This is a genomic window from Empedobacter stercoris, from assembly GCF_025244765.1.
Taxonomy (GTDB): Bacteria; Bacteroidota; Bacteroidia; order Flavobacteriales; family Weeksellaceae; genus Empedobacter; species Empedobacter stercoris.
In genome coordinates this window covers 2,607,570-2,838,255 of the sequence record NZ_CP104209.1, presented here as the reverse complement: position 1 = coordinate 2,838,255, position 230,686 = coordinate 2,607,570, and the positions used below count along the sequence as shown (strand labels likewise).

At 31.8% G+C, this 230,686-nt stretch carries 205 protein-coding genes, 12 tRNA genes, 1 other RNA gene and 1 riboswitch (2 of these 219 only partly in view); of the genes, 100 read left to right on the top strand and 118 right to left on the bottom strand.

Translation table 11 applies throughout. From position 1 onward, the window contains the following. The 3 genes from acs to mutS form a co-directional block, all read right to left on the bottom strand. Nucleotides 1-969 carry the 5' portion of an acetate--CoA ligase gene (gene acs / locus NZD85_RS13480; RefSeq protein WP_260542345.1) on the bottom strand. 936 nt of this gene lie to the left of the window's left edge, so 969 of the gene's 1,905 nt are visible here — the first part of the coding sequence; it begins with the start codon at nt 967-969; the stop codon falls past the left edge of the window. A 90-nt stretch (nt 970-1,059) separates the two neighbouring features. Then, entirely contained in the window at nt 1,060-1,863 is an 804-nt protein-coding gene (locus NZD85_RS13475; protein ID WP_260542343.1) for a M48 family metallopeptidase, read from the bottom strand. Nucleotides 1,864-1,873: 10 nt separating this feature from the next. Continuing rightward, nucleotides 1,874-4,429, bottom strand: a complete 2,556-nt coding sequence (gene mutS, locus NZD85_RS13470) for a DNA mismatch repair protein MutS (protein ID WP_260542341.1) — start codon at nt 4,427-4,429, stop codon at nt 1,874-1,876. An 80-nt stretch (nt 4,430-4,509) separates the two neighbouring features. On the opposite strand from mutS, the gene NZD85_RS13465 reads away from it, so the two are divergent. Further along, entirely contained in the window at nt 4,510-5,040 is a 531-nt protein-coding gene (locus NZD85_RS13465) for an RNA methyltransferase (protein ID WP_171622412.1), read from the top strand. Between the two features lie 60 nt (nt 5,041-5,100). Here the strand turns inward: NZD85_RS13465 and NZD85_RS13460 are convergent, their stop codons facing one another. The 13 genes from NZD85_RS13460 to NZD85_RS13400 form a co-directional block, all read right to left on the bottom strand. Beyond that, nucleotides 5,101-5,553, bottom strand: coding sequence for a GNAT family N-acetyltransferase (locus NZD85_RS13460; RefSeq protein WP_225539701.1), 453 nt, complete (start codon nt 5,551-5,553; stop codon nt 5,101-5,103). Nucleotides 5,554-5,627: 74 nt separating this feature from the next. Further along, nucleotides 5,628-6,995: a deoxyguanosinetriphosphate triphosphohydrolase gene (locus NZD85_RS13455; RefSeq protein ID WP_260542337.1), complete on the bottom strand. Its 1,368-nt coding sequence runs from the start codon at nt 6,993-6,995 to the stop codon at nt 5,628-5,630. Between the two features lie 342 nt (nt 6,996-7,337). Further along, nucleotides 7,338-8,156 (bottom strand): TPM domain-containing protein, encoded by an 819-nt coding sequence (locus NZD85_RS13450; RefSeq protein ID WP_260542335.1) that lies wholly within the window; start codon nt 8,154-8,156, stop codon nt 7,338-7,340. Continuing rightward, entirely contained in the window at nt 8,137-8,577 is a 441-nt protein-coding gene (locus NZD85_RS13445; RefSeq protein ID WP_260542333.1) for a TPM domain-containing protein, read from the bottom strand. The genes NZD85_RS13450 and NZD85_RS13445 overlap by 20 nt, the downstream gene beginning before the upstream one ends. 16 nt (nt 8,578-8,593) lie before the next feature. After that, nucleotides 8,594-9,205, bottom strand: coding sequence for a LemA family protein (locus tag NZD85_RS13440; RefSeq protein WP_171622406.1), 612 nt, complete (start codon nt 9,203-9,205; stop codon nt 8,594-8,596). Nucleotides 9,206-9,320: 115 nt separating this feature from the next. Beyond that, complete coding sequence (locus NZD85_RS13435; RefSeq protein ID WP_171622405.1) at nt 9,321-9,788, bottom strand: ABC transporter ATPase; 468 nt, start codon at nt 9,786-9,788, stop codon at nt 9,321-9,323. Nucleotides 9,789-9,904: 116 nt separating this feature from the next. After that, entirely contained in the window at nt 9,905-10,096 is a 192-nt protein-coding gene (locus tag NZD85_RS13430) for a cold-shock protein (RefSeq protein ID WP_171622404.1), read from the bottom strand. Nucleotides 10,097-10,114: 18 nt separating this feature from the next. Next, complete coding sequence (locus NZD85_RS13425; RefSeq protein ID WP_260542330.1) at nt 10,115-10,414, bottom strand: cold shock domain-containing protein; 300 nt, start codon at nt 10,412-10,414, stop codon at nt 10,115-10,117. A gap of 439 nt (nt 10,415-10,853) precedes the next feature. Beyond that, entirely contained in the window at nt 10,854-11,645 is a 792-nt protein-coding gene (locus NZD85_RS13420) for a (Fe-S)-binding protein (protein WP_260542328.1), read from the bottom strand. 30 nt (nt 11,646-11,675) lie between these two features. After that, nucleotides 11,676-12,104 carry an LNS2 domain-containing protein gene (locus tag NZD85_RS13415; RefSeq protein ID WP_260542326.1) on the bottom strand — a complete coding sequence of 143 codons (429 nt, stop codon included), beginning with the start codon at nt 12,102-12,104 and terminating at the stop codon, nt 11,676-11,678. A gap of 68 nt (nt 12,105-12,172) precedes the next feature. Next, nucleotides 12,173-13,498, bottom strand: coding sequence for a (Fe-S)-binding protein (locus tag NZD85_RS13410; protein ID WP_260544593.1), 1,326 nt, complete (start codon nt 13,496-13,498; stop codon nt 12,173-12,175). A gap of 57 nt (nt 13,499-13,555) precedes the next feature. Then, nucleotides 13,556-14,530 (bottom strand): MlaD family protein, encoded by a 975-nt coding sequence (locus NZD85_RS13405; protein ID WP_260542324.1) that lies wholly within the window; start codon nt 14,528-14,530, stop codon nt 13,556-13,558. A 59-nt stretch (nt 14,531-14,589) separates the two neighbouring features. After that, nucleotides 14,590-15,885, bottom strand: a complete 1,296-nt coding sequence (locus NZD85_RS13400; RefSeq protein WP_260542322.1) for an N-acetylmuramoyl-L-alanine amidase family protein — start codon at nt 15,883-15,885, stop codon at nt 14,590-14,592. Nucleotides 15,886-15,957: 72 nt separating this feature from the next. Between NZD85_RS13400 and NZD85_RS13395 the strand changes: the two genes are divergently transcribed. From NZD85_RS13395 to NZD85_RS13330, 14 genes are all read left to right on the top strand, one after another. Further along, entirely contained in the window at nt 15,958-18,570 is a 2,613-nt protein-coding gene (locus NZD85_RS13395; RefSeq protein WP_260542320.1) for a putative LPS assembly protein LptD, read from the top strand. Between the two features lie 12 nt (nt 18,571-18,582). Then, nucleotides 18,583-18,969: a RidA family protein gene (locus NZD85_RS13390; RefSeq protein WP_171622397.1), complete on the top strand. Its 387-nt coding sequence runs from the start codon at nt 18,583-18,585 to the stop codon at nt 18,967-18,969. Between the two features lie 9 nt (nt 18,970-18,978). Next, entirely contained in the window at nt 18,979-19,455 is a 477-nt protein-coding gene (locus NZD85_RS13385; protein WP_171622396.1) for a hypothetical protein, read from the top strand. A gap of 9 nt (nt 19,456-19,464) precedes the next feature. Continuing rightward, on the top strand, nt 19,465-20,538 hold the full coding sequence (gene pdxA / locus NZD85_RS13380) for a 4-hydroxythreonine-4-phosphate dehydrogenase PdxA (RefSeq protein WP_171622395.1): 1,074 nt from the start codon (nt 19,465-19,467) through the stop codon (nt 20,536-20,538). Between the two features lie 72 nt (nt 20,539-20,610). Further along, nucleotides 20,611-21,192 carry a YceD family protein gene (locus NZD85_RS13375; protein ID WP_260542317.1) on the top strand — a complete coding sequence of 194 codons (582 nt, stop codon included), beginning with the start codon at nt 20,611-20,613 and terminating at the stop codon, nt 21,190-21,192. 54 nt (nt 21,193-21,246) lie between these two features. Next, nucleotides 21,247-21,444: a 50S ribosomal protein L32 gene (gene rpmF / locus NZD85_RS13370; RefSeq protein WP_019975824.1), complete on the top strand. Its 198-nt coding sequence runs from the start codon at nt 21,247-21,249 to the stop codon at nt 21,442-21,444. A 125-nt stretch (nt 21,445-21,569) separates the two neighbouring features. Further along, on the top strand, nt 21,570-22,052 hold the full coding sequence (accB, locus tag NZD85_RS13365; RefSeq protein WP_260542314.1) for an acetyl-CoA carboxylase biotin carboxyl carrier protein: 483 nt from the start codon (nt 21,570-21,572) through the stop codon (nt 22,050-22,052). A gap of 20 nt (nt 22,053-22,072) precedes the next feature. Then, a complete protein-coding gene (gene accC, locus NZD85_RS13360; protein ID WP_171622392.1) occupies nt 22,073-23,437 on the top strand; it encodes an acetyl-CoA carboxylase biotin carboxylase subunit in 1,365 nt (454 codons plus the stop codon). 279 nt (nt 23,438-23,716) lie between these two features. Continuing rightward, complete coding sequence (locus NZD85_RS13355) at nt 23,717-25,036, top strand: trigger factor (RefSeq protein ID WP_260542312.1); 1,320 nt, start codon at nt 23,717-23,719, stop codon at nt 25,034-25,036. Between the two features lie 50 nt (nt 25,037-25,086). After that, on the top strand, nt 25,087-25,752 hold the full coding sequence (gene clpP / locus NZD85_RS13350) for an ATP-dependent Clp endopeptidase proteolytic subunit ClpP (RefSeq protein ID WP_171622390.1): 666 nt from the start codon (nt 25,087-25,089) through the stop codon (nt 25,750-25,752). 233 nt (nt 25,753-25,985) lie between these two features. Next, the gene (gene clpX, locus NZD85_RS13345; RefSeq protein ID WP_171622389.1) at nt 25,986-27,134 is read left to right on the top strand and encodes an ATP-dependent Clp protease ATP-binding subunit ClpX; all 1,149 of its coding nucleotides are present in this window, start codon (nt 25,986-25,988) and stop codon (nt 27,132-27,134) included. A gap of 95 nt (nt 27,135-27,229) precedes the next feature. Beyond that, entirely contained in the window at nt 27,230-29,290 is a 2,061-nt protein-coding gene (locus tag NZD85_RS13340; protein ID WP_260542310.1) for a T9SS type A sorting domain-containing protein, read from the top strand. 15 nt (nt 29,291-29,305) lie between these two features. Continuing rightward, the gene (locus NZD85_RS13335; protein WP_225542284.1) at nt 29,306-29,542 is read left to right on the top strand and encodes a hypothetical protein; all 237 of its coding nucleotides are present in this window, start codon (nt 29,306-29,308) and stop codon (nt 29,540-29,542) included. Between the two features lie 65 nt (nt 29,543-29,607). Continuing rightward, nucleotides 29,608-30,900 (top strand): TlpA disulfide reductase family protein, encoded by a 1,293-nt coding sequence (locus NZD85_RS13330; RefSeq protein WP_260542306.1) that lies wholly within the window; start codon nt 29,608-29,610, stop codon nt 30,898-30,900. A gap of 54 nt (nt 30,901-30,954) precedes the next feature. Here NZD85_RS13330 and rodA read toward each other — a convergent pair whose 3' ends face one another. The 6 genes from rodA to sppA all read right to left on the bottom strand — a co-directional run bounded on the left by rodA (nt 30,955) and on the right by sppA (nt 38,784). Then, entirely contained in the window at nt 30,955-32,499 is a 1,545-nt protein-coding gene (rodA, locus tag NZD85_RS13325; RefSeq protein WP_225540040.1) for a rod shape-determining protein RodA, read from the bottom strand. Continuing rightward, entirely contained in the window at nt 32,468-34,453 is a 1,986-nt protein-coding gene (gene mrdA / locus NZD85_RS13320; RefSeq protein WP_260542304.1) for a penicillin-binding protein 2, read from the bottom strand. Before mrdA ends, rodA begins: the two co-directional genes overlap by 32 nt. Then, the gene (gene mreD / locus NZD85_RS13315) at nt 34,450-34,965 is read right to left on the bottom strand and encodes a rod shape-determining protein MreD (RefSeq protein WP_260542303.1); all 516 of its coding nucleotides are present in this window, start codon (nt 34,963-34,965) and stop codon (nt 34,450-34,452) included. The genes mrdA and mreD overlap by 4 nt, the downstream gene beginning before the upstream one ends. Continuing rightward, complete coding sequence (gene mreC / locus NZD85_RS13310; protein WP_260542302.1) at nt 34,955-35,806, bottom strand: rod shape-determining protein MreC; 852 nt, start codon at nt 35,804-35,806, stop codon at nt 34,955-34,957. Before mreC ends, mreD begins: the two co-directional genes overlap by 11 nt. 14 nt (nt 35,807-35,820) lie before the next feature. Then, nucleotides 35,821-36,846: a rod shape-determining protein gene (locus NZD85_RS13305; protein ID WP_038331974.1), complete on the bottom strand. Its 1,026-nt coding sequence runs from the start codon at nt 36,844-36,846 to the stop codon at nt 35,821-35,823. Between the two features lie 168 nt (nt 36,847-37,014). Next, complete coding sequence (sppA, locus tag NZD85_RS13300) at nt 37,015-38,784, bottom strand: signal peptide peptidase SppA (protein ID WP_188319065.1); 1,770 nt, start codon at nt 38,782-38,784, stop codon at nt 37,015-37,017. A 27-nt stretch (nt 38,785-38,811) separates the two neighbouring features. On the opposite strand from sppA, the gene folK reads away from it, so the two are divergent. Together folK and NZD85_RS13290 are read left to right on the top strand one after the other, a co-directional pair. Continuing rightward, nucleotides 38,812-39,222: a 2-amino-4-hydroxy-6-hydroxymethyldihydropteridine diphosphokinase gene (gene folK, locus NZD85_RS13295; protein WP_171622379.1), complete on the top strand. Its 411-nt coding sequence runs from the start codon at nt 38,812-38,814 to the stop codon at nt 39,220-39,222. 77 nt (nt 39,223-39,299) lie between these two features. Further along, on the top strand, nt 39,300-40,706 hold the full coding sequence (locus NZD85_RS13290; protein WP_260542297.1) for an OmpA family protein: 1,407 nt from the start codon (nt 39,300-39,302) through the stop codon (nt 40,704-40,706). A gap of 68 nt (nt 40,707-40,774) precedes the next feature. Here the strand turns inward: NZD85_RS13290 and NZD85_RS14820 are convergent. From NZD85_RS14820 to putP, 9 genes are all read right to left on the bottom strand, one after another. After that, a protein-coding gene (locus NZD85_RS14820) for an IS3 family transposase (RefSeq protein WP_396127067.1) occupies nt 40,775-42,141 on the bottom strand; the annotation gives its coding sequence in 2 pieces (ribosomal slippage) (nt 40,775-41,682 and nt 41,682-42,141; 1,368 coding nt in all). Nucleotides 42,142-42,216: 75 nt separating this feature from the next. After that, nucleotides 42,217-43,584: an exonuclease domain-containing protein gene (locus tag NZD85_RS13275; RefSeq protein WP_171622378.1), complete on the bottom strand. Its 1,368-nt coding sequence runs from the start codon at nt 43,582-43,584 to the stop codon at nt 42,217-42,219. Between the two features lie 4 nt (nt 43,585-43,588). After that, nucleotides 43,589-45,118 carry a DUF853 domain-containing protein gene (locus NZD85_RS13270; RefSeq protein WP_260542291.1) on the bottom strand — a complete coding sequence of 510 codons (1,530 nt, stop codon included), beginning with the start codon at nt 45,116-45,118 and terminating at the stop codon, nt 43,589-43,591. 32 nt (nt 45,119-45,150) lie between these two features. After that, nucleotides 45,151-46,191: an endonuclease/exonuclease/phosphatase family protein gene (locus NZD85_RS13265; protein ID WP_260542289.1), complete on the bottom strand. Its 1,041-nt coding sequence runs from the start codon at nt 46,189-46,191 to the stop codon at nt 45,151-45,153. Nucleotide 46,192: 1 nt separating this feature from the next. Beyond that, entirely contained in the window at nt 46,193-47,080 is an 888-nt protein-coding gene (locus NZD85_RS13260) for a rhomboid family protein (protein ID WP_171622375.1), read from the bottom strand. A 3-nt stretch (nt 47,081-47,083) separates the two neighbouring features. Further along, entirely contained in the window at nt 47,084-47,824 is a 741-nt protein-coding gene (locus NZD85_RS13255) for a rhomboid family intramembrane serine protease (RefSeq protein WP_171622374.1), read from the bottom strand. A gap of 4 nt (nt 47,825-47,828) precedes the next feature. Next, nucleotides 47,829-49,613, bottom strand: coding sequence for a DNA mismatch repair endonuclease MutL (mutL, locus tag NZD85_RS13250; protein ID WP_260542286.1), 1,785 nt, complete (start codon nt 49,611-49,613; stop codon nt 47,829-47,831). 160 nt (nt 49,614-49,773) lie between these two features. Then, a complete protein-coding gene (locus NZD85_RS13245) occupies nt 49,774-50,151 on the bottom strand; it encodes a DUF2750 domain-containing protein (protein ID WP_171622372.1) in 378 nt (125 codons plus the stop codon). Beyond that, nucleotides 50,141-51,655 carry a sodium/proline symporter PutP gene (gene putP / locus NZD85_RS13240; protein ID WP_260542284.1) on the bottom strand — a complete coding sequence of 505 codons (1,515 nt, stop codon included), beginning with the start codon at nt 51,653-51,655 and terminating at the stop codon, nt 50,141-50,143. The genes NZD85_RS13245 and putP overlap by 11 nt, the downstream gene beginning before the upstream one ends. Nucleotides 51,656-51,731: 76 nt before the next feature. Between putP and NZD85_RS13235 the strand changes: the two genes are divergently transcribed. The 3 genes from NZD85_RS13235 to NZD85_RS13225 are packed head-to-tail and all read left to right on the top strand — an operon-like array spanning nt 51,732 to nt 55,235. Next, complete coding sequence (locus NZD85_RS13235) at nt 51,732-53,735, top strand: thioredoxin domain-containing protein (protein WP_260542282.1); 2,004 nt, start codon at nt 51,732-51,734, stop codon at nt 53,733-53,735. 3 nt (nt 53,736-53,738) lie between these two features. After that, nucleotides 53,739-54,293: a DNA-3-methyladenine glycosylase I gene (locus NZD85_RS13230; protein WP_260542280.1), complete on the top strand. Its 555-nt coding sequence runs from the start codon at nt 53,739-53,741 to the stop codon at nt 54,291-54,293. A gap of 51 nt (nt 54,294-54,344) precedes the next feature. Continuing rightward, nucleotides 54,345-55,235 (top strand): DMT family transporter, encoded by an 891-nt coding sequence (locus NZD85_RS13225; RefSeq protein WP_260542278.1) that lies wholly within the window; start codon nt 54,345-54,347, stop codon nt 55,233-55,235. A gap of 378 nt (nt 55,236-55,613) precedes the next feature. Here the strand turns inward: NZD85_RS13225 and NZD85_RS13220 are convergent, their stop codons facing one another. The 4 genes from NZD85_RS13220 to NZD85_RS13205 are packed head-to-tail and all read right to left on the bottom strand — an operon-like array spanning nt 55,614 to nt 58,745. Then, on the bottom strand, nt 55,614-56,552 hold the full coding sequence (locus NZD85_RS13220) for a hypothetical protein (protein ID WP_260542276.1): 939 nt from the start codon (nt 56,550-56,552) through the stop codon (nt 55,614-55,616). Continuing rightward, nucleotides 56,552-57,493 carry an SGNH/GDSL hydrolase family protein gene (locus NZD85_RS13215; RefSeq protein WP_260542274.1) on the bottom strand — a complete coding sequence of 314 codons (942 nt, stop codon included), beginning with the start codon at nt 57,491-57,493 and terminating at the stop codon, nt 56,552-56,554. The genes NZD85_RS13220 and NZD85_RS13215 overlap by 1 nt, the downstream gene beginning before the upstream one ends. Beyond that, entirely contained in the window at nt 57,490-57,942 is a 453-nt protein-coding gene (locus tag NZD85_RS13210) for a GNAT family N-acetyltransferase (RefSeq protein WP_260542272.1), read from the bottom strand. The genes NZD85_RS13215 and NZD85_RS13210 overlap by 4 nt, the downstream gene beginning before the upstream one ends. Before the next feature lie 2 nt (nt 57,943-57,944). Continuing rightward, on the bottom strand, nt 57,945-58,745 hold the full coding sequence (locus NZD85_RS13205; RefSeq protein WP_260542270.1) for an SDR family NAD(P)-dependent oxidoreductase: 801 nt from the start codon (nt 58,743-58,745) through the stop codon (nt 57,945-57,947). Between the two features lie 121 nt (nt 58,746-58,866). Here NZD85_RS13205 and NZD85_RS13200 point away from each other — a divergent pair, with 121 nt between their 5' ends. From NZD85_RS13200 to NZD85_RS13175, 6 genes are all read left to right on the top strand, one after another. Next, on the top strand, nt 58,867-59,760 hold the full coding sequence (locus tag NZD85_RS13200) for a lysylphosphatidylglycerol synthase transmembrane domain-containing protein (RefSeq protein WP_171622364.1): 894 nt from the start codon (nt 58,867-58,869) through the stop codon (nt 59,758-59,760). Nucleotides 59,761-59,885: 125 nt separating this feature from the next. Continuing rightward, nucleotides 59,886-59,960: transfer RNA gene (locus NZD85_RS13195), tRNA-Val, on the top strand. A 50-nt stretch (nt 59,961-60,010) separates the two neighbouring features. Continuing rightward, nucleotides 60,011-60,085, top strand: a tRNA-Val gene (locus tag NZD85_RS13190). Between the two features lie 50 nt (nt 60,086-60,135). Beyond that, nucleotides 60,136-60,210 (top strand) — tRNA-Val (locus NZD85_RS13185). A gap of 50 nt (nt 60,211-60,260) precedes the next feature. Next, nucleotides 60,261-60,335 (top strand) — tRNA-Val (locus tag NZD85_RS13180). Nucleotides 60,336-60,386: 51 nt separating this feature from the next. Next, nucleotides 60,387-60,461: transfer RNA gene (locus NZD85_RS13175), tRNA-Val, on the top strand. 490 nt (nt 60,462-60,951) lie between these two features. Here NZD85_RS13175 and NZD85_RS13170 read toward each other — a convergent pair. The 3 genes from NZD85_RS13170 to ileS are packed head-to-tail and all read right to left on the bottom strand — an operon-like array spanning nt 60,952 to nt 65,404. Then, the gene (locus NZD85_RS13170) at nt 60,952-61,596 is read right to left on the bottom strand and encodes a lipoprotein signal peptidase (RefSeq protein WP_171623467.1); all 645 of its coding nucleotides are present in this window, start codon (nt 61,594-61,596) and stop codon (nt 60,952-60,954) included. Between the two features lie 9 nt (nt 61,597-61,605). After that, nucleotides 61,606-61,992, bottom strand: coding sequence for a TraR/DksA family transcriptional regulator (locus tag NZD85_RS13165; protein WP_115001530.1), 387 nt, complete (start codon nt 61,990-61,992; stop codon nt 61,606-61,608). Between the two features lie 4 nt (nt 61,993-61,996). Then, nucleotides 61,997-65,404: an isoleucine--tRNA ligase gene (gene ileS, locus NZD85_RS13160; protein WP_260542268.1), complete on the bottom strand. Its 3,408-nt coding sequence runs from the start codon at nt 65,402-65,404 to the stop codon at nt 61,997-61,999. 210 nt (nt 65,405-65,614) lie between these two features. Here ileS and NZD85_RS13155 point away from each other — a divergent pair, with 210 nt between their 5' ends. From NZD85_RS13155 to NZD85_RS13145, 3 genes are read left to right on the top strand one after another with little or no spacing between them, the layout of a single operon-like run. Further along, nucleotides 65,615-67,234 (top strand): DUF4836 family protein, encoded by a 1,620-nt coding sequence (locus tag NZD85_RS13155; RefSeq protein WP_260542266.1) that lies wholly within the window; start codon nt 65,615-65,617, stop codon nt 67,232-67,234. Further along, a complete protein-coding gene (locus tag NZD85_RS13150; protein WP_260542264.1) occupies nt 67,224-67,865 on the top strand; it encodes an ATP-binding cassette domain-containing protein in 642 nt (213 codons plus the stop codon). Before NZD85_RS13155 ends, NZD85_RS13150 begins: the two co-directional genes overlap by 11 nt. After that, nucleotides 67,849-69,060 carry an FtsX-like permease family protein gene (locus NZD85_RS13145; protein WP_260542262.1) on the top strand — a complete coding sequence of 404 codons (1,212 nt, stop codon included), beginning with the start codon at nt 67,849-67,851 and terminating at the stop codon, nt 69,058-69,060. The genes NZD85_RS13150 and NZD85_RS13145 overlap by 17 nt, the downstream gene beginning before the upstream one ends. Nucleotides 69,061-69,118: 58 nt before the next feature. Here the strand turns inward: NZD85_RS13145 and NZD85_RS13140 are convergent, their stop codons facing one another. The 3 genes from NZD85_RS13140 to NZD85_RS13130 form a co-directional block, all read right to left on the bottom strand. Further along, nucleotides 69,119-69,781 (bottom strand): porin family protein, encoded by a 663-nt coding sequence (locus NZD85_RS13140; RefSeq protein ID WP_260542260.1) that lies wholly within the window; start codon nt 69,779-69,781, stop codon nt 69,119-69,121. A 201-nt stretch (nt 69,782-69,982) separates the two neighbouring features. Then, nucleotides 69,983-70,504 (bottom strand): hypothetical protein, encoded by a 522-nt coding sequence (locus NZD85_RS13135; protein WP_125348662.1) that lies wholly within the window; start codon nt 70,502-70,504, stop codon nt 69,983-69,985. 190 nt (nt 70,505-70,694) lie between these two features. Further along, complete coding sequence (locus NZD85_RS13130; RefSeq protein ID WP_260542258.1) at nt 70,695-74,279, bottom strand: glycosyltransferase family 117 protein; 3,585 nt, start codon at nt 74,277-74,279, stop codon at nt 70,695-70,697. 250 nt (nt 74,280-74,529) lie between these two features. On the opposite strand from NZD85_RS13130, the gene guaB reads away from it, so the two are divergent. Continuing rightward, entirely contained in the window at nt 74,530-75,990 is a 1,461-nt protein-coding gene (guaB, locus tag NZD85_RS13125; RefSeq protein ID WP_260544589.1) for an IMP dehydrogenase, read from the top strand. A gap of 70 nt (nt 75,991-76,060) precedes the next feature. Here the strand turns inward: guaB and NZD85_RS13120 are convergent, their stop codons facing one another. The 3 genes from NZD85_RS13120 to NZD85_RS13110 form a co-directional block, all read right to left on the bottom strand. Beyond that, complete coding sequence (locus NZD85_RS13120) at nt 76,061-76,768, bottom strand: hypothetical protein (protein WP_260542256.1); 708 nt, start codon at nt 76,766-76,768, stop codon at nt 76,061-76,063. Nucleotides 76,769-76,877: 109 nt separating this feature from the next. Beyond that, nucleotides 76,878-78,476 carry a SusD/RagB family nutrient-binding outer membrane lipoprotein gene (locus NZD85_RS13115; protein ID WP_260542254.1) on the bottom strand — a complete coding sequence of 533 codons (1,599 nt, stop codon included), beginning with the start codon at nt 78,474-78,476 and terminating at the stop codon, nt 76,878-76,880. A gap of 13 nt (nt 78,477-78,489) precedes the next feature. Continuing rightward, nucleotides 78,490-81,633, bottom strand: coding sequence for a SusC/RagA family TonB-linked outer membrane protein (locus NZD85_RS13110; RefSeq protein ID WP_260542253.1), 3,144 nt, complete (start codon nt 81,631-81,633; stop codon nt 78,490-78,492). A 102-nt stretch (nt 81,634-81,735) separates the two neighbouring features. On the opposite strand from NZD85_RS13110, the gene NZD85_RS13105 reads away from it, so the two are divergent. Continuing rightward, nucleotides 81,736-82,332, top strand: a complete 597-nt coding sequence (locus tag NZD85_RS13105; protein ID WP_260542251.1) for a ribonuclease HII — start codon at nt 81,736-81,738, stop codon at nt 82,330-82,332. A 57-nt stretch (nt 82,333-82,389) separates the two neighbouring features. On the opposite strand, the gene NZD85_RS13100 is transcribed toward NZD85_RS13105, so the two are convergent. From NZD85_RS13100 to NZD85_RS13090, 3 genes are all read right to left on the bottom strand, one after another. Continuing rightward, entirely contained in the window at nt 82,390-84,588 is a 2,199-nt protein-coding gene (locus tag NZD85_RS13100) for a M12 family metallo-peptidase (RefSeq protein ID WP_260542249.1), read from the bottom strand. 111 nt (nt 84,589-84,699) lie between these two features. Then, the gene (gene coaD / locus NZD85_RS13095; RefSeq protein WP_171623451.1) at nt 84,700-85,161 is read right to left on the bottom strand and encodes a pantetheine-phosphate adenylyltransferase; all 462 of its coding nucleotides are present in this window, start codon (nt 85,159-85,161) and stop codon (nt 84,700-84,702) included. Beyond that, the gene (locus NZD85_RS13090) at nt 85,149-86,138 is read right to left on the bottom strand and encodes a D-alanine--D-alanine ligase (RefSeq protein ID WP_260542247.1); all 990 of its coding nucleotides are present in this window, start codon (nt 86,136-86,138) and stop codon (nt 85,149-85,151) included. Before NZD85_RS13090 ends, coaD begins: the two co-directional genes overlap by 13 nt. Nucleotides 86,139-86,208: 70 nt before the next feature. Here NZD85_RS13090 and NZD85_RS13085 point away from each other — a divergent pair, with 70 nt between their 5' ends. The 3 genes from NZD85_RS13085 to NZD85_RS13075 all read left to right on the top strand — a co-directional run bounded on the left by NZD85_RS13085 (nt 86,209) and on the right by NZD85_RS13075 (nt 89,627). Continuing rightward, nucleotides 86,209-87,198, top strand: coding sequence for a PASTA domain-containing protein (locus NZD85_RS13085; RefSeq protein WP_225540103.1), 990 nt, complete (start codon nt 86,209-86,211; stop codon nt 87,196-87,198). Between the two features lie 9 nt (nt 87,199-87,207). After that, nucleotides 87,208-88,302, top strand: a complete 1,095-nt coding sequence (locus tag NZD85_RS13080; RefSeq protein ID WP_260542244.1) for an RluA family pseudouridine synthase — start codon at nt 87,208-87,210, stop codon at nt 88,300-88,302. 92 nt (nt 88,303-88,394) lie between these two features. Further along, on the top strand, nt 88,395-89,627 hold the full coding sequence (locus NZD85_RS13075) for a DEAD/DEAH box helicase (RefSeq protein WP_171623446.1): 1,233 nt from the start codon (nt 88,395-88,397) through the stop codon (nt 89,625-89,627). 65 nt (nt 89,628-89,692) lie between these two features. Here NZD85_RS13075 and NZD85_RS13070 read toward each other — a convergent pair whose 3' ends face one another. The 4 genes from NZD85_RS13070 to lipA all read right to left on the bottom strand — a co-directional run bounded on the left by NZD85_RS13070 (nt 89,693) and on the right by lipA (nt 93,671). Beyond that, entirely contained in the window at nt 89,693-90,529 is an 837-nt protein-coding gene (locus NZD85_RS13070) for a hypothetical protein (RefSeq protein WP_260542241.1), read from the bottom strand. A 121-nt stretch (nt 90,530-90,650) separates the two neighbouring features. Next, nucleotides 90,651-91,913: a CinA family nicotinamide mononucleotide deamidase-related protein gene (locus NZD85_RS13065; protein ID WP_171623444.1), complete on the bottom strand. Its 1,263-nt coding sequence runs from the start codon at nt 91,911-91,913 to the stop codon at nt 90,651-90,653. 49 nt (nt 91,914-91,962) lie between these two features. Beyond that, entirely contained in the window at nt 91,963-92,721 is a 759-nt protein-coding gene (locus NZD85_RS13060; RefSeq protein WP_260542239.1) for a GLPGLI family protein, read from the bottom strand. A gap of 80 nt (nt 92,722-92,801) precedes the next feature. Beyond that, nucleotides 92,802-93,671: a lipoyl synthase gene (lipA, locus tag NZD85_RS13055; RefSeq protein WP_260542238.1), complete on the bottom strand. Its 870-nt coding sequence runs from the start codon at nt 93,669-93,671 to the stop codon at nt 92,802-92,804. Between the two features lie 153 nt (nt 93,672-93,824). Between lipA and NZD85_RS13050 the strand changes: the two genes are divergently transcribed. Next, nucleotides 93,825-94,295 (top strand): copper resistance protein NlpE, encoded by a 471-nt coding sequence (locus NZD85_RS13050; RefSeq protein WP_260542237.1) that lies wholly within the window; start codon nt 93,825-93,827, stop codon nt 94,293-94,295. Nucleotides 94,296-94,375: 80 nt separating this feature from the next. Here NZD85_RS13050 and NZD85_RS13045 read toward each other — a convergent pair whose 3' ends face one another. The 4 genes from NZD85_RS13045 to NZD85_RS13030 are packed head-to-tail and all read right to left on the bottom strand — an operon-like array spanning nt 94,376 to nt 98,437. Further along, nucleotides 94,376-96,589: a multicopper oxidase family protein gene (locus tag NZD85_RS13045; protein ID WP_225541205.1), complete on the bottom strand. Its 2,214-nt coding sequence runs from the start codon at nt 96,587-96,589 to the stop codon at nt 94,376-94,378. Between the two features lie 5 nt (nt 96,590-96,594). Further along, nucleotides 96,595-97,029: a hypothetical protein gene (locus NZD85_RS13040; RefSeq protein WP_171623439.1), complete on the bottom strand. Its 435-nt coding sequence runs from the start codon at nt 97,027-97,029 to the stop codon at nt 96,595-96,597. 6 nt (nt 97,030-97,035) lie between these two features. Further along, entirely contained in the window at nt 97,036-97,860 is an 825-nt protein-coding gene (locus NZD85_RS13035) for a DUF3347 domain-containing protein (RefSeq protein WP_171623438.1), read from the bottom strand. Nucleotides 97,861-97,864: 4 nt separating this feature from the next. Next, nucleotides 97,865-98,437 (bottom strand): helix-turn-helix domain-containing protein, encoded by a 573-nt coding sequence (locus NZD85_RS13030; RefSeq protein ID WP_171623437.1) that lies wholly within the window; start codon nt 98,435-98,437, stop codon nt 97,865-97,867. 212 nt (nt 98,438-98,649) lie between these two features. On the opposite strand from NZD85_RS13030, the gene murI reads away from it, so the two are divergent. Beyond that, nucleotides 98,650-99,459, top strand: a complete 810-nt coding sequence (gene murI / locus NZD85_RS13025; protein WP_260542235.1) for a glutamate racemase — start codon at nt 98,650-98,652, stop codon at nt 99,457-99,459. 67 nt (nt 99,460-99,526) lie between these two features. On the opposite strand, the gene NZD85_RS13020 is transcribed toward murI, so the two are convergent. Continuing rightward, nucleotides 99,527-99,904 (bottom strand): GreA/GreB family elongation factor, encoded by a 378-nt coding sequence (locus NZD85_RS13020; protein ID WP_260542233.1) that lies wholly within the window; start codon nt 99,902-99,904, stop codon nt 99,527-99,529. 446 nt (nt 99,905-100,350) lie between these two features. Here NZD85_RS13020 and NZD85_RS13015 point away from each other — a divergent pair, with 446 nt between their 5' ends. From NZD85_RS13015 to NZD85_RS12995, 5 genes are all read left to right on the top strand, one after another. Further along, nucleotides 100,351-100,719: a hypothetical protein gene (locus NZD85_RS13015; protein WP_260542231.1), complete on the top strand. Its 369-nt coding sequence runs from the start codon at nt 100,351-100,353 to the stop codon at nt 100,717-100,719. 88 nt (nt 100,720-100,807) lie between these two features. After that, nucleotides 100,808-101,155 (top strand): hypothetical protein, encoded by a 348-nt coding sequence (locus NZD85_RS13010; protein WP_260542229.1) that lies wholly within the window; start codon nt 100,808-100,810, stop codon nt 101,153-101,155. Between the two features lie 84 nt (nt 101,156-101,239). Beyond that, nucleotides 101,240-102,085: an MbnP family protein gene (locus NZD85_RS13005; protein WP_260542227.1), complete on the top strand. Its 846-nt coding sequence runs from the start codon at nt 101,240-101,242 to the stop codon at nt 102,083-102,085. A gap of 42 nt (nt 102,086-102,127) precedes the next feature. Beyond that, nucleotides 102,128-103,168 (top strand): cytochrome-c peroxidase, encoded by a 1,041-nt coding sequence (locus NZD85_RS13000; RefSeq protein ID WP_260542225.1) that lies wholly within the window; start codon nt 102,128-102,130, stop codon nt 103,166-103,168. 11 nt (nt 103,169-103,179) lie between these two features. Further along, nucleotides 103,180-104,145 (top strand): hypothetical protein, encoded by a 966-nt coding sequence (locus NZD85_RS12995; RefSeq protein WP_260542223.1) that lies wholly within the window; start codon nt 103,180-103,182, stop codon nt 104,143-104,145. 81 nt (nt 104,146-104,226) lie between these two features. Here the strand turns inward: NZD85_RS12995 and gcvT are convergent, their stop codons facing one another. Then, the gene (gene gcvT, locus NZD85_RS12990) at nt 104,227-105,303 is read right to left on the bottom strand and encodes a glycine cleavage system aminomethyltransferase GcvT (RefSeq protein ID WP_171623259.1); all 1,077 of its coding nucleotides are present in this window, start codon (nt 105,301-105,303) and stop codon (nt 104,227-104,229) included. An 80-nt stretch (nt 105,304-105,383) separates the two neighbouring features. Continuing rightward, nucleotides 105,384-105,746, bottom strand: coding sequence for a hypothetical protein (locus NZD85_RS12985; protein ID WP_260542221.1), 363 nt, complete (start codon nt 105,744-105,746; stop codon nt 105,384-105,386). 43 nt (nt 105,747-105,789) lie between these two features. Between NZD85_RS12985 and NZD85_RS12980 the strand changes: the two genes are divergently transcribed. Together NZD85_RS12980 and NZD85_RS12975 are read left to right on the top strand one after the other, a co-directional pair. Continuing rightward, complete coding sequence (locus NZD85_RS12980) at nt 105,790-106,464, top strand: YiiX/YebB-like N1pC/P60 family cysteine hydrolase (protein ID WP_260542219.1); 675 nt, start codon at nt 105,790-105,792, stop codon at nt 106,462-106,464. 29 nt (nt 106,465-106,493) lie between these two features. Further along, a complete protein-coding gene (locus tag NZD85_RS12975; protein ID WP_260542218.1) occupies nt 106,494-106,814 on the top strand; it encodes a hypothetical protein in 321 nt (106 codons plus the stop codon). 195 nt (nt 106,815-107,009) lie between these two features. Here NZD85_RS12975 and NZD85_RS12970 read toward each other — a convergent pair whose 3' ends face one another. Genes NZD85_RS12970 through NZD85_RS12955 form a run of 4 tightly spaced genes read right to left on the bottom strand, consistent with a single transcriptional unit; the run spans nt 107,010 to nt 109,138 of the window. After that, the gene (locus NZD85_RS12970; RefSeq protein ID WP_260542217.1) at nt 107,010-107,462 is read right to left on the bottom strand and encodes a peroxiredoxin; all 453 of its coding nucleotides are present in this window, start codon (nt 107,460-107,462) and stop codon (nt 107,010-107,012) included. After that, nucleotides 107,459-107,869 carry a 6-pyruvoyl trahydropterin synthase family protein gene (locus NZD85_RS12965; RefSeq protein ID WP_225539777.1) on the bottom strand — a complete coding sequence of 137 codons (411 nt, stop codon included), beginning with the start codon at nt 107,867-107,869 and terminating at the stop codon, nt 107,459-107,461. Before NZD85_RS12965 ends, NZD85_RS12970 begins: the two co-directional genes overlap by 4 nt. A gap of 12 nt (nt 107,870-107,881) precedes the next feature. After that, nucleotides 107,882-108,397 carry an isopentenyl-diphosphate Delta-isomerase gene (gene idi, locus NZD85_RS12960; protein WP_171623254.1) on the bottom strand — a complete coding sequence of 172 codons (516 nt, stop codon included), beginning with the start codon at nt 108,395-108,397 and terminating at the stop codon, nt 107,882-107,884. A gap of 27 nt (nt 108,398-108,424) precedes the next feature. After that, nucleotides 108,425-109,138 carry a biotin--[acetyl-CoA-carboxylase] ligase gene (locus NZD85_RS12955; RefSeq protein WP_260542212.1) on the bottom strand — a complete coding sequence of 238 codons (714 nt, stop codon included), beginning with the start codon at nt 109,136-109,138 and terminating at the stop codon, nt 108,425-108,427. Between the two features lie 93 nt (nt 109,139-109,231). Between NZD85_RS12955 and rsfS the strand changes: the two genes are divergently transcribed. The 6 genes from rsfS (at nt 109,232) to NZD85_RS12925 (ending at nt 114,207) form a co-directional block, all read left to right on the top strand. After that, on the top strand, nt 109,232-109,600 hold the full coding sequence (rsfS, locus tag NZD85_RS12950) for a ribosome silencing factor (RefSeq protein WP_171623252.1): 369 nt from the start codon (nt 109,232-109,234) through the stop codon (nt 109,598-109,600). A gap of 21 nt (nt 109,601-109,621) precedes the next feature. Continuing rightward, nucleotides 109,622-111,634 (top strand): ATP-dependent zinc metalloprotease FtsH, encoded by a 2,013-nt coding sequence (ftsH, locus tag NZD85_RS12945; RefSeq protein WP_260542209.1) that lies wholly within the window; start codon nt 109,622-109,624, stop codon nt 111,632-111,634. Nucleotides 111,635-111,763: 129 nt separating this feature from the next. Then, nucleotides 111,764-112,369: a hypothetical protein gene (locus NZD85_RS12940; RefSeq protein WP_171623250.1), complete on the top strand. Its 606-nt coding sequence runs from the start codon at nt 111,764-111,766 to the stop codon at nt 112,367-112,369. Nucleotides 112,370-112,371: 2 nt separating this feature from the next. Beyond that, complete coding sequence (locus tag NZD85_RS12935) at nt 112,372-113,220, top strand: phosphatidate cytidylyltransferase (RefSeq protein WP_260542207.1); 849 nt, start codon at nt 112,372-112,374, stop codon at nt 113,218-113,220. Then, a complete protein-coding gene (locus tag NZD85_RS12930) occupies nt 113,217-113,867 on the top strand; it encodes a phosphatidylserine decarboxylase family protein (protein ID WP_171623248.1) in 651 nt (216 codons plus the stop codon). The genes NZD85_RS12935 and NZD85_RS12930 overlap by 4 nt, the downstream gene beginning before the upstream one ends. A gap of 85 nt (nt 113,868-113,952) precedes the next feature. Then, nucleotides 113,953-114,207 (top strand): hypothetical protein, encoded by a 255-nt coding sequence (locus NZD85_RS12925; RefSeq protein WP_171623247.1) that lies wholly within the window; start codon nt 113,953-113,955, stop codon nt 114,205-114,207. Between the two features lie 13 nt (nt 114,208-114,220). Here the strand turns inward: NZD85_RS12925 and NZD85_RS12920 are convergent, their stop codons facing one another. Both NZD85_RS12920 and recR read right to left on the bottom strand, forming a co-directional pair. Continuing rightward, complete coding sequence (locus tag NZD85_RS12920; RefSeq protein WP_260542204.1) at nt 114,221-115,297, bottom strand: glycosyltransferase family 2 protein; 1,077 nt, start codon at nt 115,295-115,297, stop codon at nt 114,221-114,223. After that, nucleotides 115,298-115,912, bottom strand: a complete 615-nt coding sequence (gene recR, locus NZD85_RS12915; protein WP_171623245.1) for a recombination mediator RecR — start codon at nt 115,910-115,912, stop codon at nt 115,298-115,300. Nucleotides 115,913-116,020: 108 nt separating this feature from the next. Here recR and NZD85_RS12910 point away from each other — a divergent pair, with 108 nt between their 5' ends. The 7 genes from NZD85_RS12910 (at nt 116,021) to NZD85_RS12880 (ending at nt 123,058) form a co-directional block, all read left to right on the top strand. After that, nucleotides 116,021-117,550 carry a sodium:solute symporter gene (locus NZD85_RS12910; protein WP_260542201.1) on the top strand — a complete coding sequence of 510 codons (1,530 nt, stop codon included), beginning with the start codon at nt 116,021-116,023 and terminating at the stop codon, nt 117,548-117,550. 3 nt (nt 117,551-117,553) lie between these two features. Then, entirely contained in the window at nt 117,554-117,796 is a 243-nt protein-coding gene (locus tag NZD85_RS12905) for a hypothetical protein (protein WP_225539772.1), read from the top strand. Between the two features lie 288 nt (nt 117,797-118,084). Then, complete coding sequence (locus NZD85_RS12900; RefSeq protein WP_171623241.1) at nt 118,085-118,930, top strand: transketolase; 846 nt, start codon at nt 118,085-118,087, stop codon at nt 118,928-118,930. Between the two features lie 26 nt (nt 118,931-118,956). Further along, nucleotides 118,957-120,438, top strand: coding sequence for a hypothetical protein (locus tag NZD85_RS12895; protein WP_260542197.1), 1,482 nt, complete (start codon nt 118,957-118,959; stop codon nt 120,436-120,438). A gap of 22 nt (nt 120,439-120,460) precedes the next feature. Further along, a complete protein-coding gene (locus NZD85_RS12890) occupies nt 120,461-121,159 on the top strand; it encodes a hypothetical protein (RefSeq protein WP_260542195.1) in 699 nt (232 codons plus the stop codon). After that, nucleotides 121,159-122,100, top strand: coding sequence for a transketolase family protein (locus NZD85_RS12885; RefSeq protein WP_260544587.1), 942 nt, complete (start codon nt 121,159-121,161; stop codon nt 122,098-122,100). Before NZD85_RS12890 ends, NZD85_RS12885 begins: the two co-directional genes overlap by 1 nt. A 184-nt stretch (nt 122,101-122,284) precedes the next feature. Next, nucleotides 122,285-123,058, top strand: coding sequence for a LuxR C-terminal-related transcriptional regulator (locus NZD85_RS12880; RefSeq protein ID WP_225541189.1), 774 nt, complete (start codon nt 122,285-122,287; stop codon nt 123,056-123,058). Here NZD85_RS12880 and rnpB read toward each other — a convergent pair. From rnpB to NZD85_RS12865, 3 genes are all read right to left on the bottom strand, one after another. Then, an RNA gene (rnpB, locus tag NZD85_RS12875) (RNase P RNA component class A) lies at nt 123,056-123,365 on the bottom strand. The genes NZD85_RS12880 and rnpB overlap by 3 nt on opposite strands. A gap of 83 nt (nt 123,366-123,448) precedes the next feature. Then, nucleotides 123,449-125,974, bottom strand: coding sequence for an ATP-dependent Clp protease ATP-binding subunit (locus tag NZD85_RS12870; RefSeq protein WP_260542190.1), 2,526 nt, complete (start codon nt 125,972-125,974; stop codon nt 123,449-123,451). A 119-nt stretch (nt 125,975-126,093) separates the two neighbouring features. Next, a complete protein-coding gene (locus NZD85_RS12865) occupies nt 126,094-126,744 on the bottom strand; it encodes an NRDE family protein (RefSeq protein ID WP_260542188.1) in 651 nt (216 codons plus the stop codon). Between the two features lie 50 nt (nt 126,745-126,794). Here NZD85_RS12865 and NZD85_RS12860 point away from each other — a divergent pair, with 50 nt between their 5' ends. The 3 genes from NZD85_RS12860 (at nt 126,795) to NZD85_RS12850 (ending at nt 129,116) form a co-directional block, all read left to right on the top strand. Beyond that, nucleotides 126,795-127,292, top strand: coding sequence for a hypothetical protein (locus tag NZD85_RS12860; RefSeq protein ID WP_260542186.1), 498 nt, complete (start codon nt 126,795-126,797; stop codon nt 127,290-127,292). Further along, complete coding sequence (locus NZD85_RS12855; protein ID WP_260542185.1) at nt 127,289-128,269, top strand: ATP-grasp domain-containing protein; 981 nt, start codon at nt 127,289-127,291, stop codon at nt 128,267-128,269. Before NZD85_RS12860 ends, NZD85_RS12855 begins: the two co-directional genes overlap by 4 nt. Nucleotides 128,270-128,342: 73 nt before the next feature. Continuing rightward, a complete protein-coding gene (locus NZD85_RS12850) occupies nt 128,343-129,116 on the top strand; it encodes a rhomboid family intramembrane serine protease (protein ID WP_260542184.1) in 774 nt (257 codons plus the stop codon). A gap of 34 nt (nt 129,117-129,150) precedes the next feature. Here the strand turns inward: NZD85_RS12850 and NZD85_RS12845 are convergent, their stop codons facing one another. Together NZD85_RS12845 and obgE are read right to left on the bottom strand one after the other, a co-directional pair. After that, nucleotides 129,151-129,471, bottom strand: a complete 321-nt coding sequence (locus NZD85_RS12845; RefSeq protein WP_038333099.1) for a YbaB/EbfC family nucleoid-associated protein — start codon at nt 129,469-129,471, stop codon at nt 129,151-129,153. 22 nt (nt 129,472-129,493) lie between these two features. Next, nucleotides 129,494-130,480, bottom strand: coding sequence for a GTPase ObgE (obgE, locus tag NZD85_RS12840; RefSeq protein ID WP_171623232.1), 987 nt, complete (start codon nt 130,478-130,480; stop codon nt 129,494-129,496). Between the two features lie 137 nt (nt 130,481-130,617). Here obgE and NZD85_RS12835 point away from each other — a divergent pair, with 137 nt between their 5' ends. Beyond that, nucleotides 130,618-131,649: a quinone-dependent dihydroorotate dehydrogenase gene (locus NZD85_RS12835; RefSeq protein WP_260542182.1), complete on the top strand. Its 1,032-nt coding sequence runs from the start codon at nt 130,618-130,620 to the stop codon at nt 131,647-131,649. Between the two features lie 91 nt (nt 131,650-131,740). Here NZD85_RS12835 and NZD85_RS12830 read toward each other — a convergent pair whose 3' ends face one another. The 4 genes from NZD85_RS12830 to kdsA form a co-directional block, all read right to left on the bottom strand. Continuing rightward, on the bottom strand, nt 131,741-132,319 hold the full coding sequence (locus NZD85_RS12830) for an adenylate kinase (protein ID WP_171623230.1): 579 nt from the start codon (nt 132,317-132,319) through the stop codon (nt 131,741-131,743). Nucleotides 132,320-132,324: 5 nt separating this feature from the next. Beyond that, complete coding sequence (gene hpt / locus NZD85_RS12825; RefSeq protein WP_171623229.1) at nt 132,325-132,861, bottom strand: hypoxanthine phosphoribosyltransferase; 537 nt, start codon at nt 132,859-132,861, stop codon at nt 132,325-132,327. A gap of 60 nt (nt 132,862-132,921) precedes the next feature. Further along, nucleotides 132,922-134,283, bottom strand: a complete 1,362-nt coding sequence (gene hemN, locus NZD85_RS12820; RefSeq protein ID WP_260542180.1) for an oxygen-independent coproporphyrinogen III oxidase — start codon at nt 134,281-134,283, stop codon at nt 132,922-132,924. A gap of 73 nt (nt 134,284-134,356) precedes the next feature. Further along, complete coding sequence (gene kdsA, locus NZD85_RS12815) at nt 134,357-135,166, bottom strand: 3-deoxy-8-phosphooctulonate synthase (protein WP_171623227.1); 810 nt, start codon at nt 135,164-135,166, stop codon at nt 134,357-134,359. Nucleotides 135,167-135,242: 76 nt separating this feature from the next. Between kdsA and NZD85_RS12810 the strand changes: the two genes are divergently transcribed. Together NZD85_RS12810 and NZD85_RS12805 are read left to right on the top strand one after the other, a co-directional pair. Continuing rightward, nucleotides 135,243-135,476, top strand: a complete 234-nt coding sequence (locus NZD85_RS12810) for a uroporphyrinogen decarboxylase (RefSeq protein ID WP_171623226.1) — start codon at nt 135,243-135,245, stop codon at nt 135,474-135,476. A gap of 18 nt (nt 135,477-135,494) precedes the next feature. Next, a complete protein-coding gene (locus NZD85_RS12805; RefSeq protein WP_171623225.1) occupies nt 135,495-136,613 on the top strand; it encodes a glycosyltransferase in 1,119 nt (372 codons plus the stop codon). A gap of 15 nt (nt 136,614-136,628) precedes the next feature. Here the strand turns inward: NZD85_RS12805 and NZD85_RS12800 are convergent, their stop codons facing one another. The 4 genes from NZD85_RS12800 to rpmH form a co-directional block, all read right to left on the bottom strand. Beyond that, nucleotides 136,629-137,450 (bottom strand): 2OG-Fe(II) oxygenase, encoded by an 822-nt coding sequence (locus NZD85_RS12800; RefSeq protein ID WP_260542173.1) that lies wholly within the window; start codon nt 137,448-137,450, stop codon nt 136,629-136,631. Between the two features lie 24 nt (nt 137,451-137,474). Further along, nucleotides 137,475-138,590 carry a P-loop NTPase family protein gene (locus tag NZD85_RS12795; protein ID WP_260542171.1) on the bottom strand — a complete coding sequence of 372 codons (1,116 nt, stop codon included), beginning with the start codon at nt 138,588-138,590 and terminating at the stop codon, nt 137,475-137,477. Nucleotides 138,591-138,668: 78 nt separating this feature from the next. Beyond that, complete coding sequence (locus NZD85_RS12790; protein ID WP_171623222.1) at nt 138,669-139,361, bottom strand: cell division ATP-binding protein FtsE; 693 nt, start codon at nt 139,359-139,361, stop codon at nt 138,669-138,671. An 82-nt stretch (nt 139,362-139,443) separates the two neighbouring features. Then, entirely contained in the window at nt 139,444-139,602 is a 159-nt protein-coding gene (gene rpmH, locus NZD85_RS12785) for a 50S ribosomal protein L34 (RefSeq protein WP_019974979.1), read from the bottom strand. A gap of 363 nt (nt 139,603-139,965) precedes the next feature. On the opposite strand from rpmH, the gene gyrA reads away from it, so the two are divergent. The 3 genes from gyrA to NZD85_RS14815 all read left to right on the top strand — a co-directional run bounded on the left by gyrA (nt 139,966) and on the right by NZD85_RS14815 (nt 145,186). After that, nucleotides 139,966-142,539 (top strand): DNA gyrase subunit A, encoded by a 2,574-nt coding sequence (gene gyrA / locus NZD85_RS12780; RefSeq protein WP_260542166.1) that lies wholly within the window; start codon nt 139,966-139,968, stop codon nt 142,537-142,539. Between the two features lie 3 nt (nt 142,540-142,542). Next, nucleotides 142,543-143,739 (top strand): tetratricopeptide repeat protein, encoded by a 1,197-nt coding sequence (locus NZD85_RS12775; RefSeq protein WP_188319129.1) that lies wholly within the window; start codon nt 142,543-142,545, stop codon nt 143,737-143,739. 80 nt (nt 143,740-143,819) lie between these two features. After that, nucleotides 143,820-145,186 (top strand): IS3 family transposase gene (locus NZD85_RS14815; protein ID WP_396127066.1). Its coding sequence is split into 2 segments (ribosomal slippage): nt 143,820-144,279 and nt 144,279-145,186, totalling 1,368 coding nucleotides; the frame shifts between segments, so codons are not numbered across the junction. A gap of 220 nt (nt 145,187-145,406) precedes the next feature. Here NZD85_RS14815 and surE read toward each other — a convergent pair. Then, nucleotides 145,407-146,171, bottom strand: coding sequence for a 5'/3'-nucleotidase SurE (surE, locus tag NZD85_RS12760; RefSeq protein ID WP_171623219.1), 765 nt, complete (start codon nt 146,169-146,171; stop codon nt 145,407-145,409). 192 nt (nt 146,172-146,363) lie between these two features. Here surE and NZD85_RS12755 point away from each other — a divergent pair, with 192 nt between their 5' ends. Then, the gene (locus tag NZD85_RS12755; protein ID WP_260542157.1) at nt 146,364-148,439 is read left to right on the top strand and encodes a carboxy terminal-processing peptidase; all 2,076 of its coding nucleotides are present in this window, start codon (nt 146,364-146,366) and stop codon (nt 148,437-148,439) included. Beyond that, nucleotides 148,439-149,551 carry an ABC transporter permease gene (locus NZD85_RS12750; RefSeq protein ID WP_260542155.1) on the top strand — a complete coding sequence of 371 codons (1,113 nt, stop codon included), beginning with the start codon at nt 148,439-148,441 and terminating at the stop codon, nt 149,549-149,551. The genes NZD85_RS12755 and NZD85_RS12750 overlap by 1 nt, the downstream gene beginning before the upstream one ends. Nucleotides 149,552-149,798: 247 nt before the next feature. On the opposite strand, the gene NZD85_RS12745 is transcribed toward NZD85_RS12750, so the two are convergent. The 3 genes from NZD85_RS12745 to NZD85_RS12735 all read right to left on the bottom strand — a co-directional run bounded on the left by NZD85_RS12745 (nt 149,799) and on the right by NZD85_RS12735 (nt 152,431). Further along, nucleotides 149,799-150,185: an HU family DNA-binding protein gene (locus NZD85_RS12745; RefSeq protein ID WP_260542153.1), complete on the bottom strand. Its 387-nt coding sequence runs from the start codon at nt 150,183-150,185 to the stop codon at nt 149,799-149,801. 205 nt (nt 150,186-150,390) lie between these two features. Beyond that, nucleotides 150,391-151,599, bottom strand: coding sequence for a serine hydrolase domain-containing protein (locus NZD85_RS12740; protein WP_260542151.1), 1,209 nt, complete (start codon nt 151,597-151,599; stop codon nt 150,391-150,393). Nucleotides 151,600-151,687: 88 nt separating this feature from the next. Continuing rightward, nucleotides 151,688-152,431 carry a TrmH family RNA methyltransferase gene (locus NZD85_RS12735; protein WP_260542149.1) on the bottom strand — a complete coding sequence of 248 codons (744 nt, stop codon included), beginning with the start codon at nt 152,429-152,431 and terminating at the stop codon, nt 151,688-151,690. A 4-nt stretch (nt 152,432-152,435) separates the two neighbouring features. On the opposite strand from NZD85_RS12735, the gene tamL reads away from it, so the two are divergent. The 8 genes from tamL (at nt 152,436) to NZD85_RS12695 (ending at nt 158,858) form a co-directional block, all read left to right on the top strand. After that, nucleotides 152,436-155,039 (top strand): translocation and assembly module lipoprotein TamL, encoded by a 2,604-nt coding sequence (gene tamL / locus NZD85_RS12730; RefSeq protein ID WP_171623213.1) that lies wholly within the window; start codon nt 152,436-152,438, stop codon nt 155,037-155,039. 37 nt (nt 155,040-155,076) lie between these two features. After that, the gene (gene fbaA / locus NZD85_RS12725; RefSeq protein ID WP_171623212.1) at nt 155,077-156,144 is read left to right on the top strand and encodes a class II fructose-bisphosphate aldolase; all 1,068 of its coding nucleotides are present in this window, start codon (nt 155,077-155,079) and stop codon (nt 156,142-156,144) included. A 41-nt stretch (nt 156,145-156,185) separates the two neighbouring features. Next, a complete protein-coding gene (gene accD / locus NZD85_RS12720; RefSeq protein WP_171623211.1) occupies nt 156,186-157,034 on the top strand; it encodes an acetyl-CoA carboxylase, carboxyltransferase subunit beta in 849 nt (282 codons plus the stop codon). Nucleotides 157,035-157,122: 88 nt separating this feature from the next. Next, nucleotides 157,123-157,195, top strand: a tRNA-Gly gene (locus NZD85_RS12715). A gap of 32 nt (nt 157,196-157,227) precedes the next feature. After that, a tRNA-Leu gene (locus NZD85_RS12710) sits at nt 157,228-157,311 on the top strand. A 29-nt stretch (nt 157,312-157,340) separates the two neighbouring features. Beyond that, nucleotides 157,341-157,413: transfer RNA gene (locus NZD85_RS12705), tRNA-Gly, on the top strand. A gap of 23 nt (nt 157,414-157,436) precedes the next feature. Next, nucleotides 157,437-157,520: transfer RNA gene (locus tag NZD85_RS12700), tRNA-Leu, on the top strand. Between the two features lie 90 nt (nt 157,521-157,610). Next, a complete protein-coding gene (locus NZD85_RS12695) occupies nt 157,611-158,858 on the top strand; it encodes a YaiO family outer membrane beta-barrel protein (protein ID WP_260542147.1) in 1,248 nt (415 codons plus the stop codon). Here NZD85_RS12695 and NZD85_RS14685 read toward each other — a convergent pair. The 4 genes from NZD85_RS14685 to NZD85_RS12670 are packed head-to-tail and all read right to left on the bottom strand — an operon-like array spanning nt 158,855 to nt 167,646. Further along, entirely contained in the window at nt 158,855-162,283 is a 3,429-nt protein-coding gene (locus NZD85_RS14685) for a sulfatase-like hydrolase/transferase (protein ID WP_317619456.1), read from the bottom strand. The genes NZD85_RS12695 and NZD85_RS14685 overlap by 4 nt on opposite strands. Nucleotides 162,284-162,285: 2 nt before the next feature. Continuing rightward, nucleotides 162,286-163,350 (bottom strand): hypothetical protein, encoded by a 1,065-nt coding sequence (locus NZD85_RS12680; protein ID WP_260542145.1) that lies wholly within the window; start codon nt 163,348-163,350, stop codon nt 162,286-162,288. A gap of 4 nt (nt 163,351-163,354) precedes the next feature. Continuing rightward, complete coding sequence (locus NZD85_RS12675; RefSeq protein WP_260542143.1) at nt 163,355-163,711, bottom strand: response regulator transcription factor; 357 nt, start codon at nt 163,709-163,711, stop codon at nt 163,355-163,357. Nucleotides 163,712-163,722: 11 nt separating this feature from the next. Beyond that, the gene (locus NZD85_RS12670) at nt 163,723-167,646 is read right to left on the bottom strand and encodes a response regulator (protein WP_260542141.1); all 3,924 of its coding nucleotides are present in this window, start codon (nt 167,644-167,646) and stop codon (nt 163,723-163,725) included. A gap of 103 nt (nt 167,647-167,749) precedes the next feature. Continuing rightward, a riboswitch (cobalamin riboswitch) is annotated at nt 167,750-167,869 on the top strand. A gap of 98 nt (nt 167,870-167,967) precedes the next feature. Here NZD85_RS12670 and cobT point away from each other — a divergent pair. The 3 genes from cobT to cobC are packed head-to-tail and all read left to right on the top strand — an operon-like array spanning nt 167,968 to nt 170,302. Continuing rightward, entirely contained in the window at nt 167,968-168,987 is a 1,020-nt protein-coding gene (gene cobT / locus NZD85_RS12665; protein WP_260542139.1) for a nicotinate-nucleotide--dimethylbenzimidazole phosphoribosyltransferase, read from the top strand. After that, nucleotides 168,981-169,757: an adenosylcobinamide-GDP ribazoletransferase gene (locus tag NZD85_RS12660; RefSeq protein WP_171621972.1), complete on the top strand. Its 777-nt coding sequence runs from the start codon at nt 168,981-168,983 to the stop codon at nt 169,755-169,757. Before cobT ends, NZD85_RS12660 begins: the two co-directional genes overlap by 7 nt. Next, complete coding sequence (cobC, locus tag NZD85_RS12655; protein WP_171621971.1) at nt 169,742-170,302, top strand: alpha-ribazole phosphatase; 561 nt, start codon at nt 169,742-169,744, stop codon at nt 170,300-170,302. The genes NZD85_RS12660 and cobC overlap by 16 nt, the downstream gene beginning before the upstream one ends. Nucleotide 170,303: 1 nt before the next feature. On the opposite strand, the gene NZD85_RS12650 is transcribed toward cobC, so the two are convergent. Further along, on the bottom strand, nt 170,304-171,191 hold the full coding sequence (locus tag NZD85_RS12650; protein WP_171621970.1) for a thioesterase domain-containing protein: 888 nt from the start codon (nt 171,189-171,191) through the stop codon (nt 170,304-170,306). 4 nt (nt 171,192-171,195) lie between these two features. After that, nucleotides 171,196-171,525, bottom strand: coding sequence for a hypothetical protein (locus tag NZD85_RS12645; RefSeq protein ID WP_171621969.1), 330 nt, complete (start codon nt 171,523-171,525; stop codon nt 171,196-171,198). Between the two features lie 143 nt (nt 171,526-171,668). On the opposite strand from NZD85_RS12645, the gene NZD85_RS12640 reads away from it, so the two are divergent. The 3 genes from NZD85_RS12640 (at nt 171,669) to NZD85_RS12630 (ending at nt 171,959) form a co-directional block, all read left to right on the top strand. Continuing rightward, nucleotides 171,669-171,741 (top strand) — tRNA-Gly (locus NZD85_RS12640). A 33-nt stretch (nt 171,742-171,774) separates the two neighbouring features. Further along, nucleotides 171,775-171,858, top strand: a tRNA-Leu gene (locus tag NZD85_RS12635). Between the two features lie 28 nt (nt 171,859-171,886). After that, nucleotides 171,887-171,959, top strand: a tRNA-Gly gene (locus tag NZD85_RS12630). 126 nt (nt 171,960-172,085) lie between these two features. On the opposite strand, the gene NZD85_RS12625 is transcribed toward NZD85_RS12630, so the two are convergent. Beyond that, nucleotides 172,086-172,397 (bottom strand): DUF3817 domain-containing protein, encoded by a 312-nt coding sequence (locus NZD85_RS12625; RefSeq protein WP_171621968.1) that lies wholly within the window; start codon nt 172,395-172,397, stop codon nt 172,086-172,088. 154 nt (nt 172,398-172,551) lie between these two features. Here NZD85_RS12625 and NZD85_RS12620 point away from each other — a divergent pair, with 154 nt between their 5' ends. Together NZD85_RS12620 and NZD85_RS12615 are read left to right on the top strand one after the other, a co-directional pair. Next, nucleotides 172,552-174,132: a BamA/TamA family outer membrane protein gene (locus NZD85_RS12620; RefSeq protein ID WP_260542134.1), complete on the top strand. Its 1,581-nt coding sequence runs from the start codon at nt 172,552-172,554 to the stop codon at nt 174,130-174,132. 224 nt (nt 174,133-174,356) lie between these two features. Next, nucleotides 174,357-175,550, top strand: a complete 1,194-nt coding sequence (locus NZD85_RS12615) for a C1 family peptidase (RefSeq protein WP_260542132.1) — start codon at nt 174,357-174,359, stop codon at nt 175,548-175,550. A 46-nt stretch (nt 175,551-175,596) separates the two neighbouring features. On the opposite strand, the gene NZD85_RS12610 is transcribed toward NZD85_RS12615, so the two are convergent. Further along, nucleotides 175,597-175,992, bottom strand: a complete 396-nt coding sequence (locus NZD85_RS12610) for a protease inhibitor I42 family protein (protein WP_260542130.1) — start codon at nt 175,990-175,992, stop codon at nt 175,597-175,599. A gap of 101 nt (nt 175,993-176,093) precedes the next feature. On the opposite strand from NZD85_RS12610, the gene NZD85_RS12605 reads away from it, so the two are divergent. The 4 genes from NZD85_RS12605 to NZD85_RS12590 all read left to right on the top strand — a co-directional run bounded on the left by NZD85_RS12605 (nt 176,094) and on the right by NZD85_RS12590 (nt 181,307). Then, a complete protein-coding gene (locus NZD85_RS12605) occupies nt 176,094-177,662 on the top strand; it encodes an NAD(P)/FAD-dependent oxidoreductase (RefSeq protein ID WP_260542128.1) in 1,569 nt (522 codons plus the stop codon). 70 nt (nt 177,663-177,732) lie between these two features. Continuing rightward, nucleotides 177,733-177,939: a hypothetical protein gene (locus NZD85_RS12600; protein WP_221411925.1), complete on the top strand. Its 207-nt coding sequence runs from the start codon at nt 177,733-177,735 to the stop codon at nt 177,937-177,939. Then, nucleotides 177,939-178,316, top strand: coding sequence for a fluoride efflux transporter CrcB (crcB, locus tag NZD85_RS12595; RefSeq protein WP_225541155.1), 378 nt, complete (start codon nt 177,939-177,941; stop codon nt 178,314-178,316). The genes NZD85_RS12600 and crcB overlap by 1 nt, the downstream gene beginning before the upstream one ends. Before the next feature lie 78 nt (nt 178,317-178,394). Then, on the top strand, nt 178,395-181,307 hold the full coding sequence (locus NZD85_RS12590; RefSeq protein ID WP_260542124.1) for a M16 family metallopeptidase: 2,913 nt from the start codon (nt 178,395-178,397) through the stop codon (nt 181,305-181,307). Nucleotides 181,308-181,395: 88 nt separating this feature from the next. Here the strand turns inward: NZD85_RS12590 and NZD85_RS12585 are convergent, their stop codons facing one another. The 3 genes from NZD85_RS12585 to NZD85_RS12575 form a co-directional block, all read right to left on the bottom strand. Continuing rightward, nucleotides 181,396-182,577 (bottom strand): helix-hairpin-helix domain-containing protein, encoded by a 1,182-nt coding sequence (locus NZD85_RS12585; protein WP_260542122.1) that lies wholly within the window; start codon nt 182,575-182,577, stop codon nt 181,396-181,398. Between the two features lie 136 nt (nt 182,578-182,713). Beyond that, nucleotides 182,714-182,935: a PspC family transcriptional regulator gene (locus NZD85_RS12580; protein WP_171621958.1), complete on the bottom strand. Its 222-nt coding sequence runs from the start codon at nt 182,933-182,935 to the stop codon at nt 182,714-182,716. After that, complete coding sequence (locus tag NZD85_RS12575) at nt 182,936-184,150, bottom strand: DUF2851 family protein (RefSeq protein WP_260542118.1); 1,215 nt, start codon at nt 184,148-184,150, stop codon at nt 182,936-182,938. It lies immediately after the preceding gene. A 125-nt stretch (nt 184,151-184,275) separates the two neighbouring features. Between NZD85_RS12575 and NZD85_RS12570 the strand changes: the two genes are divergently transcribed. After that, nucleotides 184,276-185,628 carry a gliding motility protein GldB-related protein gene (locus tag NZD85_RS12570; RefSeq protein WP_260542116.1) on the top strand — a complete coding sequence of 451 codons (1,353 nt, stop codon included), beginning with the start codon at nt 184,276-184,278 and terminating at the stop codon, nt 185,626-185,628. 72 nt (nt 185,629-185,700) lie between these two features. Here the strand turns inward: NZD85_RS12570 and uvrA are convergent, their stop codons facing one another. Then, entirely contained in the window at nt 185,701-188,526 is a 2,826-nt protein-coding gene (gene uvrA, locus NZD85_RS12565) for an excinuclease ABC subunit UvrA (RefSeq protein WP_260542114.1), read from the bottom strand. An 88-nt stretch (nt 188,527-188,614) separates the two neighbouring features. Next, nucleotides 188,615-189,649: a GyrI-like domain-containing protein gene (locus NZD85_RS12560; RefSeq protein WP_260542112.1), complete on the bottom strand. Its 1,035-nt coding sequence runs from the start codon at nt 189,647-189,649 to the stop codon at nt 188,615-188,617. A gap of 104 nt (nt 189,650-189,753) precedes the next feature. On the opposite strand from NZD85_RS12560, the gene NZD85_RS12555 reads away from it, so the two are divergent. Both NZD85_RS12555 and gdhA read left to right on the top strand, forming a co-directional pair. Continuing rightward, nucleotides 189,754-190,344: a DUF937 domain-containing protein gene (locus NZD85_RS12555; protein ID WP_171621954.1), complete on the top strand. Its 591-nt coding sequence runs from the start codon at nt 189,754-189,756 to the stop codon at nt 190,342-190,344. Between the two features lie 201 nt (nt 190,345-190,545). Then, entirely contained in the window at nt 190,546-191,895 is a 1,350-nt protein-coding gene (gene gdhA, locus NZD85_RS12550; protein ID WP_260542110.1) for an NADP-specific glutamate dehydrogenase, read from the top strand. A gap of 83 nt (nt 191,896-191,978) precedes the next feature. Here gdhA and NZD85_RS12545 read toward each other — a convergent pair whose 3' ends face one another. After that, nucleotides 191,979-192,659: a response regulator transcription factor gene (locus NZD85_RS12545; RefSeq protein WP_260542108.1), complete on the bottom strand. Its 681-nt coding sequence runs from the start codon at nt 192,657-192,659 to the stop codon at nt 191,979-191,981. Further along, the gene (locus NZD85_RS12540) at nt 192,649-193,995 is read right to left on the bottom strand and encodes a sensor histidine kinase (RefSeq protein ID WP_260542106.1); all 1,347 of its coding nucleotides are present in this window, start codon (nt 193,993-193,995) and stop codon (nt 192,649-192,651) included. The genes NZD85_RS12545 and NZD85_RS12540 overlap by 11 nt, the downstream gene beginning before the upstream one ends. A gap of 85 nt (nt 193,996-194,080) precedes the next feature. Here NZD85_RS12540 and NZD85_RS12535 point away from each other — a divergent pair, with 85 nt between their 5' ends. Next, entirely contained in the window at nt 194,081-196,447 is a 2,367-nt protein-coding gene (locus tag NZD85_RS12535; protein WP_260542104.1) for an outer membrane beta-barrel family protein, read from the top strand. Between the two features lie 61 nt (nt 196,448-196,508). On the opposite strand, the gene NZD85_RS12530 is transcribed toward NZD85_RS12535, so the two are convergent. The 4 genes from NZD85_RS12530 to NZD85_RS12515 all read right to left on the bottom strand — a co-directional run bounded on the left by NZD85_RS12530 (nt 196,509) and on the right by NZD85_RS12515 (nt 201,065). Then, the gene (locus NZD85_RS12530; protein ID WP_171621949.1) at nt 196,509-197,258 is read right to left on the bottom strand and encodes an SDR family NAD(P)-dependent oxidoreductase; all 750 of its coding nucleotides are present in this window, start codon (nt 197,256-197,258) and stop codon (nt 196,509-196,511) included. 4 nt (nt 197,259-197,262) lie between these two features. Then, nucleotides 197,263-200,088 carry a hypothetical protein gene (locus NZD85_RS12525; protein WP_260542101.1) on the bottom strand — a complete coding sequence of 942 codons (2,826 nt, stop codon included), beginning with the start codon at nt 200,086-200,088 and terminating at the stop codon, nt 197,263-197,265. Nucleotides 200,089-200,153: 65 nt separating this feature from the next. Beyond that, the gene (locus NZD85_RS12520) at nt 200,154-200,780 is read right to left on the bottom strand and encodes a carbonic anhydrase (protein ID WP_171621947.1); all 627 of its coding nucleotides are present in this window, start codon (nt 200,778-200,780) and stop codon (nt 200,154-200,156) included. A gap of 6 nt (nt 200,781-200,786) precedes the next feature. Continuing rightward, entirely contained in the window at nt 200,787-201,065 is a 279-nt protein-coding gene (locus NZD85_RS12515) for a GNAT family N-acetyltransferase (protein WP_171621946.1), read from the bottom strand. A 269-nt stretch (nt 201,066-201,334) separates the two neighbouring features. On the opposite strand from NZD85_RS12515, the gene dnaN reads away from it, so the two are divergent. The 3 genes from dnaN to NZD85_RS12500 are packed head-to-tail and all read left to right on the top strand — an operon-like array spanning nt 201,335 to nt 205,364. Further along, complete coding sequence (dnaN, locus tag NZD85_RS12510) at nt 201,335-202,453, top strand: DNA polymerase III subunit beta (protein WP_171621945.1); 1,119 nt, start codon at nt 201,335-201,337, stop codon at nt 202,451-202,453. A gap of 36 nt (nt 202,454-202,489) precedes the next feature. After that, nucleotides 202,490-204,919, top strand: a complete 2,430-nt coding sequence (gene pheT, locus NZD85_RS12505; protein ID WP_260542096.1) for a phenylalanine--tRNA ligase subunit beta — start codon at nt 202,490-202,492, stop codon at nt 204,917-204,919. A 13-nt stretch (nt 204,920-204,932) separates the two neighbouring features. Next, nucleotides 204,933-205,364, top strand: a complete 432-nt coding sequence (locus tag NZD85_RS12500) for an META domain-containing protein (protein ID WP_260542095.1) — start codon at nt 204,933-204,935, stop codon at nt 205,362-205,364. Between the two features lie 39 nt (nt 205,365-205,403). Here NZD85_RS12500 and NZD85_RS12495 read toward each other — a convergent pair whose 3' ends face one another. From NZD85_RS12495 to NZD85_RS12480, 4 genes are all read right to left on the bottom strand, one after another. Next, complete coding sequence (locus tag NZD85_RS12495; RefSeq protein WP_260542094.1) at nt 205,404-206,789, bottom strand: AAA family ATPase; 1,386 nt, start codon at nt 206,787-206,789, stop codon at nt 205,404-205,406. A gap of 138 nt (nt 206,790-206,927) precedes the next feature. Continuing rightward, the gene (locus tag NZD85_RS12490; RefSeq protein WP_188319159.1) at nt 206,928-207,770 is read right to left on the bottom strand and encodes an OmpA/MotB family protein; all 843 of its coding nucleotides are present in this window, start codon (nt 207,768-207,770) and stop codon (nt 206,928-206,930) included. A 147-nt stretch (nt 207,771-207,917) separates the two neighbouring features. Beyond that, complete coding sequence (gene lysM / locus NZD85_RS12485) at nt 207,918-208,373, bottom strand: peptidoglycan-binding protein LysM (RefSeq protein ID WP_171621939.1); 456 nt, start codon at nt 208,371-208,373, stop codon at nt 207,918-207,920. Nucleotides 208,374-208,436: 63 nt separating this feature from the next. Then, nucleotides 208,437-209,273, bottom strand: coding sequence for a hypothetical protein (locus NZD85_RS12480; RefSeq protein WP_188319161.1), 837 nt, complete (start codon nt 209,271-209,273; stop codon nt 208,437-208,439). 128 nt (nt 209,274-209,401) lie between these two features. Between NZD85_RS12480 and NZD85_RS12475 the strand changes: the two genes are divergently transcribed. Next, nucleotides 209,402-210,442: an asparaginase gene (locus tag NZD85_RS12475; RefSeq protein ID WP_260542090.1), complete on the top strand. Its 1,041-nt coding sequence runs from the start codon at nt 209,402-209,404 to the stop codon at nt 210,440-210,442. 52 nt (nt 210,443-210,494) lie between these two features. Here NZD85_RS12475 and NZD85_RS12470 read toward each other — a convergent pair whose 3' ends face one another. The 3 genes from NZD85_RS12470 to NZD85_RS12455 form a co-directional block, all read right to left on the bottom strand. After that, complete coding sequence (locus NZD85_RS12470) at nt 210,495-211,901, bottom strand: DHA2 family efflux MFS transporter permease subunit (protein ID WP_171621984.1); 1,407 nt, start codon at nt 211,899-211,901, stop codon at nt 210,495-210,497. 112 nt (nt 211,902-212,013) lie between these two features. Beyond that, nucleotides 212,014-213,380, bottom strand: a protein-coding gene (locus NZD85_RS14810; protein ID WP_396127065.1) for an IS3 family transposase whose coding sequence is annotated in 2 segments (ribosomal slippage) — nt 212,014-212,918 and nt 212,918-213,380 — 1,368 coding nt in all. Because the reading frame shifts where the segments join, the coding sequence is not laid out codon by codon here. 69 nt (nt 213,381-213,449) lie between these two features. Continuing rightward, nucleotides 213,450-214,898, bottom strand: a complete 1,449-nt coding sequence (locus NZD85_RS12455; protein WP_260542086.1) for a T9SS type A sorting domain-containing protein — start codon at nt 214,896-214,898, stop codon at nt 213,450-213,452. A gap of 199 nt (nt 214,899-215,097) precedes the next feature. On the opposite strand from NZD85_RS12455, the gene NZD85_RS12450 reads away from it, so the two are divergent. Genes NZD85_RS12450 through NZD85_RS12440 form a run of 3 tightly spaced genes read left to right on the top strand, consistent with a single transcriptional unit; the run spans nt 215,098 to nt 217,259 of the window. Then, complete coding sequence (locus NZD85_RS12450) at nt 215,098-215,757, top strand: TatD family hydrolase (protein ID WP_260542084.1); 660 nt, start codon at nt 215,098-215,100, stop codon at nt 215,755-215,757. 11 nt (nt 215,758-215,768) lie between these two features. Next, nucleotides 215,769-216,491 (top strand): tRNA threonylcarbamoyladenosine dehydratase, encoded by a 723-nt coding sequence (locus NZD85_RS12445; protein WP_171621934.1) that lies wholly within the window; start codon nt 215,769-215,771, stop codon nt 216,489-216,491. Between the two features lie 60 nt (nt 216,492-216,551). Next, nucleotides 216,552-217,259 (top strand): hypothetical protein, encoded by a 708-nt coding sequence (locus tag NZD85_RS12440; RefSeq protein ID WP_225541128.1) that lies wholly within the window; start codon nt 216,552-216,554, stop codon nt 217,257-217,259. A gap of 182 nt (nt 217,260-217,441) precedes the next feature. Here NZD85_RS12440 and carB read toward each other — a convergent pair whose 3' ends face one another. The 9 genes from carB to NZD85_RS12395 all read right to left on the bottom strand — a co-directional run bounded on the left by carB (nt 217,442) and on the right by NZD85_RS12395 (nt 227,317). Next, a complete protein-coding gene (gene carB / locus NZD85_RS12435) occupies nt 217,442-220,669 on the bottom strand; it encodes a carbamoyl-phosphate synthase (glutamine-hydrolyzing) large subunit (protein ID WP_260542082.1) in 3,228 nt (1,075 codons plus the stop codon). Nucleotides 220,670-220,746: 77 nt separating this feature from the next. Next, nucleotides 220,747-221,127: a GxxExxY protein gene (locus NZD85_RS12430; RefSeq protein WP_262903637.1), complete on the bottom strand. Its 381-nt coding sequence runs from the start codon at nt 221,125-221,127 to the stop codon at nt 220,747-220,749. Between the two features lie 190 nt (nt 221,128-221,317). Further along, entirely contained in the window at nt 221,318-222,403 is a 1,086-nt protein-coding gene (gene carA, locus NZD85_RS12425) for a glutamine-hydrolyzing carbamoyl-phosphate synthase small subunit (RefSeq protein ID WP_260542080.1), read from the bottom strand. Continuing rightward, nucleotides 222,396-223,532 carry an aspartate aminotransferase family protein gene (locus NZD85_RS12420; protein ID WP_260542078.1) on the bottom strand — a complete coding sequence of 379 codons (1,137 nt, stop codon included), beginning with the start codon at nt 223,530-223,532 and terminating at the stop codon, nt 222,396-222,398. The genes carA and NZD85_RS12420 overlap by 8 nt, the downstream gene beginning before the upstream one ends. Nucleotides 223,533-223,559: 27 nt before the next feature. Further along, the gene (locus tag NZD85_RS12415; RefSeq protein WP_171621929.1) at nt 223,560-223,922 is read right to left on the bottom strand and encodes a four helix bundle protein; all 363 of its coding nucleotides are present in this window, start codon (nt 223,920-223,922) and stop codon (nt 223,560-223,562) included. Nucleotides 223,923-223,956: 34 nt separating this feature from the next. After that, complete coding sequence (gene argC / locus NZD85_RS12410; RefSeq protein WP_171621928.1) at nt 223,957-224,943, bottom strand: N-acetyl-gamma-glutamyl-phosphate reductase; 987 nt, start codon at nt 224,941-224,943, stop codon at nt 223,957-223,959. A gap of 83 nt (nt 224,944-225,026) precedes the next feature. Next, the gene (gene argG / locus NZD85_RS12405; protein ID WP_225541122.1) at nt 225,027-226,208 is read right to left on the bottom strand and encodes an argininosuccinate synthase; all 1,182 of its coding nucleotides are present in this window, start codon (nt 226,206-226,208) and stop codon (nt 225,027-225,029) included. A 7-nt stretch (nt 226,209-226,215) separates the two neighbouring features. Further along, nucleotides 226,216-226,668: an arginine repressor gene (locus NZD85_RS12400; RefSeq protein WP_171621926.1), complete on the bottom strand. Its 453-nt coding sequence runs from the start codon at nt 226,666-226,668 to the stop codon at nt 226,216-226,218. Between the two features lie 70 nt (nt 226,669-226,738). Further along, on the bottom strand, nt 226,739-227,317 hold the full coding sequence (locus NZD85_RS12395) for a GNAT family N-acetyltransferase (protein WP_171621925.1): 579 nt from the start codon (nt 227,315-227,317) through the stop codon (nt 226,739-226,741). Nucleotides 227,318-227,568: 251 nt separating this feature from the next. Here NZD85_RS12395 and argB point away from each other — a divergent pair, with 251 nt between their 5' ends. Both argB and NZD85_RS12385 read left to right on the top strand, forming a co-directional pair. Continuing rightward, nucleotides 227,569-228,336 (top strand): acetylglutamate kinase, encoded by a 768-nt coding sequence (gene argB / locus NZD85_RS12390; RefSeq protein WP_171621924.1) that lies wholly within the window; start codon nt 227,569-227,571, stop codon nt 228,334-228,336. Then, nucleotides 228,330-229,397, top strand: coding sequence for a M20 family metallo-hydrolase (locus tag NZD85_RS12385; RefSeq protein WP_260542071.1), 1,068 nt, complete (start codon nt 228,330-228,332; stop codon nt 229,395-229,397). Before argB ends, NZD85_RS12385 begins: the two co-directional genes overlap by 7 nt. Nucleotides 229,398-229,649: 252 nt before the next feature. Here the strand turns inward: NZD85_RS12385 and NZD85_RS12380 are convergent, their stop codons facing one another. Together NZD85_RS12380 and NZD85_RS12375 are read right to left on the bottom strand one after the other, a co-directional pair. Then, on the bottom strand, nt 229,650-230,600 hold the full coding sequence (locus tag NZD85_RS12380) for a hypothetical protein (protein ID WP_225539387.1): 951 nt from the start codon (nt 230,598-230,600) through the stop codon (nt 229,650-229,652). A gap of 32 nt (nt 230,601-230,632) precedes the next feature. Next, nucleotides 230,633-230,686, bottom strand: partial view of an ExbD/TolR family protein gene (locus NZD85_RS12375; protein ID WP_260542069.1) — the 3' portion only. Its footprint extends 486 nt past the window's final position; the window shows 54 of its 540 coding nt (coding positions 487-540); the start codon falls outside the window, past its right edge; its stop codon occupies nt 230,633-230,635.

Sequence of the window (230,686 nt, the reverse complement as noted above, 5' to 3'; positions counted from 1 at the left end):
AGGAAAACTTGGAATTCCTTCGAACATAACCGAGGTTGCTCCACAAGCCAATGGACCATAAATAATGTAACTGTGTCCTGTAATCCAACCGATATCCGCTGTACACCAATAAATATCGTTTTTATCCATTTGAAAAATATTGTCAAATGAATAAGCCGTTTCAACCATATACCCTCCACATGTATGCACCATTCCTTTTGGTTTTCCAGTAGAACCCGAAGTATATAAAATAAACAATGGATCTTCTGCATCCATTATTTCTGCTGGACAACTATTATTTACTTTATACATTTCATCAACCCAAAATTTATCGCGCCCACCGAACATAGAAGTTGGTTCTATTGCACGACGATAAACGATACAAGTTTGAATAGAAGGACAGACTTTTAACGCTTCATCACAAATTGCTTTTAAGTTGATTGATTTTGTACCACGAAAAACTTCATTGGCAGTAACCAAAACTTTACATTGTGCATCATTGATACGAGATGCGATTGCAGCAGAAGAAAAACCTGCAAAAACAATAGAATGCACCGCTCCAATTCTTGCACAAGCTAACATCGCAATCGCTAATTCTGGAATCATTGGCATATAAATACACACACGATCGCCTTTTTGTACGCCATTGTTTTTTAACACATTTGCAAATTGACAAACTTTTGAATGCAATTGACGATACGTAATAATTCGAGTTTCTTCTAATGGATTATTCGGTTCCCAAATTAAGGCTGTTTTATTTCCATTTTTTTCTAAATGACGATCTAAAATATTTTCCGTAATATTTAACTTACCTCCTTGAAACCATTTGAAATCCGCTGTTTCAAAATTATATTCCAAAGTTTTGTCCCATCTTTGGTGCCAAACGAAGTTTTCGGCTATTTTGTCCCAAAATTTCTCGGGATCTTTAGTACTTTTTCTGTACGCTTTCTTGTATTCAGAAAACGAATTAATTCTAAAATCATTTATCATTTTAATTGTGGTTTTGAAATTAAATATAAAAAAAGCGAGTCAATTTATCAAATTAACTCGCTTATATTTTTAAAATGAATAAAAACTATTCTATTTTCCTTTATACGGACTTGCGTTGTAATAAGCAATTGCTGTTGGTAATGATTCTTTAATTTTCGAAATACGTGTTGCATCAGAAGGGTGAGTACTCAAAAATTCTGAAACTCCAGCATTTCCACTTTTTGCTGCCATACGTTCCCAGAAAGGTATTGCTTGAGTGGGATCATAACCAGCCATCGCCATTAAATATAATCCTGTGACATCAGCATCTAATTCCATTTTACGAGAATAACTCAATAAAACTCCTTGTCCTACTGCTGGATATAATTGTTCAAAAACTTTTGCATATTCTGCGTTTCCAATGGATCCTCCAACTATTTGTCCTAAACCTTGTGCTGCCATTTGCTGAGAAGCTTGCTCCGCACTATGTCCAGCCAAAGCGTGACCAATTTCGTGACCTAACACAACCGCTAAACCTGTTGCATCCTTCGTTACAGGTAAAATTCCCGTATAAACTGCAACTTTACCTCCAGGCATACACCAAGCATTTACTTCATTCGCTTGTAATAATGTAAATTGCCACTGATAACCTTGCAATTGAGACGAAATTCCTTTCTGTTGATAATATTTTTCTGCTGCATATTTTAAACGGTCTCCAACGGTTTGAACCATTTTTGCATCAGTTGTACCTGTGATTACTTTTCCTTCTTTTAATACTTTATCATATTGTGTAAAAGCAGTTGGCATTAATTCTGCATTTGAGACTAATGATAATGATTTTCTTCCTGTGACAGGATTTGTAGCACATGAAGCTAATACTAAAGCTCCTGCTACAGTTAAAATTATTTTTTTCATATTTTTAAGTTTATTTACCGAGTTTCTTTTTAATTTCATTCAGCTTCATCAATGCTTCAACAGGTGTTAAAGTATTAATATCTGTGTTCATAATCTCTTCACGAATCGATTCTAAAATTGGATCATCCAACTGAAAGAAACTTAACTGCATATTATCTTGCGTTATTTTCTCCGTTTTATTGGAAATTCCTTCATCTGTTTTGGTCGCTTCCAAAACTTTCAACACATCATTGGCTCTATCCACCACTCGTTTTGGCATCCCCGCCATTTTAGCAACATGTATACCAAAACTATGCTCGCTTCCCCCAGGAACTAATTTTCTCAAAAATAAAATCGTATCTTTTGTTTCTTTAATACTAACATTAAAATTCTTGATACGTTCCATTGATTTCGACATTTCATTTAATTCATGGTAATGCGTTGCAAATAATGTTTTTGGTTTCAACGCACTTTGATGTAAAAATTCTGCAATTGCCCATGCAATCGAAATTCCATCGTACGTTGAAGTTCCTCGACCAATTTCATCCAACAAAATCAAACTTCGTTCCGAAATGTTATTTAAGATACTTGCTGTTTCATTCATTTCGACCATAAACGTAGATTCGCCTGAAGAAATATTATCTGAAGCTCCAACTCGCGTAAAAACTTTATCTATTATACCTAATTTAGCAGCTTGTGCTGGAACAAAACTTCCCATTTGCGCCATCAAGACTATCAACGCTGTTTGACGTAAAAGTGCCGATTTACCAGACATATTGGGTCCAGTAATCATAATAATTTGTTGATTTTCTGAATTTAACTCAACATTATTCGATACATATTGTTCTCCAATTGGTAATTGTTGTTCAATAACTGCATGGCGACCTTCTTTTATATTTAATTCAAAACCATCATTAAGAGAAGGTTTGGAATACGAATTCTTTTCCGCAATTTCTGCAAAAGTGGATAGAACATCTAAAAAAGCAATGGCTTTTGCTATTTGTTGAATAGGTAAAAGTTTGGTAATAATTTCTTGTAGAAGATCAATAAACAACTGATTTTCAATGGCTAAAATTTTCTCTTCTGCACCTAAAATCTGTGTTTCATATTCTTTTAATTCTTCCGTGATATAGCGTTCTGCATTGACCAATGTTTGCTTTCGAATCCATTCTTCCGGTACCTTATCTTTGTGTGTATTTCGAACTTCGATATAATATCCAAATACATTATTAAACGCAATTTTCAACGATGAAATTCCAGTTCGTTCTGTTTCACGTTGACACATCTGATCTAAAAAATCTTTTCCAGAAAATTGAATTTTACGTAAGCGATCCAATTCTTCCGAAATACCTTCTCGAATTACATTTCCTTTGACAATCTGATGAGGGGGTTCGTCTGTAAGCGAATCGAAAATCTTTTGAGTCAATTTTTCAATTGGTTCGATTCGTCTAAATAAATCTGATACTTCTTTGATATTCGATTGTTCAGCAACCTCTTTTATATCTTCCGAAATTTTCAAACTTTGCGCCAATTGCAATAATTGTCGTGGCGTAATTTTACCAGTTGAAACTTTTCCAGCTAATCGCTCTAAATCTGTTAATTGAGCCAATTTTTCACGCAAATCATAACGTAAATCACCAAATTTATAGAAATATTCGACAATATTCTGACGACGTTGAATCGATTTTAAATCTTTCAATACCATCACCATCCAACGATTTAGCAAACGTGCACCCATTGGTGTTTTGGTATCATCTAAAATATTCAGTAACGTAACTCCTTTTGGATGTGGTGAATAAACCAACTCAAGATTGCGAATGGTAAAGGGATCCATCCACACAAAATTCTCTTGATTAAGGCGTTGGATTGAAGTAATATGTTGAATTTCGAAATGATGCGTATCATCTAAATAAGCTAAAATCGCACCTGCTGAAATGATTCCTTCTTTTAGATCTTCGATTCCAAAACCTTTCAAATTCTTTGTTTTGAATAAACTTGTTAGTTTATCAATCGCAAAATCATATTGAAAAGCCCAATCATCTAATAAAAATTTACTTTTGACATCAGAAAAATTATATTTGACCCGTTTTTGATAAATGACTTCACTTGGACGAAACGATTGAATAATTTTCGCAACCTGATCTTCTTGACCTTCTGAAACCAAAAATTCTCCTGTCGAAACATCTAATAAAGCAATTCCAAACGATTTTGAACCTTCGTGTACAGCCATCAAAAAGTTATTCGATTTTGAAGACAGCACCTCATCTTGCAACGCCACACCAGGCGTGATTAATTCGGTTACACCACGTTTTACAATTCCCTTTACCGTTTTAGGATCTTCGAGCTGATCACAGATTGCTACACGTAATCCCGCTTTTACCAATTTTGGTAAATAGGTATTTAAACTATGATGCGGAAAACCAGCTAATTCACTATTATCAGAACCGTTAGCACGTTTTGTTAGCACAATATCTAAAATACGCGAAGCACGCACTGCATCTTCTCCAAATGTTTCGTAAAAATCTCCAACTCTGAATAATAACATCGCATCAGGATATTTCGCCTTGATTTGATTATACTGCTTCATAAGTGGAGTTTCCTTATTCTTTACTACTTTTGTCAAATTATTATAACTTTTGAACAGCTAAGTTAGTCAAAAACGAAGTGATGAGAAAACTAAAATTAGATGAATTAGGTCGAGTTTCGACCGAAGAATATAAAGAAATAGAAAAAAATCCAATCGTTGTTGTTTTGGACAATGTAAGGAGTATGCACAATGTTGGGGCAGTTTTTAGAACATCAGATGCTTTTTTGATTGATAAAATTTATTTGTGTGGAATTACGGCAACGCCTCCACATAAAGAAATTCATAAAACAGCAATTGGTGCAGAAAACTCAGTAGATTGGGAATATGTAAAAGATTCGAATGAATTGGTTGCCAAACTAAAAGAAGAAGGTTATCAAATTGTAACAATTGAACAAACGGAAGGTTCTGTTTTATTGAATGAATTTGAAATTGATCAATCTCAGAAATATGCAATTATCATGGGAAATGAAGTGGATGGTGTACAACAATCTATCATTGACCAATGTGATACATGTATTGAAATTCCGCAATCTGGTACAAAACATTCGTTAAATGTTTCGGTTTGTACTGGAATTATTTTATGGAAATGGTATGAAGGATTTATGAAATAGTTAAGCGTTAAGCGAAAATAAAAACTCCAAATTTCATAAAATTTGGAGTTTTTTATTATTTTAAAAATTAACTGAGACATTAATCCATTCTGGATCAAAATCAGCGTTGTATTTTTTGTAGAAATTGATTGCAGGCTCATTCCAATCTAAAACTTGCCAAACCATTCCGTGGTAATTATTTGCTTTTCCGTACGCAATTAACTCATCTAACAATAATTTTCCAATTCCAGATCCACGCATTTTTTCTGTTACAATTAAATCCTCTAAATATAATCGACGACCTTTCCAAGTTGAATAACGATCATAGTGTAACGCGATTCCTTCCACTTTACCATCTACTTCTGCTACCAAAGATCCCCAAACTGGTTTTTCTCCGAAGCCACATTCTTCCATTTCTTCTAAAGTTACTGTAACTTCTTCAGGTGCTTTTTCATATAAAGCCAATTCGTGAATTAACTCTAAAATTCGAGGACAATCTTCTTTTCTTGCCTCTCGTATTGTTACATTTATCATTGTTGTGTATTATTTATTTGTATCTTTTTTTGATTCTTCGAGAAGATCAGAATTAAAAACTTCTAAATTAGTACTTATATCGTCATTCCTATTTCTATTCCTTTTATGCGACGATATAACTCTGTTGCATAATTATCCGTCATTCCTGAAACATAATCTAAGATTCCCATCACTTTTTGATATTTCGTTCCTTTTTCATACAAAAATTGAGTAGGAACCAAACGTAAAGCTTTTTTCTCGAATGTCTTTCGTTCTTTTTCGTCTTTTAAGATTGGAGGAATAAATTGAGAAAGTAATTCTGACATGACATTATAACCTGCATTCTCAATCTCTAAAACTGAACGATGATTGTAAATATTTTCGATTGAAAAACGTTGAATTTCGTCCAAAACTCGTTTAGTTACTTGTTCTGTTTCATTTTTGATCACATCTAACAATGCCGTTTTAAATTCCCCTTTTACAATTTGATCAAAATTATTTTGATACACCTCAACCGATTTTTGAGTCAATAAATTAATTGATTTTGCACGTAAATACGCAATTCGATCATTTTTATCAGAAATTGATTTTAATGTATTTTTTGTTTTATCAATTTGAGATGGATCTAAAGATTCGACCAAATTCAAAAATAATTTTCGGCATTTATCATGATCGATAATTCCTAAACGTTGTGAATCTTCGACATCGATTATCGAATAACAAATATCGTCCGCCGCTTCTACCAACCATACAAACGGATGTCGCTTGTAAATAATTGGCGAATCTTGTTCCAAAATCATATTAGTTTTTTCGGCAATTGTTCTGAACGCTTCTTTTTGAGCCTGAAAAAATCCGAACTTCTTACGATGCAATTGAGTTTTATCTTTTGCAATTGATTCGCAAGGATATTTTGCAATCGCTGCCAATGTAGAATACGTTAAACGTAAACCACCTTCGGACTTTCCGTTTTGTTGTTGCGTCAGAATTCGGATTGCATTTGCGTTTCCTTCAAAATTGATTAAATCAGCCCATTCTGCTTCAGTAAAATATTGTTTCAAATCAGTTTCGTGACGATCAAAATAAGAGGCAATCGCATCTTCTCCAGAATGCCCAAAAGCTGGATTTCCGATATCATGGCACAAACAAGCTGCAGAAATCACATCATGAATGCTATAACTATAAAATTCTTGCGACTCTTTTGTTAATTGATAATTTTCGGTAATAAATTTTCCAACCAAATTTCCCATCGAACGCCCAACAGACGAAACTTCTAATGAATGAGTCAATCTATTGTGCACAAAAACACTTCCTGGTAAAGGAAAAACTTGTGTTTTATTTTGCAAACGACGAAATGCAGACGAAAAAATAATACGATCATAATCGCGCTGATATTCTGATCGTGCATCCGAAGTATCGTTTGTATTGTTACGTTGATTGGTGTAAATATGATTTAGAAGTTCCATAAACTGATTTAGAAAACGAATTTAACGAATAATGTTCAGTCACAAAAAAATCCGAACGGTTTCGTTCGGATTTTTAATTTAGTTTATTCTTTGTCATAAGAATTATTTATTGTCTTTATTAATTTTCCATTTATTAAATAAAAAATCCAAAAGAACAACGCATAACCCAAACTATTAAAAATTTGATTTGACTCTAAACTTAAATTATGAGTTTTAAAATATTTGAATACAATATTTATTGTAAGAGTTATTGAAAAGAAGAAAAAGAAATACAAAATTAGCATTACAACTAAATTTATTTTTTTATTAATTTTCATTGTCAATATTTTATAATGTATAATCTTACCAACTACCAGATGCTCCACCGCCTCCGAAGCTTCCTCCTCCGAAGCCACCAAAGCCGCCTCCGCCGCCAGATGATCCACCCCAAGAACTTCCTCCTGAGCCAAAACCTCCACTACCGAAAACAGAACTTCCAGTGTTCATAATAATAATGTCATCTAACAGACTTCGTCTGCCACCATTTCCTCCATTTCCATTATTATTTCCTCCTTTACCTTTTGACATAATAATAAAGATAAAGATGAAAAATCCAATAACAAAAATAAGAACAAACCAATCCATTTCGGGTTCATTAGATTTTGGTTTATCTTGTTTATATTGTCCTGCAAATGCTTTAAAAATAGAATTAACTCCAGCATTTATTCCACCAGCGTAATCACCTTTTTTGAAATAAGGAATAATTACTTGATCGATTATGGATTTATTGACACTTGGAGGTAAATAAATTTGAGCCGAATATCCCGTTCTGATAGTAATCTTACGATCTTTTTCACTCAATACAATAACAACTCCGTTGTCTTTACCTTTTGTTCCAACACCCCAATTTTCTCCAATTTCATTTGCAAACGTCTCCAAGGGATAACCATCCAAAGACTCTACTGTTAAGACCAAAATTTGAGTTGAAGTAGAGTCGTTATACGCTACCAATTTTCGTTCTAAATCATTCAATTGCATTGCATCAAAAACGTGTGCATAATCCTGCACTAACTTTTTTGGTGGATTTTTCATCTTAACCAATTCATCTGGTGTCTGACCAAAAACGGTTAAAATTGAAAAGAAAAATGTTAGAAAAAAATATTTAATTGTAGCTAATTTCATCTGAAAGTTCATTTGTATCATCCTCTTGATAAGGAAAATATTTTTTAAGTGCTTTGCCTGTTTTTTTAATTCCTTCACAAAGGCCTTTTGTATAATTTTCTTTTTTGAAATGTTTGATAACTTCTTCTTTTATATCATCCCAAAAATCATCAGGTGTTACTTTATCAATTCCCTCATCGCCGATAATTGTAAAATTATGATCGGTTGGAGAAACATGGAATAAAACACCATTTCTGTTTTTTGTTTTATACATTTCTAATCTTTCGAAAACCTCTAAAGCTTTATCAAAATGATTTGGAGAAGATTCGAATTCAATATGAATTCGAATCTCACCACTTGTATTTTTCTCGGCTTTTTGAATGGCTTCGATTATTTTTTTTTCATCTTTTGAAGAAAGAAATTGATGTTTCTTTTTTCCCATAGTGATGATTTTTTTATTATTTAGAAAAATCTATTGTAGGAGCATTTTCAGTTCCTGCCGCAGCTTCGAAATATCCTTTCTCTGTAAAACCAACAATTCCAGCCATCATATTCGTTGGGAATGTTTTAATTTTAGTATTATACACTTTTGCTGCTTCGTTGTATTTTTTTCTTTCGAATAAAACTTCTTGTTCCATACTTTCAATAGAAGCTTGTAAATTAGTAAATCCTGTTACAGCTTTTAACTCTGGGTATCTTTCTACAGATACCAATAAACGGCTTAATGTAGATCCTAATTGATCTTGCGCAGCTTGGAATTTAGAAATATTTTCTTGTGTCAATTGATTTGGATCATCAATTTTTATTTGATTTGATGTTGCTTTTGCACGTGCATCTATAACAGCAGTTAATGTTTCTTTTTCATAATTCGCAGCACCTTTTACAGTTCCAACTAACTGATTGACTAAGTCTGAACGTTTTTGGTATGTATTTTCTACGTTCGACCATTGCGATTTTACATTTTCTTGCATAGGTACTAATCCGTTATAAACAGACATTAACCATAGTCCAATAATTACAATTATTCCAACTAAAGCTCCACCTCCAATAAGACATCCTTTGTTTTTCATAGTTATTTTTTATTTATTAATATGTAAAAATAGTATTTTTTCAACAATCTTTTATCAAAAATAAAGCCGAGCTTTTAAGCAAACTCGGCGAAGATATTTTCTACTATTTTAAGGCTTAATTTAGTAATGTTTTAGCCCAACTTTGTTCGATAGGTAATAACCAATTTTGTTTAAAATCGTGTAAAGAAGAAACACCATTATTGAAAACGTTTACATTTTTAATAGCACCTTCTTTTACTTTTTGTTTAAAATTCGGTAATTTTTCGATGAAGATTTCTTCCTCATTTTCGTAAGAAACTAACATACGGTTTAATAAATCAAACGAATAAGCAGCATCTATTTCGCGTACTAATTTCGTCAACTTATCAATTGAGCATCCACTTGCGGTTGCTTGATTTTCGTCTACTGCAACTACAATAAATTGATCATACGGTAAAACAAAATCAGCTAAAAGTTCAGCTCCATGTGCATTCCAATCTGCAATAAAAGTATTTAATTTTGTTGTAATAACTTCTTTTTCTATTGCCGAGAATTTACGATTGGCTTGAAAAATCCAAATTCTTGATTCGTCTGCTAAATTCATTTTCTCTTCATTTAAAATTTGTATTCAAAGTTACGAAATTATTTTAGCTAATGAGCAAAAAGCAAAAAAGGAGATTGTTTCCAATCCCCTTCTTTTAATAAAAACTATGAATAAAATTATATTCTTTTTACATTTACTGCCATAAGTCCCTTTTTACCTTTTTCTAGGTCAAAAGTTACTCTGTCATTTTCATTAACTCTATCTACTAATCCTGATACGTGTACGAAAATATCTTCACCTCCATTAGCACTTGAAATAAAACCAAAACCTTTTGATTCGTTAAAGAATTTTACTGTTCCTTCTTGCATTTATATATTATTTAATAATTAATTTTTTGAAATTTGAGTCGCTCTGTAGCCTTTTTCGCTTATTGCTTTTTTAAACTCTACTGCATCTCCTACTTTTAATAATTCTTTCGATTCTTTGAAATGGAAAAAAACTTTCTCTGTAGAATTTGTTATTTTGATAAATCCAAAACCTTTCTGATCGTTGTAATTATCAACTACACCTGTTATAAAAACATCTTTATCTTCTGATCTAGAGTTATTCAATAAATCCTTTTCTTTGTCTTGAAGGTGAGGAGGAATATCTGTAAAGTTTCCTAAAACATCAACATAAACAATCATTTCTTCTAATGATTTTCCTTTGTTATTATTTTCTTTACGATTTTCTCTTTTATTTTTTTTCTTTATTTTTTTTCTCTATTTTTTTTAATGCTCTTTTTTTATTTTTTTCCTTTTTAGATGTGGAATCTGCCATAGATATTTTTTATCAAATTTTATTGTTACTTATATAAAAGAGAGATAAAAAAATAAATACCCAACTAAATGAATATCAATTCTAGAGTAATAATTTCGAAGTACAAAAATTAATAAAATGAGTTGACTGAAGTCAAAAAATATAATTAAAAAAGTAAATTAAAGCTTAAAATCTTGTCTCTAATACTTTGCAAATGTACATCTAATATTTTAAGTATTCGTCATTCTATCCAATTCATTTTGTTTTAAATAAAAAAAACCGCCTCAAAAGAGGCGGTTTTACAACGGTTATATTTTTTGAAATTAACTATAAATCTTTCGCTTCCATAATTAATTCAGCTAAATCTTTTACTAATACAGTAGATTCTTTCTCAAAATGTTTTACCCCATCAGTCATCATTGTATTACAAAATGGGCAGCCAGTCGCAATAATATGCGGTTCTTTTTCTAACGCTTCTTCTGTACGCTCGACATTAATGTCTTTGTTACCTTTTTCTGGTTCTTTGAACATTTGAGCACCGCCTGCACCACAACATAGTCCACGTGTTTTACAACGTTTCATTTCAACTAATTCGGCGTCTAATTTTTCAATTAGTTCACGAGGTGCTTCGTACACATCATTTCCTCGACCCAAATAACATGGATCATGGAATGTGATTCGTTTACCTTTGAATGTTTCAGAACCTTCTAATTTCAATTTACCTTCGTTGATTAATTGTTGAAGATATTGCGAGTGATGTAGGACTTCGTAATCTCCTCCTAAACTTGGGTATTCGTTTTTCAAAGTATTGAAACAATGCGGACAAGTTGTAACAATTTTTTTTACCTCGTAAGCATTCAAAACTTCAATATTCATCATCGCTTGCATTTGGAAAACAAATTCGTTTCCTGCTCTTTTTGCGGGGTCCCCCGTACAAGATTCTTCTGTCCCTAAAACTGCAAATTCGACTCCGATGTTATTTAAAATTTTAACAAATGCTCTTGTTATTTTTTTAGCTCTATCATCAAAACTTCCGGCACAACCAACCCAGAACAAAACTTCTGGTTGTTTACCTTCGGCCATATATTGAGCCATTGTTTTAACTGTAATATTTGACATATTTTTTTGTGTTATTTGATTGGATTTGATTTAATGATTACCATCATCAAAAACCTGAATGGAAACATTTTTTTCAACCAAATCTGTAAATTTACCATTGTATCGTGTTGCTTTTACTAAATGGTTGTCTACCCAATGGTAATTTCCTCCACGAGGTTTTCCCATTAAAAGTCCATGATATTTAAAACCATGTTTTTTCAACCAAATTTCTGTGTATTCACGATGTTCTTCTATACGCGATGTGAAAAATGTAATAAAATGCCCTTCTTCATACCATTTATTCAACGTTTCTAAAGCATCTGGATAAACAGCTGCAGTTAACATACGTTCTGGTTCTTCGTTAGGAATATCATCGCAAATTGTTCCATCAATATCAATTAAATAATTCTTGATATTCTCTGGTAAAATAGGACTTACTCTTTCTCCGTTTTCAATTTTTTCCTCTAAGAAATTTTCCATGTGTGTGTTGTGTTTGTATTATGTTTAAATTAATAGTTCTTCGAGAATGAGTAATTGTATTTTACAATTTAATCGTTTGCCCAGTTCAATCTATCTGCATTGTTAAATTGCCAAGGAGCTCCATTGTTTTCGACATTTGTCATCATCATATTTAACTCTTGTGGCGCAGCAGATTGTTCCATGACTAAATAACGACGCAAGTCAACGATGATTGATAATGGATCGATATTTACTGGACAAGCTTGTGCACAGGCATTACAAGATGTACACGCCCATAATTCCTCTGGTGTAATGTAATCATTGACAAGCATTTTTCCATCATCAACAAACTTCCCATTTGTGTCGATATTTTTACTTACTTCTTCTAAACGATCACGTGTATCCATCATAATTTTACGAGGAGATAGTTTTTTACCTGTTAAATTTGCTGGACATTCGGCTGTACAACGACCACATTCTGTACATGTATAGGCATTAAGTAATTGCACTCTGTTTAAATCAAAAATATCTTTTGCCCCAAATGTTTCAGGATCACCTTGTGGTTCAGCAGGTGCTGCATATGGATCTGCATTAGGATCCATCATCATTTTCACCTCATCTGTTACAGCTTGTAAATTATTGAATTCTCCTTTTGGTTCCAATTTAGAAAACCAAGTATTTGGAAAAGCCAAAACGATGTGAAGATGTTTTGAATAATATAAATAATTTAAGAAAAAGAAAATCCCAATGATGTGAAACCACCAAGCTGCTCTTTCTATAAGTGTAATAAATGTAACATCATCAAACTGACTAATTATTGGAGCTGTTAGCCAAGACGAAATTGGAAAAGTTCCTACTTTTGCATAATGTTCTGCTCCCATTACTTGCAATACTTGATCTGCTCCATTCATTGTAAATAAGGCTAACATAAATGCAATTTCCATAATAAGAATATAATTTGCATCGTCTTTTGCCCAACCTTTCATTTCTGGTTTCCAGAAACGTCCAACTTTTACGACATTTCTTCTGAAAAGGAAAATGATACATGAAATCATAACCAAAAAGGCTAAAATTTCGAAAAATGCAATCATTCCGTTATAGAAACTTCCTAAGAAACTAAGCACACGGTGCGTTCCAAACACACCATCGATAATAATTTCTAAAACTTCGATGTTGATTAAAACGAAACCTACATATACAAAAATATGCAAGATTCCTGCTAACGGACGTACCGTCATTTTACCTTGTCCTAACGCGACACGTGCCATCGTTTTCCATCTTTCAGCTGGATGGTCGAAACGATCAATTTCTTTTCCTAATTTGATATTACGTATCAGTTTCTTTACATTTTTTGCAAAGAACCAAATACTCCCAATCATAATTAAGAGAAAAATTACATTTGGAATGTACTTCATCATTTTTTATTAGTCTTTTTTGTGAGTTTTGAGTTTTAATATTTTTTTTAATCCATGTTATGGTTGTACTGGTTGTTTTTTACCAAAAACAGAGATATTAACATAGCGACTTGGATTTTTCTTTAAATCTTCAACCAGCGCATTCATATTTTTAATAGTAGCTTCCAATTCATTGGCAAGCGTTTCATCTTTTGCTAATTTTCCTAAAGATCCTTTTCCATTGTTCATATCTTCTAACAAGATATTCAAATTATTGGATGCTTTTTCAAAATTTTTGATTACTTGATCCAACTCTAATGCATTCAATTTATCTGCAGTTTCACCAAATTTATCAACTGTAGCTTTTGCAGAAGCCATTGTTGCGTTTGCATTGTTAAGTGTCGAATTTAATGTTTTTTCATTAGTTTCAATCAAACGATTTGCACTATTTGATGTTGCTGTTAATGATTTTGCAGTTTTATCAAACGAATCAATTGTATGGTTTAAATTTCTCAACATGGCTTTAATATCTTGCTGAGTTGATGGATCTAATACATTGTTTACACTTCCTAATGTTTGATTAAAGCTTAATAATACACTGTCCAATTTTGCTTGCGTTGGTGTTAATTGCTTTGACAAACCGTCTAACATTCCTCCTGCAATTCGTCCTTGTAAAAAATCTCCGTCTTTTGCAATATCTGGTCCGTAATCCAACAATAGGCGAACCTCTGGGCCAGACATAATTCCTGGTTCATAAATTTCCGCTACTGTTTTCTTCGAAAACTCGATGTCTTTTTCTACAGAAATCACCACTTCAAAATAAATTGGTTTGGCTGTATCTATAATTTTGATTTCTTTCACCTGACCTACTCTCAAACCGTTTACAGAAACAGGTTTTGAAGGTGCTAATCCATTTACATTTTCGTATTTCACTGTAAATAAACGTCCTGATGAAAAGATATTTTGTCCTTTCAAAAAATTGAACAACATAAAGAAACCTACTAAGGTTAACAAGGTTATGATTCCAATTTTGAATTCTTTAGATAATTTCACTTGATATGATTTTATGCAAAAATAAAATTTAATTTGTAAAGAAACACTTTATATTACGCTTACATTGGTTCTTCACCATTAAATGTAACGATAAACGCATTTCTAAAACCTTTATCTTGAACTTGTTTCAATGTTTTTTGAGCTGCTTCCATTGTTTTATCTGCACCAAAATAATATTTTTGGAGTCCACCTTCTTTCACCCTCAATACATTTGTAAGTCCATTGAATTTATCGTCTTTATCTCTATATTTTTTATTAGATGTCATGAATTGTACTCGGTAGTTTTTACCACCTTCTAATTTTTTATTTGTTTCAAATTCAACAATTTTAGCACCTGAAAAACCTTTACGTTTTACTGTTTGCAACAAATCATCTGCTCGGGATTGTAAATCTGTTTCACCATAATAGTACACATATTTATCTCCTTCTTGAATAACATCTAAATCTGTTAAACCCCTCAACTGTGGCGACGTGGCAGAAAATCTCATCTTAGATTCCATTACCTTGATTTTCATTTTTTTTCCTTCTACAGGTTTTTCAACTTTTTTTACAGATTTAGGTTTTTCTTCCTCATATTCTATTCCACTTCTTCGATCGTATTCTTTCTTGAATTGTTTGAACGCTTCATAAATTGTTTGAGAAGACTGCTCTTTTCCTTCGTTAGAGGCTAAATAGTTTCCTTCATCATAATTCGAAATAAATCCTAACTCTACCAAAACTGAAGGTGAAGCATTTCCTCTTAAGACGTGAAAATTAGCTTGTTTCACTCCTCTACTTTTTCTGAAATCTCGGTTTACAAAACCTTTTTCGACTAAATCTGCAAAACGAATAGATTGCTCTTTATAAGCTGCATTCATAATTTCGAAAGCAATAACAGCCTCAGGATCATTTGGATTAAATTTTTCGTAACGTTCTTGATCTTTTTCTAAAAACACAACTGAGTTCTCGCGTTTCGATACTTCGTCTGTTTCGTTTGATCTTTTCAATCCCATCACAAATGTTTCTGTACCCGTCGCACTTTTATTATCAGCCGAATTACAATGAATGGAAACAAATAAATTTGCATGATTATCATTCGAAATTTTTGTACGTTCCCACAATTCTAAAAAAACATCTGTATCGCGTGTTAAAATAACTTTAACATCTTTGTGATTTTTCTTTATTAACTCTGCCAATCTTTTCGAAACATCTAACGTGATATTCTTTTCATAATCAGCGACTCCCCTTGCTCCAACATCTTTACCACCATGACCAGCATCTATAACAATTACAAAATTTTGTTTTTTTTGAGCAAATGAAAGTGTAGAAAATACCAACATCATCGCAAAAAATAAATACTTTTGTATGTTAATCATTTTTAAACTCATACTATAGGTTTGTTTTTTTGATTAATTTTGACGCAATTTATAAAAAATAAGTTTTTCAATTTGTTTACAAAGGCAATTAAATCGATTTTATTTTTTAGTCCAGTTATGGTTTGCACCATTTCTTTTGGACAAGTTAAGCAAAATAATAACGATAAAGATCACTCTAAAATTGTTTCTGATTCTGTGAAATTAGATACGATTATCCCTGTAAAAGAGAAATTAGAGTTTGTAGTAGAGCACAGTTCTGAAGATGAAATTCATAACCGTAAAAAACGTATGACTTACCTTTTGCGTAAGGCACATGTTGTTTATGGTGACATGACTATTGATGCCGATTACATAGAATTAAACTGGGATACGGGTGATGTATATGCCGAAGGTAAACGTGATTCTATTGGTAACATTATTGAAAAAACGAAGTTTACACAAGGTCAACAAGAAATTTTGCAAGATGCTTTCAAAGTAAATTTCAAAACGAAAGTCGGAATTGCGTATAACATTCGCATGACACAAGAAGAAGGAATTATTATTGCTGATAAAGCCAAGCGCGTCAACGATTCGATTATGTTATTGAAACGTGCTGATTTTACAACGGATACTTATTTTAAAGAAGGAAAAGATACACGTCCAGATTATTTTCTTCGTGCCAAAGAAGGAAAAATGATTGATAAAAATGGTAAGAAAACCTTGATTACCGGACCTATTAATATGTGGATTTATGATGTTCCTACCCCTTTAGCATTACCATTTGGGTATATTCCAGCAATGGGCGCAAAACGTGCAGCTGGAATCTTAATGCCACGTCCAGGTGAACGTACAAATCTTGGATTCTTTATCGAAGATTTAGGTTTTTATGTTCCATTTGGTGATAATTTCGATTTAAAACTTTCTGGAGATATTTACACAAAAGGTAGTTGGGCAGCGAGAGCTGAATCGAATTATAAAAAACGTTATAAATACAATGGTAGACTATCGGCAAATGTAGAAAATCGATTAACTGGAATTAAAGGAATTACAGATGGAGCAAATGCATTCTCTAAACAAAATCTGTTTGGTGTAATGTGGTCGCATAGTCAAGATCCTAAAGCAAATCCGTATTGGTTATTCAACGCAAATGTCAACTTTTCGAGTTCAAAATACTACCGAGAATCTGTACGAAATCAGTACATTAATACAGGAGATGTTTTCACAAATAATGTCAACTCATCTATTAACTTGACGAAGAACTTTGAGAACGCACCCTTAACAGCTCAATTGAGTATGTCGCATTCTCAGAACTACAATACGGGTGATATTAACATTGCATTTCCTCGTCTTAACTTAACCATGTCTCGTATTTTTCCATTTGCAAAGAAAAATATGCCAAAAGAAGGTTTATTACAAAACCTTGGACTAACGTATAGTATGCAAGCTGGAAACGAAGTGAACACAAATGATAACGATATTTTCACTGATAAAATGTGGAAAGAACAAATGCGTATGGGTGCAAATCACAAAATTGGTTTACAAACAGGAATAACACTTGCTAATTATTTTCCATTAACCTTATCATCAGATTACAATGAAGTTTGGGGTGATAATCGTTTAATTAAACGTTACAATTCAGTGAATGGAAAAATTGAAGACACAACTTTAAAAGGATTTAATTCGTATCGAACATTTAATTTCAATGCTTCTGTTTCAACGAATATTTATGGCTTATACCTTAATCCTAACAAAGATGCTAAAATCTTAGGTATTCAACATGTGATTACGCCTTCAATTGGCTATAGTTACACACCAGATTTTCAAGGTGAGTCTTGGGGATATTACAAAGCTTACAAAGATCAAAATCAAGAAGAAATTTGGTACAATCAATACCAAGACATGTTGTATGGTGTAGGAATTCCAGGATTGACTAATTCCTTAAATTTTGGACTTTCGAACAATTTAGAGATGAAAGTAAAAAATGATAATGATCCGAAAGGTTTCAAAAAAGTAAAGATTTTTGAATACTTACGTTTAAGTTCATCCTATAATTTTTCTGCAGAAGAATTCAAACTTTCTCCTATAAATATTAATGGAATGACTTCTTTATTTGACCGAAAAGTTAATGTTCAATTTTCATCAACCGTAAATCCATACAAAATTAGACGCTACATCAATGCTTCTGGTAATGAAGTTGCAGAATATGTTGACAAAATGGGATTAGGAGATCTTCGTATTTCGAATATGACATTAGGAACTGGATATACATTTGACAACAGTACATTTGGTGGAAAAGGTTTCGATGCCAAGAACTATAAAAAAAGAGGAACCGTACGTGACGAAAATTTCTATTACGACAGCGATAATTACGCACAATTCGCTATTCCATGGAGTTTAACGGCTAACATCAGCTATAACTACACAAAAGGAACACAGCGAAAGGGAGATAGCACAGGTTCTATTGCATTGAATGGTAAAATCTCTCCAACACCTTATTGGGCAATTTCAGCTAACGCTACATACGATTTTATTACGAATGAGATCACCTATGTTCGTTTCGGATTTGAACGAGATTTACGTAGTTTTACTTTATCGTTTAACTGGACTCCAATGGGAACTTACAAAAGTTATGATTTCTTCATCGGAATCAAAGCTTCGATCCTACAAGATTTGAAGTACAACGACAGATCAAGACTTAATTACTAAAAATATCAAAACATGAAAAAACAAATTATTCATACGAACAAAGCGCCACAAGCTATCGGACCATATTCGCAAGGAGTAAAATACAATGGTTTTCTTTACACTTCAGGACAAATTCCTTTTAATGTAGAGAAAAACGAATTAGTAACATCAAGCATTCAAGACGAAGTACACCAAGTCATGAAAAACGTTATCGCTATTCTTGAAGAAGGCGGCACAACAATAGATAATGTTGTAAAAACAACAATTTTCGTAAAAGATTTAAACGATTTTAATGCCGTAAATGAAGTGTATGCTTCTTATTTCAATGATACAAATTACCCGGCGCGAGAATGTGTAGAAGTTGCTCGTTTACCCCGCGATGTAAATGTAGAAATATCTGTAATTGCGATTGCAGACTAATAAATAATTATGCTTAAAGACAAAACTGTATTAAGAAACACTATTGCTGTAATTGTAGGATTAATTGTCATCTATGCAATTCTTCAATTTGGACTTATATACAATGCGAACAGATTACATTGGGATGATAAAATTTTCCCTGAATGGCGACATGTCATCAAATACTTTTCGCACGGAGAAGGAAAAAATTTTAAAGTTCAATTCTTTGGATCAATGTTAGCAATTAGCGGAATTGCTGCTTTAGTTGGAGGTGTCATCACCGCATTACTTGTAAAAAGAGCAAAACAAGCCTACACCATGTTTGTCGGTTTTATTGTTTTAATCGTAGCATTAGGTGATGTATTATTCACACCATATCACCCAACTTGGTACGAAATTGCTATTTGTCCTGTTTTATTCTTTTCATCATGGATTGGAGGTTTAATTGTAGATTTGATTTACAAAAAGTTTTTCAAAAAACACAAACCATCAAGCCAATCTTATTAAAATTAAATTATGTCTGAAAAAGATAGAAAACCAAGAGTTGCCATTTCGATTGGCGATTATAATGGAGTTGGAATAGAAGTTATTCTAAAAACTCTACAAGAAAAAGAAATGACAGAGTTTTTTACTCCTGTTATTTTTGGCTCAACAAAACTCTTATCTTATCAAAAAGATAAATTAAAATTTGATCGAATCAATTTTCAAGGCATTCAAGATGCAAGTCAAATTGTTGACGGTAAAATAAACGTTGTTAATCTTTGGAAAGATCAAATCGATGTTCATTTTGGTAAAATAACCAAAGAAGCTGGCGAACATGCTTATCAATCTCTAAAAGCTGCAACACAATCTGTAACAGATGGCTTTACTGATGTTTTAGTAACCGCTCCTATAAACAAAGACAATATTCAGTCCGAAGATTTTAATTTTCCTGGACATACAGAATTTTTGGGTGCAGTTTGGGGAGGAAAACCCTTAATGTTTCTGGTTTCAGAAAAACTAAAAGTCGGTTTGGTTACACAACACATTCCAATAGGTGAAGTAGCAAAAAACATTCATACAAAATCTGTTTACGCTAAAATTCAACAAATTCATAAAAGTTTAGTAGAAGATTATGCAATTTCAAAACCAAAAATTGCAGTTCTTGGACTTAACCCTCACGCTGGTGATAATGGTTTGTTGGGTTCTGAAGAAAAAGAAATTATTTCTCCTGTTATCGAACGATGTATCAACGAAAATCAATTGGTCTTCGGCCCTTATTCAGCTGACAGCTTTTTTAGTCCCCATAATTTAGATGCATTTGATGCTGTTTTAGCAATGTATCACGATCAAGGTTTGGTAGCCTTCAAAACCATTAGTTTTGATGAAGGTGTAAATTATACAGCTGGATTAAAATTTGTTCGTACCTCTCCTGATCATGGAACAGCTTACGATATTGCAGGAAAAGGAATTGCAAACGAAGAATCTTTTAAAGAAGCTATTTTTACAGCAATTGAATTGTTCAAAAACCGAAACGAATATCAAGAGTTAACTAAAAATGTATTGCAACATATTCCTCTAAAACTAGAGAAAGGCGATAATAAAGAATAAAAATTTAAAATAAGTTGTAAAGAGCTATTAATTTTAAATAAATTAGATTATCTTTGCACACCTTTTTGTGGTATGGACAAGTTGAAAAATTATAATATTATATTTACAAGCTTGCCTTTTGGTAAGAGTAATTTTACGTTCGAATTATCACAATCGTTCTTTGATTTATTTGAAATTGAGCAAGATTTTGAAAATCCTACGATGATTGTATCAATCATTTTAGATAAAAAATCAACAATGCTCGAGTTAGAAATTAGCTTAAAAGGAAACATTACTGTTCCTTGCGATTTAACTGGAGAATTGTTTCAGCAAGAAATTTCGAATAATGCAGAATTAATTGTTAAATTTGGCGACGAGTTTGACGATACTGATTTTGAAATTTGGGTTATTCCTCGTGAAGAATACCAAATCAACCTTGCACAAATTCTTTATGAATTAGCAATGTTATCAGTACCAACAAAACGAATTCATCCTGATGTTTTAAATGGAGAAAGTAATTCTGAAATGATAGACTTACTTGATCAGTATAGCATTTACGAATTAGACGAAGATGCAGAAAACGATGAGGATGAGGATGACAACGATAATGGTGATGACGACGATAATGACGACATTGATCCACGTTGGGCAAAATTGAAAGATTTGAAACCTTAATTGGTTTTTATTATTAAAATAAATTATAGAAATAAAGAAAAAAAGTAGTTAGATATGGCACATCCTAAGAGAAGACAGTCGTCAACAAGAAGAGATAAACGTAGAACACACTACAAAATCGAAGCTCCTCAATTAGCAATCGATAAAACAACTGGTGAAGCACATTTATACCACAGAGCTCATTGGTCTGACGGGAAATTATACTACAAAGGAAAAGTAGTATTAGAAAAAGTACAAGAAGTTACTGAATAATATAATCTTATAAAGATTTTGAAGCTGTTTCTATAAAAGAAACAGCTTTTTTTATTTTTTTTTCAATACCTTTGAAATCGTTTTATTAAAACAAACATAAAGGTCAAATAAAAAAACCGCATTATATGGACATTAAAGACATTCAAAATTTAATTAGATTCGTATCAAAAGCAGAAGTTGCTGAAGTAAGCATCAAACAAGATGACATCGAGATTAAAATCAAAACTTTAGCAAGCGTACCTGCGCAAGTTGCGTCTCAACAATTTTATGTACCTCAAGCTCCTGTAGCACAAGCTGCAGCGCCACAAGTGCCAGCTGCTGCACCAGCAAACAACTCTACGACTCCATCAGAAGAAGAAAACAGCAATTTAATCACAGTAAAATCTCCTATGATTGGAACATTTTACCGTTCAGCTGGCCCAGGAAAAGAACCTTTCGTAGGTGTAGGTGACTCTATCGCTCCAGGTAAAGTATTATGTATTGTTGAAGCAATGAAATTATTCAACGAAATTGAATCTGAAGTTTCTGGTAAAATTGTTAAAATCTTAGTGGACGATGCAAGTCCAGTTGAGTACGATCAACCATTATTCTTAGTTGATCCAGCTTAATCAATTACATCTAAAAAATTATGTTTAAGAAGATATTAATCGCTAATAGAGGTGAAATTGCAATGCGTATTATACGTACTGCAAAAGAAATGGGAATCAAAACGGTTGCTGTTTACTCTAAAGCGGACGAAACATCTTTACACGTACGTTTCGCAGACGAAGCGGTGTGTATTGGTCCTGCTCCAAGTAAAGATTCATACCTAAAAATGGCTAACATCATCGCGGCTGCAGAAATTACAGACGCGGATGCTATTCACCCAGGTTATGGATTCTTATCTGAAAACTCTACTTTTTCTAAAATCTGTGCATCTAACGGAATAAAATTCATTGGAGCGCCTGCTGATAATATCGACCGTATGGGAGATAAGGCAAATGCTAAAGCTACAATGAAAGAAGCAGGAGTACCTGTTGTTCCTGGCTCTGACGGTTTGTTAGAAAGCTATGAACAAGCTTTAGAGGTTGCGCGCGAAATAAAATACCCTGTTATGATGAAAGCTACTGCCGGTGGTGGTGGTAAAGGGATGCGTGCAATTTGGAAAGAAGAAGATTTATTACATGCATGGGAATCTGCTCGTACAGAAGCTGCAGCAGCTTTTGGTAACGACGGTATGTACATGGAAAAATTGATTGAAGAACCTCGTCATATCGAAATTCAAGTTGCAAGTGACCAAAACGGTAAAGCTTGTCACTTATCTGAGCGTGACTGTTCTATTCAACGTCGTAACCAAAAATTAGCAGAAGAAACTCCTTCTCCTATTATGACAGACGATTTACGTAAACGTATGGGGGAAGCAGCAGTTAAAGCTTGTGAATATATCGGTTATGAAGGTGTTGGTACAATTGAGTTTTTAGTTGATAAACACGGAGACTTCTACTTTATGGAGATGAATACTCGTATCCAAGTAGAACACCCAATTACAGAACAAGTAACAGGATTCGACTTAGTTCGCGAACAAATTATGTTAGCAGCTGGTGAACCTATTTCTGGTAAAAACTATTACCCTCAAGGACATTCAATCGAATGTCGTATCAATGCAGAAGATCCATACAATGACTTCCGCCCTTCTCCAGGAAAAATTACAAATATTAACATTCCTGGTGGTAATGGTGTTCGCGTAGATACACACGTATACGCTGGATATACAATTCCACCTAACTACGATTCAATGATTGCAAAATTAATCGTAACAGCACAAACACGTGAAGAAGCAATTCAGAAAATGAAACGTGCATTAGGTGAGTTTTATATTGAAGGTATCAAAACAACAATTCCTTTCCATTTACAATTAATGGATCATCCAGATTTTGTAGCAGGAAACTATACAACGAAATTTATGGAAGATTTTCAGTTTGATGAATCTTACGCAAATTACGGAGAACTATAAAATTATAGCATTCTAAATATAAAAGTCCAGTAGATTATTCTGCTGGACTTTTTTTATGTCAATCTGACAGTTGATTTCTATTGGCTTAATTATTGAAAATATCAATCAAAATTTGTGAATAATAAATTATAATCAAGACAACTAAAAATCTAAATCTAAACAATTTGATAAGATTCAATCTCAATTGTTAATTTATAGAGAATGAATTGCTTGGATTTTCTTTTTCTTCTATTAAAAATGATTAAAATTTTATACATTTGCACTCCAAATTTAAGGTAGATGAATATTACTAAAAATACAACAGACAAATTAAACGCAGTATTAACTGTAACTGTTGACAAGGCAGATTATCAAGAGAAAGTAGTTGATGTATTGAACCAATACAGAAAAACAGCTAACATCAAAGGATTCCGTAAAGGGCAAGTTCCAATGAGTTTTGTAAAAAAACAATACGAGCAAGCTGTTATTTTTGATACAGTTAACGAAATCTTACAAAAAAGTGTTTCTGACTACATCAACACAGAAAAATTATCAATCTTAGGAAATCCAGTTCCTGTAATGAAAGAAGTTGATTGGAATGCTGATCAATTATCATTTGATTTCGAATTAGGATTAGCTCCTGAATTTGAGGTTGACTTATCTAAAGTTGAAGTTGAAAGCTACAAAGTAAAAGTTGCTGAAGACGAAATCCAAAAATATGTTGACAACTTCGCTGCTCGTTTTGGATCATTAAAATCATTAGCTGAAGCTGAAGCAGAAGCAGTATTAAAAGTAGAAGCTGCTGTAGAAGGTCAAGAAACTAAACCAACATTTATCCGTTTAGAAGAATTAAAAGATGCTTCTGCATTTATTGGTAAAAAAGTTGGTGATGTTGTAGAAGTAAATTCTAACGATATTTTTGACACTGCTGAAGAAGCTGCTCAACAATTGAACACAGAAGTTACTGAAGAAGGAACTAAAGTAACTTATACAATCAAAGAAATTAACAAAGCAGAAAAAGCAGAAGTTAACCAAGAATTATTTGATAAAGTTTATGGAGAAGGAGCTGTAGATTCAGAAGAAGCTTTCCGTAACAAAATCAAAGAAGAGTCAGAAAACATGTACAACAAAGAATCTGACAAACAAATTATCAACGATGTTGTCGCTAAATTACTAGAGACAGTTCAGTTTGATTTACCAACAGAATTTTTAACTAAATGGTTAATTTCTTCTAACGAAAATGTAACTTCTGAAGAGCAAGCAAAAGAAGAATTGGCTAAAATGGACAAAGGTTTACGTTACCAATTAATCGAAGCTAAAATTGCTGAATTGAATAATGTTGAAGTAAATGCTGAAGAAGTAAAAGAAGCTGCTTTTGCTGCGATCAAAGATCAATTAAAAATGTACGGTCAAAATTCTATTCCAGAAGATACATTACAACAAATTGCAATGTCTGCTTTACAAAATCAGGAAGAATACAACCGTTTATCATACCAAGTGTTTACAGACAAAATGTTAGACATCTTTAAAAACAATGTAAAATTGAACGAAAAAGAAGTAACATTTGACGAGTTTGTTGACATCATTACTGAAAAAAATAAAGAATTGGCAGAAGCTTAATCACTTCTAAAAAATTCTTTATACCTTTCATTTAAAATCTAAATTGAATAATGAAAAACGTAGGAGAAGAATTTAAAAAATATGCGCTGTTAGACAAAGGAATTAGCTCTTTACATATGGAGAGTTATATCCAAAACACAACGCCTTACATTGTTGAAGAAAGAAAATTGAACGTTGCACAAATGGACGTTTTCTCTCGATTGATGATGGATAGAATTATCTTTTTAGGAACAGGAATCGATGATCAAATTGCAAACATCATTCAAGCGCAATTATTGTTCTTAGAAAGTGTAGATGCCACAAAAGACATTCAAATTTATGTTAACTCACCAGGTGGTGGTGTATATGCAGGATTAGGGATTTACGACACGATGCAGTTGGTAAAACCTGATGTTGCGACAATTTGTACAGGTATGGCCGCTTCTATGGGAGCAGTTCTATTATGTGCAGGAGCAGCAGGAAAACGTTCGGCTCTAAAACACTCTCGCGTGATGATTCACCAACCATTAGGTGGTGCTCAAGGTCAAGCAACTGATATGGAAATCACATTGAAAGAAATCTTGAAATTGAAAAAAGAATTATACGACATTCTTGCAACCCATTCTGGTCAAACTTTCGAGCAAATCGAAAAAGATGGTGAACGTGATTACTGGATGACTTCTATAGAAGCAAAAGAATATGGAATGATTGACGAAGTTTTGTTACCTCGAAAGTAAAATTCTAATTCAAACATTATAACAAAAAAGGATTCTAATTATTTAGAATCCTTTTTTATTTTCTACAAGTAAAAACGTAGTAAATCAATAGAAATGAGTAAAAAACAACAGTTATAAAAAGCAGATTATAAAGCCCTATATAAACATACTTAAAAACATCTACAAATTAACAAAGAAATATTTTCTATCTAAAACAAAATAAGTACCTTTGCAGCTTAATTAAGTATAAAAAATTGGAAGAAAATAAGTGCTCTTTTTGCGGAAAAAGCAGAAACGAAGTAAATATTTTAGTGTCTGGAATTGACGGTAATATTTGTGATAATTGTATTGAGCAAGCGCATGGTATTGTTTTAGAAGAATCGAAATTTAATGCAAATAACGATTTGATAAAACCTCTAACTTTAAAATCACCTAAAGAAATTAAGGAGTTTTTAGATGATTATGTGATTGGTCAAGATCAGGCAAAAAAAATATTGTCTGTTGCAGTTTACAATCACTATAAAAGAATATTACTGGACAAAGATAATGATGTTGAGATTGACAAATCGAACGTTATTTTAGTTGGAGAAACTGGAAGTGGAAAAACATTATTAGCAAAAACAATTGCTAAATTATTAAATGTACCATTTGCAATTGTTGATGCAACTGTATTGACAGAAGCAGGATATGTAGGAGAAGATGTAGAAAGTATTTTAACTAGACTTTTACAAGCTGCAGATTACAATTTAGAACTTGCTGAAAAAGGGATCGTTTTTATCGACGAAGTAGATAAAATAGCACGAAAAAGCGATAATCCTTCTATTACTAGAGACGTTTCTGGAGAAGGCGTTCAACAAGCTTTACTTAAAATTCTGGAAGGAACTGTGGTTAATGTTCCACCAAAAGGAGGACGTAAACACCCTGACCAAAAATTTATAGAAGTTAATACAAAAGATATTTTATTTATAGCTGGAGGTGCTTTTTCTGGAATTGAAAAACACATTGCAGATCGTTTGAAAAAACATGTAATTGGTTTTAAAAACGACGATCAAAAAGAAGTCGAAAATCTTTTGGACGAAGTAAACGCACAAGATTTGAAAAACTTTGGTATTATTCCAGAATTAATTGGACGTTTGCCTATTATTACTTATCTTAAAGCGTTAGATAAAGAAGCGATGAGAGCTATTTTGACTGAACCAAAAAACTCGCTTATCAAACAATATACAAAGCTATTTGCCTTAGATGAAAAAGAGCTTATAGTGACGGACGAAACCCTAAATAAAATTGTAGACCGTGCCAATGAATTGGGTTTAGGAGCTCGTGGATTACGAGCAGTTACGGAAGAAATTTTTACAGACTTAATGTATAACATTAAAGATTTACCAGAGAAGGTTATAATATAATTAATTGTATAGTAACTTTTTAATAAAAGTTTTGTTTATATTTGTATTGATTTTAATAAAATTTAAAGGATACCTAACCAAAAATAACATAATATATGAAAAAGAATCTACTTGCTTTATTTGCATTAAGTGCAATGTATAGTGCTTCTGCGCAAGATACCTATATTAAAGATGCAGTTGTTGTTAAAGTAAATCCAAATACACTTTTCTACAATGGTGGAAATGTAAATGTTACAACTGATGCTACAGCAGGAACTACAGAAAAAATAATCAACGAAGGAAACATTCAAGTTAGAGGTAATTTTAATAACCAAAATACTATTGGTAAAAACTTCGTCAATAAGTACAATACTAGTACGGAATATGGTCAATTAATAATTGATCAAGCATCTTCTGTTTCTGGACAATTAGCAATCGAAAGATCTAATATCAATCAATCTCTAAATGATTATTACCCATTTGGTTTACCTTATCAAGATGATAAAATTGAAAATATAATTAATAATATTACTTCTAACTCTTCTGCATTTAGAGGAGAGTGTGCTGTAAATTCGAACTGTGGAACTAACAGATATAACCAAACGATACTTGCTTGGGATGTTAAAGAAACAGAATATGATAATGTTCCTAAAGGAACAGATGTAGTTGCTGGTGCTAACTACACTATTAATACAATGAATGGTGCCTTTAAAAGTTTTCTTGAAGGAATATCAGCTTCAAATAAATTCGCTACTTACGGTAAGCCAAATAACAAAGCTGTAACATTAAACAATGTCGAAAGTGGAATTGTAAATAAAACTAAAGAACAGTTTTCTGAATTAACTTGGGGTAATTGGAAAAATCTTAGAAATAATTATAACGAGGAGTTCGTATCATACTTAGGAAATAATGCTCCTGATACAAATTCTCGCTATGGAAAGAATTTACATCGTTTTTCAAATCCATTTACATCAAATTTGGATTTAAGTGATGTATCTATTGCTAATTCTTGGATAAAATTTGTTGTTAATGGAGCGATTAAAGGTCCTACTGAAACTTTTGAACCTACTACAATTAAATTCAGAATACATAAATTAGCTAATAATTACTCTGTTAACTGGGATGATCAAACAGGTGGAAGTAATACTAACACGACTAGAATTACTGCTTATTTACAAAAATCTGAAACTGGAGCTAATCCATATTTTTGGGCAGGAAATCCTGACGCTTTAATAGTTAAACCATTTGAGTACTTCGAAATTGATTACTATACAATGCTTAAAGCTAATAATGGTGGTAGTAATATCGTTACAGCAAATTTTAATATAACGGATAGACAAAAAACTTTTATTTATGACTTTACAAATGGAAGCACTTCAGGCCTTTATGCTAGATCGAGTAACGACACAAGTAGTTATAATTTACTAGAAGATACAAGCTTACAAAGTAAAGGTTTAATTGCAGGTAATGATTTTACTCAGTTAGAATTATTTTTATTGGAAGATAATTCAATACTTGGAGATGCTGCTTATTTAGTGAACTCAAATTTTTATACTACAGGGAATTCAGTAAATGAATCTATTTCAAAAAATCCAATATTCATTTTTGAAGAAAAAAATGATGGAACTATTGTAACTAACTCACAAACTTTATTGAACCAATTTAACTCGCTAGATTATATAGGAAAACCAATCGGTATTGGATTTAATAATTTAATTGAAGGGCATAACTATACGATCAATTTAAGATTATTTGAACAATCAATTTTAAATAGAGTGGATAACTTTTCTGTCGGTAAATACTATTTATTAGATAAATCTAAAAATAATGTTGTTGAAGTAGATGCTAATACTCAGATAAAATTTGTTGCAAATCCTAACATAAATGATCAATTTGAGCTTTATTGGAATGAAGCTCCTCTAGTTTTGGGAACTGATGATTTAAATAAAAATAATGCAACTTATATTTATAAAGATAAGACGAACAAATACGTTCGTTTTGAGGATAAAAATACAAATGCCAAGATTGAAATTTATGATATAACAGGAAGATTAATTTCTCGTAATGTAGATATTTCTACTAACTCAGATTACAAATTAAATCTTACTACAGGAGTACATGTAGTAGTTATTACATATAAAGATGGAAAAGTTGTATCTCAAAAAACAATTAATTAATAAACCGCTAACCTTATGAAAAATTTTAGATTACTACTAACCTTATTTATATTTAATGTATTTGCTCTAACAACATATGCTCAAGGGTGCGATCCTCTAGATCCAGATTGTGGTCCACCACCTCCAGATACAAATACTCCTGGAAATCCAGCAACTCCAATCGATGAGTATACAATTTATTTAATTGGATTTGCAATTGCAGTAGCTGTTGTATATTTCGCTATGAACAAATACAAAAAATCTTTGATTTAATTAATAATAATCATACTTTTAAACCTCAATCAAATGATTGAGGTTTTTTTATATCACAAAAAATTATGAAAAATAAATTTTTAATTCCTCTTATTGTTTTAGGAAGCTCTGTTTTTGGACAGTTTACAATTTCTGGTCAATTAGAAAATTACGCCAATAAACCAGTTTTAGTAAAGGTTTACGAAAATGCTGAATTGAAATTAATCAACAATTCCAAAACTGACAACAATGGTAATTTCACTGCAAAAGTACCATCAAAATACAATGGTTTTGTACGTATCAATTTACCAACAGGAGAAAATTTATCGTTACTGACAGATAACAAAGATTTGAAATTTAAAACAGTTACAGGTCAAGAAATAAATTCTAAACTTCAAGTTATTGAAGGTAGTGCACAAAATGAATATAATAAAGTTTTGGCGTTACAACCATTAAACGAAATTCAAAATCAAGTTTTTCCATATTTAATGCGAATGTATAAACCTACGGATGAGTTTTACATGGCAATGGTAAAAGAAGATAAACGAATCAATGATTTAAAAAGAAGTGAAAAATTTTCTGATTTAGTCACTTATATAAATGAGTTAAATGATCTAAAGCAACAAGCACAAAATAATAGAAATGCTTCGACTGTAGAATCGATTCTGAATCATTTTTCAAATGATGATCATCGCTTAGAGCAATCTGGGATGTTCAATGATTTGATTTTTGCTTATATCAATACGAAACTATCAACTGCAGGCAACCAAAATATCGAAGATAATTTGATTGCTGCGACAGATGAAATCTTAGAAAAAACAAATATTGAAACTACAAGAGGTCAAAATGTTTTGACGGCAATTCTAAAATTTGTTCCAAAAAAAGAATATGTTAATTTTCATCAAAAATATGGTGAAAAAATAAATGGACTAAAAGGAAAAGTTACAGATCAATTAAAGAAGATAGCTGGTGTTAGTTTAATACAAGTTGGTCAACAGGTTCCAAATATCACATTTGATAAAGCTGTAAAGGGAAAGAAATCATTGTATGATATTAAAACCAATCAAAAACTAATTGTATTTTGGGCGTCTTGGTGTCCTGCTTGTCAACAAGAGGTTCCTCATATTAAAGAGTTTTACAAAGACTTTAAAGCAAAAGGTGGTGAAATAGTTGCAATCTCTTTAGACTATGATCAAAATGCCTTTGAAAGTGCTACAAAAGATTTCTCGTGGTACAATTATTCTGATCTCTTGAGATGGGATTCACCAATTGCTGCAGAATTTGGAATTGAATCTACTCCTACTTTATTATTAATTGATAAAGACAATAAATTAATCAAAAAAGTAAGTCATATTTCTGAATTAGAAGTATCGAAATAATCACAACTAAAAAAGCTACATTCTAAGAATGTAGCTTTTTTAATCTATATGTTTTTATATAAATCCTTGACTGTTCTTATAATGAATAATTAAGAAGATTCCTATCAAAATAGTGAATCCCCATAAGGAACTTCCCCCATAACTAAAGAATGGTAAGGGAATTCCAACTGTTGGGAAAAGTCCGATTACCATCGAAATATTGATAAAAAAGTGAAAGAATAAAATTGACGCAACCGAGTATCCATAAAATCGTGCAAACTTATTCTTTTGATTTTCGGCTAAGAAAAATAATCGTCCCACAAAAATGGCATAGACAATAACCAAAGCTGTACTTCCTATAAAGCCCCACTCCTCGCCTACTGCGGTAAAAATATAATCTGTTTGTTGTTCAGGCACAAATCTTCCTTTCTTAATCGTTCCTTGATTATATCCTTTTCCATATAATTCTCCCGAACCGATTGCTGTTTTTGCATACAATAAGTTATATCCAGAAGTATCGCGGTATTTTGCTTCTCCTTCGTATAAAACCATTACACGCTCTTTTTGGTGTTTTGGTAATTTTTCGAAAATAATAGGTGAAATAAAACTAACCGTACTTGCAAATAATAATAAAACAATCGAAACAATAATACTAAAATTCAACACGTTTGCAGACAACCCATTTTGAGTTTTGAAAGGTGAATTATTCATTTCCTTTTGTTCGGTTAACTTCAAAATTAACACAGGAATTATCGATATTGCAAAACCAATTAATCCAAAGAAAACAGTGTTAAAAAAGATTGGTTCCGAGAAAAATAAAGCACGCATAGGAAAAAGATGTCCAAAAGATTCTCTCGTTGATTCGGATAAATCTTCGACCAAATAACAAATTCCTATCAATAATAGAAAGAAAATCGATAGTCCTATTAATATCCCATGCATCGCATCAATTACATTTTGATTGTAATTGAAAGCCAAAATTAATAGTGCAATTGTAAGAATTATAAATCCTAAAATTAATAAAACATAAAAAGGAATTTGTACAATTGATATAAGGAAAATAACCAATAAAATGATGGGTGCGATAATAATCCATGGGTTTAATCCTTCTCGATACAACGCAATACTAAACGAACAGAAAATAATCACTGATCCTAAATCGGGTTGCAACAGAATCAAAGCTACTGGAATTGCAATAACAAGCAAGACTTTCCCTACAAAACTGATATCCTTTAAATTGGCATTAGAATGGTTAATAAAATTAGCGATTAATAGAGCTGTACCAATTTTTGCAAACTCAGCGGGTTGCAAACTCAACGGACCAAAACGGTACCAAGCTTTTGCTCCATTAATTTCTTTACCAACAATCAAAACCCCTACCAAGAGGATTAAGGAGACAATATAAAAAACGGGACTATAAATTTCGAAAAAATTACGATTGTTTCCACTCGCAATGATCAAACATAAAATCATGACCATCCCAAGTCCAAACCAAATTAGCTGTTTTTCACCTAAATCTGGATTGACACTGTAAACGTTCATAATTCCGAAGGTTACTATTAGAAACCCAAGGATCAAAACGGTCCAATCAATTCCTTTTAGTAATCTGTTTTGACTCATTTTTAAATTTTGTTGAATCTTTATTTGTTCTTAATTCACCAGCTTTCGTTCCTAAAGAATCTTTTTTCACTGGTTCAATATATAATCCTTTTCTTTTTAAATAATCTATCCATTGACGACGGTATTCACCTTGTAAGTTACCATTTTTCATTCGTTCTAATAAAGGTGTACGTTTAATCGTATCTGTAAGATATAATTCTGCCACTAAACTCGTCATCGGACCTGCCCAAGTTGCTCCATAATGTCCATTTTCAACAATTGCAGCTACGGCAATTTTAGGTTTATCAGCAGGTGCAAAAAGAATAAACAAAGAGTGATCTTGTCCCTGCGAGTTTTGTGCCGTTCCCGTTTTTCCATATTGAACAAAACTACTTGTTTCAAAGCCACGAGCTGTTCCTATTGTGAAAACATTTCGCATTCCCCTATGAATGATATCAAAATATTTCGGATCAACTAACGTATTTTTCTTTACTATGTAAGTAGAATCTTTCAGAGGTTTTCCATCAATTCTACGCACAATATGTGGGGTATAAAAATATCCTTTATTCGCAATTGCAGCTGTAAAATTTGCCATTTGCAAAGGCGTTGTATTGATATCTCCTTGTCCCATACCGTTAAAAATAATTCGATAAGGATTCCAAACCCCTTCTCCAAAGCGAGAGTCATAAAAATCTTCCGTTGGAATAAGACCTTTACTACCTACTGGTAAATCAGTTCCCATGAATTTACCAAGTCCAAAACTATTCATAATCGCTGCCCATTCATTCATTCCAACGCCATAATTATTGGGATCTTTCTTGACAATATCTCGATAAGCTTCAGAAAAATAATTGTTACAAGATTTTCCTATTGCCCGTTCTAAACCTTGTGGTGCATAATACATTCCACAGTGACAACCAATATGCATACGTCCGTATCGATAACCGTGCTTACAAACATAAGTCGTTTGCTCTGTCATGGTCCCCATTTGCATTCCTGCTAAAGCAGTCAAAACTTTAAACGTAGAACCTGGCGGATATGATCCTTGTAAAGCTCTATCATAGGTAGGACGAGAAATTGAGTCATTGATTAAAGCATTTCTTAATTTAGAATTCAAAAAATCATTTGGATTAATGGTAGGCGCTGAAGCTAAAGCTAAAATTTCTCCATTCGTAGGATCAATTGCAACCACAGCTCCTCGTTTATTTTTGAGCATTTGTTCTGCTAATTCTTGTAAGCGAAAATCGATAGTTAAGTTTACTGTTTTACCACTTTTTACTGCACGATCGTAATCTCCATTTTTATAAGGTCCAACAACATTCATTGTTCGATCTACAATCCAGTTTTTCACACCTTTTACACCACGCAAATCTTTTTCATACGATTTTTCAACACCTGCAATTCCTACTAAATCACCTGGTTGATAATATGTAGAATCGGTTTTAATGTACGATTGATTCGCTTCGTTTATATAGCCCAATATATTTCCCGCAGAATTTACCATGTATTTACGTTCGGGACGTTTGATGATACTAAATGCCGGATATAAGTACAATTGTTCTTGCATTCGAGCAAAATTTTCGCGCGAAATATTTTTTAGAAAAGGATATGGAGATAATTTTTTATAATCTTTGGCTGAAGTGATTTTAGTTAAAATCGAGTCGAATTGTTTGGTTGAAATACCAACCATTTTAGAGAATTTTGCTTTATCAAAATCATTTATAACTTCTCCATCTTTGTCCACAACTTTGGCTGGAATAACATCTAATTCGTACGAATAAGTGTTACTCACCAATAATTTTCCGTTACGATCAAGGATATCACCACGATTAGGATATACAATTTCTTGCTTGATAGATGTATTAAACGCATTCAGCGTATACCGATCTGTAAACAATTGCAAATACGCTAAACGTCCTATAAATAGTACAACTATAAACAGGATTAACGCATAAACAACCATCAACTTTTTCATACTCCAACTTTATTTTTAAATAAAATTTTATAAATGAAAACAAACACAAAAGTTATTCCCGAATTAATTAAAGCTTTTAGCATCAAAGATCCGATTCCAGATGGTTTAAAGTTTTCTAAAAGTAATAGAACAACGTGATGAGCAAGTATCAAAATAACCAAATAAAACAACCATTGTGCAAAACTAAACGAACTGAAAGAGAAAAATTCCATCTCATAATCTTGTTTTCCTGCCAACAGCTTAATAATTGGATTACGTAAAAAAGCTATAAAAGTTAAAGCAAATGCATGTATTCCACCTGTATACTCGAAAATATCTATCATTAATCCCAATAAGAAAGATAACATCAATAATGCATATTTGTTTTGAGATGGTGGATAAAATAACACAAAAACAATATAGATATATGGTTGATAGCTTCCTAAAAAGTTGATATGATTGAAGACAAAAACTTGCAGTAAAGCTAAAATTATAATCTTGATAATGTTGATTAAAAAATCTTTATTGAACATTCTGTGTGTTTGTTAAAGTATCTGATTTTTCGACTTGTTGAATTTCAACTTTATTCAGGTTAGTTACCACATAGGCTTGAGCTAAATTAGCGAAATCTTGTTTCAATCTTACTTGAACTTTCATTTCACCCGTTTCGTCAATTCCTTTGCTTACAACTTTTCCTATAATAATTCCTTCTGGGAAAACAGGCGATTTACCGTCTGTTTCGATTGTATCTCCTTTTTTGACTTCGATGTATTTTGGAATTTCATATAACTGAACAAAACGAGGATCTTTCCCATCCCATTTCACTGTCCCAAAATATTGATTGCCTTTGATACGGGCATTGATATTGATGTCTTTGTTTAATAAAGATATTGCACGAGAATAATTTTTCCCCGCATAGGTTACAATACCAATTACACCATTATTTGTAATAATACCATCCCCTTTTTCAATTCCATCATTTGTTCCTTTATCAATAGTCAAAAGGTTTTGTGTTTTGATGATAGAATTATTTACAATTTCTGTAGGTACAAAAGAATATGTTTGGTGATAACCTAAAGTATCTGATTTATAAAACTTTTTTGTTTTCGCATCTTTAATACCTAAATGCACTAATTGCTCGCGCAAGAACGCATTTTCATCCATCAAATCTTTATTTGTTTGTGGTAATTGAACGAAGTTTGTCACCTTCGCAATTTTATCATTTACATAACCTGTAAAAGATGTACTTGCAGAGGCGAGTATAGTTTCGTGATAAATATTTTTCTTAAAGACAAGAAACAATGCAATTAACTCTAAAAAGACAAAAATTAATAGCATTCCATTTCTTCTAATCACATTCAGAATATATTGCATTGCTTTTTACTCTTCTATTTCATTAAGAAAGTGAATTTATCTATATTTTTAAGTGCAATACCTGTTCCACGAACAACAGCACGTAAAGGATCATCAGCCAAGAAAACTGGTAAGCCTGTTTTTTTAGAAATACGTTGATCTAAACCTCTCAACATAGCTCCACCACCAGCCATATAGATACCTGTATTGTAGATATCAGCAGCTAATTCTGGAGGAGTTTGAGACAATGTTTCCATCACACCATCTTCTATACGTAAAATTGATTTATCTAATGCACGTGCAATTTCGCGGTAATTTACAGTAATTTCTTTTGGTTTTCCTGTAATTAAGTCACGTCCTTGAACTGGCATATCATCTGGTGCATGCTCTAATTCTTCCACAGCAGCTCCAACTTCAATTTTAACACGCTCGGCAGTTCTTTCTCCGATATATAAATTATGATGGGTTCTTAAATAATAAGCAATATCGTTTGTAAAGACGTCACCTGCAATTTTTACAGATTTATCACATACAATACCACCTAATGCAACAACGGCAATCTCTGTTGTACCACCACCTATATCGATAATCATGTTACCTTTAGGTTGCGTGATATCTATTCCAACTCCAATCGCAGCAGCCATTGGTTCGTAAATAAGACGCACGTCTTTTGCGTTGACACGTGCACAAGAATCTTTAACAGCACGTTTTTCAACTTCGGTAATTCCAGATGGAATACAAATCACCATACGCAATGAAGGTGAAAATAATTTACCTTGAATTCCAGGAATTTTCTTGATGAACTCTGTCAACATAAATTCTGAAGCTTCAAAATCTGCAATTACTCCGTCTTTCAAAGGACGAATTGTTTTTATATCGTCATGCGTTTTTCCTTGCATGTGTTTTGCTTGTTCTCCAACAGCAATAACTTTATTTGTTCTTCTATGTATAGCGACGATAGACGGACTATCTACTACAACCTTATTATTATGGATAATTAAAGTGTTAGCAGTCCCCAAGTCAATCGCAATTTCTTGCGTGAAAAAATCAAATAATCCCATCGTTGATTATGTCTCAGTATTATTAAAAATGAATGTACAAAAGTATAATAAATTTAGATGATTATAAAAGAGAATTTAATTTTTTAATCATCTAAATATTTTCACTAAAATAGGAAGTTTTTAGCAATAAAAAAGGGTTAATTTTTTTTTAACCCTTTTTTATGATTTTTATTGAATCTGAATATCATAAGGTAATCTTAATTGAACACCTTTTTGTTCATTCATTAACTTTATTTCTTTGTAAATTCTAATTCCATCCGAACCTAATTCTTTTGCAATTGCAGCTTCGGTATTTTTTCCTTGGAGATTATCCATAAATTCTTCGAAAGAATCTTTACGTTTTGGATAACTTTCTGTCGAATATTTTTCGATTTTAGCCAATTTAGCTGCTTCCTTAATCGCTGTTTCTAAACTTCCAAAATCGTCAATCAAACCAATTTGTTTTGCACGAGTTCCAGACCATACTCGCCCTTCCCCTATTTTATCCACTTGTTCGTAGGTTAATTTTCTGTTTGCTGCAACATGATTTACGAACTTACTGTAGATTAAAACAATTGATTTCTGCATCGTATTTTTAGCCGTTGGTGACAAGGGTGTTGTTAACGACTTCAATTGATCTGCATTTGCATTCGTTTTCACTTCATCAAAGTTTAAACCTATATTATTAAATAATTTTTGTGCGTTTGGTATCATTCCAAAAACACCAATTGATCCTGTTATTGTGTTAGGTTGCGCATAAATTTTATCCGAAGCTAAAGCTATATAATAACCTCCAGAGGCTGCTACATCACCAAACGAAACAACTATTGGCATCTTTGTTTTCAATTGCATCAACTCATATAAAATTTCTTCCGATGCATTAGCACTTCCTCCAGGCGAATTTACACGTAAAACCAATGCTTTGATTTTATTATTTTGCGAAATTTTACGGATTGCATCTACATAGGTTTTAGATTGAATTCCATCAAAACCATTTCCTTCCGTAATTGTTCCTGAAGCATATAACACAGCTACTTTAGCTTTTTCAGATTTTTCTGTAATAGTCTCAAAATAGTCTTCAACCTTAATTGTATGTTTTTCTAATACTTCAAAATCAGTTTTTGACTTTTCTTGTTTTAATCCAAGTTTTGTAAATAACATTTTCTGATAATCATTCTCTTGTGCAATGATATCATAAATTTTATTTTGCTTTCCAATTTCTGGAATAAAAGCGTATAAACTATCTGTTACCAGATTAAATTGTTCTGGAGAAATTTTTCGAGAAGTTGAGATTGAATTAGCTACATTTCCCCATACATCATTTAATAATTCAGACAATTGCATGCGATTTTCATCAGACATATTTGTTCTTATATATGGTTCAACAGCACTTTTGAATTGCCCATGACGTATTACTTGAAAATCGACTCCATATTTATCTCCCGCATTTTTGAAAAACATAATATTAGAACTTAATCCTTGTAAAAGTGTACCTCCCAAAGGATTTTGGTAAATTTTATCGGCTACACTACTAATATAATAAGACAACTGACTACCGGAATTTGAATACGAATAAACAAATTTTCCCGATTTTTTAAAATCTTCTAACGCATTACGAATATCTGTAGCTTGTGTTGCCCCACCAGAAAATTGATCAAGTTTTAAACTAATTCCTTTTATCTTATTATCATTCTTTGCCGCCTCTATCGAATGAATGATATCTTGCAAAAACACATTTGTATCCTCTGATAAATCAAATAAAGAAACTGATCGATCCATATCACTCTCCATAATTGGATTTTCGAGCGAAATCTCTAAAACTGATCCTTCTGTTACACTCTTTGAAGGTTTAGATAAAGCTGAAACAAAAATTAGCACGAAAAGTAGAATGATAAATACACTAACCGTTAATAGATTTCCTATAATTGTAGAGAATACTCTCCCGAAAAAGTTTTTCATTTTTAATTTATTATTACTTTTGCATATATGTCGCAAAATAAAGCCATTTTGTTACTAGGAACAAACTTAGGTGACAAAAAAAATAACATAGAAACAGCTAAATCTCTTATAAACAAAGAGGTTGGGGTAATAAAAAAAGAATCAAATCTTTTAGAAAATAGCGCTGAAGGTTTTACAACTGAAAATCTATTTCTCAATCAAAAAATTGAACTATTGACTAATTATTCTCCTTTTGAATTGTTACAAATAGTAAAAAAAATTGAACAAAAAATGGGAAGAGTATATGTCCAACCAAAAGAAAATGAACGTTACGTTGACCGATTAATTGATATTGATATATTATTCTACAACAGCCTATTAATAGATTCTAAACTGTTAAAAATACCACACCCTCAAAATTACACAAGAGATTTTATCAAAAGTTTATACTTTTTTTAAGATATTAATTATTAATTCATTAGTTTTGTAAAATATATTTAGTAATGCTTTATATTAGTTATAATAATTTCTAACCTATGAAAAAACTTTTATCTTTATTAATCTTAGGTGCTGCGGCATGTGCTACTGCACAAACCAAGTACGATGAAAAGCCATTTAACAACAGTAAAAAGGAATTTAACGATTGGTCTATTTCTGCTTTTGGAGGTTTAAACGCTTTGCAAAATTCTGACTTAGTTTCTTGGATGGGAAAATATTTCACTCCAGGATACGATGTTCAATTACAAGTTAATAAACAAATCACCCATGCTTTTGGTTTAAGTTTACAATATGAATTTGGTAAAACTAGACAAAAAGGAAATATTGATGATTCTGCTTTAAGTGGATATCATGGGTATGCTTATGGTAAAACTAAATACCAAGCAATTGGAGTTTTAGCTGATTTGAATGCCTCAAATTTATTACGAAGAGTTGATAACAGAACTGAATTTAAATGGGCTATGCATTTATACGCTGGAGTAGGAATACATGGCTATAAAGCTTATAGAAACAATTATGCTCCTCAAGGAGACCCTAATTTTACATTAATAACTGATCAAGATATCTCTGATAAATCTATTTATTCTCAAGTTGGTGCTGGTTTACGTTACAAATTGAATGACAAATTTGATTTAGAGTTACGTGGAATGTACTACATGTCTGGTGATGAAGAATTTGATGGATCTGGAAAACCAATGCCTTATCACAACTCAGGTGGTATAACTGCTGCAGATACTGAAGAAGGACGCGATGATAACATGATTACATTCTCTTTAGGGTTACACTATAAAATAGGAAAACATAAAGATGCCTTACAATGGGTTTCTCCATTAGCATACAAAGCTCCTGTAGAACAAACTCCATTTGAATGTATTGACGAAGATCGTGATGGTGTTTGTGATCAATGGGATAAATGTTTAGATACTCCAGAAGGAATCCGTGTAGACGGATCTGGTTGTTCATTAGATTCTGACGGAGATGGTATTCCTGATAGCGAAGATAAATGTCCTACAATCCCTGGTCCACCAACAAATGGAGGTTGTCCTGAAAAGGTTGTAAGAATTTCTGGAGATGAAGTTGCAACAAAAATTAATGCTTTTTTAGAAGGAATTGAATTTGATTATAACTCAGATCGTATTAGAGAACAATCTTACGAAAAATTAAATCATGCTGCTGAAGTTTTATTAGCAAATCCTGATTTTAAATTCGTAGTTGAAGGTCATACTGATGCCGCTGGAGGAGTGGATTACAACCAAAAATTATCTGAAAGAAGAGCTGCTTCTGTTGTTCGTTTTTTAGCTAACAAAGGTGTAGACACTACAAAATTATCTCCTGTTGGAAAAGGAAAATCTGATTTAAAATGGGCTGAATGTAATCCTGTTACAAACTGTCCTGCTTGGAAAAACTTAGAAAACAGACGAGTAATCTTCAAAGAAATTAAATAATCTTAATTTCATATAAAACAAAAAGGTCAGTTTTTAGACTGCACCCAAAAGTTTGGACAGATTAAAAATTAATAATTATAAAAATGAGTTCGATATTGTATCGGGCTCATTTTATTTAAGTTCGATTTTATTCTATCGTTATTGTAATAGTAAATGTATTGTTTTATTTCTTTTTTTAGCTCTTCAATAGAATTAAATTTTTGTAAATAAAATAGTTCCGATTTCAGTATTCCGAAGAAATTCTCGATAATAGCATTATCTAAGCAATTTCCTTTTCTACTCATACTTTGTATGATTCCTTTTTCATTTAATAAAGCCTGATATTGTTTCATTTGATATTGCCATCCTTGATCGGAATGTAATATCAAATCTTTGGTGTCTTTCGTTATTTTAAATGCCTTTTTAAGCATTTGAGTTACTTGATTAAAAACAGGTCGTTCGCTTAACTCATAGCTGATAATTTCTTGATTGTACAGATCCATTATTGGTGATAAATATAGTTTTTTATCTTTTACTTTAAACTCGGTAACATCTGTTACCCATTTTTGGTTGGGTTTATCAGCCTTAAATGCTCTTTGCAAGATGTTTGGTGCAATCTTTCCTTGTTCTCCTTTGTAAGATTTGTATTTTTTTCTTCGAATCAAACTCTTTAATCCTAAGCTATTCATCAGTTTAAGAACAGTTTTATGATTGATGATAGTTCCTGATTTTCTTAATTCATCGGTAATTCGTCGATAGCCATATCGCCCTTTATGCTGATGATAAATGGATTTTATCTTAAGTTTTAATTCCTCGTATTTATCTGTTTTACTACGTGAAATATGATAGTAAAAGCTGCTTCTAGCCATATGTGTACAATCTAAAAGTAAATTTAGATGAAATTCTGGCCTTAATTCATTTATGGCTTGCGTCCAAGTTTCTTTTGTTTTTCTTCCTCGGCTTGAATTAAGGCATTGAACTTTTTTAAGAGTGCAACTTCACAACGTAAACGTTCAATCTCTAACAATAGTTCTTCTTCTCTTGTTAACGGTTGTTTCGATTTTTTAGGTCTACCCTTAGATGTGCTCATAGTCTTGGGACGGCCTTTTGGTTTGGGTTTTAATCCGTCTATTCCAAAGGTAGCAAAATCTTTTTGCCATTTTATAATAACCGATTCACTTGGAATATTAAATTTCAAGCGTGCTTCACGCAAACTAAGAAACTGTTTGGTTATAGACTTAATAACTTTCAACTTAAATTCAACGCTATACGTTTGTTTTTTTTTAGGTTCTATACCTGAAATTCCTTGATTATGATAATCAGAAACCCATTTCTTTAATAAAGAAGCATGTATATTTTCTTTTTTACTAATTGAACGTATTGTTCGATGTTTTTCTAAAACTTCTTTCACACAACGTAACTTAAATGCTACACCATATTTTACTTTTCTTGTCATAAAAAATGCCCCCAAAAGTGTCTAACTTTTTGGGGGCAGTGTATTTTAAACTGACCTTTTTTTATTTCTAATAATTTAATTTAATATTACAATTTGGCTTGGATTAGACGAAACCTTGTACAGAAAATATTTTAACATATTCTTGATTTCATCTGTTTCTTGAATTAGAATCAATATGTTATGTATCTTTTCAAGCGATTTTATCTGATGATGATACTCGTAATAGCCATATCCTTTAAATTCCTTATTTTCGATTAAATAAAATGACTTCTCTATCCCACTTCGACCTTTATCAATGATTAAAAATGTATCCGAAGGATACTCTGTCGTTTGAATAAAATCCTTGATTCTTTTATTGTAATCATCTCGAGATTCCTCCTTTATACAAGCTCCATTACATTTATTCACTTTGTACTGAAAACAAGATTCATCAGATTTTATTCCCTCATTTACTTGTTGACAAAGATTGTAATCATTAACAATTTTTTCTAAAACCTCTTTGGCACGTTCTTTCGTCTTAAATTTTAAAACAGGCTCTACTTTTCTAACTTTTCCTATTTCTAAACGTGAATAACCTCTTTTCGATTCTAAATAATACAACCCATACGGATATACTTTATTTTCAACTAGTTTAAGATTATACATTGGTTGGTTAGTCAAAACCTCATTATTCTCTTTTATAGCGGCTAAAAATCCGCTTCCAGTTTCTTCAAATTTAATCGATCGAGTATAACGTTTTAATTTATTTGCTTTTAAGGTTTTTGATGTAAAAATTTGATTGATAGATCGTGCGATATTATTACTTCTACTAATATAAATTAACTGTTTTCTACTATTGTACATGTAAAAAACACCTGTCGTATTCGGTAGATTTTCTAACAATTTCTGATATTTAGAACTTGCTTTTTTAGGTTGTTTTAAACCTGTTTTCTTGGTGATAATTTTTTCAGAATCTTTATCTAAAAGCATTTTGAATAACGTTATCGTTGCTCTTGCATCTCCAGAAGCTCGATGGCGATCTGTTACCACAATACCTAAGGATTGACACAATTTACCCAAAGAATATGATGGTAAATTTGGGATTAATTTCTCACTGTATTCAAAAGTATCAATCCATTCTTTTTCATAATTATAGCCTAATCGTTCAAACTCCTGTTTCAACATTCTATAATCAAACATCACATTATGTCCAACTAAAATACAATCATCTGTAATTTCAACTATCCTCTTAGCTACTTCATGAAACTTTGGTGCAGTTAACACCATTTTATCGGTAATTTGAGTTAATTTTTGTACAAATTTGTCAATCTTTTTTTCGGGATTAACTAATGAAATAAATTGATCAACAATTTCTTTTCCATCATATTTATACACAGCAATCTCAATGATTGACTCTTCTCCTACTTTTCCGCCAGTCGCCTCTATATCTAAAATCGCGTACACTTGCTTATTTTTTTCCTTTTAAAAAATCAGTTAACATTTTCATTCCCCAATCCATCAATTTTCGAGTTGCTGTACGACTTACGTCACGTACAACAGGATTATCTGTCCAATCTTTTTCTTGTGGAACTTTTTTTGAAGGAGTTTTTTTACTACTTGTTTGTTCACTATTTTTTTGTTGTTCTAATTTTTGTGATAATATCTCATTAGCCGATTCACGGTTGATATTCTTCGCATACTTATTGACTAAATCTGAGTTTGCTACAATCGTATTTATTTCATCAGAAGTCAACACATCCATTCTCGAATTTGGTGCGCGCATATAAGTATATGCTAATGGCGTTGGAATCCCTTTTTCATCTAAAGCAGTCACAAAAGCTTCTCCAATTCCTAATTGTGTGATTACCTCATTTGCCTTATAATAAGTTGTCGTTGGATAATTTTCGATTGCTTTCGTAATTTCTTTGCGATCTTTTGCTGTAAAACCTCTTAATGCATGTTGAATTTTAAGCCCTAATTGACTCAAAACTGCATCAGGAACATCTCCAGGAACTTGAGTTACAAAATATAACCCAACACCTTTAGAACGAATTAATTTTACCATGGTTTCTATTTGATTTAATAAAGCTTTCGTTGCTTCTTTAAAAATCAAATGCGCTTCATCAATAAAAATAACCAATTTAGGTTGATCAGCATCTCCAGATTCAGGAAATTGAGAATAAATTTTATTCAACAAACTCAGCATAAAAGTGGAAAATAAATTGGGTTGATTTTGAATATCAATCAAACGAATAATATTTACGATTCCTTTACCATCTTTTGTTTTCAATAAATCTTGAACATCAAAACTTGGTTCTCCGAAGAATTTTGTTGCACCTTGTTGTTCTAATGCAACAATTTTACGTAAAATAGCTCCTAATGAAGCAGGCGCAATTGTTCCATAATTAGAATTTAATTCTGCTTTACCTTCAGCTGAATCTGTTACATATTGTAAAACGCGTCGAATATCTTCCAAATCAATCAATGGTAAATTTCGATCTTCACAATACTTAAATATAATTGAGATTATACTTTCTTGTGTCTCATTTAATTCTAAAATTTTACTGAATAAAATTGGACCAAAATCAGTTACAGTTGCACGAAGTTTAACTCCTGGCTCATCAGAAATAGACAAAAATTCCACTGCTGACCCTTGCGGATTATAAGGTAAATCGAGCGCTTGCATTCTTTCTTGCGCATGTTTATCTTCCGCATTTGCTGCTGCTCCAATTCCCGACAAATCTCCTTTAATATCCATCAATAAAGTCGGAACCCCTTTTAAAGAAAGTTGTTCGGCGATAATTTGCAAAGATTTGGTTTTTCCTGTTCCGGTTGCACCTCCAATCAATCCATGACGATTCATTGTTTTTAATGCCACTGAAATTTCAGCTTCTTCTACAATTTCTCCATCTAATCTGGCTTTGCCTAATATTATTTTATCATTTTTATAGGAATAACGTTTTTGTATTTCCTGAATAAAGCTTTCTTTTTGGTTCATTTTGATTGATTATTAAATAAATATAGGAAAAATTATTCTGCAAATTTATATTTTACAACAACAGGATAATGATCCGAAAATTTTTTACGAATAACATTTGCCTCAATAGCTGTAAATTCTTTTGAATGAAATAAATAATCAATTCTAATTGGAAATTTAAATCCATGAAAAGTTGTAGCATCTCCTTTTCCTACCGCTATATATGAATCGTGAAGGTAATTTTTTAATTTTTCGTATTCATACGAAATAGGCGTAGCATTAAGGTCTGTTCCTAAAATAACGGGATGACGAGATGATTTGATATACGGGATAATTGCTTCCAACTGCTTTTGATGCTTTTGCATTCCTTTTACCAATTTCAATTCGACCTTTCTGCTCGAAATTTCAGCTGTTTTCGAATCTTCTGATTGAATAATATCTTTTACCATCGTTTTATCGATATACATAGGCTCCAAATAAACATTGATTACTCGAATTGTATCGGTTCCGAGATCAATATCTGCATATGCCGCAAGTCCATTAAAATCTTCGCTATTTTCGGTTTCTATTATTTTTGTTTGGATAATTGGATATTTACTATAAATCGTTAACAATCCATAAAATTCTGAATAATAATCTTTAAACTCATTATTTTTCAAACTCTTTTGTTGAGCTTCTCTTGCCTCTTGAAGCAACATAATGTCCGCTTTATTTTTAATCAAAAATTCTTTCGTTCCTTCATCCTTAAAACCATGAGCATTGTATGTCAAAACTGTTAAATCGGCTTTTTTAGCTTCTATTTTATTGAATTGTACAATGGGATAAGATAAATAAATTGGATAAAACAATCCAGCTGAAAGAATTAAAATCAATAGAAAATGTCGCCAACTAAATAATAACCAATAAGCTAAAAAAATAGTTCCGAATGCAAATAAAATTGGAAAACCAATTGAGATAAAATTAAAATAAGGTATTTCTGAAGGTGTAAAAACTTTATTTAAATAAACACAATAAGCTACCAACAAAAAAACAATATTTATTGTTAGTACTAAACGATTGAAATAATTTAGTTTAAACTTACTGATTACACTCATTTTATCTACCTTCTTTAAATAGAAAGTCTTTTTCTTCTTTAGATAAACTTTCGTATCCTGATCGCGAAATTTTATCTAAAATTACATCAATTTTCTTTTGTTTTTCAACTTTTTGATGATTAAAATCGTAGTCATCTTTCGGAACATTTGTTCGAGTTGAAGTTGAAGAAGTATTTTTATATATTTTAAATGTTGATTTGTCTTTCTTTTGAATCAATTGTTCTATTTTGATAATAAAGTTACCTAAAAAATCATTTCCTTTCTCAAATTGTTTCATATAAAGATAACCAAAAATCGCACCACCCAAATGCGAAATACTTCCACCAGCATTCTGATTTGCTATAATATTATATACATCAAAAGCAATAAAAAAGTAGCCTACATACAACAATGGAAACGAAGTTGGAATAAGTAGCAAACGAACAGGCATTTTTGGGTTGTAGGAAATCATCCCAAAAAAAACGGCATAAACAGCTGCAGAAGCACCAACTAATAAATGTGAATAATTGAATATATTTTGAAACAATAAAAAGAATATACCTCCAGTTATTCCTCCAAAAATATAAAACGTCACTAAGTTTCTATTCTGAAATTGTTGTAAAAACATTTGGCCTACGAAGTACAACAAAACCATATTCATAATCAAATGGAAAAGATTTCCATGCAACCAAGAATAGCTGAAAATTTGCCATGGTTTTGTCAATAAATCATCAAAAGATGACAATGCAAACAAATCAGTTGTGTTAATAATTGAATTCGCTACAGTACGAAGAATGAAATCTACAATCAGTAACGTAAAAAACACCACAACATTGATATAAATTAACTTTGTTGCACTATTTCCTGAAGAATATTTTAGTTTTAAATCGTCTAAGATATTATTTGTCATAGTTTAATTCCATCTATAAAGATTCTTTTTCCATTTTCTTGCCAATAAGAAACCTATTAAACCTCCTCCTAAATGGGCAAAATGTGCTACATTTCCGATATTCTGGTATCCCATATAAAACTCAATTAATACCATAATTGGAATAAAATATTTTGCTTTTATTGGAACTGGAAAAAAGATTAACATCAACTTTTCGTTTGGATACAACACCGCAAATGCTAACAATAAACCATAAATTGCTCCTGAAGCACCAACCATTGGTGTAACAAAATAGGTTAAAATACTTGACGCAGATTGACTACTTTGAATAACTGCGTTGGTATGATATGCGCCTTGCATTGATAATTTAGCTGCATCATAAATTTGTCCCAAACCTATTCCTTGCGATTGGATTATTTCTTTTAATTGCTCAACTTGGAAATAATTTACCAAATTAAATAAAATAAAACCTCCTAAACCAGCTAATAAATATAAGGTTATAAACTTTTTAGGACCAAAAGTTTGTTCCACTACCGAACCAAACATCCACAATGCAAACATATTAAACAATATATGCGTAAAATCGGCATGCATAAACATATGCGTTAAGATTTGCCAAAAATTGAAGTTAGGAGATTCTGGATAAAATGCCCCTAAAATTACGCGTAAATCAATTCCTTTTGCGTTAAAAACAAAAGTCGCTAAAAAGAATAACCCATTAATAATCAGTAAATTCTTTGTTATCGGTGGTATAGATTGTCTCATTTGGTTATTGTAATGTTTTTTTAATATCTGCCGTATTCATTTGCACAAAAATAGGGCGTCCGTATGGTGTATAATTTGGATTTGTTAGTCTTAGCAATTCTTCTACCAAAGTTTGCATTTGCTCAGATTTTAACGCTACACCCTTTTTAACAGCGGCATTTTTCGCTAAAATTTTCGCAAACGTATTTTCTAATTCGATTGATTCTTGGTATTCCAACTCTTCTATAAAATCCATAAAAATAGACACGACATCTTCTTGCTGAACATCAACAGGAATTGCGTTAATCTGAATGGTTTCTTCGTCTAACGAAATGTCAAAACCAAAACTTAACAATTGATGTTCTACGTTGATTAATTTCTGACGATCATTTGGCGAAAGCTCCAATTCTATCGGAAAAAGCATTTGTTGAACCAAAGCACTTCCGTTATTTGAATGAATAAATTTCTCGAACAATATTTTTTGATGCGCACGATGTTGATCAATAATCAACAATTCACCACGATATTCTACTATCAAATATTGGTTCATCCATTGTATCACATCAAAACTATCCTGAAAATCTTCAGATTCGAATAATTGATGTGCATGATTATTCTCTATTTCTAACTCAACCGCATCTTTATAAAAATCCATATTCGCTCGAATATCAGATGGCTTTGGCGATCTTGTTTGTTGATGTTCAAATGGATTAAAACTTGAATCAACTGTAATTTCTGGCATTTTAATTTCTGTATTTTCTGTTGCAGAAGGAATAAATGCCCAGTTTGGATCTTGTTCAAAATCCAACGAAGGAATGACATTAAACTGTCCCAAAGCATGTTTTACAGCAGCTCTTAGAATTGTGTATATCAATGCTTCGTCTTCAAATTTGATTTCTGTTTTTGTAGGATGGATATTGATATCAATTTTTGAAGGATCAAGTTCTAAATACAAAAAATAAGACGGACTATATCCTGTTGGCAACAAACTTTCGAAAGCATCTACAATCGCATTGTGTAAATATCCACTTCGAATAAAACGATTGTTGACAAAGAAAAATTGCTCTCCGCGTGATTTCTTCGCAGCATCTGGTTTTCCTACAAAACCTTTTACTTTTACAATTTCAGTATCTTCTTCAACCGAAATAATTTGAGCACTTAATTTCTTTCCAAAAATCTGAGTAATTCGTTGTTTTAAATTCCCCGCTTTTAGATGATAAATCTCTGCATCGTTGTGATGTAAAAAGAAACTAATATTTTCGTGTGCCATCGAAACGCGTTGAAATTCATCTTGAATATGACGAAACTCAACCTGATTTGATTTCAAGAAATTACGACGAGCAGGCACGTTATAAAAAAGATTTTTGACCGCAATAGAAGTTCCGACTGGACAAACAACTGGATCTTGACTTCGAACTTCTCCTCCTTCTATCACTAATTGCGAACCTACCTCATCCTCATCACGACGCGTTTTCGTTTCTACTTGCGCAACAGCAGCAATTGAAGCTAAAGCCTCTCCGCGAAAACCTTTTGTATGAATATTGTAAATATCTTCCGTCTTTCTGATTTTCGACGTTGCGTGACGTTCAAAAGCCATACGAACATCTGTCACACTCATTCCCGAACCATTATCAATCACTTGGATCAAGCTTCTACCCGCATCTTTTACAATTACCTGAATAGAAGTTGCACCAGAATCCACTGCATTTTCAATCAACTCTTTTATCACCGAAGCTGGCCGTTGCACAACTTCTCCCGCGGCAATTTGATTAGCTACATGATCTGGCAATAATTGGATAATATCGTTCATCTTTTCGTTTAAAATTGATTTAATTTTGACTATTTTTTTAATCAAACTTTACAAATATACAAACAAATCTCCCTTTTCTACCCATATAAACAAAGTGAAACTTATCAACATTTCTAAGCCTTTTGAGTTTTGGAATTTAAGTTTTTTGTTAAGAAATCTATTATTCGTAATTTTTTAATTCTTCTTTTAAATCTCTTATAAACTCATCTAAAGTAACTACAAAACCTGTTTTATTCGTTGGAAAAACATTGATTAAAAAATCATTTTCTCTAATAAAATTTATAATTTCTTCTAATCTATTGAAATCAATCTCTAAAACTTCGCAATCGCTCCAATCATCTATTCTACATATTTCTGCAAACTCAATTTCTGACCATAAGGGAAATAAAGTTTTATCATCAATTGTAGAAATAGCATGATCTCCATTTGGAAAAACTAATGTATACGTCTTTTCCCAATCAGCTATTTTTCTAATAAAATATTGATAACGTTCAAAAGGATTTAATTTTAGAATATTTTCTATTTTTTTAGGATGCATTTTTCAATTCTTTAACTAAAATAGCTTTCATCTCATCAAAATCTTGATCAATTTCTTGATTAGGTTGTTGCGTAAGCAATGAGACAATATAAATCATCGCCGTTGAAGATAAAAAACCTGGAATCATTTCGTACCAATCTTTGTAATCATGCTGTATATAAACCCAAGCTAAGACTACGATTCCTCCAGTTAACATACCCGCTAAAGCACCTTGCCATGTTGTTTTTTTCCAAAAAAGAGAGAAAACAATTAACGGTCCAAAAGCTGATCCAAATCCTGCCCAAGCATTTCCAACTAAGTTCAAAATCGAATCATTAGGCGTTAAAGACAATAAAACTGCGATTACTGCTACGATTAAAACTGATAAACGGCTTGCAATTAACAATTGTTTAGATGTTGCTTTTTTATTTAAAAATGCTTTGTAAATATCTTCTGTTAACGAACTTGATGTAACTAAAAGCTGAGAAGAAATGGTGCTCATTACAGCAGCTAAAATTGCTGACAATAAGAATCCTCCGATCAATGGATGGAATAATACACGCGAAAAATAGATGAACACTGTTTCTGCATCTGTTTTAGAACCATCAAAAAGTTTCATCGTTGATTGATCAAACTTCATCAAATAAGCAATTCCAACCAAACCTACTAATAATGCTCCACCAACAGTAAAGATCATCCATGTTATTCCAATATTTCTTGCTTTCGGAATATCTGACACTTTACCAATTGCCATAAAGCGAACAAGGATATGTGGTTGACCACAATAACCTAAACCCCAAGCCATCAAAGATAAAATCCCAATAGTAGTTGTCCCTTCAAATAGATCTAAATAATTATCACCTTTCGTATTAATTAATGAAAAAGTTTCTTCTACTCCATCAATTTCAGCAATAGCAACTATTGGCACAATAACCAAAGCCAACACCATAATTGTTCCTTGAATAAAATCTGTTAAACTAACAGCCAAAAATCCACCCAAAAAAGTATACAGAACAACAACAAAACTTGTCATCCAAATTCCTGTCATATAATCCATATGAAAAGCAGATTCAAACAATTTCCCTCCAGAAACCATTCCAGCAGATGTATACAAAGTAAAAAACACCAAAATAAAAATAGATGAAACAATACGTAATAAACGTGTTTTATCCTTGAACCTATTTTCGAAATAAACAGGAATTGTAATCGAATTATTGGCAACTTCAGTATAAACTCTAAGGCGTGGCGCAACAAAAACATAATTAAGAAAAGCACCAATTGTTAAACCTATTGCAATCCATGCACTTGATAAACCTGTGAAATACATTGCTCCAGGAACTCCCATCAGCAACCAACCACTCATATCAGCAGCACCTGCAGAAAGTGCCGTAACAGCAGCTCCCATTTTCCGTCCTCCAATCAAAAATTCTTCAGAATTGCTTGTCGACTTTCGGTAAGAATAAATTCCAATTCCAATCATCAAAGCCATATACGCACCTATAGAAATATACTCGTAAAAGTTCATGTGTTTAATTTTTATCGAAAATATAATTTTTCATCCACAAAAAATAAACGAACTTTAAATTTCTAAATAATTACGGATGAATTTTCAACAAAATAACCTCAAAAATGCAACAAGCCCTTATTTAAAACAGCATGAAAACAATCCTGTTTGGTGGCAAAGTTGGAGCGACGAAGTTTTGAATCATGCACAAGAAATCAACAAACCTCTTCTTATTTCAATTGGTTATTCAGCTTGTCATTGGTGTCACGTCATGGAACACCAATCTTTTGAAGACGAAACAGTCGCTAAATTAATGAACAAGTATTTTGTATGCATTAAAATCGACCGTGAAGAACGTCCAGATTTAGACGCTTTGTATATGAATGTTTCGCAATTAATTCATCAATCGGGAGGTTGGCCACTAAATGTTTTTGCACTTCCAGATGGACGACCTTTTTATGGTGGCACTTATTTTCCGAAAGTTCAATGGATCGAATTATTAGAAAATATTAATCATTTGTATCATCAAAATTATCCCAAAACAATGGAATATGTCAACTCTATTGCTGATGGTTTACACAAAATGGAAACGATTGGATTGAAATCTGAACAAAATTTTTCGAAAGAAAAAATCGACGAAACATTCGAATTTTGGAAACAACAATTTGATGATGAATGGGGCGGTTTTAATCGTGCACCAAAATTTATGTTACCAAATGCTTGGGAAACTATTTTACGTTATGGAATTCAAACTAAAAATGAAAACTGTTTAATTCAAACCAAAATAACATTAGACAGAATGGCTTTTGGAGGAATTTACGATCAATTGAAAGGAGGTTTTTCGCGATATTCAGTCGATCCGTATTGGAAAGTTCCACATTTCGAAAAAATGCTTTACGACAATGGACAACTGCTATCTTTATACTCAAATGCTTATCGAGTTTTCAACGAAAAAGAATATGAAAATATAGTAAAAGAAACCATCAATTGGTTAAAAGATGAAATGCTTTCGCCAGAAAATGTTTTTTATGCTGCAATTGACGCTGATTCTGAAAGTGAAGAAGGAAAATATTATGTTTGGAAATCGCATGAATTGAAACTGATTTTAAAAGAAGATTTTGATTTGTTTCAGAACTATTATAACATAGACGAATTTGGCGAATGGGAACATGGCAATAATATTTTGATGCGATTAACGGATGACGAATATTTTGCTACGAAACAGAATATTTCAGTCGAAGATCTTCAAACCAAAGTTTCAAAATGGAAAAAAATCTTAAATCCTATTCGAGAAAAACGCAGAAAACCTCATCGCGACGAAAAAGTATTGACCTCTTGGAATGCTTTAACTATAAAAGGTTTGTGTGACGCTTATCTCACTTTTGAAATTCCTGAATATCTTGATTTAGCCGAAAACGCAATTCATTTTATTTTAGAAAATCAATGGAAAAACGAAACATTATTCCGAAATTATAAAGATAAACAAACGACAATTCCAGGATTTTTAGATGATTATGCGTTGATGATTGAAGCATTAATTAAGCTTTTTGAAATCACATCCGAGATAAAATATTTGGAAACCGCTCAAACATTAACAGAGGAAACATTTAATCAATTTTACAATCACAAAAATAAAATGTTTGCTTACAAGTCGCATTATGACACACCTTTGGTGAACGAAACATTCGAAATTTATGATAATGTTATTTCTTCTTCAAATTCTGTCATGGCAACTAATTTATTCAAATTAGGAAAAATTTTGAATGAAGAAAAATACATCGAACAAGCCAAGCAAATGTTAACGAATATTGATGAAAAAATTCACGATTATCCAACTGGTTTTGCAAATTGGATTCAGTTGTATTTAAATTTCAGTTATCCGTTCAAAGAAATTGTTATCGTTGGTAATGAAGCTCAAGAATATTCGAAACAAATCCAACAATGTTATGTACCGAATGCGATTTTTGTTGCTTCAGAAACAGAACAATTAGAGATTACTAAAAATAGATTGATTGAAAATAAAACATCCATTCATATTTGCGAAAATTATGCATGTCAATTACCCGTTTATTCGATTGAGGAAGCCTATAAAAATTTATAAACCATGAAAAAAACACGTTGCGCTTGGGTAAATAAAGACCAAGATTACATCGATTATCACGATAACGAATGGGGAAAACCTATAAAAGACGATAAAATTTTATTTGAATTTTTGATTCTCGAATCTTTTCAAGCGGGATTGAGTTGGTTTACTATTCTCAAAAAACGTAAAAACTTTAGAAAAGCATTTGCAAATTTTGATGTCAAAAAAGTAGCCAATTTTGATGAAGCTAAAATCGAAGAATTAGTCCAAAATGAAGGAATTATTCGTCATCGAGGAAAAATTTCTGCAGCAATCAACAATGCAAAGTTGTTTATCGAAATACAAAAAGAATTTGGATCGTTCTCTGATTTTATTTGGAGTTACGTTGACCACAAACCTATTATCAACAATTGGAACTCAATCAAAGAAGTTCCTGCAACCACAGAAATTTCGGACAAAATTGCGAAGGATTTGAAAAAACGAGGTTTTAAATTCTTTGGTTCAACAACAATTTATGCGCACATGCAAGCAACCGGAATGGTTAACGATCATACCAACGATTGCTTTTGTAAATAAATTATGTTTGTAAAAACAGCTAACTTTCGCATCTTTGCGCAAATTTAGCACATGAAAATCGAATTAAAATATTGGATTATCCTCGGTATTTTAGCTTTAACTTGGGGAAGTTCTTTTATACTAATCAAACAAGGATTGGTTTCTTACACACCCTATCAAGTAGGCGCCTTACGTCTATCTATCGCAGGAGGAATTTTAGCCATTTGGGGAATTCCAAGTTTATTTAAGATTCCAAAAAACAAATTAAAATATGTTGCATTAGCTGGTTTTTGTGGAAATTTTATTCCAATGTTTTTATTCCCAATGGCTCAAACGCACGTTTCAAGCTCTATGGCTGGAATTTTAGATTCGTTGGTTCCATTATTTATCTTGTTATTTGGCGCTTTATTTTTTAACATAAAAGGAACTAAAAATCAAATAATTGGTGCGTTGATCGGTTTTTTAGGAGCTGTTCTATTAATTGGTGGAGATGGTTTTTCAGGTGAAAACAGTTTATTACATTGTTTATTAATTGTATTAGCAACTGCTTTGTATGGACTAAATAGTTTGATTTTAACTCGCTATTTAAACGATGTACCATCATTCCAATTGTCATCAGCATTATTTACAATCTGGTTATTACCTTCTATTGTAATCTTATTTTTATCCGGTTTTTTCACTGACTTTGTTGGTACTGCTCAACAATTAGAAAGTTTGGGTTATGTCGCCATATTAGGCTTAATTGGGACTGCATTAGCAATGATTTTATTCTACAAATTAATCCAAGCCACTGGCTCGATGTTCTCCTCAATGGTCACCTATTTGATGCCGATTGTTTCTGTTTTTTGGGGATTTTTAGTTGGAGAACAAATCACATTCATGCATTTATTTGGCTTTGCTATGATATTATCGGGTGTGTATTTGACGCAGAAACCAGACAAAAAACAAATCGAAACCATTTAACAGTACTATGCGATCAATCCTCATTTATTGAAATGAGGATTTTTTATGCACATTCATTTCATAGGAGAACTTTACTTAAAGCAAGACAAGAGCATCACCGAAGAAAGATAAGAGAGTCCTCCTGGTTGAGGCGAAGTTGAGGCGGTACAAAGGCAGCATAAAGGCGGCATAGAAGCGTCATAGAACCGATACTGAACAATGACCGTGAAAGAAAATAAAGTGGCCTAAAGAGGGGTTGAAATTACGGATTTAAAAATACGATTTTTCGCTAAAAATTCCGAATCCTTCCTTTCTTCTTTCAGGTATCCCATACAAAAAGCCACTACTGGAACTTTGTTCCAACAGTGGCTTTTTGAATATGTTAATTATATAGTACACCTATCGCATATAAGGTTTTAAAGCTGTTACTAATCTTCTGGTAAACTCATCCGCCCCTTTATCGTTTAAATGGGTGGTATTGTAAAACCATTTTTGTTGATAACTGATCGAATCATCCGAATAATCCAATAAAGGCAAATCATATTTCTGTAAGGTTTTTTGGTAACGCCCTACAATTTCATCGCGGTTCAACATATACCCTTGCCCTTTGTAAAATTCTGGCGCAATCGTAAAAATCAATTGAATATTTTCTTGTTGACAACGTTGGATCAATTCTTCTAACAAAGGATACACTTCGGCATCAAATTCCGCATCTTTTGCTTTTAAATTCGCCCAATTGACATTCCATTTTCGGTTATAGGATTTAAAACCTTTTAAACGAAAATCTCCATTTTTGTCCACTTTTTCTTTTGTTGCTTTTTGAATTTCATCTTTCCAATACTTTTGGTCTTCGTATCGGTAAAAAGGAATCACATAATCTTTCCAATCGGCATTTTCATATTCTTTTAGGTACGCATATAATTTGTAATTCCATAACATAAAAGGCACGTATTGATTCGGTTGAAAAACTTCATCAATGTGCGAAAATGAAAACGTATCCAAATTCCAAACAATGGTCTGAGGATGAGGATTTTTATCCAAATACTTCAAGAAACGATAATATTGCATCTTGAATTTACTTCCGTTCAACCCTAAATTATGTGTTTTCACTCCCAATGAATCTTCCAAAATTTGAGGATTGATATGAATCATTGCACGTGAAGAACCAAAAACAGCTAAATCCACGTCTATATCCCCTTGATTCACACGGTTCCATTCTTGTACTTCACCGCTAAACAAGGCTTTCTCTTTTAACGAATTGGAATAAAGAATATCGCCAATTCCGGCTAAAAAATAAATGGCCACCAATGTGACCATAATGTATTTGAAAGGTTTCATTATCTTTTAATATAAGGTTTTATATCCTCCGCTAATTTTTTGGTGAAAATATTTGCTCCTTTTGCATTTAAATGATTAGAATTATAAAATAGATTTTTTTGATAATTCATCGAATCATTTGAATAATCAATAAAAGGAATATTATATTTTTCTGATATAGATTTATATAACTTTATAACTTCATTTCGATTAATTTGACTTTCTATCTGAGCTATATATTCTGGTGAATTTATTAAAATCACACTTGTATTCAATTTTTGCAAATCCTCTATTATTAGAAATAAATCTTGTTTTCTCAAAGAATCAACTTCTATAAAATTAGGTTTATACAATCTCTCCTTCCAAGAATAATTCATTCCTCTAAAACCTTTCACTCTACCGTTATTATGATAATTTGAATAAAAATAAATTTTATAAAGCTCTTTTAATACATCAACTTTTTGATATTTAAATTTTCTATATCTTATCATTGGAAAATACAAATCAAAATAATTAAATTCTAACTCCTTTCCGACAATATCATATATACTTTTTCGATATAACATCAATGGAATAAATTGTTCTGGATTAAAGACTCTTGCTTTTTCAAGAGAAGTAATGTCTAAATTAATAATTACATTTTTAGGATGACTTCCAATGCTAATAAGTTCATCATGCCTAAATTTTTGTAATTCTATCTTTTGACCATTAAATCCTAAATTATAAGAATTTAATTTTAACTCTTTGTCTAATATTATCGGATTTAAATGAACGTAACCCCTAGAAGATCCATAAATAACTAAGTCTTCATCTATTTTTTTATTATAAATATCATTCCAAGTATTTAGTTCTCCTTCATACAAGCTACTTCTTAAAAATGATTTTGAAATAAAAACATCTATCATTAATGCTAAAACATAAATGATTAATACTCCTAATAATATCCTTTTTAGAAATTTCATTTTCTTAACATTTCGATATGTGGAATATCGTCTTCTAAATATTCTTCCGACACTTGTTTGAAGCCAAAAATTGAATAAAATTCTTTCAAATAAGATTGTGCAGAAATACGAATTGAAGATGTTTTAAATTGATTTTCGATTACTTGAACAGAATTTTTCATTAATTGTTTTCCCAAACCATAACGACGAAATTTCGGATTTGTAATTACACGACCAATAGACGGTTCGTTTTCGTATGAAATTCCTTTTGGTACAATTCGAGAATACGCTGCAACCTCATCTCCAATTGTTGCCCAAAGATGTCCACAAACCAAATCCTTATCATCGCAATCTTGGTAAATACAATCTTGTTCGATCACAAAAACGTCGTTTCGTAATTGAATTATTTTATATAGCTCTTTTGAAGTTAATTCTTCAAACGATTTAAAATGCCAAATAATTTCATCCATCCTTAATCTAATTTTGAATATTTTGCGATAATATTTTCGAACATTTTTTGAGGCAAAATATTTTTCAACGTAACCGAAAATTTTTGCATCGATTTCCCAATATAATAATGTGGTTTCAAATTCTTTTGAGCCATAATATTTTCAATAATTGGAATCAAATCTTCTGTTGGTGTACCATCTTGTACTTCGTGATCAATATCTGCTACCATCGCATCATATCTTTTTTCATAAAATTTTGACACAAATGTTTTGACACGACTTTCAGCAATATTGGTTTTGATATCACCAAAATTTAGTGTTGTAATTTCTACTCCAGTATGACGATTTTCTAAACGAGCTGATTCTATCAACCGATCTATCATCGCTTTTGAAGCTGAATAATAACCTCTAAAAGGCAATCCATTGTTACTCGCAATCGATGATACATTCAGAATATAACCACTTTTTTGATCGCGCATAATTGGCAAAACTTCTTGCATCGTATAAATTGATCCATACACATTTACAGCCAACAATTTTTCGATATCTGCTTTCGAAGCATCTTCCACAGCACCTAACATTCCAATTCCTGCATTGTTAATCAATACATCAATGTGATGATTTGTCTCCAAATAAATCTGCTGAAAACTACGTTTTACATTTTCTTTATCGGTTACATCTGTTGCAATGTGCTTGAATTTTTCTTGACCTTTAGCCGTTCTTGATAAACCATAAACTTGATGACCTTTATCGTGAAAATAATTGGCCAAAGTCAATCCCACACCCGAAGAAGAGCCCGTAATTACAATAACTTTTGATTGCATGATTCGATTAATTTAACCGCAAAACTACATAATATCAACTAAATATTTGTAGATAAATATTTTTTTGAAGGATTAATAGAAGATTCTCTAAATTTGTACGTCAATTTTCAAAAGAATTCAATTGAATCCGAAAACTAAAAAATACATCATTACAGGAATTAAACTTACAATTAGTATTGCTTTAATCTATTATATATTTTTTGTAAAACTACATATCTTCGATATTTTTAGCCATTACAAAAATGCCAATTGGATTTATATTTTTATTGCCGTAATTCTGTACGTTATTTCACAAGCCTTATCTGTCTTTCGATTAGATTATTATTTTCGAGATATCCATCTTGATTTATCTTATAAATCAAACGCACGCTTGTATTTCTTAGGAATGTTTTACAACACTTTTGTTCCGGGTGGAATTGGCGGCGATGCGTACAAAGTTTATGTTTTAAATAAAAATTATAAAATTAGTTTAAAGAAAATTTCTCAAGCTGTTTTTCTCGATAAAATTATTGGACTTTCAGCAATGTTGCTCATTATTGTATTTTTAGTTTTCTTATCTAATCTAACAGATTATCCATGGATACAATATGGTTCTTTAGCCATTTCTCTGATTGGTTTTATTACTGTTCCTTTTATTTTAGGTTTAATTTTCCCTATCCATAAACGTACTTTTTACAACTCGATGATTTATTCTATTGTTTTACAACTGATACAAGTTGGTATGTTGTATTTTGTTTTGGAAGGATTGAATATTCATCCCGAGAATTTCAGTATTTATTTATTGATTTTTTTAATATCAGGAATTTTATCGATTATTTCGTTTAGTGGTTTCGGAATTAGAGAAGCAGTGTTTATGTACGCAGCTCAACGATTTCATTTCGATGAAACTTTAGCAACAAGTGCAGCATTTATTTTCTCTATTATCACCATTTCAATTTCATTTATTGGGATTATTTACTTGTTTAAAGGAGTCAAAATAGAGGAGAAAAAGAAAAAGACGAAAATTTCTTTTTAAAATCTTAAAATTATTTATTTGAAATGAAAAGAGTTATGATAAAAGTGTGAATTTTATTTTAAATTTTTCATTTTAACTATTTGGATTATTCAAAAACAGCCCTATATTTGCAATCCAATTACGAAGGTCTCTTAGCTCAGCTGGTTCAGAGCACCTGCCTTACAAGCAGGGGGTCACTGGTTCGAATCCAGTAGGGACCACTTTTTAGACAATAAGAAGTCTATTCGAAAAAAATCTTAAATGAACCTTAGGTCTCTTAGCTCAGCTGGTTCAGAGCACCTGCCTTACAAGCAGGGGGTCACTGGTTCGAATCCAGTAGGGACCACTTTTTAGACAATAAGAAGTCTATTCGAAAAAAATCTTAAATGAACCTTAGGTCTCTTAGCTCAGCTGGTTCAGAGCACCTGCCTTACAAGCAGGGGGTCACTGGTTCGAATCCAGTAGGGACCACTTTTTAGACAATAAGAAGTCTATTCGAAAAAAATCTTAAATGAACCTTAGGTCTCTTAGCTCAGCTGGTTCAGAGCACCTGCCTTACAAGCAGGGGGTCACTGGTTCGAATCCAGTAGGGACCACTTTTTAGACAATAAGAAGTCTATTCGAAAAAAATCTTAAATTGAACCTTAGGTCTCTTAGCTCAGTTGGTTCAGAGCACCTGCCTTACAAGCAGGGGGTCACTGGTTCGAATCCAGTAGGGACCACAGTAAAAACTCCTTTCAAGCATTTGAAAGGAGTTTTTTTATGTTATTTTTTATTGAATAATGATTTATAAGGAATTAGAAATAAGATTAAAATTAGAACAGAAAAAACAACTCCTTTTTTACTATGTTCGAAAGAATGATAATCTATAAATTCATCGTTTTTATCTGAATAATATAATTCATATTTATACATGGTTCACTTAATATTTTAGTATTATAATTTTTATCATTATATAAAAATGTAATTGAATAAGCTCCATTACCTACACCACAGTTCATTTCTGATACAGTTATTTCTTTCTTGTTTTTATCATTTATCACTAAATCATTTACCCTTAAGGTATAAATTTCATAAAACGAGAAAATAAACAATACAAAAGCTATTAAAAGTTGATTTTTAAAATAAAATTTATTCATCTATTTAATTATAAATGCCATCGAATACAAACATAAAAAATCCTCGATAATTAATTATCGAGGATTTATCTTTTTAAAATCTTAATCTTACACCATTATCGGTTGTAAAGGCTTTTTTACGGAAAAGGAATAAACTAAGTCCTCCTATAAAAATAGCCGAATCTGCGATATTAAATACAGGCTGAAAGAACTTATAATGTTGTCCACCTATAATTGGTATCCAAGTAGGCCAATCGAACTCTACAATTGGAAAATAAAGCATGTCTACGACACAACCAGTAAACCATCCAGAATAACCAGCAAAGTTTGCTTGAGCAATTCCTTGATAACCTACCCAGTCTTGAAACATATCATTGTATGTCGTTCCTTTATCGAAAATAACACCATAAAAAATTCCGTCAATTACATTCCCAATTGCACCTGCCAAAACAAGCGCAATCGGAATGATAAAGAAATTATTATTTAGTTTTTTCGCCCATGCATTAATATAGTAGATAATCATACCGATTAGCACAATACGTAGAAGTGATAAAAGGATTTTGCCTGTTTCTCCTCCGAAATGCATCCCATAGGCCATTCCTGGATTTTCTACAAATGCTATTTTAAACCAACCCAAAACATCTACATCTTCACCTAAAAAAAAGTGTGTTTTAACGTAAAATTTCGAGATTTGGTCAATGATTAAAACCAAAATGGTAATGAGTACTACTTTTTTCAAAACTCTGTATTAACGTTGCATATTCTTAGCTTCGATGCTTAATGTAGCATGCGGAACTAATTTCAAACGATCTTTATTAATTAATTTTCCTGTTACACGGCAAATACCGTATGTTTTGTTCGAAATACGTAACAATGCATTTTTTAGGTCACGAATAAATTTATCTTGACGTGCTGCTAATTGTGCATTTTGTTCTTTCGACATTGTTTCAGAACCTTCCTCAAACGCTTTGAAAGTTGGAGACGTATCGTCTGTACCGTTGTTACTATCGTTTGTGTAAGCTTCTTTCAATAATTCATAATCTTTTATCGCTTGATCTAATTTCTCTTGAATTATTGCTCTAAACTCTTCCAATTCTGCGTCAGAGTATCTTACTTTTTCATCTGTTGTTGCCATACGCTTACAATTTAGTAATCGCAATTTGCGTTATCAAGCCATTAATTTCAACCTCTGCCCCATTCGCAACTTCATCTTGTAACACAAGATCGTTTGCTAATGTCTCAGAACAAATGTAATCTTTGTTTTGCTCGACAGCATTTACGATTGATTCATCATTTTTTAAATTAAGTATAATTTTGTCGGTTACTTCTAATCCGGTTTCTTTACGTAGATTCTGAATTCTATTTACCAATTCACGGGCAACACCTTCATTAATTAACTCTTCAGTTAATTGTAAATCAAGCGCCACCGTTAGAATAGCATTAGAAGCAACAGTCCATCCTGGGATGTCTTTTGTTGCGATTTCAAAATCTTCTACATCTAAAGTTAATGTTTTGTTATCAATTAACAAATCAATTTGTCCAGATTGCTCTAATTTAACAATTTGTTCATTCGTGATTTGCGCTGTAGCAGCGGAAATAGCTTTCATTTCTTTTCCATATTTCGGCCCTAAAGTCTTGAAATTAGGTTTGATAGATTTCACTAAAAGATTTGAAGCTTCTTCGTTTGTTAATAATTGAATTTCTTTAACATTAACTTCTTGTTTTAATAATTCAGATACAGCTTCTAAATTTGCTTTCATTGTATCATTCAACACAGGAATCATTACTTTTTGTAATGGCTGACGTACTTTGTTATCACTCAATTTACGAAGCGATAAAATCATACTTGTCGCTGTTTGTGCTAAATGTGTTTGTTCTTCTAATTGAGATTTAATCAATGACTCATCTACAACTGGGAAATCTGCTAAGTGAACAGATTCTGCTGCATTCTTAGCTGTTGCTGCATTAAGATCTTTGTATAAACGATCCATAAAGAACGGAGCAATTGGCGAACCTAATATAGAAATTGTTTCTAAAACAGTATACAATGTTTGATATGCTGCTACTTTATCTTTTGAGTAATCACCTCTCCAGAAACGTCTTCTTGATAAACGAACGTGCCAATTTGATAAATTATCAATAACAAATTCTTGGATTGCACGAGCTGCTTTCGTTGGTTCATAATCCGATAAAAAGCCATCAACTTTCTTCGTTAAGGTATTCAATTCAGAAATAATCCATTGGTCTAATTCAGCTCTTTCATTTACTGGTATTTCTTCTTCAGCGAAAGTAAATCCATCAACATTCGCATATAAAGCGAAAAATGAATACGTATTGTATAATGTTCCGAAGAATTTACGACGAACTTCATCAACACCAGCTAAATCAAATTTCAAATTTTCCCATGGCTGTGCATTTGCAATCATGTACCAACGCGTTGCATCAGGACCGTATGTTGCCAATGTATCAAATGGATCTACTGCGTTACCCAAGCGTTTTGACATTTTTTGACCATTCTTGTCTAATACCAATCCATTTGACATCACATTTTTGTATGCCTTCGAATCGAAAACCAATGTTCCAATTGCGTGTAATGTATAAAACCAACCACGAGTTTGGTCTACACCTTCTGCAATAAAATCGGCAGGATACATTGTTCCATTATCAATCAATTCTTTATTTTCGAATGGATAGTGCACTTGCGCATAAGGCATTGCTCCAGAATCAAACCATACATCAATTAAATCAGCTTCACGTTTCATTGGTTTTCCTGAAGCTGAAACTAATGTGATTTCATCTACTACATTTTTGTGTAAGTCGATTAAATCATAGTTTTCTTCTGCCATGTTTCCAATTTCGAAATTTTTGAAAGGATTCGATTGTTGAACACCTGCTGCAATTGATTTTTCAATCTCAGTAATCAATTCTTCAACAGAACCGATAACAGTTACTTCGTCCCCATCTTCTGTTCTCCAAATTGGTAATGGAATTCCCCAATAACGAGAACGAGACAAGTTCCAATCATTGGCATTTTCTAACCAATTTCCGAAACGACCTTCTCCTGTTGCTTTTGGTTTCCAATTGATTTCTTTATTCAATTCAACCATACGGTCTTTAACGTCCGTTACTTTGATGAACCAAGAGTCTAATGGATAATATAAAATTGGTTTGTCTGTTCTCCAACAATGTGGGTAACTGTGTTTATATTTTTCTACTTTGAACGCTTTGTTTTGCTCTTTCAATAAAATCGCGATTTCTACATCAACCGATTTTTCTGGCGCAGCTCCATCGTCATAGTATTCATTTTTCACATATTTACCTCCGTAACCTTCTGGTAATTCAGCTACAAAACGACCTTGTAAATCAACTAAAGGAACAGCATTACCATGGTTATCCAATACTAACATTGGTGGAACACCTGCATCTTTTGCTACTTTAGCGTCATCTGCTCCAAAAGTAGGCGCAGTATGAACGATACCTGTACCATCTTCAGTAGTTACGAAATCTCCTGGAATAACTTGAAATGCATTTTCTGCATCTTCATAAGGTAACGCCCAAGGCAATAATTGCTCATAGCGTGTTCCTACTAAATCAGCTCCTTTGTATTCACCAACAATTCTATAAGGAATTGTTTTATTCCCAGCAGCATAAACTTTGAAATCTTCTTCTGTTTCTGCTAAGAAATATGGTTTTCCAAATTGTTTTGACACCAATGGTTTTCCTAAAATTACACGAATTGGCTCGAATGTATATTGATTGAATGTTTCAACCACTACATAATCTATTTTTGGACCAACAGTCAATGCTGTATTCGAAGGTAAGGTCCAAGGAGTTGTTGTCCAAGCTAAGAAATACACATCTCCATCAAAATCATTGAATAAATCTGTTGAGTCTTTCTTTACTTTAAATTGAGCAACAATTGTTGTATCTGTTACGTCTTGATATGTTCCTGGTTGATTTAACTCGTGCGAAGACAAACCTGTACCAGCTTTAGGAGAATATGGTTGAATGGTATAACCTTTGTACAACAAATCTTTGTTGTAAATTTGTTTTAACAACCACCAAACAGACTCCATATATTTTGGTTTGTATGTGATGTATGGATCTTCCATATCCACCCAATAACCCATTTTTTCAGTCAAATCATTCCACAAATCAGTGTAACGCATTACTGTACGTTTACATGCTTCGTTATATTCTTCAACTGTAATTTTAGTTCCGATATCTTCTTTCGTGATTCCTAATTCTTTTTCAGTTCCCAATTCTACTGGTAAACCGTGTGTATCCCAACCTGCTTTACGGAAAACTTGTTTTCCTTTTAACGTTTGGTAACGACAAAATATATCTTTGATAGAACGTGCTAAAACGTGGTGAATTCCTGGCTTTCCGTTTGCAGAAGGAGGACCTTCATAAAACACAAAAGATGGATTTCCATCACGTGTAGAAATACTTTTTTCAAAAACATTATTTTGTTTCCAATCTTCTAACGTTTCTTTTGAGACTTGTACCAAGTCTAAGTGCTTATATTCTCTAAACTTTTTTGCCATCGAATTCTTTGTTATTTCTTCTAAATCAAGGAGTGCGAATATAAGAAATTTTTACATATTTTATTGTTATAGAAACGAAAATCATATTAAATATTGCTTAAATTTATCCCATTATTAGAGTTTTAACCTATTTTAATTCAAAATACATTTTTTATAAACTTACATCTTTCAAATCAATTATTTAACAATAAAGCAACATACAATTTTCTTATGAAAAAAAGGTTCAACTATTATTCAATTCTCTTTCTACTTTTGCTTTTTACAAGTTGTTCTAAAAACGAAGATTACACCGTTTTAATTCCGACCGATGCAGATTTTGTTGCGTTAATCAATCCAAAATCTATTGCCGAAAAAGGCAATTTCAATGAAATAAATCAATACAAATTTTACCAATTAGCTGAAAATGAAATCAAAAATCAAGATCCAACTTTTGATAAATTATTCAACCAAATAAAAGACAATCCTACTTCAGCAGGCATTGATATCATTAGTCCAATCTATCTTTTTGGACAAAAAATAAATGGAAAAAATATGGTCGCATTAATTACGAATATGCGCGATAAAGATCAATTCGAAGAACATCTTACAACTATTTATAAAGGAATAAATAAAAAAGAAATTTCGTTTGAAAAGAAAGATGGATTTACAACGATTTCTGGGTTTGATAAACCTTTTATGGCATGGAACAAATCTCAATTTTTACTAATTGTTTCTGAATTTGGAGTTGGAGAGAAAGCTATTCAAGATTATTTTACGAAAATTATTAACGACAAACATTCGCTTGCGAAGGAAAATAATAGTTTTGGAGATTTTGTCAAAAACTCGCAGGACATCAACATTTGGTACACTGGAAATTTTTTGAAAAACTTTTCGAAAACTGAAAACAAAAGCAAGAAAAACCTTGATTTCACAAAAAGTTCGTGGGTCAATTTTTTTTCTTTTACTTCGGACGGAATTAGTTTTACACAGAAATTTCATCCCGATGCGATTACAAAAGTCGAATTAGCAAAACGTCCGATGTGGAAATCAAAAATTAATACCGATTTTTTTAAATTTTTCCCTGCGCAAAGTTACATGAACATTGGTTTAGGAATTTATCCTGCAAATACACGTTATGTTTTCGAAGATCAAAATTTCTTGACTACTTTTTTAGAACAATATGAAATTGATTTAAACAAATTAGAACAAAGTTTTGAAGGTGAAGCTTTGTTTAGTGTTTATGATTTTGAAATCGGAAAAGCATTCAATCCAAATGATTTTTTTGGTAAGAAAGAAGCTTTTATCAAGCAAGTTGTTTATCCACAATTTGTTTTAGGTGGAAAAATGAAAAATGATATTTTCTTCAAGGATTTTTTAAAATCTCATCAGCAAAACATTCAGAAAATTGGTCCCTATTACATGTTACCGATTTCGACAAACATGAAAATTTACATGACGTACAAAAATAATTTATTGTACATCACCAATAATCAATCAATCATGAATCAATTTTTAAACAACATGATAAGCTCTTCAAATTTTGTCACTTCAAAATTTGCTACAAATGCTTCAAATCCGATGTTTGGTTATGTCAATCTTAATTTTGATCAATATCCAAAGGAGGTTCAAAACTACATTTACCAACAAATTCCTTTTGGAAATACAAAAGAAATTCAAAAAGTTTTATTCAACTTTAATTATATTGATTACCGTGTTTCAAATGAATATACTAAAACTGGAAAAATACATATGAAGAAAACGGATAAAAATAGTTTAGAAGTTATTTTCTTGCTTTTAGATGAAGCCTATTCTTTATTTTTCAATCAAGCGCAACAACAAAATGGAAATTAAAATTAGTCAACTTGTTCCTCATCCACTCAAGGAATTTGGGTTTGAACAATCTGAGATTTGGAAAAACGAGTATACTTTTTCTAGTGGAAATATTTATCAAATTGTTGCGCATTCTGGCGTTGGTAAATCAACGTTGATAAATATTTTGTACGGCGATCGGAAAGATTATGATGGAGAAGTTTTGTTTAACGGACAAACTATTAAGAATTATTCTTTGAATGATTGGACAAAAATTAGACGCGAAAAAATAGCCTATGTTTTTCAAGGTTTGCATTTATTTGAAGAATTAACTTTAATGGAAAACATTCAATTAAAAAATGTCTTGACGCAACATCGAACAGAAAATCAAATCATCGAATGGATAGAAAAAGTTGGATTAAAAAGTCATTTACATCAAAAAGCTGTTCATCTTTCTTATGGTCAACGTCAGCGAATTGCGGTAATTCGTGCACTTTGTCAACCGTTTGATTTTTTACTTTTAGATGAACCTTTTAGTCATTTGGACGAAGTTAATCAACAACTTTTGATTGATTTGGTAACTGAAGAAGCTGCAAAAAATAAGGCTGGAATCATTTTTACCAGCTTACACGAAATTCACGATAAACGCCTTTCAAATGTCATTCAACTCTAAAAATTTAATCGAAAAATTAGTTCGTAAAAACCTAAGTATCTTACGAATTACAACCTTTTGTTTTTTCTCTATTATCGGTTTTTTTATCTTGATTTTGGCTGGAACAATTTATTTAGATTATGCTAAAAATTTTGGTGAAGATAGCTCAGTTTGGAAAGCGAATTATATCGTTTTGAATAAGAAGATTTCGTCTTTACAAACATTAACCGGAGAAAAGCCAAGCTTTAATGAAGACGAAATCGAGGAACTAAAATCGCAGAATTTTACTGCAAAAGTCGGAACTTTCAAAAGCAGTCAATTTCCTGTAAAATTACAAGTTGGTGGAATTGCTGGAATTCGAGGTTTTTCAACTGATTTATTTTTTGAGTCTGTACCAAAAGATTTTATAGAAGTTGATCAATCGGATTGGAAATGGCAAGAAGGTCAAGATTTTATACCGATTATTATCCCGAAAAGTTACCTCAACTTATATAATTTTGGGTTTGCAACAAGTCAAGGATTACCGCAAGTTTCTGAAAGTTTGTTTACCAAAATTCCTTTTCAGTTGATTATAGGTAAAGATGAAAATCAAAAAATCTATCAAGCACGAATTGTTGATTTTACCACAAAAATTAACACTATTTTAGTTCCTGAAAACTTTTTAGAATGGGCGAATCAAACCTATGCATCGCAAAAAACAGCACAACCATCTCGTCTTGTAGTCGAAACTAAATCACAAGGAGATGAAAATGCTTCCATTTATTTTGAGCAACATAATTATGATATCAACAAGGATGAATTGAAAAATAATGAATTGACTTATTATTTAAAATTAGCGTTTTCGTTGGTTCTATTTATTGGTCTAATCATTGTTTTTGCAGCAATATGGTTAATGATTATTAATTTCCAATTGATGATTGAAAAGAATAAACATAAGACAAAAGATTTATTTTTGATTGGATACAACATCAATCAATTGGCTCGTCCTTATCTTAAATTTTCGATTATTTTCATGTTGGTAAGTTATATAATTTCGATACCGTTGGTTTATTTCGTCTTAAATATCATCAATGAAAAAGTTGGGAAATTTATGACCATTGAATCTTCACATGTTTGGGAAGTGATAGGTTTTGGATTGATTATCGTCTTCTTTTTATTCATCTTAAATAAAATTATCTTAAGCCAATCGATTAAAAAAATTGCGTTAAAAGAATAAAAAAAGAAAAGGATTCTACCAGAAGTAGAATCCTTTTTATTTAAACAAATATTCTCGATTAGAACGAATATCCCACACCTAAAGAGAAAGAATGATTTTTCACATCTGCTCCAGTAGCTGTTCCATTGTTAACATTTTCTGTTATTTTAGTTAACCCCATGTAGTATCTTGCTCCAACATTGATATTATCTGTCACATTGTATCCTAAACCAAAATTAACACCAAAATCAAAATTCTTTATATCATCTTTGATATCTTGTTTTCCTTCTGTTGTGTAAACGGTATTGTTTGCATAAATACTTGTTTGCTGTTTGTTGCTTGCGTACATGTTAAATCCAAATTGAGGTCCAGCTTCTACATTGAAACGCGATGCTCCTGGATAATATTTGAACATTACTGGAACTTGAATATAATCTAAGGTTGTTTTATTTTTAGTTTTTACCGTTGTATTCCCAACTTCTGTTACTTCATCTTTCAACTTTCCTCCTATTCGAGCAAAATTAACCTCTGGTTGAACTGCAAAACGTTCTGTTAATGGAAAATGACCGTAAAGACCTGCGCTAAAACCTACTTTGTAATCATTATCTTTCACATCTTTTCCATTAAATGAAGACATATTTACACTTGATTTAATACCAAATTGTGCAGATGTTGTTTTTTCTTGTGCGCTCAAACTAACAACTCCTAACATTGCAGCAGCAATAAAAAATATTTTTTTCATCTTTTAAATTTTATAGTTCTAATTATGATGTATGCATAATTTCAAGTCTTGTGCCAAATAATGTTAAAAAAGAGTACTACAAATATTAATTAACTCATATTAAATATATTAATCATTTAATTTTAACATTCATAAAAGCATATTAATAAAAAAAAGCTACATCTTTCGATATAGCTTTTATAAATTATACGTTATTTTCTATTAGAATTTATAAGCAAAACCAACAGATACTGCATTATATTTCCAATCTACAGTGTTATTATTTTCTGGACCAGCAGAAATTCCTTTATACCCTGCATATAAATCCCATGTTGAAGCAGAATAGCCAATTTTAGGCTGCCAAAATAAACCTCCTTCATAACCGTCAGTTGTAGCGAAAGCATAACCTAAATCAGCACCTACAAATAAATTATTTCCAAACTCGTATTTAGCTGTTGCTGCTAATGGAATAAATCCAACATCATCTTTTTCAGCTACAACTACATTATTAATTTTATACTCTTTTCCAATAAAATGATCATAACCTACTTTAGCACCTAATTTAAAGTTATTTGCAATAGGATGTAAATAAGCTAAATCTACTCCGATATTAAATGAAGATACATCTGCTGTCTCTCCTACTGGAATACCTACGTGAACTGTACCTTCTACTCCTGTTGTTTGCGCTGAAACTCCAACCATACCTGCTACTGCGAAAGCAGCTGTTAATAATACTTTTTTCATTTTTATAATGTTTTAAAATATTTACAATTTTGTTAAACTTATTTGTGTAATTTCAATTTATGTGCCAAACTGATAATTTTAAAACTGATAAATAGCGCAAAAATTAACAAAACATTCATAATCAAAATATTATTAAACAAAAAAAGCTCCAAAATACATTTGGAGCTTTTATAAAATATATTAGTTTGACTTATTGTCCTACCATTTTATACAAAACGTCTTGTTGTTGTTTCGCATAATTGGTATCAATTTCCGCAGCTACACCAATCATTTCATCTAAATAATTAAATTGATTCATGATTTTCGCTTGATCTGCAGCGTCAACTTTACCATCAGCAATAACTGCTTGATATAAATTTTCGAACTTTTTCAAGATTGGATTATATGCAGTTTCAAAAACTTTTAGAGCTTTCTCTTTATCACCTCTTTCTCCTAAAGCAGAAGCTTCGTTGTAAATAGACATCATCAAATCGTTTTTTGCTGAAGCTAAATCAGATCCAACCGAATAACCTTTTCCAGAAGGCAGTGACTCGAAGAAGGCGATTTTCGCATTGGCTTGTTTACGAACATGAGCAAACAAATCTTGTGCTTTTTTATCCTCTCCAGCTTTCAAATAAATACCTGCTATTCTACTTACTCCATAACCAATGTCATATTTTGCTAAAGCAGGAATTTCTAACATCACTTTATCCAATACTTGAATCGCTTCTTTTTTACGTCCAGCATTCAATAAATCATCTGCTAAACGAACTGCAGTATTTCTATACGAAGATGTATAATTACGTTCTGTTAAGCTAAAAGATGCATCGGGATTATTGTACCCAGACCATTTATATGAATTGAAGGTTCTTAACAACATATTGTTATCAGAAGCTCCAATAATTCCACCTTTACCAAATGGTGTATAAATCGGAACTAATTTATAGCTCATCCCTGCATTCAGTAAATAATCATTCATATAGAACGTATTTTCTGGATCAGAAATTCCACCTCCACTGAAATAAATAGGACGATCCCAATTGTATTTTGCCATCATTGACAACAATAATAAATTGTTTTTGAATAAACTTGAAGACTTGATATTAATTGTGATCGAATCGACCATTTTATCAGCATCTTTTGGATTTACAATTCCATATTTCAATGCGTTTTCTTTATTCACTGGAACCACAATTTTTGAAACAGGTAAATAGTTTGCACCACCAATCGGATAACCAAAATAATCTGCTAAAGCTTGTTTCTCTGGTGATTTATTATTCAAAATAAAATCCATCGCTTCTTTCGCTGTCATACTATCTGTTTCCAAATATTTTTGTAGCGGTTTCAGACTATTGTAAACTGTCATTACTTGGTTGGGATCGATTTCTGGGTCAACAAAGTATTTTGAAACTTGATCAATAGGCATTTCACTCAAGGATTCTAATGTTTGATTAGATTCAGGATTGATAAAGCTATTTAATTGATCAAAAATATTTTTGATAGCACCTCCTACCACAAAAATTTGATCATTTGTTCCCGATTGATAATCTTTCGGTTGCAAATCACTTGGAAGAGCTTCTGCATTGTAAGTTTTACGTAGCAATTGTTCTAAATTCCAAGGAGACGCTGCTAACGTTAAGTTTGCAATTTTTACATCATCACGGAAGTTCTCCGTCTCTTGTAATCCCCAAAGTGGATAAGTATCGTTATCACCATACACAAATAAAATGGCGTTTTTATCTAATGGATTAAGATAATTGTACGCTAATGAATAAGCCACAGAACGCTCTGAACGATCATGATCATCCCAGTTTTGCGCTCCCATTAAAATTGGAATTCCAGCTAAAACTACCGTTGTACCTATTGCTAAAGAAGGCTTTAAATCTTTTTTCATCAATTTCTGAATCAATAAATAAACACCTTGTACACCTAAACCGACCCAAATTGAAAACGCATAAAAACAACTTACTAAAGCATAATCACGTTCACGGGGTTCGAAAGGTTTAACAGAAGTATAGAAAATAATTCCGACACTTGTTAGAATAAACAAGGACAACAAAGCCCACCAATTGACAAAATTTCGATTTAACTGAGTAAATAAACCGATTAAACCTAAGATTAATGGTAACATGAAATAAACATTTGTCCCATCATTTATATATTCGTCAGGTAATTTAGATTGATCACCTAAACGCGGTGTATCAATAAACGGAATACCTGAAATCCAATTCCCTTTTGTAATTTCGAAATTACCTTCTAAATCGTTTTGACGACCAGAGAAATTCCACATAAAGTAACGGATAAACATATAATTAATTTGATAATCAACAAAATAATTAAATTGTTCACCAAATGTTGGCGGTTCGATATCTAAAATCTCTCCATATTTCTTAAGCTCTGCAACTTTTAATTGTCTATTTTGACGTTTCTCCACCAATTGTGCATACATCTGCTGTGCTTCTTCATCACCTGCATATTGTGCATTTAAAGAGAATTTTGGAAAAGCATAAACAGCTGCATAATTCTCCATCACACTTGGATCTGGACTAAACATTTTCGGGAAGAATTTCACATATTTATCTTCATATTTATAGTCTAATCGATCCGAAACTTTTAAATACTTTCCGGTGCGTTTATCTTTGATATATTCAGAGCTACGAACAGAACTTTCTGGAGCACCATTGGTATCACGCTTAATTCCATCACTTGCAATATGAGCCGTAAAAACTGGACCATACATTGTTGGCCATGTACCATATTGTTCACGATTAAAATAATCTAAAACACCTAAAGCTGTATCAGGATCATTTAAATTCATGTGTGGATTTGCATTGGCTCGAATTGGAATGACTAACCAACAAGAGAAACCAATCAACATAAAAATGATACACCATGAAATGGTATTTAATAAAGCTGAACCATATTTCTGCGTTAATTTGATTGCGAAGTAGAAAGCTGCAATTAAAATAATTGTTGCGATAATTGTACCTGAATTAAAAGGCATTCCTAAATTATTCACGACATAAATCTCTGTTCTTCCAAAGAATGTCATGACAACTGGGAAAATAATCTTGAAAACAAAGATTAAAATTACCAACGTAATTACATTCGCTAACAAAAAGCTTTTAACTGTAAATTTATATTTTCGTGCATAATAAACGAAACAAACTGCCGGAATTGCTAACATTGCCATTAAGTGAACACCAATTGATAATCCAATAACCAATGAAATAATCACCAACCATTTATTACCTCGAGGCGTGTCTGCCACTTGATCCCATCGTGTAATCAACCAAAATAGTAAAGCGGTAAAGAAGGATGCCATCGCATATACTTCACCTTCTACAGCCGAAAACCAAAAGGTATCGCTAAACATAAAAACTGCTGCACCAACTAAACCACTTCCTAATGCAATGATTTTTTGAGAAGTACTCATCTCTATTTCATCTACATTAATTGGATCTTGTGTTTTTGCAAACATTTTTCGAACAAAATAAGTAATCGTCCAAAACAATAACATAATCGTTCCTGCACTATATAAGGCAGATGTACTGTTGATTAAAATTGCATATTTACTGCCATCCCCAAATGCTAAGCCTGACCAAACCGCTCCGACAATTTGAAACAAAGCTGCACCTGGTGCATGCGTAATTCCTAATTTTGCTGATGATACAATGTACTCACCACAATCCCATAAACTTAGGTAGCGTTCCATCGTCGAAAGGTATAAAACCGAGGCAATCAAGAACATAACTAAACCTAAGATGTTATTCCATTTTTTGAAATTTATCTCCATCTTATTCAATAAACTATCTTGCGAAAATAAGATAAAATTTTGATATAGTTTAGGATTGAAAAGATTAAATTCTGATTAGAATCACTTTAATGCAATAAACATTTTTCAAAAGTATCTGAACAGATTTTCGGATTTTTACTCTTTTAAAGATCATATTAATAAAACATCAATTCAATTAAAAACATCATACATTTTATCAAATAGTTTTGATTCTAAACTTTTTTCATCTAAATTTGCAATGCAAAAAGCAATGCCTTTAACAGACAAAATTCTACAAACGGGCTTCACTTTTGACGATGTGTTATTAGTGCCAGCCTACTCAGAGATATTACCGAACCAAGTATCTCTACAAACAAGATTCACAGACAATATCACACTTAACATTCCGATAGTTTCTGCTGCGATGGATACTGTATCCGAAGCAAGATTGGCAATAGCATTAGCACGTGAAGGAGGTTTATCTTTCGTGCATAAAAATATGTCTATCGAAGAACAAGCGAATGAAATTGATATGGTAAAACGTTCAGAAAACGGTATGATTTCTGACCCAATCACATTATCACGTCACCACACTTTACAAGATGCTGTTAATTTAATGGAGAAATATAAAATCTCTGGATTACCGGTTGTGGAAAACGACAAAACGTTAGTAGGTATTATTACGAACCGTGATATTCGTTACCAAGAAAACTTTGATCAATTGGTCGAAGATGTTATGACAAAAGAAAATATCGTTACATCTGATATTGATACTGATCTTAAAAAAGCGAAAGAAATTCTTTCTCGTTACCGCATCGAAAAATTACCAATCGTTGACGAAAACAATAAATTAGTCGGGTTAATTACAATTAAAGACATTGACAATTTAACAGAATTCCCAAATGCATGTAAAGACTCTAAAGGTCGTTTACGTGTTGGAGCTGGAGTTGGTGTTGGAGCCGATACGTTAGAGCGTGTTCAAGCCTTGGTTAATAAAGGTGTTGACATCGTTGCTTTAGATTCTGCACATGGACATTCTGCAGGTGTAATTAGTAAAGTCGCTGAAGTAAGAAATGCTTTTCCTGGATTAGATATCGTAGGTGGAAACATTGTAACTGCCGAAGCTGCAAAAGCATTAATAGATGCTGGTGCAAATGCTTTAAAAGTTGGTGTTGGACCAGGTTCTATTTGTACAACACGTGTTGTAGCTGGTGTTGGAGTACCTCAACTTTCTGCTATTCATGATGTACATTCTTATGCAAAAACAAGAAATGTATCAATTATTGGAGATGGTGGAATCAAATTATCAGGTGATATTGTAAAAGCAGTTGCTGCTGGTGCAAACGTGGTGATGTTAGGAAGTTTATTCGCAGGAACGGATGAAGCACCAGGAGAAGAAATTATTTTCCAAGGACGTAAATTCAAAGCCTATCAAGGAATGGGTTCTTTAGCTGCAATGAAACGTGGTTCTAAAGATCGTTATTTCCAAGCCGATGCGAAAAAATTAGTTCCAGAAGGTATTGAAGGTCGTGTTCCTCACAAAGGTTCTATTGCAGAAGTTGTTTACCAATTATGTGGTGGTTTACGAGCTGGAATGGGATACTGCGGAACTCCAACTATTCAAGATTTAATTGAAAACGGAAAATTTGTTCGTATCACAGGTGCAGGTTTAAATGAATCTCATCCGCATGATGTTGTGATTACAAAAGAAGCTCCTAATTATTCGAATTAAGAGATTTATCCATATATCAAAAACAAAATAGCAAGCCACATGGCTTGCTATTTTGTTTTTGATATAAATCTTAAAGCTTGTTCAAGTAATCTACAAGTTTTATCTTATCTTTTTCAAAACTTAAATTTAAATTATTTTTAATTACAAATTCTACTAAATTTGGATTATTAAAAATCTTATTTAGTTGTTTTTCATTTGTAGGAAAAACATAAAAATTATCTTCTTTATGTCTAATTAAATATAAGTCACTGTCATTCACCAATGAGAATTTTGTATTTGCTTTATTTGCATTATTTTTAAATTCTCCGTGAGTAATAATCTTTTTATTCCTTTTATATAAAGAATATTTTTCTTTATCATAAACTAAAACTTCTAAATACCCTTCAATTTTTCCATTTTTAGTTGGATATTTAAGAAATTGATATTGAGTTAAAGGAAAATAAATCATCAATTCAGGAACTTTTGTTAAATTAAAAATCTGTCCATCTTTTTCAAATTCCATTTCATCTGAATAAGCATTGTATCTAAGTTTAGAAAAGTCTAAATTAAAACCTTTTATTTCTATATCCTCAAAATTTGGATTAAAATACTGGCTACCTTCATATTGAGTTATCACTTCACCTTTATTTCTTAAAGCAATTTCATTTTGAATATTACTTATTTGATGGGATATTCTTTCATTTAAAGCTCTATCAACTCCATCTGTTAATAAATTTTGTTGTGCATTGACACCTAAACAAAAAGAAGCAAAAAAACAAAATATTTTAATTTTTAACATACTCATAATATTTACTATCCAATATACAATTTATTTCATTAAAAATCAATAAAATAAAAAAAGCAGCAAAAATAATTTTGCTGCTTTTATAAAGAAAATGGATATTATATTATTTAGTCATCCACCATAATTTTCCATTAATTGGATCCTTTCCACCATAAGCTGAAACTGCTTCATTCCAATTTGTAGTATTAAGAGTTTGTTCACCTAATGGATATGAAATCCTATACGGAATATCAGTCATACCTGCTACTAATGGAGTGAATACGTATGGAGTACCATCTATTTCATATCCAGTTTGACCAGGTAATAATAAAATATTACCATTAGGATATCCTGTACGTCTATATTCTACCCAAGCAGTTTGAGGCTGCATATACAAAGCAATATACTTTTGAGTAATTACATTTTCTTTATTTGCAGCTGGTAATGCAGCTACATAAGCATCAATTTTAGCTTGATCTACTCCCCATTTTTGCATAGATGCTATCACACCATTCACATAATTAGTTTGGTTCCAACCATTAGCTTCTGATAACAAGAATTCTACTTCTGAGTATTCCATTAAAACCTCAGCATAATCTGCAGAGAAAATAGTTTTTGAAAATGGAGATACTTTAGATACCTGATTATTTGATGATAAACGATCAGAAGGTAATCCATAAGGAATTCCTTGATATTTTGTAATATCATCCGTTTCTACATAGTTACCTGAACCAGCGTTAGCTTTTGATGTTCCTAAAGGTGCAGCATATTTTTGTAAACGTGGATCAACTCCATAATTACCAGATTGTCCTTTTAATAATCTAATTAACTGATTATTCACATAGAAGTCATTTCTATTTCCTACAAAAAATTCGCTCCAAAATGGAGAACCTTCTACAGCAGATGTTCCATAATGTTGCAAAGCATTGTCTTCATTTGAGGTAAAAACACCTTTTGCAATAGCATCTTGCATTTCAGCTTTCGCTTCAGGATATACATCTTTAATTTGGTTAGCAATTCTTAAACGTAAAGAGTTGGCAAATTTTTTCCATTTAGATGCTTCTCCAAAGTAAATTTGGTCACCAATTTTATTTTCAGGACTTGTAAATACATTCTTTTCAGTAATATCCAATTGCGCTTCAGCTTCTTTTAGCTCTTGTAACAAATTTTTAAAGATAACTTCTTGCTTAACATATTTAGGTTGAGCATATGTATCAATTTGTAAAGCTTGAAAATCTGGATTCTTTGCACCACTTAATGACCAATATGGAACATCTCCGAAATAATTTGTTAAATCTAAGAATTCGTAAGCCATCATAATACGTGCTACAGCAATCTGTGTATCAACATCTCCGTAAGCAGCTTGTTGTGGTCCTAAAACAGGATCTGTACAAATACTTATTACCTTTTTTAAGTTAGATAAAGATCGATAACTTGCGTTCCATGCTTGATCTCCTGTTGTCGTACGATAAGCGTATTTATCCTCTTCTGTATAGTTTCTCTGTGCTGAATATTGTACCCAAGGCAATAACATACGTCCAGACACCCATCCATCTCTCATTTCATCAACAAATATTTTAGTTGCAATTGGAAAGATTGTATATGTAGGCGCATTTTCGGGTGCATTAGGACTAATATTCATTTCTTCAAATCCATTATCGCAAGAAGATAATAAAGCACTTCCTAGTAATGCTGATAATATAATTGTTTTATTGATTCTCATAATAATTTAATTTTTAGAATTGTAACTTAAGATTCATACCATAAGTTCTTGTAGATGGTAAAGACCCTCCTTCAATACCTTGTATATTTCCAGAACCATAAGAAGCCATTTCAGGATCAAATCCTTTTTTATCTAATCCCCATGTAGCTAAGTTTCTACCAAATGCAGATACAGTAACGTTAGCAAAAGGCCCTGCCCATTTTTTAGGGAAAGTATACGATAAAGTTACTTCACGTAATTTGATGTAGTCTGCATCAAAAACATTTCGGCTATCTACACCATTATAATATGCTTTATAATAATCGTAAGCAGAAACTTCAGTTGTGTTTTTAACATATGATTTTGTTCCTTCATCCCACATTACACCATCTGCAACAACTCCATTCTCACGAACTCCATTAGCCGCGGTTTCTTCTAACATTCCAGAGTACATTCCCCACATATGTGAAGTAGAGAAGAATTTACCTCCTTTTTGAATATCAATTAATGCAGATAAAGAAACCCCTTTGTATGTAAATGTATTTCGGATACCCATGTTATAATCTGGAATAATTGATCCTAAGTTTGTTACTGCTGATTTTTCATAAAATCCATTTGCATCAACAACTTTATTTCCATTATCATCATAAACATAATCCGTTCCTCTTAACTGTCCGTATTGTTGACCTGATAATGCCCATAATTGTACACTAAAAGGAGCTGTCGTTAAGTTATATGAATCCATTTCATCAGAAACTTTACCTACTTTATTATTGTTTTTCGCAAAGTTCCAAGTTACTCTCCATTCAAAATCTTGATTTCTTAATGGAACAATATTTACTAATGCTTCTATACCTTCATTAGTCATTTCTCCTGCATTCAACCATTTAAATCCATACCCTGTAGACCATGAGTGCTGAATAGGCACTAATAAATCTGTACGTTTTTCATTATAATAAGTTAAATCAAAACCAAAACGATTATTAAACATCGAAGCTTCTAAACCAACTTCCCAAGTATCTTTAATCTCAGGTTTTAATAATGGATTTAACTTAGTATTTGATTGAATAAACGTCGGTGTACCATTAAAGTTTATATTTGAAACTAAAACATCTCTTGTTTGGAATTCTGTTAAATCCGATGATACTTGCGAAACCCCAGCTCTTACTTTACCAAAATTTAACCAACTTGGTTTAAATACTTCAGAAAACACAAAACTCCCTGTTACAGATGGATAAAAGTAACTGTTATTTATTACAGGTAAAGTTGAAAACCAATCATTACGACCAGTTGCTTCTAAGAATAGCATATTCCTATATCCCAAAGAAATCATTCCATAAATAGAATTCACTTCTACAGTTGCTCTATTATTTGATGTTGTTGGGTTATCTAAACTATTTGTAATAAAATAATAATTAGGGACAACTAATCCTCCATTTGTTGAGGATGATAATCTACTTGATGTTCTGTGTCTTCTATTTACTCCTACAAATGAATTTAAAGAAAAATCCCCCCATTTTTTATCAAAATGTAAACGCCCTTCATAATTCATTTCAGTAAACTTATAATAGTCTTCTCCATATCCAGACATTGCTTGGGAACCTACCGCTACACGCTCAGATATTTGCATATCGTATGTATCTCCCATTACATTTGCAATGGCATAAAGTCCTGGTGCGATGTCATATTTAAACTCTACATTTCCATAAAAACGATCTCTTTTATCTTTTGATGTATTTTCATACACTACCCAATATGGATTATCAGAATATGCAGGAGTTCCATCATCCCAAGATGTTCTATTCCAAGAACGCTGATTCCCATTAGCTAATTTATAATCTCTTAACTTGTTATAATCTAACTGTCTTTGTCCCCATTGGAACATTTTTTGAGCAACTGAGTTATCCCCGTATCCTACTTCTGGTCTATTAAAACCATCCGTTCTTGTATAAGTTAAATTAGTCGTTACAGTAAATACATCACTAAATTTATTAGATAAGTTAATACCTGCTGTTGTTTTCTTTAATGTAGAATTAGGTACAATACCTGTTTGATTTACATTAGATAATGAAACTCTTAAATTAGTTGATTCATATGATTTTGCAAAGGATACACTATTAGTATAAGCAACACCTGTATTAAAGAATGATTTAGCGTCATTTTTTGAAGCTCTCCAAGACGTTGTTTTCATGTAATCGCTAGCAAACTCAGGGTCAAAAGCATACCATTGTAAAACTTCTTGGTTGTTAAATCTTGGTCCCCAAGATTCATCTGTAGCATAATCTACAATTTGATAATCTTTACCTCCAATATTTACAGTTTCAAAGGTATCAGAAGCTCCACCCCCATATAAATTTTGAAGACTTGGAATTTGATTAATTGATTCAAAAGCAACACCAGTATTAACAACGATATCTTCTCTACCTTTTTTACCAGTTTTTGTCTTGATCATGATTACTCCATTCACAGCACGAGAACCGTATAAAGCAGATGCAGGTCCTCCTTTTAAAACGTTGATAGACTCTACGTCATCTGGGTTAATATCAAACGCTCCATCACCATAATCACGACCTCCGCCACCACGCTGAGTATTTGTATCATTAACATTATTATTAGCTAATGGAATACCATCAATAACTATTAAAGGTCTATTTTCTCCTGTAATAGATCCAATACCTCTTAACGTAATACGTGTAGAACCTCCTAAAGATGAAGGTGCAGTAATTTGTGCTCCAGCAACATTACCAGATAATGATTGTAAAGCATTACTACCTCTACCTGCTTGAATAACATCACCTTTCACTTCTTGAGAAGCATACCCTAAAGATCTTTTATCACGTGTAATACCTAATGCGGTTACAACCGCTCCTTCTAATTCTACTGTTTCAGAAGGTTTTAAAGAAACTTTGTAATCTGTTCCTGCTCCAACCGCAAATGTTTGAGTTGGCAATCCTACCGCTTCTACTGTAACCAAATCTCCTTGTTTAGCTTCGATACTAAACACTCCATTCTCATCAGTATAAGCCTCCTTCCCTGATGTTGTTTTTACAACTGCATCAGCAACTGGAAAACCATCTGGATCAGTTACAGTACCTGTAACTGTCTTTTCTTGTGCATATAACGAAGCTCCTAAAAGAAGACCTCCCAATACAAACAAGTTTTTTAAATTTCTCCTCATTTGTTAAAACATTTTTAAAACTTTCATAAACTTAAGATTTCTATAACATTTACAAAACTTTTTTTCAATAAATTCTGTTAAATTTGCTAAAAAAATAAAAAATTGGATAAAGTTTTATCAAATCACGAACACGAGATTGGTTGTGACGAAGCAGGAAGAGGTTGTTTGAGTGGTCCAGTTGTAGCAGCTGCTGTAATATTAGGAGAAGATTTTGATAATGAAACCATTAATGATTCAAAAAAATTATCAGAAAAAAAAAGAAACTCTTTAAGAACATTTATAGAAGAAAATGCTAAATATTGGGCAATTGGAATTGTTTGGCCGAATGAAATTGATGAGATAAACATTTTGAACGCAAGTTTTTTAGCTATGCATCGAGCTATAGACCAATTAAATTGCCGAAAAGATTTTATTATCGTTGATGGAAATCGTTTCAATAAATACAAGGATGTTCCACATGAATGTATTGTAAAAGGAGATGCTAAGTATATGAATATTGCAGCTGCCTCTATTTTAGCAAAAACGTATCGTGATGAATACATGGAAAAAATTCACAATGAATTTCCGATGTATGATTGGAAAAAAAACAAAGGATATCCCACCAAAGCGCATCGTTTAGCGATAAAAGAGTTTGGTCCTACACCGTATCATCGGATGTCTTTTAAATTATTACCCGATCAATTGAGTTTAGATTTATAAAAAATTAAAAAAGGATACAATAAATTGTATCCTTTTTTAATGTGCTTCAAATAGTATCTATTTTCTTGTTACTTTTTGTGTGTAACTTCTTTTATCTGTCTGTATATTCAATAAATAAATTCCTTTTGGATAAGATTCTAAATTAATTTTAATTTCTTTTTTATCTAATTTATTTTTACCAACTAATAATTTTCCATTCATATCATAAACTTGATAGCTTACAATATTTTCTTTCGTTGTAATATTTACAAAATCTGTTGTTGGATTAGGGAATATCTTAAATTCGAGATTGTTAATATCTGCAAGTCCTAAAGTATTACAATTAATAGAGGCAGCCCATCCTTTTAGTTCTAATCCAGGATCTGAAACGAAACGAACTGTAATAGCTCCAGAATTATCTGTTGAAACAAATGGTCCAGGAATCTGATTACCATTTAGTTTATTCCCATTTTCAAATAATTTACCTGAGCTGGTTCCAATTCCATTGTATATACTCATATAATCATAAATTTCATCACCTGCTGGTTCAATATCAAATTCAGTGAATGTGATGGATACTTTTTCTCCTTCAATTGCTGGTTTGAATATTTTGACAATATTTTCATTTGGAGAATAATTACCATTTGCTCCACCCGAATCGTAATACAAATCTCCGTTGCAATAATCTCCAGGAATTTCTATAATTGTTGAAACTGTCGATGAATTTGATGTTTCAGAACATTGATTTGCAACTTCTATTCTGTAATAAGCGTTTTTTTCTAAGTTATCAAACGTTAAAGTTTTAGAAGTTGTTTCTTTCCATTGTGCTTCTGGAGCACCTATTTTTTGAAATTTATAAATCCATTTTGTCCCTACTTCGTCTTCTATTGTGTAGGTAATACTCAAATCATTTAAAACTCCATTTACAGATTTTATGGTTTGTTGACAAGTCATACTACAATCTGTACTTAAACAAACTTTACCATCAACAGTTGCACGAATCAAAGCACCTGGTTGTTCACCAAATCCATTCGAAAAGTTAATCCCTACACCTCCTAACAAATGACAATAACTCATAATTGTACCTTTATCGGCATAAGGAATTGGACCAGTAGGACATGTACCCTCTGCTAAACCAGGATCATAAGTTGGTGCACAACCATCAATTGCAGTACCGTCTCCGTTCCAAGAACATGAATGTGTATGTGGCGAACCTAAGGCATGTCCCATTTCATGTGTCATTGCCATAATAGTCCACGAATAAACCGGAATATTATTGTACGTCATATTGATTCCAGAATATGCATATCGATATTGATTGTTGCACATAGAATCCAAATAGGCAACAGATGTAGATGATGGATAATTAACCAAGTGAGCAAAATCTCCATCAAAATCAGTTCTTGTAGTTCTAAATTTATTTAACTGAGCACTATAATTACCAGTGTAAGGATCTTGTTCTGTCCAAATCATTACTTGAGACAATGATGTTCTTATGTAATCGTTTGAATAAAGTGTTGCAATATTATTATGAATAGCTGTTAACCAATCTAATGTTTTTGTTTCGTCAGATCCGTTTTGTTTATAAGGAGCATAAGCAATTTCATAATACACACGAACACATCTTTCTGTCATTTCATTTGTCGTATTTTTCAATACTTTTGCATCAAAAGATGGTTTATAATTTTTATTTTCTTCTAGTTGATCAACTGCACATTGTACATTATTTTTTGCTTCAACATTATAAGACGAATAGGATACATATTCTTCAGAATCTTTTAATTTACCAATAACCACGTCTCCTAAAGCGGTAGAAGAAGCCACACCAATTACTTGATCTTTAAAAACAGATAACGCTACCACAGAAGTTTTATCTCCACCAATTATACCTTGATAATATACTCCTGGTTGATAATTTATTCGTTTGTTATTTTGATCAACTGCTTTAAAATTATCTGTAAACAAGGTTTCATTCTTTACTAATTCTAAGCTAATTTTTCGTCCTTCAAAAGGAACCTCTAATGTAAAAGAATTTGGTTTTGATTGGTATAGATTAGATAATGCAACTTTTTCTAAATTAAAAACAGAAACTCCTTTTGCAAAGTCCGCAAACAAATTATTTCCTTTTTGTTGTATATTATCTCCAAATACATTGTAGGATTTGAAACTGCTACTTGTTAATTTAGCTTGATCTACTTTTTTAGCAATTGGCCTTTCTTGACCAAATGAAAGAGTGCTAAATACAAATGCAATTAATAATAAAATTAATTTTTTCATATTTTTTATTTTGTGTTAATTTTGGTAAATATATCAAATTTCAAAATTTTAACACAAAAAAAGAGTAGATAAAAACATCTACTCTTTTCTATTTTATATAGAATAATTCTCTTAAATCCTTACCACATCAGGAACCAATATTTCATATTTTCCTCCATTTCTCATCACATCACGAACAATACTCGAACTGATGTACGCTTTACCTGAAGAAGTTAATAAGAAAATAGTTTCGATGTTATGGTCTGTAATTGCACGATTGGTATGAGCAATTGCTTTCTCAAATTCGAAATCAGCTGGATTGCGAAGTCCACGTAAAATAAACTGAGCATTTACTTCATCGCAAAAATCAACTGTTAATCCATTATAAGACATCACTTCTACATTTCCAAATCTGCTAACAGAATCCTCAATAAACTTAATTCTTTGTTCCAGTGAAAACATATAATTTTTAGATGAATTTGTTCCAATTGCAACAATTATTTTGTCAAACAACGGAACTGCACGTTCGATAATATCTAAATGCCCTAATGTAATTGGATCAAAAGATCCAGGAAAAACTGCTATTCTGTCCATGGCGAAGGTCTATTTAAAGCAATTTCGATTTCGCTATCCATCAAATCTTCCAACGCAATTCCTGCATAAGCAGCTTGCTGAGGAAAAATACTTGCAGGTGAAAAACCTGGTAATGTATTCATTTCAATAAAATGCGGTTCTCCATTTACTATAATATATTCAGAACGAGAAAAACCAGACATATTGATGCATTTATAGGCTTTTGCAGCAACTTCACGCACACGTTGTTCAACTTCTGGTGTTAAACGCGCAGGCGTAATTTCGTCTGATAAACCATTGTATTTAGCGTCATAATCAAAGAATTCTGTGTGCGAAACAATTTCTGTAATTCCCAACACCATAGTTTCTCCTTTGTAATTTAATACACCTACAGAAACTTCTGTTCCATCTAAAAAAGACTCAACCAAAACTTCTTTATCTTCATGAAAAGCTTTTTGCATTGCTGCTTCAAATTCTTCTTCTTTGAAAACTTTTGAAATTCCTAAACTTGAACCTGAACGATTTGGTTTTACAAAACAAGGTAAGCCTACTTGGTCAAGAATTTCTTTTGCAACATATTGATCTCCTTTGTTAATATAAATAGATTTTGCGTGAGGAATTCCATATTTACTCAATACTGCAATACAATCTTTTTTATTAAATGTTAAGGCAGATTGATAAAAAGGGCATCCATTATATGCCAAACCGATCATTTCAAAATACGCTTGTAGATAACCATCTTCGCCTGGCGTACCATGAATTGTATTAAAAACGACATCAAATGTTATTTTTTTTCCATTTTTTTCAAATGAAAAATCACCTTTATTGATTGGATATTTCTCGCCTTCAATTTCGGCATACCAACCTTCTTTTAAGATTCGAACCCTTGTTCTGTCGTACTTTTCTGGATTTAGACTTGCGTAAATCAACTCGCAACTTTTCAACGAAACTACACTTTCGTCCGAGTATCCACCTGCTACAACTGCTACTCTTAACATGTTTAAATTAAAATTTATTCAAATATAGAACTTTGACATCAATCATAAATATTATTTTTAAACTATATTTGTGCGACAATTTATCATTTCAATGAAAGGAGTAAAATCAATCATACAAGTTTTGCTTAATGTAGCTATTGTAGTAGCGCTGTCATTTGGGCTTTACCATTTTATTTTTAACGTCTGGTTAGATTCATATACAAATCACAATGAATTTGTTGAAGTTCCGGATTTATCAAAAATGAATATTACAGATGCTACAACTAAGTTAGAAGAACTTGGTTTAACATACGAAGTAGATAGTTCTCGTTTTGATCCAAATACAAAACCTTTTTCAATTATGGATTTTTATCCAGCAGCAGAATCTCGTGTAAAAGAAGGGCGTCGTATTTTTATTAAATCAAATCCTAAAACATATCGTCCAGTTGAATTACCTGATTTAGTAGGTAAATCAAAACGTTTAGCATTTACGCAATTAGAAATTTCAGGTCTTAAAATTGGTAAAATTATTTACGAACCAGATTTAGCAAAAGATGCCGTTCTAAAAATATTATACAACGGAAAAATCGTGAAACCTGGAGAACAATTACCACGTTTTGCTACAGTTGATTTGGTTTTAGGACGTGGAATGTTATCTGGTGTAAGAATGCCTAATTTAGTCAATTTAACTTTGACTGAAGCGAAGAAATCAATTAAAGATAATTTTTTCGAAATTGGTCAAATTAAATTTATTGGTGCTTCGAATGATACAATTAACGCAAGAGTGGTATATCAATTCCCTTTTGCTACAGACACTTACGATCAAGGTCAACCGATTGATATTTGGTTATCAACAGAACCTCGCGAAAAAATTAGAACGCAATTAAAAGAATTGGATATTCAGTACAAAAACTTTGGCGAAGATACAATTAGCGGTTCTCAATACAGAGATATTATAACACAGAAAGCTGAACAGCAGATCAAAGACATGCAAAATCAGCAACAACAAAATAATCCAACACCTGAGCAACAAAAGCCGATAGAAGCGCCTAAAGCTCCAGAAGAGATTATTATAGAATAGAAAGAATAAATGGCAGAAGATTTAGAAGATTTCTTACAAGAGGAAGACGACAATAAACTATACGAGCATTTTTCAATAACGGTTGACAAAGGTCAATCGTTATTGCGTATAGATAAGTTCTTGATGGTTAGAATTGAGAACGCTACACGAAATAAAATTCAACAAGCAGCTGATAACGGAAATATATTAGTTAACAATGAATCTGTAAAATCCAATTACAAAGTAAAACCTGGAGATTTTATACAGATTATGTTAGAAACTCCTCCGCGTGATAATGAAGTTATAGCAGAAGATATTCCAATCAAAATTGTTTATGAAGACGACCAAGTCGTTGTTATTGACAAAGAACCCGGAATGGTTGTACATCCTGGACATGGAAATTATACAGGAACTTTGGTTAACGCCTTAAAGTTTCATTTTGATAATTTACCTTCAATGTCTGAGCAAATGGAGCGTCCTGGTTTAGTTCACCGTATTGATAAAGATACAAGTGGACTTTTAGTCATTGCAAAAACGGAAGTTGCAATGACAAGTTTAGCCGAGCAATTTGCAGCGCATACAACCGACCGTTTGTACAACGCATTAGTTTGGGGAGTTCTAAACGAACAAGAAGGCACAATTACTGGACACATCGGTCGACATCTTAAAGATCGTATGCAAATGGCCGTTTTTCCTGATGGAGAACAAGGAAAACATGCCGTAACGCATTATAAAGTAATGGAGAATTTTTCTTATGTTACATTAGTTGAATGTAAATTAGAAACTGGTCGTACGCATCAAATTCGTGCACATTTCAAACATTTAGGACATCCTTTATTTAATGATGCTCGTTATGGTGGAGATCGTATTTTAAAAGGAACAACATTCAATAAATACAAACAATTTGTTGACAATTGTTTCGCCACATGTCCACGTCAAGCTTTACATGCACGTACATTAGGATTTGATCATCCGACAACAGGAGAACGTATGTCGTTCGAATCACCTTTACCTGCAGATATTTTAACTATTTTGGATCGTTGGAGAAACTATTCGGTAAATTCTGTTCATGCAACGGAACCCGATACTCCTATTGATCGTCATGCAAAAGAATTAGAAGATTAATTACCTATCTATATCAAAAAGCACTTCACTTTGGAGTGCTTTTTATCTCTCATTCAATCAGTTAAAAAAACTGATTAATAAATTTTCAATAAATGAAATTCACTGAATTAAATATAATCGAACCAATTTTAAAAGCAATTGAAGAAGCTGGTTATACAGAACCGACCGAAATTCAAGAGCAGTCTATTCCACTTGTCTTAGAAGGAAACGATATTATTGGTTGCGCTCAAACAGGAACAGGAAAAACAGCTTCGTTTGCAATTCCTATTCTACAAAACTTAACGAATACACCAAGTAAGGGACGAAAAGTTAGAACATTAATTTTAACACCTACTCGTGAATTAGCGATTCAAATCAATGATAGTTTTAAGTTATATGGTAAACATTTACCCTTAAAACATATCGCTATTTTTGGAGGAGTAAATCAAAATCCACAAATCGGTGCCATAAAAAATGGTGTTGATATTTTAATTGCTACACCTGGTCGTTTATTAGATTTGATTGGGCAAGGACATCTTAAAATCAATCAAATTGAAATTTTTGTTTTAGATGAAGCTGACCGTATGTTAGACATGGGATTTGTTCATGAGATCAAAAAGATTATCGAAATTATTCCAAAACAAAGACAAACCTTATTTTTCTCGGCTACAATGCCAAAATCTATTCGTAAGTTTTCTCACACTGTTTTAAATCGTCCTAAAGAAGTAAGTGTTACACCTGTTTCTTCGACTGCTGAAACGGTTGAACAGTTTGTTTACCATGTAGACAAGGACATGAAAGTAAAACTTTTGGTCAATATCTTAAATGAACATCCTGAAGAGCGTACATTAATCTTTACGCGTACAAAACATGGAGCAAATCGTTTGGTTAGACATTTGGAAAAAGCTGGAATTCCTTCGGCTGCTATTCACGGAGATAAATCTCAAAATGCACGTCAAAAAGCTTTAAATAATTTCAAAGAAGAAAAGTTAAAAGTACTTATTGCTACTGATATTGCCGCTCGAGGAATTGACATTGATCAATTACCGTATGTAATCAATTATGAATTACCTAATGTCCCAGAAACTTATGTTCATCGAATTGGTCGTACAGGTCGTGCGGGTCGCGAAGGAAAAGCAATCTCATTATGTGCTGCTGATGAAAGAGGTGATTTGGCAAATATTGAAAAATTAATTGGCAACTATGTTACTATCATTAAAACGCCAAAAGAATTTTATAAATTACCTGATGCCAATAGCAACAATAATTTCAAAAAAACAAACACAGGTTTCAAACCAAAGAAAGACACAAAACCGAAAAATCCTCATCGAGGGAGAAGAAAATAACATCAAAAAAATCACTTCGTAATGAAGTGATTTTTTTCTTTAATAACTATATTAAGAAATTAATATTATAATTGAGTAATCTTAAAATTACCTAAGTAGACTTGAGCTGGATTTTTATCATTATCCAATGCTAAATAAAAATATTTTTTAGTTTGAGGATTAACCATTTCAGTATCCAAAATCTTATAATTATTTACATAAGTTTTCATACGATCTTGCTCTACACTTATTTTTACATTCATTTTATTGTTGATAAAATAAGACATATTAGCATCTACACTACTTCTTTTGGTTCCATCAAGTTCTTTACTTGTAAATTCGAAATTATCAAAACGATACGATGCTCTGATATTAATCGGATTACGACTTCCTATATAATAATGTTGTGTAACACCTTTCACGTAATCAAATCCGAAATCCAAATTAATTTCTTTGGAAGTATCTGATAAGACAACCACATCAAATTCGAGCGTAAAATTTTCAGGTATATGAACAAGTTCTTTTATTTTATAAGTGTTATCGTCATATAAACGTAACCATTTTCCAGGATAACCAGAAACATTCTCTACTCTACCCATTCCATTACTTGTCCATTTTGTTGCCATATTACCAACCGAATTTGCTGAAAAATCATCTTCAAAAATGATTTGATTTCCACTCACAAAATCATAGGACATCACTGAATTTTCTTGAAATGGTCCACTTTGGATAGTTGTAGAATTCTCTTTACCTTTTTTATTCTGAACAGATTCGGTAGTTGACTTATTTCTTTTAGTATTAATTAATTTATCTGCTTTATCCTCTAATTTTCTTGAAATAGAATTCAATATCTGTGCTTGTCCAATAAATGATAATCCAAAAAAAGATAAAACAAATAGCATTTTGTACATATTTTTCGTCATAGTTTTGATTTTAAATTACTTCATTTACAAATAAACAAAAAATAAAATTATCAAAACATCACTATAAACTATTAGTTTTTAAAATGTTTATCAATTAAAAATGATAACATCAAACAATCGATTACTGATAATTTTGATTAACAAACTGAATCACCAAATTCAAAGCATTAGTAGAAACAATTTTGATGAAATCTTCACGATCTAAATAGGGATAAAAATACTTTTTGTTAATGGTTTGTTGACCATTTGTCACCGAAACCCAAACCGTTCCTACTTCATTGTCATCTTCTCCTTTGTTTGGTCCAGCCACTCCTGTCGTTGAAACAGCTAAATTGGTCTTTAAAACCTTACAAGCTCCTAAAGCCATTTGCTTTGCGACTTGTTCTGAAACAACCGAATGCTGATCAATATCTTTTTGATTAACACCTAAAACAGAAGTTTTTACCGAAGTAGCATACGAAACAACACTACCAATAAAATAAGAAGAACTTCCCGAAACAGAAGTAATTAAAGTTGAAATATTTCCACCAGTACAACTTTCGGCTGTCGAAATTGTTAAGTCTTTTTGTTTCAAAAGATCTCCTAAAACTTGTTGCGCTTTCCCAGAATTTTCAGAAACTAAATATTTCCCTGCAATCAATTTAAATTTCTCAATTTCTTGTTGAATCAAATTTCTCAAAACAACCTCATCATCTCCAGTTGCTGAGAATCGTAAATCGATTGACGTACGATTTGGTAAGTAAGCTAAATGAATAAATTCTGGTAATTGATTTTCCCAATCTTCAACTAAAATTGCTAAATCGCTCTCTGGAATTCCACTGACTAAAATATCTCGGTGCACAATAACATCTGTTTGAAAATTATCTTTTAAACGAGGAATAATTTCATCTCTCATCAACCCTTTCATTTCAAATGGAACACCAGGAAGATTAATCAAAACTTTGTTTTCAATTGTTGTCCATAAACATGGTGCAGTTCCGTATTTATTTTGAATAAACGTTGATTTTTCAGGAATCAATGCTTGATCTTGATTGAGGTTATTTAATTCTTTTTTATAACCACGCGTGGCAAATAAATGGATGATATTTTCAATTACTTTTTCTTCTCTTATCAATTCGCACTCTAAAAATTGACATAAAGCCATTTTAGTTTTATCATCTTTTGTTGGTCCTAAACCACCTGTTACAATAACAATATCTGACGTTGAAATTCCCCTTTGAAATGCTTCAATAATATGATTTAACTCGTCTTGAACTGAAATAATTTCTTCGACTTCAATTCCTATTTTATTTAATTGTTGCGCAATAAATGCTGAATTAGTATCGACAATTTGTCCGATTAAGATTTCGTCTCCAATCGTTAATAAAGTTGCTTTTGTTTGCATGATATAAAAAAAACTTGCTTAAAGTTAAGCAAGTTTAGTGTTTTAATAATTATTTTTCAACTCCTTGATTATAGGCTTCTCGCTGAATTTGGTTTGAATCTTCAATCATTTGAAGAAATTCTGCTTGAGAAACTTTTTTCAATTTGTTATTGATTTTGAAAACAGGAGACTTTTTTAATTCTTTTTTCTTCGTTGCATTCCACGAAATCATGACTTCAATATCATCTCTCAAATATTTATAATGCAATTCTAAAATCAAACCTTTTGTACCATAAAATTTATCTGGTGAATATGAATAAGAAATTTGAGGAGCATACCAAGCAATTAAATCATAGTTTTTATATTTAGCTGTCGCTTCTTTCGTTTCAATCCCAAGGATAGTTTTTGTTTTTCCTGTTTCTACAAAATTTACTTTTTCTAAAGAATCGTAAACAAGGAATTTATTCCCTGTAAACATATCTACTTCGTTAAAATATAAATTGTCTTCATAATTAAAAATTGGATTAGCTCCAATATCAGGACTAATTCCCATAAAGCTTTGCGGTGCTTCTTGAGAGTTATCTACTTTATCAATGTATTCTGATTGACTTTGTGATTCATTATACTTAAAACTATAAAACTGAGAAGGAATTTTTTTTGCAGACTCTAAGAATTCTTCACGTTGTTTTTGATCTGGATAATATTGTTTCAAATTTTCTAAAGCTTTATCTGTAAAATGAATTTGAGGTTGAACTTTGTATGCTATTTCATAAAACTGAGCTTGCGCAAAACTAGAAATGATGATAATTAGTGTTAAGAAGTTTTTCATAATTGTAATTTATATTTTAAAGATAAAAAAAAGAGTTACAAATCATTGCAACTCTTCTAAATATTAAATTTAAATTATTTTTATAAAATATGTTTCTCAGCGTGGTAAGAAGAACGAACCAATGGTCCAGATTCCACATGACGGAATCCTAATCCGCGAGCAAAATCCTCGTACCTTTTAAATTGTTCTGGTGTGATAAATTCTTTTAGAGGTAAATGTTTTTTTGTTGGTTGCAAATATTGTCCAATTGTAATTACATCTACATTTGCATCTGCTACTTCCTGAATTGTTTCAAAAACCTCATCTTCAAACTCCCCTAAACCAAGCATTATTCCTGTCTTTGTACGACGTTGACCAGCTTCTTTCGCATAGCGTAAAACGTCTAACGAACGATCATATTTGGCTTGTATACGAACTTCTCGTGTTAAACGACGAACAGTCTCCATATTATGAGATAAAACTTCTGGTCCAGCTTCTACGATACGATCGATATGTTTTTCGATTCCTTGAAAATCAGGAATCAATGTTTCCATTGTAGTTCCTGGACTTATTCTACGCACTGCATGTATCGTTTCTGCCCAAATAATTGAACCCATATCCTTTAAATCATCACGATCTACAGACGTTAAAACAGCATGTTTGATCTGCATCAATTTAATAGAACGCGCTACTTTTTCTGGCTCTGCCCAATCTACTTGTTCTGGGCGACCCGTTTTTACACCACAAAATCCACAAGAACGTGTACATACATTACCCAAAATCATAAATGTTGCAGTTCCTTCACCCCAACATTCACCCATATTTGGACAACTTCCACTTTGGCAAATGGTGTTCAATTTATATTTATCGACTAAACCTCTTAATTCACGATGTTTTTTTCCTGTTGGTAATTTCACACGTAACCATTCAGGTTTCTTTACTCTTCCATCTGGCAATAGCTCAACACTCATACATTACTTTTCTGATTGGCTAATTTACAATGTTTTTTTGAAAGATTTTACATCCTAAATAATAGATTATGCTTCAAATAAAATCTATATCTTATTCTTAACCGTTTTTGGAATATTATTTGAACTACACAAGAAAATCAAAACTATATTCAGATGAAAAAATCGATTATCCTAACTCTCTTTACTGTTTCTATTATGATGAGCTGCGAAACAAAAAAAGAAGAAAGTATTAACAATACAAAAGAAGTAATAAGTGATTCAAATGCATCAATCATTCAAAATGATACCATAGCGGTTATACACAATTCAAAAACATCTATTGATTGGGTAGGAACTTATGAAGGTGTACTACCTTGTGCCGATTGCCCTGGAATTAAAACAACTGTTACTTTAAATAAAGATGAAACAATAAAAATTGTTTCTGACTACATGAAAGGAAATACAACATTTGAAGAGCAAGGACAGTTTGAATGGACAGCAGATAACAACGCAATATTTTTGGATACAAAAGATAAAAACAGGTATTTTTACAAAGTAGGAGAAAATAAATTAATTGTTTTATCGCAAGAAGGCGAGGAAATTGATGGACCTTTAGCAAACAATTATATTTTGACTAAAAAGTAGTTAGATATATTGTTAATAAGTTTTTTAATCAAAAAAAAAACGGAAAAGAAAACTTTACCGTTTTTGTTTTTGATTATCTTCTAATACACCAATTTTAATCCTACACCAAATTTCATATCGCTGTCATAATGTGTTCGGATGTGCATATTTTTATTTAAGATGTAACTTAATTCTCCCATATATTCTTTATCAGTATTCCACATAAAACCTGCTCTTACACGTTTTGAAATCGGAATATCTTTGCGCATTAATTGTAAACGCACTTTTCCTGTGTGGTAAATTTCGGTCTGAAAATCAATCAACATTGGTAATTTATACACAAAACCTGCACTGAATAAACCTTTATTTCGAGCTGTTTTTTGTCCAAAAATATTTTTTTCTACTTTGTGACGTTTCGTTCGATGTTGATTCCAATCAAATCCAATGAACGCTTGTAAAAACTGATTCTTCCCAAAATATCTTCCCAAATGTGTTTCCACTTCGTAGCCATGTTCAGGTTTGTAACCAATTCCCCATTCCGAAGTCAGTGCCCAACGTGCATCTTGTACCATAAACGATCCATCTAAACCATTTGTTGCAAAGTCATTTTCAGCCATAAAATGTTTCATATTGCTATCCATTTGCAACATTTTATACATTTTTGCTTGATCGTGAATATATGGATTCTGATAATCTCCAACTTCAAAAACACGGTTCATTCCTGCCATCATGTGATACAAAATATGACAATGGAAAAACCAATCACCTTCTGTATTTGCTTGAAATTCGATTACATTCGTTTCCATTGGCATAATATCCAATACATTTTTCAACGGTGAATATGCGCCATTTTTATTAATCACTCGAAAATCGAAACCATGTAAATGCATTGGGTGGCGCATCATGGAATTATTGTACAACGTAATGCGTAAAATTTCGCCTTTTTTAACTGGAATTTTATCTACTTCAGACAATACTTTATTGTCCATACTCCATACATACCGGTTCATATTTCCTGTTAATTCAAAACGCATTTCTTTTACAGGTGCATCTTTTGGAAGTTCTGTGTTTTCAGGAGCTTTTAGCATTCCGTAATTTAAGGTCACAATATTTGAAGATGAATTTCCATGAGCAGAATGATCACTTTCTTTATTCTTTTTTCGAGTTTTTTTATTCGATTCGCCTGTAATTTCAGGATACATTACCGTATTCATATCCATTTGTTGCAAACTCATTTTCATACCCATATCATTCATCGAACCGTCCATGTTCATCATGTCGTTCATCATCTTCATTCCTTCAAAGTATTTTAATTTCGGGAGTGGTTCTATCAGTTGTTTTTTTCCATCACCAAGAAATAACGAAGCTGAACCTGTTCTGTCTTCCGAAGTTGCTTGAAATTCATATGAAATACCTTCTTCTGGAATCGTCACAACCACATCATAGGTTTCGGAAACACCAATAATCAAACGATCTACGTCTAAAGGCTCTACATCATTTCCGTCGTTGGCAACTACTGTAATTTTTCCTCCCGCATAACGCAACCAAAAATAAGATGATGCACCACCATTCGAAATTCGTAGGCGGACTTTATCGCCAGCTTTAAATTGCTTTAATTGACTTTCATTTGCTCCGTTTATTAAAAATTTATCATAAAACACATCACTCACATCCATAGCCAGCATACGCTTCCATTCGTTGATGATTTTCGTTCCAAAATGACCTTCTCGTATTGCTTCTGCATAACTTTGCGTAGATCCTTTTTTGATTCCTGCCCAATCGTTTGCATTGTGTAACATTCGTTGAATATTTCTTGGATTAAGATCTGTCCATTCGCTCAACATCACGTTAACAACAGGTAGATCATCAATTCCTTTTCTGAACGTTGGGTCGTTGGCATGTTTTTTCAACACCATCGATCCATACATTCCAATCTGTTCTTGATAACCCGAATGACTGTGATACCAGTGTGTTCCGTTCTGAATAATTGGAAACGAATAGGTAAACGTTTCACCAGGTTTTATTCCGTCTTGTGTTAACATAGGTACACCATCTTCCTTATTTGGCAACCACAAGCCGTGCCAATGCAACGAGGTATCTTCTTTCAATTGATTATGTACACGAATAACAGCCGTATCGCATTCAGTAAACTCTAAAGTTGGCATTGGAATTTGACCATTTACTGCAATTGCTTTACGTTCTTTTCCCGAATAATTAACAATGGTATCATGTACATACAAATCATATTCGACACGTTTTTGAGCAATAACAGATATAGAAAAAGCAATAATAGAAATAAAAATAAATTTTCTCATAACTTTTATTTTATCTGATTAAACTTTCTATAATTCTCTTCATTCTCAAAATAATCAACATTTCCCATTTGATCCTTCAAAACGATATACGCATTTGCTTTATCAACTTTTTTATTCGTAAACGGATCAATTGCAGAACGAGCACTTTCATCATTTGGAATTCTTTCTACACACATATTACAACAACCGTAATATGTTTTCCCGTCATAAGGCACTTCGAACTGATCTTTTCCCATATAAGCGTTGTTTACCATACAAACTTGACTATTTGGTACTTTATCTCCTACATTATAAGCAACAAGATTCGATACGTCTTGGTGAGCAACTATATGTTCGGTAGGAGAAATTTCTGTTTGATTTTCATCGGCTTTATTTTGACAAGAAACCAAAACTATTGTTGATAAAAAAGCGATTCCTAAAAGTGATTGTATATTTATCATTTGTTTCTATTTTAGAGTTTCTATTGTACTTCCACATGTTAACATTTGATTCCCGTAAAAAGGATTTTTGATGGATGAATCTTTACTCAACCAATTTGAACCTCCTTTAAACATGGGACAATTTTGGTAATAAATGGAATAACCTAAATTTTCTTTTTGAGCTAATTTGTACATTGGTTCAGATAATTTCGCAAACAATTCGCGTTGTTTTTCAATGTTTTTTTCATGAGAAATTTGTTTTGAAATGGATTCTAAATCCTTTAAAACATCCATCCAAACCATATGTGTTTCATGCGAAAGTTTTCTCATTTCTACTTTAGAAATTGATTGAGAAAAAGCCGTTATTTGTGTTGAAATTTCATTTGCATTCCCTGCAACAAAAGCATCTTTTAATAAAAAATATGCATCAAAAACCAAAGAAAGTTGATTTTGATTCACTTCATTTTTCACTTGATGTTGGTCAGCATGATTCATTTCTTGATGATTTATTACCATTTTTTTATCGCGTGGGTATTGACAATCTTGTCTTAATTTTAGATACGCTTCATCTGGAGCAAAATATTCAGAATTATCAAAACCTGACAAAGCGATATTCTTTAAAATTTCGTTTGAAGTTGTTTTGGTTGGATCATAAGAAATCGTGGCGATTTGAGAAGTCGTGTCGTAAGATACTTTCGAAATACGTTTTTGATTTCCTACATTTTCGATTAATTCCTTAGCTGAATTACAATTACTTCTTACCTCGAATGATTTCGTTTCAAGATTTTTGCTTTGCGCATTTACCACAAAAGCAAAAAGATTGACGATTAAAAACAAACTATATTTTATCATACTTTTATATTTTATCAATTGACTTTCTGTTGTGTTTACTTAATTGTTTAAAAACAGAAGGCGTTAAACCTGTTACTTTTTTAAATTGAGCACTGAGATGCGCCACGCTCGAATAGTTTAATTGAAAAGCTATTTCGCTCAATGATAATTCGTCATAAACCATCAACTCCTTGACTTTTTCTATCTTTTGCTGAATAAAATACTTCTCGATTGTTTGTCCTTCCATTTCCGAAAAAAGATTGGAAATATATTTATAATCTGCAGATGTTTTCTCGCTCAAAAAATCTGATAAATTCACTTTCAGTTCGCTATTTTCTTGATGAACTAATTGAATAATCAATGTTTTAATTTGCTCGATTAACTTACTTCTCTTATCATCAATCAATTCAAAACCAACTTCTTCTAACTCTTCTTTTATTTGATTCAATTTTTCAGAATCGATTGGATTTGTTAACTCAACTTCACCTAATTCGATATGATTTGCTTCGATTGCATTCATTTTCAAAATTCGTCCAACCACCACTTTACAGCGATGACAAACCATATTTTTTATAAATAATTTATTTACATTTTCCATTTGAATTATTTTTTGTGAGTCCTATTAAATCTACAATTTATCTATTACAAATTTCGTTCTTCTTTTAGCTTTATAATTTATATAATTCGGAAGATGATGTATATAATTTTCGTAAAATGATTTTCTATTAGAATAAAAACTTGTTCTCTATATAATTTATCTTCAATTGCTGAATAGATTTTGTAGTTTTGTGCTCTATAAAAAAAGCTAAAATGCAAGGACCAATCGGTGTTTTTGACTCTGGTTATGGAGGTTTAACTGTTTTTAAGGAAATTCAGAAAAAAATGCCTCAATACGATTATATCTATTTAGGTGACAATGCACGTGTTCCATATGGAATTCGTTCGTTTGAAACGGTTTATGAATACACAAAAGAATGTGTGTTTAAACTATTTGACTTAGGTTGCAACTTGGTAATTTTAGCTTGCAACACAGCTTCCGCCAAAGCGTTGAGAACAATTCAACAAAATGATTTGCCCGAAGGGAAAAAAGTTTTAGGCGTTATTCGGCCAACAACCGAATCTATAAATGAATATACGATCAACAATAAAGTTGGAATTTTAGCGACACAAGGAACTGTTTTGTCTGAATCGTATAAAATCGAAATTAATAAATTTCATCCAACAATAGATGTTTTTCAACACGCATGTCCACTTTGGGTTCCTTTGGTCGAAAACAATGAAATTAACAGTAAAGCTGCGCATGATATTGTGGAAAAAGACATTAAACGCTTATTTTCTCAATCTTCAGAAATTGATACTATTGTTTTAGCATGTACGCATTATCCTTTGTTGTTACCAGTTATCAAAACATACGTTCCTAATCATGTGACGATTCTTTCGCAAGGAGAATTGGTCGCGAATAAATTAATGGATTATTTGAAACGTCATCCAGAAATTGAGAATAATTGTTCTAAAAATAGTTCGCTAACCTTTTATACAACTGACAATGCTGAAAACTTTGAGGCGAATACGACTATTTTTTATGGTCAACCTATTAAAGCATCGCATTTAGAAGTTTGATTTTTTTTCCAATATATAAAACAAAAAACCGAGCAAAGTTGCTCGGTTTTTCTATTCAATTAAGAAACTAAGCTACAGTTTCTACATTTAAAATTTCATATTTTTTTGCTCCATCAATTGTTGGCCATTCTACTACATCACCTGTTTTATAACCAACTGTTGCTAAACCTTCGTCCATCAAAATTGAGTGACGATTCTTTTTTGGTTTTGCTTTTTCTGGACCTACGAAGTTTAATTGATATTCTTGATTTGAATTCAATTCTTTAATCGTTACTTTTTTCCCAACAGAAACAATATTATCAGCCATATCGCGACGAAGAATTTGCTCTGCATGTCTTAATTCTTGCGTTAAAATATCTTCCTGTTCTGCTGTTACTTTTTTTCTTCTTAAATGGTCTTTAATTAAATCGTATACACCTGTTGTTAAAATAATATTTGTTGTCATTGTGATAAATTCTTAGTTTTTTTTCAATATTTCGAAGTCGACTTTTAAGACCCAACTATCAAATGATATTAAAGTTTAGAACACTACAATTTGATACAAATCTCCTTTCAGAAAATTGAAAAATAATTGATAATTAAAATAAATACGGAGGTTCCCTGTCTTGGATCGTGACAGGGACTATTTTATAAACTCTTTCGAGCGTCTTAAGAAAGTATCATCATGCAAATATGCCAACGACAAAAACAACCAAGATTGGTTGTTTCTTCTGTATATGTCGATATAATTTGCCATAATTTTTATCATATGAACTTCAAAGTTACGATTTCTTTATGAGATAAAAAACACAACACTTATCCGATTAATTGAAAGTGAATTTTGTAGGAAAACTGATAATGTTCATTCTAAAATTAATAAAAACTAACTAATTTTATAAAAATTTTAAACGATTGAAATCTTACTTATTCATCATTACTGTTGTCCTGATAACGTGTAGACCATTGCTACCGGTTATCGACTATTTGGTGAATTATGAAACGATTTCGAATGAATATTGTGTTAATATAGAACGTCCAGAATTAATGTGTAATGGAGTTTGCTACCTAAAAGAACAGATTTCTAAAACTATTGATGATGAACAAAATGACACAAATAAAACTCAAATTTCTTTACGTACTATTGATTATTTTGTATATCAACCCACTGTACTAATACCTATACTTCATATCATTAAACCTACTGAAAGAGTTTCTACTTTTCAATTAGCTTTCGAAGCTCAATATCAATTGGATCAACAACTACAACCTCCAATTTGTTAAAAAACCCTTGATTATTATATTTTTTTATCATTAACATTTTATCAATTTGACATTTCATATAAGATTTGTTAAAAGCTTCAATTGTTTTATGATTGCATTGTTTGTGCTTTTAATTGGCTTTCGCTCATTAATTCCTTTCACTGTGTTTTTTAGTGTACAAGAAAAAATTGTTGAAGAATATTGTATAAATAAAGAACGACCAGAAATGCAATGCAATGGAAAATGTTATTTGTCTAAGCAATTAAACGAAACAGAACAGCATGCTGATTCTCTTTTGGTTAAAAATATTCGATTTACGGAAAATTATCTGCATTTCGAATACTTAGAAATTCCATTTATAAACGATTTTATCGTTACCATAAAACATCGGTACTTTTGGCAATCATTCTATTCTATCAATTGGGTTTTTGAGTATTTAAAACCTCCTATTGTTTAATTTTTATACCACTAATTATTCTCTGAAAACTATGATTGTTTTTGGAAAGCATTTTTATTCAAAAAAATTAAAACAAATATCAAAATGAAAACAATTAAATATTTTCTCCATTTATCATTTATCGCATTATTTACTTTATTAACTTCTTGTAATACAGACGATGATGATTTCTCTGAAATCAATTCAACAGAAACAGGTAAAATTCAATTAAAGTTTGAAAATGGATTTGATAATTTAGGAGGAATTGTTTTAGATCAAACAACACAAACTTCATCTAACGGGCAGAAACATAAATTCACCATGTTAAAATATATTATTTCTAACGTTACATTAATTGACGAGAAAGGAAACGAATTTGATTACCATAAAAATGACCCTGATAAAGGTGCTTTTGTTGTTAATCAAGATTCTGCAATAGCAAATGTGGTTTATTTAAATTTAGATGATATTCCACAAAACAAGTACACTAAAGTACGATTTGGACTTGGTGTATCACAAAAAGCTTATTTATTAGGTCAAACTGGACAGGCTACTTTTTGGGAAATAGCCAAGAAAAATGGAATGACTTGGGCTTGGGCTGCAGGTTATGTTTTCTTTAAAATAGAAGGTTTTTATGGTAAAAATACACCTGATACATTCTTCCTAACTCATACAGGAAATATGGGAGATATTGACAAAAATAATGTACCAGATCTGTACCGAGAAGTCACGTTAGATTTACCAACTTCTGCGCGAGTGACTTCTAAAATTAAACCATCTATTCATATTATGGCAAATTTGAATACGTATTTAAGTGGTGATCATCAATTAACATTAGATGAATCTAACAACAATGTAATGGGGTCTTCCAACTTTGCTCAATTGGTTACAGATAACATGCAAAAGATGTTTCGAGTTAGTCATGTACACAACGATCAACAATATCAATAATGTTCACAGCGGTGTTTAAAAACACCGCTAAATTCTATCACAATGAATAAAATTATAACAATTATACTGGGGATATTCATCTTATTTAGTTGTAATGACGATGATATTGATTATGGTCAAATTGTAGATGAACCTTACCAATTAGAATTCCCTTCTTATTTTCCTCAACTAACCTTTGATACGGATAAATATCCACTCACTAAAAATGGAGTTGAATTAGGGAAAAAATTATTTTATGAAGGTCGATTATCTCGAAACAATACAATTTCGTGCGCTTTTTGTCATATTCAGGAAGATGCATTTACCCATCACGGGCATCCTGTCAGCCATGGAATTGATGATCGAGTAGGAATTCGAAATGCTCCACCTATTCAAAACTTGGCATTTCTAAATCGGTTTATGTGGGATGGCGTGATTCATGATTTAGCTCAACAACCAATTTCACCTATCACAGCTGAAGAAGAAATGGATAGCACTTTCCCCGAAATCATTAAAAAACTCTCCGATGATGCTAACTACCGAAATATGTTTAGAAATGCTTTTGGAGATGATCAAATTAATGCCAATCGAATTCTTAGTGCTTTAGGACAATTTATGGCTTCTGTGGTTTCAAAGGATTCCAGATACGATCAATTTTTGAGGAAAGAAATAAATTTAACTGAAACCGAAGGTAAAGGGTTACAACTCTTTCAACAAAAATGTTCGAGTTGTCATAAAGGTGCTCTTTTAACGGATGAATCTTTTCGAAATACTGGAATGTATTATAACAAACAACATAAAGATGGAGGGTTGTATCGCGTCACATTAGATTCTGCTGATTTTATGAAATTTAGGGTTCCAAGTTTACGTAATATTGAAATGACTAAACCTTATATGCATGATGGTCGTTTCTATAGTTTAGAAGCTGTTTTGGACTTCTACTCGGATGGTGTACAAAATAATCAACATTTGGATCCTCAGCTTAAACAAAATGGTCAAATTGGAATACCTATGACCGATCAAGAAAAAAAGGCAATTATTGCTTTTCTAAAAACATTAAACGATTACTCTTTTATTCATAATCCTGCTTATGCAGAATTCTAAAAACTATTCAAATGAAAGTCTATATAAATCTAATTTTAGCTCTAATCATTTTTCCTGTTTCATTATTAGCACATACAGATAATGATTCTATCTTAGTGTCTTCTCCTAATGAATTAGAATTAGATTGTGATGCTTGCGGTTGTTCAGCAACTTCAACTTCCAATGGAATTGAAAACCTTATCAATTCAAACTATATTGGTGTTCGATACCTTCATCAATATTACAAAGCCAAAGAAGATGCTTTTTCTACTAAACGTACGCAGAAACAACATTTCAATACCATTTTATTATGGACGAGAATTCCAATCAATTCTAAAATCGATATCAATGCGAGTATCCCTTATCATTTTCATCAAAAAGATGGTGAAAACTCAACCTCTATTTCTGGTATTGGCGATTTGAATATGATGGGGATTGTTAAAATTGTAAATTCCAATTCGAACTCGAACGAATTAAAACATGGATTAAGTGCAGCAGTTGGCGTTAAAATTCCTATTGCAAAATTCGATCAAAAAAATGCTCAAACAACCAATCCAAGTTTTCAATTAGGTACAGGAAGTTGGGATACTCAATTTGGTTTAAATTATCAACTAACGTATAAAAATTCGGCTATACAATTGGTCACAGATTACAATTTGAAAGGAGAAAATAAGAACAAATATAAGTTCGGAAATCAATGGAATCAATTGATACAACTGCAACATCTTTTAGTAAGAAATGACAATAAGTTTCTTGGAAAAATCGGTTTCCAAAACGAACTTTATAATAAAAATGAACAATTTGGAGAATCTATTCCTAATTCGTCTGGAAATGCTCAATTTGTAAAATTAGGATTGGAAGCGGCTGTTCAAAAAATAAATTTTGGAATAGAATATTTTCAACCTTTACATTCTAATCTAAATTCTGGAGAAATTGAAGTGAAAAACAGAATAGGTTTCTTTTTAAATTATAATTTATTTCAATCTAAAAATCAATAAAATCCAATAAAAAAATGTGATTTAATAAAAAAAGCTTTCGAATATCTCGAAAGCTCTTTTATTATTTTAAAGATTTTCTATTTAAACAAAAGGTGTTTTAACAACTTCTGCTAATACATTTTTATCACGAATTTGGATTCTAATTGTTGTACCAACTTTCGCGAAATCTGTATGAACATACGCCAAACCAATCCCTTGTTTCAACATCGGAGATTGCGTTCCAGAAGTTACGATACCAATTGTATTTTCGTTATCATCAACTACTTTATAATCGTGACGAGGAATTCCTCTTTCAATCATTTTAAATCCAACCAACTTCTTCTCCACTCCAGCTTCTTTTATTGCGCTTAGAATATCCGAAGAGATAAAATTTGTATCCAATTTCGTCACCCAACCTAATCCTGCTTCAAATGGATTTGTATCATCGTTGATATCATTTCCATACAAACAATATCCTTTCTCTAAACGTAACGTATCGCGTGATGCCAATCCACAAGGTTCGATATCAAAAGACTGACCTGCTTCCATCACTTTATCCCACATTTCGTTAGCTGCTTCATTTGCGAAATAAATTTCGAAACCACCAGAACCTGTATAACCAGTTGCTGAAATTATTACATTGTCAATTCCTGCAAATTTTCCTACAACAAAATGATAAAAAGGAATTTCTGCTAAATTGATATCTGTTAACGCTTGCATAGCTTCGATTGCTTTTGGTCCTTGAATCGCTAACAAAGACATTTCATCTGATTTGTTTGTTAACTCAGCTCCAAACGTATTGTGCTTGTTCATCCATTCCCAATCTTTATCGATATTAGAAGCATTTACAACTGCTAACCATTCGTCATCAGACATTTTATAGATAATCAAATCATCTACAATACCTCCTTTTTCGTTTGGCATTGCATTATATTGCGCTTGACCAATCGCAACTTTCGTTACATCATTCGTCAATAAATGTTGTAATAATTCTGTTGATTTCTCTCCTTTGATAAAGAATTGTCCCATGTGAGAAACATCAAAAACACCAACTTTTTCGCGAACCGCAAAGTGTTCTTGGTTAACACCTGCGTATTGCACTGGCATTTCATATCCAGCAAAAGGAACCATTTTCGCACCTAAATCTTTGTGCTTTTGGTTTAATGCAGTTACTTTCATTGTTTGTTTGCTTTGAATAAGTTTATAATTCTCCCAAAAATAAGGAAATAATTGTTAGGAAAATTTCTTAAATACTAAGTTTATCTAATTTTATGAATAATTTTCAAATCTCCTTTAGTTGCTTTATAAGGCTCAAAACGCATTATTGATTTTCCTTTACCAAATTTGTTCATAAACTTTTCGTTTATCTGACCTGATAATTTTTTAGGTTGACAACCTTCGCAAGGAATAATCAAAATAGTATCGTTTACGTTTCCTTTTACTTTTACAATTTCGTACGAATAATCTTTATCCAAACGAGAATTTATAGTATTTTCAATTGGTCGATCAAAGCTTTTTACAAAAAAAACTTGACGATTTTTATTGCTACCAATAATAATTGCGATACCAACTAAAATCAATAAAACGACAATTGATAGGGTTAAAATTTTTTTAAAGTCCATCTTTTTGGTTAATTCGTAGTTTAAAAGTAATAATTCATTCCGAATGAAAAAAATATTCATTTTATTTCCTATCTTTTTAGTCCTATTTACATTGACTATGAGTAGTTGTACAAAGGCGAAAATTACGACAGAAAAAAAGCATGTATCCATCAAAAATATCCAAAATGGAGATTTAATCTTTGTTGGAGCACTAACCGAAGAACTTTCGGGTGCAATAAGTAGAGCAACAAAAATTTCGGATCAAACAAATTTTGATCATGTTGGATTAATTGAAAAAACGACTGATTCTATTTTTGTTTTGCATGCTGCACCAATGGGCGGATCGCAACGCGAAGAAATTCATCATTTTTACAACGCGCAAACAGAAAAGAATAATCAAATTGTTATTTATCGTTTAAAAAAAGAAGTTCAATCAACAATTCCGAATGCAATTGTAAAAGCGAAAACCATGTTAGGAAAACCTTATAATTGGTTGTATATTTTGAATGACGATGAATTATATTGTTCAGATTTTGTGGAAAGAGCTTTTCGTGATGATCAAGTTTTTGAATTAATTCCTATGAATTTCAAAAATAAAGAAACTGGAATAATAGACGATTTTTGGGTTAATTTTTATCGTAAGAAAGGAAAAGAAGTTCCACAAGATGAACCAGGAACAAATCCAAATCAATTGGCAACTTCTGAAAAATTAATTCGAATTGGGGCGTTGAAATTATAATTCATTTTAAAATAATTTAAACTTAATTAATGAAAAATTATAAAAAACTATTGGATAAATCAATCTGTCTAATTCTTGAAAATACAAATAAAGAAAATGATATTCAAGTATTATATGGCAAAGTCTTAATCGATATAAATGATTCATACTATTTTACAGATGATAAATCTGAGATTTATTTAACTCTTGAAAAAGAAGATTTAGAAAATGCTAAAGAAATAACTTCCGCAGATAAAAAAGAACATGAAATATTTAAAAACTCTGATTATTCTATTTGGATTATCGTAAACATTATCGAAATTGATGAAGCGACTAATGACATGAAAAAAACTAATATGAAATGGGAATAATCCCTACTTTTACCAGATGAAGCAAAACATCATTTATTCTGTTCTATTTTTTTGTGTCTTATTTGGGCTAAAATATTTTTTCGATAAAAGCGACATGCAATCCATGTTGATTAGTTCGGGAATTGGTACGGCAATCTTTTTTATTTACCGTGCTATAATTAGACAAAAATTATACAAACAAAAAGACCAAGAAAACTAATTTCCTTGGTCTTTTTTTATTGCGTTCATTGCTTCTTCTATATGCAGATTTGCTGTATTAGAAACGATATGTTTAATTAATTTTCCTTGTTTATTAAAGACAAATGTTTCGCGTGGCGTAATCAGTCCTAATTTCTTTTTGATTCCCAATAACTTTGTCAATTTTGCACCTTTATCAGAAAGTAGCGGAAAGTTAAGTTGATGTTTGGTATAAAACTTTTCGTGAGAAGATGTTGATTGTCCATTAATCCCGACGACAACAGTATCCAATGCTTTAAAATCTGCATTCACATCTCGGAATTGACACACTTCTTTGGTACACATTGGCGTAAAATCCATTGGGTAAAAAAACAAGACAAAATATTTTTTGTATAAAAATTCGTCCGAATTAAACCAATTTCCTTTGTTATCTTCCAACGAAAAAGTTGGGATGTGATCACCTATTTTCATTCGCCTGTATATTCTACAAAATTACGCGGAGTTTCGTATAAAGTCACTTTCAATTCTAAATCTGAAGATAATTTTGCACGAATTTTATTCCATATTAAAATCACAATATTCTCGGCTGTTGGATTTACATTTTTGAATTCTTCGATGTCTACATTCAGATTTTTATGGTCTAAATAATCTTCCACTTCAACCGCAATGATTTTTCGTAATTCATCTAAATTCATAACAAATCCTGTTTCTTGATCAACTTCACCTTTCACCGCAACAATAATTTCGTAATTATGTCCGTGATAATGGGGATAAGAACATTTTCCGAAAACTTGAAAATTTTGTTCCTCGCTCCAATTTTTATTAAATAATCGGTGGGCAGCGTTAAAATGTGCTTTTCTGTTGACAGTAACTTTCATCTGGTATAATTTTTATTCTTCGATATAGGAAACGTAATGTTCAAAAATAATTTTGAACCAAGCGGTATAATTTTGAGGATTTTTTTCCATATCCTTTTTCAAATCATCCAATTCAACCCAACGATAAGCCATCACTTCTTCTGGATTCAATTTTGGGTCTTCATCAAATGTGCCGATAAACACATGGTCCAATTCATGTTCGATCAAATCGTTTTCTAAATGAGCTTTGTAAATAAAATTAAATTTATACTCTAATTCACAATCAAACCCCATTTCTTCTTGCAATCTTCTATGTGCTGCTTCTTCGTATGTTTCGTTATCACGCGGATGACTACAACACGTATTGGTCCACAACGTAGGCGAATGATATTTACTTGCAGCTCGTTGCTGAATCATCAATTCACCTTTCGAATTGAATACAAAAACAGAAAATGCCCGATGTAACAAACCTGCGACATGTGCTTGTTGTTTTTCCATCAATCCTAATTTTTGATCATCTTGATCAACTAAAACTACAAATTCTTTCATGTAACAAAAATAACCTTTTAAATAGGATTAAAAAAGAAGTTCGATTTCTTTGTGTTTAAATTCTCTTAATTCTTGATTGATCTCAATCAGTAAATTTCCTGCCTCATTTACATCCAAAATGGTTCCTTCAACTAATTCACCATCTACTCTAAATGTTGAAATTTCATCTTTTCGAAATAAATTATCTAAATAGGTTTGATGTATTTTTTCGAAATTCTTGTGTTCTAAGTCTCTATATTCTTGTTCAAAAAAATGCATTAAATCTGACAAAATTTCCTCAATGTCATATTTTTTGTCAGTTACTTTACAGATTGATGTAGCTTTTGGTAAGTGATTAAAATCAGTTTGATTAACATTAATTCCTATACCAATTATAGAATTCATCACTTCATTTGATCGGTGATTTTCGATTAGAATTCCACAAACTTTTTTATCCTTCAAAATGATATCATTTGGCCATTTTACGTTAGTTTTCGGATGAAATTGTTTTAAAAATAGACAAATAACATTTGAAACCCATTGATTAAAATAAATTAACTCTTGAAAACTATAATCCGTTTTCAGTAAAAAACTAAAGGTCAAATTTTCTCCTGCCACAACTTTCCATTCATTCCCAGCGTAACCTTTTCCTTTTGTTTGATTTTTAGCATGTATGACAGTCCAACTATTGGCATCTTTTTTGGACAATTCGACCAAGAACTCGTTCGTATTAGGCAAAGAATCAAAACTAATTAAATACATTTTTTTTACTATTTTTAAAGAGTGGTTAAAGTTATTTTAAAAAGTTTAAACTTTAATAAGGATTCACTAAATTTGCGAATTACAAAATAAAAGATGATAGATACTCAATATACAAAAGACTTGCTAGATAGCATTGTTGATGGAATTACAAATGTGAAAGGAGAAGAAATTACGATTTTGGATCTTCGAGAAATTGAAAATGCAATTTGCCAATACTTTGTTATTTGTACAGGAAATTCTAACACTCAAGTTAGTGCAATAACAGGTTCTATAGAAAGAACTGTAAAATCTGAAATGTCAGAAAGACCTTTTCATGTAGAAGGAAGACAAAATAACCAATGGGTTTTAATGGATTACACAAATGTTATTGTCCATGTTTTTCAAAAAGAATACAGAGAATATTACGATATCGAAAGTCTTTGGGGTGATGCTGTAGAGACACGTATCGAAATGGAATATTAATCATAACTGAAACCAAAAAAATTGAAAAAAAATAATTTTAAACCTTCGGGATTTAATCCTACATGGATATATGGTATTATAGGATTATTGCTGATTGCCTTTTTATTATTTTCTGATAATATTGGAGGTGTAGGCGGAACTACTAAAAATATTGACCGTACTACATTCCTTACTTATGTAGAAAAAGGCTATGTTAAAGAGGCAGATTTAGAAAAAGAAACAGGTCGTGTAAGTGTTTACTTAACAGAAGAGGCCTTGAATAATGAAGAATTTAAAAAGTTCAAAAATACAAAGGAAAATTTAAATCCTTTTGCAACAGGAGCTCCAAACTTAACTTTTAATGTAGCAGATGCTGGAAATTTTGAAAAAGATTTTTACGAAAATGTTGAAAAAAGTCCAAATAAAACTGCAAAACTTAATACACTTGTATCAAACGGTTTTGGAGGATTATTTATGAATCTTTTCATTTCATTAATTTTCTTCGGATTAATCTACTTCTTACTATTCAGAAGAATGGGTGGAGGTGGATCTACTGGCGGAGGTGGCGGAATCTTCTCTGTGGGTAAATCTAAAGCAAAATTGTTTGAAGGTGATGATCACATCAAAACAACTTTTAATGATGTAGCTGGTTTAGAAGGTGCCAAAGAAGAAATAGAAGAAATTGTAGAATTCTTAAAACACCCAGATAAATTCACAAAATTAGGTGGACGTATACCAAAAGGAGCCTTATTAGTAGGACCTCCAGGTACAGGGAAAACCTTATTAGCAAAAGCTGTTGCAGGAGAAGCAAAAGTTCCTTTCTTCTCATTGTCAGGATCAGATTTCGTAGAAATGTTTGTGGGAGTTGGTGCATCTCGTGTACGTGACTTATTCAAAAATGCAAAAGAAAAATCTCCGTCAATCATCTTTATTGATGAGATTGATGCAATTGGTCGTGCACGTGGAAAATCAAACTTTACAGGATCTAATGACGAACGCGAAAATACATTAAACCAATTATTAACAGAAATGGATGGTTTCGGAACAGAATCTAACGTAATTGTAATTGCTGCAACAAACCGTGCCGATGTATTGGACAAAGCCTTAATGCGCCCAGGTCGTTTTGACAGAATTATTCACGTCGATTTACCTGAATTAAACGAACGTAAAGAAATCTTCGCGGTACATTTACGTCCTTTAAAATTAGGTGAAGATGTTGAAATCGAATTTTTAGCGAAACAAACACCAGGTTTTTCTGGAGCAGATATTTTCAATGTTTGTAACGAAGCTGCTTTAGTTGCTGCTCGTAAAAATAAAGAAGTAGTTGAAAAACAAGACTTCTTAGACGCTGTAGACCGTATTATCGGCGGTTTAGAGAAGAAAAGTAAAGTAATCAAACCATCTGAGAAAAAACGTATCGCTTATCACGAAGCTGGTCACGCAACAATCGGTTGGTTAACAGAACATGCTGCACCTTTAGTTAAGGTAACTATCGTTCCTCGTGGACGTTCATTAGGAGCTGCTTGGTATTTGCCAGAAGAAAGACAAATTACAACAACAGAACAATTGTTAGACGAAATGTGTATGACAATGGGTGGTCGTGCTGCGGAAGAAGTTGCTTTTGGTAATATTTCTACAGGAGCGTTAAGCGACTTAGAAAAAGTGACAAAACAAGCCAATGCAATGATTAGTATTTATGGTCTTAATAAAGAAATCGGAAATGTTTCGTACTACGATTCTTCTGGGCAAAACGAATACGGATTCAGTAAACCATATTCTGAACAAACAGCTCAAGTTATTGACAAGGAAATTAAGAAAATGATTGAAGAGCAATATGTAAGAGCAAAAGAAATCTTAGATATTAATCGTGATAAAGTTGACTTATTGGCTCAAAAATTAATTGAGAAAGAAGTTATTTTCAGAGAAGATTTAGAAGAAATCTTCGGCCCAAGAAAATATGTCAGCGAATTAGATCAAATGGAAGAGAAAGATGAAAAAACTTTCGAAACTGAACCGCAACAAGTAGTTCAACCAGAATCTGGAAATGATATTTAATCAAACCATATAATTTTCAAAAAAAATCGCCTATTTAAGGCGATTTTTTTTTACTTCTTATTATATTGTTAAAAATTATTACCTTTAGGGTAAATTTGTATTAAACCCGTACAAAAATTATACATTCCCATGTGGAAAGCAATTAAAAACCTACTTAAAAAAGCGACAGAGAAATCTGAAAATATTGACGATGATAATCATATTGATTTATTTCATCCCAATTTTTCTGAAAACAAAATTTCTATGGACGAAGTTTTTGCTACAAACTTCAACGCTGGTGGTGGTCATTTTTTATTCTGTGATAACAATCAAGAAGCTTTTCAAAACTTAAAAGAAATCATCAATTACGAAAATGTAACCGAATTAATTTGTCTTGATCCGAAACTTCAAGAGATGTTAACAAATAATCAGATTCCATATGTAGAAAACCCATGTGACTCGCGTTACACACTTAGTTTTCTGAATTGCGAATTCTTAATTGCGTTTGATGGTAGTATTATGTTATCTGCACATCAAACTTGTGGTAGAAATATAGATGATTTTCCATCAAATTTTATTATCTATGCACGCCCATCTCAATTAGTAGAAAATGTTGGGGCGGCATTACAAAAATTACGAACATTAAAAAAAGACAACCTTCCATCTAAAATAACTTCTATTCGCGGGAAAAACATGCACAAATTTCCTAATATACAGAATGCGAAGAATATTTATTTGTTGTTGGTTGAAGAATAGCGATGAAAAATTTAGCAATTAGAGCTTTCTCGGGACTTATATATGCACTTATTATATTTTTCGGAACAACAATACATCCAAAAGGGTTAATCGTCTTAATGATGGTTTTCGGACTTTTTTGTTTGTACGAATTCTTTAAAATCACAAACCTTACCAATAAACTTTACAAATTAGGAGCTTTGTTAGCTGCATTAATTGTTTTTGGTTATTATGGAAAAGAGTTTTTAGAAGCCTTCGAAACATCTAACCATTATTATTTTCACTTAAGAAGTTTATATTTCATTATACCTGTTTTATTTGTTTTTAGCATTTATGTTATTTTCAAATCTACAAATGAGTTATTGAATGATTTTGGAAAAGTTACTTTGGGTTTAACATACGTTATCGCTCCTTTTGCTGTCGCACTAACCTTACCAAGTTTTGATTATGCTTTAGGCGAAAAGGTAATGCATTACGAAGTTTTCTTTGTTTTCTTATTACTTTGGTGTAGTGATACATTTGCTTATTTGACAGGAAACTTAATCGGAAAACATAAATTAGCACCAAAAATATCGGGAGCTAAGACATGGGAAGGATTTTTTGGAGGAATCGTTTTTACGTTAATAGCTGGATTTTTGATTCAGAACTATTTTGGAGATAACTTACATGGAAATTGGATGATTATAGGTTTAATCGTTGCTGCATTAGGTCCAGTAGGAGATTTAACAGAGTCTAAATTGAAACGTTTTTTCAATGTAAAAGACAGTAGCAATTTAATTCCTGGTCATGGTGGTTTTTTAGATCGATTAGATAGTTTTATATTTGTCGTCCCATTTGTTTATTTGTATTATTTATTCGTATATATTTTATGAAACTTCACAGAGAAGGAACAGCAATTTTGATCGGTTGCTTAATTTTATTTGCAATCGCTACAGGAGTATTAAATTACTTTTTCCCTGTTTATGGCTTTTATTTTGCCTTGCCTTTATGGATACTTTACGGCTTTATCGTTTGGTTTTTCAGAAATCCAATTCGAGAATCAGACTCATCTGAAAACTGCGTTATTGCACCTGTAGACGGAAAAGTTGTTGTATTAGAAGAAGTATATGAAAGTGAATTTTTGAATCAGAAATGCATTCAATTATCTATTTTCATGACACCACTTAATGTACACGTTACACGTTATCCAGTAAATGGAAAAGTCATTTATTCAAAATATCATCCAGGAAAATTTTTAGTTGCTTTTCATCCAAAATCATCAGAATTAAACGAAAGAACAACGGTTGTAGTAGAAAATGCTGACCATACAAAAATTCTTTTTAGACAGATTGCTGGTGCTGTTGCGAGAAGAATTGTTTGTTATAGTAAAGAAAATGACACAGCTGTTGCTGGTAAAGAATACGGTTTTATCAAATTCGGTTCACGTGTTGATATCTTTTTACCACTTGATACAGAAATCAATGTAAAAGTTGGTGATAAAACAAAAGGCGGAATTCAGAAAATTGCACAATTGAAATAAATCAGTTAGTTGAACTCAATGTTTTTAACTAATTTTGTCAAAACAATATATTAATCATATACCCATACAATAAATTTTGTACGTCATGAAAAAATTAATTCTTTTAGTAGCTGTTGCTGCATTTGCTACTTCTTGTAACTCTAAAGCTGGTGGTAACCACGCTGTACTTCCTGTAGTTCACGAACCTGCTACTGCTGAAGAAATGCATCATAAAGCTGAAGCTCCTCATGAAAAACATGAAGAAGTAGTTGAAGAAAAACAAGAGGAAGTGAAAGATTCTACAAAAACTGTAGAAACTCCGAAAGTTGAGAAAAAAGATACTTTAAAAGCTGAACAATAAGATTCAGCTTTTTTTATTCATTTATTTTAATAATTTTCTTATCATCTCCAATCACATAATTACAATTCTTGGGACGAATGTAAAATGATCGAGTATTCGAATTATTTGTTGATATAATGGATAATATTTGTTGATAAGAAAACTCCTCTGCTTCTAATACTATATGATTCTCAGTTAACGAATGTAGTTCAGAAGTAGGATTTAACCAATAAAAATCTTCCTCATTTACATCAACTTTGAGTTTATTATTTGATGGATTGATTGAAAATTTCAAGATTTCTAACAAATATTTAATCGAAATTCCTAAACGTAAAAGTTGATAATTCAACCTATTATTTTTATAGTATTTCGCCAAAAAAATCATCATTGCTTCAAAAAAATGTTTGTAATATTTTTTATCTCGCTTTGTACTTTCTCCTTTATAATGTAAAACGGTTATATCTCCTTTATAATAGTTTTTATAGCCCGCTAATTCAGCACTGAAAGACAAATCGATGTCTTCACCATACATAAAATAACGTGGATCAAACCCTCCTATTTGTTGGTAAATCTTTTTCGTAGTAAACATAAAAGCACCAACCAAAATTTCGCAAGGTGCCGTTTCAAACTCCTCCACTTCTAATTTGTAATAATTATTCTTTTGTGAATGATTAAATCGATTAAATAGTTTAGAAAAAGAGTTTTTTGCTGTGGGGATATTTCGTTTAGATTCTGGATGAAAATTACCATTTGTATCCATCAAACGAACACCTATAAATCCTATTTTTTCTTTCGATTGATGAAGTTCTATTAAAGGTTTAAACAAATTCTCTGGTAGAACAGTATCCGGATTAAGAATCAAAATATATTCACCCAAAGCCTTTTCAACAGCTATATTATTCGCTTTTGCAAAACCATGATTCTCTTTTTGAAGCAGAAACTTAACCTCTGGAAAAAGGTTTTGTAGAACTGTAAAATCTGTTTCTGATGAATTATTATCAATTACAATGATTTCGCCATCTATGTTTTGTAAAGCTTGTTGACACGAATCAAGGCAAAGCTCTAAATGTTTTGGTGCATTATAACTAACAATAATTATCGATACTTTCATTTAAAATTTATTTTCAGAATACGGTATTCGATGCTGAATAGATCGAACCAATGTAGCTTCATCTGCATATTCCAATTCATCACCAACACCAAGTCCTCTCGCAATAGCTGAAAAAATAATTTCAGTATTCTTTAATTGTCGGTACAAATAAAAAACAGTTGTGTCACCTTCCATTGTCGAACTTAAGGCAAAAATTATTTCTTTTACATTCTCATTCTGAACACGATCAACCAAGGTTTGAATATTTAATTGTCCTGGACCGATGCCTTCCATTGGAGAAATCTTTCCTCCTAAAACGTGATATTGTCCTTTAAATTGTCCTGTGTTTTCAATTGCCATGACATCACGCACATCTTCTACTACACAAATCGTTGTTTCGTCTCGTAAAGGATTATTGCATATATCACAAACCTCATCATCAGAAATCGTATGACAATGCTGACAATACTTCACATCATTCACCAGATGAGAAAGTGCTTCAGATAAAGCAGTTGTCTGAGATTTGGGACGATTTAACATATGTAAAACAAGTCGTAATGCAGTTCTCTTCCCTATTCCTGGCAAATTTGACATCTCTTCTACAGCTCGCTCTAAAACCTTGCTTGGGTAATTCATTCGTTCAAAAAAATTATAGACGACAAATTTACAATATTATCTTCTTAAAATTAATCGGTCATCATTAACTCAAAAATATTAAATTTGGGCTTATTTACTAAATAAATTATGAACTCAACAATTTTACTACTTTGTGTTATCGTATACTTTGTAGGACTTTTAGTTATCTCTTACTATACCAGCCGAAATTCTGACAATCAATCTTTCTTTAACGGAAACAAGAAAAGTAAATGGTGGTTGGTAGCCTTCGGTATGATTGGAACAAGTCTTAGTGGTGTTACTTTTATTTCGGTTCCAGGTACGGTTGGTAAGCTAACTGGATCGGAATATATTTACGGAGGATTCGAATATTATATGATGGTCATCGGGTTTTTCCTTGGTTACTTTATCGTAGCCGGAGTTTTACTTCCGTTGTATTACCGAATGAATTTAACCTCAATTTACACCTATCTCGGGAAACGTTTCAATGTCGAAGCACACAAAATGGGATCTGTTTTCTTCATTATTTCAAGAGGGATTGGTGCTACTGCTCGCCTGTATTTAGTAGTAAATGTCTTACAAATCTTTTTGTTAGATAATCTTGGCATTCCGTTTTGGGCAACAACATTCGTCTTATTATTGATGATATTATTATACACCTTCGAAGGTGGTGTAAAAACAATTGTGGTTACAGATACCTTACAAACATCTTTCATGATTATTAGTTTGATTGCTTGTATTTGGTTCATCTTATCGCACCTTAATTTATCTGTTGGCGAAGCTTACGATATGATGCAAGCCAAGAACTACACCCATTTGATTAATCTTGACCCAAACTCGAAAACTTATTTCCTAAAAACAATATTGGGTGGTATGTTTATCACGATTGCAATGACTGGTTTGGACCAAGAAATGATGCAGAAAAATATTTCGGTTGACAATCTACACAACTCCAAAAAGAACATGTTAACCTTTGCAGGAACATTGTTAATTGTCAATTTAGCATTCCTTTTCTTAGGTGGATTACTGTATTTATATGCGATGAGCGAAGGTGGTTTTTACACCGCGGATGGTTTCTTTATGCAACAAGGTGGGCAAAATATTATGGGTGATGATATGTTCCCTGCACTTTCTCTTTTAGGAGAACATTTCCCTATGATTATTTCGATTATCTTTATTATCGGTTTAATCTCTGCCCTATTTCCTTCTGCCGATGGTGCATTAACAGCAGTAACAAGTTCTTATTGTGTCGATTTATTAAACATCAACGAGGACAAAGTAAAATCGGAAAAGGAAAAGAAAAAGATTCGTATTCGTGTTCACTTAGTTTTTACGGTTGTTTTTTTTATTTTAATCATGGTTTTTAAAGCGATCAACAACAAATCTATTGTATATCTTGTGATGGAAGTTGCTGGTTACACGTATGGGCCATTATTAGGTTTGTTCGCTTTCGGAATTTTAACCAAACGTAATATTTACAAAAAATACGCAATCATTACAGTAGCACTTTCAGCACCTGTCTTTACTTATATCATCAACGAATTAGTCATTAACTTTAGCGACTATCGAATTGGTGTTGAATTAATCATACTAAATGGTTTATTAACTTTTATTGGATTGTGGCTTGTTAGTTCTAATCGTCAAAAAGAAATCAATTAAAAAATGGAAAAGAAATTAAAATTAATCTGGGATTTTTATGGTCCCGACGCTATACCAACGGCAAAACATCACGCCATTCATCTAAAACAATACGCAGAAAAAGAAAAATTGCAAAGTACGTTTGCAGAATTTGTTGAAGTAGAACCCGAATATGCGGTTGCTTATTTGGTTGTCGTAGAATCGGAAATGATACAAGTTCGCGACGCCTTAATACCACATCGTGGCGAATGGCACGTAGAAGAATAATCACAAAAATGGAGAAGCAAAGGTTTCTCCATTTTTTGTATGATGAATAAAATTTATAACCTATAAAATCAGAAGCACAAAAGAGAGGCTTCTTGTTCATCAACTCTTGCGCAGGTTTTTACTAACTCTTGCGCAGGTTTTCACCAACTCTTACGTAGGTTTTCATTAACTCTTGCGCAACTTAAGTTTTATTGGTGATTATTCCCCCTATTTGTAGCGATTTATGTCCTATCATTTTTTTGCCGATTAAAAAAGAATTATTTTTGTTCAAATTTTTATAAACAAACAATGACACTTCAAGAACTTCAAACACAAGTACAACAAACAAGGAGAGATATTTTGAGAATGGTACATGCCGTAAACAGTGGACACCCAGGTGGATCATTGGGTTGTGCAGAATATTTTGCTGCATTATACGGTAAAATCATGAGCTATTCGACAGATTTTTCTATGGACGGAAAAGGAGAAGATTTATTTTTCTTATCAAACGGACACATTTCACCAGTTTTCTACAGCACATTGGCTCGTACAGGGTTTTTCCCAGTAAGCGAATTGGCTACATTCAGAAAATTAGATTCACGTTTACAAGGTCACCCAACAACACACGAAGGTTTGCCAGGTATTCGTATTGCATCAGGGTCTTTGGGACAAGGATTATCTGTTGCATTGGGAGCTGCACAAGCAAAAAAATTAAACAACGACGACAAATTAGTTTATACCTTACACGGTGATGGTGAATTGCAAGAAGGGCAAGTTTGGGAAGCATTTATGTACGCTGCTGGTAAAAAAGTGGATAATGTAATTGCTACAATTGATTATAACGGTCGCCAGATAGATGGAGATACTGATGTTGTAATGCCTTTGGGTGATTTGAAAGCGAAATTAGAAGCTTTTGGATGGATTGTTTTGGAAGAAAAAGAGGGGAATAATTTAGAAAAAGTTATTGCTATTTTAGAAAAAGCAAAGACATTAACAGGTAATGGAAAACCAGTTTCTATCTTATTATATACAGAGATGGGGAACGGTGTTGATTACATGATGGGAAGTCATTCTTGGCATGGGAAAGCACCTAACGACGAGCAATTAGCTTCTGCATTAGAGCAAAATCCAGAAACTGAATTAAAAGATTACTAAAAACAATCTAACATCATCAAAATACCATGAAAAAAATAGTTTATTCTATACTTGCACTTTTTTCTTTGACTGCTTTTGGACAAGAGAAAACATTTTCTTTTGACAAAAAAATAACGTACAAAGTTAATTTACCTGAAGAGTACAAAGAGCTGGTCAGCATACAAAATGATAATTTTCAATTTGTGATGTATCTATCAAAAGAAGCTGTTTTAGGAACGGCAGAGAACACACAAAATTTCTTAAATTATTACAGTACAGGGAATACTTTTTTTAGGGAATCATTCTTAATAACTGATCATAAATATTTTGATGTTACTGCAAATACGCTTGAAAATAATCTTTCGATAAAACTTCCTTCATATTACGAGGGGATTGGTGAAGAGGAAATAAAGCCTTATCAAGATCATTATTTTTCTAACATTACCAATGTTGTTAATCTAAATAAAACATCAACAATCAACGGATATACCTGTAATAATTACGAAGTAATCTCGAAAAAAGATGATTTCGAAACGACTACTTCTATCTGTGTTGATGAAAAAAACTCGATTGATAATATTAGTTTTCTGCTGTCTAAACAAAATATCAAAGGTTTGCTCGTTAATTTAACAACGAACGATGAAGCTACCTTTGGTTTTACCGTTGATAAAATAGGAAAAGCGAATGCAAAATTAACTTTTGATCAAGCAAAAGAAATTGAGAAGTTCTCCGAAAAATTAGAAAAAAGTAAAACGTATTACGAAGATTTGTACGCTAATACAGTTGTAGATTCTACCTATACAGCATACAACACAGACAATCGTTACGAAGATCCGATAATTAACTTTTATACCTATCAAACATCTGAAAATGATAATGTTAATCAACTTTTTTCGACTATTGCAGGTTTAAACTACAATTTAGTTTATACAGATGCTGATTATGATGGCAATCCTGATTTGGAACGATCAACTGCACTTACAACAGCAGAGGGCTCTACGAATCAATTAATTAAGCAATTCAAAAAGAATAAATTAGCTAATAAAGGAGAAGTAAAAGAGTTAAACAACCTTTTCAAAACGTATTTTGAAGATGCAAAAAACTTTAAATTAACTGAGGTATCAACAGCTTATGATGATGCTCCCGATGCGGTAGATTCTGCTTACGAAGCTGTAGATATTGCAGATTACTATGATCCTTACACTTCGACTTACAAAACGACTGATATTAGTGTAATTGATTTAGCAATCGACAATCCTAATGTACAGAGTTACTTGAAAATTGCACCAGCACATTGTAAAGATTTAAAAACTAAAATTCCGGCTTTCACAGACAAAGAATTAGGGAACTTGGTTTACAATTACGCTGGTCAAATATGTGATTTGTACATCTATCAAAGCGGAAGTGTTGGATTAACTGAAACAATTGATGCAATGAGAAAAAGTGTTTTAGAGATTACAAATAAATTCGATAAACTGAAAAAAGAAGACAAAGATAAGTTAACAACTTTCTTTAATTCTTTGGATTAATTATTTATCAAACTCATCGATCATGAAAAAATCAATCAGCTTTATTCTAATGTTTTTCACCAGTTTTACTTTTGCTCAAATGCAAACGTATACATTTGAAAACGTCATACAATATCGCATCAAAAGTGATTTTTATTCAGATTTTTTAGATATTTTATCAACCAAAGATTACAAAGCGCATTTGATGATAACACGAACACCAATGGGAAATTTCGCTTCGTTAAAAGTAAACGAAAACATGTATTCTGTTTACAGCGAAGAAGAAAATCCAAAGGTTTTTAAAATAGATTTCGAAGGAACAAAAAATTTATTAGGAAATAAATTTCTTCTTACCAATCATCCAAGTTTAACTAATCAAGAGTTCGGAAACAACTATGTAGCGAACAAAACGGGTAAAAAAGAAACTATTCAAAATCAATTGTGCGAAGTTTATACTATTTTTAGAAAAGATAACGACAATGATAATGGAACTGAAATGTGTATTGATACAACATCTACTATCAACTCTGTTCCGTTTATCAATTCTGAATTAAATTTGAAAGGCTTGGTGTACCGAGTTGGACAGAATATTGTGTTAGAAAATGTAGAAACTTTAGAAAATTGGTTAAAAAATAATTCTGACGAAAACGAAACGATTTCACCAACTGATTTTATGTATCAATTTGATGAGAAAAAAGAAGTAGAAGAATACAAAAACGAATACAAAAAACAAAAACAATGATAGACTTAACATACACAGAAAAAAAAGATACACGTAGTGGATTTGGAGATGGATTAACAGAGTTAGGGAGAACTAACCCAAACGTTGTTGCATTATGTGCCGACTTGATTGGTTCATTAAAAATGGATCAATTTATCAAAGAAAATCCAGAGCGTTTTTTCCAAATTGGTATTGCAGAAGCAAACATGATGGGAATTGCAGCAGGATTAACAATTGGTGGTAAAATTCCTTTCACTGGAACATTTGCTGAGTTTTCTACAGCACGTGTATACGACCAAATTCGTCAATCTATCGCTTACTCAAACAAAAATGTAAAAATTGCAGCATCACATGCTGGTTTAACATTAGGGGAAGATGGTGCAACTCACCAAACTTTAGAAGATATTGGTTTGATGAAAATGTTACCAGGAATGGTTGTGATTAATCCTTGTGATTACAATCAAACAAAAGCGGCTACACTTGCTGTTGCTGAATATGAAGGTCCTGTATACTTGCGTTTCGGACGTCCTGCGGTTCCAGTTTTCACACCAGCTGATCAAAAATTTGAAATTGGTAAAGGAATTTTAATGAACGAAGGTTCTGATGTAACAATCGTTGCTACTGGACATTTGGTTTGGGAATCTTTGGTTGCAGCTGCTGAATTAGAAAAAGAGGGAATCTCTTGTGAAGTAATCAATATTCATACTATTAAACCTTTGGATGAAGATATAATCTTAAACTCTGTCAAAAAAACAGGTAAAATTGTTACAGCTGAAGAGCACAATATCTTAGGAGGTTTAGGAGAGTCTGTTGCACGAGTTTTAGCTCAAAAATTACCAACAAAACAAGCTTTTGTTGCAGTTAATGATACATTCGGTGAATCTGGAACACCTTCAGATTTGATGAAAAAATATGGTATTGATTCTACTGCAGTAATCGAAAAAGTAAAATCTTTACTTTAATACCTTTCAATAAAATAAAAAAGGAGCTTATTAAAAGCTCCTTTTTTATTGTTTTAGATTATTTAGGTTGGTTATAAAAGCAAAACTGCTTCTACTATATATTTATTTTGCAAAAATAAGTTATCTTGCTTATTCAAAAAATACTCATCAATCGGTATTTTGAAGAAGCAATAAATCTAATTTTATGAATAAATCTGATCAAAAATCTTTAATAGAATATACTACAATCGTCAAACAACTTTGGAGTGAAAATACTGATTGTAGAAATAAAGAAGAAAAGGAGGATTGTTTTAAATCGATTGAAGAATCATTACAAGCATTCGCAAGTTTATCTATTGGTGAATATTTTATGTATGTAATCAATCCTAATTCGGCTGTTTTCGAGTATGTTTCTCCACAAGCTGAATCTATTTTAGGTTATCATCCGACTGAATATACCGCAGAACTTTGTGTAAAAATTGTTCATCCTGATGATTTAGAAAATGTCATTGATATCCAACAAAAAATTGCAAATTTTAACACAGAAATTACGCCAGAGGAAAGAGTCAATTATAAATTTATGTATAACTTTCGTGTGATAGATAAAAAAGGAATTATTCATCAAATACATCTTCAACATTTTTTTTATGAATTGAGCGAAAATCTATTACCTAATCGTGTTTTTTGCTTAGCAAATGATATTACACAAATAAAAGTTGGTGGAATTCCAACTATGCAAATTTATAACATCGAAAATGGTTTAAGTAACTTGCTTCATCCGAAAACAGATTCTTCATTATTGTTAACGAAAAAAGAAAAAGAAATTGTAGAATATTTGTTCAGAGGTTATACAAGCCAAGATATTGCTGATGCTATTGGTTTGAGTAAACATACAATAGATACGCATCGAAGAAATATTTTGAAGAAAAACCATTGTTCAAATACATCTGAATTGTTTAGTCTTTACTTTAAAAAGTAAAAAAGCAAGCCGATAAGCCGGGTTCTGTCATCTTAATGATTTAAAATGCTTTGTCATTTATCTAGTGTTTCAGTTGCCTGAAACATCAATCTGCCTACCCCCCAGCAACGAACGAGTAGCTCTTAACTGCTGGTATACATGGCATTGCTCCGCATAGAGTTTACCTGGTTTCACTACAGCCGAACTGTACATACTTTCTGTTGCACTTGTCCTCGCCTCTCGACGGACGGGCGTTACCCGCTATGCTTACTCTTTGGAGCCCGGACTTTCCTCTTCACGTACATGAAGCGACAAAGTGGCTTGCTGAGCACAAATGTACGGCAAAAGTTACCGAAATAAAAAAGGCTTAAACAAAAATGTTTAAGCCTTTCTTTTATAGAAACTTAGAAATTATTCTGATTTTTCTTCTTTCGTTTTTCCTTTTACAGAAATTTTAACACCATCTTTTGCTTCATTCAAGTCAAGGATTAATTGATCACCTTCACTTATTACCGCATTGATAATCTCCTCTGCCATCGGATCTTCAATATATTTCTGAATAGCACGTTTCAATGGACGAGCACCGTAATCTTTATCAAAACCTTTGTCAGCAATAAAATTTTTCGCTTCTTCAGTTAATTCGATATGATAATCTAATGCTGTCAGACGCTCAATTAAACTTGCTAACTCAATATCAATAATCTTCATGATATTTTCTTTTGTTAATGAATTAAAGAAAATAATATCATCAATACGATTTAAGAATTCTGGAGCAAAAGCACGTTTTAATGCTGTTTCAATTGTTGATTTTGCACGTTCATCTGCAGAATCTTTCTTCGATGAAGTTCCAAATCCAACGCCATCACCAAAATCTTTTAATTGTCTTGTACCAATGTTAGATGTTAAAATGATAATCGTATTACGGAAATCAACTTTACGACCTAAACTATCTGTTACATGACCATCATCCAAAATTTGTAATAAGATATTGAATACATCAGGATGCGCTTTTTCGATCTCATCAAGCAAAATTACTGCATATGGTTTACGACGCACTGCTTCTGTCAACTGACCACCTTCTTCATAGCCAACATAGCCCGGAGGTGCTCCTACTAAGCGAGAAACCGCAAATTTCTCCATGTATTCTGACATATCGATACGAATTAAAGCATCATTAGAATCAAAGATTTCCTTCGCCAAAACTTTCGCTAATTGTGTTTTACCAACACCTGTTGTTCCTAAGAAAATGAATGAACCTATTGGTTTGTTCGGATCTTTTAATCCTGCACGATTACGTTGAATTGCTTTCACAACTTTCGTTACCGCTTCATCTTGTCCAATTACTTTTCCTTTCATTAACTCATTCATTTGAACTAATTTTTTCAATTCTTTTTCAGCAACACGATGAACAGGTATTCCTGACATCAACGAAACTACTTCCGCTACATTTTCCTCTGTAACCGTTTCGCGATTCTCTTTTGATTCTTGCATCCATTTTGCTTGTTCACGTTTCAAATCGCTTTCTAATTGCTTTTCTGAGTCACGTAAACGAGCTGCTTCTTCGTATTTCTGAGATTTCACAACTTTCGTTTTTTCCTCACGAACCTCTTCTAATTTTGCTTCAAGATCTAAAATTTCTTGTGGTACTTTTATATTCTTGATGTGAACGCGAGAACCAGCTTCATCTAAAGCATCAATCGCTTTATCTGGCAAGAAACGATCTGTGATATAACGTGTTGTCAAATTAACACACGCTTGCAACGCTTCATCTGTATAATTTACATTATGATGCGCTTCGTACTTATCTTTGATGTTCTGCAAAATCTGTAATGTTTCTTCAGGCGTTGTTGGCTCTACCATCACATTTTGAAAACGACGAACTAATGCGCCATCTTTTTCGATGTACTGACGATATTCATCCAACGTTGTTGCACCAATACATTGTAATTCTCCACGAGCTAATGCTGGTTTAAACATGTTAGAAGCATCCAAAGAACCTGTTGCTCCTCCTGCTCCAACTATCGTATGTAATTCATCAATGAAAAGAATAATGTCATCATTTTTCTCTAATTCATTCATGATGGCTTTCATCCTTTCTTCAAATTGCCCACGGTATTTAGTTCCAGCAACTAACGAAGCTAAATCTAATGTAACTACACGTTTGTTGAACAAAACGCGCGAAACTTTACGTTGTACAATTCGTAAGGCTAAACCTTCTGCAATTGCAGATTTACCAACACCTGGTTCTCCAATTAACAATGGATTATTCTTTTTGCGACGAGAAAGAATTTGAGAAACACGTTCTATTTCTTTTTCACGCCCAACAACAGGATCCAATTTTCCTTCTTGTGCTATCGCTGTTAAATCTCGTCCGAAATTATCTAAAACAGGTGTTTTACTTTTCGAAGTTGATTTACTTGTAGACGCACGTTCAAAATCGCTATCAGAATCCCCTCCATCAAAAGATGGATTTTCTGCACGAGGAGATTGAATTTCCTCATCTTGAAATTGAAATTTGAATTCTTCCTTTACTGTATTGTAATCAATATCTAACCTATTCATTAACTTGGTAATCGGATCGTTTTCATTACGAAGGATACACAATAATAAGTGAATTGTATTTACAGTCGGACTTTTAAACAATTTTGCTTCTAAGAATGTGGTTTTCAACGCTCTTTCGGCTTGTTTTGTCAAACTCAAATTTTTTATATTATTAACCGGAGTTTCTTTAGCTGGGTTTAGGTTTTCTATTTTTTGACGCATTTCGTCTAAATCAACATTTAATGCTTCTAAGACAGAAATGGCTTTCCCTTCACCGTCGCGAATAATCCCCAACAGAAGGTGTTCCGTTCCTATTTGGTCGTGGCCTAATCTCAACGCTTCTTCCTTACTGTAAGAAATAACGTCTTTTACTTGTTGTGAGAAATTATCGTTCATTTTATTATTTAAGCTGTCTTTAACAAATATAATTATTCTGGTAGACTATAGCATAAATTATGCCTATGTCCGAAATGATTTGATGAATCCCTAAAATAGGGAATTATTGTCTATTAATTTCAAAATAGCTGACAATATTTCATATCAATTCTTAATGAATTCATAAAAATTTGAGAAATAGATGTAGTCGCTAAGAAATCGTATAAATCGCCTTTATTCATCTTTAATTGATCATGTAAATCAATTATTTCTTCTGAAGAAAGTGTAGAATTTGATTGTATAATTTGATCAATTTCATTTCTTCTTTCAGGACTGTATAAAGTAGACGAACACCATGTTACAATTTTTTCTTGTGAAACGTCTTTTACACTCAATTCATTTTCATTCCAAAACAAAAGGTAAGCATTTTTAGTTGTTCTTTCAAAAACAAAAATGGTAAAAGGTGCAATTTCTGACAAATTTTCCGAATTAACAAACTCTTTTACAGTATTATACTTCAACAAATCTAATAAAATAATTCCTCTACTTTCTCTGTATTGCTCTTTAAGATGTAATGGTTTTTCGATTCCACCATTCAAAATACAAGCAACATATTGCTCCGAATAGAACATCCAAGTACCTTTTGCTCGTTCATCAACAGGCGAAAAATAGGTTTTTCCGAAACGTATTTGTTCTACAATTTCATTTGAAGAAGATCGACTAATTTCTTCGTCTCGGTTGTGGGTCAACACAAATTCATCATCATTTCTATAAAAACTGACTATACACATCTCATTTTTCAATTTAGTTCAAATGTAAAATTTTATCTTTGCAAAGAATTATGAGTATTCAGAAAACTATATCGCATTCTTTTGATGAAATGAAATCAATTCTTTTGCAATTTGACGATTCGTCTTTTCAACAAGAATTAAAAATTATTTCAAACGCTTCTGTTGGTCAACATTTTCGTCATATTATTGAGTTTTACTCTTGTTTGCTACAAGCTCAGGAAAATCGTTGTATTTCTTATGATGATCGACAACGTAATCATTCGTTAGAAAATTCTGTTGTTGAAAGTTTGACGACTTTAAATCATTTAAAAACTAAAATTGAAGCTTTAGATTTAGACATAACTATTCAACTCAAACAGAATTATTATGGTGAACATTTTATGATTAATACCACAAATTATCGTGAAATAATGTATTGTTTTGATCATAGTATTCATCATTTTGCATTGATTAAAATCGCCATTGAAACTCATTTTCCCACATTTAAAATTCCACAAAATTTTGGAATTGCTTCTTCAACAATTGCTTTTCAAAATCAAGAAAAATGAAACCAAATATTGCGAAATGGACACAATACGAATTTTGGCCATTCTGGCTATTCTATGGACCATTAACACCTTGGTATATTTATAAAATTTTTCAGGCAGGTGCACCAGCTTACTTTTGTTCCGTAAATCCAAAAATGAAATGGGGCGGATTTATCGATTATTCGAAAATAGATTTATTGAATCAAATTGAAGAAGATTACAAACCAAAAACTGTTTTTTTTGAGGAATTTACAACACAAAAACTTCCGTTTAATTTTCCTTTTATTGCCAAACCAAATCTTGGTGAACGTGGAATTGGAGTAGAATTAATTCGAAATATTTTTGACTGGAATCATTATTTAAAACAAAATAATCGTGATTTAATTTTACAAGAATATATTCAATCAAATTTTGAATTTGGTGTATTTTACGTTCGATTACCAAAAGAAAAAAATGGTAAAATACTTTCGATTACAGCAAAAGATTTTTTAACATTTACAGGCGATGGAAAGTCGACGTTAAAAGAATTAATCGATCAAAATTTAAGAGCATTTTACCGAAAAGATTATTTAACTAAACGCTATCAAAACGAGTTAAATTCTATTCTTGCAAAAGGTGAACAATTATTAGTAGAGCCTATTGGTAATCATAGTCGTGGAACTACATTTTTGGATGGATCATATTTAAAAACGATAAAATTAGAAGAAACCATTGATCAAATCGCTCAAAAAATTGATGGATTTTATTATGGGCGAATTGATTTGAAAGCAAAAAGTTTAGAAGATTTTCAAAACGGAAATTTTGTCATACTCGAAGTTAATGGAGCTAATTCGGAAGCAACACACATCTACGATCCTTCATTCAACCTCATAAAAGCTTATAAAGAAGTGATTAAGCATTTAGATTATCAACATAACATTGCTATACAAAATCATCAATTAGGTGTAAAATGGACGGATTGGAAATTGCTTGCAAAAGAATTAATCAAACGATTTTAATCATAATTTAACCAATTTTGGCAGTATTTCTCGAAAGGAATAAAGATTGAAAGCAACATCCGAAACCATTTATATGAGGTATCCCTTTCCAAAGAAAACAATTATAATCCCGTTATTATTACTTATCCCCATGTGGATTATCTTTCTATTTCAACAAAATGGATACAGCTTTGATGGTTGTTATGGTGTTATTCCTCGAACTTTTGTAGGCTTGAAAGGTATTTTATTTTCACCATTTTTCCATTCGGGATGGAAACACATTATTAGCAATACTTTTCCATTGGCATTTCTAAGCTTTATCGCCTTGTTAATGTATGATAGATTGGCCTATTACGTTATTTTCTTTGGTTGGATTTTATCAGGAACAATCTTATGGATTATTGGAAATCCCTCATTTTTAGATGATAACTTAAGTTGTCATATTGGTGCAAGTTCTATTGTTTATTTATTGGCTTCGTTTATCTTTTTTAGTGGTATTATCCGAAAAGAACGTGGTTTGATGGCAATATCATTAATTATTATTTTATTATATGGTGGAATGATTTGGGGGATGGTTCCGCAAGAAATTTTACCTCAACTAAAAACAGATACAAGTAGTAATTCTATCTCATGGGAAGGTCATTTGAGCGGATTTATTTCAGGTGCGTTTTTCGCCTATTTATTTCGAAAAATTGGTCCACAAAAAGAAGTTCCGAAATGGGATCAAGAAAATTATTATGACCCACAAGCCGAGCATTTATGGGAAGTTTACCAAGAACAAGAACGTTTGAGAGCAGAATATTTAGAATCTTTGAATGAAGAAGATGAAAATCCAAATTATTACATAAAACAAAACCCTGAAAATTAATTTTCAGGGTTTTTATCTTGTAATCAATCTCTTTTTAGAAAGGCATTCCAGGAATGTTTGGTAAGTTTTCTTGAGCAGTTTTCTTCGCTCTATCGATTGCTTCTGTTTTTACTTGCTCTAACGCTTTGTTTAACGTCATTACTAATAAATCCTCAATCTCTTCTTTCTCCATTCCTTCAGCAAGTTCAATATCTTTTACTGTTGCCAATTTAGACATGGTAATTTTTACTTTTCCGTCGTTAGAAGTAGTTGTAAAAATTTCTCCGTCTAATTCATTCTTTAAATCAGAAAATTTATCTTTAAATGAATTGATTTTTCCCATCATTCCCATGATGTCTCCAAAATTTCCAAACATTTTTTTTATCTTTAATAATTAATTATTCATGTAATTTTTTCCACAATAAATCTTTCAATTCTGTAATTCCTTTTCCAGAAACTGACGAAATAAATATTGTTTCGATATCAGTTGGTAATTGTGCTCTAATTTCAGCTTCCAATTCATCATCTAACATATCTGATTTAGAGATAGCTAAAACACGTCCTTTATCTAATAATTCTGGATTAAATTTTTTCAATTCATTCAACAGAATTTCATATTCTTTTTTATAATCTTCTGCATCCGCAGGAATCAAAAACAAGAGATTCGAATTACGCTCGATATGACGTAAGAAGCGATGTCCAAGTCCCTTTCCTTCTGCTGCTCCTTCGATAATCCCAGGAATATCTGCCATAATAAATGACTGGTGATTACGATAATCAACAATCCCTAAGTTAGGTGTTAAAGTTGTAAATGCGTAATCTGCAATTTTAGGTTTTGCAGCCGAGACAGCCGATAACAAAGTCGATTTACCAGCATTTGGAAAACCTACTAATCCAATATCAGCTAAAATTTTCAACTCCAATGTAACATAAAGTTCATCTCCTTCTATACCTGGTTGTGCATAACGAGGTGTTTGACGTGTTGCAGAACGGAAATGCCAGTTTCCTAAACCTCCTTTTCCTCCTTTTGCAATAATTAATTTTTGTCCATTTTCTGTTACTTCGCCAATAATATTTCCTTCTTCATCTCTGGCAATTGTTCCAATCGGAACTTCCAAAATAATATCTTCACCATCAGCACCAGTTGAACGAGATTTACCTCCTCGACCACCATTTTGCGCACGGAAATGTTTTTTAAATCGAAATTCTAACAATGTCCAAAGATTTGAGTTTCCTACAAGTGTAATGTTTCCTCCACGTCCACCATCTCCACCATCTGGTCCTCCTTTGTCAATATATTTTTCGCGATGCAAACTTGCTGAACCCGCACCTCCATGTCCGGCTCTACAATTTATTTTTACGTAGTCAACAAAATTTGATTGCATATTTTCTCTCTTTTAATTAGTCTGCAAAAGTACGATTTCTAATTTGTTTATTAAAATCTAATTGTTAAGTTTCAAAATATTGTAAAACTGATGAATAGTTGAGTTGAATATTTATCGGATATGTTTAATTTTGCAGCATGTACAAACAAGTCAAGCAAATTCTATTTCAATTACAGCCTGAAGATGCGCATCATTTTGTTATGCGTAACCTAAAAAATTATGTTGCATTTCCTGGTGTTGGAAAACTATTAGATAAATTTTATCAATTCAATCATCCAAGTTTAGAACGTGAAGTTTTTGGAATCAAGTTCAAAAATCCAATTGGTTTAGCTGCAGGTTTTGATAAAAATGCTGAATACATCGAAGAATTGAACCACTTCGGATTTGGTTTTATCGAAATTGGGACCGTTACACCAAAACCTCAACCCGGAAACGAAGCTCCTCGAATGTTTCGTTTAGTTGAAGATGAAGCAATTATTAATCGAATGGGATTTAATAATAAAGGTGTTGACTATGCTGTTAAAAAAATAAAAGAATTACCTCATCGCGAGCGTTATATCATTGGTGGAAATATTGGTAAAAATAAAGTCACTCCAAACGAAGATGCGGTTGATGATTATGTGAAATGTTTCAATGCTTTGTTTGATTATGTTGATTACTTTGTCGTGAACGTAAGTTCGCCAAACACACCAGGATTACGGGATTTACAAGAAAAAGAACCCTTATTGTACATCTTAAAATATTTGCAACAATACAATCACCAACACGAAATACCAAAGCCTATTTTACTTAAAATCGCTCCCGATTTGACCAATTCTCAATTAGACGATATTATTGAAATCGTGTTAGAATCTAAAATTGCTGGAGTTATAGCTACTAATACAACCATTTCAAGAGAAGGATTAAATTCTGATCCAGAGATTGTAAAAGAAACAGGCGGCGTTTCAGGAAAACCACTTAAAAAGCGTTCGACAGAAGTCATTCGTTATCTTTCAGAAAAATCGAACAAAGCCTTTCCTATTATTGGTGTTGGCGGTATTCATACAGCCGAAGATGCAAAAGAAAAGTTGGAAGCTGGTGCAAGTTTATTACAGGTTTACACTGGTTTTATTTACGAAGGTCCTGCTATTGTAAAGAATATTTGCAAAGGATTGGTTGAAGGCAAATAACTCGTACAAAGTTTGACTAAATAAATTAAACTTGATAATAAAAAAAGGATTCTCAATCGAGAATCCTTTTTATTTCTATATAAAGTTGTTCTTACAAAACTTCTTTAATTGCTGCGTTTAACTTTTCAGTAATATCTTCAATAGAACCTACTCCATCAATCTCAACCCATTTTCCTTGTGCTTTGTAGTGTTCAGCTACAATTGCAGTTTTTTGGTAATACTCAGTAATACGATCACGAATTATTTTTTCGTCTACATCATCTGCACGTCCAGATGTTTTTCCGCGCTCTAATAAACGTTCTACTAAAATTTCGTCATCGACAACTAATGCCAATGTAATCGAAACTTCGTTGTTATATTTATCAGCAAGGATTTTATCTAAAGCCTCTGCTTGTGACGTAGTACGTGGATATCCATCAAAAATATATCCTTGTTCATTTGGATTATTGTCTAAATGATCAACCAACATATTTGTTGTCACCTCGTCTGGAACTAACTGCCCCTTGTCCATGTAAGATTTTACAAGTGCACCTAATTCTGTTTCATTTTTTAAGTTGAAACGGAACAAGTCTCCTGTAGAAATTTGAGGAGTTTGGTATTTTTCTTCTAAAAATTTAGCTTGTGTTCCTTTACCACTGCCAGGAGGTCCGAACAATACAATGTTTAGCATGTTGTTTAATGTTTTATTTGATAAATATCTGGTAAATTTCTTCCTAATCCGTCAAAATCTAATCCATAACCTACTACAAATTTGTCAGGAATAGAAATTCCTACTAAATCTACTTTCAACTCTTTTTTGTAAGCATCTGGTTTAAATAATAAAGTAGCTACTTTCAAAGACTTCACCTTTTTCTCTTTCAGGATACGGTGCAATTCTACTAACGTATTACCTGTATCTACAATATCTTCTAAAATAATTACATGACGTCCTTCAACACTCATCGGAATATCCATCTCAATTTGAACTTTTCCTGTTGATTCTGTTCCTTCGTAAGATTTTAACTTCAAGAAAGAAATCTCACATTCTCCTTGATATTGTTTTAAGAAATCGCTAAAGAACATGACAACTCCGTTTAAAACTCCGACAAAAATCGGCCTTTCGTCTTTGTATTCTTCATAAACTTCGTTTGCCATATTTTTGATGGCGTGTTCTATTTCTTCAAATGCGATGTACGGAATAAATTTTTTACCGTGAATTTCTATTTCTTTCATTGTTTGAGATATTCAAATATATACTTTTTTTGATAAAGTTTAAAACATTTATCTATTTTATTAGATTGTCATTGAGAAAATACGTGTTTCAGGCTCGTTATCTATCATTCTCTTATCGAATGTCATACATAAATTTCGAACAAATGGACGTCCTTGTTCTTTCACGATTAAACCATTTTCTACAAATTCAATCAAATTATCGTCTACCATGCCTTGTAACATCGTTTTAATTCGCTCTACATCATCAAATCTCATACTTTCATCAGCCCAAGAAGTTTCTAAATTACACATTAAATTTAGAATATGACGACGCATAATTAAATCTTCTTCTGATAAAATATGACCTTTGAAAACGGATAATTCTCCGTTATGGATTGATTTTTCGTACTCTTCTACTGTTTTTTCATTTTGTGCGAAACTATACCAAGAATCGCTAATAGAAGAAACTCCTAAGCCTACCATTAATTGTGTTTTCGAAGAAGAATATCCCATAAAATTACGGTGTAATGTATGCTCCTTCATCGATTGATACATCGAATCGTGTTCTAATGCAAAGTGATCCATTCCTATTTCGAAATAATTCATTTCTTCGAACATTTTTTTTCCTTCTTCGTACAAAGCACGTTTCAATTCTGGCGTAGGTAAATCTTCTTCATGAAAACCACGTTGTCCAACTCCTTTTATCCATGGTACATGTGCATAACTATAAAAAGAAATACGATCTGGATTAAGTTGTTTTGTCAAATTAATCGTCTCTAACATTCCTTCCATTGTTTGATGAGGAAGCCCAAAAATCAAATCGTGAGAAATCGATGAAAAACCAATTTCACGCGCTTCTTCTGTTGCTCTTTTCACATTTTCGAAAGGTTGAACACGATTAATCGCTTTCTGAACTTTAAGATCATAGTCTTGTACACCATACGAAATACGTCTAAAGCCTAAATCGTATAATACTTGTAAATGTTCTTTTGTTGTGTTATTCGGATGTCCTTCTAAACTAAATTCGTGTCCTTCGGCAGCATCCGCATATTCAAAAATACCATCAATTAATTTCTTCAAATTTTCTGAAGAGAAAAAAGTTGGTGTTCCTCCTCCTAAATGAATTTCCTTAATTTTTGGTCGAGATGAAAATAAATCTACATACAATTTCCATTCTTTCAAAACTGTATCAATATAAGGAATTTCTACCGAATGTTGTTTAGTAATACGTTTGTTACATGCACAAAATGTACACAAAGACTCACAATAAGGTAAGTGAATATAAATTGATATTCCTTCTTCTGCATTACTTTCATCAAAAGATCGTTGGAAAGTTTCCACCCATCCTTGTTTTGTAAATCCATTATTGTCCCAAAATGGAACTGTAGGATAACTTGTGTAACGAGGTCCTGGAATATTGTATTTTTGGATTAAATTATTCATATCTAAAAAATTAAAAATACTTAATCAAGTTGATTAAGTATTATTTAATATCATTGAATTCTTAAAAAAAAAATTAAAGAATTGCTTGACGAACTCTAACTAATTTCGTTAATAATCCTTCTAACAAATCTAATTGTAACATATTTGCTCCGTCGCTTTTTGCATTTTTAGGATCTTGATGCGTTTCGATAAAAATACCGTCAGCACCTACAGCAATTCCAGCTTTTGCAATCGTTTCGATTAACTCTGGTTTTCCTCCTGTAACACCCGAAGCTTGATTTGGTTGTTGTAATGAATGCGTGATATCTAAAATAACTGGCGCATAGTTTTGCATCACAGGAATTCCACGATAATCCACCACTAAATCACCATAACCTAACATTGTTCCTCGTTCGATTATAGCTACATTATTGTTACCTGAATCTGTCACTTTTTCAACAGGAAATTTCATTGCTTCTGGCGAAAGAAACTGTCCTTTTTTCAGCGTAACATGCTTCCCTGTTTTTGCAGCAGCAACAACTAAGTCCGTTTGACGAACCAAAAAAGCAGGAATTTGTAAAACATCTACATAAGCTGCAGCCATTTCTGCATGAAAAGGTTCATGAATATCCGTTGTTGTAGGAACATCAAATGTTTCGCCTACTTTTTGAATAATCTTCAATGCTTTTTCATCTCCAATTCCTGTAAAACTATCAATACGAGAACGGTTTGCTTTTCTGAAAGATCCTTTAAAAACATAAGGAATCTCTAATTTATCAGTAATGTTAATTACTTTTTCAGCAATTCTCAAAGCCATATCCTCATTCTCGATGGCACATGGACCAGCAAGTAAAAAGAAATTTGGCGAATCTTTGTGTTTTATCTTTGATAAAGTTTCTATCATTGTGCAAATTTACACAAAGTTATCGACTTATTTTTCATAATTTTGCCTATACTTTATCATTCTTATTTATCATTTTATGGATTTTTTATCTAATATTGGTATAGCTGATATTTTTGGCTATTTAGCTTCAGTCTTTATTGTACTAGCATTCTTTTTTTCAAAAATCACAACCATTCGTATTATCAATGCAATAGGGTGTATATGTTTTGTGATTTATGCTGCAATGATTGAGGCTTGGCCAGTTCTTATTCCGAATGCGTTATTATTTTTAGTACAGGCTTATTATATTGCTTTTAAACCTGGAAAATAACCTTTAAAAACCACAACATTGAAAATTCTTTCTGCAGTATTAAATAATATTGAAACGGATCAACGATTAGATAAAGTTTGTCATTCTTTATTGAAATTTGGATATGATGTAGAATTAATTGGCGCAACATTAAAAGGAAAGCCAAATTTGAATAAACCATACAAAACGCATTTGATTGAGATGAATAATCAATCAACGATGAAAATGTATGCCGAATTTAATTGGAAATTATTTTTTACTTTATTAAAAAAAACAGATAAAAAGACCATTTTATTAGCAAATGATTTGGACAGTTTATTCCCTTTTTACTTGGTCAGCAAAATCAAAAATAGACCTTTAGTTTTTGATAGTCATGAGATTTTCTCAGAGTTACCATCACTTCAGAATCGTCCAAAAACAAAAAAAATATGGAAAACTTTAGAACAATTCTTACTTCCAAAAATCAATCATTTTTACACCGTTAGTGATGGATATGCTAATTGGTTTCATAAAGAATATGGCGCTAATCCGGTTGTGATTAGAAATGTTCCCAATCGAACAAAACTGAATGATAAACAAGATTTTATTTTCTTTCGCTTACCCGAAAATCCAACGAATGACAAAATTTTAATGTATCAAGGAGCAATCAATATGAGTCGAGGAATCGATAAAATGATTGAAGCATTTAAGTATGTCGAAAATTGTCAATTTTGGATTGCTGGAGAAGGTCCAAAAAAAGCAGAATACGAGCAATTGGTAAAAAATTTAAACCTTACAAATCGCATTCATTTTTTAGGAAATATCCCCCCAAAAACTTTAAAAACCATAACACCTTTAGCTGATGTAGGAATGAGTTTGGAAGAAGATTTAGGTTTAAGCTATCGCTATGCTCTACCGAATAAACTATTTGACTTTATTCAAGCAAGAGTTCCTATTTTAGCGACAAATTTACCAGAGATAAAAAAAATGGTAGAAGAATACAACGTAGGTAAAGTGATTATAAACCATGAACCAAAACATTTGGCCGAAACATTACAAGAGATCTTAAACGAAGGAAAACGAAGTTACCAAGAAAATCTTGCAAAAGCTGCAAAAGAACTTTGTTGGGAAAACGAAGAAATAAAACTTAAAGCAATTTTTGAACAAATAAAAAAATAGGTTAATCTCCTTAACCTATTCTTTTTCTTTTTTATATACATGCGGATTTTCGACTACTCCTTTCTTAAAAACCTTTCTAACCCCCATTCTCAACGCATTATCAACTTGTAAAACTTGATCCAACACTTTTTGTTCAGGACGCCCTCTAAAAGATGTAACATGAAACGAATCTGTTTCTCTTAAAGGTTCTTTCGAAAAATAATAATTCGACACGCATTTTCTAAACCCTTCATATTTTATTGGTGAAACCGAATGCAACGATTCATTATGCGTCGCCATTACAGCTAATCGATTGAATTTACTAAAAATTGTAATCTGCTCATTCTTCAATCCATTTTGCCAAATTTCTAAATTTCCTCCATATTCTTCTCTCCAATCTGGTGTCACATAATACAATAAATTTAATACGCGCCATAATTCTCTTTTTGCATCATGAGAATTATCTAAATGTGGTTGTAAAAATTGTTTATTCCCCATCATCGACAATCCGCCAGCATACAAAGAAGAATCTGGAATAGGTTGCTTTATATCACATATTTCTGCAATCAAACTCACAATTCTTTCGTCTTGAAAAGCATAAATAATCTCTTCCAAAATAGGATGATATTGGTTCATTTGAACAGCGATATATTTATCTTCTTTCAAACTTTTTTTCAAAACCATTTCATCTTTAGAAGGAAAGTTTTCATTAATTTCCAATGCTAAATCTTTTGGCAATAAATCATCTATCCAAAAATATCCAATTTTATTTTTAGAAGTATGATATTGCTGTTTTATAGTGTCTTTTTGGTCTTTAATTTTTTGTAAAATTAAATCTGCAAAATTTTCTCTGCGCATATTCGTTGTTAATTGTATTTAAATTTAAGAAAAAATTTCGTTTAAAATATTTTTTGCATTCATTCTGTCATTTAAATAAGTTTCTAAAATAGATTTGTAAGTTTCTGAAGCAATAAATGGTTTATTTTTCAATAAATTAATTTGTTCAATAAGCTCCTTTTTATTCTTAACTTCAATACATAATTGACGAATATGATCGTCATCTATCACATTGTCATTAATAATAGAATATCGACTATTAAATAATGCATTTACAACTTTCAATTTCGTTCCAGACTGCTGAAAAGACCAACTAATATTCATTTGAGCATTTTTAAACAACGTTAACAGATGTTTAAAATCTTCTAAGTAAATAAATTTAATATTCTTTCTACCAACTATTTTATCTTCAACCCATGCTTGTTTAGAACTTGAAGCGATGATTAAAGGATAATCTATATCGTTAAAAACATCAATCAAAAATTCTACAGCTCTACGGTTATCTGCTGCTCTTAAATCCCCATGATACAAGGCATAATGACCACAACCTTTTAAATTAAAAAAGGTATTATTCCCATGAAAAACAGGTATAAATTTACCTTTAGAAAACGTTTGATATATATAATCTTGTTCATAATTAGACAACGTGAAAATTTGATCAAAATGACTCATAATCGGCTCATATTTAATGTACTTTTTAGCTTCTAAGTAATACATCACTCTCTTAAAAATATTTGTTTCACTTAAAGCTAAACCTTCAAAATAATTTTGCTCAATATTATGTAATCTTAAATATTTTTTTTGATTTGATAAATTAAATTTTCGAATAATATCTGTCGTTTTAAGGCTTTCAAAAAAAATTGGTGCGTCAATTTTGGTTATATTTTCAAATAATTTATTTCCATTTCTTGAACAAACTGAAAATGGAGATTTATTAAAAACCAAAAAAGGATTTTGCTTGATAGGATAATAGTAGACTTTTTCAGCATACTTTTCTAAACCACTCTCTTTATTTTCTTTAAATCCAAAAACATGTAAATACACTTTTACCCCTAATTGATGAAAAGCCTGTAATTTAAAAAACACGTCTATCACTCCTCCATAACTTGGAGGAAAAGGCGTGTCCATGCTTACAAAATGTAATGGTTTATCTCTAAACATTTTATTAGTTTAATATATAAAAAAAAGAGTCTACAACTAAGTAAACTCTTTCTTTAAAATTATATTGTATATAAATTTTTATTCTGTGATTGCTTCAGTAACCTCAAATAATTTTCCGTCTTCACAACGTACTTTACGAGCAGGATAACGACGAATAATTTCGTAATCATGTGTAGCCATTAAAACTGCACAATTATTTTGTTTTGACACAGATAACAACAAATCCATTATGTCATTTGAAGTTTCTGGATCTAAGTTTCCTGTCGGCTCATCAGCTAAAATCAATTCTGGATGATTCAACAAAGCACGAGCAATAGAAACACGCTGCTGCTCACCACCTGAAAGACGGAATGGCATCATTTTCTTTTTAGACAACATACCTACTGCATCTAAAACCTCATCGATACGTTTATCAATTGTCGCTTTATCTTTCCAACCTGTAGCCTTCAAAACAAAGATTAAATTTTGTTCAACTGTACGGTCTGTTAATAATTGGAAATCCTGAAAGACAATCCCTAAATGCCTTCTAAGGTCTGGAATTTTACTTGTTTTTAATGATTTCAAATCCATTCCAACCACAGCTCCTTGCCCTGATTGTAGTGGTAAATCACCATAAAGTACTTTTAACAAACTACTTTTTCCACTTCCCGTTTTCCCGATTAGATAAACAAATTCACCTTCGTTTAGTGTAAAATTAACGTCCGATAATACTAAATGATTTCTTTGATATATAGATGATTGACTTAACTCAATTACATTTTTAGCTTCCATACTTATTACAGTCTTTAAAACAAATGTAAAAAAAAAGCTTGAAAGAACGACCTTCAAGCTTATTTTTTATGAATTGTAGCGATTATCTTTTAGCTCTTACTTCACTAACAGTTAATGCTTTTCTTCCTTTCTTTCTACGAGCAGCTAATACTTTGCGCCCGTTTTTAGAAGCCATACGCTCACGGAATCCGTGTTTGTTTCTTTTTTTTCTGTTACTTGGTTGAAATGTTCTCTTACTCATCTTTACTAAGTTTCTAATCCATTACTCGAATGGGTTGCAAATATACAGTTAATATTATTAATTCAAAAATCAAAATGATAGAAAATTACAAAAAAGCTGAATTAATAGTAAACCGCGTTCCGTTCTACACTTTGTAATTTTCGAAGTGCAAATATAAAAACATTTTTTTGTTAAGCAAGAGAAAATTAAAACAATAACAATTAAAACTTATCAACATTTTGTTTCACTTAATCAAATCAACCAATTTTCGGAACGATGTAAAATGAATCCTTAAAAGTTTCATAAAACATCAAATATCTTGTTTTTATCAGTCTTTTTTTTGCTTAAAATTCGTATATTAGCCACCTTATATAACAAAACAATATGACTGAAGGAGAAAGACTAATCCCAATTAACATTGAGGATGAAATGAAATCCGCTTACATCGATTATTCGATGTCGGTAATCGTATCTCGTGCGCTTCCGGATGTGCGTGATGGTTTAAAACCTGTACACCGTAGAGTATTATTCGGAATGTATGAATTAGGTGTTTTTTCTAATCGTTCTTACAAAAAGTCGGCACGTATTGTAGGGGAAGTTTTAGGTAAATTTCACCCACATGGCGACCTTTCTGTTTACGACACTATGGTACGTATGGCACAACCTTGGTCTTTGCGTTACTTACTAGTTGACGGACAAGGTAACTACGGTTCTGTAGATGGAGATCCACCCGCTGCAATGCGTTATACTGAAGCAAGACTTCAAAAAATATCAGACGAATTATTAGCTGATTTAGATAAAGAAACAGTTGATTTTCAACTAAACTTCGACGATACAATCCAAGAACCTACGGTTTTACCAACACGTGTTCCTAACCTATTAGTGAATGGTGCATCTGGTATTGCAGTTGGTATGGCTACAAATATGGCTCCGCACAACTTAACAGAAGTTATTGACGGAACTATCGCTTATATTGATAATCGTGAAATTACAATTGACGAATTAACACAATATATCAAAGCACCAGACTTCCCAACTGGAGGTACTATTTATGGTTACGACGGAGTAAAACAAGCCTTCGAAACTGGACGTGGACGTGTTGTTTTACGTGCAAAAACTAATTTCGAAGAAGTACATGGGCGCGATTGTATTATCGTAACAGAAATTCCTTACCAAGTTAACAAAGCAGACATGATTGCAAAAACTGCTGAGTTGGTAAAAGACGGTAAATTAGATGGTATTTCTGAGATTCGTGACGAATCTGACCGTAAAGGTATGCGTATCGTTTATGTCTTAAAAATGGACGCAGTTCCTAACGTAGTTTTAAATAAATTATTTAAATTCACTCAATTACAATCATCTTTCAGTGTAAACAATATTGCCTTGGTAAATGGAAGACCAGAGCAATTGAACTTGAAAGATATGATTTATCATTTCGTAGAACACCGTCACGAAGTTGTTATTCGTCGTACTGAATACGAATTAAGAAAAGCACAAGAAAGAGCACACATCTTAGAAGGTTACATGAAAGTAATCGGAACACAAGATGATTTGGACCGTGCAATTAAAATTATTCGCGAATCTGCAACACCAGAGGATGCTCGTACAGGATTAATGGAAGCTTTTGAGTTATCAGAAATTCAGGCACGTGCCATCTTAGATTTACGTTTACGTACATTAACTGGTCTTGAGATTGATAAGATTCGTGAAGAGTACGAAGAAATCATGAAAATGATTAATCACTTAAAAGATATTTTAGCAAACAAAGATTTACGAATGCAAATTATCAAAGACGAATTATTAGAAGTTCGTAAAAAATATGGTGATGAACGTCGTACAGAGATCGATTATGCAGGTGGTGATTTAAATATAGAAGATTTAATTCCTGATGAACAAGTTGTTTTAACAATTTCTCACATGGGTTATATCAAACGTACACCACTTTCAGAATACCGCAAACAATCTCGCGGAGGAGTTGGTAACAGAGCTGCTACAACTCGTGACGAAGATTTCTTAGAATATATGGTTTCAGCATCTAATCACCAATACATGTTATTCTTTACAGAAAAAGGTAAATGTTTTTGGATGCGTGTATATGAAATTCCAGAAGGTTCTAAAACATCTAAAGGTAGAGCTATACAAAACTTAATCAACATCGAACCAGATGACAAAGTAAAAGCTTATATCTTAACACACGATTTAATGAACGAAGAATACGTAAATAATAATTACGTAATTATGGTAACTAAAAATGGTATCATCAAGAAAACATCTTTAGAAGCTTATTCTCGTCCACGTGCAAATGGTATTAACGCAATTACAGTTCGTGAAGGTGATACATTATTAGAAGCATTATTAACAAATGGTAAATCCCAAATTATGATCGCTTCTAAATATGGTAAAGCAATTCGTTTCGAAGATGAAAAAGTTCGTCCAATGGGTCGTACTGCTTCAGGTGTTCGTGGAATTAACTTAGGTGATCAACCTGATAATGAAGTTGTCGGAATGATTGTTGTAACTGATATAGAAAAAGAGACTGTATTAGTCGTTTCTGAACAAGGTTATGGAAAACGCTCATCTATAGAAGATTACCGCGAAACAAATCGTGGTGGAAAAGGTGTCACAACTTTAAATATCACTGACAAAACAGGTAAATTAATCGCAATTGAAGCGGTTACAGATGAAGATGATTTAATGATTATCAATAAATCTGGAGTTGCAATTAGAACAGGTTTAGATGAAATTCGTGTAATGGGTCGCGCAACGCAAGGTGTTCGATTGATTAACCTGAAAAAGAACGATGAAATTGCAGCTATTGCAAAAGTGCAAGTTGAAGAAGAATTGGAAAACGAAGTGGAACATGATGAAGAAGGAAATCCAATTATTGTAGAAAATACAAACGAAAACAACGAAACTCAAGCAAATGAAACACCTGCTGAGGATCCAAATAATGAATAATCAATGAAAAAATTATTATTTAGTTTAAGTTTAGTTTTAGCAATGTCAACATCATTTGCTCAAACAAACTCAGAAGAATTAACAACAGAACCTACAGTTTTAGCTGAAAAATACAATAAATTAGCAAAAGAAAACTTAGCAAAAGGTGACGTTACAAAAGCAAGTCAAGATTTAGCAAAATTATCTAAATACGAAAACGGCAAAGTTTGGCAAGTCAAAAATAAAGACACTAAAAAAGATGAGTTTTACTATTCTCAAGCTGATTTAGATAAAGCAACTGCAGCTGGTAATTATGCAAAAGCAAAAGAAGTTGCATTACAACCAAAATATGGTTTCTTATTGCAATCAGAAGTTTCTACTTTAGCGAACAAAGAATTAGACGCTGCTAACAAAGCAATGGATGCTAAACAATACACAGAAGCAGGAACAAAATTCTTGAACGTTTATAATTTAGTTGAAGCTTTAGGTACAAAAGAAGATATATATAAATACCAAGCTGCAATCTGTTTTTACAATGCAAATGATTATGACAAATCATTAACAATTTTGAAAGAATTAGCTGCAAAAGGATTCACAGGTAAATCGGCTAATCAAACAAAAGATTACAACCGTGATATGTATATTTTAGCTCTTAATGGTTTATACAATGCAAAAAAACACGATGCAATTGTAGAAGAAGCTATTGATAAATACCCTACTGATGCTGACATCAACACCATTGCGACTGCAATCTACCAAGTATCTGGAAATTCTGACAAAATGTTAAAACGTATCGAAGAAGCGATTAAAATTAATCCAAATGATGCGCAAAACTATTACAACTTAGGCGTTTTATATTTAGATGATAAATCTAAAACAGAAGAGGCTAAAAAAATGTTCCAAAAATCGATTGAGTTAAACCCAAAACATTTCGAATCTTATAACAATTTAGTGTTAGCTATTTTACAAGCAGACAAAGAAATTGTTGAAGCGATGAACAACAATTTAGGAACATCAAAAAAAGAGAAGGAAATTTACAATGCAAACGAAACAAAACGTAAAGCTTTGTTTACAGAAGCAGTTCCTTATCTTGAAAAAATGTACGAAATTCAACCAGAAAATCGTTTGGTTATTCGTAACTTAATTCAAGCATACAAAACATTAGGAAACGATCAGAAAGAAACTTTCTATCGTGAAGCTGAGAAAAAAACTTTAAAATAATTCTCACAATTATATAACAATAAAAAAGGACTTCAAATACACTGCCCCCAAAAAGTTAGACACTTTTGGGGGCATTTTTTATGACAAGAAAAGTAAAATATGGTGTAGCATTTAAGTTACGCTGTGTGAAAGAAGTTTTAGAAAAACATCGAACAATACGTTCAATTAGTAAAAAAGAAAATATACATGCTTCTTTATTAAAGAAATGGGTTTCTGATTATCATAATCAAGGAATTTCAGGTATAGAACCTAAAAAAAACCAAACGTATAGCGTTGAATTTAAGTTGAAAGTTATTAAGACTATAACTAGTCAATATCTTAGTTTACGAGAAGCCAGAGTTAAATTTAATATTCCAAGTGAATCGGTTATTATAAAATGGCAAAAAGATTTTGCTACCTTTGGAATAGACGGATTAAAACCCAAACCAAAAGGCCGTCCCAAGACTATGAGCACATCTAAGGGTGGACCTAAAAAATCGAAACAACCATTATCAAGAGAAGAAGAACTATTGTTAGAGATTGAACGTTTACGTTGTGAAGTTGCACTCTTAAAAAAGTTCAATGCCTTAATTCAAGCCGAGGAAGAAAAACAAAAGAAACTTGGACACAAGCCATAAATGAATTAAGGCCAGAATTTCATCTAAATTTACTTTTAGATTGTACACATATGGCTAGAAGCAGCTTTTACTATCATATTTCACGTAGTAAAACAGATAAATACGAGGAATTAAAACTTAAGATAAAATCCATTTATCATCAGCATAAAGGGCGATATGGCTATCGACGAATTACCGATGAATTAAGAAAATCAGGAACTATCATCAATCATAAAACTGTTCTTAAACTGATGAATAGCTTAGGATTAAAGAGTTTGATTCGAAGAAAAAAATACAAATCTTACAAAGGAGAACAAGGAAAGATTGCACCAAACATCTTGCAAAGAGCATTTAAGGCTGATAAACCCAACCAAAAATGGGTAACAGATGTTACCGAGTTTAAAGTAAAAGATAAAAAACTATATTTATCACCGATAATGGATCTGTACAATCAAGAAATTATCAGCTATGAGTTAAGCGAACGACCTGTTTTTAATCAAGTAACTCAAATGCTTAAAAAGGCATTTAAAATAACGAAAGACACCAAAGATTTGATATTACATTCCGATCAAGGATGGCAATATCAAATGAAACAATATCAGGCTTTATTAAATGAAAAAGGAATCATACAAAGTATGAGTAGAAAAGGAAATTGCTTAGATAATGCTATTATCGAGAATTTCTTCGGAATACTGAAATCGGAACTATTTTATTTACAAAAATTTAATTCTATTGAAGAGCTAAAAAAAGAAATAAAACAATACATTTACTATTACAATAACGATAGAATAAAATCGAACTTAAATAAAATGAGCCCGATACAATATCGAACTCATTTTTATAATTATTAATTTTTAATCTGTCCAAACTTTTGGGTGCAGTCTAAAATGAAGTCCTTTTTTATTTGAATTAACTCATTTCTATTTCTGCATTCATTCATATTCTTCTAAATCATTAAAAGCTCATAGATTCCTCGACAAACTCAAAATGATTCCACTAAAAACTTAGAACTTAGAACTTAGAACTTAGAACTTAGAACTTAGAACTTAGAACTTAGAACTTAGAACAAAGTTACAACTCCCAGTTTCTTAAATCTGTCAAAAAATGATGCGCTGTTAAATCATAACGAACAGGAACAACAGAAATATAACCTTCTGCTAAAGCTCGTTCATCAGTATCTTCTCCTTTGTCTAAGTTTTTAAACTCACCACTCATCCAATAGTATTTTCTACCACGAGGATCTTCGCGACGATCAAATTTTTCTTCCCATTTTGCGTCTGCTTGTCGACAAACTTTAATTCCTTTAATTTCCTCTTCTTTCAATTTCGGAATATTAACATTCAACACCACTCCTTTTGGTAATTTATGTTCCAAAACTTGTGCAATAATTGTTTTAACAAACTTTTCTCCTGCTTTAAAATCTGCATTGTACGAAAAATCACACAACGAAAATCCAACTGCAGGAATCCCTTCTATTCCAGCTTCTACAGCGGCAGACATAGTTCCGGAATAAATCACATTCACAGACGAATTCGATCCATGATTAATTCCAGAAATACACAAATCTGGCTTACGAGGTAAAATTTGCGAAACAGCTAATTTTACACAATCTACCGGTGTTCCCGAACACGCATATTCTTTTACTTCTGCATCAACTTCAATCTCATCACAAAATAAAGTCGAATTAATCGTAACCGCATGCCCCATTCCACTTTGTGGACTATCAGGCGCTACAACGTAAACTTCCCCAAACTCTTTTGCAACTTCTATTAACGCTCTTATTCCAGGCGCAGTTACCCCATCATCATTTGTAACTAAAATTAGCGGTCTTTCCATATTTATTTATTACTTTTATTCATCATTTATACAAATGTAAAAAACTTCCTTCTAATTTCTTTTTGTTTTATATTTGAAGGATACTTAAATTATTAATTTATATAACACCATCGCAATATGTTAATTAAAAAAACGTATGTTTTACTATCGTTTTTATCAATGAGTTTACTTGCTTTTTGCTTTTGCAAACCCATGTTAGACACTGACGAAGAAAGAGAAAAGTTAATTGTAAAAAACACACGAAATACCTTAACTTATCTACACTATAAACCTGCAACAGTTGATGATAAATTTTCAGAAAATGTATTCAATAAATATTTAGAATATATAGATCCAAGCAAACGCTTTCTTTTGCAATCTGATTATGATTTATTCAAAAAAGATTTTCACAATTTAGATGATTATTATAAAACAGAAAATTTAAACTTTTACAATGCATCTGTAGATACAATTTACAAACGTATTGCTGAAGCGGAAAAATATTCGATGGAAGCATTATCGAAACCTTTTGATTACAATCAAAAAGAGAATTTCAATATCGATTACAAAACGTCTAAATACGCTAAAGATAAAAACGAAGCAAAAGATTTATGGCGCAAATACCTGAAATACAACGTAATGTTGGAAATCATTTCTATGCAAGATGACGTAAAAGGTGAAAAGAAAGACACCTTGAACAATTCTACTTCGTTAAAAGATGCTAAAGATCCTTTGGCTGACAAAGACAAAAAGAAAATCACAAAAGATACTCCTTTTGCAGAAGTTGAAAAGATAGCACGTGAAGAAGTAAAAGATTTAATTTCTGATTATTTCCGTCGCATCAAGCAAACAAAACGCGAAAATTATTTCTCTATTTACATGAATTCGCACACAGAACAATACGACCCCCACACAACTTACTTCTCACCAACGAGCAAAGAAGATTTCGAATTCGAAATGTCTGGACAAATGGAAGGTATTGGAGCCAAGATTCAAGATAAAAAAGGTTACGCAACAATTGCAGAACTTATCGTTGGAGGTCCAGCATGGAAAAGCGGTAAATTAGAAGTCGGAGACCAAATTATAAAAGTTGCTCAAGGGAAAGACGGTGAAGCGAAAAACATTGTTGGAATGATTTTGAGCGATGCCATTCGCCTAATCAAAGGGAAAAAAGGAACAGAAGTTGTCTTAACAATTAAGAAAAAAGACGGTTCTCAACAACAAATCTCTTTGATTCGTGAAGTAATCGAAGCTGAAGAAGTGTTTGCTCGTTCCTCTGTAATTACCGACGACAAAGGAGATAAATATGGAATGATTTATTTACCTGAGTTTTATACCCCGATGGGTAAAGAAGGTGGTCGTTACCCTTCCGAAGACATCAAGAAAGAAATTGAAATATTGAAGAAGGAAAACATCAAAGGTCTTATTTTCGATGTTCGTAACAATGGTGGTGGTTCATTAGAAGAGGTAGTTAAAATCTCTGGATTGTTCATCAAAGAAGGACCAATTGTACAGGTGAGACGTAGTGACGGAATGCTTAAAATTCACGAAGACAAAGATAATTCTATCGCATACGACGGGCCATTAGTTGTCATGGTTAACGAGCTTTCTGCATCTGCCTCAGAGATTTTTGCTGCAGCTATGCAAGACTATGGTCGTGCTGTTGTCGTGGGATCGCCTCAAACCTTTGGTAAAGGTACAGTACAAACTATCTTGCCTTTAGACCGTCAAACAGGAAGTGATGAGTATGGAGCAGTGAAGTTAACAATACAAAAATTCTACCGAGTTAACGGAGGATCAACACAATTAAAAGGAGTTCAGTCGGATATTTCTTTAGTTGATCAGTTCACTTACGAAGATATCAGCGAAGCTTCTCGACCAGAAGCTTTGAACTGGGATCAAATCAAACCATTGGTTATTGCAAAATGGCCTACAACTTTCGATTTAACAAAAGTAAAAGCCAACAGCAAAGCTCGTTTAGAAAATAACACTCACTTGAAACTAATGAACGAAAGTTTCAAATTCATCAAATCAATGGAAGAGGTGAAAGAGATTCCTTTGAACTTAGAAGATTATAAAACATACCGTAAAACACGCGAAGATAAAATCAAAAAGTTCGAAACTTTAGATAAGTACAAAAACAACTTCAAGTTTACAATGAATCAAAACGACTTGACAACAACTAAAACTGATACTGTCTTAAAAGCAAAACGTAACAATTGGTTCAAAGGAATGCAAAAAGACTTTTATTTAAACGAAGCGGTTAACGTTTTAAGAGATCTAAAATAATGGAGCAAGAAAACGGTTCATTTTCACAAATAGTATTCAATAAATTAAGAAAGAACACCCTTGGTGTTCTTTCTTTTGGTGTAATAGTATTGGCTGCAATTATCTCTATTTTTGCCTATATCTTTGCGACAGACAAAACAGAAAATGCAAACAGACAAGACCTAACCATTGCATATGCACCTATAGGTTATCAGCAAAAAACAATCGAAATTCCATTACCTAATTATACAGGAGAAACAAGTTTTACTGATTATATATTTGGGAAAGAGATCGATTCGGAACAAATAAGTATCTCATCTTACAAGATCAATGGACAAAATATTACCTATGTTCCTTATTTAGGAAACGGACTTAGTGGCGAACCTATTACCATAGATGCATCAAATTGGACAAAGCATAACATCAAAACAAAAGATATAGAGAAACAATATATCTATACAAAAACCTATCTTCTTGGTACAGATTCGTATGGAAGAGACTTTTATTCGAGGTTAATCATCGGGACAAGAATTTCATTTCTTATCGGGTTTATCGCAGTATTCATCTCATTACTTGTAGGAGTTTCCCTGGGCGCTATCGCAGGATATTACAAGGGAACAGTCGATAACATGATTATGTGGCTGATAAACGTAGTGTGGTCTATCCCAACATTACTATTGGTTATTGCCATTACTTTGGCTATTGGAAAAGGATTTTGGCAGATATTTATTGCCGTTGGTCTAACGATGTGGGTAGAAGTTGCCCGTGTTGTACGTGGACAATTCTTATCGTACAGAGAAAAAGAATTTGTAGAAGCAGCAAAAGCCTTAGGTTTTTCGGATGCAAGAATCATCTTCAATCAAATATTACCCAACGTGGTTGCTCCTATTATTGTGATATCGGCAGCCAATTTTGCTTCGGCAATTTTAGTAGAAAGTGGGCTTAGTTTCCTTGGAATTGGCGCACAACCTCCTACTCCGTCTTGGGGAAATATCATCAAAGAACATTACAACCATATCATTCTTGGGAAACAACATTTGGCAATCCTACCAGGTTTAGCCATCATGTTATTGGTTCTTGGATTTAATATCTTCGGAAATGTTTTGCGAGATATCATGGATATTAAACAGTAAGAAGCAAATTAAACTTTAAACTTTTTATAGTTAACTACACAAAAACATAGGTTTAATTTTTAATAAGATTATGTCATTATTATTGACTTAATATAAAGTAATAAATAGTTCAATATAACATTCATAATAAAACGTAGTTAGGTTTTAATCAAAACGTCAGTAGGTTTTACTCAAAACGTCAGTAGGTTTTACTCAAAACCTACTGACGTTTTTTTATTGGCCTCAATTAGAAGTTAAAAAAATTACATTAACTTTTCTTTTTTTCATACTTTAAAGTCGCTAAAGTCTCTCGAAGATCAATGCCAGGTCTAAAAAGTATTTTAGAATTTTTAATAGAAGCAGAAGTTACTTTTGAAATTGAATCTGCACCTTCGCTACTTATACTTATCTGAAAAGATCCAAAATCTCCTAAGCGAACAATTTTACCATCTGCCAAATGTTTAGCTAACATTTTTGCTAAATCAATCAACGATGCATAGACATCACTTTCACTAACGGAAGAAGTTTGAGCGATTTCTTTACTTAATCTACGAAGAGAGATTTCACCATCTGCAATAGAATTTGCATAAAACTTTTTAGGACCAGTAGGATCTCCTGGATAAGCTTTTTGAATAACGTTGTATTTTATTGCCATAATTAAAAGTATTTTCAGGTTAATAGTTAATTAACTCTAAATTAATACTTTATATTTAATTCACAAAATAAATTTGTTGATTATCAGTATCATACGAAAAAAGAGCATTAAAAAAAGCTTTCAAATGAATGAAAGCTTTTACTTTTTATGATAAAATTTAATGAAGATTGTGCACAATATGCAGCCTTATACTTCTTTGTTCGTCTTATTTCATCGAATCTTTTATGGGTGCTTTTATAGGATAAGTATCGGTAAGCCCTACTAATCTAAAGGCACTATATATATTTTTGTTCTGCTTATTTCCTAAAGCTATTATCGTGAATTGATTGTTAACATCGTGTACAAAAACAGTATTGTTCCCGTGCCACCAACCATTGTGATACAACAATTTTTTACCATCTTCGTATTCTAACAAACGTATTCCAAGTCCATAATTCTTATAACCTTTTTGCTCGTAACTATATCCTTTGAAAGCTTCTTTCTTGATTTTCTTTGGTAAAAAATTGTTCGAATACATGGCAATGTCTAATTTGTACAGATCTCTTGGTGTAGAATAGATGTTTTTGTCGCCATAAGTACGGTCAAAATCGTCCCAAGCCCACTCATAACCATTGTATTTGTACGAACGAGCTACTGTATCTTTATCGCGATCATACTCAAAAACAAAGGTGTTTTTCATCTCAAGCGGGTCAAAAACCATGTATTTCATCGCCTTAGGGTAAGGCATTTTCATTATCTTTTCGATGATTAAAGCAAGAAAAGCATAATTGGTGTTTGAGTAATAAAAACCTTTATCTGCTGAACGAATTTGTTTAACATCGTGTTCGGTGAAGATATCTAACACATCTTGATTAGAAATTGGCTTCTCGCGATCCATCATCACCTTCTTACCATTCCACAAAACGTTGGCATAATTTGGTAAACCACTGCGGTGATTTAGCAAATGACGAACTGTGATGTCCTCGTAAGGAAAATTATTTAACAGTGTATTTACCTTTTGATCTAATGTAATTTTACCTTTCTCTACCAACTTTAGAATAGCAACAGATGTAAAAACCTTCGAGATAGATGCAATATGAATAGGGGTTTCGGGAGTGATAGGACGCTGATTTCTTTGGTCTGCCATCCCTTGATATTTCTCTAAAAGTACTTGACCATTCTTAACAATCAGCAAACCTCCACTTACATTTCCATTGACCCAAAAGTCTTGATAATAGGTATTTACTTTGTTTCGGTAATCATTAATCTCTGCTTGTGTGTAGTGCATTGGCTTGAAATCTGCCTTCCAATCCAACGAATCAAAGCGCAAAGCATGCGGATCCTTCTTTCTAAGTTCTTCTTTTTGTTCGTTTTTCTTGCTACAACTTCCCATAAAAAGCATGGCAGAAGCAAGAACAACCGCTACATATTTCATGTGTTTTTTCTTAATCTATTTGTTTGTTCGCACTAAAGTATATATTTATTTGTGGAATAATAACCCGTTTGCAAACATTAAGTTTTTTTTATGATTTGTGCGAAAGTTGAGACTTAAACTCGCCTAAGATGACACTTGTTGCAACGGCAACGTTTAGACTTTCTGTAGAACCATTTGTCCCAAAAAACGGAATGCTTAGTTTATTTGTCGTCAACGCCTCAATTTCTTTTGAGATACCATTTGCTTCGTTCCCCATTACCAAGATACCTTCTTGTGGAAGTATCTGCTCGTATATAGACTCTCCTTCCATAAAAGTTCCGAAAATGTTTCCTTTATATTGGGATAAATATTTTTCTAAATCAATATAATGCACCTTCACTCGTGTAAAAGATCCCATTGTCGACATCACAACTTTTGGGTTGTACATATCAACTGATTCTTTGGAACAAAGAATATCCTCTACACCAAACCAATCAGCCAAACGGATAATTGTGCCTAAATTTCCTGGATCTCGAATATCATCCAACGCAATCGACAAACCTTTTAATTGGATATTTTCATCATAATTTGGTAATTGACAAAGTGCAAGACCAACATTAGGAGTTGTTAAGAAACTGATCTTTTTCAACTCTTTTTCTTCTATAAATGTCTTTTTGATGTGTGTTGCTTCGGGCCAAAAGTCTTCAATTATAAATAATTCTTTAATATTTATAGAACTTTTTATAACTTCCCCAATATTTTTAACACCTTCTACGACAAACAAATTATATTTTTGTCTATATTTTTTAGAACCGAGAGATGTTATTATCTTAATAACGTTATTTGATAACATATTTATGCAAAAAAAAATTACAACAAATATAGCACTTATCTCTTGTTTGGGATTACTTTTTTATAGCTGTAGTACAACTAAAAAAGTTCCTGAAGGAGAATATTTGTTTGTAAAAAACAAATTTGAATACGATAAAGAGGATCCTGATATAAAGAAGAAAAAGGCGATAATCAACAAAGATTTAAGTGATTATGTAAAACAAAAGCCTGCTGGAAAGTTCTTAGGATTTTTTCCTCTTTGGCAATGGGTGTACAATTGGTCGCCTGCAAAGTTTGATGAGACATTTCAGGAATATTATCGTGTAGACGCCCCTTTCCGTAACCAAAAGTTATTGGATAGTTTGTTAACAAAAAATAATCTGAACCAATATGTTGGACAAAGTTTGTGGAAAGAACGTCTTTATTTTAGCCAAGGTGAAGCACCAATTTTATTAGACGAAGAACAGTCAGAATTTTCGGCAAAGAACTTAAATCGATTATTTCATGACAAAGGTTATTTCGATTCGAAAGTAGCTGTTTCTTATGACAAAGATTCGGTTTCGAAAAAAGCAGAAACCATTTATGATATTAAATTAGGTGAACCATCTTATATCGAAACGTTTACTCAAAAAATTTCCGATGTTAAAATTGAAGAATACTTGAATTCTCCTTTGGGAAAACAAACTGTGTTACATGCTGGAGATCAATACAACTTTGATAAATTTGAAGAAGAACGTGATCGTATTGTTGATTTATTAAAGAACAGAGGTTACTATGATTTTAATGACACGGGAGAAGATTTATACTTTGAAGCGGATACATTAAAAAGCAATAAGCGCCTTGATGTCACGATGTTTATTGATAAACTTAGTCAAGATTCGTTGAAAATTGATAGTATTACTCCTTTTACGCAATATCGTTTTGGGAAGGTCAATATCTATGCCGATTCGCGCAATATAGTTGATGACGAAAGTTCATTAATCAAAAAAGAATACAAAGATTACAACGTTTTTTATACAAAAGAACCAGAATATCGTCCTCGATATTTTACAGATGCATTTGTAATTCGACCAAATCAATTGTATCGCCAACGACAAGAAATTCAAACAAAACGAAATATTTTCAAAAAAGAAAATATCAACTTACATGGATTTAGAATAACCAAACAAGATTCGATTTTGAATGTTGATGTTTTTTTTACGCCTAAAAAGAAATACGATTTGAATTTATTTGTCGAAAGTTACGCTTCTCGTTATATGAATTTTGCAATTTCTCCCGGGATGACCTTAACTTCGAGGAATTTATTTGGTGGAGGAGAAAATTTAGAAACAACGTTAAAAGGAACATTGGGTTCGGTTAACAAAGATTTCTCGATGAATAAAGCTTTCTTGAATGCTTACGAAGTTGGAATTGAAACCAAATTGAAGTTTCCTTATTTGTTAACACCTATTAATCTTGATAATATTTTACCTAAACGTTTCTCTGCTGAATCGGCAATCAGAATGAATGCAAGTACGCAGAAAAATGTAGGTTTAGATAAAACGACTTATGGCTTTGGTTTTGATATGGATATTTCGAGTTCAGAATTTCAACACAAAGTCTCTATTTTCAACACTGAATTTATCAATAATCGTAAAAAAGATCGCTATTACGAAGTTTTTACTAGAGATAATACAACAAAAGAAGAAGTAAAAAAACTCTATTACGAATACAATCCAGATGCACCAATTTATGTAACAGATGATGAATTAACAGACGCTATTGAGGCAGACAAAGGATTTCAGAACTCGTTAACAGGAGAAGATGCAAGATTATATGTTGATTTTGAAAACATGTTATACAGAAAAGCAAACATTTCTCAAAATATATTGATTAATTCATTTATATATCAATTTACATACAATCAAGAAAATGCCTTTCGTCCAAAAAGTAATCCGTGGTTTATACAAGCTAGAATTGAGTTAGCTGGAAATGTTTTACGAGGTTTGGACAAAGCCTTTGGTTTTAATAAAGCTGAACCTGATCGAGATGGAAATCAAGCAGGATTAATTTTTGGCATTCCTTATTCTCAATTCGTAAAATTGGACATTGATGTTCGTCGAAAATTTAAAATGAATTCGAATTCAAGCATAGCTGGTCGATTTTTATTTGGTATTATTCAACCTTACGGAAATTCAGACACAGCGCCATTTGTAAGAAGTTATTCGGCAGGAGGTGCAAATGATGTGCGTGGTTGGGCTCCATTGACATTAGGTCCTGGAAGTAAACCTCGTATCAATTCAAAAAATCAGAGTTTAGAATTTGAGAGTATGAAATTGTTATTCAATGCTGAATATCGTTTCCATCTTTTCGGAAGTTTAGAAGGTGCATATTTTATTGATGCTGGTAATATTTGGGGCGTTAATAAAGATCGACAAGAAACATTATTCAAGTTCAAAGATTTTTATAAAGAATTAGGAATTGGGTCTGGTGTAGGTTTCCGTTACCACATTGGTACGTTTGCAATTGTAAGATTTGATTTAGGTTACAAAATTTATGATCCTTCATACGAAATAGGTGAACGTTGGCAATTTGATAATTTTAATATCTTGAAACCAAGATTACACTTCGGAATTAATTATCCTTTCTAAAAAAACATCTATATTTGTTTCACAAAATACTAACATAATGAGCAGAAAATTTCCAGCCGGGGTTGCAACCGGTTCATTAGTTCAAGACATCATTAATGATGCAAAAGCTAATCAGTACGCTTTACCTGCGTGTAATGTCATTGGTTCAGATACAGTTAATGCTGCAATGGAAGCTGCAGTAGAAGTCAACTCTCCTCTTATTATTCAATTTTCTAACGGAGGTGCTGCTTTTAATGCTGGAAAAGGATTAAAAGGTGAAAATCAACTTTCTGCTATTAAAGGAGCTATTGCAGGTGCAAAACATATTCATACATTAGCTGAGGCATATGGAGCTACAGTAATTTTACATACTGACCATTGTGCAAAAAAATTATTACCTTGGATTGATGGTATTATGGATGCTAACGAAGAACATTTCAATAAATTCGGAAAGACTTTATTTAGTTCTCATATGTTAGACTTATCTGAAGAGCCATTAGAAGAAAACGTAGAAACGTGTAAAAGATACTTAGATCGAATGTCTAAAGTCGGAATGACGTTGGAAATGGAATTAGGTATCACAGGAGGTGAAGAAGATGGCGTTGACAATTCCAATGTTGATAACTCTTTGTTATATACTCAACCAGAAGAAGTAGCTTATGTTTACGAGAATTTAAAATCAGTTTCTAATAATTTCTGGATTGCAGCTGCATTTGGTAATGTACACGGAGTTTACAAACCTGGTAATGTTGTTTTAACACCAAAAATTTTAGATAACTCTCAGAAATACATCAACGAAAAATATAATGTAGAAAACGCTGTAAATTTTGTTTTCCATGGAGGTTCTGGTTCTACTTTAGAAGAAATCAGAGAAGCAATTAGCTATGGAGTGATTAAAATGAATATTGATACAGATTTACAATATGCATTTATGGAAGGTGTTCGCAAATATTTTGACGAAAATGCAGCGTATTTACAAGGACAAATTGGTAACCCAGATGGTGCTGAATCTCCAAATAAAAAATACTACGACCCACGTGTATGGTTAAGAGCAGGAGAAATTTCTTTCAAAGAAAGATTAATCCAAGCTTGCCACGATTTAAATAATGTTAATACTTTAGGATAATCTTCAAAAGAGATTTTTCTATTCAAATAAAAACAGAGAATATGCCTTGGTTTATAAGAAGCAAGAAAAATATTACAACGCCTACAGAGTCAAAAAAAGACGTTAAGAAAGGCTTATGGTACAAAACACCATCAGGAAAAATTATCGAAACTGAAGAATTAAAAGCGAACGCGTATGTAAGTCCAGAGGATGATCATCACGTACAAATTGGTTCTCAAGAATACTTTGACATCTTATTTGACGAAGGAAAATTCACAGAATTAGACACAAAAGTAGAAAGTAAAGACCCTTTGAATTGGACAGATACAAAGCCTTATAAAGATCGTTTAAAAGAAATTAAAAAGAAAACGGGAATGACAGATTCTATTCGCAATGCGACTGGAAAAATTCATGGCCGTGACATTACTATTTCTTGTATGGATTTCAAATTCATTGGAGGTTCTTTAGGTTCTGTAATGGGAGAAAAAATCGCACGTGCAATTGATTATTCAATCAAACACAAAACACCGTATGTAATCATTACACAATCAGGTGGAGCGCGTATGATGGAAGCTGCAATTTCGTTAATGCAATTAGCAAAAGTAGAAGCTAAATTAATTCAATTAGCAGACCACAATATTCCTTACATTACAGTGTTAACGAATCCATCTTTCGGAGGTATTACAGCTTCTTTCGGATCTATTGGTGACGTGATTATGGCTGAGCCAGGCGCATTAATTGGATTCGCTGGACCACGTGTTATCAAAGAAACAATTGGTAGAGATTTACCAGAAGGATTCCAAACTTCTGAATTTTTATTAGAAAAAGGCTTCGTTGATATGATCGTTCACCGTAAAAAGATGAAAGATAAAATAAAAGAAGTAGCTGATATGTTAATGCCTATCAACTAATTAATAGAAGTGCAACTATATTTTTGAAATTTTATTCAAATTTCATTTGGATTATTAGAAATTGATTTTATATATTTGCACTCCAATCGCGAGAATAGCTCAGCTGGTAGAGCGCAACCTTGCCAAGGTTGAGGTCGCGGGTTCGAGCCCCGTTTCCCGCTCTTTGAAATATTAAATTCAAAAATCAAATTTTGCCTTGGTGGTGGAATTGGTAGACACGCAGGACTTAAAATCCTGTGTCCATTAGGACGTGCGGGTTCAAGTCCCGCCTGAGGTACTTTTTAATTTGATTTTTACAATTTACACGCGGGAATAGCTCAATTGGTAGAGCGTCAGCCTTCCAAGCTGAATGTTGCGAGTTCGAGTCTCGTTTCCCGCTCAACTTCTTTCTTAGAAGTGGATGCCTTGGTGGTGGAATTGGTAGACACGCAGGACTTAAAATCCTGTGTCCATTAGGACGTGCGGGTTCAAGTCCCGCCTGAGGTACAACAAAGCTCAAGAATTTATTTTCTTGGGCTTTTTTTATGCTTCAAATAATTATATCTTTATCGCTTTAACAAAGTACGTTTTTAACACATGATTCAACAATCATTTTTAAGAAAGGCCCTATTTACTCTTACCTTTTTACCTTTATTTTCTTATAGCCAAGAAACAAAAAGTTCAGATGATTTATTTCTAGAAGCTCGACACAAAGCTTTCGAAGAAAAAGATTATACAGCTGCAAAGAAATTAGCTTTACAAGCTTTAGCACAATCTCCAGAATATACTGATATAGCTGTTTTCTTGGGAAGAATTTACACATGGAATGATGAAACGGATGAAGCTCGAAAAGTTTTTCAGAATATAGAAAAAACCATGGATCCTTCAACTGATTTTTATTTGGCCTACACTTCGCTTGAATATTGGAATGAGAATTATACAGAAGCTATATCTATCATTGATCGTGGTTTAATTAAATACCCTAAGCATGAAGAACTATTATTGTTAAAAGCTAAGATTCAGAATTCAGGGGATCTTTATAGTGATGCATCAGAAACAATCAAAGAATTAATTGCGATTAATCCTAAAAATACGGAAGCACGCGAATTGGCTAATCGCATCGAAATTAATAATACGAAAAATGCAATTGGTGTAAATTACAATTATTCACATTTCGATAAACAATTTGCTGATGATTGGCATCAAGTTTCAGTCAGTTACAAACGTCAAACTGCTTTGGGCTCATTGATTTTTAAAGTGAATTACGCCAACAAATTTAAAGATAATGGTGTACAATACGAAGTAGAAGCTTATCCGAGACTCTCTAAGACATTTTACATGTATATTGGTGGTGGATATTCAGATAGTGATGGTATTTTCCCAAAATACCGTACAGGGGCATCATTATATGCAAATTTACCAAAGAGTTTTGAAGCTGAATTAGGATATCGTCAACTTCATTTTTCTGATGATGTTTGGATGTTTACAGGATCTATCGGAAAATACTACAAAAATTATTGGTTTAACTTAAGAGCATTTGTTACTCCAAGCGATCATAACATCTCTCATTCGTATACCTTTACAACGCGTTATTATACGGGTGATGCTAATAATTATTTAAGTTTAGCGATAGGGACAGGTATTTCTCCAGAAGATTTTAACAATAATCTTTTAGAAAATACTACTTACAAATTGAAATCCTTTAAAATTGGAGCTAATTATAATTTTTCGATCAAAGATTTGAATTTAATTACAATCGGTGCAAATTATTATAACCAGGAATATCGTCCAAATCAAAAAGGAAATCAATTTGATGTAAGCGTTTCGTACAGCCGAAAATTCTAATTGATATAACGGTTAAATATAGAATCAGGAACCATTTTTTGAATATTTTTCAACGAATGGTTTTTTGTTTTAAACGACTTCATACGATTCTTTAACTCATCTTCCATTTTTGAATTTTGTTCAAGATCTTCTGTTAAATTCTTTTCGATTCGATATAACTTCCCTCCTGACAAATGATAATTTTCGAAAACATAATCATCCAAAATATTCTTGTTTTGCATTAGCGGAACACCTTGTTTTCTGAAATTTGACTTACCATTTTCCAGATTTTGTCCCATCCATGTTACATGGTGCGGTAAGTTCATTCTATATGAATCTCTAAAATAAGTCGCAAATGTTGGGGCAATATCAAAATGCGTGACAATATTCGACATCTTTTTTGGTGATTTCAATAACGGTGAATACACTATAATTGGCACATGAAAACGATCTATTTTCGTTTCCATCGGCACTTCTGGCATTCTATGATCTCCTGTTATCACAAAAATAGTTTGATTAAAATCTGAACGTTTTTGATATGTTTCAAAAAAATTTTTTAACGCATCGTCTACACTTAAAAAAGTAACCAATTGCTGCTTATATTTTTTGATTGTAGCTAAAGTTGTCGCATCATAATTTCTTGTTTCAACCAACTTATCAAACTGTTTATTGTATTTCTCAACATTGTTTATCAAGAATGGACTATGCGTCGCTAAAGTCATTAAAACATTAAAATAAGGTTGACCATCTTCTTTCTGTATTGTTAAATATTTTTTAAAAACCGAATGATCATCATATCCCCAAGAAAAGCCATTATTCGAAGGGATTTTCGCATAATCGTTTCCGTAATCATCTTCATCTATAATCGTTTCCACTTGCGAATAATACAAATACTTAGACATAAAGTCAAAATCTGCATCACCACCATAAAAATACCCCGTTTTATAACCATTACTTTTCAATAAATTATACAAGTTGAAATGTTGAGGTAAGTTATTTTGCTCCATAAAACCATTTTCAGCAAATGGCAAAGAACCTGTTAACGCTGGTAGAACACCATATGTTCTTCCCGTCGTACTCAATCCATTTTCCCAATACAAACTCTTTTTAGATAGTTGATCAATATAAGGTGTAAACGATCCTAAATACGCTCCGTCGTTGCTATATGCTCTCCCCAAACCTTCAATTACAATAAAAACAACATTTGGCTTTTCAGTTGATAAATTGAATTGTTTTGCAAAAAAGTTTTGGTTATCATCTTGGTATAAAAATGGATAATTTTCTTTGTCTGGATAATTTCGGTTATCTTGATTCTTTGCAGTTGAATTTGCATTCAAGAAATCAATTTCGGTTATTTTATCTTCAGCAAATTGTTCTAAAGAATTAGAGAAAAAATAAGACGATTTACTTAAAACTAAATTAGACGAAAACTCATCATTCTCTGCATCCTTTACAAACAGATTAATCGGAATAATAATCGCGAAAAGACTTAGTACAATCAGCGGAAATTGGAGATATTTCTGCTTGATTTTTAATTTATAACTGTACGTAAAAATCAACGTCAATAAACTAATTACAACCAGAGATAGAATAATATTGGTAACATTCATAACACCAGAAGCTCCAATAATCAGCTTTAACTCATCGAATGTGTATAAAAATAAATCGGAACCTAATAAGTTGAGCGTCGTTTCAAAATATTTTATCAATCCTATATTTGCAACAATTAAAAATGAATAAGCAAAAATAACCCATTTCTTCGCCCAACCGATAGAATAAAATTGCAATAAGAAGTAAATTAAACTAACGATAAAAATACTGTCTAAAGCAAAATCAATATTGTGAACAAATAAATCAAGAAATAATGTTTGATGAGCATGTGGGGTTAAATTTTGTTTATAAAAAGAAATTTCAACAATTGTAGATACCCCAAAAAGTAAAAGATAAATCAATGAAATAAAAGTCGTTTGTTGAACTAAATTCACAAATCCTAATTTCATTTTTTGCAAAACAGACAACTCTTTTGCTTGATTTCCTCCAAAACCTTGTCGCGTCATTTCTCCCCATGAATTATTTTTCAAAAAGAAATCCTTTACTCCTTTTACGGCAGCTAAAACTACAAAAGGATGAAAAGTAAATGGCTCTATAAACGCGGTTAAAAACAATTTTGGAATATCTCCTTTCTTGTTGTAAACGTTATACGTCATCAAATCAATCAAAATGGCATAAATCGAATATAAAATTCCGTAAAGCAATACAAAAATCATTAAAGGAAAGAAAATATGCCAATTGATCAACCCTAAAAACATTAGAATAAAGAAAATAATCCATCCAAGATACTCGATAATTGGACCTAAAAACTCAAAGAAAAACCAATAAGGATAGCTCATCATCCCTAACTTTCCATATTTCGGATTGAAAAATAAAATACGATGTTTCCACAATGTTTCTATCGTTCCACGCATCCAACGATTGCGCTGTTTATTTAAAATTTCTTTACTTTCAGGAACTTCGGTCCAACAAAGCGGATCCGGAATATTAACAACTTTATAAGGTAACTTGTTTTCGTGCATATAACGACGCATGCGCACCACCAATTCCATGTCCTCTCCTACAGTATCGTGATCGTAACCTCCACATTGCAATACAATTTCGCGATCAAAAGCACCAAAAGCACCTGATATCAACATCAATCCATTGGCACGCGACCATGCCATTCTTCCCAAAACAAACGCTCTGATATATTCTAACGCTTGAGCTCTACCCAAACGAGTTTTTGGCAAATTAACATCTACAATTTTACCGTCGATAATCGTACAATTATTGGCCAATCTTATCACGCCACCACAAGCAATTACTTTAGCTTTTGCTTCGTCCATAAAAGGTTTAGCAAGCTTTAGGATGGCATCTTGTTCTAAGATACAATCAACGTCAATACAAACAATATAATCATTTGTAGCGATGTTAATTCCAACATTTAACGCATCCGATTTTCCACCATTTACTTTGTCAACAATTACCAATTTTTTAAAAACAGGATTGGTACTTTTATAAATCGCATTTATGGGTTTTGTTTTGATATTTCCCTCAACAAAATAATCTATTTTAATCAAATCATACGCCTCAATTAATCGTTGCAACGAATCATCTTTGGATCCATCATTTACAATAATAATTTCGAGCTGATTATAATACAACGACAACAACGAGCGTACATTTTCTACAATTGTTGCCCCTTCATTATAAGCTGGAGCAATAAGACTAAACGTTGGCGCATTTGAAGAAGTTGCAATCAGGGAATAATCTGTAAAACTATTTTTTCGGATATATGATTTAATCGCTCCTTTTGCGTAAAGTCCAATCCATCCATACACAATAATTAAAAGGATAGAATAAAAAAGAAATCCATAAATAAAAAAATCGAAAGCGGTTTCAAGCCAATTCATGATTAGTGTTCTTGAATAATTTGATTAATAATTTGTCTTAATTCGGGAGAATTTGATTGAGTTGAAAGTTGTAATACCTCATTTTTATCACAACAATGGATCAATGCTTTCACACTTGCTTTTTTTACTGAAAATGATTCATTTTCTATCGCCTGAGTTTTCAAGAATAAACTATTTTCTGGATTTGAAATTAGTTCTAAAGCTTTCAAAATTTGCAATTGAAATTTCTCTTCATATCTTTCGTAATGATGAATGAATAAAGTTGAAGTGGTTTCACTTTCGATTCTAACCAAAGTTTTAATTGTTTCTTTCAAGGTTTTTTCATCAGAATCGTGCAAATTTTCCGCAACCAAATCGTGCATTTGTAACAATTGAAACTTACGAATCAATTTCATCGCAAAAACTTTTACACTCTGATTCGTTGATTTCAACCAATTCGAAATTGACTGCTCAACCTCATCATTATTTGGTAAAGTGTTAATTGCTTCCAATAATTTTAATTGATGCCAATCTGTTAATTGTTCTTGTAAATCATCCAAAAAATATAAACCTTCAAAACCAGAGAATTTCACCAAACCATATTGAGCTTCTGTACGAACCAACTCATTTCTATGATGTAGCAAAGTTTTAATTTTAGGCAAAGTTTCGATGCAATTCATGGCTGTCACTTCTTGTATAGCTTCGGCTATTTCGTGTCCTTTTTTACTGTTTAATTTTTGTAAGGATATTTTCTTGAGTTGATATTGTCCAAATAAATTACGAATATTCTCTTTAGAATTTCCCGAAAAGTTATGTTCTGCTTTTAGGAGTTTTTTAATGAAATAATGTTTGAATAAACTTGATTTTAAATAATCATTAAAATCTGTATTCTGTTGATTATTTTCTTCTAAAATCGTTTCATAAATCTCTTGATCAATAATCGCATTCCACTTATTTTTCTTTGTAATGATTTTATATTCAATAATACTTTTCAACAATGTATATATGATAATCAAATAAAGTAAAATAAGTAGAATATAAATTCCTACGATTAACTCGGTATATGTTATGATTTGTAGGATAATCATTGTATTATTTTAAGATTTTTTTTACGCGTACTGATAATTCAACAGGACTAAATGGTTTTACCATAAAATCATTTGCACCAAGATCAAAAGCTTCCACAACCACATCTTCTTGTCCTAAAGACGACAAAATAATAATAGGTGTTTCAGCATTTTTACTCTTTCTAACAGCACTAATAATCTCCAAACCAGAAGCAAAAGGCATCATAATATCAGTAATAATCAGATCAATATCTTCTGTCTCTATTTTGTTGATTGCTTCTTTTCCATTTCGTGATAAAACAACTGTATAGCCTTCTTTTTTAAGTTTATGCTCAATTGTTTTTAAAATCAATTCGTCGTCTTCGGCAATTAAAATCTGCATTCTATTGGTTTTTAAATATTTTTTAAATAATTAATAACTAATTCAATTTCGTTTTCTATTCGCATAATAAGTTGGTTTTCTTCTACGTAGTTAATCGTAGTTGCTTTTTCAATTTGTTCAGTTAAATCAGCCAAAATAAAAAGTCCAGCCGTTTTCGAAGTTCCTTTTACTTTGTGACCTAATTGATTGATTTGTGCTAAATTTCTATTATTACTATGCGTATTAAACGCTATTTTGTCTTTTTCTAATTCATTGATAATAATTTCGATAAATGTTTTTCTGAACGATTCATCATCTTTTGTATAATTATCAATCATTGATACATCAATATGATTTCCAAAATCTTCGTTTTCATTTTGCGTTTCTTGAGAAAAATCCAACCATTTTTTCATCATATCTACTATATCATTTTCTCGAATTGGCTTCGCTAAGAAGTCAGTCAAACCAACCTCAAGACATCTTTCTTTTTCGCCTTTCACATTTCCCGCTGTAACGGCAATAATCGGGACATCTTGATAATTATTAATCAATCGAATAAATTTCGTTGCATCAATACCATTCATTTCTGGCATTTGAATATCCATTAAAATTAAATCAACTTGATTTTCTTGACAAACAGCTACTGCTTCAGCTCCATTTATAGCCGTGTACAACACACTATTTGGTGCTATATTTTTTATGATTTGCTGATTCAGTGCCATATTCACCATATTATCATCAGCAATAAGAATATGAAATTGTTTAGAAAAATCTTGTGTATTTTCGTTTGGTTCTTCTATTTCTAATGTTTGATTTTCCTTCGAATCGATGATACTTTTTCGTAATGTTTCGAATAATTCTTCTGATTTTATTGGTTTTAATAAACGAGAATTTATCCCTAATTCTTTAGCTTTCTGAATCAAAAATTCATCTTCAGATGAGCTATGCAATAACACTAAAGGTATTTTTGTTTGTTTCGACTCAACGTATTCTTTTATTTTCTGAATTGTTTCTAAACCATTTAAAACAGGCATGTGATAATCCATCAAAATAACATCATACACTTCACCATTCAACACTTTTTGCAACGCCTCCATTCCGTTATTTGCAAGGTCAGAAGTGATTTTTTTAAACTCTAACATATGCTTCAAAATAACCTGATTACTTTGGTTATCATCCACAATCAGAACATGTTTTATCTCGTCTAAATGGTCAAATTGTTGATTAAAATTATACTCGTAATCCACTTCCAAATCAAAGTAAAATGTAGAGCCTTTGTCGACTTCACTTTCCAATTCTAAATGACTTCCGAAGTAATTTAACAATTTATTTGAAATGGTTAACCCTAATCCTGTTCCTCCAAAACGTTTACTTACAGTACTATCTTCTTGTGTAAAAGCATCAAAAATTTTGGATTGTTTCTCTGGTTTAATCCCAATTCCAGTATCGCGAACAGAGAATCTAAGTTTCGCTTTCTTCCCTTCTTTAATTGGTTCGACTTGACTAATTTTAAGTTCTATTTCACCTTTTTCGGTGAATTTCACGGCATTCCCAAGTAGATTAATCAAAACTTGTTTTAGACGAACTTCATCAATCCAAATAAATTGAGGTAAATTATTATCTATATTCAACAATAATTCAATTTTTTTGTTTTCGGCTTGATAAAGAATCACATTGATTACTTGATTTCCTAACTCGAACAAATTATTTTTTTCTATCAAAACATCCATTCGACCGGATTCAATTTTAGAGAAATCTAAAATATCATTTATTATTGACAATAATGAATTTGCAGAATCATTAATAAAATTCAAATATTGTTTTTGAGTCGGATTAAGTGGCGTTTTCAACAATAAATCAGAGAAACCAATCACACCATTTAACGGCGTTCGAATCTCGTGGCTCATATTTGCTAAAAATTCAGACTTTGCCTTACTAGCGAGATCAGCATTCTTTTTAGCTTTTTTAAGTTCTTTATTTTTCTTGACAGATTCTGTTATATTTTGCGAAAACATAATCAGACCACCAATCTGTTTTTTGTTGATATACCACGGATGAATCGCCCATAAATAGTGTTGATCCGTATCATATTTTGGTGTGCGATAAATCATATCTTCATCCGAATAACTTTCACCTTGCAAACAAGCGTCATAAATCGCTTTTCTTTCTTCTGGAACATTGTACATTTCATAATGAGATTTTCCGATCACATTTTTCTTTTTTACTACAAATTCATCACACCATTGATTACTCAAAGTTAGATAATTCATATCCTTATCAAACATTGCAACAGATGCAGGTACATGATTAATAAATGTTTCGAAAATAGCTTTTTGTCGAGCCAACTCTAACGTATAACGTTTTCTCTCATCAATATCCTGAAAAGTTCCAAAAACGCTAACACATTTTCCATTTACGAACTCTGGAATTCCTTTACATCTTACCCAAATTGTTTTTCCTTTTTGGGTAACTATTTGTAACTCCATATCATATCCGATTCCTTTTTCTACCGCATCTCTAAAAGCTTTCTTTATTTTTGGATAACTACTTTTTGCTTCATAAAAATTGAGTGAAGTTTCTACATTTGGTTCATAATCTAGTTCAACTTCATGGATTTTTTTCGTTATATCAGTCCAAATTAATTTTTGCTTAACTAAATCGTATTTCCAACCTCCAACATTGGCAACTTCGTACGTATGATCTAGTAACTGACGAACACGATTCAAGTCTCTTTCCAAGATTATTCGTTGCGTCATATCAACCGCAGTACTCATCACAATCGGATTTCCATCATTATCTTTGTCCAAAATATTATTGTATAACCAATATGTTAACGAACCATCTTTCTTAATCAAGCTCATCAAACCAGAATCTTGCTTTTTACTTAAAATCGTCTCTATATAGATTTGATATTCTTTTTGATTAGATTTTGGGATTAATTTTTTAAGATCCAAATCTTTCGATTCTTCTTCAGTATAACCTATCGATTCTAAACCTTTTTTGTTAATGGATAAAATATTACCATCCAAATCGTGAATCGTCATTAAACCAAGCGAAGAATTGAAAAAATTTCTAAACTTACGTTCACTGTTTTCTAGTTCCTCCTTTTTAGAGTTTTCAAGTGTAATATCTCGTCCAAATAAGAAAATCTCGTTATCATACGAAGTGTTTAATTTAGTATACCATTCAACCATTTTTTCTTCTTTCGTTTCTATTGAACACATCAAACATTTGAAGTCAATAGAACCTGAATTAGTTTTCAAATCAGCCAAAAACATTTGAACTTTTTTCTTATCCTTTTCCGAAACAAAGTCTAAGAAATTTTTTGAACGAATTAATTGGTCATTTTTAACTTCTAAAACTTTTTTAAAAGCTGGGTTAATTGATTTCAATACACCATTAATATCAGCAACTCCAATTAAATTATTCGAAATTTTATAGATATTTTGAAAGTAAGCAGCGTCTTTTTTTCGTTTTTTACTGACCAATAATTTTGTAATATTTTTCCCTAATTGAATCAATAAATTGCGTTGTTTTTCGTCTAACGTTCTTGGATAATGATCGTTTACACATAATGTCCCCAAAACATTTCCATTGTCATCAATCAACGGAACACCAGCATAAAACTTAATATTTGCAGCTTTTACTCCAGCAATATTTTTTGCAGGTTCAAATTTCGTCACATCATCAATCACCAAAATTTCTTCTTCCATTAAAGAAAATTGACAAATAGTTTGTTGACGTGGAACAATATCTACATCTATTCCACAATTTGCTTTAATCACTTGATAATTTTCATCAAAAATAGAAATTAACGCAATTGGCGCATTACAAATCAAACTCGCAGCATTTGCAAAAACCTCCAACTCTTCGTCTTTATCATGTCCTTGCAAATTATAATCGTAAACGGCTTGCAATCTTTGCTTTTCGTTCGTTGGGATGTGAAAATTTTCCATTAAAAATTGATCTTATTTAAAAGGTAAGTAGAGGTGGTTAAATATATTACATAATTATAAATTTTTGTAATCAATTAATTTTAAAAAAGTTTAATTTTTTCAAATCATAATTATTTTCTTACATTAGTTGCACAAAAGGGAATCGAGTGCAAATCTCGAGCTGTCGCGCAACTGTAAGTAGTGAACACTATAAGCCAGACCACTTTTTAGATGATGCTTTCGCGATTGAAGCTCAATCAAAACTACAATAATCTCGGTTTTTGTTGAATTGATTGCACTTGATTTCGAAAGCATTTTTATTAAAACTTAGTTTATAAAAACATGCTAAAAGAAGAAATTCAACACCTTATTGACCTTAAAACAAAACCTCTTGGAGCTTTAGGTTTATTAGAAAAAATCGCTTTGAAGATTGGTTTAGTTCAACAAAAAAATCATTTAGAATTAGTTAATCCACATCTAATTGTTTTCGCAAGCGATCATGGTATTTCACAATCTGGCGTAAGTGCTTATCCTGCGGAGGTTACACCGCAAATGGTTATTAATTTCCTAAATAATGGGGCTGCTATTAATGTTTTTTGTAATCAAAATGAAATCGATTTAACAATTGTTGATGCAGGAGTCAATTATAATTTTGAAGATTATTCGGTTCTGAAAAATTGCAAAATTGCAAAATCAACCAAAAACTTTTTGTACGAACCTGCAATGAATGCAGAAGAATTGCAACAATGCTTTGATCATTCGAAGAAAATTGTTGATGAAATCGCTCAAAACGGAACGAATATTATTGGTTTTGGGGAAATGGGAATTGGAAACACTTCATCTGCATCAATGATTATTCACTATTTAACTCAACTTCCACTTGAACAATGTGTTGGCCGAGGTACAGGCTTGAATGATGAACAATTACAAAATAAGATTAATATTCTGACTCAAGCAAAGGAAAATCAAGGTGAAATAAATGATCCGAAACAAATTTTAGCAACTTTCGGAGGTTTTGAAGTCGCGCAAATGACAGGTGCAATGCTCGCTGCTTATGAACATAATATGCTGTTGATGATAGATGGTTATATTGCTTCAGCTGCAATTTTAGTCGCATCGAAATTGAAACCTGAAATTTTGAAAAACGCTATTTTTTGTCATCAAAGTGATGAAATTGGACATCGTTATCTATTAAATTATTTCAACGAAGAACCTATCTTGAAAATCAATTTACGCGTAGGAGAAGGAACAGGTTGTGCTTTGGCTTATCCAATTATTAAAAGTGCAGTAAATTTCTTTAATGATATGGCAAGTTTTGAATCTGCTGGTGTCAGTAATAAAGAAACTGAAGTGGAATGCTAAAAAAAGAAATTACTTATTTCCTAACGGCATTGATGTTTTTTACTCGAATTCCAATTCCATTCAAGATTCCTTACAGCAACGAAATTATGAATCAATCGCAAAAATATTATGCTGCGGTTGGCTTATTGGTTGGTTGTTTTAATGCAATTATTTATAGTGTTTGTCAATTTATTTTACCTGTTGATATTGCAATTATTATCACCATGATTACAAGTATTTTGTTGACTGGTGCTTTTCACGAAGATGGTTTTACTGATGTCTGCGATAGTTTTGGAGGAGGTTATGGTAAAGAAAAAATTATGACAATTATGAAAGATAGCCGAATTGGAGCTTATGGAGTTATCGGTGCAATCTTGTTATTGTTATTAAAATTCACCTCTCTGAAACACATTGCAGAAGATAATTTTTGGTTGATTATTTTCACTTTAATTGCTGCACATTCGGTAAGTCGTTTTTTTTCTGGAATGATGATTTACACCCACGAATATGTCACCGATATTGACAAAAGCAAATCAAAACCAATGGCGAGTAAAGCTTTACCGATTAAAAACTTGCTCATAAGTTTTCTATTTTGTTTACTTCCTTTTATAGTTTTTGGCGAATGGAAATTCTTGTTGATTTTACCACTTTGTTATATAGGTAAAGTCTATTTGGGTTGGTATTTTAAGAAATATATAGGCGGTTATACAGGCGATTGTTTGGGAACTGTACAACAAGTTACCGAAGTTTTATTTTATTTAGGAATACTGATTATATGCAAATTTTTGTAATACGACATACAAAAGTCAAAATCCCTTCATCGGTTTGTTACGGACAAACCGATGTCGATTTGACAGACACGTTTTTAGACGAAGTAAAAGAAATACATGCTAAAATCGATCACGATTTTGATACTATTTTTTCGAGTCCATTGAATCGTTGTCAACAATTAGCCTACACTTTTTCTACAGAAATTATTTTAGATAATCGATTGAAAGAATTCAATTTTGGAGACTGGGAAATGAAACCTTGGAACGAAATTCCTTCGGAAGAAATCAATCCATGGTACGATGATTTTGTAACGATACCAACTCCAAATGGCGAATCGATGTACGAAATGTTTTTACGCATCTCTGATTTTATGAACGACTTAAGAAATACCAAACTTCAAAAAATATTAATTGTTGCTCATGGCGGAGTAATTCGATTAATATGGTGTTATTTGTTGCAAATACCAATTAAAAATGCATTCAAAATCCCTGTAAATTACGGTGAAATTTTTCAGTTTAATTTAGGTGAAACAAATGAGGAAGATTTTATAATGAGAAAAATGTAGACTAATTCAACATCCAATCAACTAAACTTTCCTTCTCTACTATATTCCAAGAATGCGGATGTTTCTGACCATTTGCTCTAAAGCCTCTATTCTCCGTTTCAATAAACTCTACACTCTTCGCTCCAATTGCTTTCAAATGCGAAGCCATTTTTTTTAATTTAAAAGCATTCAAATCTTCATAAGTTCTATTTCTATTCGAACTTTGCCACTCTATATCTGGCTCACAATATAATCTTATCTTAATATTTTTTAAAAATTGAATATTCTTATTAGAATTTTTAGACATTAAATAGGGTGAATAATACTCGTAGTTCTGAATCGAATCTTCTGGAGCACCTAATTCTTTATTAAAAAGCTCGATTAAAAATTTGCCTTCTTCTACCGCAGCTTTACTTACATTCTCTTCAATATCCTTTTTTGCACTTTTATATAATTCTTCTAAATCAATTGGAGAATCGACTACAAAAACACCTTTAGGCTGGATACTATTTTGTTCTTTCATCAGTTCATTTCCTATCAACATTGCTACATTCCCTCCACTCGAAAATCCTCCTATATAAAGGTTAACTTTATTTAATTGATGTTGATTTAATATATCAATCAGTCGAGTTATTATATTTTTTTTCTCCTGATCGGATAAATATAATTTTTGGTTAAAATTAAATAACAAAGTCGTAATTCCTTGCTGGTCTATATGTTTTATAAATTTCGCTTCTTGTTTTGTATGTTCTATATCACAAGGAAAACAAGGAAATAAAATCAACAAAGCTTTTTGGTTTGATGCAATTTTCAACTCGTAATCTAACTCTTTACTCACTTTTGTTTCTATCACAGATTGTTTACAACTAAATGCTACGTAAGCAAACAGGAATACGAAAAGCAACTTCATAATTTTAAATTGTTTCATTATTCGCTACAAACTCATTAACAATTGTTCTCAAACTTTTATTCAAATCAAGGTCTACAATATCTTTTATAGACATCAAACTCTCAACTTTCCATGCATCATTTGTTAAAGAATAGGTTTCTAATTTAGAAATTAAACGATGATAAAAAATTTCCTCTCCTATTTCATATTCAAGTTTACCTATAAATTCTTCTAAAGTTGTTGAAGGTTCTGACCAATCATTTTCGGCATCAAAAAGTTTTACAGCTACAATAAAATCATTTTTTGATTTGAAATTATTTCGCTCAATTAAGTTAAATAAATCTTCAAATGTCATTCAAATTATATTTTAAACTAATTTCTAAAAAAAAATCAACAAGTCAAATGTTTCAAAATTAATTTATTAGAAAAAAGTTATAAAATTTATTCTAAAAACACTTGCAAAAGTGGTTTTATTGACCTTATATTTGCACTCACAACGCGGGAATAGCTCAATTGGTAGAGCGTCAGCCTTCCAAGCTGAATGTTGCGAGTTCGAGTCTCGTTTCCCGCTCTTTGAAATATTAGATTCAAAAAATCAAATTTTGCCTTGGTGGTGGAATTGGTAGACACGCAGGACTTAAAATCCTGTGTCCATTAGGACGTGCGGGTTCAAGTCCCGCCTGAGGTACTTTTTTAATTTGATTTTTATAATGTATGCGGGAATAGCTCAATTGGTAGAGCGTCAGCCTTCCAAGCTGAATGTTGCGAGTTCGAGTCTCGTTTCCCGCTCAACAAAAGCCAAAGATTATTTATAGTCTTTGGCTTTTTTATTTTAAACTTTTTATTTGCACATAAAAAAAACCTCATCAAATAAAGGTTTGATAAGGTTTTAATTATTTTTCAATACGTATCGAACTAAATTTCTTGTTCAGCTAACATTTGTTTGTATTTTTTTCCTTCGATAAATTTTTTCTCTGCCCAAATTGTTCCTCCTGGAATAATTGCTGCAACAAAAAAGATCCAGAAAATTTTCATCGACCAATTGTATTTTTCCTTTAATATGTACAACAATATAATATAAGCAATAAAAAGTCCTCCGTGTACTCTTCCTGCGTGCGTTACCCAAGTCGGGTCATCCCAAATATATTTCATTGGCATGGCTATAAAGAATAAAATAATTGCAGAAAGTGCTTCTAAGTACCCCGTTATTTTAAATAATTTCAACATTCATCTTAAATTTGAGCCAAAAATAAACTGATTTTTTTAGATTTTAGCTATTACTTATCAATAAAACAAATACTTAACTTTTAATTTATACGTTATTACAAACAATATGCGATATTTTGTTCACATTATTTTTCTTTTATTCACATCTATTCTTGTGTTTGCACAAGAAAAAAAATTACAATTTTATCGATACAATGATGAAACAAAATCATATACAAAAGATTTTGAAAGTAAAAACCTCGATTCTTCTTTAGACTCACTTCAAAAAAATGGTTACTATACTTTAACGATTGATTCCATCAAAAATGAGAAAATCTATTTGAACAAAGGGAAAAACTACCAAACAATTTGGGTGAAAAACAATGATTTATTTGAGAATAAAAATGATTATTTTCCAACCAATAATTTAGATTCTATTCTGAATAAATTGGCCAAGCCAAACATTAATGAAGGTTATCCCTTTGCACAAATAAAACTTGTTCCAAATGGTTTTCAACAAAGTGAGCAACGAATAGAATTGCTATTAAACAAAGGGAAGCAACGAACAATTGATGGTGTAAAATTAATTGAATATGAAAAATTATCAAAAGGTTATTTGCGTCATGGACTTAACATCAAAAATGGAGAAATTTACAGTGAACAGAAATTAGCATCTATTTCTACTTTAATGCAGCAAACCAATTATATTGCAGAAGTACAACAGCCACAAACCTTATTCAAACCAGATTCTACGATCTTATATTTGTATCCGAAAAAGATTAGTTCCAATTATTTTGATGGTGTTTTAGGTTTTGGAACAGATGATAATGGTGATTTCAAATTAAACGGAAACGTACAACTTTCGTTGAATAACGTGTTTAATAGTTTAGAAGAAATTCGATTAAATTGGATTGGAACTGCCAACAAAAACACATCACTAAATATCGGTGTTAAAGTACCTTATCTATTCAAATCTCCGATTGGTTCTGAAACTAATTTCAAACTTTTCAAACAAGATTCTGTCTTTGTAAATGTAGATTTTTCGGAACGCTTGTTTTATCAACTCAACCTCAATTCAACTATTGGTGTAAGTGGAATGGTGCAAACTTCGAACTTTTTATTAGAAGATGATTCGTATCTAAAATCGAGCTATGATGATTATTCTAAAACAGGAATTGGTTTGAGTTATAATTATTTTTTAAAACACCCTTTTCGTTTGATGGAAGGAAAATCGATGTTAGATGTTGCGGTAAATTCGATTCGTAAAAAGGAAAAGAATTTTTCGTGGACAGAAGAAATTGATAATAAAACGGTAAACCAAATTGAAATAGGGCTGAAGACCTTTCGCTTATTCGAATTAACTGACAAACACTACATCAAAACTGGTGCAGAATTTAGAGGTTTACTCACGAAAGACGATGATTTTTCTGAAAACGAATTGTATAGAATTGGTGGTTTTGGAAGTTTTAGAGGCTTCAATGAAGAAAGTATTACCGCCAATATGTATGGTTTTCTGAATGTCGATTATCGTTTTGTTCCAAGTGAAGCTTTCTACATTGGTTTATTTGCTGACTATGGTTTTATTGATAACAAACGTGCAAACCTAAATACCTCTTTGTTAAGTTTCGGAACTGGAATTTCATTTTTAACGAAAATGGGTATTTTCAATTTGAGTTACGCCGTAGGAAAAACAGACGAAACCTCTTTCGATTTCAAAGAATCTAAAATCCATTTTGGAATTTTAAGTCAGTTTTAGTTATTTATAATATTCATCAACAAAATTTAATTACAAACAAGCCTGTTTTACCTTTCCCGAGGACTCAGTTGATTACAAACAAGGTTGTTTTAGCTTAACAAATGTATTGTGTGAATGGATACTAAGAAGTTTTATTAAAAAAACTTTAAATTTTTATAGGTTTATTGTTAACATTTTCGTGAAATTAGCTACTTATAAAAAACTCACACAAAATAATTTTAAAAATGCGTAAAATTTTTTATCCAATTTTCGCTTCAGCAGTAATGCTTGCAAGTGCTCAATTGGTATCTGCACAAGACAACTTAGTTAATGCCTTAAACAAAAATGTTAGTGAAAATAGTAAAGAAGCTTTTCAATTTACAGATGTTATCAATTTAGCTAAAACGCCAGTAGAAAATCAAGGATCTTCAGGAACTTGTTGGTCATATTCAGGAAATTCTTTCTTCGAATCAGAAATGATCAGAATGGGAAAACAACCTATTCAATTGTCTTCTATTTTCAATGCAAGAAATACATACGTTGAAAAAGGAAAACAATATGTACGCATGCATGGTGCTACAACTTTAGGAGATGGAGGATCTTTCTTTGATGTTTTAAACACGATCAAAAAATATGGAGCTGTTCCTACAGAAGTTTACACAGGCTTAAATTACGGAACAAAAATTAACCAATTTGGTGAAATGGCTGCCATACAAGAAGGAGTATTAAAAGCTGTTGTTTCTAATCCAAATGGAAAATTAACTCCTAATTGGGAAAAAGCATACACAGCTGTTTTAGATAGTTATTTAGGAACATATCCGTCTGAATTTACGTACAACGGGAAAAAATATACACCGCGTACATTTGCAGATCAAGTGGTAGGAATTAATCCAAACGATTATGTTGCGATTACATCGTTCAAAGAGCATTCGTATTACAAACCATTTGTATTGGCGATTCCTGATAACTGGGCATACGAAGCTTTTTACAATGTTCCGATGACAGAAATGACGGATAATATTGATTATGCTTTAAAAAATGGATTTACTGTAGCTTGGGCGACGGATGTTTCTGAGAAAGGATTTAGCTGGAAAAATGGAATTGCTTATGTTCCTGAAATTGATTTTGCTGATATGACTTCAACACAAAAAGCAGAAATGTTCAAAGGTCCTAAAGCAGAAAAAGTAATTACAGAAGACATGCGTCAAGCGGCTTTCGATGATTACCAAACGACTGATGACCATGGAATGCACATTGTTGGAATTGCAAAAGATCAAAACGGAAAAGACTATTACATCGTTAAAAATTCTTGGGGATTAACAAACGACTACGAAGGATATCTTTATGTAACAAAAGCTTATGTTCAGTATAAAACAACAAATATTTTAGTTCACAAAAACGGTGTTCAAAAACAAACATTGAAAAAATTAGGAATTTAATTACTAATCTCATCATAAGTAAGAAAAGCTTCTATTGGAGCTTTTCTTATTTTACATTAAATGTAAGTTGTTTTGTATTGGATGGAGCATCTTTCTCCCAGCCTCTTTTGTAATCAAACTGTATTGTACACTCTCCTTTACTACCAGCTATCACTGTATATACATTTTTACTTGGTACGCCTACCATTCCTTCTTGCTGTTTTTTTACATTCGACTTATCAACAATTTTTACACTACAACCATCAGGTTCTGTAGTAAACCAATCGTATCCAGTAGAAGGATTAGAAGTCTCTTCTAATTTTATTTGATCTCCTACATTTAAATTGATTGTTTTGGCATTTTCGACTGTATCCAAATTGATTGTTTTCTCATTATTTATATTCGCTGCACAAGCCATTAACAAGGTTGAACTTCCTAATAAGAGTAAAGTTTTTTTAATCATAATTTATCGTTTTGATTATTTTTTTTTATAAAACAGTTACAAAGCTATTCAACTAAGCGCTTTTTCAACTAATTTTGTGTTTTATTTTTTAGTCAATAATTATGCCTCAAAATGTAACTATTCGTATTTCTCCTGCAGAAGCAGCAAATGAAAATATTTTAAAACAACGTTTAGCATCTGCCGTTAAAACTAAACCCGAGAATATCAATGCTTATCAAATCATTCGTCGCTCATTAGATGCGCGAAGTCGAAATATTATCACTCAATTACAAGTTAATGTTTTTATCAATGAAGATTTTTCGGATGCTTTCGAGTTTCATCCAAATCTTCAGAATGTAGAGAATAAACACGAAGTTTATATTGCTGGTGCTGGTCCAGCTGGATTATTTGCTGCATTAGAATTAATTGAGCAAGGTTTAAAGCCTATCATCATCGAACGTGGAAAAAATGTTCGTGATCGTCGTCGCGACTTAGCTGCAATGAACAAGGAAGGAAAAGTAAATCCTGAATCTAACTATTGTTATGGTGAAGGTGGAGCTGGAACTTATTCGGACGGAAAATTATATACACGTTCTACAAAACGTGGAAATATTCTGAAATCTCTACAATGGTTTGTACATTTTGGCGCAACAGAACGCATTTTACAAGAAGCTCATCCTCATATCGGAACCAATAAATTACCAGGAATTATCGCCAACATGCGCGAAGCAATTATCGAATGTGGTGGAGAGGTTTGGTTTGATACAAAACTAACGGATATTCTTATCGAGAATAATCAAATTAAAGGAATTGAAATTAATCACGATAAGAAAATTAAAACATCATCGCTTATTTTAGCAACAGGACATTCGGCTCGTGATATTTTCAATATGTTGAATGAAAAGAATGTTTTAATTGAAGCTAAACCATTTGCATTAGGCGTTCGTGTAGAACATCATCAAAGTTTGATTGACTCTGCTCAATACCATTGTCCAATTGAAAATCAACGCAACGAATTACTTCCCCCAGCATCCTATTCATTAGTTTCGCAAGAAGCCGGTCGTGGTGTTTTCTCTTTTTGTATGTGTCCTGGTGGAATTATTGCGCCTGCTTCTACAGATGAAGGAGAATTGGTCGTAAATGGTTGGTCGCCATCTAAACGAGATGGTTTTTTTGCTAATTCGGGAATGGTTGTAACAGTTGATGAAAAAGATTTTGCAAAATATGGATTTACTGGACCTTTGGCTGGAATGAAATTTCAACAAATGGTAGAACAAAAAGCATGGCAAGCAGGTGGAGGAAAACTAAAAGCTCCTGCTCAACGAATGACTGATTTTGTTTCAGGAAAATTATCAAATTCGTTAAATGACTGCTCATATTTACCAGGTTTAACATCAGGATTATTAAGCGATGTTTTACCAAAAGAAGTTCATCAATCATTACAATTAGGTTTCCAAACATTTGGTAAAAAAATGAATGGTTACTATACCGAAAATGCAAATATTGTGGCAACAGAATCCAGAACTTCTTCACCTGTTCGTATTCCGAGAAATGAAGAAACCTTAGAACATACGCAGGTTGCAGGATTATTTCCTTGCGCTGAAGGTGCAGGTTATGCGGGTGGAATTATTTCTGCCGCCATGGACGGAGCAAAAGTTGCAATTGCTGTGAAGAATTTTATCGAAAAATAGTTTTATATTTAATACTCAAAATAAAATACAGATGTCAAGCTGAACTTGTTTTAGCTTCGCATCTTTAGAAATGATGAATTTAGAAAAAGTAAATAATCTCAAATTTTTATTGATTTCAATAGCGCTGATTTTAATAGGTTATTCAATCAACTTAATCGGTTGGAATATTGGAACAATTACAATTGTTTATTTTGGATTAGGTTTATTCTTTTTAGGAATTATTTCATTCATCATTTTACTATATTTAGCTTTGATTAAAATTGTAAACAGAATTTAATGAATCTTTTAAAATCTATACTATTTGTTGGTTTAGGTGGCGCTTTTGGTAGTGTTGCAAGATTTTTAATTTCATACGGAATCGGAAAATATTATTCACAACCATTTCCGTTGGCTACATTTTTGACAAATAGTATTGGTTGCTTTTTGATTGGTATTTTGTACGCTTATTCAATTAAGAATAATATAGGAAATACGTATTTCAATTTTTTATTCATCACCGGTTTTTGTGGAGGATTTACTACTTTTTCAAGTTTTTCATATGAAAATTTCAACTTAATTCAACAACAAAACGTAATGACATCCCTTGTTTACATTTTATCAAGTGTTGTCATTGGAATTTTTTTTACACTAATTGGATTTAGGCTTATAAAATAAATCATTATCAACATATTATATTTTTCTTTATGGTAGATAATAAAAAAATCTTATTTTTAAGAAATATAAAATTATCACATGAGGAAATCTTTTCTATTTTGCGGAATTATGTTTACTTCCGTTTTAACTTATGCACAATTAAAGACTGTGAAAAAAACAGACAACAAAGGATATACCTACGAAATGGTAGAAAATGATCCTTCTAATACAAGAATCTATACCTTAAAAAATGGTTTAAAAATTTATTTAGCTCAAATAAAAGACGAACCAAGAATTCAAACACATATTGCTGTAAAAACAGGTTCTAACAACGATCCAGAAGACAACACTGGTTTGGCTCATTATTTAGAACACATGGTTTTTAAAGGAACTTCGAAAATTGGAACTCAAAACTGGGCTGCAGAACAACCTTTGATCCAACAAATTTCTGATTTATATGAGCAGCATAAAGCAGAAAAAGATCCAGCTAATAAAATCGAGCTTTATAAAAAAATCGATCAAGTTTCGCAAGAAGCATCTAAATATGCTGTAGCAAATGAGTACGATAAATTAATTTCATCGCTTGGAGCTTCAGGCACAAATGCACACACTTCTTTAGAGGAAACAATTTACCATAATAATATTCCGAACAACGAATTAGAAAAATGGTTAAAAGTAGAATCAGAACGTTTTAACGAATTAGTTTTACGTTTATTTCATACAGAATTAGAAGCTGTTTATGAAGAATTTAATCGTTCGCAAGATAATGACGGACGTTTAGTTTTCTATAAAATGATGGAAACATTGTTCCCAAAATCGCATTACGGAACACAAACAACAATTGGAACTTCAGAGCATTTAAAGAATCCTTCAATGGTGGCAATTCATAATTATTTTGATAAATATTATGTTGCGAGTAATATGGCAGTTCTATTAATTGGAGATTTTGATTTTGATACAGCTGTTCCGATGATTGATAAATATTTCGGAAATTATGCTACAAAACCGGCTCCTACACAATATGTAGCAAAAGAAGAGCCAATCAAAACAATCGTAACAAGTGAAGTGTTCAGTCCATCTTCAGAGAGTGTACAGTTTGCTTACCGTTTTAATGGTGCAAATAGTTCTGATGCTAAATATGTTACGCTAATTGATTACATTTTGAGTAATTCTACTGCAGGATTAATCGATTTAAATATCAATCAACAACAAAAAACATTAGGTGCAAGTAGTTCTTCTTCTTTCTTTAGAGATTACGGAATGCATTCTTTTTCTGGATCACCAAAACAAGGTCAAAATTTAGAAGAAGTTCGTGATTTATTAATCACTCAAATCGAGAAAATTAAAAAAGGGGAATTCGATGATTGGATGATTGAGGCTGTTACGAATGATTTGAGAAAGTCGCGTATGAAAAGTTGGGAAAACTCACGTTCGTTAGCTGCAAGTTTATACAAATCGTACATTAATGACATTCCTTGGGCGAAAGTTGTGGATCAATACGATGAAATGAGTCGTGTTACGAAGCAAGAATTAATGGATTTTGCGAAGAAAAATTACACTGATAATTATGTAATTGTTTACAAACGTCAAGGTGAAAACAAAAACTTAGTTCGTGTATCGAATCCTGGTATTACACCAATTCAATTAAATCGTGATGCTGAATCTACTTGGTACAAAGACTTTATGAACATCAAATCGAGTGAGATTAAACCAGTTTTTGTTGATTTCAAAAAAGAATTGAAGGAAGGAAAAATCAACAATACAAAGTTTACTTCAATCCAAAATAAAACAAATGATATCAGTTCTGTTTACTACATCGCTGATATGGGATCTGATAATAACAAGAAACTTGGTTTAGCGATTAATTATTTAAACTACTTAGGAACTTCTAAATATTCACCAGAAAACTTAAAAAAAGAGTTTTACAAAATTGGAATTGATTATGGTGTGAATACAGGAACTGAGAGAACTTCTGTTTATATCACAGGTTTACAAAAGAATTTAACAAGTGGTATCAAATTATTCGAACATCTTTTAAGTGATGCTGTTGCTACTAATGAATCGTACCAAGAGTATGTAAATAAAATATTGAAATCAAGAGAAAATTCTAAAAAGAATAAAAATGTGATTTCATCTATGTTGAATACGTATGCTCAATATGGACCAGACAATCGTTCGCGAGATATTATTTCTGAAGCAGATTTGAAAGCAATTGATCCGAAAGAATTAACACAAATCATTAAAGATTTCTTTAATTACAAGCATCAAATTTTCTACTACGGAAATAATGAAGCTGAAACGAAAAAAGCAATTGAACAAAATCATAATTTCGGGAAGAATTTAGATTATCCAAAGAAAAAAATATATCCTCAACCAGCGACCGATGGTAAAGTATATTTTGCACCTTACGACATGGTACAGTCGGAAATTAATTTCTTTGCACGCGACTCTAAATACGATCCAACGTTATTAACATCAACCGGAATTTTCAATGAATATTTTGGTGGAGGTTTATCATCTATTGTTTTCCAAGAAATTCGCGAATCTAAATCTTTGGCTTATTCAGCTGGATCTTTTTACATCAATGCGAACAAAAAAGATAATTACAACTATGTGAGAGCGGTAATTGGTACACAAGCAAACAAATTACCACAAGCTGTTGATGCTATGAAAGAGTTAATGAATAATATGCCAAAAGCAGAAAATCAATTCAATAATTCGAAGCAAGCAGCGCTTAAGCAAATCGCTACAAGTCGCTACACAAAAGCAAATGTATTCTTTTATTGGCTGTCTTTACAAGATAGAGGTCTTAACTATGATATCAACAAAGATATTTACGAGCAAACATCTAAATTAACATTAGATCAATTGGATCAATTTTTCCAAAAACACATCAAAGGTCAGAAATTCAATGTAGGTTTAATCGGTAAAAAAGACAACTTAGATTGGAATGCTGTTCAAAAATTAGGTGATGTTAAAGAATTAACATTAGAAGAATTGTTTAACTATTAATCTTGTATTCAATTATAAAATCAATAAACGCGTTTAGGAAATCCTACAACGCGTTTATTTTAATTAACAACTTACTCTTAATGAATATCTAATCGAAAATTAAATAAGGTTCAATCTCATTAAACTTTTCTTCACTAATCGCATAACATTTTTTCAATGTTTTTGCATCCTTAAACTTACCTCCTAACGAACGTTTAAATTTTAAAATTGTGTTGACTTGTTGTTCCGTAAAGCCCAGTTTTATCCAATCTTCATGATTCAAATTATTCGGATTAAACTTTTCTGTTAACTCAATTTTTTCAACTTTATTTTCTACTTTTGGTAATTCAGCTTTATATTCAACATTAGTTGGTAAATCAATATAAGGTTCCATTTCTTGATACTTTTCATCCGAAATTATATAGCATTTTTTTATTTGCTCTTTGGTTTTAAACTGACCACCCAAAATGGTTTTATATTTCAAAATAGAAATTGCTTGTTTTGACGAAAATCCTAACTTTTGCCAATCTTTTTCCGAATAATTATTTGGATTAAATTTAATATACTGAATATTTTTTCCAATTTGTTTACTTGATAATTTTTCGTCTTCTTTTGATTTTTCAGGCAATAAAATATAAGCGTTCATTTCTGCATATTTCTCATCATCAATCACAAAACATTTTCTAATTTGTTCTTTTGAAGTAAATTTTCCACCAATAATTTGTTTGTATTTCATAATTGTTTCAGCCTGTTTTGGAGAAAAACCAAGCTTTTCCCAACCTTGTTGAGGCAAATCATTCGGGTTAAAATTCTTATAAACAACTTTAGTTTTTGAAAATGTATAATCAATAAAATTTGATTTAGATTGTGTAGGTAAAAGAATAAACGGAGATAGTTCCCTGTACTTTTCTTCATCAATCACATAACACTTTTTGATTTGCTCTTTTGAGGTAAATTCACCCCCAACTATTCCTTTATATTTAATAATAACCTCAGCTTGACGTTCAGAAAACCCAAGACTCATCCAACCTTCCAAAGACAAATCATTTGGATTAAAAGGTTTTAGCGAATCTTTTAATTTATTTACAGAAGTTGTATTAAAAGCATAATTCTTAGAAGATATTTGATATTTAGCCAACAATACTTTATCCGCTTCTGTTAATTCATAAGTTTCTTTTTGGACTGAAATATGCTGAAAAATTTCAAACAATAAAATCAATACAAATAACAAATACAACCCAAATCGCTGTGATTTATTTAAATAAAAAGTAGACTTTTTCAAATATTTCATTTTAGTCAGAAAAGAGATGAAAAAAATTATATATCACACCCTTACATTATCATTAAAAATGATATAACATTCAAATATTTAGCAAGTTAAGAAGAATAAAATAAATTATAGGTTTTAAATATTTGTAAATAACAAATTACAAATCAAAGACTGATTTTCGTTTGATAATAAAACAATCTTTTACCCAAAAAAAGAACAACATCATAAAATAGCCAACAAACGCTAAACCAAAAGTCGCGAAAGCTAAATAGATAAAAATAAATCGTAATTTAGCAACACGAACACCTATTTTATCTGCAAATCTCGAAATAACATTAAACCATTCTCTTTCTGCAAAATTTCTTATTTGATCTTTCATTTAACGTAAAATTTGTTGTCCGATAGCGCAATTTAAACATTTTTTCTCGGAGCAATATCTTTTTTTGAGTTGAATTAATTGTTGTGAATCTTTCGCGGTTTTATTTTCAAAGCCAATGCGTTCAAATTCATTCAAAATCGAATTATTTTCGGGATCCATTTCATTTAACAAATCAAGGTAAAAATCAATTTCAACTTCATCTTTTTGTCGCTCGAATGCATATCGTATTGGGATAATTGTATTAATCAACAAATTATTTATTTTGTCTTTTGAAAGATTTTTGAGTTGAAATTTAGATTCGTTTTTAAATGTATAATGTGTGTTCCAAAAAGAATTCAATTCTTGTTTGTCAAAAATTTTATAAAATTCTTTTAAATTTTTAGGTTGAATAATTACTGAAAATAAACTTAAATATTGCGTATAAATTGCGGCCAATTGCGCCAATCGAATAGTAGGAAAGCCTATTGGTCGCATTTTAGAAAAACGAAATAAACTATTTTCAATTGCTTGGATTTGATATTTATTTTTCAGAAAATTATATTCTTTTTTTAATTGATTAAAATATGCATTTTCATAATCTTCTTCCAAAAAACCTGCTTGTCCAAAAAATAAAGCCTCTACTTTTAACGCATCAAATTGTATCTTTTGCAACACGTTAAATGGAAAAGAATTTGACCACAATTCAAACGTTTCTACATTCACTTTTAAACCAAAATTTTTAGCTAAACTTTTGAACAATGTTTCTTCCCAATTCGAATTATTTTGCTCTAAAATGTATAAAATATGTGTTGTTTTCTCTTCGAATCGTTCGATTAAAATTCGTTCAAACCAAAAATCAAATTGTTTAAAATCAAGTGTACTTAAAAATTCTTCGCAATAAATTTTATCCAATTTAGAATGAATAATATTTTGATAATTAAAAACAATTTCAGGTTTTACAAAATCTTGTAAAATCAAGGTTTGTACATTTCGTTGGCGTAAAATATCCACTTCACAATCATGGTTCCAAACCACATGTAGAATCACATTTTGGTACGCTAAATCATCTGAATGTTGGTGCGTCAGCCAATCCGACGAGTTTACATGCATTTCTACACTACCAATCCATACTTTATCACCAATAATAATTTCTGCTTCCAAAAAATCTGGTCCTGCATGATGATTCAGTTTTCCAACCTTGATAATTTCAATAAAATCACCATGAAAAGTTTGCAAATTTTGATATAAAAATTGCTTCGAATTCCAAATATAATGTAGAAAAACCTCTTTCATAGGAAAAAGATAAACAGTTTTTTACAAAATTTAATTATAATAAACATTTAAAAATTAAATGTTTACAAATGAAAATAAATTATCTTAGTAACTTATTACTTTTATTACTATTTATGAAAAACTTTATACTTTCATCTGTTACAGCTTATTTCTTCTTTTCCTTTTCTGTAAATGCTCAAAAAGTTTTCACATCAGATGTCGATAATTTTTGGATAGCATATGATAAAATAGCTCAAACTAAAGATTCTGTATTGCAATATAAATATTTGAATGATGAGTATTTATCAAAAGGTACGGAAGGTTTAAAATTAATTAGAGAAACAAGAAATTATACCGAAAAAGATTATATCAATGCAATTAATTCTTATCCTAAATTCTGGAATTCGGTTCGAAAAAACACATTAAAATCTAAAAATATATCAAAAGATTTGAATAAAGGAATTAAAAAACTTCGATTGATTTATCCTGAATTGAAACCCGCTAATATTTACTTTACAATTGGAGCATTACGTACAAATGGGACAATAAAAGATAAAAGTGTTTTGATTGGAAGTGAGTTAGCCATGACGGATAAAAATACAGTTACAGACGAATTTCCTAAAAACCTACGCAACGCAAGACGTGTATATTTTGATAGCGAGCCTATTAATGATTTGGTATTATTAAATGTACATGAATATGTTCATACACAACAAAAGCCATTTGTAGACAATCTTCTTTCTTATGTTATTTACGAAGGTATTGCAGAATTTGTTTCTACAAAAGCAATGAATGTACCGTCCGCAGCTCCCGCTATTGCCTATGGTAAAAATAATAATGAAAAAGTAAGAGCGCGATTCGAACAGGAAATGTTTTATATGAATAACTTATATAAATGGCTTTGGGGAGATTCTCCAAACGAGTTTGGCGTGAGAGATTTGGGATATTATATAGGTTATCAGATAGCTGAAAATTATTACAATCAAGCTGAAAATAAAAAATATGCAATAAAAGAATTAATCGAGTTAGATTATGCAAACAAAACTGTTATTGAAGATTATGTCACTAAATCAAATTATTTTTCTAAATCTTTAGAAGAACTTCAAAAAGATTTTGAAAGCAAAAGACCTACTGTTCTTGAAATAAAACAGTTTAACAATTACAGTAAAAATGTTGATCCCAAAACAAAAGAAATCACAATCAATTTTTCTGAACCTTTAAATGGATTTAATACTGGAGTAGATTATGGTGAATTAGGCGAAGTCGCATTTCCTAAAAGTGATTTCAAGAAAAGATATTGGTCAAATGATAATAAAAGTTGGACAATTCAAGTAGAGTTAGAACCTAATAAAAAATATCAAATCCTAATTTCGAGTAATTTTAGAAATATGAATAATTATCCTCTAAAAAACTATCTGATAGAATTTGAAACTTCTAATTAGGTTTGAATAAGTAAAATCCTTGTCAAGATTTAAAGCTTTGACAAGGATTTTTTATTGTAAATTATATTTTTATTATTTCAATTCGTTTTTCAAGAATTTTCCTGTTACGCTTTTCGGATTATTCGCAATTTCTTCTGGTGTTCCTTCGGCAACAATTTTACCACCTTTTCCACCACCATCAGGACCAATATCTATGACATAATCGGCTAATTTTATGACATCTAAATTATGTTCGATAATGATTACTGTATTTCCAAATTCTACAATTTTATTGATGACTTTCATCAATACATTTACGTCTTCAAAATGTAAACCTGTTGTTGGTTCATCTAAAATATAAATTGTTTTTCCGGTTTGTTTTTTTGCTAATTCTGTCGCCAATTTTACACGTTGTGCTTCTCCTCCACTCAAGGTTGTCGATTGTTGTCCAAGTGTGATATACCCCAAACCAACATCTTGCAACATTTTGACATAACGATAAATTTTCGGAATAGCTTCAAAGAATTCTACGGCTTCATTTACAGTCATCTCCAACACATCCGAAATCGATTTTCCTTTGTAACGTATCTCTAAGGTTTCTCTATTAAAACGTTTACCATTACATGTTTCACACTCGACATGAATATCAGGTAAAAAATTCATTTCTATCACACGCAAACCTGCTCCCTGACAAGTTTCGCAACGACCACCTTTTACATTAAACGAAAAACGTCCAGGTTTGTACCCTCTAATTTTAGCTTCGGGTAAATTGGTGAACAACGAACGAATATCAGAAAAAATTCCTGTGTAGGTTGCAGGATTAGAACGAGGTGTACGACCAATTGGTGATTGATCCACTTCGATTACTTTGTCTAAATGTTCTAAACCTTCAATTTTTTTGTAAGGCATCGGATCTTTTTCTGCACGGAAAAAATGATGATTCAAAATTCGATATAACGTTTCATTAATTAACGTAGATTTCCCACTACCAGAAACTCCAGAAACCACAACCAATTCACCTAATGGAATAGTAAGATTTACTTTTTTTAGATTATTTCCTGAAGCACCAAAAAGTTTTAGGTCGTTTCCATTTCCTTTTCGTCGTTCTTTCGGAACTTCTATTTGTAATTGATTATTTAAATATTTTGAAGTCAATGTATTTGATTTCAACATTTGTTTAGGTTCTCCTTGCCAGACAATTTGACCTCCATTTTTCCCAGCTTTAGGACCAACATCAATTACATAATCAGCTTCTAAAATCATGTCTTTATCATGCTCTACAACCAAAACAGAATTTCCGATATCACGTAATTTTTTTAAAGAATCAATCAAACGAACATTATCACGTTGATGCAAACCAATACTTGGTTCGTCTAAAATATACAAGACATTGACTAACTGAGAACCGATTTGAGTTGCTAAACGAATTCGTTGCGCTTCTCCTCCAGAAAGAGTTTTCGACGAACGATTCAAACTCAAATAATCCAATCCGACATCTAATAAAAATGACAAACGTGTATAAATTTCTTTCAGAATTTCATGCGCAATTTGTTGTTGATTAGCTGACATAGAAGCTGGCGCTTCTTCAATCCATTTCTGTAAAGATTTAAGATCCATTTCGGCAACATCACCAATATTTTTATCATCAATACGAAAGAAAAGAGATTCTTTTTTAAGACGCTTTCCTTCGCAAGTAGGACAAATTACTTTTTTCCCAAACTTTTTGCTGATCGAATTTGAAGAAGGATTATTCTTATCCTCCATGATTTCGGTAAGAAATTCATTTAATCCCTCAAAATCTATTTTATATGTTTTTTTGACTGAAGCAAATTTCAAATCGACGTTTAAGGTTTCTTTCAAACCATTCATCACATCGTCAATTAATTCTTTCGGTAATTTTTTGAAAGCTGTTTTTTGATCGACATTATATTTAACAAAAATAGCCTCTAATTGTTTTTCGATTCGAGAAGAAGTTTTTAAGGCTTCAAATAATTCTTCTAAATTATCAAACAACGATTTCTCTTTATCTTGAAATAATTTTTCGTGATTCACTACTTTCAATTCGCCTAAACCAGTACAAGTTGGACAAGCTCCTTTTGGTGAATTAAACGAAAAAGTATTGGGTTCGGGTAGTGCATATGAAACACCTGTTTTAGCACACATTAATGAACGAGAAAAGAATCGAGATTCGTTTGTTTCGTAATCCAAAACCATTGTAATTCCGTTTCCTTGTTGCATTGCATGATCGATACTTGAGCGTAAACGTTGATCATTCACTTTCTCATTCAAAATCATTTTGTCAACCAACAACTCGATATCATGTGTTTTGTAACGATCTAACATCATTCCTGGCGCAATATCTTGTAACGTACCATCAATGCGCATTTCGAGAAAACCTTTTTTAGAATAAGTCACAAAAACTTCACGGTAATGACCTTTACGAGAACGAACAATTGGTGCCAGAATAGCTATTTTTTTTCCTTCATATTGCGCACGAATCAGTTCAATAATTTGATCATCTGTGTATGCCACCATTTTTTCATTCGTTTCAACAGAATAAGCTGTGGACGCTCTTGCATATAATAAACGAAGAAAATCATAAATTTCTGTAATTGTTCCTACTGTAGAACGCGGATTCTTATTGGTTGTTTTTTGCTCAATTGCAATAACAGGAGACAACCCATCAATTTTATCAACATCTGGACGTTCCAATCCTCCTAAAAATTGACGTGCATAAGCCGAAAATGTTTCAATATAACGACGTTGACCTTCTGCATAAATCGTATCAAAAGCAAGCGAAGATTTCCCACTTCCACTTAATCCTGTGATCACCACAAGCTCGTTGCGAGGAATCTTAACATCAATATTTTTTAGATTATGTTCACGAGCTCCGTAAACTTCAATAAAATCTTTGTCCATGTTTATTTGTAAGATTTGCAAAAGTACAAAAAAAGCCACATTTCTGTGGCTTAGTCTATTTTAAAAATTGTTAATTCTTTCTAATTTATTATTTTACAATCGGAATATAAATACGTGAAACAAGTTTTAAGCTATCTGTTTCTTTTGGATCATTCAACATCACTTCTAATTGTCGTTTTCCTAATTCTATTTTTTTCGATTGTGCGTAATTTTTCATTTTCGTAATTGTTTGATGACGTTTAGAACGTGGTCCTATATGCAAGGTTAATAAATAATTACCTTCAGGCACAACTACTTTTTGCATTCCTTTTTGCAAAGGTAAGTCCTCTATTAATTGAATTCCTGAGAAAAAAGTAACCTGATCTTTTTCTTTATTAAAATCAGTAAAATAGATATAAGGAAAACCTAAATCGAAATCGTACCCCCCTTCTTCCTTGTTGATTAAAGCTTTATAAATGGTTTCGAAAGATTCATCTACTTTTTCCATAATCACTTTATCAGAAAGTTTAGCTTGTTTTTTAATCGCTAATAAATTCGTTCTTCCTAATGCTGTGATACGGAATTCACCATAATTTAGTCTTCCTTCTTTTTTATCTTTATCTAAACGTATTTTAACTTGTTCGTTTAAATTATCTAATGATTCTTGAAACTTGGATTCTGGATTTTTGAAATACGCGAAATAACGGTAAAAATAGGGAATCTCTTGGCTCAAATAATTTAATTTAGCGATTGTTTTACCACTTTCATTTTGATCAAATTTCACATTCAAACTATCTAATTTTTCCCAACCATCATATTTTATTGTGTAATTCACGAAACGATTCACTGCAAAATTATCAATCGTTATTTTTCCCGAAGCAATTGCTGCATCATCAGAATCCCACGTAACCGAAATTTCATCATCATCTTGTGTATCCGTAAACTTTTTGATAGTCAATGAATCAGCTGCCGTAAATTTTTCCCATTTAGAAAACTGTCGAAGATTATAAAATTCATCATAAACCAATCCCACAGGCGCATCAAACTCATACTCGATTTCTTCATCAAACCGATCTGGCAATACGATTGGCAACAAAGCTATAATCGCAATAAGAATTACTAAAAGAAGATTTATTTGTTTCATTTATAAAATTAAAGTACAAAAATAGAAATACTTTACGGCACTTATAATATTAATCTAAATTAATGTTTTAAAAATACTATATTTGATTAAATAAATTTAAACTTATGGACTTTACAAATTTAATTCAAGGAGCTATTGGTCAACAAGTTGTTGGATCTGCTGCGAAACAATTAGGTATTAATGAATCTCAAGCACAAAGTGCTGTTGCTGCGGCTGTACCTTTTTTATTATCAGCTTTAAATAAAAATGCACAAACTGGTGGCGCAGAAGGAATTTCGAATGCGTTAAAGCAACACGATGGTAGTATTTTAGATAATCTTTCTGGATTTTTAGGACAAGGAGGAAATCAACAAGATGGTTTGGGAATTTTGAATCATGTTTTAGGCAATAAACAACAAAATGTAGCGTCTGCAATTTCTCAACAATCTGGTATAAGTGTAGGACAAGTAACACAAATATTAGCTTTGGTAGCACCAATTGTAATGGGATATTTAGGAAAACAAAAGCAATCAGAAGGTTTAGATTCTAACGGAATTGCTGGATTATTAGGCGGTTTAGTTGGAGGAACTTCTACACAATCAAATCAAGGAGGTGTAAACTTAGGAGGTTTTGAAAAGTTATTAGATCAAGATGGAGATGGACAATTAGGACTTGGAGATGCGATGGGATTTTTAGGCGGATTCTTCAAAAAATAATTCAATGTCTTAAATTGAATAAAAATATAAAATTTATCAAGCAGGAAAATTTCCTGCTTTTTTTGTTTCTAAAATTATCAAATTAAACAATCTAACCTAACTAAATTACTGATTTAATAATATATGAAACTTTTTATTATTTAAAGAATTAAAAAAACACACCTTCCTTGTATTTTTATAAAAAATTAAGCACAAAAAATCATGGATACTTTATTTTACACAGACGATTTTATTCAATCAATCCAATCAAAAAATCCGAATGAAAAAGAATTTCTGCAAGCTGTAGAAGAAGTATCTGAAACTTTATTACCTTTTATTGATGCTCATCCAAAGTATAAAAAATTTAAAATACTGGAACGAATTGCAGAACCAGAACGCGTTATTCAATTTCGAGTAACTTGGGTAGATGACAAAGGAGAAATACAAATCAATAAAGGTTATCGTGTACAAATGAATTCTGCTATTGGCCCATACAAAGGCGGTTTGCGTTTTCATCCTTCGGTTAATTTATCAATTTTAAAATTTTTAGCCTTTGAACAAGTTTTCAAAAATAGTTTAACAACATTACCTATGGGAGGCGGAAAAGGAGGTTCAGATTTTGATCCAAAGGGAAAATCCGATATGGAAATCATGCGTTTTTGTCAAGCATTTATGACAGAATTATCGCGTCATATTGGTGCTGATGTAGATGTTCCTGCTGGAGATATCGGTGTTGGAGCGAGAGAAATTGGTTATATGTTTGGACAGTATAAACGAATTCGAAACGAGTTTACAGGTGTTTTAACAGGTAAAGGATTAGACTTTGGAGGTTCTTTAATCCGTCCCGAAGCCACTGGATATGGATTACTTTATTTTGTAGAATGTATGTTGGCAGAAAAAGGGGAGAATTTAGAGGGGAAAATTATTACGATTTCAGGAGCAGGAAATGTTGCACAATATGCAGCAGAAAAATCAATCGAAATGGGTGCAAAAGTAGTAACACTTTCAGATTCTTCTGGGTATATTTATGATGAAGATGGTTTTGATCAAGAAAAATTAAACATCATTTTCAAAATTAAAAATGAAGATTACGCACGTATTTCTACTTATATTGATTATTATCCTAAAGCCAATTTTTATCCTAATCAAACACCTTGGAAAACCCCTTGTGATATAGCTTTACCGTGTGCAACAGAAAATGAATTAGATTTACAAGATGCGCAAACGTTGCATCTCAACGGATGCACGTTAGTAGCAGAAGGTGCGAATATGCCAACAACTCCAGATGCGGTTCATTATTTTTTAAATCATCATATTTTGTACGGTCCTGGAAAAGCCGCAAACGCAGGTGGTGTCGCAACATCTGGATTAGAAATGTCTCAAAATTCAATTCGTCAAAATTGGAACAGAGAAAAAGTAAATTATCGACTAAAAGAGATTATGATAAAAATTCATCAACAATGTAAAAAGTATGGAGAAGAACCTCATCAACGTACTATAAATTATTACAAAGGAGCCAATATTGCAGGTTTTGTAAAAGTTGCTGACGCGATGATTGCGCAAGGAATATAAATTAAAAATCCATTTATATATTTAGTTTTCGAACTAAGTTTAAATTCAATTGTTTGTTATGAAAGCCTCTTAAATAGAGGCTTTTATTTTAGAGGTAACTCGATCTTAAATCCAATTCCACGAACAGATTCGAATTTTATTGTTTCATCGTTCTGAAAATATTTGCGCAAACGTGTCATAAAAACATCCAAACTTCGTCCCATAAAGTAATCATTTTCGCCCCAAATGGTTTCTAAAATTTCTTTTCGTGTGACCAATTTTTGATTATTTCGAATAAAATAAAACAACAATTCGGTTTCTTTTTCTGTGAGTTGAAAAAACTCATCTTTAAAAGATAAAGTCAATTGATTTCGATTAAAAACATAGGTTCCAATTAGAAATATTTCTTCTGAAATAGGATAATTTCTTCTCAAAATATTTTTGATTCTTAAGACCAATTCTTCAGGATCACAAGGTTTTGTAATGTAATCATCAGCACCCAATTTTAAACCTAAAACTCGATCAAAGCTTTGTGCTTTTGCTGTTAAAAACAAATAAGGAATCGAAATCGTTTTAACCAACTCTTTTGCCAAAGAAAAACCATCAATTTCAGGTAACATTACATCCAAAATAATCAATTGAGCTGAAGATACAATCGACAAATCATTCAATAATTTTTGTGGATGATTGAACCATATTACTTCAAAATCAGAAAATTCAAGATATTGTTTGAGAACAGTTCCCAAATCTTGATCATCTTCTACTAAAATTATTTTAGTTTTCATTCGGCAAAACGATTAAAAATTGAACACCTTTTTCTTTATTATTCTCAACGTTGATTGTTCCTAAATAGCGTTCAATAATCGTTTTAACGAGATATAATCCAATTCCCAAACCACTAACATTTTGATTGATTGAGCGATCGACTCGATAATATTTATCAAAAATAAAAGGCAAATCATTTATAGGAATTCCTATTCCATTATCTGAAAAATTCAATGTTATTTCTTTTTGAAATTTAAAATCTAATAAAATTTCAGAAGCACCATATTTGATAGAATTTTCGATTAAATTCTGGAAAATTTGTTGAAAATCTTTCGTTAGCAATCTTCCATTTTTTTCAAAAATAATTTGATGCGTGATATTAATTGCTGGAAATTGCAATTGTATTTTCTGAATAATCTCATTTAAAATCACTTCATCTAACAATTCATTATTTTCATCATTTTTTACAAAAATTGAATCAACTGTATTCTCCAAACGATTAATTTGACGATTTATCATTTCTTTGATTTCGTTATGTTGAACTTGATGTAAAGCAAATTTCATGGTCGTAATCGGTGTGTTCAATTCATGCGCAATTGAGTCGATGGTTAAATGCAATTGATTGATTTTTTCTTCTTGTTTCGATAAATTTTGAATCGATTTCCAATATAAAAAAATGATTAATGCAATAATTAGTAAACTCACCACAATCAAAGGAATTATTTTTTTGAGCACTAAAAAATTCAAATTCAATAATTCATAGTTAGTTTGTGATTTTATTTTGTATTTATGTCGCTCACTTTTATCAATTCCTAAATCTGAATCTGTTTGATTACTTATATCATCAGAACTCCAAACACTTTGATTAATCGATTTTGGATGAATTATTTTGGTCGATGAACGATACATAACCAACGGTTTTTGGGGTAATAATTCTACATGATTGATTTCATCATAAACAGAATAAATTTCCATTTTTAACGCAATTTGATAATTTCTTTCTTTGGAATAAAAATCAATTAACGAATCTACTTTTGATGTAAATAGTTGATGATTATTATCTATGTTCAAACGAATAACATTCAGTTCATCAAACTGTTTTCCTTTTTCGTGCGATAATTTTTTAAAACTATTGATCAAATTATCTTCATCTATTGCTTTCTGAAATTCGTTCATTTCATTCATTACTTTCAATGCAATTTCAGCAGCTTCTTTATTCATATCTTTTTCCACTAACCGATACGAATTGTAAATGTAATAAACTTGCAAAGCGACTAAAATCAACAATACAAACGCAAATAAAATTGAATAATATTTTTTAGAAAGATTCATACTCAAAAATACATTGTTTTTCATCACAAAACTCACATTAACGCATCGTTAACCGTTCATTAACCGAAAAAAAACGACGTTTAAAATCAACTTTGTTAAAACTATTTGAATGAAAACAATTGTTTATATCTTACTTTTATTTCCATCCATAATTTTTGCACAGGTTATAACTGGAAAATTGATGGATGAGCAAAATAATCCATTAACAAAAAATTCTATTGAAATTGAAATTCCTTCACAAGATCCTATTATAACTGAATCGAATGAAAATGGCGAATTCAGTTTTGAACTTCATCAAGCAAAATTATTTACGATATATATTAAAGAATTCGGCTACCAAGAATTTGAAGAAAACTATCAAACTAATAATACAAAATCTATTCAAATTGTACTTAAAAAAGATGAAACAATAAACCTAAAAGATGTTGTTGTTTCAGCTCAAAAACCTTTGTTGAAACGAAAAATTGACCGAATAGAATTTAATGTAGAAAATACGCCTTTGCAAAATTTAAGCGCTTGGGATATCGTGAAAAACACACCAAATGTTCTCTTAAAAAATAATCAATTAAGCGTAAGAGGAAACACACAAATTTTGATCACGATTAATGATAAAAAAACTTTGATGACGGAAGATCAATTGAAACAATTGTTAGAAAATACAGATGGTGCCACAGTTTTTTCGGTTGAAATCATTACAAATCCACCTGCTAAATATGAGGCGTCTGGAAGTGCGATTATCAACATCAAAATGAAGAAAAATGTACTTTCTGGATACAAAGGACAAATCGCTGCGCGTTATCATCAATCGATTTATAGCAAAGGAATGTTGGGAACAACACAGTCTTACAATACAGAAAAATGGCAATTGACAGGAAATTATTATTTTGTGAATGGAAAATATGTTCGCAAAAATTTTGATGTTGTAACTTTTCAAGATGATAAAACACGTTGGGAGAGCAACATGATTCGCAGAACAGTTGCTAAACAACAACATATTTACAATTTTGCTTCTCAATATTCAATCGATAGCTTGCAGCATTTTCAGTTCGGAATAAATGGATCAAGAAACCCTGCATCAATTGGGAATTATAATGTTCCGACAAATATTTACAACACAACAAATAATCAACTCGAATCTTTTTATATCACACAAAATCATCGTCGCGAAGCTTCAAATAATTTCAACACGTATTTAGTTTATGATAAAAAGTTTGGAAAAAACAATTTGACTTGGAGCAACAATTTTAGTCATCGCTATTACAAAGAAAATCAAGATGTTTTAACGAAATTAAATTTCAAAGATAAACCTTATGAAGAAAACCGTTTTTTAAGTACTGTACTTCAAAAATTGAATTTATTTTCTACTCAAATTGATTATAGTTTAACTCATGAAAATTTTGGTTTGGAGGCTGGAGCAAAACATAGTTTTGTGAAAAATGACAATGATTTAGATTTTTTTGAATCAATTCAAAATCAAATCGAATATCAACCCGAAAAAAGTAATGTTTTTAATTACAAAGAACAGATTTTTGCCTTATATCTTTCTGGAAATTACAACTGGAAAAAGTGGGAAGCAAAAGCTGGTTTGAGAACTGAAACAACTTGGATTAATACGATTTCTGATCACCCAATTAATCATAATAAACGAACAAATACAGACTTATTTCCAACAATATATTTGATGTACAGTTTTGAAAACGCAGGACAAATTGGTTTGAATTATGGTAAAAGAATTAATCGACCAAATTATAATTTCTTGAATCCTTCGAAATCGTATTACAATCTATTTTCATATTTTCAAGGCGATGCAAACGCAGTTTCTACGATTATTCACAATTTGAGTTTATCTTACACTTTAAAAGATTGGAATTTTGAAATGTATTATCGCTATGAGAAAGACCCTGCAATGGAAATTTCAATTCAAAATCCTGAAACTTTCGAAACGGTTTATCATTTTACTAACATCAAAAATGGAGAAGCTTTTGGAGCAAATTTTTCGAAAAATTTCAATCTAAAGTCGTGGTGGAAACTAAATTTCTTTGCAATGGGCGAATACAATCAAAACTATTATTTTGGACCAGAACAACAACAATATAAAAATGAAGTATTTTTTTATCACTTGAATTTGAATACACAACTGGATTTGGATAAAGAAAAAACCTTTAACATTTCAGCTGGCTATCAATACAATTCAAAAGCAATTCAAGGTTCGTTTAACATCAGCTCTTCCCAAAATACCTACTTAATTTTGAATAAAAAAATATGGGACAAACGTTTCGAAATTGGTTTAACATTTAATGATATTTTCAGAACTGATCGCAATACTATTTCAACAAAATATGCAAATCAGAATCAGGTTTTCAAAGATTATCGCGACACACAATATTTTATGTTGAATTTGAAATACAATTTCGGAAATCAGAAAGTAAAGGATGCGAAACAAGTTCAAAAAACAGCAGAACAAAATAGGATTTAAAATGAAAAACCTCTAAAACAGAGGCTTTTCATTTAAAAAAAAATTTATGATCAAAGAAAAATTATTTCTTTAAAATAACTGTTCCACCAGCTTGAGCTTTTGGAAAAATAGTCACATCTGCAATTTGCACATGTTCTGGTTGTTGCAATAAATACTCGATTGTATTTGCAATATCTTCTGCTTGTAAAGGCTCGAATCCTTTGTATACATTGTCTGCTTTTTCTTCGTCGCCTTTGAAACGTACCAAAGAAAACTCTGTTTCTACTGCTCCAGGCGCAATATTTGAAACTTTTATTCCGTAAGGCAACAAATCGTAACGCATTCCTTTACTCAACGATTCTACTGCTGCTTTAGACGCGCAATATGTGCCACCATTAGGGTAAACTTCTTTTCCTGCGATTGAAGAAAGATTGACAATATGTGCATGATTTGATTGTTTTAACAATGGAATAATCGCTTTAGAAACATAAATTAATCCTTTAACATTGATATCAATCATTGCTTCCAAATCCTCTACATCAGCAGAGTCGAAAGGTGCTAACCCATGTGCATTTCCTGCATTATTAATTAACACATCAATATTTTTCCATTCGTTCTCTAAACTTTCTACTGCTTGAAAAACAGCTTCTTTGTTACGAACATCAAATTGAATGGTTTTCACTTCAGTTAGTTGACTCAATTCTGCTTGAATTTCATCTAATCGTTCTTGACGACGTCCACATAAAATTAAACGGTAATTTGGTGCTAATTTCTTTGCTGTCGCCATTCCTATGCCAGATGTTGCTCCGGTAATGAAGACTGTTCTTTTCATTTTCTTAAATAATTAAAAGTGCTTTTTTAAGACCGTCTAAGATACAAGCTAAAAAGAAATTAAAAAATGATTTATCCTGTTTTCGTTCAACATTTTCTACTTTTTTTTCTCGTATTTCTCCTCGCGAATTATTTTTAATTGCTGTATTTCCAACTGCTGATAAAAGCTTGCGTTTCGATCCATCATCTCGCAAAACATTTACATTCAAATCTTGATAATCAATTCCAAAATTACCACTTGCGAGTTTATCATTTCCATCAAAATCGAATTTTATTTGATTAAAAAATCCATCAACAGAAACTTTAAGATATGGTTTTACAAAAGGATCGAGATTTTTTGCAGGTAGTTTTGTTATGCCGCCTTTAATATTAAATTTTTCAGCACGATTCATAGGATTAAATGTCCAATTCGCACGCAAATCTCCCTTCATAAATTCGGAACGCCAATCAACATTGACATCTGGTAATGATTTTTTACGATAACCAGAATTGACATTTTTAACGGTTGTATTTATCGACGAAAAAGTTAATTTTCCAGTTCCAATACTTTTTTCAGTTTCTTCTTCATACTCCAATTTCGAATTTACCAATTGCAATTCTTTTACACCCAAATCAAACTTCATCTCCCGTAATTTTTGCGAAAACATTGTTTTACGTTTTGTATCATTAGGCGGAACTAAACTTCTGTAAATATTTGCATAAAGTTGATTTAATTTCAATTGATTCGCTTTCAAAAAGAAATCTTTTGAGGGCGAAATTCCCCATTTTATACCATTTCCATTGATTTGATTGACAGAAACGGTGTACAAATCTGCTTGTTTTTGCAAAGATGCTGTATACGCCTTTCGAGAAACTTTCGGTGTTAAATTCATTTGATTTAACGTTAAATTCCCGTTGTAAAATTGTAATGCTCCCGTATTTAATTGATAGGTTTTTCCTAAATCATACTCTATTCCTGAAGATTTTAATAAAACTGAATGATAGGAAAAAGGTATGGCTTCTTGAATCGTTTTTGGATCTACATTGATCTGATCGAATACCAATTGAATTTGCTTCAAGGATAAGTTTGGTATTTTTTGTTGATAAGGAATCACCTCCAAATGACCATTTACCAACGAAACCTTATCTACTTTTATAATATCATTAAATGCCTTAGAAGTTTCTCCTTCGCGCTGAGCAACACGTCTAGGTTGACCATAAACCGTGAATTTTGGATTTTTGAAAAGAATATGATTAATTCGAAGTTCTCTCCCAAACTCATTATTCAGACCTAAAACAGTCAAATTAACATGATTGAAATCAAACTTTTGCGAAGCGATAAATCGAGATTGTTTAATTTGAATTGTATCTACACCAAGATTGAAATTGATTAAAAATTTTTGAGTTGCATTTTCAGCTTTCTTCGCTATATTTTTTTGATTTTTTTGATCGATAATTTTCACATTTACCTCATCCAATTTGATTGAATTCGTATGAAAATAAAATTCACTATTTTTCATTCCCCAACTGATCTTATTTAAGGTTAAAATAGGTGCTTCAACATCCAATAACGTATTTGATTTTGTGTGATTTTTATTGAATTTATTTTTAGAGATCATTGGTTTCATTTTAAAGTTTTTCAGAATCAATTTCTTTTCTGTAAAATCAAAATTAGAAGCTGTTAACGTATGCATTTCATTTAAGCGATAATACATCGAATCTAACTTTATACGAAACGTTTTATAATCAATAGGTATTTCATTGGTGCGCGTTAATTCGTTCATTTTTATTCCTTCAATATTCAACACAACATTATTCACCGCATATTTTACAGTTGTTGCGTTCGAAAAAAGTGAACGAATTTTTCCATTTTCTATTTGCAGTTTTTTGATGTTGATCAATTCAGCATCATCTGTTTTTAGGGTAACTTTTTTGACTGATTTATCGGCTATCTTATTTTCAGATTTTGCTTGAATAATGGTAATTCGTGGTTGTTTGAATTTAATTAAATCCGTTTTAAAATACAACTTATCTTCCGAAGTAAATCCCCAATCCATATTAGAAAGTGAAAGCAAAGGAGATGCTATGTCCAATAAATCATTTTCTGAATCATTTGGAACATATAATTTCCCATTCATTTTAAGTGGTTTCATCGAAAAATCATCCAATTCAAAATCGGTTTGATTAAACTGAACTTTTCTTGCTCGAATTAATTGTTTCTCTTTCAATACAAAAAACATCGAATCTAATTTGATGTCAAAAGCAGCGTATTTAAATGGTATTTTTTTATTGATTGTTCTTTCGTTGAAACGAACGCCATCAAAATCAATATCAAAATTAGAAACATTTGCGAGATGTCTTTTTCCTGATTGTGAATACAAGTTAAATTCACCGTTTTTAATGTTTACATTAGACACATCAATGCTTTGTCCAACTTTTGAATGAATCGTATCTTTTTTTACGGAATCTTTTTTTTCTTTTAAGTAATAATTGACTGAAGGATGGTGGATATTGAGCGAAAGTGCAGCAACTTCTTTTTGGGTGATTAACTTGAAAAAATTGATACCAACTACTTTAATCTCTTTAACTTTTCCGGTTGCTTCGATAGAATCCTTTATCATCAAAGAATCTTTAGGAGATACTTCGACATTTTTAAGTGAAAGAGACGAATTAAAGATAGAGAAACTTAAATCTTCGTAGGTCAGATTGTAAGCTGTATCATTTTTTTCGGCAATAATTTTTGGGAGACGATTATTGAGAAAATAAGTAATATAAAAACTAAGTATAAAAAGTATCGCAATAATAGATATTAGCGCGATACTTACTTTTTTTATCCAACGGTTCTTACTCATTGATATAGTTTGGTTAACAACGTAAAAAGACAATTATTATACCAAACTTAATAAAATGTTAAAAGCTATTCGTTGATATCGTAAATTTCTTTGATGTTCTCAAGAATTAAATCGAAATTAAGATTCAGATCAATTAATTTCCCTGTAAACAAATCGAACACCCAACCGTGTACAATTAATCCGTTTTCCATGGCGCGTTGCACGAAAGGATTTTTAACTACATTGACACATTGTTCTTGTACATTTAGCTCTACTAAACGGTTGTAACGCATTCCTTCATTTTCAATTGCATTCAATTCTTCTGAATGTAGACGGTACACATCTCGTATATTTCTTAACCAAGGATTCATAATTCCTAAATCTTTTGGAATCATGGCAGATTTAATCCCTCCACAATTGTAATGCCCACAAACTACAATATGTTTCACTTTTAAATGCTCTACCGCATAAGCCAAAACCGACGTTGTGTTCATGTCCAAACTAATGACCATGTTTGCAATATTACGGTGAACAAAGACTTCTCCAGGTTCAGCACCTAATAATTCTTCCGCTGTAACACGACTATCCGAACAACCAATATAAAGAATTTCAGGATTTTGTCCTGCCGAAAGTTTATCAAAATAGTGTTCATCTTGACCTAAACGTTTATTAACCCATTCTTGATTGTGTGCGAAAACTTTTTCTAAATTCATAATTTTTTAAATTACATCTTGTACCTCGGGATGCTTACCAATGTAAACACTTACATAACTACAAAACGGTATGATTTTCAACTGATTTTTTCTTGCGTATTTTACAGCTTCTAACACTAATTTTTCGGCTAAACCTTTCCCTCTCAATTCCGGATTAACACCAGTATGATTGACAATCATTTGTTCCTCTTTCAACATAAAAGTAAGCTCGCCTACCTCTTTGTTATTATCGTCAGTCATAACAAAAACGCCATTCTTTCCTTCTAAATTTAATTCGATCTTCATTGCAGTTTATATTTGAAATTAAATTACTCTTTTTAGATGAGATAAAGCCCCTAATAATTGTTAAATATCTATAAATACCAGACAAATTTAAGGTCGAAAAGTTTTTTAATCAAAGAAAATTGATACAAATAAAAATATTTTTTTAACAATCAGCTTTCTAATTGATTATCAACAACAAACCCTTCGATATAATATTTAATGTATAGGTATGAGTTTTTTACTTGATTATTTATTACATTTGTTAGATATTTTAAGGAAAGATTCTTCATATGAAATTTATTGTATCGAGCAACACGTTATTAAAAAATGTTAACTTAATCGGAGGAGTAATAAACTCTAATAATACTTTACCAATCCTTGATAATTTTTTATTCGAATTGGACGGTAGCCAATTAACGATCACAGGTTCTGATTTGGAAACGACTATTTCTACGACGTTAGAAGTTGAATCTAATGACAACGGAAAAATTGCTATTCCATCAAAAATCTTAACAGATACGTTGAAAACTTTTCCAGCTCAACCACTTACTTTTATCCAGAAAGAAGGAAATACGTTGGAAATTGTTTCAGAACAAGGAAATTATCAGTTAGCATTTGAAGACGCAAACGAATATCCACAAACACCAGATATAGAAGATGCAAGTTCTACAACACTTAGTGCAAGCATTTTATCAGAAGCAATTATCAAAACAATTTTTGCGACTGGAAACGACGAATTACGTCCTATTATGACGGGAGTTTTCTTCCAAGCAAGTGCAGATATTTTTCGTTTTGTTGCAACAGATGCCCATCGTTTGGTGAAATATACACGCAATGGTTTAGACAATTTACAAGCTGCAGATTATATAATGCCAAAAAAACCACTTAACTTATTGAAAAATATTTTAGGAGGAAATAATGACGATGTGATCATCGAATATAACAATACAAATACACGTTTCTCTTTTCAGAATATCGTGCTTACTTGTCGTTTAATTGATGGTAAATATCCAAATTATGAAGCCGTAATTCCAAAAGAAAATCCAAACGTATTAACGATTAACAGAAATTTATTCTTAACATCATTAAAACGAGTGGCTATTTTCTCGAACAAAACTACCAATCAGGTTCGATTAAAATTAGTCGGAAATTCATTAACAATTTCTGCGGAAGATATCGATTTTGCAAACAAAGCAGAAGAAAGACTTCCTTGTGATTATAACGGAACTGACTTACAAATCGGTTTCAATTCTCGTTTCTTAATTGAAATGCTAAATAATTTACAATCAGAAGAAATAACATTAGAAATGTCTGAACCAAATCGCGCAGGAATCATCAAACCGGTTGATGGACTTGAGGATGGCGAAGAAATCTTAATGTTAGTTATGCCAGTTATGCTTAACGCATAATGAACAAGAATACATAAAATTCATTTTTACAATACAATGAAAATTTCATACAATTGGCTAAAAACCTACATTGATACTAATATAACACTTGATGAAGTATCTGCTACACTAACAAGTACAGGTTTAGAAGTAGAAGGAGTAGAACAAGTAGGTGGCGCTAAAAATTACTTGGAAACTGTATTAGTTGGTAAAGTTTTATCAGCTGTACCTCATCCAAATGCAGATAAATTAAAAGTTACTAAAATAGATTTAGGAGACGGAAAAGAAACACAAATTGTTTGTGGTGCTCCTAATGTTGCAGCAGGACAAAATGTACCTGTAGCAACTGTCGGAACAGTTTTACCTTCTCCAGATGGAGATTTTAAAATTAAGAAAGCTAAAATTCGTGGTGAAGAATCTTTTGGAATGATTTGTTCTGAAGTAGAATTAGGAATCGGTACTGATCATTCTGGGATTTTAGTTTTACCAGAAGAATTAAAACCAGGTACCTCTACATTTGATCTTTTCGGAAAAAATGATGAAATTGACCATGAAATAGAAATTGGTTTAACACCAAATCGTGCAGATGCAATGTCTCATTTTGGTGTTGCTCGTGATTTACACGCAGCGCTTAAAACACGTAAAATTGACTCTACCTTCAATACGTATAATGTATCTAATTATCCTACAACGGATTTAGGTCAAAACCCAATTTCTATCGAAGTAAAAGATACAGCAGCAGCACCGCGTTATGCTGGTGTTTATTTAAAAAATGTAAACGTTACTGAATCACCTGATTGGTTAAAAAATCGTTTGAAAGTCATTGGATTATCTCCAATTAACAATGTTGTGGACATTACCAATTATATTTTACACGATTTAGGTCAACCTTTACATGCTTTTGATGCTGATAAAATTGAAGGAAATAAAATCATTGTTCAGAAATTAGCTGAAGGAACAAAATTCACTACTTTAGATGGCGTTGAGCGAACATTAAAAGGACACGAATTGATGATTTGCAACGAAAACAATCCAATGTGTATTGCGGGAGTTTTTGGAGGAAAAGATTCAGGCGTTTCTGAAACAACAACTTCTATTTTCTTAGAATCAGCTTATTTCGAGCCTGTAACAATTCGTAAAGGTGCAAAAGCACATGGATTGAATACAGATGCTTCTTTCCGTTTTGAACGTGGAATTGACCCTAATATCACAGTTGATGCATTGAAAAAAGCAGTGTTGATGTTAGTTGAAATTACAGGAGCAGAAATTGCTTCAAATATTGATGATATTTACGCAAATCCAATAGAAAACTTTAACGTAAAATTACGTTTAGGAAAAGTTGTCGAATTATTAGGCGTTGAAATTCCTGAAGCTAAAATCAAAACAATTTTAGAGAACTTAGAAATCAAAATCTTATCAGAAAATGATGACGTTTTAAATTTAGAAGTTCCTGCTTATCGTGTAGATGTCTTACGTGATGTGGATTTGATCGAAGATATTTTGAGAATTTATGGGTATGACAACATCGAAATCCCTTCTAAATTCTCTTTTTCTTACGTTCCAAATCAAAAAGTTAGCCCAGATAAAATAGAAGATTTCATTGCACGTCAACTGATTTCTTTCGGATTTAATGAAGCGATGAATAACTCATTAACGAAGAAAGAATACGAAGAAGTTTTCTTTTATCCAGAAGGAGAAAGTGTTGCCATGTTAAATCCGCTTTCAGCTGATTTAGCAGTTATGCGCCGTACATTATTGAATGGATTATTAGAAAATGTAGCGTTCAACATTAACCGTCGTAATTCGGATGTTAAATTATTCGAATTCGGGAATGTTTACCGTAAAATTGATGGTATTTATGAAGAAAATAAATGTTTAGGAATCGTTCTTTCAGGAAACTTTAATAACGAATCTTGGACTGGTAATTTACGTAAAGCTTCATTTGCTGATATAAAAGGATTAATCAAACAAATTTTTGTTCGATTAGATATTCAAGTAACGGATGAAGTTCCTGCAAAAGATGATAATTTCTTGGATGGAATTGAATTTATTTCTGATGAAAAGTCATTAGGAAAGCTTGGAATCATCAACAAAAAATTAGCGAAAAAATTAGGTGTAAATCAAGATGTTTTCTTTGCACAATTAAATTGGAATATAATGATTGATTTGGCAAACAAACACGATTTAAAATACAAAGAAATTTCTAAATTTCCTGGTTCTCGTAGAGATTTAGCGTTGCTAATTGATTCTACTGTGAAGTATGAAGAACTTTTTAAAGCAGCGAAAGAAGTTAAAACAAACTTATTGAAAGCGGTTAATTTATTCGATGTTTACGAAGGTGATAAATTACCTGCTGGTAAAAAATCATATGCGTTAAGTTTTATGATTCAAGACGAAAATAAAACATTGAGCGATCAAGAAATTGATGGTTTAATGAATAAATTAATCAAATTGTATCAAGAAAAATTCAACGCTGAGTTGAGATAAAATATTCCGAAAAATGAAAAAGATTGTAACCCTAATTTCAGCAACTATCTTAATGAGTTTTGTAGCGACGTCTTGTTCTACAACTAACACTGCAAGATTAAAATCGAAAACAGATGTTTCGATTTCAAATCAAAACTGGTATTTGATGAATGACAATAATACCGTAAAAGGTTTGTACGAAAAAGATGTGATGATACTAATTGACGAAGCTAATTCTACTGTAAGTGGATTTGCGGGTTGCAACAATTTCAACGCTTCTATTACAAAAGTTGGAGAGGTGACAAGTTTTGTGAATTTTTCTGAAATAAAAATGGCTTGTCCAAATTTGAATGAAGAAAAAGCATTTTTATCCATGTTGAAAAACGTAAATCGCTATGAAATTTCTGGAAAGGAATTACATCTTTACAAAGGCAATATTTTATTATTAAAATTTAAAACGATTTAGTTTTTTAGAAATATAAGCTCCCAAATTTGGGAGCTTTTTTTATACTTCATTATTTTCTACTGAGGATTGATTTGTATTTAATTCAACTGATTCATCACTTTGTTTGAAACCAATTTTTGTGATTGGTATTTCTTTTGTCGTTAAATAAAACTCTAAATCTGCATTCAATTCAATCAAACGATGCGGAAAATCTTGTCCAACATTTTGCTTAGCCTCATTCACAAAAATTGCACAATGTCTCAAATAATCTGGTGTTAATTTTGACTTTGCTTCCTGAAAAGCTGAAAACAAAACCTTTTCTGTCATCATAATATTTTTCGTTTCATCTTTTCTAAACAAAGCATACAAACGTTTTTTTAAGGATTGAGTAAAATCGATCAACATTGTATTCGAAAACAATCTCATTTCTGCAGCATAAGGAGTCCAAAAATCTTTGTTCAATGCATTTTGGTTTTTCAAAATAGTTAACAATGGAGAATCCAGGGCTAAATTAGCCGTTAAATGATGTAAAATCAATTGAATTCGTTCATCTAAAGTTGGTGGAAAAATTGGAATATGCATATCAAAACGTCCTGGAGCCACAATTTCATCATTCAAAGTAGACAATGATTCGACCGCTCCTACAATCAATAATTCTTGTCTATCGTTCTTCTGAATATGTCTCAAAACTGAATAAAATAAATCTATCATTTCTGGAGAAATACTGTTATCAGACGAAGAATGCAACAATTCATCAAACGAATCAATAAACAAAAGTGTATTGGGTTGATTCATTTTTTTCGAAAGAAAATCAGAAAATTTATTTTTCTTAGAATCAAAATTTCCAATTAAATAGTCGTTAAAAACATGAACAAATTCGTAGCCAATCATATCTGCTATTTTTCTTGCCCAATAAATTTTTCCACTTCCCGGAGGTCCATATAAAACAAGTCCAGCAGGTTTAGAAATTCCCCATCTTTCTACTTGATCTTTGCTAATAAAAGGATCCAACATATCGGTTAAATAAAAATACAAATCTGTGTAACCGACTAAACTTTTCCCAGAAAAATCTTCACATTGAGGAAAAGCTTTTTCTATAAATGGATATTTTCCTCCAATGTATGAATGAATCAAATAGCTCGAAACAGCTGTTTTCATTTGTTTAGCAACCTCAGCAGGAATTCCATTCGAAACAAAAAAATGAAGCACTTCTTCTTCTTTGGCTCCTATCGTTTTTGCGATTTCTTCTATTGTCTTTTCTTTCGAATGATCTTCAGCATATTTTTTCAAAAAATCAATATTCTTCTCGGAAAAATCAATAAATTCTTCAGTGACATTAAAATTTTCGTCAATACAAAAACTCAAATCAATATTAAAATCATTGATGAAATTTTGTAAACTTCCTAAAGATATTTCAAGTTGATTGGATAAATCTTTTAGTTTCATTTTGTTGGTTTAAACTTATTTCCCTTAAAAATAAAAATTAATTCTCGAACAAGACAATTATTCATTCTAAACTTCTGTTAAACAAGAAAGCACATCAAAAGATGTGCTTTCTAAATAAATATTTTGATTATTATCAAATTAGTTTTTTGGAGCTTGTCCAATTAAATCCATAAATTGATCTAACTTAGGTAAGATAATAATTTGTGTACGACGGTTTTGTGACTTTCCTTCAGCGGTAGCGTTTGTAGTTAATGGATTGTATTCTCCACGACCACCAGCTGTTAAACGTTTTCCATCAACACCATATTGGTTTTGTAATGCTTGTACTACAGATGATGCACGTAAAGCAGATAAATCCCAGTTGTTACGGATGTTTGGTTTAGAAATTGGCACATTATCTGTGTTACCTTCAATCAATACATCGTAGTCTTTATAATCATTGATGATTTTTGCAATTTTACTTAGAGTTTCTCCTGCAGCAGGTGAAATCTCATAGCTACCAGATTTATATAACATATTATCTGCTAATGAAATATACACCACACCTTTTAATACTTTTACATCAACATCTTTTGCTTCGTTGCTTGATAAAGAACGAGTTAAGTTGTTTGTTAAAACCATATTCAAACTATCTGATTTGCTTTTTGCATCAATCAAGTGTTTGATGTATTTATTCGATTGATTGATCTCGTTAACTAATTCAGACACATTTTTAGAACCACCATTAATACAATTTTTCAATTGCTCTTGTAATTGTTTAATTTGGTTTCTTTCACTCTGAACTGTGTTCTCGTATTGACCTTGATTAGCCTCGTAATTAGCTAATTTGGCTTTCGCTACAGCTAATTCTGTTTGACATCCTTGGTTCTCAGAATAAGCAGAATTGAATTTATTTTGTAATTCATCATACTTCTTCTGACTCACACAACTAAATAAAGTTGAAGCAGCGATAACCGCTACTGGCAAAATTGAAACTTTCATAATTATTTTTTTATTTCAGTTATACGAATATATGTTATTATTTTTTATTGGAACTAAATATTCCTCAAAAACCATGCTGTAAAAATAGAAAACTCCCACAATCGTAAGGTTGTAGGAGTTTTAATATCTTATCTAAATTCTATTCTATTAATCCTGAGGAATATACAATACTTGTCCTGGATAAATTTTATCTTCGTGTTTTAACATTGGTTTATTTGCTTCGAAAATTTTTGGATATTGCATTGGATCTCCATAAACTTGTTTGGCAATTTTAGATAAAGAATCTCCACTTTGCACAGTGTACATTGTTTTAGAAATATCTGGAATTTCAATTTTTAAAGGTGTTTTTAACGTTAATTGATCTTCTACTGCTTCTACTCCATCAATGTTTCCTGCTGTTGCTAAGATTTTTTGTTTTTCGTTGATATCCAGAGCTTGTCCCGAAACTACAATTTTTTCTCCATCAGCAGAAAATGTAACTCCTGATAAATCAAAACCTTGTTTTGCTACTTGTTCTTTTACTTTAGCTGCTTTTTCTTCTGGAGTTTCTGCTCCTCCGAAGACTTTTTCTCCGGCATTTTTAATAAATGAAAATAATCCCATAGTGAGTTGATTTTAATAATATTTATTTGTTGATTTTTAGTAAATATACTATTTCTCTTACAATTATCGTGCAATTGATGAATATTTCTTTTTCAAATTTTCGCTCATCAATCGCTGTTGTTGAATTTGAGTTGTTAATTGATTAATCTTTGCATCAAGTCCTTTATCTTTATCCTCTTCTATTTGTATTTTTCCGTTCAATGAAACAACTTGATCTTCAATTGTACGCAAAGCATTTTCTGTTTTTATTTTTTTCTTCATCAATCCATCCATCATTTTATCGTCAGATTCTCGTTCTAATTGATTCACGACTAAATCCAATTTATCGCCTAAGGCTTGCTTTTTACTTTCTAATTTTAGAAGTGTATTACTATTTTTTAAATATGATTTGATCGAGCTTCCTTTCTTTATTTGCGCATCCGCATTCTCTTTTGTTAAACGAATCATATTTTCATTTGCTAATTTCAATTCAGTTCGTACACAACTTTGTTTTGTTTTGACGGCTAAATCCTGTAATTGATTATAAATTAAATCAAATTCTGCAGAATGACTATTAAATGTCATTCCATTTTGATCTGTCAATGTGTTAATCACAGTTGTTTTCCCATTTTCTTCCTCCACCAAACTAATAACTGATTTATACACATCTTGCGAATTCTTGAACTTGATATTATTGGCTTCATGCTTTTTAAGAAATCCTGAAGCTCCTTCTTTGTTTGTCACCCAATTTTCCCACGATTTTACAATCAAACTTTGGGCACAATTATCCGTCGAAAAAGCAAATGATTTTAAATCTTGTCCATTCATTTCATATTCTACTTCAAATAATCCTTCATCAGATTGTGCAAAAACAGCGACAGATGTAATCAAAGTTGTAATGGCTAAAAGTAATGTTTTCATCAAGTTTATATTTTAAAATTCTATTTACAATTATTTTACCCAATTTAGCAAATTATGAGCGTTTTTGAAAAGGTATTGTACAGATTTTTTAGAATGGTTAATTTTATCCAGAAATTAATCAAAACCCCATGCAGACAAAAATTTTATTGATTTATACAGGTGGTACAATTGGAATGGCCAAAGACTATGGCGATCAATCTTTAAAACCTTTTAATTTTGATAATTTATTGAAGAGAATTCCAGAATTAAGCCTTTTGGACTGTTCTTTCGATTATCATAGTTTCGAAACGCCAATTGATTCTTCTGATATGAAACCGAAATATTGGATAGAAATTGCCGAAACAATTCAGCAAAATTACGAAAACTATGATGGTTTTGTTGTATTACATGGCACAGATACGATGGCGTATACGGCATCTGCAATGAGTTTTATGATTGATAATCTTGAGAAACCAATCATTTTTACTGGTTCTCAATTACCAATTGGAGATTTGCGAACTGACGCCAAAGAAAATTTGATTACGTCTATTCAATTAGCATCGTTGAAAAAAGATAATCAACCAATCATCAAAGAAGTATGTGTGTATTTTGAGTACAAATTATTCCGTGCAAATAGAACAACTAAGATTAATGCAGAAAACTTTGATGCTTTCGAATCACCTAATTATCCAGTTATAGGAGTTTCTGGTGTTCATTTAGAAGTTAAAGAAGATTTGTTGTTAAAAAATACAGTTACAGATCAACTTAGTATCAATAAAAATCTTAATGTTGATGTTGGTGTATTAAAGATTTTCCCTGGTATGAATCGCTCTTTTATCGAAAGTGTTTTGAAAGCGCCAAATATGAAAGCGTTTATTATTGAAGCTTTTGGAACTGGAAATATTTTCACTGACGATTGGTTCATCGAATTATTAAAAGAACTTACCAATAATGAAATTCATCTCATCATCAATACGCAATGTGCGGGTGGAATGGTAGAACTTGGACGTTACGCAACAAGTGATGCTTTATTGAATATGGGTGCAATTTCGAGTTTTGATTTAACTATGGAAGCTGCTATTACAAAAGCGATTTACTTATTAGGACAAAACCTCTCGAAAGAAGAATTTAAAAAACAATACGAAACAAATCTGAAAGGAGAACTTCGTCATCATTTTTACAATGATTAATTTAAATGATATCAACATAAAAATCTCTACCAAGTAGAGATTTTTATGTTCATTATTTCTTCCCTGACATCGAAGCGCCATCAGATTCTTTTAACTTGAAAAAGATATAGGTTGATAGAATCGTCATTACACCCATTGCTAAAAATGAATAACGAAAGGCTTGTACTTCTACACCATTCGTTAACCCTTTCATATCTCTAAAAAAACCTAATATTAAAGCTGCGACAGAAATTCCAAAAGTCAACGATAATTGTTGTGTTACGGCTAACAAACTATTTCCTTCGCTTGAGGTTTTTTCATCCAAATCGGCTAAAGAAATGGTATTCATAGCTGTAAACTGAATCGAACTAAAAAATCCGTTCAAAATCATCAATGGAATAATATAATAAATGGGCGATTGTGATTCTAAAAAGAAAAACAGACAAATAATTAACCCTAAAATAATCGTATTTGCTATCAACGTATTTCTGTATCCAAATTTATTTACAATTGGTACTACAAAAGATTTTGCAATAATATTACTTGCTGCAGCTGGAATCATGATTAATCCTGCTACAGTAGCAGTATACCCATACCCTACTTGCAACAATAACGGAATAAGAAAAGGCATTCCTCCAATTCCTAAACGTGTAATTAGATTACCGATTATTCCAATTTTTAGCGTTCTTATCTTAAACAAATTCAAATCTATTAAAGGATGTTGTTTATGTTTCGCATGATAGATATATAATCCAATTAAAAAAATAGAAACAACAGTTAACGCTAACACTGTTTGTATTCCAATCACCCGAGTTGAAGTAAGTTCCATTATCAAAGTTAGAACCGTAACACCTCCACTGAAAAGTATTAAACCTTTGATATCAAATTTGAATACAGGATGTTTAAAATCAGGCAATGCAAAACTTGTCATCCAAAGAGCTAAAATTCCAAATGGAATATTCACGATAAAAATCCAATGCCAAGATAAGGTTTCAACTAAAATACCTCCGATAGTAGGACCTAAAAGAGGTCCAATTAAACCAGGAATAGTAATAAAATTGATTACTTTCAACAATTCACTTTTCGGATAAGCGTACAAAATCGCCAAGCGAACAACAGGCACCATCATTGCACCACCTATTGCTTGAATAATCCTCGAAATAACTAAAAAAGGTAAACTTGTTGCAAACGCACATAAAGCTGAACCAATGGTGAAAATAATAATCGCGGATTGAAAAACTTTTTTTGTTCCATATTTATCTGAGAGCCATCCACTCAAAGGAATTAACAAGGCTACTGTTAACGTATATGCCACAATAATTGATTGAATTTCTAAAGGAGATTTATCTAATTCTTTGGCAATTGTAGGTAAAGAAGTATTTAAAATTGTACCATCCAAAGATTGCATAAAAATTGCCATCGCACCAAGCCATGGCAAATATTTTAACATTTTTGGATTTAAAATATGATTAGAATTCATTGTGGTCATTGTAGCAAATTCTATTCCTTTTTAGCTACTATTTACTTCCTTGTTCGATTTAAAAAAAGACCTAAAATATAGACTGCACCCAAAAGTTTGGACAGATTAAAAATTAATAATTATAAAAATGAGTTCGATATTGTATCGGGCTCATTTTATTTAAGTTCGATTTTATTCTATCGTTATTGTAATAGTAAATGTATTGTTTTATTTCTTTTTTTAGCTCTTCAATAGAATTAAATTTTTGTAAATAAAATAGTTCCGATTTCAGTATTCCGAAGAAATTCTCGATAATAGCATTATCTAAGCAATTTCCTTTTCTACTCATACTTTGTATGATTCCTTTTTCATTTAATAAAGCTTGATATTGTTTCATCTGATATTGCCATCCTTGATCGGAATGTAATATCAAATCTTTGGTGTCTTTCGTTATTTTAAATGCCTTTTTAAGCATTTGAGTTACTTGATTAAAAACAGGTCGTTCGCTTAACTCATAGCTGATAATTTCTTGATTGTACAGATCCATTATTGGTGATAAATATAGTTTTTTATCTTTTACTTTAAACTCGGTAACATCTGTTACCCATTTTTGGTTGGGTTTATCAGCCTTAAATGCTCTTTGCAAGATGTTTGGTGCAATCTTTCCTTGTTCTCCTTTGTAAGATTTGTATTTTTTTCTTCGAATCAAACTCTTTAATCCTAAGCTATTCATCAGTTTAAGAACAGTTTTATGATTGATGATAGTTCCTGATTTTCTTAATTCATCGGTAATTCGTCGATAGCCATATCGCCCTTTATGCTGATGATAAATGGATTTTATCTTAAGTTTTAATTCCTCGTATTTATCTGTTTTACTACGTGAAATATGATAGTAAAAGCTGCTTCTAGCCATATGTGTACAATCTAAAAGTAAATTTAGATGAAATTCTGGCCTTAATTCATTTATGGCTTGCGTACAAGTTTCTTTTGTTTTTCCTCTTGGGCTTGAATTAAGGCATTGAACTTTTTTAAGAGTGCATTCTCACAACGTAAACGTTCAATCTCCAACAATAGTTCTTCTTCTCTTGATAATGGTTGTTTCGATTTTTTAGGTCTACCTTTAGATGTGCTCATAGTCTTGGGACGGCCTTTTGGTTTGGGTTTTAATCCGTCTATTCCAAAGGTAGCAAAATCTTTTTGCCATTTTATAATAACCGATTCACTTGGAATATTAAATTTAACTCTGGCTTCACGTAAACTAAGATATTGACTAGTTATAGTCTTAATAACTTTCAACTTAAATTCAACGCTATACGTTTGGTTTTTTTTAGGTTCTATACCTGAAATTCCTTGATTATGATAATCAGAAACCCATTTCTTTAATAAAGAAGCATGTATATTTTCTTTTTTACTAATTGAACGTATTGTTCGATGTTTTTCTAAAACTTCTTTCACACAGCGTAACTTAAATGCTACACCATATTTTACTTTTCTTGTCATAAAAAATGCCCCCAAAAGTGTCTAACTTTTTGGGGGCAGTGTAATATTTAGGCCTTTTTTTTCTATAATTTATTTTTTAATAAACTTCAAATTTTTAGTTCCTTCGTTTGTAGAAACAGAAATAATATATACTCCTTTGGTAAAAGATGAAACATCTATTTCTTTCATTTTTTTATTATTAATTGGAATTATTCGTCCATTAATATCATAAATTTTATAATCTAACACTTTCGCATTTGATTGTATATGTAGTAACTTCTCTGTTATTGTTGGATAAATTTTAAGATTAAGCTCTTTGGATGTATACTCCTGAATACCCAAATTTTGAAAATTCAGTACTGGATAATTATCATTTAATCCATTAACTATTCGCCAAGGTTTATCAGAATTTGAAGCATTTAATATCTCAGCGAAAGTTTCATTTTTCATTACAGAAGTTGTATTTCCAGTAATATCAACCAACATACCTTCCATCTCTAAAACTCCAACCGCATCAATAGTGGAAACTGTCTTGTCAAAATGTGCATTTTTAAACTCTGCATTCCCTACCATTCCAGCAAAAGAACCTACAGCTATTGGTGAAGCAACATTACCTACAGCATAAGAATTTTCTACATTCAAAGCAAATTGCGCATATCCTACAAAACCACCAGCTCTTTCTAACTCTGCTTCTACCTCAGAAATAGAATAAGAATCTTTAATCGTATTCATTCTATTAGGGCCAAAAGCCATTGTTGTGAAACCTACAAATCCTCCGATAATATATCCTCCTACAACTTTTCCTTTTGCAAAAGAATTTGTTATTGTAGATTTATCCCATAAATTCCCTGTAAATCCTCCTACTTGATTAAATCCTTCTACGTAGCCTTCAAAAGAAGAATTATTAACAAAAGAATCTGTTAATACACTTCCCGCAAAACCACCAATATTATAAGAAGTTGTAATAATTTCTGCATTTGTTACATGACAGTTATCCACAAGACTATTTGTAGAAAGGTTACCAACAAAACAACCAGCTGTATCTTTTGCTCTAACCTTAATATTGTCTATTTTTAAATCTTTGAAAGTTGCTTTGAAAGCTTGTCCAAAAAAACCAACAAAATCTCCAGTTGGTCTGTTAATTAAAACATTCTTGATTGTATGATTATTTCCTAATACAGTTCCTGAAAAAGGCTTTTGATACCCATAACCAATAGAAGTCCACAAATGTTTTCCTACATCGATATCATTAGAAATAATAATCGTTTTTCCCAAGAAATCATTTCCATCATATACCAACTTAGCTAAACCAGCAAGCTGTTCCGCATTACTCAAAGTAAAAGATGTTGAAGTGGAATTGTACCAACTAACATCTGTAAAGTCTATCCATTCAGTAGTAGGAAAATTTTCAGTTCCTTTATTTGTTAACTCTTTTTGAATTGATGATTCAAGTAAATTAGGTGCTTTTCCAGTTTGTCCAAATAAAGGTACACCAGTCATAAGTGCAGTTAAGAAAATTGTAAATAGTGTTTTTTTCATATTTTGTGATTCAAACACAAATATATTATTATTTAAAACTTTAACAACTATAAAACTAAATAATAACTCCATTTATTTTAAGTAATTACAATCACTTACAGAACTAATTATAAACAACATATAAAACTAAATTTATTTTAAATCTAAATTTCATAATCATACAGATATACTTAATTTTGTAATTATTATAGCAATAAACATGTTTCTCAACGCGCATACACATCATCTATCTAACGATTCAACGGTTTTAGAATTGTACAATCAATTTCCGAATAAGCTGAATAATGGCGTAAAGCTATTTTCTATTGGAATTCATCCAGCTTATATCAAAACCTCATCAATAGAAGAAGAAATAAGACTTATTAAACAAAATCTTTCAAATAAAAATTGTTTAGCAATCGGAGAAATTGGCTTAGATAAATTGTGCGAAACAGATTTTAAGTTACAAATCGAGGTTTTTGAACAACAATTAAAGATTGCGGAAGAATTTAAAATTCCTGTGATTATACATTCGGTTCGTGCTTATCAAGAAATCTTACAGATTCGCAAAAAAATGAAATTAACGATTCCGTTTATGTTTCATGGTTTCAACAAGAACGAACAATTACTCCATCAGATTTTGGTGCAAAATTGTTTTGTATCTTTTGGTAAAAATCTTCTTTCTAACAAAAACTTACAAATTATATTTGCAAAAATTTCTGCAAATCAATTCTTTTTAGAAAATGATGCAAGCGAAATTCCGATAAAAGAAATTTATGCATTTGCAGCAAATTTGAGAAAAATAACAATCGAAGAATTACAACTTCAACAAGCAGAAAATTGGAAAACGATTTTCGGTTACGAAGTTCAATCAAAATAAAATACATTTCAATGGCAGTTTGGCAAGAAAGAGCTGAATTATTATTCAAAAAAGAAGGTTTAGAAAACCTTAAAAATTCTAACGTTTTAGTCGTAGGTTTAGGAGGTGTTGGCTCTTTTGCCGCAGAATTTATTGCACGTGCAGGCGTTGGTAAAATGACAATTGTGGATGGCGATACAATAGATATTACAAATATTAACCGTCAATTACCCGCTTTACATTCGACAATTGGACAACATAAAGTAGATATTGTTGGTGATCGTTTGATGGATATTAATCCTGAATTAGACTTAACACGTATCAACGAATTTTTGAGTCCAGAACGTACACACGAAATCGTTACACCCGATTTTGATTATGTCTTAGACTGTATCGACTCTGTTACCCCAAAAATTAATTTAATCTTAGCTGCAAAACGCAAAAAAGTGAAAGTAATTAGTAATATGGGTGCAGGAGGAAAATATTTGGCAAGTAAAGTTCAGGTGCGTGATATTAGTAAAACAGATGTTTGTCCTTTGGCAAAAAATGTACGAAAACGATTAAAAAAAGAAGGCATTAATAAAGGTGTAAAAGCTGTTTTTTCAACAGAAGTTCCTGATGAATTATCGGTAAAATTGACGGATGGTAAAAACTATAAAAAATCTTTTTATGGAACCAATTCGTGGATGCCTGGTTTATTCGGGTTGCATGCTGCTGAAACAGTGATTCGACATCTATTAAAAAATGATAAATAATTAACTACTTTCTTAAAGATTTAAGTAATTTAGTTGCAAATTAACAAAGAGACTAAAAAAATGAAAATCAATTACGATTATATCACATACGAAGATGTTTTGAGAGCACGTCAATTTATGTACGAGCAGGCGTTGGAGCAGAATGCGACTAATTCGTTGTTGAATACGGCGAGAGATTTATTTGGAAATAGTAATTTCGAGATGTGTATCAAAGTTTGTGAAGGTTTATTGGATGCAAAAGACCCAAAACAATTATATGACGCAAAAAAATTGATTGCTTTATCCTATTATAGCTTACAAGATTTTGAAAATGCTGACAATGCTTTCTTTGATTTAGCTCAGAATTCAGATAACTCAGACGATTGGTTTAATGTTGTCATTTCTGCAGCTTTAAATAAAAACATCGAACGTAGTCAAGAATGTTTCGGAATTGCATTAGAAAAATACACAAAATTTGGTCATCAACGCAATATGCCTTCTGTACAATTGATGTTGCATTACATGATTACATTAGAAACTGTAAAAGAATATGCATTGGCTTTAGAACAATGTAAAATGTTGGTGCAAGTGTATGCTAAATTGAAAAAAACAGACGAAAAATTCTTAAGCTCTCGCGGATTAGAACAAATCGAAAACTTTTTAGAAACGGCTAAACCAGTTCTGAAAAAAGCGAAAAAGAAAGAATTAACGGAAATCAAGAAAGAATTATTAGAAGCTCTTGATGCAAACGGCGTAGAAAAAGTAGAAGCTTTTTTTGCTGAGTTTTAAGAAAATTTAATTTCTACATATTTTAAAATCCACTTTGAGAGAAGTGGATTTTTTGTATGGATAAATATTGTAAATTAGTCAAAAGAGTATTGAAGCGGAAAAACGAAAAAGTTCACACTAATAACAAATAAAAAGCCTCGCAATTGCGAGGCTTTGAACTTATAACTTAATACTTAAACGTATTACTTATTTCTGTATTCATTCCAAGTTTTGATTTTTAAATCATCCATTGTTAGGGTTGTAAATGCATTGATGAAAGCTGAAGCTAAACGTGCATTTGTAACCAATGGAATGTTAAAATCTACTGCTGTACGACGAATTTGATAATCATTATCTAATTCCACTTTTGTTAAGTTTTTCGGAATGTTGATTACCATATCAATTTTCTTATCGTGGATGTAAGACATTACATTTGGTTCTTTTTTATCAGATGGCCAATACACTAATGTTGAATAGACATCATTATCCATAAAGAATTTATGTGTTCCTTCTGTTGCGTAAATTTTATATCCTTTTGCAATTAATTGTTTCGCAGGTCCTAATAAAGCAACCTTAGATTCAATTGGTCCACCAGAAATCAATACTGTTTTCTCTGGAATTTCATATCCTACAGATAACATCGATTTTAATAATGCCTCTTCAGCTGTATCTCCAATACATCCAACCTCACCTGTAGACGACATATCCACTGATAATACGGGATCGGCACCAGCTAAACGTGTAAATGAGAATTGAGAAGCTTTAACTCCTACGTAATCTAAATCGTAAACTAATTCTGAGTGTCCTTTTTCTACTTCTAATCCTAATAATACTTTTGTTGCTTTTTCGATTAAGTTATTTCCTGCCACTTTCGATACAAATGGGAACGAACGAGAAGCACGAATATTCGTTTCAATTACACGAACTGTATTATTCTTCGATAAAAACTGAAGATTCATTGGACCAGAAATCTCGAAACGTTTTGCGATTTTCGCCGCAACTTTACGCATTTGACGAATTGTTTCGATGTATACTTTTTGAGGTGGATAATACATTGTCGCATCACCAGAGTGTACTCCCGCAAATTCCACATGTTCAGAAATCGCATAGTCAATAATTTCTCCGTTTTGACAAACTGCATCCAATTCGATTTCTTTTGCTCCTTGTACGAATTCAGAAACGACAACTGGATAATCCGGAGAAACTTCTTTCGCTAATTTCAAGAAAGCATCTAATTCTTCCGTATTTGATACGACGTTCATCGCAGCACCTGATAATACATAAGAAGGACGAATTAAAACTGGGAATCCTACTTCATCCACAAAGTGATGAACTGCTTCTAAAGAAGAAAGTTCTTTCCAACGTGGCTGATCAATTCCTAATTCATCTAAGATTTCAGAGAATTTGTGACGATTTTCTGCATCATCAATACGTAAAGGAGAAGTTCCTAAAACATTGATTTTTTCGTCGTACAATTTCATTGCTAAATTGTTTGGAATTTGACCTCCTGTCGAAATAATTGTTCCTTCAGGTTGCTCAAAATCCAAGATATCCATTACACGTTCAAACGATAATTCTTCGAAGTATAAACGGTCTGACTCATCATAATCCGTCGAAACAGTTTCTGGATTATAATTGATAATAATCGTTTTGTAACCATTTTTAGCTGCTGTTTGTGCTGCATTTACACAACACCAATCAAATTCTACAGAAGATCCGATGCGGTAAACACCAGAACCTAAAATACAAACTGCTTTTTCTGTTTCAGTTTCGATATCATTTTCAGTTCCGTGGTATGTTACATATAAATAATTTGTTTGCGCTGGGAATTCTGCTGCTAACGTATCAATTTGTTTTACAACAGGAATAATTCCGAAGTTTTTACGTAATTCACGAACGGTTAATTCATTTCTGTGTACATTCACATTTCCTTTAACTAAAACAGCGATTTGTTGATCTGAGAAACCTGCTAATTTTGCTTTTTTCACTAAATCAGCATCCACCTGTTCAAAACGTTCTAAGACTTCAAACTCTTTCGAAATGTTGAAAATTCTTTCTAAACGTTGTAAGAACCATAAATCAATTTTCGTTAAATCATGAATTTTCTCGATTGAATATCCAGCTTTGAACGCTTCTGTGATCGCATATAAACGCTCATCATTTGGCTCAGCTAACCATGTATCTAATGATTCTCCTTCTGGAATTGTAAATGAATTTGCGACAAATCCTCTGTGTCCGATGTCTAACATACGAACTCCTTTCTGAATTGCTTCTTCGAAAGAACGTCCGATTGCCATTACTTCACCAACCGATTTCATTGCAGAACCAATGTTACGACGAACACCGTAGAATTTATTTAAATCCCAACGAGGTAATTTCACTACACAATAATCTAATGCCGGTTCGAACATCGCAGATGTAGTTTGCGTTACGCTATTTTTTAATTCATCTAATGAGTAACCTAATGCTAATTTTGCTGCAACGAAAGCCAAAGGATATCCAGTTGCTTTAGAAGCTAAAGCAGAAGATCGAGATAAACGAGCATTCACTTCAATTACACGGTATTCTTCCGAAACAGGATCGAAAGCATATTGAATGTTACATTCTCCAACTACACCAAGGTGGCGAATAGTACGAATGGCAACTTCACGTAATTTATGGTATTCTGAATTTGTTAATGTTTGAGATGGAGCGATAACAATCGATTCACCTGTATGAACTCCAATCGGGTCAAAGTTTTCCATATTACAAACCGTAATACAGTTATCATACGCATCACGTACAACTTCGTACTCAATTTCTTTCCATCCTTTTAAAGATTCTTCCACTAAAACTTGAGAAGAATAATTGAATGCTTTATCAACTAATTCTAATAATTCTTCTTCATTGTTTGCGAAACCAGAACCTAAACCACCTAAAGCGTATGCTGCACGAATGATTAATGGAAAACCGATACGTTTACCCGCTGCCATCGCATCTTCTATTGTCTCAACAGCTTCCGAACGAGCAGTTAAAACGCCAATTTGGTCTAATTTTTCGATAAAAATATCACGGTCTTCTGTTGCTTCAATCACAGGAATTTGTGTTCCTAAAACTTCAACACCGTATTTTTCGAAAATATTCTCTTTATTTAATTCAACCGCACAGTTTAAAGCTGTTTGTCCTCCAAAGGCAACTAAAACTCCGTCTGGTTTTTCTTTTTGAATTACTTTTTCTACGAAATATGGAGTTACAGGTAAGAAGTAAACTTCGTCTGCAATTCCTTCAGAAGTTTGAACAGTTGCAATATTTGGATTAATTAAAACTGTTTTGATTCCTTCTTCTTTTAACGCTTTTAACGCTTGCGAACCAGAATAATCAAACTCTCCAGCTTGACCAATTTTTAGTGCTCCTGATCCTAATACTAATACTTTTTTTATATGTGATTTCATTATTTTTTTGTTTTGTTGTTTAATCTAATTAATTCTTAACCGCAGAGATCACAAAGATTTCGCAAAGAATTTGAAGTTTAAAGTTGATTTACTACCCTTTTCAATCCGTCTTTTAAACGAAAAGTATTAAAATTCATTAACAAACCTAATTTATAATTTCCCAATTTGAGATAGGTTAGAGTTTGCGCCAAATGAACGTTATTTAATCCCTCAACCGCTTTTATTTCTATCACAATTTTATTTTCAACCAATAAATCAATTCTATAACCACAATTCAACTTTACTTCTTTAAAAACCAAAGGCATTGGCTTTTCTTTTTCTACATACAGACCATTTTGATTTAATTCATAATAAAGACACTCTTTATATGCACTTTCTAAAAGTCCTGGTCCAAGAGCTGAATGTACATTGATTGCACATCCTATGATTTTAGTTGCTATTTCATTTTCTATGATCATACTCTTGAATATCAAAGTTTTCTTCTGTTATTATTGATCTACAATCTAATTTAACCAATTTTTATGACAGAGAACTCAAATATTACGTAAAGAATAAGTGATTAAAATCTCTTATATTTTTATTAATCTCTACTCTTTGCTCTCTGCGTAATCTTAGCTTCTTTGCGGTTAAATAAATTGATTAACTAAATTAATTTACACTTTTATATTTTTTTACTTCTTCAATAAATTCATCAAATAAATATTCTGTATCGACTGGTCCTCCCATAGCTTCTGGGTGGAATTGAACGGTGAAGAATGGTTTTGATTCGTGGCGAATTCCTTCACAAGTTCCATCATTTAAGTTCGTAAAGAATGTTTTGAATCCTTCTGGTAATTTCGAATCATCTACTGCGAAACCGTGGTTTTGAGATGTAATAAAACATCTTTTTGTTCCAACTAATTGTACCGGCTGATTATGCGAACGGTGTCCATATTTTAATTTGAAAGTAGACGCACCAGCAGCTAAACTTACCAATTGGTTTCCTAAACAAATTCCAAAAATTGGCTTATCTTCTTTCAAAGATTCTTTGATATGATTAATGGTAGCAACACACATCGATGGATCTCCAGGACCATTTGAGATAAATAAACCATCATACTCTAATGTTGAATAATCATAATCCCAAGGTACTCGAATAACCTCAACACCACGATCTACAAAACAACGAATGATGTTATTTTTCACCCCACAATCTACTAAAACAATTTTCACTTCAGCTCCTTCGTTGTAACGAATCACTTCTTTACATGATACTTGATCCACTAAATTATCTAAATCTGGATTGTAAAATTCTACATCTGTATCTGCAACAATCTTTCCTAAAGTAGAACCTTGATCACGTAATTTTTTTGTAATCATACGTGTATCAACACCGTAAATACCTGGGATATTTTGGCTTTCTAACCAAGCGCCTAATTTTTGGATAGCGTTCCAATGCGAATAATCATCTGCATAATAAGAAACAACTAAACCAGTAACTTGAATTTTATTTGATTCCATCCAAGTTTCGATTGATTCGATCATCGCTTTATCATCAGGAACACCATAATTTCCGATCATTGGAGCTGTCATCACCATAATCTGCCCTTTGTATGAAGGGTCAGTTAAACTTTCATTGTACCCAACCAAAGCTGTGTTAAATACTACTTCTCCTGCGGCAGAAGTATATGCACCGAAAGATTTTCCTTCGATTTCTAATCCGTCTTGGAATACTAATTTTACTATCTTATCCATTGATGATAATGTTAATTTCAGTTTCTAATGCTGATATGAATTTATCTACGTATTGTGTTGTAATTGTAAGTGGAGGCAATAAACGAATAACATTTGTACCTGCATAACCTACAAAAATATTGTGTTTTGTTAATAAGTTATTTTTTAACGCTGCAATTGGAAAATCAAATTCGATTCCTATCATTGAGCCACGACCACGAACCTCTTTGATTTTTGGAAATTTGTTTAATTGAATTCCGATATAATTTCCAATTTCTTTAGCATTGTCAATTAAGTTTTCTTGTTCGATTACATCTAACACTGCAACAGCAGCAGCACAAGCTAAATGATTTCCTCCGAAAGTTGTTCCTAATAAACCATAAGACGCTTTGAATTCTGGTGAAATTAAAACTCCTCCGATTGGAAATCCATTCCCCATTCCTTTTGCCATTGTGATCAAATCTGCTTTGATGTCAGAATGTTGATGTGCGAAAAATTTCCCCGAACGACCATATCCACATTGTACTTCGTCAGCGATCAAAATAACGCCGTTTTCTGTACAAACATTTCTTAATTCTTGAACGAATTCATCTGATGGTAAAATAATTCCACCAACTCCTTGTATAGGTTCGTAAATAATAGCAGCAACATCTCCTCCAGCAATAATCTCTTTAATAGCATCAATATTATAATCTACAAAAGAAACTTTGTGATGCGCATTAAAAGGCGCTACAATTTTTGGATTATCTGTTAAAGCAACAGATCCAGATGTACGTCCATGAAAAGCACCGTTAAACGCAATGATGCGATCTTTTCCTGTATGAAAAGAAGCTAATTTAGCTGCATTTTCGTTTGCTTCAGCTCCAGAATTACATAAGAATAATGTATAATCTTCATATCCTGATAAACGTCCTAATTTCTCTGCTAATTCTGTTTGAATTGGAATTTGAACTGAGTTAGAGTAAAATCCAATATTGTTTACTTGTTCTGTAATTTTTTGCACATAATGCGGGTGTGCATGACCAATAGAGATCACTGCGTGACCACCATATAAGTCTAAATATTCTTTTCCGTTTTCGTCCCAAAGGATACAATCTTTGGCTTTAACCGGAGTTACATTCATTAATGGATATACGTCGAATAGTTTCATTTTTGTTTAAGGTTTACGTTTAACGGTTTACGCTAAACGATTATTAATTGTTTTAATAAAAGCTAATAACATCGCTTTTACTTTTTCAACTTCATCTTCAAGTTCTTTAAATATTTCTTCTGTTATCAATTTCAAATCTTTTGATAGAATCAATAAATAAAGCGTTTCATTTGTAGAACCTAAAGAGATATGAAGGAATCGTAAAAAATCTTTATCCGAATTTCTACCACAACCTTCTGCTATATTATTCGGGATAGATACACAAGCTCTTCTTAATTGAGAGGTTAGATTAAACATTTCGGATTTAGGAAATTCAGAAGTTATCTCATAAACTTTCAAAGTAAGTTGATGAAATTCGTTCCAAACTTTTATGTTCCTAAAATCTTGCATATCATTTACCGTTAAACTTTTAGACTTAAGCGTCTTAAAACGCTACCGTTTTTAGATTAAGTCCTAAATTTTCTTCCCAACCGAACATCAAGTTCATATTTTCTACAGCTTGTCCAGAAGCACCTTTTGTAAGGTTATCGATAATAGAAGTTATCAATAATACATCGTCTTGTTTCTGGATATGTAAAAAACATTTGTTGGTATTTACGACTTGTTTCAATGCAATTGGCGCGTTAGAAACAAACGTAAAAGGTTCGTTTTTGTAATATTCGTTAAAAATATTTTTTGCTTCTTCTTCTGACAAATCAGATTTAAGATAAACACCAGCTAAAATTCCGCGCGCAAAATCACCTCGCATTGGTAAGAAATAAACTTTGTTATTGAAATCTTTTTCTAATTGATTCAATGTTTGATAAATTTCTCCTTCGTGTTGATGTGTAAACTCTTTGTAAAAAGAAACATTATTATTTCGCCAGCTAAAATGCGTCGAAGCCGACAAACTTTGCCCAGCTCCTGTAGATCCTGTTACCGCATTAATGTGAATATCATTTTTGATTTCATTTTTTGCAGCCAAAGGCAATAATGCTAATTGAATAGCTGTTGCAAAACAACCAGGATTTGCTATGTTTTGAGCAGTTTTGATTGCTTCGCGGTCCAATTCTGGTAAACCGTAAACAAACGTCCTATCTTCGAAAATATGGTTCGCATTTAATCGAAAATCATTACTCAAATCAATAATTTTTGTTTGAGCTGAATAGGTATTATTCTTTAAAAACTCTGCTGATTTTCCGTGACCCAGGCATAAAAAAACGACATCAGCATTTTCGTCTATTTTATCCGAAAATACGATGTCAGTTTCTCCAAACAAATCGTCGTGTACTTTGGTAACGGGGTTGCCTGCATTTGATGTGCTGTACACAGACGAAATAGTAACCATCGGATGATGAATTAATATTCTTAGCAATTCGCCTGCAGTGTATCCAGCACCTCCTACAATGCTTACGTTAATTTTGTTTGACATTTGATATTTTTTGCGCGTGTTTATTGTAATTTAATATTGAAATAAAGTGGATTCAATTTAATGAACCCACTTTAACGAATCAATTAATCGAAACTATGAACAATCTTTAATTGATTACCGAATATTTTGATGAAACCTCTTGCATCTCTCGAATCCCAAGCATCGTTTTCTTCACCATAAACAGCAACTTTAGATTGCATCATATCATAAGGAGACTCGATACCAATCATTGAGAAATGGTAAGGATTTAATTGAACTTTTACTTTACCTGTAACTTTTTCTTGTGAAGATTCTAAGAATGCTTCGATGTCACGCATTACAGGATCTAAATATTGTGCTTCGTGCAATAAAGTTCCGTACCAGTTAGATAAAGAATCTTTGTGCAACAATTGCCATCTTGTTAAGGTATGTTTTTCTAATAAATGATGAGCTTTGATCAATAGATAAGCAGCTGGAGCTTCGAAACCTACACGTCCTTTAATTCCTAAAATTGTATCTCCGACATGGATATCTCTACCGATAGCATATTCCCCACCGATTTCGTTTAATTGTTGGATCAAAGCAACTGGAGATAATTTTTTTCCATCTAAAGCAGTTGGAATCCCTTTTTCAAATTCAATTTCAATTACAGATGGTTCTGTTCTTGATAATTGAGTTGGATAAGCTTCTTCTGGTAATGCTTGGTTAGATGTTAATGTTTCTACACCACCAACAGATGTTCCCCAAATTCCTCTGTTAATAGAGTATTTTGCTTGTTCCCAACTATAATTTACACCATTTGCTTGTAAATATTCTACTTCTTGTTGACGAGATAATTTTTCGTCGCGAATAGGTGTGATAATTTTTGATTGAGGTGAAATAACTGCAAAAGCCACATCAAAACGAATTTGATCATTTCCTGCTCCTGTAGAGCCATGTACAATGTATTCTGCTTCTACATCTTTTGCATACTGAGCAATAGCAATTGATTGGAACATACGTTCTGCGCTCACAGATAAAGGATATGTGTTATTTTTTAATACATTTCCATAAATTAAAAAACGGACACAATCGTTGTAATACTTATCTGTAATATCAATTGTTACGTGTTTAGATGAACCTAATTCGTAGGCACGAGTTTCGATTTCTTTTAACTCTTCTTCAGAAAACCCACCAGTATTTACAATTACGGTGTGCACTTCCATTCCTTGATCTTTTGTTAAGTTAACCAAACAGTACGATGTATCTAGACCTCCACTGTAAGCTAAAACTGCTTTGTTGCTCATTGTTTGTTTATTTGTTTATATTGGGAATAATTCTTCTTAATTCATTGGTAACCTCTTCTCGGCTACTCTCTTCTTTCAATACGATCAACACCGTATCGTCTCCAGCAATTGTTCCAATTATTGTATTGAAATGTGTGTTATCTATCTCAAAAGCAATTCTGTTTGCATAACCTGGCTTTGTTTTAATAACCCCTAAATTGTTAGAGAAAATCAAACTTGTTTTTTCGTTATGTGTAACCGTTGCTGTTGGAGCAACACTTTCTGTAAGGCGATAAATGTATTGTCCCGAACTATTAGGAACTTTTGAAACTTTCAATTCGCGCAAATCTCTGGATAAAGTTGCTTGAGTAACTGAGATATCTAAATCGATTAATTTTTTTAATAATTCGTCTTGATTACTGATTTCTTGATCTGTTATTAAATCTTTTATAATCTGGAATCTGTATTTTTTATTACTCATTTTGAATATTTATTCGAAATTTTATGCAAATATACTCATTTTAGACAAAAAAAAACCTTAGTCCGTATATTTATTCATCTTCTTTTTTATCCGCATTTTGTTTTGCTTGCTGAGCATATTTGTCATCAAGGTTATCATAAACCAATCCTGTACAAATACAGCGCTCGCGATCATTATCCATTAAGATGTGATAGTTTTTACAACTTTTACATCCATTCCAAAATTCATCCGATTGTGTTAATTCCGAAAAAGTTACTGGCTTGTATCCTAATTTTGTGTTCATACGCATTACAGCTAAAGAAGTTGTAATACTAAAGATTTTTGATTTTGGGAATTTTGTACGAGACAATTCAAAAACTGCATGTTTTATTTCGCGCCCAATTCCTGAACTCCTTAAATCTGTACGTACAATTAAACCTGAGTTTACAACGAATTTTTCTTCTTCGTAAGTTTCAATGTAGCTAAACCCCGCGATTTGATCATTATCATCAAAAGCGATCACAGCATTTCCGTTGCGCATTTTGCGCTCCAAATAAACTGGATTTCGTTTAGCAATACCCGTTTTTCTCATACGAGCTGATTCTTCGTACCATTCGCACAACAATTCTGTGTACTTGGCATCGTCTGCATTTGCTATTCTAACATACATAATTTAAGGGAAAGTTGATTAATGATAAAAAATCGAGAAAAGATGACCAGTTGTCATCACACTTAAGTAAAATATGAGAACCAATTGGCTTGCTTTCTATCAGAAAGCTTCTCTCATAATTGAGAAGAATAATTTCAGTAATTTCTTCCATTAATCAATAAGATATTCAGTTATTATACTGAGATGCAAAGTTAAATATTATATTTTTGTAACACCAAAAAAAAGCAAACAAAATTTACATATTTATTAAAATGTTGAAAATTATAAAAATAGGAGGCGGAATTATCGACAATGAGCAAGAATTAGAACAATTCTTACAAACGTTTTCGGAAATCAAAGAACCAAAAATTTTGGTACATGGAGGTGGAAAAGGCGCTTCAAAAATGTTAAATCAATTAGGTATCGAGCCTAAAATGATTGAAGGACGACGTATTACAGACAAACCTACCTTGGATGTTGTGACAGGTTTATATGCAGGAAACTTGAACAAAACCATTGTTTCTAAATTGCAAGCATTTGGCTGTAATGCTTTAGGTTTATCTGGTGCAGATGGAAATGCAATTAAAGGAACTAAACGTCCTGTAAAAACTATTGATTATGGTTTTGTAGGTGATTTGAATGATAATAGTATCAATAAAGAATTGTTTCAATTGTTAATCGACAACAACATTACGCCTGTTGTTTGTGCTATTACGCATGACGGAAATGGACAATTATTAAACACAAATGCAGATACAATTGCTTCTACAATTGCAGTAGCGATGTCGAAAGAAAACGAAGTTGAGCTTAATTTTTGTTTCGATAAAATAGGTGTACTTCGCGATGTAAATGATGACTCAACTTTGATACCAACTATTAACGAAACTTTATATTTGCAATTAAAAGAAGAAGGTGTAATTTTCGAAGGTATGATTCCGAAATTAGACAATTCATTCAAAGTAATCAATGCGGGTGTAAAAAATGTATGTTTAGTACATGCGCGCAACATTAACTCAGAGATTAAAACAATTTTATGTTAGAATTAGCTATTCTCAAAAAGAAAGCTGTCGATTTATTATGTCAATTAATCGAAACTCAATCTTTTTCAAGTGAAGAAGACAAAACAGCCGACATTATTTTTAAGTTTTTAACTGATCATGGTGCTACGGCTCATCGTCAAGATAATAATGTTTGGAGTATTCATCCAAATTTTGACAAAAACAAAAAAACAATTTTATTAAACTCTCATCACGACACCGTTAAATTTGGTTCATCTTGGACATATGATCCTTTGAAAGCGACAATCGAAGGAGATAAATTAGTTGGTTTAGGGAGTAATGATGCAGGTGCATCTGCAGTAAGCTTATTGGCAACTTATATCAATTTTCTAAACGAGGATCTACCTTATAACCTAATTGTGGCTATAACAGCCGAAGAAGAAAGTTCTGGACAACTAAATGTTGCAAGTATTTTACCTAATTTACCAAAAATAGATTTGGGAATTGTAGGAGAACCAACGCAAATGGACATGGCAATTGCAGAACGTGGATTGGTTGTAATGGACGTAATTGTAAAAGGAAAAACTGGACATGCTGCCCGAAACGAAGGTGTGAATGCTATTTACGAAGCAATTGAGGTGATGAATTGGTTCAAGTCTTATCAATTCGAAAGGGTGTCTGATATGTTGGGACCTGTAAAGATGACGGTTACACAAATCGAAGCAGGAAAACAGCATAATGTTGTACCTGATGAATGTCGTTTGGTTGTAGATTGCCGAGTAAACGAATTGTATTCTAACCAAGAAGTCGTTGATATTATTTCCAATTGTTTGCCAAAAGCAATAGTAAAAGCTCGTTCGTTACGATTAAACTCTTCGCGTATTTCTGAACATCACCCGATCGTGCAAAAAGGCATCGAGTTAGGTTGTACCACTTACGGCTCTCCAACAATGTCGGATCAAGCCATGATGAATTTTGAAACAGTGAAAATGGGACCTGGAGATTCGGCTCGTTCGCACACTCCTGACGAATACATTTATCTATCAGAAATAGAACATGGAATTGAACGATACACTAATTTATTAAAAGATTTTTCCTTTTAATTTAGAAAAGAAAAGTACGTCATAACACGTTAAAAAGCATCTTCAATCGTCTTGAAGATGCTTTTTGATTTATTAAATATAGGGTTCGATAAAAAACCTGCGCTGCTTTTGAGTAAAACCTGCGCAAGTCTTGGGTCAAACCTGCGCAGATTTTGTTTAAGAACAAAGCTATAAGATTAGAAAAATATAAATACAAAAAAAAGAGGCTAAATGATTTTAGCCTCTTTTTTATATGTAATGTACGATTAAGTATTACTCAATTAACATTTTTACTGGGATGTTGAAGTTCAACTTCGCAGCACGACCATCTTCAGTTTGCGCTGGTTTGATCGTTTTTCCTCTTCTTTGTTGACGCTGTGTAATACGTTCTAAAGCTTTTTTAGCTTCAGGCCCTAACTTTGCATCACCCATTGGAGAGATTCCAACAATTCTACCTTCTGTATCAATTTGGAAGTTCAGTTTAGCCGAAACTACACCTGTACCTTGTCCTGCTTGATCATTAGCAAAATCTTGTAACTCATCTTGTAAATCAGCCGATAGCTTTTTAGATAAACAGTCTGTAGCAGCTTGTTTACCTTTTGCAGCATCTTTCTCACAACCTGGATAAATAGCCATAACAGCAGCTGTACGAGCTGATACTGTTGCAGGAGGAGCTGGTTTATCACCTTTATCCTCTGTTTTTGGCGCTTGAATTGTATTCTTCGGTGCTTCTTTATTTAGATTCACAGGACCTCCTCCAGTTTGACCAGAAGATTCTTTTCCTTCACGTTTTTCAAAAGATAAATCTTTACCTACCAACTCTTCTTTAGGAGGAATCGTTTCCTCTTTTTTAGGTTGTTCTTTTGGTTCTGGCATTACGAATTTCTCTTGTGCCGTCTCCTCTTGATAATGATTTTCTTGTTGTTCTGGTTCTGGCTCTGGTTCTGGTTCTACCACTTCTTCCTCTTTTGGAGGTTCAGGTATATTTAAATCCTCAAGCTGAACGTCTACGACTACTTCTTCTGTTTGTTTGCTTTTGAACATTCCAGTTGCAGAAGCAATTACAGCAAAAGAAATGATTACAATTACTATAAATCCACGAATGAAAGCTTTTAATAGAGTGCTTTTTTCAGACATTCTCATGTCATAGGCACCATATGCTTTGTTTCTACCTTCAAATACAATCTCGTCTAAGGATTTTAGTTTGTTGTTATTTTCTGACATTTTAATTCTTTTAAATTTAACAAATAAACTAATTATTTACCTACTTTTTCATCGTACACCTTTTGTTCTTCAGGTGTAATCTGAAC

Coding starts and splice junctions, on each gene's coding strand:
- NZD85_RS13005 (WP_260542227.1), top strand. CDS start 101,240: ATGAAAACAATTAAATATTTTCTCCATTTATCATTTATCGCATTATTT.
- cobT (WP_260542139.1), top strand. CDS start 167,968: ATGCTAAAAGAAGAAATTCAACACCTTATTGACCTTAAAACAAAACCT.
- NZD85_RS13230 (WP_260542280.1), top strand. CDS start 53,739: ATGAAAAAAACACGTTGCGCTTGGGTAAATAAAGACCAAGATTACATC.
- NZD85_RS12380 (WP_225539387.1), bottom strand. CDS start 230,600: ATGTCAGAAAATAACAACAAACTAAAATCCTTAGACGAGATTGTATTT.
- NZD85_RS13235 (WP_260542282.1), top strand. CDS start 51,732: ATGAATTTTCAACAAAATAACCTCAAAAATGCAACAAGCCCTTATTTA.
- NZD85_RS12985 (WP_260542221.1), bottom strand. CDS start 105,746: ATGGACTTTAAAAAAATTTTAACCCTATCAATTGTCGTTTTATTGATT.
- pheT (WP_260542096.1), top strand. CDS start 202,490: ATGAAAATTTCATACAATTGGCTAAAAACCTACATTGATACTAATATA.
- NZD85_RS13120 (WP_260542256.1), bottom strand. CDS start 76,768: ATGTTAAAAATTAAAATATTTTGTTTTTTTGCTTCTTTTTGTTTAGGT.
- NZD85_RS13375 (WP_260542317.1), top strand. CDS start 20,611: ATGGACAAGTTGAAAAATTATAATATTATATTTACAAGCTTGCCTTTT.
- NZD85_RS12970 (WP_260542217.1), bottom strand. CDS start 107,462: ATGAAAATAGGTGATCACATCCCAACTTTTTCGTTGGAAGATAACAAA.
- argG (WP_225541122.1), bottom strand. CDS start 226,208: ATGAGCAACAAAGCAGTTTTAGCTTACAGTGGAGGTCTAGATACATCG.
- NZD85_RS13260 (WP_171622375.1), bottom strand. CDS start 47,080: ATGACAAATAATATCTTAGACGATTTAAAACTAAAATATTCTTCAGGA.
- NZD85_RS12940 (WP_171623250.1), top strand. CDS start 111,764: ATGTGGAAAGCAATTAAAAACCTACTTAAAAAAGCGACAGAGAAATCT.
- NZD85_RS12855 (WP_260542185.1), top strand. CDS start 127,289: ATGAAACCAAATATTGCGAAATGGACACAATACGAATTTTGGCCATTC.
- NZD85_RS13020 (WP_260542233.1), bottom strand. CDS start 99,904: ATGACAACAAATATTATTTTAACAACAGGTGTATACGATTTAATTAAA.
- accC (WP_171622392.1), top strand. CDS start 22,073: ATGTTTAAGAAGATATTAATCGCTAATAGAGGTGAAATTGCAATGCGT.
- NZD85_RS12430 (WP_262903637.1), bottom strand. CDS start 221,127: ATGATCATAGAAAATGAAATAGCAACTAAAATCATAGGATGTGCAATC.
- NZD85_RS12660 (WP_171621972.1), top strand. CDS start 168,981: ATGCTAAAAAAAGAAATTACTTATTTCCTAACGGCATTGATGTTTTTT.
- NZD85_RS13305 (WP_038331974.1), bottom strand. CDS start 36,846: ATGGGATTATTTGATTTTTTCACGCAAGAAATTGCGATTGACTTGGGG.
- sppA (WP_188319065.1), bottom strand. CDS start 38,784: ATGAAAAACTTTTTCGGGAGAGTATTCTCTACAATTATAGGAAATCTA.
- obgE (WP_171623232.1), bottom strand. CDS start 130,480: ATGCAATCAAATTTTGTTGACTACGTAAAAATAAATTGTAGAGCCGGA.
- gcvT (WP_171623259.1), bottom strand. CDS start 105,303: ATGAAAGTAACTGCATTAAACCAAAAGCACAAAGATTTAGGTGCGAAA.
- NZD85_RS12775 (WP_188319129.1), top strand. CDS start 142,543: ATGAAAAAATTATTATTTAGTTTAAGTTTAGTTTTAGCAATGTCAACA.
- NZD85_RS13100 (WP_260542249.1), bottom strand. CDS start 84,588: ATGAAAAAATTAATTTTATTATTAATTGCATTTGTATTTAGCACTCTT.
- ileS (WP_260542268.1), bottom strand. CDS start 65,404: ATGGCAAAAAAGTTTAGAGAATATAAGCACTTAGACTTGGTACAAGTC.
- mutS (WP_260542341.1), bottom strand. CDS start 4,429: ATGAAGCAGTATAATCAAATCAAGGCGAAATATCCTGATGCGATGTTA.
- dnaN (WP_171621945.1), top strand. CDS start 201,335: ATGAAATTTATTGTATCGAGCAACACGTTATTAAAAAATGTTAACTTA.
- NZD85_RS13075 (WP_171623446.1), top strand. CDS start 88,395: ATGAAATTCACTGAATTAAATATAATCGAACCAATTTTAAAAGCAATT.
- lipA (WP_260542238.1), bottom strand. CDS start 93,671: ATGAGTGTTGAGCTATTGCCAGATGGAAGAGTAAAGAAACCTGAATGG.
- NZD85_RS13400 (WP_260542322.1), bottom strand. CDS start 15,885: ATGATTAACATACAAAAGTATTTATTTTTTGCGATGATGTTGGTATTT.
- gyrA (WP_260542166.1), top strand. CDS start 139,966: ATGACTGAAGGAGAAAGACTAATCCCAATTAACATTGAGGATGAAATG.
- NZD85_RS13205 (WP_260542270.1), bottom strand. CDS start 58,745: ATGCAATCAAAAGTTATTGTAATTACGGGCTCTTCTTCGGGTGTGGGA.
- NZD85_RS13335 (WP_225542284.1), top strand. CDS start 29,306: ATGAAAAATTTTAGATTACTACTAACCTTATTTATATTTAATGTATTT.
- NZD85_RS12830 (WP_171623230.1), bottom strand. CDS start 132,319: ATGCTAAACATTGTATTGTTCGGACCTCCTGGCAGTGGTAAAGGAACA.
- NZD85_RS13385 (WP_171622396.1), top strand. CDS start 18,979: ATGCTTAAAGACAAAACTGTATTAAGAAACACTATTGCTGTAATTGTA.
- NZD85_RS13110 (WP_260542253.1), bottom strand. CDS start 81,633: ATGAGGAGAAATTTAAAAAACTTGTTTGTATTGGGAGGTCTTCTTTTA.
- NZD85_RS13440 (WP_171622406.1), bottom strand. CDS start 9,205: ATGAAAAACAAAGGATGTCTTATTGGAGGTGGAGCTTTAGTTGGAATA.
- NZD85_RS12910 (WP_260542201.1), top strand. CDS start 116,021: ATGAACTCAACAATTTTACTACTTTGTGTTATCGTATACTTTGTAGGA.
- NZD85_RS12560 (WP_260542112.1), bottom strand. CDS start 189,649: ATGAAACAAATAAATCTTCTTTTAGTAATTCTTATTGCGATTATAGCT.
- NZD85_RS13140 (WP_260542260.1), bottom strand. CDS start 69,781: ATGAAAAAAATATTTTTTATTGCTGCTGCAATGTTAGGAGTTGTTAGT.
- NZD85_RS13155 (WP_260542266.1), top strand. CDS start 65,615: ATGAAAAAAAGGTTCAACTATTATTCAATTCTCTTTCTACTTTTGCTT.
- NZD85_RS13080 (WP_260542244.1), top strand. CDS start 87,208: ATGGCAGAAGATTTAGAAGATTTCTTACAAGAGGAAGACGACAATAAA.
- surE (WP_171623219.1), bottom strand. CDS start 146,171: ATGGAAAGACCGCTAATTTTAGTTACAAATGATGATGGGGTAACTGCG.
- NZD85_RS13330 (WP_260542306.1), top strand. CDS start 29,608: ATGAAAAATAAATTTTTAATTCCTCTTATTGTTTTAGGAAGCTCTGTT.
- NZD85_RS12535 (WP_260542104.1), top strand. CDS start 194,081: ATGAAAACAATTGTTTATATCTTACTTTTATTTCCATCCATAATTTTT.
- carA (WP_260542080.1), bottom strand. CDS start 222,403: ATGGATAAGATAGTAAAATTAGTATTCCAAGACGGATTAGAAATCGAA.
- NZD85_RS12740 (WP_260542151.1), bottom strand. CDS start 151,599: ATGAAATATGTAGCGGTTGTTCTTGCTTCTGCCATGCTTTTTATGGGA.
- NZD85_RS12525 (WP_260542101.1), bottom strand. CDS start 200,088: ATGAGTAAGAACCGTTGGATAAAAAAAGTAAGTATCGCGCTAATATCT.
- NZD85_RS12850 (WP_260542184.1), top strand. CDS start 128,343: ATGAGGTATCCCTTTCCAAAGAAAACAATTATAATCCCGTTATTATTA.
- NZD85_RS12890 (WP_260542195.1), top strand. CDS start 120,461: ATGAAAAAATCAATCAGCTTTATTCTAATGTTTTTCACCAGTTTTACT.
- NZD85_RS12555 (WP_171621954.1), top strand. CDS start 189,754: ATGGACTTTACAAATTTAATTCAAGGAGCTATTGGTCAACAAGTTGTT.
- clpP (WP_171622390.1), top strand. CDS start 25,087: ATGAAAAACGTAGGAGAAGAATTTAAAAAATATGCGCTGTTAGACAAA.
- NZD85_RS12670 (WP_260542141.1), bottom strand. CDS start 167,646: ATGGAAAATTTTCACATCCCAACGAACGAAAAGCAAAGATTGCAAGCC.
- NZD85_RS12790 (WP_171623222.1), bottom strand. CDS start 139,361: ATGGAAGCTAAAAATGTAATTGAGTTAAGTCAATCATCTATATATCAA.
- NZD85_RS12900 (WP_171623241.1), top strand. CDS start 118,085: ATGACACTTCAAGAACTTCAAACACAAGTACAACAAACAAGGAGAGAT.
- NZD85_RS12570 (WP_260542116.1), top strand. CDS start 184,276: ATGAAAATAAATTATCTTAGTAACTTATTACTTTTATTACTATTTATG.
- argC (WP_171621928.1), bottom strand. CDS start 224,943: ATGTCAAACAAAATTAACGTAAGCATTGTAGGAGGTGCTGGATACACT.
- NZD85_RS12625 (WP_171621968.1), bottom strand. CDS start 172,397: ATGTTGAAATTATTTAAAATAACGGGGTACTTAGAAGCACTTTCTGCA.
- NZD85_RS12745 (WP_260542153.1), bottom strand. CDS start 150,185: ATGGCAATAAAATACAACGTTATTCAAAAAGCTTATCCAGGAGATCCT.
- NZD85_RS12605 (WP_260542128.1), top strand. CDS start 176,094: ATGCCTCAAAATGTAACTATTCGTATTTCTCCTGCAGAAGCAGCAAAT.
- NZD85_RS12865 (WP_260542188.1), bottom strand. CDS start 126,744: ATGTGTATAGTCAGTTTTTATAGAAATGATGATGAATTTGTGTTGACC.
- NZD85_RS12445 (WP_171621934.1), top strand. CDS start 215,769: ATGGCAGTTTGGCAAGAAAGAGCTGAATTATTATTCAAAAAAGAAGGT.
- NZD85_RS12590 (WP_260542124.1), top strand. CDS start 178,395: ATGAGGAAATCTTTTCTATTTTGCGGAATTATGTTTACTTCCGTTTTA.
- NZD85_RS13425 (WP_260542330.1), bottom strand. CDS start 10,414: ATGATTGTTTATGTTGATGTTTTAGGAAACTTTACAGATATTCCTCCT.
- recR (WP_171623245.1), bottom strand. CDS start 115,912: ATGAATTACCCAAGCAAGGTTTTAGAGCGAGCTGTAGAAGAGATGTCA.
- NZD85_RS13065 (WP_171623444.1), bottom strand. CDS start 91,913: ATGCAAACAAAAGCAACTTTATTAACGATTGGAGACGAAATCTTAATC.
- NZD85_RS12975 (WP_260542218.1), top strand. CDS start 106,494: ATGAAAAATTATAAAAAACTATTGGATAAATCAATCTGTCTAATTCTT.
- NZD85_RS12845 (WP_038333099.1), bottom strand. CDS start 129,471: ATGTTTGGAAATTTTGGAGACATCATGGGAATGATGGGAAAAATCAAT.
- accD (WP_171623211.1), top strand. CDS start 156,186: ATGCCTTGGTTTATAAGAAGCAAGAAAAATATTACAACGCCTACAGAG.
- NZD85_RS12695 (WP_260542147.1), top strand. CDS start 157,611: ATGATTCAACAATCATTTTTAAGAAAGGCCCTATTTACTCTTACCTTT.
- NZD85_RS12540 (WP_260542106.1), bottom strand. CDS start 193,995: ATGAAAAACAATGTATTTTTGAGTATGAATCTTTCTAAAAAATATTAT.
- NZD85_RS12795 (WP_260542171.1), bottom strand. CDS start 138,590: ATGTTTAGAGATAAACCATTACATTTTGTAAGCATGGACACGCCTTTT.
- NZD85_RS12400 (WP_171621926.1), bottom strand. CDS start 226,668: ATGAGTAATAAAAAATACAGATTCCAGATTATAAAAGATTTAATAACA.
- NZD85_RS12650 (WP_171621970.1), bottom strand. CDS start 171,191: ATGAAGTTGCTTTTCGTATTCCTGTTTGCTTACGTAGCATTTAGTTGT.
- fbaA (WP_171623212.1), top strand. CDS start 155,077: ATGAGCAGAAAATTTCCAGCCGGGGTTGCAACCGGTTCATTAGTTCAA.
- NZD85_RS12500 (WP_260542095.1), top strand. CDS start 204,933: ATGAAAAAGATTGTAACCCTAATTTCAGCAACTATCTTAATGAGTTTT.
- NZD85_RS13090 (WP_260542247.1), bottom strand. CDS start 86,138: ATGTTAAGAGTAGCAGTTGTAGCAGGTGGATACTCGGACGAAAGTGTA.
- NZD85_RS12995 (WP_260542223.1), top strand. CDS start 103,180: ATGAAAGTCTATATAAATCTAATTTTAGCTCTAATCATTTTTCCTGTT.
- NZD85_RS12490 (WP_188319159.1), bottom strand. CDS start 207,770: ATGAAAGTTTCAATTTTGCCAGTAGCGGTTATCGCTGCTTCAACTTTA.
- rodA (WP_225540040.1), bottom strand. CDS start 32,499: ATGAGTCAAAACAGATTACTAAAAGGAATTGATTGGACCGTTTTGATC.
- NZD85_RS12515 (WP_171621946.1), bottom strand. CDS start 201,065: ATGAAGATCGAATTAAATTTAGAAGGAAAGAATGGCGTTTTTGTTATG.
- NZD85_RS13255 (WP_171622374.1), bottom strand. CDS start 47,824: ATGAGACAATCTATACCACCGATAACAAAGAATTTACTGATTATTAAT.
- NZD85_RS12755 (WP_260542157.1), top strand. CDS start 146,364: ATGTTAGACACTGACGAAGAAAGAGAAAAGTTAATTGTAAAAAACACA.
- NZD85_RS12615 (WP_260542132.1), top strand. CDS start 174,357: ATGCGTAAAATTTTTTATCCAATTTTCGCTTCAGCAGTAATGCTTGCA.
- NZD85_RS12735 (WP_260542149.1), bottom strand. CDS start 152,431: ATGTTATCAAATAACGTTATTAAGATAATAACATCTCTCGGTTCTAAA.
- folK (WP_171622379.1), top strand. CDS start 38,812: ATGTCGCAAAATAAAGCCATTTTGTTACTAGGAACAAACTTAGGTGAC.
- tamL (WP_171623213.1), top strand. CDS start 152,436: ATGCAAAAAAAAATTACAACAAATATAGCACTTATCTCTTGTTTGGGA.
- NZD85_RS12645 (WP_171621969.1), bottom strand. CDS start 171,525: ATGACATTTGAAGATTTATTTAACTTAATTGAGCGAAATAATTTCAAA.
- NZD85_RS12895 (WP_260542197.1), top strand. CDS start 118,957: ATGAAAAAAATAGTTTATTCTATACTTGCACTTTTTTCTTTGACTGCT.
- NZD85_RS12470 (WP_171621984.1), bottom strand. CDS start 211,901: ATGAATTCTAATCATATTTTAAATCCAAAAATGTTAAAATATTTGCCA.
- NZD85_RS12680 (WP_260542145.1), bottom strand. CDS start 163,350: ATGATTATCCTACAAATCATAACATATACCGAGTTAATCGTAGGAATT.
- argB (WP_171621924.1), top strand. CDS start 227,569: ATGTTGAAAATTATAAAAATAGGAGGCGGAATTATCGACAATGAGCAA.
- NZD85_RS13000 (WP_260542225.1), top strand. CDS start 102,128: ATGAATAAAATTATAACAATTATACTGGGGATATTCATCTTATTTAGT.
- NZD85_RS12835 (WP_260542182.1), top strand. CDS start 130,618: ATGTACAAACAAGTCAAGCAAATTCTATTTCAATTACAGCCTGAAGAT.
- NZD85_RS12750 (WP_260542155.1), top strand. CDS start 148,439: ATGGAGCAAGAAAACGGTTCATTTTCACAAATAGTATTCAATAAATTA.
- NZD85_RS13150 (WP_260542264.1), top strand. CDS start 67,224: ATGGAAATTAAAATTAGTCAACTTGTTCCTCATCCACTCAAGGAATTT.
- NZD85_RS13430 (WP_171622404.1), bottom strand. CDS start 10,096: ATGCAAGAAGGAACAGTAAAATTCTTTAACGAATCAAAAGGTTTTGGT.
- NZD85_RS12905 (WP_225539772.1), top strand. CDS start 117,554: ATGGAAAAGAAATTAAAATTAATCTGGGATTTTTATGGTCCCGACGCT.
- accB (WP_260542314.1), top strand. CDS start 21,570: ATGGACATTAAAGACATTCAAAATTTAATTAGATTCGTATCAAAAGCA.
- NZD85_RS12450 (WP_260542084.1), top strand. CDS start 215,098: ATGTTTCTCAACGCGCATACACATCATCTATCTAACGATTCAACGGTT.
- NZD85_RS12415 (WP_171621929.1), bottom strand. CDS start 223,922: ATGCAAGATTTTAGGAACATAAAAGTTTGGAACGAATTTCATCAACTT.
- NZD85_RS13070 (WP_260542241.1), bottom strand. CDS start 90,529: ATGACGAAAAATATGTACAAAATGCTATTTGTTTTATCTTTTTTTGGA.
- NZD85_RS12585 (WP_260542122.1), bottom strand. CDS start 182,577: ATGAAATATTTGAAAAAGTCTACTTTTTATTTAAATAAATCACAGCGA.
- NZD85_RS13390 (WP_171622397.1), top strand. CDS start 18,583: ATGAAAAAACAAATTATTCATACGAACAAAGCGCCACAAGCTATCGGA.
- NZD85_RS12455 (WP_260542086.1), bottom strand. CDS start 214,898: ATGAAAAAAACACTATTTACAATTTTCTTAACTGCACTTATGACTGGT.
- rsfS (WP_171623252.1), top strand. CDS start 109,232: ATGATAGATACTCAATATACAAAAGACTTGCTAGATAGCATTGTTGAT.
- NZD85_RS12385 (WP_260542071.1), top strand. CDS start 228,330: ATGTTAGAATTAGCTATTCTCAAAAAGAAAGCTGTCGATTTATTATGT.
- NZD85_RS12495 (WP_260542094.1), bottom strand. CDS start 206,789: ATGAAACTAAAAGATTTATCCAATCAACTTGAAATATCTTTAGGAAGT.
- NZD85_RS12420 (WP_260542078.1), bottom strand. CDS start 223,532: ATGAAACTATTCGACGTATATCCATTAATGAATGTAACTCCGGTTAAA.
- NZD85_RS13145 (WP_260542262.1), top strand. CDS start 67,849: ATGTCATTCAACTCTAAAAATTTAATCGAAAAATTAGTTCGTAAAAAC.
- NZD85_RS13270 (WP_260542291.1), bottom strand. CDS start 45,118: ATGAACCAAAAAGAAAGCTTTATTCAGGAAATACAAAAACGTTATTCC.
- NZD85_RS13030 (WP_171623437.1), bottom strand. CDS start 98,437: ATGGAAAATGTAAATAAATTATTTATAAAAAATATGGTTTGTCATCGC.
- NZD85_RS13445 (WP_260542333.1), bottom strand. CDS start 8,577: ATGGGAAAAAAGAAACATCAATTTCTTTCTTCAAAAGATGAAAAAAAA.
- cobC (WP_171621971.1), top strand. CDS start 169,742: ATGCAAATTTTTGTAATACGACATACAAAAGTCAAAATCCCTTCATCG.
- mreC (WP_260542302.1), bottom strand. CDS start 35,806: ATGCAATATATTCTGAATGTGATTAGAAGAAATGGAATGCTATTAATT.
- NZD85_RS13135 (WP_125348662.1), bottom strand. CDS start 70,504: ATGAAAAAAGTATTATTAACAGCTGCTTTCGCAGTAGCAGGTATGGTT.
- NZD85_RS12925 (WP_171623247.1), top strand. CDS start 113,953: ATGAAAAAATTAATTCTTTTAGTAGCTGTTGCTGCATTTGCTACTTCT.
- NZD85_RS12920 (WP_260542204.1), bottom strand. CDS start 115,297: ATGAAAGTATCGATAATTATTGTTAGTTATAATGCACCAAAACATTTA.
- NZD85_RS12480 (WP_188319161.1), bottom strand. CDS start 209,273: ATGAAAACATTACTTTTAGCCATTACAACTTTGATTACATCTGTCGCT.
- hpt (WP_171623229.1), bottom strand. CDS start 132,861: ATGAAAGAAATAGAAATTCACGGTAAAAAATTTATTCCGTACATCGCA.
- NZD85_RS13460 (WP_225539701.1), bottom strand. CDS start 5,553: ATGATAAATGTAACAATACGAGAGGCAAGAAAAGAAGATTGTCCTCGA.
- NZD85_RS12870 (WP_260542190.1), bottom strand. CDS start 125,974: ATGAACGATAATTTCTCACAACAAGTAAAAGACGTTATTTCTTACAGT.
- pdxA (WP_171622395.1), top strand. CDS start 19,465: ATGTCTGAAAAAGATAGAAAACCAAGAGTTGCCATTTCGATTGGCGAT.
- NZD85_RS12675 (WP_260542143.1), bottom strand. CDS start 163,711: ATGCAGATTTTAATTGCCGAAGACGACGAATTGATTTTAAAAACAATT.
- NZD85_RS12545 (WP_260542108.1), bottom strand. CDS start 192,659: ATGAAAACTAAAATAATTTTAGTAGAAGATGATCAAGATTTGGGAACT.
- NZD85_RS12610 (WP_260542130.1), bottom strand. CDS start 175,992: ATGATTAAAAAAACTTTACTCTTATTAGGAAGTTCAACCTTGTTAATG.
- NZD85_RS12520 (WP_171621947.1), bottom strand. CDS start 200,780: ATGAATTTAGAAAAAGTTTTCGCACACAATCAAGAATGGGTTAATAAA.
- NZD85_RS13475 (WP_260542343.1), bottom strand. CDS start 1,863: ATGAAAAAAATAATTTTAACTGTAGCAGGAGCTTTAGTATTAGCTTCA.
- NZD85_RS12860 (WP_260542186.1), top strand. CDS start 126,795: ATGAGTATTCAGAAAACTATATCGCATTCTTTTGATGAAATGAAATCA.
- NZD85_RS12955 (WP_260542212.1), bottom strand. CDS start 109,138: ATGTATTTAATTAGTTTTGATTCTTTGCCTAATACGAACGAGTTCTTG.
- rpmF (WP_019975824.1), top strand. CDS start 21,247: ATGGCACATCCTAAGAGAAGACAGTCGTCAACAAGAAGAGATAAACGT.
- NZD85_RS12600 (WP_221411925.1), top strand. CDS start 177,733: ATGATGAATTTAGAAAAAGTAAATAATCTCAAATTTTTATTGATTTCA.
- NZD85_RS13450 (WP_260542335.1), bottom strand. CDS start 8,156: ATGAAATTAGCTACAATTAAATATTTTTTTCTAACATTTTTCTTTTCA.
- NZD85_RS13410 (WP_260544593.1), bottom strand. CDS start 13,498: ATGAAGTACATTCCAAATGTAATTTTTCTCTTAATTATGATTGGGAGT.
- NZD85_RS13465 (WP_171622412.1), top strand. CDS start 4,510: ATGAGAAAACTAAAATTAGATGAATTAGGTCGAGTTTCGACCGAAGAA.
- mreD (WP_260542303.1), bottom strand. CDS start 34,965: ATGTTCAATAAAGATTTTTTAATCAACATTATCAAGATTATAATTTTA.
- mutL (WP_260542286.1), bottom strand. CDS start 49,613: ATGAACGATATTATCCAATTATTGCCAGATCATGTAGCTAATCAAATT.
- NZD85_RS13435 (WP_171622405.1), bottom strand. CDS start 9,788: ATGAATTTAGCAGACGAATCAAGAATTTGGATTTTTCAAGCCAATCGT.
- NZD85_RS12395 (WP_171621925.1), bottom strand. CDS start 227,317: ATGTATGTTAGAATAGCAAATGCAGACGATGCCAAGTACACAGAATTG.
- NZD85_RS13220 (WP_260542276.1), bottom strand. CDS start 56,552: ATGAAACCTTTCAAATACATTATGGTCACATTGGTGGCCATTTATTTT.
- NZD85_RS13210 (WP_260542272.1), bottom strand. CDS start 57,942: ATGGATGAAATTATTTGGCATTTTAAATCGTTTGAAGAATTAACTTCA.
- kdsA (WP_171623227.1), bottom strand. CDS start 135,166: ATGATAGAAACTTTATCAAAGATAAAACACAAAGATTCGCCAAATTTC.
- NZD85_RS13245 (WP_171622372.1), bottom strand. CDS start 50,151: ATGCATCCTAAAAAAATAGAAAATATTCTAAAATTAAATCCTTTTGAA.
- murI (WP_260542235.1), top strand. CDS start 98,650: ATGCAAGGACCAATCGGTGTTTTTGACTCTGGTTATGGAGGTTTAACT.
- NZD85_RS13455 (WP_260542337.1), bottom strand. CDS start 6,995: ATGGAACTTCTAAATCATATTTACACCAATCAACGTAACAATACAAAC.
- NZD85_RS13225 (WP_260542278.1), top strand. CDS start 54,345: ATGAAAATCGAATTAAAATATTGGATTATCCTCGGTATTTTAGCTTTA.
- NZD85_RS13115 (WP_260542254.1), bottom strand. CDS start 78,476: ATGAGAATCAATAAAACAATTATATTATCAGCATTACTAGGAAGTGCT.
- NZD85_RS12475 (WP_260542090.1), top strand. CDS start 209,402: ATGCAGACAAAAATTTTATTGATTTATACAGGTGGTACAATTGGAATG.
- NZD85_RS13355 (WP_260542312.1), top strand. CDS start 23,717: ATGAATATTACTAAAAATACAACAGACAAATTAAACGCAGTATTAACT.
- crcB (WP_225541155.1), top strand. CDS start 177,939: ATGAATCTTTTAAAATCTATACTATTTGTTGGTTTAGGTGGCGCTTTT.
- putP (WP_260542284.1), bottom strand. CDS start 51,655: ATGAACTTTTACGAGTATATTTCTATAGGTGCGTATATGGCTTTGATG.
- NZD85_RS13215 (WP_260542274.1), bottom strand. CDS start 57,493: ATGAAATTTCTAAAAAGGATATTATTAGGAGTATTAATCATTTATGTT.
- guaB (WP_260544589.1), top strand. CDS start 74,530: ATGCCTTTAACAGACAAAATTCTACAAACGGGCTTCACTTTTGACGAT.
- NZD85_RS13050 (WP_260542237.1), top strand. CDS start 93,825: ATGAAAAAATCGATTATCCTAACTCTCTTTACTGTTTCTATTATGATG.
- NZD85_RS13045 (WP_225541205.1), bottom strand. CDS start 96,589: ATGAGAAAATTTATTTTTATTTCTATTATTGCTTTTTCTATATCTGTT.
- NZD85_RS12980 (WP_260542219.1), top strand. CDS start 105,790: ATGAAAAAAATATTCATTTTATTTCCTATCTTTTTAGTCCTATTTACA.
- NZD85_RS12935 (WP_260542207.1), top strand. CDS start 112,372: ATGAAAAATTTAGCAATTAGAGCTTTCTCGGGACTTATATATGCACTT.
- NZD85_RS13165 (WP_115001530.1), bottom strand. CDS start 61,992: ATGGCAACAACAGATGAAAAAGTAAGATACTCTGACGCAGAATTGGAA.
- hemN (WP_260542180.1), bottom strand. CDS start 134,283: ATGAATAATTTAATCCAAAAATACAATATTCCAGGACCTCGTTACACA.
- coaD (WP_171623451.1), bottom strand. CDS start 85,161: ATGGACAGAATAGCAGTTTTTCCTGGATCTTTTGATCCAATTACATTA.
- NZD85_RS12580 (WP_171621958.1), bottom strand. CDS start 182,935: ATGAAAGATCAAATAAGAAATTTTGCAGAAAGAGAATGGTTTAATGTT.
- carB (WP_260542082.1), bottom strand. CDS start 220,669: ATGAAATCACATATAAAAAAAGTATTAGTATTAGGATCAGGAGCACTA.
- idi (WP_171623254.1), bottom strand. CDS start 108,397: ATGAAAGAATTTGTAGTTTTAGTTGATCAAGATGATCAAAAATTAGGA.
- uvrA (WP_260542114.1), bottom strand. CDS start 188,526: ATGGACAAAGATTTTATTGAAGTTTACGGAGCTCGTGAACATAATCTA.
- lysM (WP_171621939.1), bottom strand. CDS start 208,373: ATGGGATTATTTTCATTTATTAAAAATGCCGGAGAAAAAGTCTTCGGA.
- NZD85_RS13035 (WP_171623438.1), bottom strand. CDS start 97,860: ATGATAAAATATAGTTTGTTTTTAATCGTCAATCTTTTTGCTTTTGTG.
- NZD85_RS13060 (WP_260542239.1), bottom strand. CDS start 92,721: ATGAAAAACTTCTTAACACTAATTATCATCATTTCTAGTTTTGCGCAA.
- NZD85_RS12965 (WP_225539777.1), bottom strand. CDS start 107,869: ATGAAAGTTACTGTCAACAGAAAAGCACATTTTAACGCTGCCCACCGA.
- NZD85_RS13415 (WP_260542326.1), bottom strand. CDS start 12,104: ATGGAAAATTTCTTAGAGGAAAAAATTGAAAACGGAGAAAGAGTAAGT.
- NZD85_RS13040 (WP_171623439.1), bottom strand. CDS start 97,029: ATGATAAATATACAATCACTTTTAGGAATCGCTTTTTTATCAACAATA.
- NZD85_RS12930 (WP_171623248.1), top strand. CDS start 113,217: ATGAAACTTCACAGAGAAGGAACAGCAATTTTGATCGGTTGCTTAATT.
- NZD85_RS13130 (WP_260542258.1), bottom strand. CDS start 74,279: ATGGAGATAAATTTCAAAAAATGGAATAACATCTTAGGTTTAGTTATG.
- NZD85_RS13265 (WP_260542289.1), bottom strand. CDS start 46,191: ATGAGTGTAATCAGTAAGTTTAAACTAAATTATTTCAATCGTTTAGTA.
- rpmH (WP_019974979.1), bottom strand. CDS start 139,602: ATGAGTAAGAGAACATTTCAACCAAGTAACAGAAAAAAAAGAAACAAA.
- mrdA (WP_260542304.1), bottom strand. CDS start 34,453: ATGAAAAAGTTGATGGTTGTTTATGCGTTAATCCTGTTTATAGTTGTA.
- NZD85_RS14685 (WP_317619456.1), bottom strand. CDS start 162,283: ATGAATTGGCTTGAAACCGCTTTCGATTTTTTTATTTATGGATTTCTT.
- NZD85_RS12810 (WP_171623226.1), top strand. CDS start 135,243: ATGGATTTTTTATCTAATATTGGTATAGCTGATATTTTTGGCTATTTA.
- NZD85_RS12530 (WP_171621949.1), bottom strand. CDS start 197,258: ATGAAAAGAACAGTCTTCATTACCGGAGCAACATCTGGCATAGGAATG.
- gdhA (WP_260542110.1), top strand. CDS start 190,546: ATGGATACTTTATTTTACACAGACGATTTTATTCAATCAATCCAATCA.
- NZD85_RS12800 (WP_260542173.1), bottom strand. CDS start 137,450: ATGCGCAGAGAAAATTTTGCAGATTTAATTTTACAAAAAATTAAAGAC.
- NZD85_RS12880 (WP_225541189.1), top strand. CDS start 122,285: ATGAATAAATCTGATCAAAAATCTTTAATAGAATATACTACAATCGTC.
- NZD85_RS13420 (WP_260542328.1), bottom strand. CDS start 11,645: ATGTCAAATATTACAGTTAAAACAATGGCTCAATATATGGCCGAAGGT.
- NZD85_RS12440 (WP_225541128.1), top strand. CDS start 216,552: ATGAAAATCAATTACGATTATATCACATACGAAGATGTTTTGAGAGCA.
- NZD85_RS13290 (WP_260542297.1), top strand. CDS start 39,300: ATGAAAAAACTTTTATCTTTATTAATCTTAGGTGCTGCGGCATGTGCT.
- NZD85_RS13340 (WP_260542310.1), top strand. CDS start 27,230: ATGAAAAAGAATCTACTTGCTTTATTTGCATTAAGTGCAATGTATAGT.
- NZD85_RS13010 (WP_260542229.1), top strand. CDS start 100,808: ATGATTGCATTGTTTGTGCTTTTAATTGGCTTTCGCTCATTAATTCCT.